This window comes from Micromonospora sp. NBRC 107095 (assembly GCF_030269705.1).
GTDB lineage: Bacteria > Actinomycetota > Actinomycetes > Mycobacteriales > Micromonosporaceae > Micromonospora > Micromonospora parva.
Genome location: NZ_BSTU01000003.1, coordinates 512,221 through 684,221 on the forward strand (window position 1 = coordinate 512,221; position 172,001 = coordinate 684,221).

General features: G+C 71.5%; 160 protein-coding genes, 1 tRNA gene, 1 rRNA gene, 1 pseudogene and 1 riboswitch (1 of these 164 running past the window's edge). Of the genes and pseudogenes, 48 read left to right on the forward strand and 115 right to left on the reverse strand.

All coding sequences use genetic code 11. The features are described 5' to 3' along the window. From QSK15_RS19175 to lxmK, 10 genes are all read right to left on the reverse strand, one after another. Positions 1 to 1,579, reverse strand: partial view of a M16 family metallopeptidase gene (locus tag QSK15_RS19175; RefSeq protein ID WP_285795521.1) — the 5' portion only. Its footprint begins 1,013 nt before the window's first position; 1,579 of the gene's 2,592 nt are visible here — the first part of the coding sequence; the start codon lies at positions 1,577 to 1,579; the stop codon falls past the left edge of the window. A 9-nt stretch (positions 1,580 to 1,588) separates the two neighbouring features. Continuing rightward, the gene (locus QSK15_RS19180; protein WP_285795522.1) at positions 1,589 to 2,485 is read right to left on the reverse strand and encodes an aminoglycoside phosphotransferase/kinase family protein; all 897 of its coding nucleotides are present in this window, start codon (positions 2,483 to 2,485) and stop codon (positions 1,589 to 1,591) included. Next, positions 2,482 to 3,117 carry a flavoprotein gene (locus QSK15_RS19185; protein ID WP_285795523.1) on the reverse strand — a complete coding sequence of 212 codons (636 nt, stop codon included), beginning with the start codon at positions 3,115 to 3,117 and terminating at the stop codon, positions 2,482 to 2,484. Before QSK15_RS19185 ends, QSK15_RS19180 begins: the two co-directional genes overlap by 4 nt. Then, positions 3,114 to 4,079, reverse strand: a complete 966-nt coding sequence (locus QSK15_RS19190) for an LLM class flavin-dependent oxidoreductase (RefSeq protein ID WP_285795524.1) — start codon at positions 4,077 to 4,079, stop codon at positions 3,114 to 3,116. Before QSK15_RS19190 ends, QSK15_RS19185 begins: the two co-directional genes overlap by 4 nt. Then, the gene (locus tag QSK15_RS19195; RefSeq protein WP_285795525.1) at positions 4,076 to 5,845 is read right to left on the reverse strand and encodes an ABC transporter ATP-binding protein; all 1,770 of its coding nucleotides are present in this window, start codon (positions 5,843 to 5,845) and stop codon (positions 4,076 to 4,078) included. The genes QSK15_RS19190 and QSK15_RS19195 overlap by 4 nt, the downstream gene beginning before the upstream one ends. 24 nt (positions 5,846 to 5,869) lie before the next feature. Beyond that, entirely contained in the window at positions 5,870 to 6,886 is a 1,017-nt protein-coding gene (locus QSK15_RS19200) for a methyltransferase (RefSeq protein WP_285795526.1), read from the reverse strand. Positions 6,887 to 6,971: 85 nt separating this feature from the next. Further along, the gene (locus QSK15_RS19205) at positions 6,972 to 7,160 is read right to left on the reverse strand and encodes an LxmA leader domain family RiPP (RefSeq protein WP_030330388.1); all 189 of its coding nucleotides are present in this window, start codon (positions 7,158 to 7,160) and stop codon (positions 6,972 to 6,974) included. Between the two features lie 71 nt (positions 7,161 to 7,231). Further along, on the reverse strand, positions 7,232 to 7,414 hold the full coding sequence (locus QSK15_RS19210) for a hypothetical protein (protein WP_030330389.1): 183 nt from the start codon (positions 7,412 to 7,414) through the stop codon (positions 7,232 to 7,234). 102 nt (positions 7,415 to 7,516) lie between these two features. Beyond that, on the reverse strand, positions 7,517 to 8,380 hold the full coding sequence (locus tag QSK15_RS19215; RefSeq protein ID WP_285795527.1) for a T3SS effector HopA1 family protein: 864 nt from the start codon (positions 8,378 to 8,380) through the stop codon (positions 7,517 to 7,519). A gap of 93 nt (positions 8,381 to 8,473) precedes the next feature. Then, positions 8,474 to 9,556: a class V lanthionine synthetase subunit LxmK gene (gene lxmK / locus QSK15_RS19220; RefSeq protein WP_030330391.1), complete on the reverse strand. Its 1,083-nt coding sequence runs from the start codon at positions 9,554 to 9,556 to the stop codon at positions 8,474 to 8,476. A 539-nt stretch (positions 9,557 to 10,095) separates the two neighbouring features. Between lxmK and QSK15_RS19225 the strand changes: the two genes are divergently transcribed. After that, the gene (locus tag QSK15_RS19225; protein WP_285795528.1) at positions 10,096 to 11,256 is read left to right on the forward strand and encodes a class I SAM-dependent methyltransferase; all 1,161 of its coding nucleotides are present in this window, start codon (positions 10,096 to 10,098) and stop codon (positions 11,254 to 11,256) included. An 18-nt stretch (positions 11,257 to 11,274) separates the two neighbouring features. On the opposite strand, the gene QSK15_RS19230 is transcribed toward QSK15_RS19225, so the two are convergent. Both QSK15_RS19230 and QSK15_RS19235 read right to left on the reverse strand, forming a co-directional pair. Further along, entirely contained in the window at positions 11,275 to 13,392 is a 2,118-nt protein-coding gene (locus QSK15_RS19230; protein ID WP_285795529.1) for an MMPL family transporter, read from the reverse strand. A 154-nt stretch (positions 13,393 to 13,546) separates the two neighbouring features. After that, a tRNA-Asn gene (locus QSK15_RS19235) sits at positions 13,547 to 13,619 on the reverse strand. A gap of 264 nt (positions 13,620 to 13,883) precedes the next feature. Here QSK15_RS19235 and QSK15_RS19240 point away from each other — a divergent pair. Then, positions 13,884 to 14,288 carry a hypothetical protein gene (locus tag QSK15_RS19240; protein ID WP_030330394.1) on the forward strand — a complete coding sequence of 135 codons (405 nt, stop codon included), beginning with the start codon at positions 13,884 to 13,886 and terminating at the stop codon, positions 14,286 to 14,288. Between the two features lie 64 nt (positions 14,289 to 14,352). Here the strand turns inward: QSK15_RS19240 and QSK15_RS19245 are convergent, their stop codons facing one another. The 22 genes from QSK15_RS19245 to QSK15_RS19350 form a co-directional block, all read right to left on the reverse strand. Further along, the gene (locus QSK15_RS19245) at positions 14,353 to 15,360 is read right to left on the reverse strand and encodes a sugar phosphate isomerase/epimerase family protein (protein ID WP_210865393.1); all 1,008 of its coding nucleotides are present in this window, start codon (positions 15,358 to 15,360) and stop codon (positions 14,353 to 14,355) included. Between the two features lie 212 nt (positions 15,361 to 15,572). Further along, complete coding sequence (locus QSK15_RS19250; protein ID WP_285795530.1) at positions 15,573 to 16,076, reverse strand: sensor histidine kinase; 504 nt, start codon at positions 16,074 to 16,076, stop codon at positions 15,573 to 15,575. Positions 16,077 to 16,427: 351 nt separating this feature from the next. Continuing rightward, positions 16,428 to 18,542, reverse strand: a complete 2,115-nt coding sequence (locus QSK15_RS19255; protein ID WP_285795531.1) for a ThuA domain-containing protein — start codon at positions 18,540 to 18,542, stop codon at positions 16,428 to 16,430. Between the two features lie 75 nt (positions 18,543 to 18,617). Continuing rightward, positions 18,618 to 21,476 (reverse strand): PQQ-dependent sugar dehydrogenase, encoded by a 2,859-nt coding sequence (locus tag QSK15_RS19260; protein WP_285795532.1) that lies wholly within the window; start codon positions 21,474 to 21,476, stop codon positions 18,618 to 18,620. A 218-nt stretch (positions 21,477 to 21,694) separates the two neighbouring features. Beyond that, positions 21,695 to 22,762: a polyprenyl synthetase family protein gene (locus QSK15_RS19265; protein ID WP_285795533.1), complete on the reverse strand. Its 1,068-nt coding sequence runs from the start codon at positions 22,760 to 22,762 to the stop codon at positions 21,695 to 21,697. Then, the gene (locus QSK15_RS19270; protein WP_285795534.1) at positions 22,759 to 24,174 is read right to left on the reverse strand and encodes an alkaline phosphatase family protein; all 1,416 of its coding nucleotides are present in this window, start codon (positions 24,172 to 24,174) and stop codon (positions 22,759 to 22,761) included. The genes QSK15_RS19265 and QSK15_RS19270 overlap by 4 nt, the downstream gene beginning before the upstream one ends. After that, positions 24,171 to 25,370, reverse strand: a complete 1,200-nt coding sequence (gene eboE / locus QSK15_RS19275; RefSeq protein WP_285795535.1) for a metabolite traffic protein EboE — start codon at positions 25,368 to 25,370, stop codon at positions 24,171 to 24,173. Before eboE ends, QSK15_RS19270 begins: the two co-directional genes overlap by 4 nt. Next, entirely contained in the window at positions 25,370 to 26,227 is an 858-nt protein-coding gene (locus tag QSK15_RS19280) for a TatD family hydrolase (RefSeq protein WP_285795536.1), read from the reverse strand. The genes eboE and QSK15_RS19280 overlap by 1 nt, the downstream gene beginning before the upstream one ends. A gap of 1 nt (position 26,228) precedes the next feature. Beyond that, positions 26,229 to 26,837, reverse strand: a complete 609-nt coding sequence (locus QSK15_RS19285) for an EboA domain-containing protein (RefSeq protein WP_285795537.1) — start codon at positions 26,835 to 26,837, stop codon at positions 26,229 to 26,231. A gap of 53 nt (positions 26,838 to 26,890) precedes the next feature. Continuing rightward, the gene (locus QSK15_RS19290; protein ID WP_285795538.1) at positions 26,891 to 27,844 is read right to left on the reverse strand and encodes a sugar phosphate isomerase/epimerase family protein; all 954 of its coding nucleotides are present in this window, start codon (positions 27,842 to 27,844) and stop codon (positions 26,891 to 26,893) included. Beyond that, complete coding sequence (locus QSK15_RS19295) at positions 27,841 to 28,818, reverse strand: SCO3242 family prenyltransferase (RefSeq protein ID WP_285795539.1); 978 nt, start codon at positions 28,816 to 28,818, stop codon at positions 27,841 to 27,843. Before QSK15_RS19295 ends, QSK15_RS19290 begins: the two co-directional genes overlap by 4 nt. Next, on the reverse strand, positions 28,802 to 29,965 hold the full coding sequence (locus QSK15_RS19300) for an inositol-3-phosphate synthase (RefSeq protein WP_285795540.1): 1,164 nt from the start codon (positions 29,963 to 29,965) through the stop codon (positions 28,802 to 28,804). The genes QSK15_RS19295 and QSK15_RS19300 overlap by 17 nt, the downstream gene beginning before the upstream one ends. A 639-nt stretch (positions 29,966 to 30,604) precedes the next feature. After that, positions 30,605 to 31,780, reverse strand: a complete 1,176-nt coding sequence (locus QSK15_RS19305) for a Gfo/Idh/MocA family protein (protein ID WP_374224275.1) — start codon at positions 31,778 to 31,780, stop codon at positions 30,605 to 30,607. A 54-nt stretch (positions 31,781 to 31,834) separates the two neighbouring features. Then, positions 31,835 to 32,887: a substrate-binding domain-containing protein gene (locus tag QSK15_RS19310; protein WP_285795541.1), complete on the reverse strand. Its 1,053-nt coding sequence runs from the start codon at positions 32,885 to 32,887 to the stop codon at positions 31,835 to 31,837. A gap of 98 nt (positions 32,888 to 32,985) precedes the next feature. Continuing rightward, the gene (locus QSK15_RS19315; RefSeq protein ID WP_285795542.1) at positions 32,986 to 34,113 is read right to left on the reverse strand and encodes an ABC transporter permease; all 1,128 of its coding nucleotides are present in this window, start codon (positions 34,111 to 34,113) and stop codon (positions 32,986 to 32,988) included. Beyond that, positions 34,110 to 35,618 (reverse strand): sugar ABC transporter ATP-binding protein, encoded by a 1,509-nt coding sequence (locus QSK15_RS19320; protein ID WP_285795661.1) that lies wholly within the window; start codon positions 35,616 to 35,618, stop codon positions 34,110 to 34,112. The genes QSK15_RS19315 and QSK15_RS19320 overlap by 4 nt, the downstream gene beginning before the upstream one ends. A gap of 133 nt (positions 35,619 to 35,751) precedes the next feature. Continuing rightward, positions 35,752 to 36,930 carry an ROK family protein gene (locus QSK15_RS19325; protein WP_285795543.1) on the reverse strand — a complete coding sequence of 393 codons (1,179 nt, stop codon included), beginning with the start codon at positions 36,928 to 36,930 and terminating at the stop codon, positions 35,752 to 35,754. A gap of 263 nt (positions 36,931 to 37,193) precedes the next feature. After that, positions 37,194 to 38,219 (reverse strand): YihY/virulence factor BrkB family protein, encoded by a 1,026-nt coding sequence (locus QSK15_RS19330; protein WP_285795544.1) that lies wholly within the window; start codon positions 38,217 to 38,219, stop codon positions 37,194 to 37,196. A 64-nt stretch (positions 38,220 to 38,283) separates the two neighbouring features. After that, positions 38,284 to 39,093 carry an ABC transporter permease gene (locus QSK15_RS19335; RefSeq protein ID WP_285795545.1) on the reverse strand — a complete coding sequence of 270 codons (810 nt, stop codon included), beginning with the start codon at positions 39,091 to 39,093 and terminating at the stop codon, positions 38,284 to 38,286. Between the two features lie 33 nt (positions 39,094 to 39,126). Beyond that, positions 39,127 to 39,915, reverse strand: coding sequence for an ABC transporter permease (locus QSK15_RS19340; RefSeq protein WP_285795546.1), 789 nt, complete (start codon positions 39,913 to 39,915; stop codon positions 39,127 to 39,129). A gap of 279 nt (positions 39,916 to 40,194) precedes the next feature. Further along, on the reverse strand, positions 40,195 to 40,386 hold the full coding sequence (locus QSK15_RS19345) for a DUF397 domain-containing protein (RefSeq protein ID WP_285795547.1): 192 nt from the start codon (positions 40,384 to 40,386) through the stop codon (positions 40,195 to 40,197). Further along, positions 40,377 to 41,165, reverse strand: coding sequence for a helix-turn-helix domain-containing protein (locus QSK15_RS19350; RefSeq protein ID WP_285795548.1), 789 nt, complete (start codon positions 41,163 to 41,165; stop codon positions 40,377 to 40,379). The genes QSK15_RS19345 and QSK15_RS19350 overlap by 10 nt, the downstream gene beginning before the upstream one ends. Before the next feature lie 267 nt (positions 41,166 to 41,432). Between QSK15_RS19350 and QSK15_RS19355 the strand changes: the two genes are divergently transcribed. Continuing rightward, the gene (locus tag QSK15_RS19355; protein ID WP_285795549.1) at positions 41,433 to 41,669 is read left to right on the forward strand and encodes a flavin reductase; all 237 of its coding nucleotides are present in this window, start codon (positions 41,433 to 41,435) and stop codon (positions 41,667 to 41,669) included. Between the two features lie 270 nt (positions 41,670 to 41,939). On the opposite strand, the gene QSK15_RS19360 is transcribed toward QSK15_RS19355, so the two are convergent. After that, positions 41,940 to 42,872, reverse strand: a complete 933-nt coding sequence (locus tag QSK15_RS19360) for an ABC transporter ATP-binding protein (protein WP_285795550.1) — start codon at positions 42,870 to 42,872, stop codon at positions 41,940 to 41,942. A gap of 196 nt (positions 42,873 to 43,068) precedes the next feature. Here QSK15_RS19360 and QSK15_RS19365 point away from each other — a divergent pair, with 196 nt between their 5' ends. Together QSK15_RS19365 and QSK15_RS19370 are read left to right on the forward strand one after the other, a co-directional pair. Then, the gene (locus tag QSK15_RS19365; RefSeq protein WP_502889628.1) at positions 43,069 to 45,390 is read left to right on the forward strand and encodes a TRAP transporter permease; all 2,322 of its coding nucleotides are present in this window, start codon (positions 43,069 to 43,071) and stop codon (positions 45,388 to 45,390) included. Further along, positions 45,387 to 46,406 carry a TAXI family TRAP transporter solute-binding subunit gene (locus QSK15_RS19370; protein ID WP_285795551.1) on the forward strand — a complete coding sequence of 340 codons (1,020 nt, stop codon included), beginning with the start codon at positions 45,387 to 45,389 and terminating at the stop codon, positions 46,404 to 46,406. The genes QSK15_RS19365 and QSK15_RS19370 overlap by 4 nt, the downstream gene beginning before the upstream one ends. A 9-nt stretch (positions 46,407 to 46,415) precedes the next feature. On the opposite strand, the gene QSK15_RS19375 is transcribed toward QSK15_RS19370, so the two are convergent. Together QSK15_RS19375 and dnaG are read right to left on the reverse strand one after the other, a co-directional pair. After that, on the reverse strand, positions 46,416 to 46,952 hold the full coding sequence (locus QSK15_RS19375) for a hypothetical protein (protein WP_285795552.1): 537 nt from the start codon (positions 46,950 to 46,952) through the stop codon (positions 46,416 to 46,418). After that, a pseudogene (dnaG, locus tag QSK15_RS19380) lies at positions 46,953 to 48,852 on the reverse strand (DNA primase). A gap of 113 nt (positions 48,853 to 48,965) precedes the next feature. On the opposite strand from dnaG, the gene QSK15_RS19385 reads away from it, so the two are divergent. Further along, complete coding sequence (locus QSK15_RS19385) at positions 48,966 to 50,171, forward strand: low temperature requirement protein A (protein ID WP_285795553.1); 1,206 nt, start codon at positions 48,966 to 48,968, stop codon at positions 50,169 to 50,171. An 8-nt stretch (positions 50,172 to 50,179) separates the two neighbouring features. Here the strand turns inward: QSK15_RS19385 and QSK15_RS19390 are convergent, their stop codons facing one another. Genes QSK15_RS19390 through QSK15_RS19400 form a run of 3 tightly spaced genes read right to left on the reverse strand, consistent with a single transcriptional unit; the run spans position 50,180 to position 52,705 of the window. Further along, positions 50,180 to 51,028, reverse strand: a complete 849-nt coding sequence (locus QSK15_RS19390) for a siderophore-interacting protein (protein ID WP_285795554.1) — start codon at positions 51,026 to 51,028, stop codon at positions 50,180 to 50,182. 15 nt (positions 51,029 to 51,043) lie between these two features. Further along, positions 51,044 to 52,309: a deoxyguanosinetriphosphate triphosphohydrolase gene (locus QSK15_RS19395; protein WP_285795555.1), complete on the reverse strand. Its 1,266-nt coding sequence runs from the start codon at positions 52,307 to 52,309 to the stop codon at positions 51,044 to 51,046. Positions 52,310 to 52,351: 42 nt separating this feature from the next. Next, a complete protein-coding gene (locus QSK15_RS19400) occupies positions 52,352 to 52,705 on the reverse strand; it encodes a VOC family protein (RefSeq protein ID WP_030330427.1) in 354 nt (117 codons plus the stop codon). A 253-nt stretch (positions 52,706 to 52,958) separates the two neighbouring features. Between QSK15_RS19400 and QSK15_RS19405 the strand changes: the two genes are divergently transcribed. After that, entirely contained in the window at positions 52,959 to 53,459 is a 501-nt protein-coding gene (locus tag QSK15_RS19405; protein ID WP_285795556.1) for a roadblock/LC7 domain-containing protein, read from the forward strand. 43 nt (positions 53,460 to 53,502) lie between these two features. Here QSK15_RS19405 and ppdK read toward each other — a convergent pair whose 3' ends face one another. Continuing rightward, positions 53,503 to 56,211 (reverse strand): pyruvate, phosphate dikinase, encoded by a 2,709-nt coding sequence (gene ppdK, locus QSK15_RS19410; RefSeq protein WP_285795557.1) that lies wholly within the window; start codon positions 56,209 to 56,211, stop codon positions 53,503 to 53,505. A gap of 224 nt (positions 56,212 to 56,435) precedes the next feature. Between ppdK and QSK15_RS19415 the strand changes: the two genes are divergently transcribed. Further along, the gene (locus tag QSK15_RS19415; protein ID WP_502889632.1) at positions 56,436 to 58,256 is read left to right on the forward strand and encodes a beta-N-acetylhexosaminidase; all 1,821 of its coding nucleotides are present in this window, start codon (positions 56,436 to 56,438) and stop codon (positions 58,254 to 58,256) included. Positions 58,257 to 58,688: 432 nt separating this feature from the next. Then, complete coding sequence (locus tag QSK15_RS19420; RefSeq protein ID WP_285795559.1) at positions 58,689 to 59,351, forward strand: C39 family peptidase; 663 nt, start codon at positions 58,689 to 58,691, stop codon at positions 59,349 to 59,351. 688 nt (positions 59,352 to 60,039) lie between these two features. On the opposite strand, the gene dusB is transcribed toward QSK15_RS19420, so the two are convergent. The 4 genes from dusB to QSK15_RS19440 form a co-directional block, all read right to left on the reverse strand. Next, positions 60,040 to 61,212 (reverse strand): tRNA dihydrouridine synthase DusB, encoded by a 1,173-nt coding sequence (gene dusB / locus QSK15_RS19425; RefSeq protein ID WP_285795560.1) that lies wholly within the window; start codon positions 61,210 to 61,212, stop codon positions 60,040 to 60,042. Positions 61,213 to 61,299: 87 nt separating this feature from the next. Beyond that, on the reverse strand, positions 61,300 to 62,679 hold the full coding sequence (locus QSK15_RS19430; protein WP_030338202.1) for a glycine--tRNA ligase: 1,380 nt from the start codon (positions 62,677 to 62,679) through the stop codon (positions 61,300 to 61,302). A gap of 116 nt (positions 62,680 to 62,795) precedes the next feature. Then, positions 62,796 to 63,275 carry an Rv0361 family membrane protein gene (locus QSK15_RS19435; protein ID WP_285795561.1) on the reverse strand — a complete coding sequence of 160 codons (480 nt, stop codon included), beginning with the start codon at positions 63,273 to 63,275 and terminating at the stop codon, positions 62,796 to 62,798. A 24-nt stretch (positions 63,276 to 63,299) separates the two neighbouring features. Further along, positions 63,300 to 63,641 (reverse strand): antibiotic biosynthesis monooxygenase family protein, encoded by a 342-nt coding sequence (locus QSK15_RS19440; protein ID WP_124778180.1) that lies wholly within the window; start codon positions 63,639 to 63,641, stop codon positions 63,300 to 63,302. Between the two features lie 29 nt (positions 63,642 to 63,670). Between QSK15_RS19440 and QSK15_RS19445 the strand changes: the two genes are divergently transcribed. From QSK15_RS19445 to QSK15_RS19480, 8 genes are all read left to right on the forward strand, one after another. Further along, a complete protein-coding gene (locus QSK15_RS19445) occupies positions 63,671 to 63,928 on the forward strand; it encodes a hypothetical protein (RefSeq protein ID WP_285795562.1) in 258 nt (85 codons plus the stop codon). Positions 63,929 to 63,982: 54 nt separating this feature from the next. Next, positions 63,983 to 64,924, forward strand: a complete 942-nt coding sequence (locus QSK15_RS19450; RefSeq protein ID WP_285795563.1) for a metal ABC transporter substrate-binding protein — start codon at positions 63,983 to 63,985, stop codon at positions 64,922 to 64,924. Next, positions 64,921 to 65,682 (forward strand): metal ABC transporter ATP-binding protein, encoded by a 762-nt coding sequence (locus QSK15_RS19455; RefSeq protein ID WP_285795564.1) that lies wholly within the window; start codon positions 64,921 to 64,923, stop codon positions 65,680 to 65,682. The genes QSK15_RS19450 and QSK15_RS19455 overlap by 4 nt, the downstream gene beginning before the upstream one ends. A gap of 3 nt (positions 65,683 to 65,685) precedes the next feature. Continuing rightward, the gene (locus QSK15_RS19460) at positions 65,686 to 66,552 is read left to right on the forward strand and encodes a metal ABC transporter permease (RefSeq protein ID WP_285795565.1); all 867 of its coding nucleotides are present in this window, start codon (positions 65,686 to 65,688) and stop codon (positions 66,550 to 66,552) included. Between the two features lie 42 nt (positions 66,553 to 66,594). Then, the gene (locus tag QSK15_RS19465; protein ID WP_030338189.1) at positions 66,595 to 66,894 is read left to right on the forward strand and encodes an ArsR/SmtB family transcription factor; all 300 of its coding nucleotides are present in this window, start codon (positions 66,595 to 66,597) and stop codon (positions 66,892 to 66,894) included. Next, a complete protein-coding gene (locus tag QSK15_RS19470) occupies positions 66,891 to 67,289 on the forward strand; it encodes a Fur family transcriptional regulator (protein ID WP_030338188.1) in 399 nt (132 codons plus the stop codon). The genes QSK15_RS19465 and QSK15_RS19470 overlap by 4 nt, the downstream gene beginning before the upstream one ends. Before the next feature lie 109 nt (positions 67,290 to 67,398). Further along, on the forward strand, positions 67,399 to 68,007 hold the full coding sequence (locus QSK15_RS19475; protein ID WP_285795566.1) for a hypothetical protein: 609 nt from the start codon (positions 67,399 to 67,401) through the stop codon (positions 68,005 to 68,007). Between the two features lie 9 nt (positions 68,008 to 68,016). After that, positions 68,017 to 68,184: a hypothetical protein gene (locus tag QSK15_RS19480; RefSeq protein WP_167337361.1), complete on the forward strand. Its 168-nt coding sequence runs from the start codon at positions 68,017 to 68,019 to the stop codon at positions 68,182 to 68,184. Positions 68,185 to 68,293: 109 nt separating this feature from the next. Here QSK15_RS19480 and QSK15_RS19485 read toward each other — a convergent pair whose 3' ends face one another. From QSK15_RS19485 to QSK15_RS19500, 4 genes are all read right to left on the reverse strand, one after another. After that, on the reverse strand, positions 68,294 to 70,291 hold the full coding sequence (locus tag QSK15_RS19485) for an acyl-CoA dehydrogenase family protein (protein WP_285795567.1): 1,998 nt from the start codon (positions 70,289 to 70,291) through the stop codon (positions 68,294 to 68,296). Positions 70,292 to 70,396: 105 nt separating this feature from the next. Continuing rightward, positions 70,397 to 70,900, reverse strand: coding sequence for a DUF6328 family protein (locus QSK15_RS19490; protein WP_279519928.1), 504 nt, complete (start codon positions 70,898 to 70,900; stop codon positions 70,397 to 70,399). Between the two features lie 119 nt (positions 70,901 to 71,019). Next, positions 71,020 to 71,769, reverse strand: coding sequence for a sugar isomerase domain-containing protein (locus QSK15_RS19495; protein ID WP_285795568.1), 750 nt, complete (start codon positions 71,767 to 71,769; stop codon positions 71,020 to 71,022). Positions 71,770 to 71,798: 29 nt separating this feature from the next. Beyond that, positions 71,799 to 72,620, reverse strand: coding sequence for an alpha/beta fold hydrolase (locus tag QSK15_RS19500; RefSeq protein ID WP_285795569.1), 822 nt, complete (start codon positions 72,618 to 72,620; stop codon positions 71,799 to 71,801). Positions 72,621 to 72,726: 106 nt separating this feature from the next. Further along, positions 72,727 to 72,831: riboswitch (TPP riboswitch) on the forward strand. 73 nt (positions 72,832 to 72,904) lie between these two features. On the opposite strand from QSK15_RS19500, the gene QSK15_RS19505 reads away from it, so the two are divergent. The 3 genes from QSK15_RS19505 to QSK15_RS19515 all read left to right on the forward strand — a co-directional run bounded on the left by QSK15_RS19505 (position 72,905) and on the right by QSK15_RS19515 (position 75,886). Beyond that, positions 72,905 to 73,492 carry an ECF transporter S component gene (locus QSK15_RS19505; protein ID WP_285795570.1) on the forward strand — a complete coding sequence of 196 codons (588 nt, stop codon included), beginning with the start codon at positions 72,905 to 72,907 and terminating at the stop codon, positions 73,490 to 73,492. A 166-nt stretch (positions 73,493 to 73,658) separates the two neighbouring features. After that, positions 73,659 to 75,089: an ABC transporter ATP-binding protein gene (locus QSK15_RS19510; protein WP_285795571.1), complete on the forward strand. Its 1,431-nt coding sequence runs from the start codon at positions 73,659 to 73,661 to the stop codon at positions 75,087 to 75,089. Then, the gene (locus tag QSK15_RS19515; RefSeq protein WP_285795572.1) at positions 75,086 to 75,886 is read left to right on the forward strand and encodes an energy-coupling factor transporter transmembrane component T family protein; all 801 of its coding nucleotides are present in this window, start codon (positions 75,086 to 75,088) and stop codon (positions 75,884 to 75,886) included. Before QSK15_RS19510 ends, QSK15_RS19515 begins: the two co-directional genes overlap by 4 nt. A gap of 191 nt (positions 75,887 to 76,077) precedes the next feature. Here QSK15_RS19515 and QSK15_RS19520 read toward each other — a convergent pair whose 3' ends face one another. After that, positions 76,078 to 76,398 carry a hypothetical protein gene (locus tag QSK15_RS19520; RefSeq protein ID WP_285795573.1) on the reverse strand — a complete coding sequence of 107 codons (321 nt, stop codon included), beginning with the start codon at positions 76,396 to 76,398 and terminating at the stop codon, positions 76,078 to 76,080. A 397-nt stretch (positions 76,399 to 76,795) separates the two neighbouring features. Here QSK15_RS19520 and QSK15_RS19525 point away from each other — a divergent pair, with 397 nt between their 5' ends. Further along, positions 76,796 to 77,092 (forward strand): thiamine-binding protein, encoded by a 297-nt coding sequence (locus QSK15_RS19525; RefSeq protein WP_030336432.1) that lies wholly within the window; start codon positions 76,796 to 76,798, stop codon positions 77,090 to 77,092. 189 nt (positions 77,093 to 77,281) lie between these two features. Then, positions 77,282 to 78,724 (forward strand): NADP-dependent phosphogluconate dehydrogenase, encoded by a 1,443-nt coding sequence (gnd, locus tag QSK15_RS19530; RefSeq protein WP_030336434.1) that lies wholly within the window; start codon positions 77,282 to 77,284, stop codon positions 78,722 to 78,724. A gap of 162 nt (positions 78,725 to 78,886) precedes the next feature. Here the strand turns inward: gnd and QSK15_RS19535 are convergent, their stop codons facing one another. From QSK15_RS19535 to recO, 5 genes are all read right to left on the reverse strand, one after another. Further along, positions 78,887 to 79,648, reverse strand: a complete 762-nt coding sequence (locus tag QSK15_RS19535; protein WP_285795574.1) for a pirin family protein — start codon at positions 79,646 to 79,648, stop codon at positions 78,887 to 78,889. Then, on the reverse strand, positions 79,645 to 79,872 hold the full coding sequence (locus QSK15_RS19540; RefSeq protein ID WP_285795575.1) for a thioredoxin reductase: 228 nt from the start codon (positions 79,870 to 79,872) through the stop codon (positions 79,645 to 79,647). Before QSK15_RS19540 ends, QSK15_RS19535 begins: the two co-directional genes overlap by 4 nt. A gap of 155 nt (positions 79,873 to 80,027) precedes the next feature. Next, entirely contained in the window at positions 80,028 to 80,213 is a 186-nt protein-coding gene (locus QSK15_RS19545) for a hypothetical protein (RefSeq protein WP_279519919.1), read from the reverse strand. Between the two features lie 71 nt (positions 80,214 to 80,284). After that, positions 80,285 to 81,097, reverse strand: coding sequence for an isoprenyl transferase (locus QSK15_RS19550; RefSeq protein WP_285795576.1), 813 nt, complete (start codon positions 81,095 to 81,097; stop codon positions 80,285 to 80,287). Between the two features lie 4 nt (positions 81,098 to 81,101). Beyond that, the gene (gene recO, locus QSK15_RS19555) at positions 81,102 to 81,968 is read right to left on the reverse strand and encodes a DNA repair protein RecO (RefSeq protein WP_285795577.1); all 867 of its coding nucleotides are present in this window, start codon (positions 81,966 to 81,968) and stop codon (positions 81,102 to 81,104) included. Between the two features lie 102 nt (positions 81,969 to 82,070). Between recO and QSK15_RS19560 the strand changes: the two genes are divergently transcribed. Beyond that, positions 82,071 to 82,883, forward strand: a complete 813-nt coding sequence (locus QSK15_RS19560; RefSeq protein WP_285795578.1) for a DUF4097 family beta strand repeat-containing protein — start codon at positions 82,071 to 82,073, stop codon at positions 82,881 to 82,883. Here QSK15_RS19560 and QSK15_RS19565 read toward each other — a convergent pair. Together QSK15_RS19565 and QSK15_RS19570 are read right to left on the reverse strand one after the other, a co-directional pair. After that, on the reverse strand, positions 82,870 to 84,000 hold the full coding sequence (locus tag QSK15_RS19565) for an acyltransferase family protein (RefSeq protein WP_285795579.1): 1,131 nt from the start codon (positions 83,998 to 84,000) through the stop codon (positions 82,870 to 82,872). The genes QSK15_RS19560 and QSK15_RS19565 overlap by 14 nt on opposite strands. A gap of 156 nt (positions 84,001 to 84,156) precedes the next feature. Further along, positions 84,157 to 84,807 (reverse strand): hypothetical protein, encoded by a 651-nt coding sequence (locus tag QSK15_RS19570; protein WP_285795580.1) that lies wholly within the window; start codon positions 84,805 to 84,807, stop codon positions 84,157 to 84,159. Positions 84,808 to 85,127: 320 nt separating this feature from the next. Here QSK15_RS19570 and QSK15_RS19575 point away from each other — a divergent pair, with 320 nt between their 5' ends. Together QSK15_RS19575 and QSK15_RS19580 are read left to right on the forward strand one after the other, a co-directional pair. Beyond that, a complete protein-coding gene (locus QSK15_RS19575) occupies positions 85,128 to 87,590 on the forward strand; it encodes a PKD domain-containing protein (protein ID WP_285795581.1) in 2,463 nt (820 codons plus the stop codon). 62 nt (positions 87,591 to 87,652) lie between these two features. After that, positions 87,653 to 88,123: a hypothetical protein gene (locus QSK15_RS19580; RefSeq protein ID WP_285795582.1), complete on the forward strand. Its 471-nt coding sequence runs from the start codon at positions 87,653 to 87,655 to the stop codon at positions 88,121 to 88,123. Positions 88,124 to 88,154: 31 nt separating this feature from the next. On the opposite strand, the gene era is transcribed toward QSK15_RS19580, so the two are convergent. The 7 genes from era to QSK15_RS19615 all read right to left on the reverse strand — a co-directional run bounded on the left by era (position 88,155) and on the right by QSK15_RS19615 (position 94,259). Further along, the gene (gene era, locus QSK15_RS19585) at positions 88,155 to 89,051 is read right to left on the reverse strand and encodes a GTPase Era (protein WP_156057903.1); all 897 of its coding nucleotides are present in this window, start codon (positions 89,049 to 89,051) and stop codon (positions 88,155 to 88,157) included. 5 nt (positions 89,052 to 89,056) lie between these two features. After that, positions 89,057 to 89,443: a cytidine deaminase-like protein gene (locus QSK15_RS19590; protein ID WP_285795583.1), complete on the reverse strand. Its 387-nt coding sequence runs from the start codon at positions 89,441 to 89,443 to the stop codon at positions 89,057 to 89,059. Further along, positions 89,436 to 90,860, reverse strand: coding sequence for a hemolysin family protein (locus QSK15_RS19595; RefSeq protein ID WP_285795663.1), 1,425 nt, complete (start codon positions 90,858 to 90,860; stop codon positions 89,436 to 89,438). Before QSK15_RS19595 ends, QSK15_RS19590 begins: the two co-directional genes overlap by 8 nt. Next, positions 90,836 to 91,309: an rRNA maturation RNase YbeY gene (ybeY, locus tag QSK15_RS19600; RefSeq protein ID WP_030336457.1), complete on the reverse strand. Its 474-nt coding sequence runs from the start codon at positions 91,307 to 91,309 to the stop codon at positions 90,836 to 90,838. Before ybeY ends, QSK15_RS19595 begins: the two co-directional genes overlap by 25 nt. 15 nt (positions 91,310 to 91,324) lie before the next feature. Continuing rightward, entirely contained in the window at positions 91,325 to 92,383 is a 1,059-nt protein-coding gene (locus QSK15_RS19605; RefSeq protein WP_030336459.1) for a PhoH family protein, read from the reverse strand. 131 nt (positions 92,384 to 92,514) lie between these two features. Continuing rightward, positions 92,515 to 93,903, reverse strand: coding sequence for a serine hydrolase domain-containing protein (locus QSK15_RS19610; protein WP_285795584.1), 1,389 nt, complete (start codon positions 93,901 to 93,903; stop codon positions 92,515 to 92,517). Further along, on the reverse strand, positions 93,900 to 94,259 hold the full coding sequence (locus QSK15_RS19615) for a histidine triad nucleotide-binding protein (protein WP_030336463.1): 360 nt from the start codon (positions 94,257 to 94,259) through the stop codon (positions 93,900 to 93,902). Before QSK15_RS19615 ends, QSK15_RS19610 begins: the two co-directional genes overlap by 4 nt. Before the next feature lie 43 nt (positions 94,260 to 94,302). Here QSK15_RS19615 and QSK15_RS19620 point away from each other — a divergent pair, with 43 nt between their 5' ends. Continuing rightward, a complete protein-coding gene (locus tag QSK15_RS19620; RefSeq protein ID WP_285795585.1) occupies positions 94,303 to 95,064 on the forward strand; it encodes an SDR family NAD(P)-dependent oxidoreductase in 762 nt (253 codons plus the stop codon). Positions 95,065 to 95,336: 272 nt separating this feature from the next. On the opposite strand, the gene QSK15_RS19625 is transcribed toward QSK15_RS19620, so the two are convergent. From QSK15_RS19625 to hrcA, 3 genes are all read right to left on the reverse strand, one after another. Beyond that, on the reverse strand, positions 95,337 to 96,071 hold the full coding sequence (locus QSK15_RS19625) for a 16S rRNA (uracil(1498)-N(3))-methyltransferase (protein WP_285795586.1): 735 nt from the start codon (positions 96,069 to 96,071) through the stop codon (positions 95,337 to 95,339). Continuing rightward, positions 96,072 to 97,214: a molecular chaperone DnaJ gene (gene dnaJ / locus QSK15_RS19630; protein ID WP_279519937.1), complete on the reverse strand. Its 1,143-nt coding sequence runs from the start codon at positions 97,212 to 97,214 to the stop codon at positions 96,072 to 96,074. 75 nt (positions 97,215 to 97,289) lie between these two features. Further along, positions 97,290 to 98,312, reverse strand: a complete 1,023-nt coding sequence (gene hrcA, locus QSK15_RS19635; protein ID WP_030336470.1) for a heat-inducible transcriptional repressor HrcA — start codon at positions 98,310 to 98,312, stop codon at positions 97,290 to 97,292. Between the two features lie 225 nt (positions 98,313 to 98,537). Between hrcA and QSK15_RS19640 the strand changes: the two genes are divergently transcribed. After that, positions 98,538 to 99,161 carry a DUF4870 domain-containing protein gene (locus QSK15_RS19640; protein WP_285795587.1) on the forward strand — a complete coding sequence of 208 codons (624 nt, stop codon included), beginning with the start codon at positions 98,538 to 98,540 and terminating at the stop codon, positions 99,159 to 99,161. 48 nt (positions 99,162 to 99,209) lie between these two features. On the opposite strand, the gene hemW is transcribed toward QSK15_RS19640, so the two are convergent. Next, complete coding sequence (gene hemW, locus QSK15_RS19645; protein ID WP_285795664.1) at positions 99,210 to 100,433, reverse strand: radical SAM family heme chaperone HemW; 1,224 nt, start codon at positions 100,431 to 100,433, stop codon at positions 99,210 to 99,212. A 19-nt stretch (positions 100,434 to 100,452) separates the two neighbouring features. On the opposite strand from hemW, the gene QSK15_RS19650 reads away from it, so the two are divergent. Then, the gene (locus tag QSK15_RS19650; protein ID WP_285795588.1) at positions 100,453 to 101,262 is read left to right on the forward strand and encodes an enoyl-CoA hydratase-related protein; all 810 of its coding nucleotides are present in this window, start codon (positions 100,453 to 100,455) and stop codon (positions 101,260 to 101,262) included. Positions 101,263 to 101,309: 47 nt separating this feature from the next. Here the strand turns inward: QSK15_RS19650 and QSK15_RS19655 are convergent, their stop codons facing one another. Continuing rightward, entirely contained in the window at positions 101,310 to 102,074 is a 765-nt protein-coding gene (locus QSK15_RS19655) for an SDR family NAD(P)-dependent oxidoreductase (protein WP_285795589.1), read from the reverse strand. A 320-nt stretch (positions 102,075 to 102,394) separates the two neighbouring features. Between QSK15_RS19655 and QSK15_RS19660 the strand changes: the two genes are divergently transcribed. After that, positions 102,395 to 103,255 carry a hypothetical protein gene (locus tag QSK15_RS19660; protein WP_030336480.1) on the forward strand — a complete coding sequence of 287 codons (861 nt, stop codon included), beginning with the start codon at positions 102,395 to 102,397 and terminating at the stop codon, positions 103,253 to 103,255. Positions 103,256 to 103,477: 222 nt separating this feature from the next. Continuing rightward, positions 103,478 to 104,380, forward strand: a complete 903-nt coding sequence (locus QSK15_RS19665; RefSeq protein ID WP_030336481.1) for a phytanoyl-CoA dioxygenase family protein — start codon at positions 103,478 to 103,480, stop codon at positions 104,378 to 104,380. Positions 104,381 to 104,484: 104 nt separating this feature from the next. On the opposite strand, the gene QSK15_RS19670 is transcribed toward QSK15_RS19665, so the two are convergent. The 12 genes from QSK15_RS19670 to QSK15_RS19725 form a co-directional block, all read right to left on the reverse strand. After that, positions 104,485 to 105,282, reverse strand: coding sequence for an ABC transporter permease (locus tag QSK15_RS19670; protein ID WP_285795590.1), 798 nt, complete (start codon positions 105,280 to 105,282; stop codon positions 104,485 to 104,487). Beyond that, the gene (locus QSK15_RS19675; protein WP_285795591.1) at positions 105,282 to 106,202 is read right to left on the reverse strand and encodes an ABC transporter ATP-binding protein; all 921 of its coding nucleotides are present in this window, start codon (positions 106,200 to 106,202) and stop codon (positions 105,282 to 105,284) included. The genes QSK15_RS19670 and QSK15_RS19675 overlap by 1 nt, the downstream gene beginning before the upstream one ends. Next, positions 106,199 to 106,570: a hypothetical protein gene (locus QSK15_RS19680; protein ID WP_285795592.1), complete on the reverse strand. Its 372-nt coding sequence runs from the start codon at positions 106,568 to 106,570 to the stop codon at positions 106,199 to 106,201. Before QSK15_RS19680 ends, QSK15_RS19675 begins: the two co-directional genes overlap by 4 nt. Continuing rightward, on the reverse strand, positions 106,570 to 107,166 hold the full coding sequence (locus QSK15_RS19685; RefSeq protein ID WP_285795665.1) for a helix-turn-helix domain-containing protein: 597 nt from the start codon (positions 107,164 to 107,166) through the stop codon (positions 106,570 to 106,572). Before QSK15_RS19685 ends, QSK15_RS19680 begins: the two co-directional genes overlap by 1 nt. Before the next feature lie 80 nt (positions 107,167 to 107,246). After that, positions 107,247 to 107,888 carry an MOSC domain-containing protein gene (locus QSK15_RS19690; RefSeq protein WP_285795593.1) on the reverse strand — a complete coding sequence of 214 codons (642 nt, stop codon included), beginning with the start codon at positions 107,886 to 107,888 and terminating at the stop codon, positions 107,247 to 107,249. 71 nt (positions 107,889 to 107,959) lie between these two features. Next, positions 107,960 to 108,790, reverse strand: coding sequence for a carbohydrate ABC transporter permease (locus QSK15_RS19695; RefSeq protein WP_279519897.1), 831 nt, complete (start codon positions 108,788 to 108,790; stop codon positions 107,960 to 107,962). Continuing rightward, positions 108,787 to 109,773, reverse strand: coding sequence for a carbohydrate ABC transporter permease (locus QSK15_RS19700; protein ID WP_285795594.1), 987 nt, complete (start codon positions 109,771 to 109,773; stop codon positions 108,787 to 108,789). The genes QSK15_RS19695 and QSK15_RS19700 overlap by 4 nt, the downstream gene beginning before the upstream one ends. Further along, positions 109,770 to 111,056 carry a sugar ABC transporter substrate-binding protein gene (locus QSK15_RS19705; RefSeq protein ID WP_030336500.1) on the reverse strand — a complete coding sequence of 429 codons (1,287 nt, stop codon included), beginning with the start codon at positions 111,054 to 111,056 and terminating at the stop codon, positions 109,770 to 109,772. The genes QSK15_RS19700 and QSK15_RS19705 overlap by 4 nt, the downstream gene beginning before the upstream one ends. 250 nt (positions 111,057 to 111,306) lie before the next feature. Continuing rightward, positions 111,307 to 111,591, reverse strand: a complete 285-nt coding sequence (locus QSK15_RS19710; protein ID WP_279519895.1) for a GlsB/YeaQ/YmgE family stress response membrane protein — start codon at positions 111,589 to 111,591, stop codon at positions 111,307 to 111,309. A gap of 621 nt (positions 111,592 to 112,212) precedes the next feature. Next, positions 112,213 to 112,497 carry a GlsB/YeaQ/YmgE family stress response membrane protein gene (locus tag QSK15_RS19715; RefSeq protein WP_279520387.1) on the reverse strand — a complete coding sequence of 95 codons (285 nt, stop codon included), beginning with the start codon at positions 112,495 to 112,497 and terminating at the stop codon, positions 112,213 to 112,215. A gap of 474 nt (positions 112,498 to 112,971) precedes the next feature. Then, positions 112,972 to 114,849 (reverse strand): translation elongation factor 4, encoded by a 1,878-nt coding sequence (lepA, locus tag QSK15_RS19720; protein WP_285795595.1) that lies wholly within the window; start codon positions 114,847 to 114,849, stop codon positions 112,972 to 112,974. Between the two features lie 116 nt (positions 114,850 to 114,965). Continuing rightward, a complete protein-coding gene (locus QSK15_RS19725; RefSeq protein ID WP_285795596.1) occupies positions 114,966 to 115,502 on the reverse strand; it encodes a DUF4240 domain-containing protein in 537 nt (178 codons plus the stop codon). A gap of 61 nt (positions 115,503 to 115,563) precedes the next feature. Between QSK15_RS19725 and QSK15_RS19730 the strand changes: the two genes are divergently transcribed. Both QSK15_RS19730 and rpsT read left to right on the forward strand, forming a co-directional pair. Then, positions 115,564 to 116,550 (forward strand): phosphotransferase family protein, encoded by a 987-nt coding sequence (locus QSK15_RS19730; protein WP_285795597.1) that lies wholly within the window; start codon positions 115,564 to 115,566, stop codon positions 116,548 to 116,550. Positions 116,551 to 116,880: 330 nt separating this feature from the next. Further along, a complete protein-coding gene (rpsT, locus tag QSK15_RS19735) occupies positions 116,881 to 117,147 on the forward strand; it encodes a 30S ribosomal protein S20 (protein ID WP_030336508.1) in 267 nt (88 codons plus the stop codon). 266 nt (positions 117,148 to 117,413) lie between these two features. Here the strand turns inward: rpsT and QSK15_RS19740 are convergent, their stop codons facing one another. From QSK15_RS19740 to QSK15_RS19755, 4 genes are all read right to left on the reverse strand, one after another. Continuing rightward, positions 117,414 to 117,803: a hypothetical protein gene (locus QSK15_RS19740; RefSeq protein WP_285795598.1), complete on the reverse strand. Its 390-nt coding sequence runs from the start codon at positions 117,801 to 117,803 to the stop codon at positions 117,414 to 117,416. A 29-nt stretch (positions 117,804 to 117,832) separates the two neighbouring features. Further along, positions 117,833 to 118,813, reverse strand: a complete 981-nt coding sequence (gene holA, locus QSK15_RS19745; protein ID WP_285795599.1) for a DNA polymerase III subunit delta — start codon at positions 118,811 to 118,813, stop codon at positions 117,833 to 117,835. A gap of 135 nt (positions 118,814 to 118,948) precedes the next feature. Beyond that, complete coding sequence (locus QSK15_RS19750; RefSeq protein ID WP_285795600.1) at positions 118,949 to 121,354, reverse strand: ComEC/Rec2 family competence protein; 2,406 nt, start codon at positions 121,352 to 121,354, stop codon at positions 118,949 to 118,951. Next, positions 121,351 to 122,184 carry a ComEA family DNA-binding protein gene (locus tag QSK15_RS19755; protein ID WP_285795601.1) on the reverse strand — a complete coding sequence of 278 codons (834 nt, stop codon included), beginning with the start codon at positions 122,182 to 122,184 and terminating at the stop codon, positions 121,351 to 121,353. The genes QSK15_RS19750 and QSK15_RS19755 overlap by 4 nt, the downstream gene beginning before the upstream one ends. 1,173 nt (positions 122,185 to 123,357) lie before the next feature. Here QSK15_RS19755 and QSK15_RS19760 point away from each other — a divergent pair. Continuing rightward, positions 123,358 to 123,621, forward strand: coding sequence for a hypothetical protein (locus QSK15_RS19760; RefSeq protein ID WP_285795602.1), 264 nt, complete (start codon positions 123,358 to 123,360; stop codon positions 123,619 to 123,621). 63 nt (positions 123,622 to 123,684) lie between these two features. Here QSK15_RS19760 and QSK15_RS19765 read toward each other — a convergent pair whose 3' ends face one another. Further along, complete coding sequence (locus QSK15_RS19765) at positions 123,685 to 124,059, reverse strand: VOC family protein (RefSeq protein ID WP_285795603.1); 375 nt, start codon at positions 124,057 to 124,059, stop codon at positions 123,685 to 123,687. Between the two features lie 227 nt (positions 124,060 to 124,286). Further along, entirely contained in the window at positions 124,287 to 124,490 is a 204-nt protein-coding gene (locus tag QSK15_RS19770) for a hypothetical protein (RefSeq protein ID WP_285795604.1), read from the reverse strand. A gap of 251 nt (positions 124,491 to 124,741) precedes the next feature. Here QSK15_RS19770 and QSK15_RS19775 point away from each other — a divergent pair, with 251 nt between their 5' ends. Next, a complete protein-coding gene (locus QSK15_RS19775) occupies positions 124,742 to 124,963 on the forward strand; it encodes a GntR family transcriptional regulator (protein WP_285795605.1) in 222 nt (73 codons plus the stop codon). Between the two features lie 29 nt (positions 124,964 to 124,992). Here the strand turns inward: QSK15_RS19775 and QSK15_RS19780 are convergent, their stop codons facing one another. The 5 genes from QSK15_RS19780 to nadD form a co-directional block, all read right to left on the reverse strand. Continuing rightward, the gene (locus tag QSK15_RS19780; RefSeq protein ID WP_285795606.1) at positions 124,993 to 125,766 is read right to left on the reverse strand and encodes an SDR family NAD(P)-dependent oxidoreductase; all 774 of its coding nucleotides are present in this window, start codon (positions 125,764 to 125,766) and stop codon (positions 124,993 to 124,995) included. 3 nt (positions 125,767 to 125,769) lie between these two features. Beyond that, positions 125,770 to 126,624, reverse strand: a complete 855-nt coding sequence (locus QSK15_RS19785; RefSeq protein ID WP_285795607.1) for a DegV family protein — start codon at positions 126,622 to 126,624, stop codon at positions 125,770 to 125,772. A gap of 48 nt (positions 126,625 to 126,672) precedes the next feature. Then, the gene (locus QSK15_RS19790; protein WP_285795608.1) at positions 126,673 to 127,302 is read right to left on the reverse strand and encodes a histidine phosphatase family protein; all 630 of its coding nucleotides are present in this window, start codon (positions 127,300 to 127,302) and stop codon (positions 126,673 to 126,675) included. Further along, positions 127,299 to 127,706, reverse strand: a complete 408-nt coding sequence (gene rsfS, locus QSK15_RS19795) for a ribosome silencing factor (RefSeq protein WP_030336526.1) — start codon at positions 127,704 to 127,706, stop codon at positions 127,299 to 127,301. The genes QSK15_RS19790 and rsfS overlap by 4 nt, the downstream gene beginning before the upstream one ends. Before the next feature lie 110 nt (positions 127,707 to 127,816). Beyond that, positions 127,817 to 128,413, reverse strand: coding sequence for a nicotinate-nucleotide adenylyltransferase (gene nadD, locus QSK15_RS19800; RefSeq protein WP_030336528.1), 597 nt, complete (start codon positions 128,411 to 128,413; stop codon positions 127,817 to 127,819). A gap of 154 nt (positions 128,414 to 128,567) precedes the next feature. On the opposite strand from nadD, the gene QSK15_RS19805 reads away from it, so the two are divergent. Both QSK15_RS19805 and QSK15_RS19810 read left to right on the forward strand, forming a co-directional pair. Next, on the forward strand, positions 128,568 to 129,251 hold the full coding sequence (locus QSK15_RS19805) for a PadR family transcriptional regulator (RefSeq protein WP_285795609.1): 684 nt from the start codon (positions 128,568 to 128,570) through the stop codon (positions 129,249 to 129,251). Between the two features lie 184 nt (positions 129,252 to 129,435). Then, positions 129,436 to 130,641 carry an FAD-dependent monooxygenase gene (locus QSK15_RS19810; protein ID WP_285795610.1) on the forward strand — a complete coding sequence of 402 codons (1,206 nt, stop codon included), beginning with the start codon at positions 129,436 to 129,438 and terminating at the stop codon, positions 130,639 to 130,641. Between the two features lie 47 nt (positions 130,642 to 130,688). Here the strand turns inward: QSK15_RS19810 and pepN are convergent, their stop codons facing one another. Beyond that, positions 130,689 to 133,205, reverse strand: a complete 2,517-nt coding sequence (gene pepN / locus QSK15_RS19815) for an aminopeptidase N (RefSeq protein ID WP_285795611.1) — start codon at positions 133,203 to 133,205, stop codon at positions 130,689 to 130,691. Positions 133,206 to 133,274: 69 nt separating this feature from the next. Between pepN and QSK15_RS19820 the strand changes: the two genes are divergently transcribed. Next, complete coding sequence (locus tag QSK15_RS19820) at positions 133,275 to 133,493, forward strand: DUF397 domain-containing protein (protein WP_030336536.1); 219 nt, start codon at positions 133,275 to 133,277, stop codon at positions 133,491 to 133,493. A gap of 120 nt (positions 133,494 to 133,613) precedes the next feature. On the opposite strand, the gene QSK15_RS19825 is transcribed toward QSK15_RS19820, so the two are convergent. After that, the gene (locus tag QSK15_RS19825) at positions 133,614 to 134,015 is read right to left on the reverse strand and encodes a hypothetical protein (RefSeq protein WP_285795612.1); all 402 of its coding nucleotides are present in this window, start codon (positions 134,013 to 134,015) and stop codon (positions 133,614 to 133,616) included. Between the two features lie 145 nt (positions 134,016 to 134,160). On the opposite strand from QSK15_RS19825, the gene QSK15_RS19830 reads away from it, so the two are divergent. After that, the gene (locus QSK15_RS19830) at positions 134,161 to 135,423 is read left to right on the forward strand and encodes a cytochrome P450 (RefSeq protein ID WP_285795613.1); all 1,263 of its coding nucleotides are present in this window, start codon (positions 134,161 to 134,163) and stop codon (positions 135,421 to 135,423) included. A 135-nt stretch (positions 135,424 to 135,558) separates the two neighbouring features. Continuing rightward, positions 135,559 to 136,656 carry a glycosyltransferase family 2 protein gene (locus tag QSK15_RS19835; protein ID WP_285795614.1) on the forward strand — a complete coding sequence of 366 codons (1,098 nt, stop codon included), beginning with the start codon at positions 135,559 to 135,561 and terminating at the stop codon, positions 136,654 to 136,656. Between the two features lie 81 nt (positions 136,657 to 136,737). On the opposite strand, the gene QSK15_RS19840 is transcribed toward QSK15_RS19835, so the two are convergent. The 3 genes from QSK15_RS19840 to QSK15_RS19850 are packed head-to-tail and all read right to left on the reverse strand — an operon-like array spanning position 136,738 to position 138,720. Continuing rightward, positions 136,738 to 137,355: a DUF3618 domain-containing protein gene (locus QSK15_RS19840; RefSeq protein ID WP_285795615.1), complete on the reverse strand. Its 618-nt coding sequence runs from the start codon at positions 137,353 to 137,355 to the stop codon at positions 136,738 to 136,740. Then, positions 137,352 to 137,819: a phage holin family protein gene (locus tag QSK15_RS19845; RefSeq protein ID WP_285795616.1), complete on the reverse strand. Its 468-nt coding sequence runs from the start codon at positions 137,817 to 137,819 to the stop codon at positions 137,352 to 137,354. The genes QSK15_RS19840 and QSK15_RS19845 overlap by 4 nt, the downstream gene beginning before the upstream one ends. A 31-nt stretch (positions 137,820 to 137,850) precedes the next feature. Continuing rightward, a complete protein-coding gene (locus tag QSK15_RS19850) occupies positions 137,851 to 138,720 on the reverse strand; it encodes a hypothetical protein (RefSeq protein ID WP_285795617.1) in 870 nt (289 codons plus the stop codon). A gap of 230 nt (positions 138,721 to 138,950) precedes the next feature. On the opposite strand from QSK15_RS19850, the gene QSK15_RS19855 reads away from it, so the two are divergent. Continuing rightward, positions 138,951 to 139,442: a DUF4383 domain-containing protein gene (locus tag QSK15_RS19855; RefSeq protein ID WP_285795618.1), complete on the forward strand. Its 492-nt coding sequence runs from the start codon at positions 138,951 to 138,953 to the stop codon at positions 139,440 to 139,442. Between the two features lie 64 nt (positions 139,443 to 139,506). Further along, positions 139,507 to 140,166: a DUF6766 family protein gene (locus tag QSK15_RS19860; RefSeq protein ID WP_285795619.1), complete on the forward strand. Its 660-nt coding sequence runs from the start codon at positions 139,507 to 139,509 to the stop codon at positions 140,164 to 140,166. Positions 140,167 to 140,182: 16 nt separating this feature from the next. Here QSK15_RS19860 and QSK15_RS19865 read toward each other — a convergent pair whose 3' ends face one another. The 10 genes from QSK15_RS19865 to QSK15_RS19910 all read right to left on the reverse strand — a co-directional run bounded on the left by QSK15_RS19865 (position 140,183) and on the right by QSK15_RS19910 (position 153,245). After that, the gene (locus tag QSK15_RS19865; protein WP_285795620.1) at positions 140,183 to 140,632 is read right to left on the reverse strand and encodes a GNAT family N-acetyltransferase; all 450 of its coding nucleotides are present in this window, start codon (positions 140,630 to 140,632) and stop codon (positions 140,183 to 140,185) included. Between the two features lie 70 nt (positions 140,633 to 140,702). Then, positions 140,703 to 142,166: a GTPase ObgE gene (obgE, locus tag QSK15_RS19870; RefSeq protein WP_285795621.1), complete on the reverse strand. Its 1,464-nt coding sequence runs from the start codon at positions 142,164 to 142,166 to the stop codon at positions 140,703 to 140,705. A 96-nt stretch (positions 142,167 to 142,262) separates the two neighbouring features. Continuing rightward, positions 142,263 to 142,517, reverse strand: coding sequence for a 50S ribosomal protein L27 (rpmA, locus tag QSK15_RS19875; protein ID WP_007464062.1), 255 nt, complete (start codon positions 142,515 to 142,517; stop codon positions 142,263 to 142,265). Positions 142,518 to 142,528: 11 nt separating this feature from the next. After that, positions 142,529 to 142,843, reverse strand: coding sequence for a 50S ribosomal protein L21 (gene rplU / locus QSK15_RS19880; RefSeq protein WP_007464063.1), 315 nt, complete (start codon positions 142,841 to 142,843; stop codon positions 142,529 to 142,531). Between the two features lie 573 nt (positions 142,844 to 143,416). Continuing rightward, positions 143,417 to 146,533 carry an Rne/Rng family ribonuclease gene (locus QSK15_RS19885; RefSeq protein ID WP_285795622.1) on the reverse strand — a complete coding sequence of 1,039 codons (3,117 nt, stop codon included), beginning with the start codon at positions 146,531 to 146,533 and terminating at the stop codon, positions 143,417 to 143,419. Between the two features lie 131 nt (positions 146,534 to 146,664). Continuing rightward, positions 146,665 to 147,477, reverse strand: a complete 813-nt coding sequence (locus tag QSK15_RS19890; protein WP_285795623.1) for a TIGR03936 family radical SAM-associated protein — start codon at positions 147,475 to 147,477, stop codon at positions 146,665 to 146,667. 157 nt (positions 147,478 to 147,634) lie between these two features. Further along, on the reverse strand, positions 147,635 to 149,050 hold the full coding sequence (mycP, locus tag QSK15_RS19895; protein ID WP_285795624.1) for a type VII secretion-associated serine protease mycosin: 1,416 nt from the start codon (positions 149,048 to 149,050) through the stop codon (positions 147,635 to 147,637). Positions 149,051 to 149,060: 10 nt separating this feature from the next. Next, positions 149,061 to 150,551 carry a WXG100 family type VII secretion target gene (locus QSK15_RS19900; protein ID WP_285795625.1) on the reverse strand — a complete coding sequence of 497 codons (1,491 nt, stop codon included), beginning with the start codon at positions 150,549 to 150,551 and terminating at the stop codon, positions 149,061 to 149,063. Between the two features lie 10 nt (positions 150,552 to 150,561). Further along, entirely contained in the window at positions 150,562 to 151,002 is a 441-nt protein-coding gene (locus tag QSK15_RS19905; RefSeq protein ID WP_285795626.1) for a WXG100 family type VII secretion target, read from the reverse strand. A gap of 248 nt (positions 151,003 to 151,250) precedes the next feature. After that, entirely contained in the window at positions 151,251 to 153,245 is a 1,995-nt protein-coding gene (locus QSK15_RS19910) for a TIGR03960 family B12-binding radical SAM protein (protein WP_285795627.1), read from the reverse strand. A gap of 107 nt (positions 153,246 to 153,352) precedes the next feature. Between QSK15_RS19910 and QSK15_RS19915 the strand changes: the two genes are divergently transcribed. Beyond that, complete coding sequence (locus QSK15_RS19915; RefSeq protein WP_285795628.1) at positions 153,353 to 154,657, forward strand: hypothetical protein; 1,305 nt, start codon at positions 153,353 to 153,355, stop codon at positions 154,655 to 154,657. 8 nt (positions 154,658 to 154,665) lie between these two features. Here the strand turns inward: QSK15_RS19915 and QSK15_RS19920 are convergent, their stop codons facing one another. Then, positions 154,666 to 155,355: a lysophospholipid acyltransferase family protein gene (locus QSK15_RS19920; RefSeq protein WP_285795629.1), complete on the reverse strand. Its 690-nt coding sequence runs from the start codon at positions 155,353 to 155,355 to the stop codon at positions 154,666 to 154,668. Between the two features lie 96 nt (positions 155,356 to 155,451). Beyond that, positions 155,452 to 158,598: an isoleucine--tRNA ligase gene (ileS, locus tag QSK15_RS19925; protein ID WP_285795630.1), complete on the reverse strand. Its 3,147-nt coding sequence runs from the start codon at positions 158,596 to 158,598 to the stop codon at positions 155,452 to 155,454. Positions 158,599 to 158,904: 306 nt separating this feature from the next. On the opposite strand from ileS, the gene QSK15_RS19930 reads away from it, so the two are divergent. Then, positions 158,905 to 159,924, forward strand: a complete 1,020-nt coding sequence (locus tag QSK15_RS19930) for an ArsR family transcriptional regulator (RefSeq protein ID WP_285795631.1) — start codon at positions 158,905 to 158,907, stop codon at positions 159,922 to 159,924. A 295-nt stretch (positions 159,925 to 160,219) separates the two neighbouring features. Then, positions 160,220 to 161,419: an acyltransferase family protein gene (locus QSK15_RS19935; RefSeq protein ID WP_285795632.1), complete on the forward strand. Its 1,200-nt coding sequence runs from the start codon at positions 160,220 to 160,222 to the stop codon at positions 161,417 to 161,419. A gap of 63 nt (positions 161,420 to 161,482) precedes the next feature. On the opposite strand, the gene QSK15_RS19940 is transcribed toward QSK15_RS19935, so the two are convergent. After that, entirely contained in the window at positions 161,483 to 163,033 is a 1,551-nt protein-coding gene (locus QSK15_RS19940; protein ID WP_285795633.1) for an alkaline phosphatase D family protein, read from the reverse strand. A gap of 216 nt (positions 163,034 to 163,249) precedes the next feature. On the opposite strand from QSK15_RS19940, the gene QSK15_RS19945 reads away from it, so the two are divergent. Both QSK15_RS19945 and sigJ read left to right on the forward strand, forming a co-directional pair. Continuing rightward, a complete protein-coding gene (locus QSK15_RS19945; protein ID WP_377618832.1) occupies positions 163,250 to 163,681 on the forward strand; it encodes a carboxymuconolactone decarboxylase family protein in 432 nt (143 codons plus the stop codon). After that, complete coding sequence (gene sigJ / locus QSK15_RS19950) at positions 163,678 to 164,556, forward strand: RNA polymerase sigma factor SigJ (protein ID WP_285795634.1); 879 nt, start codon at positions 163,678 to 163,680, stop codon at positions 164,554 to 164,556. Before QSK15_RS19945 ends, sigJ begins: the two co-directional genes overlap by 4 nt. Positions 164,557 to 164,598: 42 nt before the next feature. On the opposite strand, the gene ndk is transcribed toward sigJ, so the two are convergent. After that, the gene (gene ndk, locus QSK15_RS19955; RefSeq protein WP_210866643.1) at positions 164,599 to 165,024 is read right to left on the reverse strand and encodes a nucleoside-diphosphate kinase; all 426 of its coding nucleotides are present in this window, start codon (positions 165,022 to 165,024) and stop codon (positions 164,599 to 164,601) included. Between the two features lie 142 nt (positions 165,025 to 165,166). On the opposite strand from ndk, the gene QSK15_RS19960 reads away from it, so the two are divergent. Next, on the forward strand, positions 165,167 to 166,624 hold the full coding sequence (locus tag QSK15_RS19960; RefSeq protein ID WP_285795635.1) for a VOC family protein: 1,458 nt from the start codon (positions 165,167 to 165,169) through the stop codon (positions 166,622 to 166,624). A 39-nt stretch (positions 166,625 to 166,663) separates the two neighbouring features. Here the strand turns inward: QSK15_RS19960 and QSK15_RS19965 are convergent, their stop codons facing one another. The 3 genes from QSK15_RS19965 to QSK15_RS19975 are packed head-to-tail and all read right to left on the reverse strand — an operon-like array spanning position 166,664 to position 171,044. Continuing rightward, positions 166,664 to 167,098 carry a DUF4233 domain-containing protein gene (locus QSK15_RS19965; RefSeq protein ID WP_502889629.1) on the reverse strand — a complete coding sequence of 145 codons (435 nt, stop codon included), beginning with the start codon at positions 167,096 to 167,098 and terminating at the stop codon, positions 166,664 to 166,666. Beyond that, complete coding sequence (locus QSK15_RS19970; protein WP_285795636.1) at positions 167,095 to 168,429, reverse strand: bifunctional folylpolyglutamate synthase/dihydrofolate synthase; 1,335 nt, start codon at positions 168,427 to 168,429, stop codon at positions 167,095 to 167,097. The genes QSK15_RS19965 and QSK15_RS19970 overlap by 4 nt, the downstream gene beginning before the upstream one ends. Beyond that, positions 168,426 to 171,044 carry a valine--tRNA ligase gene (locus QSK15_RS19975; RefSeq protein WP_285795637.1) on the reverse strand — a complete coding sequence of 873 codons (2,619 nt, stop codon included), beginning with the start codon at positions 171,042 to 171,044 and terminating at the stop codon, positions 168,426 to 168,428. Before QSK15_RS19975 ends, QSK15_RS19970 begins: the two co-directional genes overlap by 4 nt. A 69-nt stretch (positions 171,045 to 171,113) precedes the next feature. On the opposite strand from QSK15_RS19975, the gene QSK15_RS19980 reads away from it, so the two are divergent. Then, on the forward strand, positions 171,114 to 171,800 hold the full coding sequence (locus tag QSK15_RS19980; protein WP_030336594.1) for a hypothetical protein: 687 nt from the start codon (positions 171,114 to 171,116) through the stop codon (positions 171,798 to 171,800). 84 nt (positions 171,801 to 171,884) lie between these two features. Here the strand turns inward: QSK15_RS19980 and rrf are convergent. Further along, a 5S ribosomal RNA gene (gene rrf, locus QSK15_RS19985) occupies positions 171,885 to 172,001 on the reverse strand.

The following is a 172,001-nucleotide window of genomic DNA, read 5'->3' on the forward strand; positions in this document are numbered from 1 at the left end:
TGTGCGCGCCGAGGACCCGCAGCAGCTCGGCGGCCCGCCGCGGATCACGCCAGCCGTCCGGCCCGAGGGGTAGCCGCAGCCGCAGCTCCACCAGTTCGGCCCGGCGATCGGGGATCGCGATGACCCGCAGACCGTTGCCGAGGCTGATCTCCCGCGCCCCGGCCAGCGTGGGCGGGACGGGTGCGCCCAGCTCGGGCATCTGGCGGGGTCCGCCAGGGCTGGAACCGAGTTCGGCGGCGGTGCGTCGGGCCCGGCCCGGACGCCGGTCCAGCGCGTCGCCCGCTGCGGAGTCCGGCCGCCGGGTGGGCCGGTCCTCCCCGTGCGGGCCGGCGACGAGCAGCGCGCTCGGCGCGGCGGCCAGCGCCGCGGCGGCCCGGGACACCCGCTCAGCCGGGGTGTCCGCGATCAGGCGGGGCAGGTCGTCGACCAGTTCCGCCCGGCCGAACAGCAGCTCGAAGCGGCCCATCGCGCGGCAGCGCTCCTCCAGCCGGGCATGCCGGCGGCGGTGCTGCCCGGCCAGTTCGGCAACCGCCCGTCGCACACCGGCCCCGGCCCGCGCCGGATCGCCGAGGCCTGACCACTCGGCCGCCAGGTCGCCGACGAAGCCGTCCGGCGTCACGTCGTCCGGCAGCACGGCGGTCACCACGAAGGCATCCGGTGCCAGCGCGTCCAGCGGCCCGAAGAAGCCGCAGCCGGCGCTGGCGCGTACGCCGGCCCGCGGCGGCCGCCACCGGGTGGTCATCCAGCCCAGCACCATGCACGCCAGGTAGTCCGGCAACTCCCGCTGGGGATCAGGCAGTCGGTAGCCGAGTGCCAGCGCGGTCCGCACCGCGTCGGGGACCCGCTGACGGACCTGACGGTCGAAATCCGGCGGTGGCTCGGCGATCCACGGCGGCGGGTCCGCCGGCCGGGCGGGCACGCCCGCGAAGTGCCGCTCCACCAACGGCCACACCGCCGCCGCCGGGTGCGGGGTCACGATCGTGAGAACCGCGTTGGCGGGTACGTAGTGCGCGTCGAAGAAGGCGGCGCAGTCGTCCACCGTCAACGTCCGCAGCCTGGCCACGTCGCCGTACCCGTCGTGGGCGTTGGCGAACGACCGGAACATCACCTCGGGCAGGCCCGGCCACGGCAGCTTGCCGTACAGCCGACTGTCCCGCATGCTCTCGATCTCGCGGCCCACCTCGACGAGTTGGCTGGCCAGCTCGGCGTCGGTGAACCGCGGCGCGCGCATCCGGTCCGCCTCCCGGAACAGCGCCTGTTCCAGCGCCGCGGCCGGCACCACCTGGAAGTAGTCGGTGTAGTCGGCGTGCGTGGTGCCGTTGGCCGTACCGCCGAGCGGGTGCAGGTCGTCGTAGAACCGCCCACCCGGCAGGCTCTCGCTGCCCCGGAACATCAGGTGCTCGACGAGGTGGGCGATCCCCTCGCTACCCGGCGACTCGGCCCGGAAGCCGGTGCCGTAGTGGACGCTCACCGCGCACCGGGGGGTCGGCCAGTCGGGCAGGAGCACCACGCGCAGGCCGTTCGGCAGCGTGCGCCGGTGCAGCGGATGAGCGGGCCGTGACCCAGCCGGGACAGTCATGGGTTTTCCTCAGGAGGACAGCAGGTGCCGGGCGAACCCGGTGTATTTGTCGAAGACCTTCGGCTCCCAGCCGACGTAGCTGATGTAGTCGTGCACGTGCAGCAGCACCCGGAACGCGACGGTCTCGCGCCACCGGTCGTCGAGTTCGCGGGCGTAACCGTCGAGCAACGCGTTGATCAACAGTTGCCACGCCGGCCGGTCGCCGCCGAGGTACCACTGCAACTCGACCAGCTCACCGAGGACCCAGCCGAGGTCGTAGTACCAGGGCGCGGCGCACACGTCCTCGCCGATGAGGGCGTCGGCGCACTCCAGCTCCCCCTCCGCCGGAATGAGCGAGCCCAGACCGGGCGCACCGTGGCACAGGACGCGCTCGTCGTCGGCGGCGAGCTGGGCGGTGTGCTCCCGCACCCGGGCCAGGGCCGCGCCGCCGAGCCGGGAGCGCAACAGGGATTCGGCGTACGCGCCGCGCGGGTGCGGCGAGCGCCCGTCGAGCCAGCGGGTGAACCGGATCAGCCCGCGCGGCGCTCCCCCCGCCGCGACACCCGGCGGGAGCGGTTGCGCGTGCAGCTCGCGCAGCGCCTGGCCGAGCCCGTGCAACAGCGACTCCAGCGCCGGCTCGGGACCGTTGCCCAACAGGACGGCGGCCACCGAGGTCGCGCCCCGTACCCGGTAGGTGCGGGCGTCGCCGTCGGGCTCACCCACGACCCAGTGCACCGGTGTCGCGGCCGGTCGGGCGGTGCCGAGCCGGCGCGGTACGGTGCCGGCCGGCACGAACGGCGCGGGCGCCAGCGGCCCGGGGGCGCGCCGCCACCGGTACCCACCGGCGGGTTCGGGGCGTACGGCGGTGACCAGCAGACCGGTGCCGAAGTCCCGGCCGTCCGGCGCGGTCAGTGTGGCGGTGGTCATCGGGTCGCTCCCCCGGTCAGGACCGGCACGTCCACCTCGGCCAGCTCGCGACGACGGGCCTCCAGCCTGCGCAGCGCCTCCGGCAGTGGCGGACTCACCCAGCCGTCGTCGCGGCCGGTGGTGAGGCTGCGTGCGGGAAACGGCGGGATCAGGGCCACGTTGCGCCGCTCGGCCAGCGTCGCCCAGTGCCGCTGGAACGCCGGGCTGTCCAGGCCACCGGGCGGCAGCGCGGGTGACAGGCCGACCGGCGCGGAGGTGCACTGCATCGCCAGCAGCGCCGGGCTGTCGGCGAGCCCGAGGGCGAGCCGGGCGACGAAGTGGAACGTCGCCGGGTAGACCAGCATGGCGTCCGCCCACTCGACGTGCTCGACGTGCCGGGCCCGCTCGCAGTCCTCCCAGGTGTCGACGAGCACCTCGTGGTCGGTTCGCAGGCTCAGCGCCTGTCGGGTCACGAACCGCAGGGCGCTGGGGGTGGCGACCACTGCCACGTCCAACCGGGGGTAGGTCTCCCGGAGCCAGTTCAGCCAGGTCGGCACGTTGCTGGCCGCGGCCGAGCCGGTGACCACCAGCAGCAGCCGGCTCAGCTCCAGCTCCGGTGTCTCCAGGAACTCCAGCGGTGGCCCGGCACTCATCGCGCCACGTTCCCGAGGATGGTCTCCAGCTCGCGCAGCGTGGTCTTGGCCCCGTAGGTCACGCAGACGCCGGCCAGGTTGAACGCCACCTCGTCGGCGCCCGCGGCACTGAACTCCTTGATGCCCTGCGTCAGCTCCTCCTGGTCGCCGTAGAGGAAGGCGCCACCCTCGACGAGGGCCCGACCGCTGGCCCGCGGGTCGTCGGCCATGTCCACGTCGATGCCCGAGCGGCTCAGCATGTCGATGTAGTGCGGCAGGCGCATGTGCCCGGAGTTGCTGTTCAGGGCGAGGTCGACCGGGTCGCGGTCGGGCGTGCGCAGCGCCATCGGCACGATCGCGACCACGCGCGGCATCGGCCGCCCGGCCCGCTCCGCACCCCGGCGCAGCGCGGGCACCACGGTGTCCCGCAGGTACGAGGCCGGCGTCAGCCAGGTGATCGCCACGTCCGCGACCTCACCCGCCAGCTCCGCCATCCGGGGCCGCAGCACGCCCAGCCCGATCTCGATGGCCGGGCGGGGGAACGTGCCCAGCTCCATGCCGCAGGAGAAGAACTCGCCCTGGTGGTTGACCCTGCCGGTCTCCAACAGGGAGCGGACGATCGTCACGTACTCGCGGACCGCGCCGAGCTGGCTGCGGTACGGGGCACCGAGCGTGCCGCGCTGCAACGACGCGCCACCGGGGCCGAAGCCGGCCACCACGCGGTGTCCGGTGGCCACCGCCAGGGTCTGGGCGCGCAGCGCGGCGTCGTACGGGTGCAGGAACGGCATGAGGTTGACCGAGGTGCCCACCGGGACCCGGAAACCGCTTGCCGCGGCGTACGAGAAGCTGACGTGGGTGTCGCCGACGTTGCCCTGCCCCTGCCAGAGGCAGGATGCCTCGCTCCACTGGGTGAGCGCGGCGAACGGCAGCAGTTGCTCGGGGCGGCGCGGCGCGAACGGCATCATGATCGAGTAGTGCGTCATGCCAGGGCTCCTGTTCCGACCAGCATCTGGCCACGGACCAGATCGGTGTAGTTCGAGCAGTTGCGCAGAAGCTCGTCGTGCGGTCCCTGACCGACGACCTCGCCCGCCTGGAGGATGACCACGTGGTCGGCGTGCTGGATCGTGGAGATCCGGTGCGCCACCACCAGCACGGCGCGGGTGGCGGCCAGGTCGTCGACCAGGTCACGGAGCTTCTGCTCGTTGATGCTGTCCAGGTGCGACGACGGTTCGTCGAGGAGCACCAGTGGGGCGTCGGTCAGCATGGCCCGGGCGATGGCGAGCCGCTGACGCTGACCGCCGGAGAGATCCACGTCGCCGGCCAGGACGGTGTCCAGGCCCTGCGGCTTGCGGCGGATCTCGTCGGCCAGGCCGACGCGGTGCAGCACCGCGTACAGCTCCCCGTCGGAGAAGGCCGCGTCGCCCCGGCCCAGGGTGAGGTTGCGGCGCACGGTGTCCTGCACCGAGCTGGCCGCCTGGTCCACGTAGGCCACCTGGGCGCGCAGGTCGGCGAGTGGCCAGTTGCGGGTGTCCCGGCCCTGCACACGGATGCTGCCCGCTGTGACGTCGGCGAAGCGCTGGATCAGCTCCACCGCTGTGGTCTTCCCCGCTCCGGAGAGGCCGACGATGGCGGTCAGCCCTCGGGCCGGCACCTCGAAGGAGACGTCCCGCAGGACCGGCGTGCTGCCGTAGCTGAAGTCGACGTGGTCGAACTGCACCGCCGGAACCGGACCGGCCGGGGCGGCGACCGGCTGCGCGGTCTCGCCGCCGGACTCCTGGGGCTTCTCGAAGAGGCCGGTGAAGCGTTCCCGGGCGACGGTGCCCATCTTCAGTGCCGTGACACCTGCCGCGATCATCATGAACGGGCCGGTGAGCTGGAGCAGGTAGAGCAGGAACGCCACGAAGTCGGCCAGCGACAGGGTGCCGGCGACCAACCGCGCGCCGCCCCCGGTGATCACCGCGACCAGTGCGATCTGCTGGCCCAGGTTGACCACCGGGGTCATCAGGGCCTCCATCCGGGCGGCGTCGATCTCGCGGCGGGCGACGGCCTCGGCGTGGGTGGCCAGGTCCGCGCTCACCGACTCCTCGGCCCGGTACGCCTTGATCACCTTGACGGCGTCGACGGCCGCGACGAACCGCTGGGCCAGCAGGCCGGTGGACTCCTGCACCGCGACGTAGCTGCGCCGCAGCCGTTTGACCACCAGGGTGATCAGGCCGCCGGCGACAGCGAACGCGCCCACCGTCACGGCCAGCAGAAGCCAGTCCAGGAACCCCATGATCACCAACGTGCCGATGGCGGTGAGCCCGGCGATCGGGAGCTGGATCGGGCCGACGTCGATCAGCTTCTTGACCCGCGAGGTGTCAGCGGTGATCCGGGTGACCAGGTTGCCGCTGCCCTCGCGTCGTACCTCGGCGAGCGGCAGACGCAGCGCGTGGCCCATGGTGCGGACCCGCAGCCGGCAGATCATCCGCTGGCCCAGCCGGGAGAGCAGGAAGGTGGCGAGCGTGTTGGCCAGCGCCGCGCCGAGCCCGAAGACGATCAGCCAGACCGTCCACCGGTCGGCGGCGCCGTCGCCCAGCGTGGCGATGAGCCGACCGACCGCCCAGGGCAGCGCCAGGGTGCCGGCGGTGGACGCCAGGGCGAGCAGGCCGATCAGCAGCATCGTGCCCGGGTGCCCGGTGGCCAGGTCGCGCAGGATGCGCAGCGGCCGGTCCGCTTGTTGCCGCGCCTCCGGCGGATGGTGTCGCATGGGATTCTCCGTTCGGCAGCTGTGCTAGTGGGCGGTGAACTCGATCAGGGTCCGGACCGCCGTCGCGGGGCCGCGCCAGGAGACCTGGAGGCCGGCCTCGGCGCCGAGCCGCTCGATGTCCTCGGCCGTCCGCGTGGGCGCCGGCATCATCGACCGCAGCTGAAGTTCCGAGCCGGGGCCGGAGACCGGCATGGCGATGTCGGCGACCAGCACCCGGCCGGTGGCCCCGGCCGCCTCCCGGCAGCGCTTCAGGATCAGGACCGCCTCGTCGTCGGACCAGTCCGCGAGGATGGCGGAGAGCAGGTACACGTCCTTGCCGGGCGGCAGCGGGTCGAAGAAGCTGCCCTGCACCGCCGTCACCCGGTCCGCGACGTCGCTGCGCGCGAAGCGTCGACCGGCCTCCGCCGACACGTTCCGCAGGTCGAGCAGGGTGCCGTGCAGGTGCGGGTGGGCCCGGGCCAGGGCCATGGTCAGGCTGCCGAGGTGACCGCCGACATCCATGAAACTGTCGACGCCGCTCCAGTCGTACTCGGAAATGATCTTTCCGGCGTCCCAGCGGAGCACCTGCTTGTCGAGCTCGTCGGCGGCCTCGCCCTGCTCGCGCCACTCGGCGACGAAGGCCGGGTCGGTGTTCACCGCGTCCCAGTACTCCCGGCCGAACTCGGCGGCGTAACCCGGCCGGCCGGTGCGCACCGTGTGGTCGAGGCGCAGCAGGCTCAGCGTGATGCTGCCGATCATGCCGTCGTTGCGCAGGACCTGACGCACGCTCTGCGGATGGTCGGAGCGCAGCGGGTCGCCCAGCGGGGTCAGTGCGTACTCCCCCTCGGGGCCGCTCTCCAGGATCTTGATCTCGACCAGGTAGCGCAGCAGCGTCCCGGTCACGTCGGGGGCGCTGCCGGCGCGGTGGGCGATCTCGGCAGCGGTGGTGGCGCCGGCCGCGATGTGGTCCGCGATGCCGAGCGTCGCGGCCGCGCGGACGGCGGCCGGGACCAGAAGGTCGGTCATGGTCAACAGTTGCTGGAAGGACGGGATCTCAGTCATCGCGGTGCACCTCGCTAGGGGTCGACAGGGTCCGAGCGGCGGGCCGGCGGGGTTCCGGCCCGCCGCTCCGGACCTGGTACTCGTTTCAGCAGCCGTCGTCGATGGTCTTCGAGACCACCTGGCCGCTCATCCAGCTGACGCCGGCGCTGACGATGGCGCAGCCGGGAGTCGTGGCGGGAGCGTCCGAGACGGCCGAGAGGTCGATGTCCTCGGCGGTGCTGTAGGTCTCGTAGCCCGCCAGCAGCTCCTCGATGTTGTTCGCCTTCTCCTGCATGTACCTCTCCTCTGTGTGCGTGGTGTTACCTGACGTCCGCGCGACCGCGGACGGGATCGGGGAAGAGCTGGTCAGCAGGTCGCCTCGTAGGTGGCGGCGGTGAGGAAGCTGACCGCGGCGCTCGCGCAGTACCAGGTGGTCGCCGGGGCGTCCGCGACGGCGGAGACACCCAGGTCGTCGTCCGCCTCGAGGTAGGTCTCGTAGCTGGACACGAGCTCCATGATGTTGTCGCTCTTGGTGATGTCCGTGTTCACTTCTCTCTCCTTCGGGGAAGCACTGAGCTCCAAACTGGGAACGCCCCTGTTGACCCTCCCAGCAAGCGAGCTCAGGTCTTGGCGATGTGTTGTCGGTCGGTTTCAGACGGTGGTGTTGCGGGCCGGGTTGGTCGGGTCGATGCCGGCCTCCCGGAAGCGCGAGACGATCAGCGAGTCGACCCGCTGGAGGTCGTCGGCGGCCTCCACCAGTGCCGCGGCCAGGACGGTGGCGCGGTGCTGGCCGAAGCTCAGCCCCTGCCGGCCGGACCTGCCGTCGACCGGCTCCCAGGCCGTGCCGACGCCGGGGGCGATCCGCTCGACGAACACCGACGTCTCGGGGCCGGTGCCGCGCAGACCTTGGGCCAGCTCCGCCAGGTCGGCGGCGACGTGCTTCCAGTCGCTGCCCAGGTAGACCACGATCGCGTCGCGTCGGGGATAGAGCTCCCGGGCGGAGAGCACCTTCGCCCGGTACGGCACCTGGCGCTCCTCGAGGAACGTGAGCACCTCGCGCCAGGCCTCGACCGCGTGATCCACGTCGAGGACGTTGAGGTAGACCCGCAGCACGCCCCGGGAGGTGTCCCGTTGCCGGGAACCGTCGACAAGGAAGAAGCCCGGTGACAGCGCGGCCCGCCACGGCGGCACGGCCAACCGCACCGGCTCGCCCGGGGCGTACCCGGTCGTGGTGATCGCTTCGACCGGCGCCCAGATCCGCAGGCCCTCACGTTCGACGAGGATCCGTCCGCGTCCGGCGGCGTCGCGCTGGACGGTGGACCGGACGACCGCCCCGACCTGGATCTGCCGGTGTGGCACGGCCGCGGTGAGGCGTTCCTCGAGTGCGTCCTCCCGCAACCGGGTCGGCACCTTGCCGTCCGGCTGGCCGGAGTGCAGCACGTTGTAGATCGATTCGGCGAGCAACCGGCGAAGCTCGCGGGGGAAGTCGGCGACGACCTCGCGACCACCGATCACGGCCGTGGTCCGGTCCGGGGAGACCCCGGATCTGACGGACCGCGTCCCGGATCGCGGGGGCCAGTTCCCCGGCCAGTGGTTCAGCCTGCAACGTCATCGGGCACCTCCAAAGCCGAGGGTGGTGGCGAACTTCTCGGGGTTGACCAGCGCGGCGCGGCCGACGCCGGCGGCGGCGCGCTGGATGGCGGACAGCCGCGACGAGGACAGGGCGCCAGCGACCAGCCGGTCCAGCAGGTGCCAGCCGGCGAAGGCGGTCGCGCGGACCGCGAGGCCCGCATCGATGTCCGGCCGGACGTCCGTGTACGCCCGCCAGAACTCGTGCACCAGCGGCAGCAGTCGGCGCATCTTCTCGACGCCGCGTTGCAGGACCAGCTCGTGGGTGAACTCGGTGTCGACGAACGCCTCGTCGCCCCGGTTGGTGACCAGGTCGAGCACCGACCGGTAGACCCACTCCCCGGCGAACGCGCCGACGTCACGGGCCGGGTCGGCCAGTCGGAACTCCTCCCAGTCGGTGAGGAACAACCCGTCCTCGGCGACCAGGAACTGGTCCACCCGCAGGTCGCAGTGCGAGGGAACGCGGGGAGCGTCCCGTTCGGCGTCGCGCAGGCGCTGCACCGCGGCGATCAGCTCGGGGTCGTTCTGCAACAACCGCCAGGCCTCGATCTCGCCGGCACTCGACTTGAGGAACACCGAGAGCGGCAGGCCCTGCAGGAACGTGACCGGCGGGAACCCGGGTGGCGACTCGTCGAGGCGCAGACCCTCCGGTGGCGGGGTCGCGTGCAGGTGGCCGATCGCCCGGCCGACCTGCTGCGCGTGGGCCAGGCTGAAGGTCTCGTCGACCATCAGCGCGGCACCGTTCACCGCATCGTTGATTCGTTCGAAAACGACGATCCGGTGGTCGGGGTGACTGCCGATGAATTGCGGCCAGTGCACATTCTCGAAATTGGCTTTCGCGGCGTAAGCCTCGAAGTCGAGCAGCCTGCGCATTCTGTTCTTGGTGTCCTCGACCTGCCCGGTGAGACGCTTGACGAAAACGTCCCGGCCACTTTCGGTGACTCCCGACCAGGCGTCGTTACGGCCGATCGGAGCAGAGACGGTGTCCCGTACGAACGGGCCGACACCCAGCTCCACCAGCACTTCGTCAACCTCGGGGACCGAGTCCAAGTCGATCGGCATCACGTGTTTCGTGACCACCGTCGCCACCTCCAACAATTCTCGGACGGGCACGCCAAGGCGCAGCCAACGTTCAGTTGAATATTCCGGCGAGGGCGCCGGACCCGGTCTTCCGCCTGCCTTCCGACTGTCTTTCTGTCGTACCGGCGAGCGGCGTGGTTGAAGATAATCACGACCGGGTAGGACCCGGCAAGGCGTCGATGTCGGGCCGTATTAAATTCGTTTCTACGGGCCGCGGCATTTTGTCCGATGTACCGGTTGGCCGATCCGAACGCGACGGCCGGGAAGCCGGCGAAACCCCAGGTCAGCGCGGATCGACGGGGGTTCACACCTGGAATTTCCCGGGTTCCAACTTTCGCAACTGGACAACCCACTGGCCCAGCGGCGGCGAGGCCGCCGCAGCGTCCCGCCGGGATGTGCCAAAGTGGCTGGTCAGGGTCTGTCCGGCGGTCCGCGCGACAGTGGCGCTACACCGGTCGCCGGGTCTGGCGGGGCCTTCCACGTACCCCCGAAACAGTGCGGCAGACATTTATGATCTTCCGATGCAGACGACTGTGGACCGGGCGGGAATCGGCAGACTCATCTCCGCGGCCGGAGGCGGCGCCGACGGCATCACCGCGGTGATCGACGACCTCGGGGTGGACGCCGTCGCCGCCACCGTGGTCGGCGAGCTGCTGCACCGGGCAGACGTTCCGGCGGGTCCCGACGTCGCCGTCCAGGTGGGGCTGCGGCACGGCGACGCGACGATCCGGTACGGGCTCCAGGTCGGGTCGGCGGGGGTCGCGCACCTCCCCGACGGGGCGGGTGAGCCCGTCGGGACGCCCGACGCGTCGCTGACCCAGGACCTCACCGAGGTGGTCAGAAGCCTGTTCGGGCCGCGCGGTGCGCAGTCCAGCGCGAGCCGGGTGGTCCGCTGGGGGCACCTGGAGGACCCGTCGGCGTTCGACCGCCCACTGCCCGCCTACGACGTGGTGCGACGAGTCGTGGACGCGCTGGACCGGCCGTACGACGTCGGCCTGGCCGAACTCTGCGTCCGCTACGGCTCCGACAAGTGGGGCCACCACACCTACCCCCGCCGGTACGAGCAGCACTTCGGCCCGCTGCGCGACCAGCCGCTGACCATCCTGGAGATCGGGGTGGGCGGGTTCGGCGACCAGCACCGCGGCGGGGCGTCACTGGAGGTCTGGCGGCGCTACTTTCCCCGGGCGCTCGTCTACGGGCTCGACATCGTCGACAAGTCGCACCTCAGCGGCCAGCGGGTCACCGTGTTGCAGGGCGACCAGTCATCCCCCGCCGACCTGGCCCGGGTGGTGGAGGTGATGGGCAGGCCGGACATCGTCATCGACGACGGCAGCCACGTCAGCGCCCACCTGCTCGCCTCGTTCGCGGCCCTCTTCCCCGTCCTGCGCCACGGCGGCCTGTACGTCATGGAGGACCTGCAGACGTCGTACTGGCCGACCTTCGGCGGTCGGGCCGGAACCTACGACGACCCGGCGACGAGCCTCGGGTTCCTCAAGACGCTCGTCGACGGCCTGCACCACGAGGAGATCGTCGGACGGACTCCCGCCTTCACCGACCCGGACATCGGGGGCGTGCACTTCTACCACAACCTGGCGTTCGTCGAGAAGGAGCGCAACCTGGACGGCGGAGCGCCGTCCTGGATTCCCCGGGGGGTGCGGCAGCGCGCCGGCGTGCCGGACTGACAGCGGCGCGCGACCGTCTCAACCAGCGTCGCGCGCCTCCCGCTCGCCGTTCGCCCGGGACAACCGGCCCGGCCACCAGATCTTCGGCCCGATGTCGTACGCGAGCGCGGGCACCAGCAGCGAGCGGACGACGATGGTGTCGATCAGCACCCCGATCGCGACCGCCGTACCCAGCTCGACGAGCACCACAAGCGGCAGGACGGCGAGGGCGGAGAAGGTCGCGGCGAGCACGATGCCGGCGGAGGTGATCACGCCGCCGGTGACGGCGAGGCCGGAGAGCACCCCGGCGCGGGTGCCGCGCTTCACCGACTCCTCGCGGACCCGGCTCATCAGGAAGATGTTGTAGTCGATGCCGAGCGCGACCAGGAAGACGAACGCGAACAGCGGGAACGACGAGTCCACGCCGGGGAAGTCGAAGACGTGGCGGAACAGCAGCGCGCAGAGGCCCAGGGTCGCCGCGAAGCTGAGCAGCACGGTGGCGATCAGCAGCACCGGGGCGAGCAACGCGCGCAGCAGCAGGGCCAGGATGACCGCGATGACCACCAGCACCACCGGGATGATGACGTTCTGGTCGCGCTTCGCGGCGTCCGAGGTGTCCACGTTGATCGCGGTGAAGCCGCCGACGACCGCGTCCGCGCCGGGCACCTGGTGTACGGCGACCCGCAGCTCGCGGATGGTCCGTTCGGCGCCGTCGCTGTCGGGTGGGTCGGCCAGGGTGGCTTCCAACTGCACCCGCCCGTCGACGACCTTCGGGGCGGCGTTCGCCTCGGGTGGGCCGGTCTGCGGGCCGGTGGTGAGGGGGCGGACGTCGGCGACGCCGGGCACGTCCTTCGCGACCTGGGCGACCTGCCGGGCGGTCTGCTCGGTGGTGAAGATGGTGGCTGGGCTGCCGGTGCCGGCCGGGTAGTGCCGGGCGATCACCTCCTGGCCGTCCACCGAGTCGGTGCGCTGGGTGAAGAGGTCGGACTGGCCGAGGGTGGTGGCGCCGAGCTGGGTGAGGCCGAGCGTCAGCACTGCCAGCACCACGGCGGTGCTCAGCCAGATCGGCCGGGCGTGCCGGGCGACGAAGCCGGCGATGCGGCTCCAGATGCCGTGTTCGGCCCGTGGGTCGGCCTGGTCGGCTTCGGGCCGTCGGGGCCAGAACGCCCACCGCCCGCCGAGCACCAGCAGCGCGGGTAGGAAGGTGAGCATCACCAGCAGGGTGGCGGCGATGCCGATGGCGGCGACCGGGCCGAGCGCCCGGTTGGAGTTGAGGCTGGACAGCAGCAGGCAGAGCAGGCTGACGATGACGGTGCCGCCGGACGCGATGATGGCCGGTGCGGCACCCTTCCACGCGGCCTTCATGGCCGGCCAGGGACGGTCGTGCCGGTGCAGCTCCTCCCGGTAGCGGGCGATCAGCAGCAGCGCGTAGTCGGTGCCGGCGCCGAAGACCAGCACGGTGAGGATGCCCTGGGCCTGCCCGTTGAGCTTGAGCACGTCCGCGTCGGCGAGCAGGTAGACGAAGACCGAGGCGAGGGCGTACGACATGCCGGCGGCGAGCAGCGGGAAGATCCAGAGCACCGGGCTGCGGTAGACGACCAGCAGGATGATCAGCACCACGACCAGGGTGACCAGCAGCAGTGGGCCGTCGATCGCCGAGAAGACCTCGATCAGGTCGGCGAGCAGGCCGGCCGGGCCGGAGACGTCGACGGTGAGACCGTCCCGGTCGCCGCCGGTGATGTCGCGCAGTTGCTCGACGACCGCGCCGATCTCCTCGCCCTCGGCGTCGTCCACCGGTACGACGACCTGGAGTGCCTGGCCGTCCTCGCTCGGGATGGGTGGGGGCAGCGGGGTGACCACGCCGGGGATCTGGGCGAACCGGGCGGCGTCGGCGCTGACCCGTTGCCGGTCCGCGTCGGTGATCCCGGAGGGCCGCTCGTAGACGACCAGCGCCGGGGTGGTCTGCCGGTCGACGAACTCGCCGGCGAGATCCTGGGCGCGGGTCGCCTCGGCGTCGGTGGGCAGGAAGGCGGCGTTGTCGTTGGTGGCGACCTCGCTCAGACGTCCCGCGTACGGGCCGGACACGCCGCCGATCACCAACCAGGCCAGCACGACCGCCACCGCGATCAGCGTGGCCTTGCCGCCTCGTCCGGACATCCGCACTCACCCCAAGGATCGACGCATCAATCGACGCAGCGGGAGCCTCAGTCGACATCGACCATCCTGCCGGGCAGGCAGGTCCAGGGTGGGTGAAACCCGGTCACACACACGAAAACGCCCGTCGGCCGGTGGCCGACGGGCGGGTGAGAAGCTCCCCCGATTGGACTCGAACCAATAACCTGCCGGTTAACAGCCGGCTGCTCTGCCAATTGAGCTACAGGGGATCGTGCACCGTCCGACTTCGGATCTCCCCGACGCCGTGCGACGGGACAAGAGTACAGGACATCCCCCGGTGGCGGTCCAGTGGGTTCCCTGCCCGCCGTCACCGTGACAATCGGGGTAAATCGCCATCCCGGCACAAGCATGCTTGAGCGGAGAGCAGGATGGGTAGTTAGCTGCGGACAGAGGACGCAGGCGCGAACAGGTCGCCTTCCGACGGGGCAACTCGCCGGGAGGATGACGGCGCGTCAGGTACGGAAGGAGCCGCCATGCGCGGAAAGATCATGTTTCTTGGCGGGCTGGCTGCGGGATTCGTCCTGGGCGCCCGTGCCGGCCGGGAGAAGTACGAAGAGCTCGTGGTCCGGGGCCGCAAGGTGCTCGACCACCCGACCGTCCAGGAGGCGGCCGGGGTCGCGCAGGCCCAGGCCAACAAGCTCTACAGCGAGGGCAAGGACAAGCTCGGCCAGACCAAACTGGCCGAGAAGCTGGGCACCGGCAACGGCAGCACCGGCAAGCAGGAGTTGACCGCCGCCGACGACGCGTTCGCCGGCACGCCCGCCACCGTGGGCGCCAAGGCGGGCACCAGCACGGTCGGCACGACCTCCGGGTCGCCGTCGTCCACCAACCCCCGCACCAAGCCGTCCGGCTCGGGCACGAACGCCAGCACGCTCTGACCACACGCACGTACACGGGCCGGTCGCCGCAGGGCGACCGGCCCGTGGTCGGTCCGGGGTGCGGTCAGTCCTTGCTGCTGAACGCCGCGTCGAAGGCGGCGCTCGGTGCGTCGAAGGCGAGCCGGCGGACGAACTGCAACGCCTCCGGGGCGCCGACCAGCCGGTCCATCCCCGCGTCTTCCCACTCGACCGAGATCGGGCCGGTGTAGCCGATCGCGTTCAACGCGCGGAAGCAGTCCTCCCAGGGCACGTCGCCGTGACCGGTGGAGACGAAGTCCCACCCGCGGCGCAGGTCCGCCCAGGGCAGGTGCGAGGCGAGCCGGCCACGCCGGCCGTCCCCGGTACGCACCTTCGCGTCCTTGCAGTCCACGTGGTAGATCCGGTCGGCGAAGTCGAAGATGAAGTTCACCGGGTCCAGCTCCTGCCACACGAAGTGCGACGGGTCCCAGTTCAGACCGAACGCGGGCCGGTTGCCGATCGCCTCCAGCGTCCGCTTCGTCGTCCAGTAGTCGTACGCGATCTCGCTCGGGTGCACCTCGTGGGCGAACCGCACCCCCACCTCGTCGAACACGTCGAGGATGGGGTTCCACCGGTCGGCGAAGTCCTGGTAGCCACGCTCGATCATCGCCGGCGGCACCGGCGGGAACATCGCCAGGGTGTGCCAGATCGACGAACCGGTGAAGCCGACAACGGTCTTCACCCCGAGCTTCGCCGCCGCCCGCGCGGTGTCCTTGATCTCCTCGGCGGCCCGCTGACGAACCCCCTCGGGCTCCCCGTCGCCCCAGATGCGGCCGGGCAGGATGTCCTGGTGCCGCTCGTCGATCGGGTGGTCACAGACCGCCTGGCCGACGAGGTGGTTGGAGATCGTGAAGACCTGGAGGTTGTACTTCGCGAGGGTCTCCTTCTTACGCTCGACGTACGAGTCGTCGGCGAGCGCCTTGTCGACCTCGAAGTGGTCGCCCCAGCAGGCGATCTCCAGACCGTCGTAGCCCCACTCGGAGGCGAGCCGGCAGACCTCCTCGAACGGAAGATCGGCCCACTGGCCGGTGAAGAGCGTGATGGGTCGCGCCATTGTCCTTCTCCCCTGTTGTGATGGGGATTCCCTGTGCGGACCGGGGCGAGGGGTGACCGGACGTACGCGGCGTTCGCGCGGTCACCGGTGGGTGCGGAACACACCTGGGCCCGGCGGGTTGCGCCTCCCACCGGGTCACCGGCCACCAGCACGGTCGCCGCCCCCAGCCTATTTCCGAGGTGCCCGATCGGGGAAGCCCTGGAGTCGACCGTTCATCCGATCATTTCCTCGGGCGCGGGCAGGACCGCCCGTACGGTGAAGCCGCCTCCGGCACGCGGGCCGGCGGAGAAGGTGCCACCGAGCCGCTCGGCGCGCCTGCATACCTCGAGCAGACCTCGCCCGGCGACCTGGCTGCCGCCGCCTGCCTGGGCGGGCCCGGCGCCCTCGTCGCGGATCTCGATGGTGATGCCCGCGGCGTCGTAGCGCAGGCGGACCCCGACCGGAGCGCCCGGCGCGTGCCGGCAGGCGTTGGTCAGCGCTTCCTCGATGATCCGGTACGCCACCACGTCGACCGGGCCGGGCAGCGGCCGAGGTTGCCCGGCCATGCTCCACCGCACCGGTTGGCCGGCGGTGAAGCCCTCCACCAACGCGTCGAGACGGTTCAGGCTGGGCGTCGGCTCGGACGGGTCGTCGGGCTCCTCCGCCCGGCCCAGCGCACCGAGCAGCTGATGGCCTCGCGCCAGCACCGCTCCACGCCACTGCGCGAACAACCCCATGCAGGTCAAGGTACGGCAGCCAGCTGTGAACCGGTCGACGGCGTCCACGGAGTGTGCCGCATCCGAATGCCCCGGCAGCGGTGCGGGGGACCAGCCCCACACCAGGGCTCCGACCTCCCCCGCGACCCCGCGCCCACGGCGGGCCGGCGATGGCGGGCCGGCGGGCGAGGCGGTGATGCCTCTGAGTCATCAGGATGACTCAGAGGCATCACGCTCGTGGGAGACACCGCTCGTCGCGCTTGTGCCGATGTGAGTGGCCCGCGGGGGACGCCAGCCGGACACGTCGGCGCTCAGGCCGGCTGACGCGGAGGGGCCGACGACGTGGATCGCAGCCCCTCCGGGATCAGTCGGTCAGGGGAGCGTCCACTTCTGGTTGGCCGCGTTGAGGCACGTCCAGAGGTGCACGATGGTGCTGTCGGCGGAGTTGTTGCCGGAGACGTCCAGGCACTTGCCCGACGACGGGTTGCGCAGGGTGCCGTCGGACTGCGCCGCCCAGTTCTGCGCGCCGGTGCCGTTGCAGGTCCAGAGCTGGATCTTGGTGCCGTCGGCGGTGCCGCTGCCGTTGACGTCCAGGCACTTGCCGAGCGCCTTGATCGTCGAGTTCGGCGTCACCGTCCAGGTCTGCGCCGCGCTGCTGTTGCAGGTGTAGATCTGGATCTGGGTGCCGTCGGCGGTGGCACCGTTGCGCACGTCCAGGCACTTACCGGCGAGACCCTTGATCGGGCCGACCCCGGTGCTGCCGCCGCTCCCCTTGACCAGTGTGAAGTCGTCCACGTCGAAGAGCCCGGTGCCGTTACCGGTGAAGGTGAGGTACAGGTTCTGGGTACCGGACGGAACGTTGGACAACGCCGTGGTGACGTTGGCGAAGGTCGTCCAACTGCCGGTGTTGGGCACGGCGACCGAGCCCAGCACCGGGCCGGTGGCCGAACCGGTGCGCACCTGGATGGTGCCGCCCGCGCCGCCGGAGACCACCCGGGACGTGAACGAGGTGACCCCGGTCAGGTTGACACCGTTGTAGGCGGCCCAGTCGCCCGGGTCGATGTAGCCGATGGTCTGCCCGCCGTTGGCGCCCGCCTTGGTGAACGCGGAGACGCCGTTGGCCGAGCTGAACGTCTCGGCCTGGATCGTGGTGTTGCCGGTCGGCGGCGGCGTGGTGCCCAACTCCTTGATCCGGATGTTGCGGAACGAGGCGTCGTCACCGGTGCCGTGGTTCTGGATGCCGATGTGGCCGGCCAGCGATCGGACCGGGTTGGTGTTGGTGAAGTCGTTGATCTTCACGCCGTTGAGGAAGATCTGGAGCCGCTCCCCCTCGACCAGCAACTCGTACGTGTTCCACTCCCCCGGCGCGTTCAGCGCCGCGTCACGGGCGGCGATGTCGGCGGACTTGAAGGTGTAGACCGCGCCGGTGGTGCGGTCGGCCGCGTCGGTGGCGTCGATCTGGATCTCGTAACCGTTGTCCACCGCCGACCACGGGTCACTCGACGGCGGGAACCCGATGAAGATGCCGGAGTTGTCGTCACCGGCCAGCTTCCAGTCCAGCTTCAGCGAGTAGTTGGTGAACTGCTTGGCGTTGTACCAGAACAACCCCATGCCGCCGACCGAGGTCAGGGTGGCGTCGGAGTTGGTGAAGCTGCCCGGGCCGGCCTGTGACCAACCGGCCGTCGAGCCGTTGAACAGCGGGGTGTAGCCGGTCTCGGGCCGGCAGTCGGCCTTGCTCCGACCGGAGGCGTACCGGATGCCGCCGAGCAGGTGGTTGCGGAACGCCGGCTCCGCGTACGACGCCTGGGTGTGCCCCGCGCCGGTGTAGAAGGACCGGCCGCCGCTGTAGCTCTTGCACCAGCTCAGCGGGTGGTCGGCGCCCATGCCGCCGCCGGAGTACGACGACTCGTCGAGGGTGGCCAGCACGTGGGCGCTCGACCGGGCGTTGGTGCGGTAGTTGTACCACTCGTCGGTGCGGGTCCAGGTCTGCGGCAGATGCCCGGTCGCCGCGTGGCCCCGGTCCTCCACCTTCATGTTGGCCTGCTGGATCGCCGGGTGCGAGGCGAACCAGGCGCCCACCAGGTTGCCGTAGAACGGCCAGTCGTACTCGGTGTCGGCTGCGGCGTGCACACCCACGTACCCACGGCCGGAGCCGATGTACGACTCGAAGGCGGTCTGCTGGCTGGCGTTGAGCACGTCGCCTGTGGTGTTCAGGAAGACGACCGCCTCGTACTGGTTCAGGTTGCCGGTGGTGAACGCGGCGGCGTCCTCGGTCGCGGTGACCGTGAAGTTGTTCGCCGCGCCGAGGTCGCGGATGGTCTGGATGCCGACCGGGATCGCGTCGTGCCGGAACCCGGCGGTCTTGGAGAAGACCAGCACGTCGTACGGGGCGTCGGCGGCGCTGGCCGGGGTGGCCGGGGTGGTGCAGGCGATGACGGCGAGTGCGGCCATTGCCGCACCGAGGACGGGTCGCAGGCGTCTGCGCATATCGCTCTCCTAATTGCGGTTAGGAGGGGCCCCTCGCACCACACTAGGCGTTGTCGAAGGGCCCCTCCCGCCAGCTCAGGGCAGGGTCCACTTTTGGTTGGCGGCACCGCTGACACAGGTCCACAGGTGGACCACGGTGCTGTCGGCGGAGTTGTTGCCGGAGACATCGAGGCACTTGCCGGACGACGGGTTGCGGAGCGTGCCGTCGGCCTGGGCGGCCCAGTTCTGCGCGGCCGTGCCGTTGCAGGTCCAGAGCTGGATCTTGGTGCCGTCCGCGGTGCCGGCACCCGAGACGTCCAGACACTTGCCCAACGACTTGATCGTCGAGTTCGCGGTGACCGCCCAGGTCTGCGCCGCGCTGCCGTTGCAGGTGTAGATCTGGATCTGCGTGCCGTCGGCGGTGGCGGCGCCCCGCACGTCCAGGCACTTGCCGCCCAGGCCCTTGATCGGGCCGGTCCCGCCGGCCGGCGGCGTGCCGGTGACGAAGGTGAACGCGTCCAGGTCGTAGAGCGCCCCGGTGCCCGACCCGGCGAAGGTCAGGTAGAGGGTGGTCGTGCCGGTCGGCGGGTTGCTGATCGTCCCGGTGACGGTGGTGAAGGTTTCCCAGCCGCCGGTCACCGGGACCGTGGCCGAGCCGAGCACGGTGCCGGTGGCCGAGCCGGCCCGGACCTGGAGGGTGCCACCGGAACCCGCCGAGGAGACCCGGGCGTTGAACGAGGTCACGTTGCCCAGCCGGTACGGCTGGAACGCGATCCAGTCGCCGTTGTTGATGTCACCGACGGTCTTGCCACCCTCTGCCGGGGTCTTGCTGAACACGTTGATCCCCGACGAGGTGGCGTAGAACTCGGCCTGACGGTGCCGGGGCGGCAGCGTGTGCTGGGTGTGCGTGGTCAGCCCACCGGCGTCGGTGTACTCGGCGTCGAAGATCGCGAAGATGTTCGCCGCGTCGTCGTGCTCACCGTCGACCGGGATGGTGATCGATCCCGAGCATCCGGTCTGCGAGGTGATCTGGTGCCCGTGCTGGTCGTGCCCGAGCACGTAGGTCATCTTGACCTTGGTGCAGTCGATGGTGCCGTCCTCCGGGTCGGTCACCGTGATGCTGTACGGCACGGTGTCCCCGAAGCTGAACAGCTGACCGTTGCCCGGGTTGTTAATCGTGACCGTGGGCGCGGTGTTGCCAACGCTGATCTGCACGCTGCTGCTGCCGGTGGCGCCCTGCGGGTCCCGCACCGTCAACGTGGCCGTGTAGGTGCCGTTGGTGTTGTACGTCTTCGACGGGTTCGCCGAGGTGGAGGTGGTCCCGTCACCGAACGCCCACGAGTAGGTGAGCGCGCCGCCCTCGGGGTCGGACGAGCCGGCCGAGGAGAACGCCACGGTGAGCGGGGCCGCCCCGGACGTACGGTTGGCGCTGGCCTTCGCGGTGGGCGCCCGGTTGCCGCCGCCGACGTAGTCGAAGCGGTAGAGCGCCGAGTTGGCGTCACCGTTGAAGTAGCCGGTGCCGTAGTCGAGCACGTAGTACGCGCCGTCCGGGCCGAACGCGGAGTCCATCACCTGCTTGCCGACCCAGGGGAACGTGTCGATGGCGCCCCGGGAGCCGTCGGCGTTGACGTGGATCGGCTTGATCCAGCCGCGGCCGAACTCGGTGGCGAAGAACTGCCCGTCGAACGACTGCGGGAACTTGGTGGTGGAGGTCGACGAGGCGTTGTACCGGTAGACCGGGCCGCCCATCGGCGACTCGGAGCCACCGCCGAACTCGGTCGGGGTGCCGGCGTCTCCGGCGTACCGGATCCACGCCGGCTGGGCCGGCGGCAGGGTCGTCAGGCCGGTGTTGCGGAACGAGTTGTTTGTCGGCCCGCCGGTGCAGTTGTACTTCGCGCCGCTGGTGTTCGTCGCGAAGTCCCACTCGTTGTACGTCTCGGTGCTGGTGTTGGTGCCGGTGCAGTACGGCCAGCCGTAGTTGCCCGGTGCGGCGACCCGGTTGAACTCGACCTGGCCGGACGGCCCACGGGTGGAGCTGGTGGAGCCGGCGTCCGGCCCGTAGTCACCGACGTAGACCACCCCGGTGGCCTTGTCCACGCTGATCCGGAACGGGTTGCGGAACCCCATCGCGTAGATCTCCGGCCGGGTCCTGGCCATGCCGGGGGCGAACATGTTGCCCGACGGGATGGAGTAGGTCCCGTTCGCGTTCACCTTGATCCGCAGGATCTTGCCGCGCAGGTCGTTGGTGTTGCCGGCGCTGCGCTGCGCGTCGTACGCGGGGTTGCGGTTGGTCCGCTCGTCCAGCGGCGAGTAGCCGGCGGACTCGAACGGGTTGGTGTCGTCGCCGGTGGACAGGTAGAGGTTGCCGGCGGCGTCGAAGTCGATGTCCCCACCGACGTGGCAGCAGATGCCCCGGCTGGCCGGTACGTCGAGCACGTCGACCTTGCTGGACTGGTTGAGCGTGAAGTCCGCGTTGAGGGTGAACCGGGAGAGCCGGTTGACGCCGTTCCAGGCCGAGAAGTCGGTGCCGGTGGCCGGCGCGTCACCGCCGGGGGTGGAGAGCGGCGGGGCGTAGTAGAGGTAGATGTACCGGTTGCTGGCGAAGCCCGGGTCGACCCCGACGCCCTGCAACCCCTCCTCGTCGTGGGTGTAGACCGACAGGGTGCCGATCACGCTGGTGGTGCCGTTGGCGTCGGTGCGGCGCAGGGTGCCGTTGCGGGCGGTGTGCAGGACCGAGCGGTCCGGCAGCACCGCCAGTGACATCGGCTCACCCATGTCGGTCACGCCGCGGGCCAGCTCGACCTGCTGGAAGTCGCTGGCGACGATGGTGTGCGCCTGTGCGGGGGCCGACCCGGCGGCGAGTGTGACAGTGCCGGCGGCGACCGCGAGCAGCAGTGCCGATCCGGCGGAGAACCATCGTCGGGACCGTTGTCTGGGAACGTCCTTCTTGGACATCTGTGCTGCCCCTTCCTGACGAGTGACTGCCAGGCCGGGCGCGCGCCGTCGCGCCGGATGCCGTAGCGGTGGTGGGGGGTCGATGGGTTACCGCGCCGCCGGTTCACCTCGACGAAACATTGTCGTGTTGGTCACGACACTAAGTCCCATGTGTCGATGTGTCTATATCTTCCGGTGGCTCAGCATCAACTTTCGTCGATTTGATCGAAAGTCGCCGGTCAGGCGCGTCGGTCGATCGCCTGTCCGGCCAGCTCGACCAGGGCCGCGCGGGCCTCGTCGGCCACCGCCGCGCTCTGTAGAGCGGACAGCGCGGCCGCCGTCCGGACCCGGATCATCTGCTCGATCCGCTCCCGCGCGCCGGTCGCCTCGATGATCTCGCGCAACTCCGCCGCGCCCTCGGCGTCCAACGCCGGGTTGCCGAACAGCTCCCGCAACCGGACGGTCTGCGGCCGGTCGGCCGCGCTGCGGGCCAGCGCCATCATGACCGTCGGCTTGCCCTCACGCAGGTCGTCCAGGACCGACTTACCGGTGACCGCCGGATCACCGAAGACGCCCAGAACGTCGTCCCGGAGCTGGAACGCGTCACCCAGCGGATCACCGAACTCGCCCAGCGCGGCGATCAGCTCCGGTCCCGCGCCGGCCAGGGCCGCGCCGATCTGCAAGGGTCGGGTGACCGTGTACCGGGCGGCCTTCATCCGGATCACGGTGAGCGCGCTGGCCACCGAGCCGTCCCCGACGCCGGAGACCAGGTCCAGGTACTCCCCCGCGATCACCTCGGTACGCATCAGCGCGAACACGCCGTAACCCCGGTGCACCTGCTCGGTGCTCAGCCCGCACTCGTGGAACATCTGATCCGACCATGCGGCGCAGAGGTCCCCGCAGAGCAGCGCGGTGTTGCGGCCGTACGCCTCGGGGTCACCCCGCCACGACGACCGGGCGTGCAGGTCGGCGAAGAGCCGGTGCACCGACGGCTCACCGCGGCGGCGGTCGCTGCCATCCAGGATGTCGTCGTGGATCAGCGCGAACGCGTGGAACAGCTCCAGCGCCGCCGCGGCCACCACGATCGGGGTGCCGTCGGCCGCCCCCGCGCCACGCCAGCCCCAGTAGCAGAAGAGCGGTCGTAACCGCTTGCCACCGGCCAGGACGAACCGTTGCAGGGCGGTGAACACGCCACGCGGTGCGCCGTCGGGCCAGTCCGGGCCCTGTCGCTCGAGGAACCCGGCCAGTTCCGCGTCGAAGCGGGCCCGCAGCCCGCTGGTGTCGGTGGGCGCGACGGTGACCGTCATGTCCGCTCCCCTGAACCGCTCGCGCCGTCGACGCCTAATCCGGCCAGCTCCAGCAGCAGCGCCTTGACCTCGGTGGCCGCGATCTTGTCGCGGGCCGCCGTCGGGTCGGAGCAGAGCAGCACCGGCGCATCGGCCGGTTCGTCCGGCAGCCGCCCGTGCGAACCGCGCACCGCCCGCGCGCCGGCGTCCAGGCCGACCGCGCTCATCAGGTAGCGCATGCCGAGCTTCTTGCGGGCCAGCGCGACCCCGGCCCGGGCCTTCGCGGCACCGGGGTTGGCCGGGTCGAAGAACAGCTCCGCCGGGTCGTAACCCGGCTTCCGGTGGATCTCCACCAGCCGGGCGAAGTCGGGTGCCCGGGCGTCGTCCAACCAGTAGTAGTACGTGAACCAGGCATCCGGCTCGGCCACCAGCACCAACTCACCGGCGCGCGGGTGGTCCAGCCCGTGGGCGGCTTTTCCGTCGGCGTCGAGCACCTCGGCCACCCCGGGCAGGTTGGCGCAGAGCTTCGCCACCGCCGCGACGTCGGCCGGGTCCTTGACGTAGACGTGCGCCACCTGGTGGTCGGCGACAGCGAACGCCTTCGACGTCCACGGGTCGAGGTACTCCATGCCGGCCTGGGTGTGCACCCGGAGCAGCCCTTCGGCGCGCAGCAGCCGGTTGACGTCCACCGGCCGGGACACGTCGGTGATGCCGTACTCCGACAGCACCACCACCGTGGCGTCCCGGGCCCGGGCGGCGTCCAGCAGCGGGCCGAGGACCGCGTCCAGCTCGGCCGCCGCCGCGGCGGCCTCGGCTGACGAGGGACCGAAGCGTTGCAGGTCGTAGTCCAGGTGCGGCACGTAGACGAGCGTCAGGTCGGGTGACACGTCGGCGAGGATCTGCTCGGCCGCCTGGCAGATCCACTTCGACGACGGCAGGCCCGCCGTCGGCCCCCAGTAGGTGAACAGCGGGAAGGTGCCCAGCCGGCCGGTGAGCGCGTCGTGCAGCTCCGGCGGGTCGGTGTAGCAGTCCGGCTCCTTGCGCCCGTCGGCGTAGTAGACCGGCCGGGGCGTGACCGTCCAGTTCACGTCCGCGCCCATGGCGTACCACCAGCAGACGTTGGCCACCGTGTAGCCGGGCTCGGCCCGGCGGGCGGCCTGCCAGAGCTTGTCCCCGCCGACCAGCGCGTTGTGCTGCCGCCACAGCAACACCTCGCCCAGTTCCCGGAAGTACCACCCGTTGCCGACGATCCCGTGCCCGCTGGGCGGCTCGCCGGTGAGGAAGGTGGACTGCACCGAGCAGGTCACGGCGGGCAGCACGGTGCCCAGCTCGGCCCGGAAGCCGCCGTCGGCGACTCCCCGCAGTCGCGGCATGTGCGCCAGTAGTCGGGGCGTCAACCCCACCACGTCGAGGACCACCAGTCGCCGGCTCATCGCGTCACTCCCATGCTCACGGATCGCTGCGTGGTCAGGCCGAGGCCGACCAGTTCGTCGCGGGCGAAGGCCAGTTCCGCGGCGATGCCGGCGGCCAGCTCCGCGTCGGTGCCGGGCCGTCGTGCGGCCGGCAGCACCCCCCAGGTGTACGTCTCGACGTCGAGGTGGTCGCAGCCGGCGGTCGGGCCGTCGAAGAGCGCTCTCAGGGCCGCACGGAGCACCGGCAGGGTCGAGCCGAGCGGTTCCTCGGGTGGGGCGTGCAGGGGCACGTGGTAGTGCACCCGCCACGGGCCGGGCAGCGCCCGGTCCAGCGCCTCGTCCAGGTCGTCGGCCGCGTACGTCGGGTCGGCCGGGTCGGAAAGACCGGCACAACCGGCGCCCCGGGTCTGGTGCAGGAAGCGGGGCTCCACCCAGCGGCGCAGCGCCTCGGCCCCACCCTCCGGGTCGGCGGCCTCGACGGCGGCCGACACCTGCACCTTCACCACCGGAAGGCCGGCGGCCCGCAACCGGTGCAGCGCCTCGGCGGGCTCCTCCCAGGCGCAGGCCAGATGGGCCAGGTCGACACAGACACCCAACCGGTCGGTGTCCATTCCGGACAGCATCGCGGCGGCCTGGGCGGTGCTCTCCACGACACAGCCGGGCTCCGGCTCGAAGGCGATGCGCACCTCACGGCCGGTGTCCCGCTGCACCGCGGCCAGGCCGGCGGCCAGCTGGTCCAGTCGCTGTCGCGCCGCGTCCGCGCGGGCGGTGTCCCACGGTTGCCGCCAGGCCAGCGGCAGGGTGGAGATCGAACCCCGGGCCGCGTCGTCGGGCAGCAGGTCGGCGAGCACCCGGGCCAGGTCCAGGGTGTACGTCAGCCGCTGCTCGGTGGTCCAGTCCGGGTGGTACACGTCCTGCTTCACCACCGGCGCCTGGAAGGCCGCGTACGGGAAGCCGTTGAGGGTGACCACCTCCAGACCGCGCGCGTCCAGTTCGGCGCGGAGCCGGCGGCGCAGCGTTTGGTCGGCGGCCAGTTCGGCGGCGACCGGGGCGGCCAGCCACAGGCCGAGCCCGAGCAGGTCGCTGCCGAGCGCCTGACGCACCGGCACGGCGTAGGTGTCCAGTTGGCTGAGGATGCCGGCGAGGTCCTCGGCGGGGTGCACGTTGGTGCAGTAGCCGAGGTGGACGGTCTCACCGCCGGCATGTCGCAGCCGCATCAGCTACCGCCGCGCAGGATCGAGTTGCCGGTCTGCGGGTCCACGGCGGTGGGGTCCTCCAGGTCGCTGAGGTCGAGCCGCCCCGACTGCCCGTAGAACTCCACCGGGTTGCGCCACAACACCTTGTCGACATCGTCGTCGCTGAACCCTGCCTCGGCCATCGCCTCGCCGGTGGCCCGGGTCAGCAGCGGATCGGAACGCCCCCAGTCGGCCGCCGAGTTGACCAGCATCCGGTCCGTGCCGTACTCGCGCAGCAGCTCGACCATGCGCGACGGGGTCATCTTGGTGTCCGGGTAGATCGAGAAGCCCAGCCAGCAGCCGCTGTCCCTGACGAGCTTGACGGTCACCTCGTTGAGGTGGTCGACCACCACGCGACCCGCGTCGATGCCGGACTCGGCGACCACGGCGAGGGTGCGTTCGCAGCCGCGCGCCTTGTCCCGGTGCGGGGTGTGCACCAGCGCCGGCAGGTCGTACGCCACCGCGAGGGCGAGCTGCGCGGCGAACGCCTCGTCCTCCTCGGGCGTCATCGAGTCGTACCCGATCTCGCCGACCGCGACCACCGCGTCCTTGTCCAGGTAGCGGGGCAGCAGGTCGAGGACCGGACGGCAGCGCGGGTCGTTGGCCTCCTTGGGGTTCAGCGCGATGGTGGCGAAGTGGCGCACCCCGAACTGCCCGGCCCGGAACGGCTCCCAGCCGATCAGCGAGTCGAAGTAGTCGGTGAACGAGGCCGCGCTGGTACGCGGTTGCCCCAGCCAGAACGCCGGCTCCACCACCGCGCGCACTCCGGCGGCGGCCATCCGTTCGTAGTCGTCGGTGGTGCGTGAGGTCATGTGGATGTGGGGGTCGAAGATGCGCATGTCACGCCTCCCGGGGCAGTGCGGCGGTGAGCCGGTGGAGCAGGTCGGTGGCGTCGGCGGGCAGGTCCCGGCCGGCGGCGTGCCGTTCGGCGGCGAGCGCGGCCAGCATCGCGGCCAGTTCGCCGTCGGCCCGGGTGTCCAGGTCGGCCACCGCGGCCAGCGGGACGCCGCTGAACACGCACTTGAGCACCGCCTGTCGCCAGGCGGCCGGGTCGAGGTGCCGGGCGTACGGGCCGAGCGCGGCGGCGACCAGCCGGGTGTCGTTGGTCCGGATCGCGTCGTGCAGCAACGGCACGCCAGCGGCGCCGATCGGCAGCAGCGGCAGGGCCCGCAGCACGGCTCGTCGCTCGGCCGCGTCACCGTGCTGGTAGAGGCGCTCGGCGTACTCCGCGTGCTCGCCGGGCAGGCTGGTCAGCAGCAGCACCCGGGCCGCGTCGTCGGCGGTCCAGCCGGGGGCGTCGGGCAGCGCGGCCCGACCGCAGCGTCGGCCGACGGCGGGGAAGAGCCGGGTGATCGCGGTGGGCTCGGTGGCGACCCGGCGCAACGCCGTGTCCAGCCAGTCGGGATCGGGTACGCCTCCCAGCGCGGCCCGTAGTGAATCCGGTGTCATCCCGTCTCCTCCCTCTTGCTGCTCCAGGCGCCCCACCACCCTTTGCTCTGCACCTACATATGCGCCGGGGCCTCTTCCGTGGGTGTCGCCTCGGCGGGTGCAGAGCAAAGGGGGCTGGCAGGGTGGCGATCGGTGGCCGCGGCGGCACGCAGGAACTCGATCGACCGGGCGGCCACGGCGGGTGCGGCGTGCGAGTCGCGGGGCAGTTCGACGGCGACCAGGCCGCGGTAGCCGGCGTCGCGCAGCGCGGCCAGCACCGGCGGGAAGTCGATCTCGCCGACCCCGAACTCCAGGTGCTCGTGCACGCCCCGGCGCATGTCGTCGATCTGCACGTTGACCAGGTGATCGGCCACCTCGGCGACGCACTGCGGCACCGGCCACGGCTCCAGGCACCGGCAGTGGCCGATGTCGAGGGTGATGCCGAAGCGGACCGGGCTGCCGAGGGCGTCGTACAGCCGACGCCAGTCGGCGATGTCCTGCACCAGCATGCCCGGCTCCGGTTCGAACCCGACTGTGACGCCGGCGGCGTCGGCCGCGTCGACCACCGTGGCGCACCCGGCCACCAGCCGGTCCCAGGCGCACTGCTGCGGCACCGCCTCGGGTCGGACGCCGGCCCAGAACGAGACCGCCTCCGCGCCCAGGTCGGCACCGATCCGCACGGCCCGCCGCAGGAACTCGATGCGCCGGGTCGGGTCGTCGTGCAGCAACGTGGGGGCGTGCTTCTGCCACGGGTCGAGCAGATAGCGGGCCCCGGTCTCGATGACCACCGCCAGGCCCAGCGATTCCAGCCGGCGACCGACGGCGGCGACCCGGCGGGTGAGCCCGGGCGCGAACGGGTCCAGATGGTCGTGGTCCAGGGTGAGCGCCACTCCGTCGTAGCCGAGCTCGGCGATGACGGCGAGCGCGTCGTCGAGCCGGTGGTTGGCGAAACCGTTGGTGCCGTACCCGAGGCGCAGCGTGGTGGCGTCGACGGCCGGCGCGCCCGGTCGGGGCTCGGGGACGCTCATGTCGGGGAGACCTTCCGGGCCAGCCGTCGGCCCAGCGGCGCGGCCGCCGCGACGGCCACCCCGAGCAGACCTGCTCCACCGCGCGCGGTGAGGGCCCCCTGGAGGGCCGGCAGCCCGGTGATCCCGGCGCCGACGGCGGCGCGGACCCGTCCGGCCGACGGGTCCCGGACAACCTGGGCCTGCGCCGCGCCGTACCGGGCGGCGTACCAGCCGGCCAGCACGGCGGGCAGCACCGCGGCGATCCCGGCCGCGCGGCTGCGACCCGCGTTCACCGCGATCTCGCCGGCGGCCTCGGCCCGGTCGGTGACTCCGGCCCGGTCGGCGGCTCCGGCCTGTTCAGCGGTACGGGCGGCGGCGCGGCGGGCCCCCGGCGCGGCGACGGCGGCGCTGGCAGCGACCAGCGCGGTGCCGGCCAAGGTGCGCATCGGCAGGGTGGCGTCGGCGCCGGTGACCTCCCGGCGGGACAGCGCGGTGACCGTCCAGGTGTGCGCGGCGACCGTCGCCGCCGCCGGCAACGCCCGGGTCAGCCGGCCGCCGGACGCGCCGAGCAACACGTCCAGGCCCCGGCAGGCGGCCATCACGGCCGGGCCGGCGGCGGTGTTCTTGGCCAGCAGGTCGTACCCCCAGATGGTGGCGGCCAGCGGCACGGCGAGCGCGGCGGCGCGGCGACCGCCCACGGCGGCGGCCAGGCCCACGCCAGCGGCCGTGAGGCCCGCCGCGAGACCGACCGCGGCGGCCGGGGTGACCCGCCCGCTGGGGATCGGTCGCTCGGGCCGTTCCTCGGCGTCGAGACGCCGGTCGGCCCAGTCGTTGGCGGCCATGCCGGCCCAGTAGAGCAACACCGAGGCGCCGGCCAGAGCCGGGGTACGCGGGCTCAACGCGCCGGCCGCCGCGGCCCCGGCGATCACGTCACCGGGGACCGAGAGCGCCGCCGGAGCGCGGACCAGCTCGGCAAGATCAGCCAACGTTGTCATGGGCACCGTCCGCGCCGTGCAGTTGCCGGGTGAAGGCGGTCAACCGGGCCCACTGTTCGCCGAGCGAGTGGGTGGGTGCGCCCAGCGGGTCCTTGAAGAAGAAGCCCAGGTCGACGAGCGGTCCCACCTGCCCGGCGGCGTGCGCGGCGGCGGTGAGTCGGGCCAGGTCGAGCACCAGCGGCGCGGCCAGCGCCGAGTCGCAGCCGTGCCAGGTGAACTCCATCCGCATGCCGGTGCCGAGGAACCCGCTGAAGGTGATCAGGTCCCAGGCGGTCTTGAAGTCGCCCAGCTCCTCGACGTACTCGATGCGGGTGCCGCCCTGCGGGACGTAGCCCAACGTCTCACCGAGCACCCGCTGCTTGCTCTGCACCTTCGCCGCGTTCGCGGCCGGGTCGGCGAGGGTCGCGCCGTCGCCGCCGCCGAGCAGGTTGACCCCGGACCAGGAGCCCACGGCCAGGTTGCGCATCGCGAACATCGGCGCGAGCACCGACTTGACCAGGGTCTCCCCGGTCTTGCCGTCGTGCCCGGCGTACGGCAGTCGGGCCTGTTCGGCCAGCGCGGCGAGCGCCGGCAGCCGCAGCCCGGTGGACGGGGTGAAGTCGACGTACGGGCAGCCGGCGAGCAGCGCCGCGTAGCCGTAGAGGGAGCTGACCGGCAGCACCTCGTCCGGGCCGTCGAGGGCGGCGCGCAGCGCGGCCGGGTCGGCGTGCCCGGGGTGCGGTCGAGGGGCCGGCTCGGTGGCGGAGACGTTGACCACCACCACCCGGTCCAGCTCGTGCCGCTCCCGGAAGTTGGTGAGATCACGGACCACGGCGGCGGCCCGGTCGGCCTGGGTGTCGCCCACCGGTGCGGGGCGCAGCTCCTGCTCGACCACGCCCAGCTCGTCGCGGAGCGCGGCGACCAGGCGCCAGGGGATGACACCGGCGTCAGCGAGGGCCTCGGCGCGCTTGCACAGCGGGGTGGTGGCCAGGTCGTGCCCGCCGAAGACGAGGTCGGCGAAGGCCGGCAGGGCCGGGCCGCGCAGCTCGGGCAGCTCGGTGACGCAGCCGGTCGGCCCGGCCAGGCCGGCCCGCAGGGCGAGCCCTCCGACGATGCTGGTGGTCGCAACGGACCCGCGCGCTCCTACCAGCCAGACACCTGTTCGCATGGTGCTCCTTCCCCGTTCACGAGGAACCGTCGGTACCGCTAAATATAGGAATATCAGAATATGTTTCGGAAAGATACGCCCCGGTTTTCCGAACAGCCGGGGTGGATGGGCCCCGTCCGCCCGTCCCGCACCGGAACAACACCGGCCTCCGACGTCGGCGTCGGCGGCGACGACGCCGGACCGGTCCCGGCAGGTACGAGCAGACGGGGCTGGTAGGCAGGGTCGGGTCGGCGTCTCGACCCTGCCTCCCCCGCATCCGGCCGGTCGGGGCGTTGGCGTGCCCCGGCCGGGCGCCTCAGGTCGCCGCGCCCACCGGATCACCGACCGGACCACGACCCGCCGGAAACCGGCGGGCGGGTACGGCAGGGCTCGGGGTAGCGGCGGACGGTCTCATCAGGTCCTGTGGATCCTCACCGGTGGTGGCGGTCCTCCGGTGCGACCGGGGAATCCCGGTCCGGTCACACCGGACGACCGTCCTGCTCGTGCGCCACCGGGCCGTACGGCCCGGCTGCACGCTCCCCGACGCCGACCTCTGTCCCGGCCACGGGGCGCAATCCGTGGCTGGTCCCTCGCCGGTCGGCGTCGGAAAGCCCGTCGGGCGACGGCGGCGCGTTCACCGCCGTCGCGGATGGTCAAAGGTCAGACGGCCGCCGCGGTCAGTGTCGGCGCCACCTCGGCCCAGGAGGAGCCGAGCTCCGCCGAGCGCGTCACCGCGTCCAGCACCAGCTGGACCTGCAACGCGTCGGCGAAGGAGGGAGTCGGGTCGACACCGGTGGCGACCGCCTCGATGAAGTCGCGCATCTCGTGCGTGAACGAGTGCTCGTAGCCGATGATGTGGCCCGGGGGCCACCACGCCGACATGTACGGGTGCTCGCCCTCGGTCACCAGGATGCGGCTGAAGCCCTGCTCGGCGGCCGGTCGGGTGGCGTCGTAGAACTCCAGCTCGTTGAGGCGCTCCAGGTCGAAGACCACGCTCCCCAGCGATCCGTTGATCTCGACGCGCAGGCCGTTCTTGCGGCCGGTCGCGAAGCGGCTGGCCTCGTACGTGGCCAACGCGCCACCGTCGAGTCGGGCCACGAAGACCGCGGCGTCGTCGACGGTGACCGGCCCGGTGGGCGCACTGCCGCCGTCCACGGTGGCCGCCAGGCCGCTCGACTCGGCCGGCAACGGCCGCTCCTTGACGAACGTCTCGGTGACCGCGCTGACACCACTGATCCGCTGACCCGTGACGTACTGGGTCAGGTCGATGATGTGCGCACCGATGTCCCCGAGCGCGCCGGAGCCCGCCCTGTCCTTCTGCAACCGCCAGACCAGCGGGAACTGCGGGTCCACGATCCAGTCCTGCAGGTACGTCGCACGGACGTGTCGAATCACCCCGAGCCGTCCGTCGGCGACCAACTGGCGCATCATCGTGACCGCGGGGACCCGGCGGTAGTTGAACCCGCACATCGACCGCACTCCGGCGGCCCGGGCGGTGTCCGCCGCGGCGGTCATCGCCCGTGCCTCCTCCACCGTGTTGGCCAACGGCTTTTCGCACAGCACGTGCTTGCCGGCGGCCAACGCGGCGAGAGCGATCTCGGCGTGACTGTCGCCCGGGGTGCAGATGTCGACGACGTCGATGTCGTCCCGGTTGATCAGGTCACGCCAGTCGGTGGTGTACGCGTCCCAGCCGAGCCGGTCGGCGGCGTCGGCCACCTTCGCTGTGTCTCGGCCGCAGATCAACGCCATCCGGGCCCGCGCCGGCAGGTCGAACACGCGGTTCACGGTGCGCCACGCCTGCGAGTGCGCGGCGCCCATGAACGCGTAGCCGACCATGCCGACCCGCAGTTCTTTGTCGTTCGTGGACAAGGTGGGTCTCCCCCCGGTATGTCAGAACCCGAGCTTGTCGTAGCTGCTCGCGTTCTCCTTGGTGATCGTCTCCGAGGCCAGGGTCACTTCCTTGGGCACCTGCAGCTCCGTCAGGTCGCCCAGGCCCCGGCCCTGCGCGATGAGCCGCGCGAGCGAGATCGCCGAGGAGGCCATCGACGGGTTGTAGGTGACGGTGGCCTTCAGCACGCTGTTGTCGGCCTTGATCGCGTCGATCGCGAGCTTGGAGCCCGCGCCGCCGACCATGAAGAACTCCGACCGGTTGGCCTGCTTGATGGCCGCGAGTACACCGATGCCCTGGTCGTCGTCGTGGTTCCAGATAGCGTCGATCTTCGGCAGCGCCTGGAGCAGCTGGGCCGCCTCGCGCTGGCCGCTGTCCGAGGTGAACTCGGCCGAGCGGCGGTTGCTCACCTTGAACCCGTAGGTCGCCAGGGCCGCGTTGAAGCCAGTGGTGCGCTCGACGGTCAGCGGGATCTCCAGACCGGCGATCTCACCGATGACCGGGTTGGTGACACCCTTGTCCTTGAGCATCTTGCCGATGAAGTGACCGGCGGCGACGCCCATGCCGTAGTTGTCGCCCTTGATGACCAGCCGCGAGGCCAGTGCGTCCGGGAAGACCCGGTCGAGGTTGACGATCGGGATGCCCGCCTGCATCGCCTGGAGGGCAACGGCGTTGACCTCCTTGCCGTCGTGCGGCAGCACGACGATGATGTCCGGCTTCTGGGCGATCAGCGTGCCGAGCGTGGAGCGCTGGGCCTCGGAGCTCGAGCCACCGTCGACCTCCTTGAACTCCACGTCCGAGTACGCCGCGGCCTGCGCCTTGGCGTTGGCGTGGATCGCGCCCATCCAGCCGTGGTCGGCGGCCGGGGCGGAGAAGCCGATGACGACCTTCTTGCCCGGGGCGTTGTTGCCTTCACTGTTCCCGGCGGCCTTGGTCTGGGTGCTGGCGGCCGGAGTCTCGTTGCTGGTGCACGCGGTGAGAAGGGTGGCAGCGCCCACTGCGGCTCCACCGAAGAGCAACCGGCGGCGCGACAGGTCACGACTGTGCTGGGTCATGAATGACCTCCTGGGAGCGGGATTTGACTTTGTGAGGGTGTGCGGGCCCCGGCCACCGTCGAAGATCTCGACGTCGCCAGGACAACGGGTGCGGTGCGTCAGGTTGCGGTGGTGACCCTGTTCCGCGCGAGGAGCCGAGTGACGGACTTGAACTGGAACTGCTGGACCAGGACGGCGGCGACGATGATGCCGCCCTTGACCATGTTCTGCGCCTCGATGGAGAGGCCGTTGATGGCGAAGAGGTTCGTGATCGTGGCGAAGATGATGACGCCGAGCAGCGAGCCGACGATCGTGCCCCGGCCGCCGCTGAGCAACGTCCCACCGATGATCGCCGCGGCGATCGCGTCCAACTCGTACAGGTTGGCCATCGCCGCCTGCGCCGAGGTCGCCTGCGAGGTGAGCATGATGGCGGCGATGCCGCAGCAGAGACCGGAGAGCGCGTAGAGCAGCATGGTGTGCCGCCGGACGTTGATGCCGGCCAACCGGGCCGCCTCCGGGTTGCCGCCGACGGCGATGGTGCGCCGGCCGAAGGTCGTCCGGTTGAGCACCACCCACCCGGCCAGCACGACCGCGCCGAGGATGTAGACCAGGATCGGGATGCCGATCACCTTGCGCGCCGCGATGTCGTTGATGAAGGTGCTGCTCGACACCTGGGTCTGCTTGTTCGAGATCGACGCGGCGAGCCCGCGCGCGGCCACCAGCATCGCCAGCGTCGCGATGAAGGGCACCAGCCGGCCGTACGAGATGAGCACACCGTTGACGAGGCCGACGCAGATGCCGACCACCAGGGCGGTGAAGATCATGCCGCCGGCGCCGTAGCTCTGGGTGGCCACAGTGGTGCACCAGACCCCGGCCAGCGCGACGATCGCACCGACCGACAGGTCGATACCACCACCGATGATCACGAAGGTCATCCCGACCGTGACCACGCCAACGACGGAGGCCAACTGGAGGATGGCCAGCACGTTGTTCCAGACCCAGTTCGGGTCGCCGTACAGGTCGGGCTTGGTGACCGCGCCGACCACGATGAGCGCGGCCAGCACCCCGATCAGACCGAGGTTGCGCTTCGCGCCGTCGCCGCCGTCACCCCGCCACCAGGAGAGCTTCCCCCCGGAGGATGCTGTGTCGCTGGCCACCGCGGTCTCCGCCGGGTCCACCGGCGGCGACTGTGCCGGAAGCTGCGGGCGCTCCGGTGTCGCGGTGGGAGTGGGAGTCGCGTCGCTCATGCCGGTGCGCCTTCCATCAAGGACCCCGCCATCACGAGGTCAAGCACAGTGTTCTCGTCGAGTTCGCCGGCCGCGGCTTCGCGGACGACCCGCCCTTCCCGCATCACCAGCACCCGGTCGGCCAGACCCAGCACCTCGGGCACCTCGCTGGAGACCAGCAGCACCCCGACGCCCTGCGCGGCCAGTGCCCGGATGACCTGGTAGAGCTCAGCCCGGGCGCCCACGTCCACGCCCCGGGTCGGCTCGTCGAGAAGCAGCAGTTTGGTGCCGCCGAGCAGCCACCGCCCCACCACCACCTTCTGCTGGTTGCCGCCGGACAGGGTGCGGACCGGCCGGTCGACGTCGCGGGGCCGCAGCTCCAGGGTCTCGGCGATCCGGTCCGCCTCGGCGCGTTCCTTGGCCGCGTTGGTGAAGCCGAGCCGGGCGTACCGGCCGAAGGTGGCCAGCGTGACGTTGCGGTAGATCGGCTCGCCGAGCAGCAACGCCTGGCTCTTGCGTTCCTCCGGGGCCATCCCCATGCCGGCGCGAACCGCAGCGCCGACGCCGGGACGCAGGACCTTCCCGTCCATCCGCACCGTGCCGGCCTCCGGCAGGCGGGCACCGTAGATCGTCTCCAGCAGCTCGGAACGCCCGGAGCCGACCAGCCCTGCGATGCCCACGATCTCCCCGGCGCGCACGTTCAGCGAGACGTCGGCGAACTCGCCCTCCCGGGTCAACCCCTCCACCTGGAGCAGGTCGGCACCCGCCGGGTCGTCGGCCGGCCGGTCCGGGAAGACGTACTCGATGGTGCGGCCGGTCATCCGGCTCACCAGGTCGCGGGTCGGGGTGTCGCGCGCCGGCAGGTTCGCCGCCGTGGTCCGGCCGTCCTTGAGTACGGTGACCCGGTCGCCGATCTCGCGGATCTCCTCCAAGCGGTGGGAGATGTAGATGACGGCGATGCCCTGCGCGGTCAGCTCACGGATGATCCGGAACAGGTTGCCGACCTCGTCGTGGGCCAGCACCGCGCTCGGCTCGTCCATGATGATCAGTCGGGCCTCGTGCGACAGCGCGCGGGCCATGCTGACGATCTGCTTGCCCGCCGCCGGCAGGGACCTGACCATCCGCCCCGGCGGGATCTCACCGTGCCCGAGCCGGCTGAGGATCTGCCGGGTGTGCCGGGCCATCCGGCCGCGCCGGACGAACCCGAAGCGGCGGTACTCGTGCCCGAGGAAGGCGTTCTCCGCCACCGACAGGTCCTCGACCAGGTCGAGCTCCTGGTAGATCGTGGCGATGCCGGCCTTCATGGCGGCCTGCGGGTTGGCGAACGTGGTCGGCTCACCGCGCCACTCCACCTGCCCGGAATCCGGTTGGTGCACCCCGGCGAGCACCTTGATGAGGGTGGACTTGCCGGCGCCGTTCTGCCCGAGCAGGCAGTGCACCTCGCCGGCACGCACCTCCAGCTGCACGCCGTCGAGCGCGCGTACGCCGGGGAAGGTCTTGACCAGATCGGTGAGGCGCAGGACCACCTCGCCCGCGACGGTGTCGGCGGGAGCCTCGACCAGCGGCACCTCGGCGACGGCCTCGGCCGACGCGGTGGCGGGGTCATCCTCGGGCAGGGCCACAGTCTCCTCCTCGCTCACGACGGAACCTCGAACCTCTTCATGCGGCTTCCCCGAAGGCGACATCGCTCGCGAGCACCGCCGCGCCGGTGACACCGGCCCGGCCGCCCAGCTCGGACAGGACGACGGGAAGGTTGCCGGTGGCCAGCGGCAGTGACCGGCGGTAGACCACACTGCGGATCTCGGCGAGCAGGATGTGACCCAGCTGGGCCAGCCCGCCGCCGATCACGATCATCGACGGGTTGGTGAAGCTGACCAGGCCGGCGAGCACGCCGCCGACCCGCCGCCCGCCGTCGCGGATCAACTGGATGCAGGTCAGGTCGCCCTCGACGGCGCCCTCGGCGACGTCCAGGGCGGTCACCACACCACGCAGCGCCAGCCGCTCGGCGAGCGCCGGCGACGTGCCGCTGCGGGCGGCGGCTGCCGCGTCCTTGGCCAACGCGGCGCCGCTGAACAGCGCCTCCAGGCAGCCGACGTTGCCGCACGAGCACATCGGACCGTGCGAGTCGACCTGGATGTGGCCGATGTCGCCGGCGCAGCCGTCGGTGCCCCGGTAGACCTCGCCGGTGAGGTAGATGCCGCACCCGACGCCGGTGCCGATCTTCACAAAGAGGAAGTCGTCCACCGAGTGGGCGACACCGCCGTGCCGCTCGCCGATCGCCATGATGTTGACGTCGTTGTCGACGACCGCCGGGCAGCCGTGCTCCCGGCTGAGCAGTTCACGCACCGGGAACCGGTCCCAGCCCGGCATGATCGGCGGTGAGACCGGTACGCCGTCACGGAAGCTCACCGGGCCGGGTACGCCGATGCCCACCGCGTCCAGTCGTTCGTACGCGCCGTCGACCCGGGCCTTGTGCAGCAGCTCGTTGACCCGTTGCAGGGTCACCTTCGGGCCGTTGCGGATGTCCGCCGCCTCGGCGTAGTGCGCCACCGGTTCGAGGCGACCGTTGACCACCTCGACGTCCATCGAACTGGCGCCCAGGTCGACGGCGGCGAAACGCAGCTTCGGGTTCAACTCGACGAGCGTCGAACGTCGCCCACCTCGGGACGCGGCGAGCCCCGCCTCGGCGACGTAACCCAGCGCCACCAGGCGATCCAGCTCGGCCAGCATGCGCGGACGCGGCATCTGGAGGCGGTCGCCCAGCTCGGCGCGGGACACGGCCCCCTCGTCGCGGAGCAACCGCAACAGTCGCACGTGCAGGGGGTCGATGGTCCGCACCGGGGAGGCCCCCTCTTCATTGGCAGCGTTCACATCGACGCAATGCCGATGTGTTGTGTCCGACACAGTAAGAGCGTTCAGCGCCGCCTGTCCAGAGCTTCAACCGTTCCGAGACCAACTTTTGTCCGAAAGAACAAAAGCTACTAGTCGATCAAGGAAAGGATCACGGACGGCCCGCGAACCCTCGCCGCCAGTTCCATCGACGCGCATGCAATCGCCCCGCCAGCCGATCCTCGGTGGCGGGGCGATTGGCGCCGGGGTCGTCAGCGGCGGCCGGCGGAGTTGCGCTTCTTGCGGAGCTTGCGATCGTCGCGCAGCTCGACGTACGGCTCGTCGTCCACCGGGTGGCCGGCCGAGATCGCGCGACCACGTTCCAACTCCGCGTCGAACTCCGCCCCCAGCAGGATGGCGATGTTGCTCAGCCACAACCAGACCAGGAAGATGATCACGCCGGCCAGCGTCCCGTACGTCTTGTCGTACGAACCGAAGCGGCTCACGTAGAAGGCGAACAGGCCGGAGATCACCAGCCAGATCACCACGGCCAGCACCCCACCCGGGCTGACCCAGCGGAAGCCGCCGTGCCGCGCGTTGGGCGACGCCCAGTAGAGGATCGCGAACATCAGGCTGACCAGGATCAGCAGCACCGGCCACTTGGCGACGTCCCACACCGCCACCGCCGTCGAGCCGACCCCGATCACGTCACCGACCGATTCGGCGAGGCGGCCGGTGAAGACCACGATCACCGCGCTGGCCAGCAGCAGCACCCCGATCACCGCCGTCACGCCGAGGCGGATCGGCAGCGTCTTCCAGATCGGTCGCCCCTCCGGCACGTCGTAGATGCTGTTGGAGGCGCGCATGAACGCGCCGATGTAACCGGAGGCCGACCAGAACGCAGCCACCAGACCGACGACCGCGGCGATGCTGGCCAGGCCACCGTTGCGGTTCGCGGTGTCGATCGCGCCCTCGATGATCTTCTGGATGTTGTCGTTCGGCACCGCCTGGTCGACGGTGTCCTTGACGCCCTCGGTGGCGCTTTCACCGAGCAGGCCGAGCAGGGAGATCAGCACCAGCACGCCGGGGAAGATGGACAGCACCCCGTAGTACGTCAGTGCCGCCGCCCAGTCGGTCAGGCTGTCGTCCTGGAACTCGGTGATCGTCCGGCGGAACGCCGCCTTCCAGCCACTGCCGGGCAGGTCGGTGGGGCTGTCCGGGCCCGCGTCGGGGCCAACGGGCGTGGTGGCGGGATCACGCTCACGCTCGCGCTGGGCGGAAGACTCGTCCGAGGCCATCGCCCCTCCTCCTGGTCGGCGGTGTCACCTCCGGTCATGCCCCGTCGACGGGCGCGGATAACCCCTACGTGTAGAGCAACCTGGCCATTCGCCGGGAAGCCACCAGCAGGCCGAGCACCACCATCGCCAGCAGGTAGAGCACGTCGAGCAGCCAGAGCCAGCCGCCGCTGCCCAGCGTGACCCCGCGGATCAGGTGCACCGAGCGGTACAGCGGGGTGATCTCGACGAGCCAGTGCAGCACCGTCGGATAGGCCTGCGCCGGCACGAAGGTGCCGGAGAAGAGGAAGAGGGTGAACTGCGCGGAGCCCATCAGATCGAAATCCTGCCAGCTGCGCATCAGGGTGGCGATCGTCATGCCGAGCGCCCCGAACGCGAACCCGACCAGCACTGCGGCCGGGAGGGCGGTCAGCGCGCGGGCGACGCTGGTCAGGTCCAGGGCGACCATCACCCCGAGGAACGCCGCCGAGTAGGCGCTGCCCCGCAGCATCGCCCAACCCAACTCGCCCACGGCGATCTCGAACGGCCGTACCGGGGTGGCGATCATCCCGTCGTACAGCTTCATGTACTTCATCTTGCCGAAGAAGTTGAAGGTGGTCTCCGCGAGCGCCCCGGTCATCGCCGACGAGGCGAGCATCGCCGGGGCCACGAACTCGGCGTACGAGACCAGCCGCCCGTCGGGCAGCGGCAGGTCGCCGACGAGCGCTCCGACGCCCACCCCGATGGAGAGCAGGTAGAGCAGAGGCTCCACGAAGCCGGAGAGCAGCAGCAGCCAGTAGACCGACTTCAGCGCCGCGACGTTGCGCCCGAGCACCGACGCCGACCGCCGGGACGCGGCGGAGACGTCGACCAGCCGGGGCAGGATCAGCGTGACCACGACACCCTCTCTGCTCGCTCTTCGGATTGCTGTTCAGACGACGAGCTTGCGGCGGAACGCGCGCACCGCCAGCAACCAGCCGGCGACCGCCCAGGCGGCCAGGTAGAGCAGGTGCCCGACGATCGACCACTGCGGGGCGACACCGAGCGTGGCCGCCCGACACAGGTCCACGGCGTGCCACAACGGCGTCACGTACGCCAGCCAGCGCAGCGCGTCGGGCAACGACTCGACCGGGAAGAACACCCCGGCGAAGAGCGTCATCGGAATGACCGCGAACCGGAACAGCATCGCCAGCCAACTGTCGCCGGACACCGACGCTGCGTACGCGAAGGTCGGCGCGGCGACGGCCAACCCGAGCAACGCCACCACCGGTAGGGTGGCCACCGCCCACGGCGAGCGCAACGCCCCGAAAACCCCGGTGACCAGCAGGAACGCCGCGATGGTGGTAAGCACCCGGAACAGCACGAAGGCCAGGTGCCCGGCCACGATGTCACCCACCCGCAGCGGCGACGCGCCCTGCGCGAAGTAGGTCTTGACCCACTGGAAGTTGCTGAACACCGGCCAGGTGGAGTCACCGACGGTCACCTGGAGCGCGGTCGAGGCGATCAGCCCGGGGACCAGCCAGTCGAGGTAACGCACCCCGCCGACGCCCTGGTCGATGTAGGCACCGACGCCCACCCCGAAGCCGAGCACGGTCAGCACCGGCAGCAGGAACGAGGAGAACACCCCGGCCCGCCAGGTGCGTCGCAGACCCACCAGGTAGTGCTCGAACACCGCGTACGCCGGCACCCAGGGGAACCGCGCCGATCCCGCCACACTCACCCGATCACCCCGCCCACCGCGTCGTCCACCACGACCTGTCTACCCCTGGGGTACGACAGACCGCCGGTCACCCTACGACGGGCCCGCCGACGTGTCGCCCGGGTTTCGCCGCGTTGACCGGGTCGCCCTGTCGCCCTGGCTCCGCTCGTTGATCGACTCGGTTTCCAGGAAGTCGCGGTGTCAGAGCCGCCCCAATGCCCCGATTTCCTGAAAGCCGAGTGGACCTAGGCCGAGCAGCCGGAGACTGAGCCCCGTGAACGTTCGTGGTCACCGCACCAGCTAACGGCGGACGGGGTCGGACCCGACGAACGCGCGCCACGCATCAGGCGGGAAGAGCAGCACGGGGCCGGTCGGGTCCTTGGAGTCACGCACGGCCACCAACCCGGGCAGATTGCCGGCAACCTCCACACAGTTGCCGCCGCTGCCGTTGCTGCGGGTGCTCTTGCGCCACAGGGCGCCGGTCAGCTCCATGTCTCCGCCACTTCCGCGATCAGGTCGAGGGACTGCTGCTGCGATAGTGCCTCACCCCGGATCGACTCCCACACCTCGACCATCTGCCGGACGTACTCGGCGCGGTCGATGACCTGCCCGTGGCGCTGCCCATCCAGGTAGACGACGTCCTCACCGGTGGCTGTGGTGGCGATCACGAAGGGACCATCGAGCCCAGCGTACGCACCTGCCGACAGTGGCACGACCTGGATTCGGACCCGGGGCAGGGCCGAGCCGAGCTTCACGAGGTGCCGCAACTGCTCACGCATCACCTCCGCCCCGCCGACGTGGCGGCGCAGCGCGTACTCGTCGACGACCAGGCTGAGCAGCGGTGGCCGGTCCCGGGTGAGCATGCCCTGTCGGTCGAGCCGGGCGGTCACCTGCTGCTCGACCTCGTCCGGCGCGAAGAGCCCGGCACCGGCCAGGATGGCGCGGGCGTAACCCTCGGTCTGCACCAGACCCGGCACGTAGAGCGGCTCGAACGAGCGCAGTGCGGTGGTCTCCTGCTCGATGGCGGCCCAGTCGCGGAACCACGGCACCACCGCCTCGCGGCTGATCCGCCGCTGGATGCGTTCGAACCGTCCGTCAGCTGAGAACACGGCGTCACACCGGCGGGCGAAGTCGAGACTCGGCCGCCGCTCGGACGTCTCCACCTTGGCGACCAGCGCCCCGGAGTAGCTCAACGCCTCGGCCAGCGCCGTCTGCGACATGCCACTGGCGGCCCGGGCCAGCCGCAGCTCCTCGGCGAAGTGCTCCAGCATGGACGAACTCTCCACGGACAACCCCCGTACATCCTCGTACCGTGCCGGGCCGGCCGCCGTACGCGCTGGTCGTCGGCGTGCGGAACCTCCCACCGTAGTCGGGTTCTCAGCAGACTGTCACGCAGCGGAACCGCTCACGGGATCGGACGGCGGGCGGAACCAGGCCGGGAGCGCCCCGTGACCCCCCGATCCGGGGCGCTCCCACCCACCCGATGGAGGTTGCCCCGTGCCACTGACCCGGTCGACTCATGACGGTGGCGGGCACTGATGCCCCGGTACCGCCCGCACGTGGCGGCCCGGCCATCCTGGCGCTGCCGGGTCTGCGGCGCGGCGTGGCCCTGCTCGCCGGCCCGTCTGGCGCTGCTCGGCGAATACCGCGAGGACCGGATCAACCTGCTCATCTACCTCGCCACGGTGCACCACGAGGCGGCCGGGGACCTCGCCAGCCAGGTCGACCACGACCGGCTGCGCGACCGGTTCCTCACCTGGGCCAGGGCCCGCTGAACGGTGATCGTTGGCAGCTCAGCAGCGCGACACGCGGCAACGGTTGCTGCTGAGCTGCCAACGATCGGAAGGGGGCGGCCATCTGATCGACTCGGGTTTCAGGAAGTCGGGCTGTCGGGCCCACCGCGTCACCCCGACTTTCAGGAAGCCGAGTGGATCTTCGCGGTCCCCGGCGTTCCTGACCTGGCTGGAGCAGCGTCGAAGGGCCGGGCCGGGCCGGTCCGGGCCGGAGATGTCGCGGCCGCGCCGGCGGCGGCCCTGCGGGGCCGGTCAGTCGACCAGGGTGCGGCCGGTCAGATGCAGGAAGACATCCTCCAGGCCACTGCGCCGGACCAGCACGTTGGCCGGCTGGAGCCCCAACGCGGCGACCTTGGCGACCGCCGTGTCACCATCGGGCACGTAGAGCAGGACCCGGTCGGGCAACACCTCGACCCGCTCCCCCAGCCCGTCGAGCTTGCCGGCGAAGGGCTCCTGCGACTCGGCGGCGAAGCGCAGCTCGACCACCTCGCGGGTCGAGTGCTGCTCGATCAGCGCCCGGGGCGAGCCCTCGGCGACGATCCGCCCGCCGTCCATCACCACCAGCCGGTCACAGAGCTGCTCGGCCTCGTCCATGTAGTGCGTGGTGAGCACCAGCGTGACGCCCTGCTGCTTGAGCCGGAACAGCCGCTCCCACACCAGGTGCCGGGCCTGCGGGTCGAGCCCGGTGGTCGGCTCGTCGAGCAGCACGATCTCCGGGTCGTTGACCAGCGCACGGGCGATGGTCAGTCGACGTTTCATGCCACCGGACAGCGGCTCGACCTTGCTGTCGGCCCGCTCGGTGAGCTGGACGAAGTCGAGCAGCTCGGCGGCCCGCTCCCGAGCCGTCCGGCGGGATATGCCGAAGTAGCGGGCGTAGACGGTCAGATTTTCCCGGACGGTCAGCTCCGGGTCGAGATTGTCCAGTTGCGGGCACACCCCGAGGCGCGCGCGGATCGCCGGCCCGTCGGCCACCGGATCCATGTCGAGGATGCGCAGCTCGCCCCCGCTGGGCGGGGAGATGCAGCCGACCATCCGCATGGTGGACGACTTGCCCGCGCCGTTGGGCCCGAGGAAGCCGAACGCCTCACCCGAGCGGACCTCGACATCGATGCCGTCCACGGCGGTGAAATCGCCGAACCGCTTCACCAGCCCACGAGCCTGAATCAGTGGTCGCCCCGAAGTCACCGCCCGACACTAACCGCCGGGTCCGACAGACCTCCACGCGAATACCGTCCGCACCAGCCGGTAGCACCGGTGCCCGTTCCGTCGGCGGCGAAACGCCGATCGATGCCCCACCTCTCAGCTGATCGACGTGTATCGTCCCCCTGTGCCGCCCATCAGCTCGCCCGATGGTTCGTCGTCACCTGCCCGACCAGCCAACTTGCCCGCCGACCAGACCTCGGCGCGCCCCGGCGGCGGGCCACCCCGACCACGACCGGAAGCCGGGCCGGCGGAACCCGCCGAATCCGACGACGCCCACCCGCCCCACCCCACCATCCCGGCGACAACGCGCAACCAGACCGGGCCCGACCAGGCCAGGCCCGACGAGAGCAAGCCCGACCAGACCGGGCCCGACCAGGCCAGGTCCGACCAGACCGGGCCCGACCAGGCCAGGTCCGACCAGAGCGTGCCCGACCAGACCGGGCCGGGCGTCGCCGAGCAGGCGACCCGGGACCTGGCCGCCCAGTTCGAGGACGAGAAGCCGGGACGGGTGCTCTCCGGGCCGACCGGGCTGCTCCTCACCACCGCGGCGCTGGCGGTCGGCGCGCTCGCCCTGTGGCAGGTGTTCCAGCCCCTGTCGCAGGGCAGCAAGTATTACCTGATCATCTTCCTGGCCGGCGTCCTTCCGCTGGTCTTCCTCGCCTACCCGGCCGACCTGCGGTTGCCGGCCCGCCTGCGCATCCGGCGGCGACCCGCGTCGACGCGGCCCACCGTGACCGACTGGGTGCTCGTCGCCCTGGCCGTCGCGGCCTGCCTCTACCCCGTCGTGCCGATCCGGATCGGCGACGGTGGCGGCGGCTACAACGCATTCCTCGACCGGCAGGGTCTGCTGTCGCCGACGGATCTGGTGCTGGGCACCGTCCTGCTGCTCCTGCTGCTCGAAGCCTGTCGACGGACCACCGGTTGGATCCTGCCTGCCATCTGCCTGGTGTTCCTCGGCTACGGCTACTACGGCGGGTTGCTGCCGCAGTCCTGGCCGGTCGCGCACGCCGGGCTGGACTTCAGTCAACTGGTCGACGCGTTCTACAACTCCGACAGCGGCTTCTACGGCACGCCACTCGACGTGGCCGCCTCGTACATCGTGCTGTTCACCATCTACGGCGCGGTGCTGGACCTGTCCGGGGCCGGGCGGTTCTTCGTCGACCTGTCGGCCGCGGCGTTCCGGCGCTCGCGTACCGCCGCCGGCCGGACCGCTGTGGCCTCCGGCTTCCTGCTCGGCACCGTCTCCGGCTCCGGGGCGGCGACGACGGTGAGCATCGGCGCGGTCACCTGGCCGCTGCTGCGCCGCGCCGGCTACCCGCCCGAGCGGGCCGGCGGCATGTTGGCCGCGGCCGGGGTGGGCGCCATCCTCTCCCCGCCGACCCTGGGCGCGGCGGCGTTCATCATCGCCGAGTACCTGGGCGTCTCGTACCTTCAGGTGCTGGGCTGGGCAACAGTGCCGACGGTGCTCTACTACCTCGGCATCCTGCTCGCCGTGGAGATCGACGCCCGCCGCTCCGGCGTACGCCCGGTGGTGGTCGACGTCGGCTCGCCCTGGCGTCTGCTGGGCCGGTTCGGCTACCACTTCGCCTCGCTGATCGCCATCATCGTGTTCCTCGCGATGGGCATGTCCGCGACGAGGGCGGTCGTGTTCGCCACCGTTCTGGCCGTCGCGCTCTCCTTCCTGGACCGCGCGCACCGGCTCACCCCGGGCAGGCTGGTGACAGCGCTCGTCACCGGCGTACGCGGCGTCCTCGCCGTCACCGCCGTCTGCGCCGCCGCCGGCATCATCACGGCGACGACCACGAAGACCGGACTCGGGCCGCAGGCGGCGGCGCTGCTGATCGGCGGGGCGAAGGCGGCCACGTCGGACCCGACGCTGGTGCTGGTGCTCACCGCGCTGCTCGCCGCCGTCGCGCTCAGCCTGCTGGGTCTGGCCGTGCCGGTCACCGCGTCGTTCGTGATCGGTTGGGTGATCGTCGGCCCGGCGCTGCTCGACCTGGGCGTCACCGCGCCGGCCGCGGCGATGTTCGTCTTCTATTTCGCGGTGCTGTCCGAGGTGTCCCCACCGACCGCGCTCGCCGCGGTGGCCGCCGCCGCGGTCACCGGCGGCCGGCTGGTGCCCACCATGTGGCAGACCCTGCGGTACGCGCTGCCGGCGTACCTGACCCCGATCGCCTTCGTCATCACGCCGGCCGGGCTCGGTCTGCTCGGCATCGGTGGCGTCCAGCGCATCGCCTTCGCCGCCGTGGTCACCGCGCTCAGCGTGGCCGTGCTCGCCGTCGCCGCCGGTGGTTGGCTGCCCGGGGTGGGGCCGGTCGGCGCCCCGGAACGGCTGCTGGGCGTCCTCGCCGGCGTCACACTGCTGTGGCTCGAACCCGTGCCGGTCGCGGTCGGCGCGGCGCTGGCCGCCGTCGCGGCGACGGGTGTGTTCATCCGACGCGGATCCGCCGGTCGGCCATCGTCCGGATCACCAGCCAGTCCTGTGGAGGAACAACTGTGAGACGAATCGACGTACGGCTCGCCGCGAGCCTGAGCGTGCTCGCCCTCGTCGCGGTCGGCGCCGCAGGGTGCGGAGGTCAGCAGGGCGGTGCGGCCACCGACGACGCGGCCAGTGAGGTCACCTGCGAGGTGACCAAGGAGACCCGCGTCGGCATCGCCACCGGCAACGCGACAGGCGTCTACTACGTGGTCGGCAACGCCCTGGCCGGGCAGTTGTCGGGGGCGACCGGCGGCAAGCTCACCGGCACCGCCGCCGAGACCGGCGCGTCGGTGCAGAACGTCGAGCAGCTCGTCGGCGGCCAGTACGACGTGGCGTTCTCGCTGTTCGACACGGCGGTCAACGCGGTCGAGGGCAAGGGCAGCTTCTCCGCGCCGCAGCCGGTGCAGGCGCTGGCCCGCATCTACGACAACTACACCCAGGTGGTGGTCCGCAACGACTCCGGGATCACCTCGGTGGCCGACATGCGGGGCAAGCGGATCTCCACCGGCTCACCGAAGTCCGGCACCGAGGTGATCGCCAACCGGCTGCTGGAGGCCGCCGGCCTCGACCCGGCGAAGGACATCCGGGCCCAGCGACTGGACCTGACTAAGACGGTCGAGGGGATCAAGGACGGCAGCGTCGACGGCTTCTTCTGGTCCGGCGGTCTGCCCACCGGAGGGCTCACCGACCTGTTCACCACGGCCGGAGACTCGGTGAAGTTCGTCGACCTCTCACCGTTGCTGCCGAAGATGGCCGCGTTGAGCCCCGGCTACCAGGAAGGCACGATCGGGCGGGACGCGTACCGCACGGCGACCGACACCCCGACCATCGTCGTACCCAACGTGCTGTTGGTCCGCAAGGACCTGGACGCCAACGTCGCCTGCGCGATCACCCGGACGGTGTTCGACAAGCGCGACGCGCTGGCCCAGGCCAACCCGGCGGCCAAGGGGATCTCGCTGGAAAGGGCCCGCAGGACGCTGCCGGTGCCGTTGCACCGCGGCGCGGAGAAGGCGCTGAACGACCTCGGCGCGAGCTGACCCGGCCGGTCAGTCGTCGGCCGGCGCGGTGGCGGCGCGGGCCACGCCGACCAGCCGGTCGGTCTCGGTGAAAAGGGCCTCGTCGTCCGCCGCAGTGCCGGGGTCCAGTCGGACCGTCCAGGTCAGACCGTCGACCCCGGCCACGCGTCGGGCCGCGACCCGCGCCGCGCCGCCGGGCACCGGCTGGTGCTCGGTGTACGCGACCGAGCGGGTCACCCGGGCCCGCACCTGGTGCGGCAGCTCGCCCGGGTCGAGCAGCAGGTACGTCTCCGCCGGACCGTCGACGACCACCGTGTAGCCGTCGCGCTCGGCGACGGGCTCGGCGGGTGTGACGGTCAACTCCCGGCCGGACCAGACCGCCTTGAGGATGGTGTGCCAGCCGAGCCGCTGCCCCCGACCGGGCAGCCACAACCCGAGGTTGGTGGCGACCACCACCCCGTCGCCCTCGCCGTTGCCGACGGCCGCCCAGGCCAACACCCGTTCGTCGGAGGTCAGCGGCGGCCGGTCGGCCGGCGGCAGCTTCGGCTTGCGGCTGAACAGTCCCATCTAGAGGCCCCCCGCAGCCTGCTCGCGCAGCGCCCGGGCGTGCTGCTCCAGGGAGAGCAGCTCACCGAAGGCGGCGAAGTACTCGTCCTTGTTGTTGACCGGGTTGATCCGTTGGATGCGTGACTTGAGGTCCCGGATCCGGCCGGTCACCGACCCGAACTGCACCCGGGCCATGGTGATCGACACGTAGCGCGGGTCCGGTTCGCCGTCGATCCGCAGCGGTTCGACGGCCAACTCACCGACCAGCGCCGCGGCCGCCAGATCGTCGCAGGCGTCGCGGACCGACTCGATCCAGACCGCGCCGCCGGTCGCCGACCCGGCACCACCGGCCACGGCGATGGCCGTCCGCACCGCGATGTGCACCGGGTGGCGGTATTCGGTGGCCTCCACCGCGTCGAACATCGGCCCGGCCAGGACCGGCTGCTGGAGGGCGAGTTTGAGCGCCTCCCGCTCGACCATCGACTGTGGGCTGTCCACTGCCGGCTCGGGGCGGGCCGAGGTGGGTCGGGCGGCGGGGGCGTCGCGGGGGCCGGGCGACGCGGTGTTGCCGGCGGCGAGCACCGCCCGCTGCACCGGCTCGATCTCCATGCCGAGGTCCATGGCGAGCTTGCGCACGTACTCCGGGCGCTTCTCCCGGTCCTTGAGGCGGGCGACCAGCGGCGCGGCGTGCCGCATCGCCTCGACCCGGCCGTCCACGGTGTCCAGGTCGAAGCGGCCGATCACGTGGCGCAGCGCGAAGTCGACGAGCGGTTCGCGGCGGGCGACCAGGTCCCGCACCGCCAGGTCGCCCTTGGCCAGCCGCAGATCGCACGGGTCCATGTTGTCCGGGCTGACTGCGATGAAGGTACGCCCGACGAAACGCTGATCGTCCTCGAAGGCGCGCAGCGCGGCCTTCTGCCCGGCGGCGTCGCCGTCGAAGGTGAAGATGATCTCGCCGGCCACCTCGTCGCTGTCGAACAGGAGCCGCCGCAGCACCGAGATGTGGTCCGCGGCGAACGCGGTGCCGCAGGTCGCCACCGCCGTGGTCACCCCGGCCAGGTGACAGGCCATCACGTCGGTGTAACCCTCGACGATCACCGCCCGCCCCTGCTTGGCGATCTCCCGTTTGGCCTGGTCGATGCCGTACAGCACGTGCGACTTCTTGTAGATCGGCGTCTCGGGGGTGTTCAGGTACTTCGGGCCGTCGTCGTCGTCGAAGAGCTTGCGCGCCCCGAAGCCGATCACGTCACCGGCGAGGTCGCGGATCGGCCAGAGCAGCCGCCGACGGAACCGGTCGATCAGGCTGCCGGAGCGGGCCTCCCGGGACAGCCCGGCGGTGACCAGCTCCTGGTGGGTGAAGCCCTGCTGGCGCAGGTGCTTGGTGAGCAGGTCCCAGCCGTCGGGCGCGAAGCCACAGCCGTAGCGCTCGGCGGCGGCCCGGTCGAAGCCCCGTCGGGCCAGGAACTCCCGGGCCGGCCGGGCCCCGGCGGTGCCGAGCTGAGCCCGGTAGAACTCGACGGCGGCGGCGTGCGCGGCGACCAGGCGCTGCCGTTGGCCCTGCTGCGGGCGGGGCCGGGGGGTGCCCCTGTCGTCCTCGACGTAGCGCAGTTGGATGCCGGCGCGGCCGGCCAGCCGCTCGACGGACTCCACGAAGCTGAGGTGGTCGGCGTCCATCAGGAACTTGATCGCGTCGCCGCCGGCCCCGCAGCCGAAGCAGTACCAGACGTTGCGGGCCGGAGACACGTTGAACGACGGACTCTTCTCGTCGTGGAACGGGCACAGGCCCTTGAGGTTGCCGCCGCCGGCGGACTTCAGGGTGACCGTCTCGGAGATCACATCCCCGATCGAGGTGCGTTCCCGGACCAGTGCGATGTCCTCGTCCCGGATCCGCCCAGCCATTCGCCACCCCCTCCCCGTACATCCTGCCCTGCCGGACCGACGACACGCCGGCCGGGGGACGCCGGTGTGGCGGCGGCCGCTGCCGGCTGGGCGGTTCCGACCCGCGAGCCGGGTCCGCGCGGGGACCATGACCAGATGCGCCGGGTACGGACCCAAGCTCCCCGCCTGCCGAGATGGCTGGCCGGCCTTGTCGGGCTACCCGACCAGACCCCGGGTGCGGACGAGGCCGGACATCGGCACGCCACCTGGTTGGAACTCTTCCTCGACCTCATCTTCGTGTACGCGCTGGCGGCGGTGGTGGCCCGGCTGGGCGACGAACCCAGCCCGTCGCCGAGGGCGGTGCTGGCCGTGATCGGGCTCTTCGTGGTGATCCAGTGGGCCTGGATGGGGCAGGTCTACTACGACACCCGCTTCGACCCGGACGACGCGCTGCACCGGGTGCTGGTGCTCGTCGCGTTGGTCGGCGCGGGCGCGATGACCCTCGGCGTCGACGAGGTGCCGGAGAGCGTGCTCCTGCCGGTCGGGTACCTGATCGTGCGGGGCGTGCTGCTCCTGCTGTACCTGCGCGCCCGCCCCACCAGCCCGATGGCCCGGATGGTCACGACGGTCTATCTGATCGGCTTCGGGTCGGGCTGGTTGCTCTGGCTGGTGTCGCTGACCGTGCCCAGCGAGCTGCGCCCGGTGCTGTGGATCGTCGCGATGGTGATCGAGCTGGCCACACCGTGGGTCGGGGTGCGCTGGCTCAACCGCTGGCCGGTGGACAACCGGCACCTGCCGGAGCGGATCGGCCAGTTCACCATCATCGTGCTGGGTAGCGCACTGGCCAGCCTGCTCTTCGCCGTGCCGGACCACCCCCCGCCACACATGATCCTCACCGCCGCGTTGGCCTTCCTGATCCCGGCGGCCGTCTGGTGGGTCTACACCACGTTCGTCACCACCCGCCTGCTCCAGCGGCGGCTCCGTGGCGGGCAGGCGTACAGCTACCTGCACATTCCGCTCGGCGGTGCGCTGCTGCTGCTCGGCTGGGCGCTCGGGCAGGTCGTCCGACTGGTCGACGACAACGCCAACCGGCTGCCGCTGGAGCTGCGGCTGCTGCTGGGTGCCGCGATGGTGATCTGGACGCTCTGCGGGCTCGCCCTGTACTGGCTGTGGACCCGACCGAGCGGCGCCCGGTTGGCGATCGCCGCCTACGGGGTGGTCTCGGTCTGCGTGATCACCACGACGGTGCACCAACCGAGACTGATGCTGTCGCTGCTCGCCCTGGCGGTCGTCGGGTACGCCGTACTGCTCAGCCGACGCCTCGCGCGCGCCGGTCAGGAGATGAGCACACCCGAGGGATGACCGGCGCGTCAGGCCGCCGCGGCCGACGCCGGGACCGTTGCCTCCTCGGCCGCCACCTGCTGGTTCCAGGCGGCCTTCGCGGAGCGCCAGCCCTCGTCGTCCATACCGCGCCGCCAGTAGCCGGAGATCGAGAGCCGGTCCAGGGGTACGCCCCGCTCGCCGCGCAGCAGCCGGCGCAACTCCCGGACGAAGGCCGCCTCGCCGTGCACGAACGCGTGCACCTGGCCGGCCGGGAACTCCAACGCCCGCACCGCCGCGACCAGCGCCTCGCCCACCGGGCGTGCGCCGCGATGCAGCCAGGTCAGCTCGACCGCCCCCGGGCTGAGCAGCTTCTGCTCCTCCGCCGGGTCGGAGATCTCCACGAAGACATGGGCCCGAGCGCCCAGCGGCAGGCGTTCCAGGGCGGCGGCGATCGCCGGCAGGGCGCTCTCGTCACCGACCAGCAGATGCCAGTCCGCATCCGGGTGCGGGGCGTACGCGCCGCCGGGCCCGAGGAAGCGCACCGGGTCGCCGGGGCGCAGCGCGGCGGCCCATGGGCCGGCCAACCCCTCGTCGCCGTGGTACACCACGTCCACGGTCAGCTCCCCGGCCAGCGGATCCCAGCGCCGCACCGTGTACGCCCGCAGCCGGGGCCACTGTTCCCGGGGCAGGTCCCGGCGGATCGCGGCGAGGTCGAACGGCTGCGGATACGCCACCCCCGGCTGCGGGAACACCACCTTGATGTAGTGGTCGGTGAACTCGCCCACCGGCAGGCCAGCCAGTTCGTCCCCACCGAGGACGAGCCGGATCAGGTGCGGAGTGGGCCGCTCGGTGCGCAGCACCCGGGCCGAGGTGACGTTCCTGGGGCGTTCCGTCATGTCAGTTAGGTTAGCCTAAGTTAGCTCGTGGCCGGTCGGGGGTGCACCGGTACCGACCAGGCGGGTGTGCCAGGTCACCGCCGCCGGGTCGGTGAGCGACGCCACCTGGTCGATCACCACCCGCAGTCGGGCCGCGTCGTCCGGGGCGGCCCGCCACAGCGGGGCGAAGATCGGGTCGAGCCCTTCCGGGGCGTGCCGGACCAACGCGGCGACCAACTCGGCCAGCATCGTCCGCTGCCGCTCATAGCGGCCCCGGAAACCGCTGCGACGCATCACGTACCGCAGCGCGATGCCCTTGAGCAGCGCGCACTGCGCCCGCACCAGTCGGGGCACCACCAGGTCGGCGCCGTAGCGGCGGTGCGGGCCCGGACCGAAGCGCTCCTCGGTGGCAGCCACCGCCGCGGACACGAACAACCCAGTCACGCCGCTGGTGGTCGCCTTCAACGCCACCTGCGCCCGGTGGCTGCCGTCGTACCCGGCGAGCGGGGCGAGCAACGGACCAGCCAGCAGATCGACAAGGACCTCGGCCAGGTCCGACGCGGACTCCCCGGAATAGGCGGCGGCCACGTCCGCGCAGAGCGCCGCCCGCTCGTCGGCGTCGGTCAACAGCGGACGCAACGTGACGTAACCACCGTGGATGCCGTCCTCCACGTCGTGCACCGAGTACGCCACATCGTCGGCCCAGTCCATCACCTGGGCCTCCAGGCAGCGCCGCTCACCCGGCGCACCGGCCCGGATCCAGTCGAAGACGGCGGCGTCGTCCGCGTACACCCCGAACTTGCGCTCGCCCGGCCGGCGCGGCCAGGGGTACTTGCCGATCGCGTCGAGCGACGCCCGGGTCAGGTTCAGCCCCGCGGACGAGCCGTCCGGGGCGAGCACCTTCGCCTCCAGGCGGGTCAACACCCGCAGGGTCTGCGCGTTGCCCTCGAACCCGCCGCACGGCGTGGCGAGCAGGTCCAACGCCGCCTCGCCGTTGTGCCCGAACGGCGGGTGCCCGAGATCGTGCGCCAACCCCGCCACGTCCACCACGTCCGGGTCGCAGCCCAACCGGGCACCCATCTCCCGCGCGATCTGGGCCACCTCCAGCGAGTGCGTCAGCCGCGTACGCAGGAAGTCGTCGGTGCCGGCGGTGTGCACCTGCGTCTTGGTGGCCAGCCGGCGAAACGCCGCCGAGTGCAGCACCCGGGCCCGGTCGCGCTCGTACGGCGACCGGCGGTGCCCGGTGTCCTTGGGCGGCTCCTCGACCAACCGTGCGTCCGCCGCGTCACTCCTTCCGCGCATCAACCCGCTGCAGTTCGCGACTGCGGGGCTCGCAAAACCGGCTCACTCCTCGCGCTCACGGAGAACGCAGAACTCGTTGCCCTCGGGGTCGGCCAGCACCGTCCACTCGACGTCTCCCTGACCGATGTCGACGTGCCGGGCGCCCATGTCGACCAGCCGCTCGACCTCGGCTTCCTGGTCGGCGGGGCGCAGGTCGAGGTGCAGGCGGTTCTTGCGCTCCTTACCCTCGGCGACCGGCACGAAGACCAGGCCGGGCAGGCGGTCTGCGGACTGGCGGATCTCCACCTCGTCGGGCTTCTCGGTGACCACCTGATAGCCGAGCGCCTCGGCCCACCAGCGGGCCAGCCGGGCGGGATCGCGGGCGTCGACAGTCAGGCTCTCCCAGACACTGGTCATGCAGTCACCTCTTCCCGTTCGACGCGGCGCCCAATCGGCCGTGTGCGAGGGAGCCCAGATTACGCCCGCCACCACCGCGCGAAGCACCCACGACGCATCGACGGATGGCACACAACCACCGATTGGCCCCCAGTTGCCAACCGATCGCCGTGGGTTACGGGCTCGCGGTCGGAAGTGGCTACCGGTAGCGTTCCCAGCGCGCAACGTGACCAGCCCACTGACACGCAGAGCCAACCGATGAGGGGTGACGCTCGTGGACGCAGACACGGTGATGGGTTCGGAGCTACGCGGGCTACGCCAGCGCCGCCCCGACGTCGCCGGTGCGGTGCTCGCCGGCACCGACGGGCTGCTCATCTCCAGCGACCTGCCCCGCACCGACGCCACCCATCTCGCCGCGCTCGCCGCCGCGAGTTTCGGGCTCGGTAACCGGGTGGCCGACACCGTCGGGCACTGTGAGTTCCGGGAGTCGGTGGTGTGCACCACCACCGGCTGCGTGGTGACCTACCCGGCCGGGAGCAGCGCCCTGCTGACGGTCGTCACCGGGTCGACGGTCGGGGACCTGGAGGCGTTGCATGAGGAGGCGCGGGCGGTGGCCCGTCGGGCGGGATCGTTCCTGGACATCCGCGGCGAGGGCATCGGCGCCACCTCCGTGCCGGACGCGCACGCCCCGCTGGCCACGCGTACCCCGATGGCGACCCTGCCGGCGCAGTTGCGCCGCTCGTCCCGACCCACCTGGCGTCGCCCGCCGATCTGAGCGTCGACGGCGGCCCGGACGTCCGGGCCGCCGTCGACGTGCGTCAGCGGCTGTCCGACCCGCCGCTCTCCACGACCGCCCGACCGGCCTCCAGCCGCGCCACCGGCACCCGGAACGGTGAGCAGGACACGTAGTCCAGGCCGACCTCGTGGAAGAAGTGCACCGAGTCGGGGTCACCGCCGTGCTCACCGCAGATGCCGAGCTTCAGCCCTGGCCGGGCGGCCCGGCCCTCCTCGGCGGCGATCCGCACCAGCCGGCCGACGCCGTCGCGGTCGATCGACTCGAACGGCGAGATGCCGAAGATGCCCAGTTCCAGGTACCGCCAGAAGAACGCGCCCTCCACGTCGTCGCGGGAGAAGCCCCAGCCCATCTGGGTCAGGTCGTTGGTGCCGAAGGAGAAGAACTCGGCGGCCTCGGCGATCTGCCCGGCGGTCAGCGCTGCCCGGGGCACCTCGATCATGGTGCCGATCAGCACCTCGACGCCGCTGTCCCCGACCACCTCCGCGATGATCTTCTCGGCTTCGGCCCGGACCGTCTCCAACTCCTGCACGGCTCCGACCAGCGGCACCATGATCTCCGGCTTGGCTACCCGGCCCTCCCGGGCGCAGGTGACGGCCGCCTCGGCGATGGCCCGGACCTGCATCGCGAACAGGCCGGGGATGACCAGGCCGAGCCGGACGCCGCGCAGCCCGAGCATCGGGTTCTCCTCGTGCATCCGCCGGACGGCGGCGAGCAGCGCCTCCTCCTTGGCCACGTCCTCACCGCGTTCCTGGGCGACCGCCACGTTGACGGCGAGCTGCTCCAACGGCGGCAGGAACTCGTGCAGCGGCGGGTCGATGAGCCGGACGGTGACCGGCAGCCCGTCCATCTCCCGGAAGATCTCCACGAAGTCGGCCCGCTGCAACGGCAGCAAAGCCGCCAGGGCCGCCTCCCGCTCATCCGCGCCGCGCGCCAGGATCAACCGCTCGACCAGCTCCCGCCGGTCACCGAGGAACATGTGCTCGGTGCGGCACAGCCCGATGCCCTCGGCGCCGAAGCGCCGGGCCCGTGCGGCGTCCGCGCCGGTGTCGGCGTTCGTGCGGACCGCCAGCCGCCGCTTTCCGTCGGCGTGCGTCATGATCCGGTGTACGGCCCGGACCAGCGCGTTGTCGATGTGCTCAGGGTCGAGGCTGCCCTCGAAGTACTGCACGACCTCGGAGGGCATGACCGGTACCTCACCGAGGTAGACCTTGCCGGTGGTGCCGTCGATGGACACCACGTCGCCCTCGTTGACGGTCTGCCCGGCCACCGTGAACCGCTTCGCCGGCACGTTCACGTCGATCTCGTCGGCACCGGAGACGCAGGTCTTGCCCATCCCCCGGGCCACCACCGCGGCGTGGCTGGTCTTGCCGCCGCGCGAGGTGAGGATGCCCTTGGCCGCGATCATGCCGTTCAGGTCGTCCGGGTTGGTCTCCCGGCGGACCAGGATCACCGACTCACCCTCGGCAGCCAGCTCGACGGCCCGCGCGGAGGTGAAGACGACCTTTCCGGACGCCGCACCCGGCGACGCGCCGATGCCCTTCGCGACCGCCTCGAACTCGTGGTCGAGCTGGAATCGGGGGAACATGAGTTGCGCGAGCTGAGCGCCGTTGACCCGGTGCAACGCCTCGTCCAGGTCGATCAGGCCCTCGTCGACGAGCTGCCCGGCGATGACGAACGCGGCGGCGGCGGTGCGCTTACCGACCCGGGTCTGCAACATCCACAGCTTGCCGCGCTCGATGGTGAACTCGATGTCGCAGAGGTCCTTGTAGTGCTCCTCCAGCCGGGCCATGATGCCGAGCAGCTCGTCGTAGGAGGACTTGTCGAGCCGCTCCAACTCCTGCAACGGCACGGTGTTGCGGATGCCGGCGACCACGTCCTCACCCTGGGCGTTGGCCAGGTAGTCGCCGTAGATGCCCTGCGCGCCGCTGGCCGGGTCACGGGTGAACGCGACCCCGGTGCCGGAGTCCGGCCCGAGGTTGCCGAAGACCATGCTCACCACGTTGACAGCGGTGCCGAGGTCGGCCGGGATCCGCTCCTGGCGGCGGTAGAGCACCGCGCGCTCGGCGTTCCACGACTCGAAGACCGCCCGGATGGCCAGGTCGAGCTGTTCGCGTGGCTGCTGCGGGAACTCCCGCCCGGTGTGTTTCAAGAAGATCTTCTTGTACGCGTCGACCAGCCCGCGCAGGTCGTCGGCGTCCAGGTCCAGGTCGTTGTGGGTGCCCTTGGCGTGTTTGACGTCGTCGAGCGCGTGCTCGAACTCCTCGCCCGGCACCTCGCACACGGTCTTGCCGAACATCTGGATGAGTCGGCGGTAGGAGTCCCAGGCGAACCTGTCGTTCTGTCCGGCCTGGGCGGAGAGCCCCACCACGCTCTGGTCGTTGAGGCCGACGTTGAGGACGGTCTCCATCATGCCGGGCATGGAGAACTTGGCACCGGAGCGGACGGACACCAGCAGGGGGTCCTGCGGGTCGCCGAGGCGTTTGCCCATCGCGCGCTCCAGCGCTTCCAGGTGCGCCTCGATCTGACCGGCGAGCCCGTCCGGCTCCCGGCCCGTCAGCAGGTACGCCTGGCACGCCTCGGTGGTGATGGTGAATCCGGGCGGGACGGGCAGGCCCAGGTTGGTCATCTCGGCGAGGTTCGCCCCCTTGCCGCCGAGCAGGTCCTTGAGGTCCTTGTTGCCTTCGGAGAAGTCGTAGACGTACTTGTGATCGACGGTCTCTTGCGCTGCCACCAGAGCCTCCACAACACACGCGCCGGGATTGACACTTAACGAAGGTTCAGTTTTCTTCTTCCCCGGGACGGACCGCCGGTAATCCCGGGGTCAACGTCGGTCGGTGGGCGAAGGTTAAGCGAACATCGAGTGACCTGGGACCGTTCGGTGACAATTGGCACAGCCATCACGACTATCCGTGTTCGTACCGGTTTTTGGGAACGCTTCCATGCGCACCATCACGCATCCCGGCCGAGCGTCGTACGCTTGACGCCACGCCAGCCGGTGAACCTCGCTTTTGCCATAACCGACGCGAATACACCCCCGGAGCCGCCGCCGTGTCGACCACCCCCTCCCCCGGCCCCACCGCCGTCCCCGCCACCGACGCGACGCCTCTGCCGACGCGGGAACCGGACGCGGCCACGCTGGCCCAGGCCGACGCGGCAACGCTGGCCCAGGCCGCCGAGCGGGCGGCGGGCGACCTGCTCGCCCCGCCGGCTCGACACCGGCTGGCCGACGTCATCCCCGCCCCGCAGCACGTCCAGTCGGACGCGACCGGGGACTGGGTGCTGCCGGCCGAAGCGGTCATCGTGGCCAGCGCCGACCCCGCCGCGCTGGCGGTCGGCGAGCAGCTCGCCCACCTCCTGCGGCCCGCCACCGGCTACCCGCTGCCGGTCACCGACGCCACCACGCCCGAGCCCGCGGGTGGCATCGCGCTGGTGCTGGACGACACCGTCGACCTCGGCGCGGAGGGTTACCGGCTCGACATCACCACCGACGGGGTACGCCTCACCGCCAGCACCGCCGCCGGCCTCTTCTACGGCGTACAGACGCTGCGCCAACTGCTGCCGGCGGCGATCGAGAGCCCCGGTCCGGTCACCGAACGGTGGTCGTTGCCCGGCGGGACGATCACCGACGCACCCCGGTTCCCCTACCGGGGCGCGATGCTCGACGTCGCACGGCACTTCTTCGCCGTCGAGGACGTGCTGCGGGTGGTCGACCACCTGGCCCGCTACAAGCTCAACCATCTCCACCTGCACCTCACCGACGACCAGGGGTGGCGCATCGCCGTCGACTCCTGGCCGAAGCTGACCACCCTCGGCGGGACCACCGAGGTCGGCGGCGGCCCCGGCGGGCACTACACGAAGGCCGACTACGCGCGGATCGTCACCTACGCGGCCGACCGCCACATCACCGTCGTCCCGGAGATCGACCTGCCGGGGCACACCAACGCAGCGCTGGTCGCGTACCCCGAGCTGGCACCCGACAAGACCGCGCCGCCGCCGTACACCGGCACCGAGGTCGGTTTCAGCTACGTCGACCCGGCCGACGAGCGGACGTACGACTTCGTCGCCGACGTGTTGGGCGAGGTGGCCGCGCTCACCCCCGGCCCCTGGTTGCACGTCGGCGGCGACGAGGCGTTCAAGGTCAAGGGCGAGGTCTACACCGGTTTCGTCGAGCGGGTCCAACGCATCGTGGCCGACCTCGGCAAGACCGTCGTCGGCTGGCACCAGCTCGCACCGGCCGCCCACCTCGACGGACGGGTCCTGCAGTGGTGGGGCACGAACGGCGAAGACCCCACCACCGCCGAGGCCGTACGTCGTGGCGCTCGGCTGATCATCTCCCCTGGAAACCACGCCTACCTGGACATGAAGTACGCCCCGGACACTCCGATCGGGCACGACTGGGCCGGACTCATCGACGTGCGAAAGGCGTACGACTGGGATCCCGGCATGCACGTCACCGACGTGCCCTCATCGGCGGTCATCGGCGTGGAGGCCCCGCTCTGGACCGAATCGGTCACCTCGCTGACCGACATCGAACTCCTGCTGCTGCCCCGGCTCCCCGCCATCGCCGAGCTGGGCTGGTCGCCCCGAGCGACCCACGACTGGAACGGCTTCCGCGACCGCCTGGCCGGCCACGGTCCGCGCTGGGAGACCGCCGGCATCACCTTCCACCGCGCGCCCGAGATCCCCTGGCCGAGCGGACCGGCCATCCCCGCACAGCGCGACCCGGCCGTGCCCACGCAGTCCGACACCACCCGAGAGGGCGTTGACCTGACATAGCGACCGCCTCGGTGATCGACTCCAGATCGCCGAGGTGGTGGCATCCTCCGACCCGAACGCCCCCACATCGCCGCCCCGGCGTGGGTCACCTCGCCCCGATGTCCGTTATCAGGCGTAACGTCCCGTGGCCGGGGCCACCCGGGTGGTGGAATCGGGGGCCGGGCAGGGTCGTTATACCTGGCACGCCACCGCGACTGTCGGTCGTCGTTGCGGGGCAGCCGCCGGGAACACCGGCCGGGCCGCCCCGGTTACATCCCCCGCACCGCCGAGCAGCACGGGCCGAGGAGCCCGGCGGAATGATCCGCCGCCCCGGACCGTTGTGGTCTGTCCCGACGCCGGCCCCACGGGCCGCCGGGCAGTGAACTTTCCTCGCACGGCCGTCCCCCCGTGAGTCGTGCGGTATCCCCCGATGAAGCAGAGGAGCACGCCATCATGCGTACCGATCTGATTCGTAAGACCGCCCTGACCGCCGCCGGTCTCGCGTTCACCGGTGGCGCCATCGCCGGACCCGTCACCACCGCCTTCGCCGCCCCGAACACCAGCAAGCCCGCGTCGCAGGCGCAGACCGACCGCAACGGCCACGGCGAGCGTCAGCTGGGCGTGCGCTACGAAGCCCAGCCGAACTTCTACTACTGCGGCCCCGCCGCCGCCCGCAACGCCCTGTCCGTACAGGGCAAGGACATCAGCGTCGACGCCATGGCCAAGGAGATGGGCACCACCGAGGCCGGCACCAACTCCATCAACGACATCACCCCCGTGCTGAACAAGGAGACCGGCAAGAACAACGCCTACCACTCCGTCGAAATCAGCACCCCCAAGGCCGACGACAAGCAGACCGACAAGCTGCGCGCCGACATCGTCCGCACCGTCGACGACGGCCGGGCCGTGGTCGCCAACATCGCCGGCACCACCACCGACACCGACGGAGGTATCCACTCCTTCGAGGGCGGGCACTACATCAGCGTCGTCGGCTACCGCGACAACGGCAACATCGTCAAGATCGCCGACTCCGCCAACCCCGACACCGCCTCCTACGAGGTCACCGTCGAGCACCTCGCCGACTGGATCGCCACCCGCGGCTACGCCACCAGCTAAAGCACCACCCAACACCGAAGGGCCGGACCCCACCACGGGGCCCGGCCCTTCACCTTGCTCGGATCAGGTGTCCGCGCCTCGCGCCTCGCGCCTCGCGCCCCGCGCCCCGCGCCCCGCGCCCCGCGCCCCGCGCCCCGCGCCCCGCGCCCCGCGCCCCGCGCCCAAGATCCTCACAACATCGGGGATGTTGCTGCCTCAGACGCGCGGGAGACACCAACATCCCCGATGTTGCGCGGATCTCGGCGACAAGCACCAACGCGGGCCTATTGGTTGTGTCACGGGTCCTTTGGAGCTGATGTCGTAGACGAATCAGCGTCGTAACGGCATCCGCGGGGCATCGCGGGGGCACCTCGCCCGACAGCAGCGCCGCGATCGCAGCGCCGACCGGTGGCAGCGGCGGACGGTGCAACACCGCAGTGGCAGCAGCGCCCGACACCAGCGGCGCCCGACAGCAGCGGTGGGCAGCGCACTCCAACCCGCTCGCGGGTGCTCCGGGCGCTGTCGGCGCTGCGTTCGGCTCGGTCATGACGAGCCTCGGTCATGACTCGTTTACGACATCAGCTCGATAGCGTGCCGCAGCCCTGTCCGACCCCTGCGGCCGGCGGAGCCAGGTCGGCAACGCGGCAGGGATAGGCCGCCGACGGCGAGCCGTCGCAGACCAGGGGCCGAGCCGTCGCAGACCAGGGACTCAGCCGCCGGAGTCGTCCATCTCGGCGCCCTCGGGGACGGTGTCGTCGTCCCGGCTGGCCAGCCAGCCGTCCGGCAGGGCGACCTTGCCCGGCGAGTTGGTGCGCCCGCGCGGCTGCCCGAGGGCGGTCACCGGGAACGGCTCCGCCGGGTCGAGCTTGCCGAGCAGATCGTCGAGCTGGGCCAGGCTTTCGATCATCGCCAGTGAGCGGCGCAGCTCGCCGCCGACCGGGAAGCCCTTGAGGTACCAGGCGACGTGCTTGCGGAAGTCGGTGCAGCCGTCGCGTTCGCCTCGGGCCGGGTTGCGCGCGCCGGCGGTGAACTGGTCGACCAGCAGTTCGGCGTGCCGCCGCATGGTCACCGCCACCTCGCCGAGGGTGGGCAGCCGCCGCTCCGGTCGACCGTTGAAGGCGGCTTCCAGGTCGGCGAAGAGCCACGGGCGGCCCAGGCAGCCGCGCCCGACGACCACGCCGTCGGCACCGGTGTGGGCCACCATCCGCAGCGCGTCGTCGGCCTCCCAGATGTCGCCGTTGCCGAGCACCGGCACGTCGAGGGCCTGCTTCAGGGTGGCGATCGCGTCCCAGTCGGCGGTGCCGGAGTAGCGCTGCGAGGCCGTTCGCCCGTGCAGGGCCACCGCGGCCACGCCGGCGTCCTGGGCGGCGAGGCCGGCTTCGACGTACGTCAGGTGGTCGTCGTCGATGCCCTTGCGCATCTTGACCGTGACCGGCACGCCGGACGGTGCCGCGGCAGCCACCGCGGCCCGCACCAGCCGCGCGAAGAGCCGGCGCCGCCACGGCAGCGCCGCGCCGCCGCCCCGCCGGGTGACCTTGGGTACGGGGCAGCCGAAGTTGAGGTCGATGTGATCGGCCAGGTTGCGCTCGACGACGATCCGCACGGCGGCGGCGGTGATCTCCGGGTCGGTGCCGTAGAGCTGGAGGCTGCGGGGCTTCTCGTCGTCGCCAAACGCGATCATGCGCAGCGTCTTCGGGTTGCGCTCGACCAGCGCCCGAGTGGTGATCATCTCGCAGACGTAGATGCCGCCGCCCTGCTCACGGCAGAGCTGGCGGAACCCGACGTTGGTGATCCCGGCCATCGGCGCGAGCACGACAGGCGGCCACACCTGGTGCTGGCCGAGAGTCAGCGGGCGCAGCGCCGGCACGGTCGAGGCAGTCACCGCACAAGTGTACGGGGCCCCGACCGGCGCTGATCGCGTCGGCCGAGGCCCCGTGGGCGGAGTCTCAGAGGCCCCGTGGGCGGAGTCTCAGCAGCCCGGGAGACGCTCGATCAGGTAACGCTCGACCTGGTCCAGGGAGACCCGCTCCTGGGCCATGGTGTCCCGGTTGCGCACCGTCACGGCGTTGTCGTCCAGGGTGTCGAAGTCGACGGTGACGCAGAACGGGGTGCCGATCTCGTCCTGCCGGCGGTAGCGACGGCCGATCGCCTGCGAGTCGTCGAACTCCACCACCCAGCGCTTGCGCAGCAGCGTGGCGAGGTCCTTCGCTTTGGGCGACAGCGCCTCGTTGCGGGACAGCGGCAGCACCGCCACCTTGACCGGGGCGAGCCTCGGGTCGAACCGCATCACGGTGCGCTTGTCCACGCCACCCTTGGTGTTCGGCGCCTCATCCTCGTCGTACGCCTCCAGCAGGAAGGCGAGCACCGCCCGGGTCAGACCGGCGGCCGGCTCGATGACGTACGGCATCCACCGCTCGCTCTTGCTCTGGTCGAAGTACGACAGGTCGACGCCCGAGTGCTTGCTGTGCGTGGAGAGGTCGAAGTCGGTGCGGTTGGCGACACCCTCCAGCTCGGCGAACTCGGTGCCGCCGAACTGGAAGCGGTACTCGATGTCCACAGTCCGCTTCGAGTAGTGCGACAGCTTCTCCTTGGGGTGCTCGTACAGGCGCAGGTTGTCCGCCGAGAGGCCCAGGTCGAGGTACCAGTTCCAGCGCTCCTGGAGCCAGTACTCGTGCCACTGCTCGTCGGTGCCCGGCTCGACGAAGAACTCCATCTCCATCTGCTCGAACTCGCGGGTCCGGAAGATGAAGTTGCCCGGGGTGATCTCGTTGCGGAACGACTTGCCGGTCTGCGCGATGCCGAACGGCGGCTTCTTGCGGGCGACCGTCTCGACGTTCTTGTAGTTGACGAAGATGCCCTGCGCGGTCTCCGGGCGCAGGTAGTGCAGCCCTTCGTCGCTCTCCACCGGGCCCAGGTAGGTCTTCATCAGGCCGTTGAACATCTTCGGCTCGGTGAAGGTGCCCTTGTTGCCGCAGTTGGGGCAGTTCAGCTCCGACAGGGAGGTGAGCGGCTTGCCGTGCTTCTCGGCGTACGCCTCCTCCAGGTGGTCCGCGCGGAACCGCTTGTGACAGAACTGGCACTCGGTGAGCGGGTCGACGAACTCGGCGATGTGGCCGGACGCCTCCCACACCTTGCGGGCCAGGATCACGGCGGAGTCCAGGCCGACGACGTCGTCGCGCTGCTGGACCATGGTCTTCCACCACTGCCGGCGGACGTTCTCCTTGAGCTCCACGCCGAGCGGACCGTAGTCCCACGCCGATCGGGTGCCCCCGTAGATCTCGCTGGAGGGGAAGACGAAGCCTCGGCGCTTGGCGAGGCTGACGACGGCGTCGATACGGTCGGCTGGCATGTTTCCTCCTACGCCGGCTGGCGGTCGGCGGGGGCGAGATGTGGATGGAACGGTCGGTTCGGGGACAACGGTACGACGACCGACCCCCCGAGCCCCAGCAGAATACCGGGGGCGGGTCAGCTGACCTCGCAGACCTCCACGCCGCCGGTCTGCCCGTCCTGGCCGAGGCTGACCTGTTGCCGCTCCCGATCGCCGCCGGCCAGGGTCACGTCGACCGGCACGGTCAGGTAGGTGGTGTCCACCTCACCTACCCGGAACGCGGTCACCTGCGGCTCGGCGGCGGCGCGCCGCTCGAACTCCGGCCGGGACTCACGCCGCTGCGCGTCGTCGCAGAGCTGGTCGTACGCCCGCCCGTAGTCCCGCTCGACCAGCGCCTGGTAGTAGTCGCCGGTCACGGTGCGGGCCTGTTCCCGGATCGCCTGGACTCCGCTGACGGCCAGGCCGACGACAGCGGTGCCACCTCCGCCGCAGCAGAGCACCACGGCGAGCGCGCCGACGCCGAGGCCGATCCAGAGCCGGGTCCGGCGGCCCTCGGTGGGGGGCGCGGCGAACGGCGGAGCCACGCCGGGACCGGGTGGCGGGGCGGGTGCGGTCATAGGAGCAGCGTAGTGTCCGGCGGCTCAGCGGTAAGGACCCGCGGCCCGATCACTCTCGGCGACGACCACGGCCCCGCCGGGGGCGGCGGTGGCCAGCGCCTCGTAGGCGGAGGGCTCGTCGACGGACTCGGCGAGCAGCGGCACGGCACTGACCTTCACCTCGAAGGCGCCGAGTGCCCGCCGGTACGTGCCGACCGACTCCCATTCGGTGACCAGTGACCAGTGCCGGGGGTCGTCCAGCGCCCGGACCAGTTGACCGCGCAGGTAGCCGGGCCGGGCGGCGAGCGCGGTGAGGGCGGCGTGCGCCCGTTCGGTGAAGTCGTCGGCGGTATCGACGTCGACCACGAACCGGTTGGTCACCAGCACCGGGGGTTCCTCCTCGTAGAGTCTGTGGGATGCAGCGTACGCAGCGCCCTCTGCTCGCCCGGTTGGCCGGGGCGAACCCGACGTCGGTGTTCCTGCTCACCCTGGTGGTGGTGCTGGTGGCGTTCTTCACGCCCGGGGTGATCGGCGGCCTGCTGACGCTCGCGCTCGCGGGGGTCCTGATCGCCCTGTTGACGACGACCTGGGCGGTTCAGGCGCCGCAGACCCGGCTGATCCGGCTGGTGATGCTCACCCTGCTGGTGACGGTGGGTCTCGCGAAGCTCCTCTGACATGCAATCATGCGTTTTTGACAATCATTATCGTTGCCACGGACAGTTGACGACATGACCAACCGCGCCACGTCCCGTTTCCTGGCCGCCACGACCGCCCTCCTCGCCCTGGGCGCCGGGGCCGGCTGCTCCACCGATGGTGCCGGCGCCGACCCTCAGCGAGTCGACGTGGTGGCCGCGTTCTACCCCCTCCAGTTCCTGGCCGAGCGGATCGGCGGCGACGCGGTCCGGGTGACCAACCTGGCCAAGCCCGGCGCCGAGCCGCACGACCTGGAACTCAACCCGAGTCAGGTCGGTGAGGTCAGCGAGGCCGAGCTGATCGTCTACCTCAAGGGGTTCCAGCCGGCGGTGGACGACGCCGTGGCCCAGAACGGTGGCGACCGGGCGTTCGACGTGACGAGCGTGCAGCCGCTGCTGGACGCGTCCGCCGGCGGCCACGACCACGAGGGCGAGGAGGGGCACACCGAGGAGAGCGGCGGGAAGGACCCGCACGTCTGGCTCGACCCGACCCGGCTGGCCGGCATCGGCGACCAACTCGCCCAGCGACTCGGCAGCGCCGACCCGGACCACTCCGCCGACTACACCGCCCGGGCGGCGGCCCTGCGCACCGACCTGACGACACTGGACGACGAGTTCAAGCACGGACTGGCGACCTGCCAGCGGCGGGAGATCGTGACCAGCCACGCCGCGTTCGGCTACCTCGCCGACCGGTACCAGCTCGACCAGGTCGGCATCACCGGGCTGAGCCCCGACGTCGAGCCCTCGCCGCAGCGCCTCGCGCACGTGATCGAGGAGGCGAAGGAGCACCAGGCCACCACGATCTTCTTCGAGACCCTGGTCAGCCCGAAGGTGGCCGAGACCATCGCCGGTCAGGTCGGCGCGAAGACCGCCGTGCTCGACCCGATCGAAGGGCTCGCCGCCGGCAGCGACGGGGACTACCTTTCGGTGATGCGCACCAACCTGCGGACCCTGCAGACCGCCCTGGGCTGCTCGTGACCTCACCTGTCATCACCGTCGAGCACGGGGTGGTCGGCTACGACGGCCGCCCCGTGCTCCGGGACGTCTCGCTCACCGTGACCGCGGGCGAGGTGGTCGCGATCCTCGGCGCCAACGGCTCCGGCAAGTCCACCCTGATCCGCGCCGTGCTCGGGCTGGTGCCGATCAGCGCCGGCTCGGTCACCCTCTTCGACCGGCCGTTGCGCCGTTTCCGACAGTGGGCGCGCATCGGGTACGTCCCGCAGCGCCTGGGCGCCGGCGGCGGCGTGCCGGCCACCGTCCGCGAGGTGGTGGCCTCCGGCCGGCTGGCGCGTCGAGGGGTGCTGCGTCCGCCGGGTCGGGCCGACCGGGCCGCCGTCGACGCGGCGCTGCGCGCGGTCGGGCTCGCCGACCGGGCTGGCGACCCGGTGTCCACGCTCTCCGGCGGTCAGCAGCAGCGCACCCTGATCGCCCGTGCCCTGGCCGGCGAGCCGGAGCTGCTGGTCCTCGACGAGCCGACCGCCGGGGTGGACGCGGCCAGTCAGGAGGCGTTCGCCGGCGCGCTGCGCGACTTCGTCGCCCGTGGCGGGACGGTGCTGCTCGTCGCCCACGAGCTGGGCCCGCTGCGCCCGGTGATCAGCCGGGCCGTGGTCGTCCACGAGGGTCGCATCGCCCATGACGGCGCGGTGCCGGACCCGGCCGGCCACCACGCGGAGCCCGACCACGACCACGTGCACCCGCACTGCTACGACGAGCCCGCCGGGCTGTGGAGCAACTGACCCATGGAACTCTTCCAGTACCCCTACATGCAGCGCGCCCTGATCGGCGCGCTGGTGATCGGCCTGGCCGCGCCGGCGCTCGGCATCTACCTCGTGCAGCGCCGTCTGGCGTTGATCGGCGACGGGGTGGGGCACGTGGCGCTGACCGGGGTTGGGGCGGGGTTGCTGCTCAACCGCTCACCGGTGCTGGTCGCGGTGATCGCCGCCACCATCGGCGCGGTCGCCATCGAGATCGTCCGCGCCCGCGGGCGTACCTCCGGTGACCTTGCCCTGGCCCTGCTCTTCTACGGCGGCATCGCGGGCGGCGTACTCCTGGTTGGTCTCTCCGACGCGACGAGCGCGAACCTGAACGCGTACCTGTTCGGGTCGCTGACCACCATCTCGCCCGCCGACCTGACCACCATCGCGGTGCTCGGCGCGGCGATCCTGGTCACGATGATCGCGCTGCGGCCGGCGCTCTTCGCGGTGAGTCACGACGAGGAGTACGCCCGGGTCTCCGGCCTCCCGGTCCGCACGCTGAACCTGCTGATCGCGGTCGCCACGGCGGTCACCGTGACCATCGCCATGCGGGCCGTCGGGGTGCTGCTGATCAGCGCGCTGATGGTGGTGCCGGTCGCCACTGCGCAGCAGGTCACCAGGGGTTTCCGCAGCACGATGGCGGCCGCGATGGCGCTCGGGTTGTTCGCCGCCGGCTCGGGTGTCTGGGTGGCGGCCACCGCGGACACCGCGCCGGGCGCGTCGGTGGTGCTGGTGGCGATCGCCTCGTTCCTGATGGTGGCGGTGGCGGGCGGTGTCTGGCGGGTGGTGCGCCGCCGCACGACGCCGACCGCCGTACCGGCACCGGAGCCGCACGAGGTCGTGCTGAGCTGAGCCTGCTCGGTGGACGTCGGTGGTATTGGTTACCGTTGCAGGATGACCAGCGCAACGGGCTACGACGGATTCGACGGGGCCAGCGAGTTGCTCCGGGCCCTGTCCGCGCCCATCCGGCTGGCCATCGTCAGTGAGCTGGCCGGCGGCGAGCGGTGCGTACACGAGCTGGTCGAGAAGCTCGGGGCCGCGCAACCGCTGGTCTCGCAGCACCTGCGCGTGTTGCGCGGAGCGGGCGTGGTGCGCGGCTCCCGCCGAGGTCGGGAGATCGCCTACAGCCTGGTCGACGAACACGTCGCGCACATCGTGGCGGACGCGGTCAGCCACGCCGGGGAGGGATCATGAGCGAGAGCGGCGCCGCGGTGCGCAACACCCGGCAACGCTCGGCGGTGAGCGCGCTGCTGGGCGAGATGGAAGGCTTCCACAGCGCTCAGGACCTGCACGCGATGTTGCGCCAGCGCGGCGAGCGGGTCGGCCTGACCACCGTCTACCGCACCCTGCAGGGGTTGGCCGACGCGGGTGAGATCGACGTGATGCGTCCGCCGGGCGGCGAACACCTCTACCGCCGGTGCAGCGAGGGGCACCACCACCACCTGGTCTGCCGGGTCTGCGGTCGTACCGTCGAGGTGGCCGGCCCGGCCGTGGAGAGCTGGGCCGACCGGGTCGCCGCGCAGCACGGCTACGCCGACGTCAGCCACACCCTGGAGATCTTCGGCACCTGCCCGACCTGCCCGCGCTGACCAGCGGCGCCGCCGCTGGCGCGACGCTCCGGTGCCGTCGGCGGCCGGTCGCGTGCCGGGCTCACATCACTGCTGCACGGAGCGGGACGTTCGTGGCACGCTGACCGGCGTGAAAATCTATGCCGATCGGTTTCCGACCGCCGCCCGTCAGGTGCTCACCGACCTGCTCGTCGTCGTCTGGGTGTACGCGGCGATCCGCGGCGCGCTGTGGCTGCACGACCTGGTGCAGAAGCTCGCCGTACCGGGGCAGAAGCTGGAGGGCGCCGGTAGTGGCCTCGCCGACAACCTGGGCGACGCCGGCAGCAAGGTCGGCCGGGTGCCGCTGGTGGGCGACGAACTCACCGCCCCGTTCCAACGTGCCGCCGACGCCGCCCGATCGCTCGCCGACGCCGGGCGCGACCAGCAGCACCTGGTCGACCAGTTGGCCCTCGCCCTGGCCATCGCGGTGCTGATCTTCCCGCTCGGCATCGTGCTCCTCGGTTGGCTGCCGTTGCGGGTCCGCTGGATGCGCCGGGCCGGGTCGGCGGCGAAGCTGGCCGCCGGGCCGGCCGGCCGGGACCTGCTCGCCCTGCGCGCGCTGGCCACCCGGCCGCTGGGCCAGTTGACCCGGATCGGCCCGGACGTCGCCGAGGCGTGGCGTCGCGGCGACGACGCGACTGTCGACGCCCTGGCCGCCTTGGAGCTGCGCCAACTCGGCCTGCGCGGCCGGGGCCGCTAAGGTCTTCGGGTGTTCTACTTCCTCGTCGTCATCGCCGTCCTGCTGCTCGGCTACGCCGCCGTCCTGGTCTCCTTCGTCCGTCGGGGCAAGAAGATCCCGCCTGCGGCGTACCTCGCCCTGGCCGGGCTCAATGGTCTGATCCTGGCCGGCGTGCTGGCCTGGGCGGTCTCCCGCTGACCGCCGCCGGGTCAACGGCGAGGTGGGGGTATCGGGGCTGCCGGATGCCGACACCTCGACGATCCGGAGTTGATCAAGCCCGCCGGCCCGCGCGTCTGTGACGCGGGGGTCAGGGCTTGGGTGGGATGCGGCGACGGACGTCCTCGGCGGTGGACGGGCCGGGCGACCAGCGGGCCACCCAGGGCAACTCCTCGGACGGGGTGAGCACACCCTCCTCCAGGCCCGCGTAACGGCCGGCGAGGATGCGCTTCGCGGCGGCGGTGTCGACCGAGTCGGTGTTGTCCCAGAGCGCGGCGAACAGGGCGTCGACCCGCACCCGCGCCTGCCGGCAGAACAGGTCGGCCAGCTCGACGTTCTCCGGTCGGCTGTCCCGTTCGGCGGTGGCCCGGACGCAGACCGCTGACATCGCGAACAACTCGGCGCCGATGTCCACTACCCGGCCGAGGAACGCCTGCTTACGCTCCATCTTTCCCTGCCAGCGGGACATCGCGTAGAACGTCGACCGGGCCAGCTTGCGCGAGGAACGCTCCACCTGGCGCAGGTGCGCGGCGAGCGGGGCGAACTCGGCGTACGCCGAGGGGGTCTGCCCCCGGCCCACGGCGAGGGTGGGCAGCCACTTCGCGTAGAAGGCGCCCGCCCGCGCGCCGGCTCGGGCCTTGCGGCCCAGGCCCGCGTCCGGATCGATGATGTCGCCGGCCACCGACAGGTGGGCGTCGACCGCCTCCCGCGCGATCAGCAGGTGCATGATCTCGGTGGAGCCCTCGAAGATCCGGTTGATCCGCAGGTCGCGCAGCATCTGCTCGACGGCGGCCGGGCGTTCGCCACGGGCGGCCAGCGAGTCGGCCGTCTCGTAGCCGCGCCCGCCCCGGATCTGGACCAGCTCGTCGGCGATCTTCCAGGCCATCTCGCTGGCGTACAGCTTGACCAGCGCCGCTTCGATCCGGATGTCGTTGCGGTCGTCGTCGGCGAGCAGGCAGCAGAGGTCGAGCATGGTCTCCATGCCGTACGTGGTGGCGGCGATGAAGGACAGTTTCTGCGCGACCGCTTCGTGCTCGCCCACCGGTCGACCCCACTGGACCCGGTCGGCGGCCCACCCACGGGCCACGTTCAACGCCCACTTGCCGGCCCCCACGCACATCGCCGGCAGTGAGAGCCGGCCGGTGTTCAGGGTGGTCAGGGCGATCTTCAGCCCCTTGCCCTCACCGCCGATGACGTTCTCGGCGGGCACGAACACGTCGTGGAACCGGGTCAGGCTGTTCTCCAGGCCGCGCAGACCGATGAACTCGTTGCGCCGCTCGACGGTGATGCCCGGCGTGTCGCCGTCCACCACGAACGCGGTGATCCCGCCCCGGCGGCCCTCCGTGGCGGGCACCCGGGCCATCACCACCAGCAGGGTCGCCACGATGCCGTTGGTGGCCCAGAGCTTCACCCCGTTGAGCCGGTAACCCGTGCCGTCCTCGGTCGGCTCGGCGACGGTGGCCAGCCGGGCCGGGTCGGAGCCGACGTCGGGCTCGGTGAGCAGGAACGCGGACACCTCACCGGCCGCGAGCCGGGGCAGGAAGCGCTGCTTCTGCTCGGCGGTGCCGAACATCTTCAGTGGCTGTGGCACACCGATCGACTGGTGGGCCGAGAGCAGCGCGCCGATGGCCGGGCTGACCGAGCCGGCCAGCATGAGCGCCCGGCAGTAGTGCAGGTTGCTCAGCCCGAGCCCGCCGTACTTCCGGTCGATCTTCATGCCGAACGCGCCGAGGTCAGCCAGGCCGTGGAACACCGAGTCGGGAATGGAGCCGTCCCGTTCGATGGCGGCGCCGTCCACCTCGGAGGCCAGGAAGGCGCGGAACCGACCGAGGAACTCCTCCGCCCGGGCCACGTCGTCCGGGTCGGATCGGGGCCACGGGTCGATCAGGTCGAGCCGGAACCGGCCGAGGAACAACTCCTTGCCGAAGCTGGGTCGGTCCCAGGTGGACTCTCGGGCGGCTTCGGCGACCTGCCGGGCTTCCTTCTCAGTGACCTGTCCGGCTTCCGCGGGCAGTGGCGCCGCCGCCTGGGCGGTGGCTTCGGAGTCGGGGCCGTCCGGTGCCGGTCGGCCGTTCTGCGTCGTGGTCACGGCTGCCCCCTCGAAGTTCGGTGCGGCTGCGTCGACGGGTGCGACTACCGTCACGCTACCCCCGGTTGTTACCCGGGGGTAGCGCTGCGTGCGGATCGGCGGGGGTCAGCGGCCGTTGATCGTGTCCGGGTCGTCGTCATCGTCGTCGATGTCGTCCTCACCCCAGTTGCGCCGGGCGAACGGCAGGATCATCCAGAAGGTGAGGAACCACAGCCCGGTCAGGGCGCTGAGCAGGAAGGCGATCGGCCGGTCCAACACGAAGTCGGTGATCAGCAGGACGGCGCTGACCATCGCGATCAGCATGAAGGCGAGACCGCCGGTGGCCATCCGGTGGGCGAACCGCACCAGTTCCGGCTTACGCCCCTGCCGGAAGAGCGCCCGGTGGAACGCCACCGGCGAGATGATCATCGCGGTGGCGGCGGCCGCCGCGAGCAACGCCACGATGTACACGTCGCGTTGGAACTCGCTGGTCCTGGTGAACCCGTTACTGAACGGCAGGGTGAGCAGGAAGGCGAAGAGGATCTGAACACCGGTCTGAGCGACCCGCAACTCCTGCAGCAGGTCGGCGAAGTTGCGCTGCCAACGCTGCTTCTCGGTCTCCTTGGACACGCGCTACCTCCGGTGAGACGCTACTGCCGGCGGTCCCGGCCGCCGGCAGCAACGCCAATGCCCCACCCGGCCGAGCGCGAAACAAGTTCACGACATCCGCCGTTCATACTGTGGCAACGTCAGGACCCGCGTCGGATGCGGCCCGCGTACCGGGCTTCCAGCTCGTTGTTGTGCGCGTCGCCGTCGGGGATGTTCGCCGACAGGTAGACCGGGGGCCGCTGCCCCGCCGCCAGCAACCGCGCCACGACCTCCACCGTCACCTGCTGCGCCAGCAACGCCGCGGTGATCGAGGAGACCGCGCCGACCGCGCCACCGCCGGGCAGGGGCAGCGTCGCGTCGCCGTACGGGGCGCCGTTGTCGAGCACCACGTCGGCGAGGTCGCTCAGCTTGCGCCCCGACGGGTGCCGGGACGTCATCCGACCGGAGTGCTGCGCCGAGGTGATCGCCACCAGCCCGTGACCGTGCTCCTTCACCAGCGTGGCGAACTCCACCATCGCGCCGTTGACCCCGGAGTTCGAGGCGAGCACGAAGACGTCGGTGGGGCGCACCGGGGCCAGCTCGTAGAGGCGGTGCGCGATGGCCGGGTCCCGTTCCAGCAGCGGGCCGAGCCGTTCCGCCGGCTCGCCACCGATCAGCACCAGGTCGCGTAGCGCGATCCGGTTGGTCGGCACCAGACCACCCGCCCGCCCGGCGATCTCCATCGCGAGGGCCTCCGAGTGCCCGGTGCCGAACGCGTGCACCACGCCGTCGGCCCGGACCGCCTCGGCGATCAGGTCGGCGGCCCGCCCCACCGCCTCCCGCTGGCTGGCGGCCACCCGGCCGATCGTCTCGGTCACCACGGCCAGGTAGTCCTCGGCACTCACCGTCATACGTCCTCCGTCGTTCGATTGCCTGCCACTTAGCCGGCCCGGGCCAGGATCGCCTCGGCGAGTGGGGCCGGCGCCTCGTCCGGGATCCAGTGACTCACCCCGGACAGCTGCACGAACCGGTAGTCCCCGGTGACGTTCGCCGCGCACGCCTCGGCGGCGGTCCGGCCGATGGCGACGTCCCGGTCACTCCAGACATACGTGGTGGGCACCGTGACCGGGCCGACACCGGCCAGGTCGGCGCGGGACATCGCCCGGTACCAGTTCAGGGCCGCCGTGAGCGCTCCCGGCTCGCGCATCGGGTCGGCGTACCTGTTCACCCGGGACGCGTCGCCCACCCCGCCGAGCAGTTTGCGCAGCGCGGCGGCGTGCCACGCCAGCAGCACCTTCTCCGCCGTGTCCGGCTTGCGGAACAACGCCATGTACGACGAGCGGGCCTTCTGTCCGCTGTCGGTGGTCAGCGCGTGCGCCATCGCCGCCGGATGCGGCACGGACACCGCGGTCAGCGTGTGCACCCGGTCGGGGTGCCGGGCGGCGACCGCCCACGCCACCACCGCGCCCCAGTCGTGGCCGACCAGGTGCACGGCGTCCAGCTCCAGCGCGTCGAGCACCGCCACCACGTCGCCGACGAGTTCGGGGATGCGGTAGTCGGCCACCGCCGTGGGCCGGGCACCGGGCGAGTAGCCGCGCTGGTCCAGCGCGTACGTGCGCAGCCCACCCGGGTGCAGCCGCGGCACCACGTCGTCCCACTCACCGCTGTGCTGAGGGAAGCCGTGCAGCAGCAGGACGGGTACGCCGTCCGGTGGACCGTCGACTGTCACGTCGAACGTGAGGCCTCGCGCATCTACCCGCATGATCGGAAGCGTACCCAGAAGGCGGTGGGCCGGCCGCTCCCGCAGGTCAGCGCATGCCCTGCTGGGCCCACGACCCGGGTCGGTGTTAGCGTCACCGAGACAACTTCATATCCGACAGGGGAGCGCACAGCGCTGAGAGTGTGGGTACGCCCGCAGACCCTCGAACCTGATCTGGGTAATGCCAGCGCAGGGAGTTCGGTCGACCTCCAGCCGCGCCGCAGTCCGGTGCCACCGGACGCGGCGTGCGTCTTCTCCTGGTTCTCTTCGTTGAACTGGGAGCAATCATGGACAACACCACCAACCGTTGGCGCACCATCGACATCGTGGTCGCCTCGGTGATCGCGGTCGCCTTCGGCGTCATCTTCTGGGCCTGGGGCCTGGTCTGGAGCGCCACCGAGGGTGCGTTCGCCTTCTTCCCGCCGGCGCAGACGCTGCTCTACGGCGTCTGGTTGATGCCGGCGGTGATCGGTGGGCTGGTCATCCGCAAGCCCGGTGCCGCGCTCTACTGCGAGACCGTGGCCGCGGTCCTGTCCGCGCTGCTGGGCAGCCAGTGGGCCGGCACGGTGATCCCGCAGGGGATCGTGCAGGGCATCGGCGCCGAGCTGGCCTTCGCCGCCTTCCGCTACCGGTCGTTCCGGCTGCCGACAGCCGTGTTCGCCGGCGCGCTGACCGGTGTCAGCGCCGCGCTGTTCGACTTCTTCGTCTGGAACGTCGACTACGCGCTGGCCGACTACCGCATCCCGTACGCGCTGCTCACCGTCGTCAGCGCCACCGTCATCGCAGGAGCGGGCGGCTGGCTGCTGACCAAGGCCCTGGCCAACACCGGCGTCCTGGACCGCTTCCCGGCAGGCCGGGACCGCGCCCTGATCTAACCCCACCCGCGCCGCACCGATCCTCGTTGATCATGAGGTTGGCGGTGGAATGGATCTCTGAAACCCCCGCCAACCTCATGATCAATCGGCCGGGCCGTGGGGTGGGGCCGGGGGTGGGGTGGGGTGGGGTCTGGGGGTGGGTGGGAGCGGAGGGCTGGGGGGTTCGGTGGGCGCTGTGGTGTTGCGGGGGTTCGGGTGGCGGCACGCCGGGCGGCGGGCCTGGGCGCTGCGCGGGGTCGACCTGCGGATCGAGGTCGGGGAACGGGTGCTGCTGCTCGGGCCCTCGGGGGCCGGCAAGAGCACCCTGCTCAGCGCGCTGGCCGGGCTGCTTCCCGACGACTCCGGCGAGCAGGAGGGCACCGTCGAGATCGACGGGCTCGACCCGCGCAAGGGGCGGGAACGGGTCGGCGTCGTCTTCCAGGACCCGGAGACCCAACTGGTGATGGCCCGCTGCGGCGACGACGTCGCGTTCGGGCTGGAGAACCGGGGGGTACCGGCCGACGAGATCTGGCCCCGGGTCGACGAGGCACTGCACCGGGTCGGCTTCCCGTACCCCCGGGACCGCCGCACCGCGGCGCTCTCCGGCGGCGAGCAGCAACGCCTCGCCCTGGCCGGCGCGCTGGCCCTGCGCCCCGCCCTGCTGCTCCTCGACGAGCCGACCGCCAACCTCGACCCGGCCGGGGCCGACCTGGTCCGGCACGCGGTGGCCGGCGCGCTGGACGCCGACACCACGCTGATCCTGGTCGAGCACCGGGTCGCCGAGGCGTTGCCACTGGTCGACCGGGTGGTCGTCCTGGAACCGGGAGGCGGCGTCCGCGCGGACGGCACCCCCGAGGCGGTCTTCGCCGCCCACGGCGCCGCCCTGGCCGCCGAGGGCGTCTGGGTGCCCGGTCACCCCGTCACGCCCCGGCCGGCCACTGCCGCCCCCGGGGAGCTGTTGCTCACCGCCGACCAGGTCGGCCTGCCACCCCGGCTGGGCCACACCAACCTGTCGGTACGCGCCGGCGAGGCACTCGCCGTACGCGGACCGAACGGTGCCGGCAAGTCCACCCTGGCGTTGCTGCTCGGCGGTCTGCTCCGGCCGGGCAGTGGGCGGGTCACCGCGTCCGCCGAACTGGCCGGCCCGGACCACCGCACTCCCCCGCACCGCTGGCGGGCGCCCGCGCTGGCCCGGCGGATCGGGTCGGTCTTCCAGGATCCGGAACACCAGTTCGTCACCAGCACCGTCTTCGACGAGCTGGCGCTCGGCCCGCGCCGCACCGGTCAACCCGAGGCGGTGGTCAACGAGACCGTGGCCGGGCTGCTGGAACGGCTGCGGCTGGCCCGGCTCGCCGCCGCCAACCCGTACACCCTCTCCGGTGGTGAGGCGCGGCGGCTGAGCGTGGCGACGGCCCTGGCCACCGCGCCCCGCCTGCTGATCTGTGACGAACCCACCTTCGGCCAGGACCGGCGGACCTGGCGGGAGTTGGTCGACCTCTTCGCCGACCTGCGCGACGCCGGCCACGGCGTGGTCACCGTCACCCACGACGCGGACTTCGTCGCCGCGCTCGCCGACCGCACCGTCACCCTGCACCGAGCCCCGGACGACCACCGATGATCAGCATCGAGCCGGTCGCCGCGCCGGACGCGCCGTTGGCCCGCCGCAACCCGGTGGCGAAGGTCGCCGCCGCACTCGCCTTCTCGTTCATCCTGCTGGCCACCCTGGACCCGGTCGCCCCGGCGATCGCCATCGCCCTCGAACTGGCCGTCCTGCCGCTGTTCGGCATCCGCTACCGGGTACTGGCCCGACGGGCCTGGCCGCTGCTGCTCAGCGCCGCCGGCATCCTGGTCACCCTGGTGCTGTTCGCCGCCGACCGGTCCGGTCGGGTCCTGCTGGACGCGGGGCCGGTGCTGGTGAGCACCGGTGTGCTGCTCACCGCGCTCGGCCTGGTGCTGCGGGTGTTCGCGGTGGCACTGCCCGGCGTGATCGTCTTCGCGACCACCGACCCCACCGACCTGGCGGACGCGTTGATCCAGAACGCGAAGGCGCCGGCGCGGTTCGCCATCGGGGCGCTGGCCGCGTTCCGGCTGGTGCCGCTGCTCGGCCAGGAGTGGCAGATGATCAGCATGGCTCGGCGTGCGCGCGGCGTCGACGCGGGACGCGATCCGGTGGCGAAGCTGCGGCTCTTCGCCTCCACCGCGTTCGCGCTGCTGGTAGGGGCGATCCGGCGCGGCACCCGGCTGGCCGTGGCGATGGACGCGCGTGGCTTCGACGCCGGCACACCCCGTACCGTCGCGCGCCGGCAACACTTCACCCGCGCCGACGCCCTCCTGATAGCCGGGGCAGCGGCGCTGGCTGCGGCAGCCCTGACCACGAGCGTGCTGGCCGGCACCTTCCGCCCCCTGATCGGCTGAGCCCCGGCCGCTCCCACCCCGCACCCCTCCCGCACGGCGTCGATTTGCATCGCCGCGCCGGCATGATCCGCACAACATCAGGGATGGTGCTGCTTCGTTGGGCAATGAGGCAGCACCACCCCTGAAGTTGCTGTCTGCCTCACCGCCCGGGGGGGTCGGGGGGCGGGACAGGGTGGGTGGGTGGGGGGGGGTCAGCTGCGGCGGAAGGCGTAGCGGCGGTTTTGGCCAGCTTGTTGGCCACGCCCGCCGATCGCCCGCGTCCCGCCACCCTGCGGCGGTCCGGCCGTCGGTGCCTTCGGTCGCCCGGTCACCTTCGGCAGGTCCGCCGCCACCGGCGCGTCGGCTACCGCCGGCACGTCGACCGGCGGCACCAGCTCACCCGGCACCGCCTCCGGCAGAGCCGTCTGATTCAGCACCGCCGGCAGTGGCGGCTCGACCAGGACTGCCGGATCACCCAACGCTGCGGGAAGCGCCAGCTCGGCCAGGAACGCCGGTTCGACCGCGAGGTCCACCTCGGGGCGGCTTGGTAGGAGCGCGTCATGGCCGGCCGCCGGGTCCGTGCTGGCGGAGGTAGGTGTGGCTGTACGGGACCTCTTCGGTTTGCGCCTGGTAGGCATCCGGGCCTCCTTCGGGCCGATCGACACGGCCGTCCCGCGCTCCGGCGGTCGGTCGGTTCGGCTGGTGACCGTCGCACCACGACGGTCGAACGGGGAAGGGACTGCTCACCGGGGTCGGGACACAGCCAGCGCCGCCGAACGGCGGGTGGGAGATGCGGGACGCCCAGGAGCGCACGGACCGCGGCGCGGGGCGGCGGACCGGCTCGGAGAGTGGGGCGTCAGTTGCGCATGCCCGCACGCTATCCCGTTGGCGGGCACCGGCGCACCCGAATTTCCTGACACGATGGGCACCATGCTGATCGCGTTCTCGATCACCCCGCTCGGCGGTGACGATTCGGTGGGTGACCTGGTCGCTGAGGCGGTTCGGGTGGTCCGTGCGTCCGGCCTGCCCAACCGGACCGATGCCATGTTCACCACCGTCGAGGGCGAGTGGGACGAGGTGATGGCGGTGGTGAAGCGGGCGGTCGACGTCGTGGCCGCGCGGGCACCCCGGGTGAGTGTGGTGCTGAAGGCCGACGTCCGGCCCGGGGTCACCGACGCGCTCACCGGGAAAATCGCCCGTATCGAAGCCCGTCTCGCCGAAGGCTGACGCGCGCGGCGGGCAATGACGGCAGGTTTCCCTGCGCAGGGCTCGCCGGCCATCGTCGGGCGTCGAAACCGCCGGCGGCATCGTCCACGTCACGTGCAGTAACGGGACCTCGATCACTGGTCCGTATCGGCTCACATCACGGTAAGTTTCCAAACGCTGATAGTGGTGTGACGAGAGGTGGCGGCACGAATGGCTGATCAGGCGAGGGCTCAGATCGGGGTGACCGGGCTGGCGGTGATGGGTCGCAATGTGGCCCGCAACCTGGCTCGCAACGGCTTCACGGTGGCAGTACACAACCGCTCGCCGGAGCGCACCCGCAGCCTGGTCGCCGAGCACGGCGACGAGGGCACGTTCGTGCCGGGCGAGACGATGGCCGATTTCGTGGCGTCACTGGAGCGGCCCCGCGCTGTCATCGTGATGGTGAAGGCCGGCGCGCCCACCGACGCGGTGATCGACGAGTTGGTCCCGCTGCTCGACGAGGGCGACATCATCGTCGACTGCGGCAACGCCCACTTCGCGGACACCCGTCGCCGTGAGGAGGCGCTGCGGGCGCAGGGGCTGCATTTCAGCGGCACCGGCGTCTCCGGCGGCGAGGAGGGCGCGCTGCGCGGGCCGAGCATCATGCCGGGTGGTTCCGCCGAGTCGTACGCGAAGCTCGGGCCGATGTTCGAGAAGATCGCCGCCCAGGTGGACGGTGTGCCGTGCTGCATGCACGTCGGGCCGGACGGCGCCGGGCACTTCGTCAAGATGGTGCACAACGGCATCGAGTACGCCGACATGCAGCTCATCGCCGAGGCGTACGACCTGCTCCGGGCCGGCCTGGACGCGACGCCGGCCGAGATCGCGGAGATCTTCCGGGAGTGGAACAACGGCGAGTTGGAGTCGTTCCTCATCGAGATCACCGCCGACGTGCTCGCGCACACGGACGCGGCGACCGGCCGGTCCTTCGTGGACATCGTGCAGGATCGGGCCGAGCAGAAGGGCACCGGTCGGTGGACCGTGCAAAGCGCCCTGGACCTGGGCATCCCGATCACCGGGATCGCCGAGGCGACCTTCGCCCGCTCGCTCTCCGGGCACGTCGACCAGCGTGAGGCGGCCCGACGGGCGTTCCCCGACGCGGGTGAGAAGTGGCAGGTCACGGACCGGGAGACCTTCATCGAGGACGTCCGACGGGCGCTGCTCGCTTCCAAGATCGTCGCGTACGCGCAGGGCTTCGACCACATCCGCGCGGGCAGCCAGGAATACAACTGGGACATCGATCTCGGGGGCACCGCGACGATCTGGCGGGGCGGCTGCATCATCCGGGCCCGCTTCCTCAACCGGATCCGCGAGGCGTACGACCAGCAGCCGGACCTGCCGACGTTGCTGGTGGCCCCGTACTTCGCCGAGGCGGTCAGCGCCGGAGTGCCGAGCTGGCGACGGGTGGTGGGCGACGCGACCCGGGCCGGGGTGCCGACGCCCGCGTTCTCGTCGTCGCTGGCGTACTTCGACGCGTTGCGCGCCGAGCGGCTGCCCGCGGCGCTGATCCAGGGTCTGCGGGACAACTTCGGCGCGCACACCTACCAGCGGGTGGACCGCGACGGCTCGTTCCACACCACCTGGGCCGGCGACCGCACCGAGTCCCCGGCGTAACAAACCCACGGCCCACGGCCCACGGCACGATCGTGCTCGATCCCTGATGTAGTGGCCTCCCCGATGCAGGGAGGCCACTACATCTATGTTCGAGCACGATCATGGGAGACGGCGCAGCATGCGGAGGCGCCGGCACGGCAGACGGCGCATCCGGGACGCCCGTCAGTTGATCGTCGCGTGCATCTCCCAGACGAGGATCTCGGCCGGTTCGTCGGCGGTGACCCGTCGGCCACCGGTCATGGTGAGCCGGGCGGCGTCGCCGGTACCGAGCGGGCCGCCGCCCTCCAGTGTCACGGTGCCGTTGGGCACGTAGAGGTGCACGTAGGGCGCGTCGGGGATGGTGACCTCGTCGCCGGGCGCGAGACGGGCGGCGTGCAGGGTCGCGTACCGGTTGCGGATGCGGATCGCGGACGCGCCGTGGTAGCGGTCCATCCCGGAGGCGACCGGCACCAGACCGCCGCGCAGCAGCTCGTCCTCGATCTCCAGCTGCTCGTAGCCGGGGTCGACGCCCTGTTCGTCGGGGAGCACCCACATCTGCACGAAGTGCACCGGGTCGCTGTGCGGCTCCTGGTTGTTCAGCCGCCAGGCGTCGTTCTTCTCCGAGTGCAGGATGCCCGTGCCGGCGCTCATCCGCTGGGCCAGACCCGGGTAGATCACCCCGGAGTGCCCGGTCGAGTCCTGGTGCACCAGCGAGCCGCGCAGCACCCAGGTCACGATCTCCATGTCCTGGTGCGGGTGGGTCTCGAAGCCGGCCCCCGGCCGGACCACGTCGTCGTTGTTGACCAGCAGCAGGCCGTGGTGGGTGTTGGCGGGGTCGTAGTGCCGGGAGAACGAGAAGGAGTGCTTGGAGTCCAGCCAGGAGATCCGGGTGGCGAAGCGATCGTCGGCCCGGCGGATGTCGACGGCGGGCGCGGGCGCGGTCACCAGGCACGCTGCCCGGCGTCGGGGGTCGACGGCGCCCAGCTCAGGGCAGGTTCACCGATGGCCAGTTCGGCGATCTCACCGCTGCGCAGCTGCGGTGTGTGGCCGAACTCGGCGCAGTGCTGTTCGGCGATCTCGGCACAGATCTCGGCCACCTGCTCGCAGATCGGGTCGCCCAGATCGGCGGCGTTCAACGCCATGATCATCTTGTATCGGAGATCCCGCATGTCCACCCCCACCGCGTCGCCCCACCACCTCCGGACCCTACCCGCCCGCCTGCGGCAGCACCCCGAAACGACAGCACCACCCCCTCGGCGTCCGGAGGGACGCAGCGGCGCCGCCCGCACCGGGTGCGGACGGCGCCGGGGCCAGGTGGTGTTGGTCAGAAGATGCGGCGGCGCTTGGCCTTCTGCGGGCGGATCAGGTCCGCACCCTTGGTCAGCAGCCGGGTCGCCCCGGAGGGACCACGCCGGGCCTCCAGGGTGTGGCTGAGCCGGCGGGCACCGGCAGCGGCCAGCGGCACCGCGATCGCCATCACCGCCCACTGGGCAATGCGCTTCTGGATCATGTGGGTTCACCTCCGTCAGTGGCTCCTGACGTTTCTGGTACCCAGAGTGACGTGCGGGTAAGCGCGTCGGCTCAGATAACCGGGGCGACCGGGTTGGGCAGCGCGCCGCCGAAGCGTCGGTCCCGCTGCGCGTACAACTCGCACGCGTACCAGAGGTGGCGGCGGTCGAAGTCGGGCCAGAGCGTGTCCAGGAAGACCAACTCGGCGTACGCGGTCTGCCAGAGCAGGAAGTTGGAGATCCGTTCCTCCCCGGAGGGACGCAGGAACAGGTCCACCTCCGGGATCTCCGGGTGGTAGAGGTACTTCGCCACGGTCTTCTCGGTGACCTTCGCCGGGTCCAGCCGGCCGGCCGCCACGTCCCGCGCGATCGCCGCGGCGGCGTCACCGATCTCGGCCTGCCCGCCGTAGTTCACGCAGAACTGCAGGGTCAACGTCGAGTTGTCGCGGGACATCTCCTCGGCGGTCTGCAACTCCGAGATGACGCTCTTCCACAGCCGCCCGGACCGGCCCGACCACACCACCCGGACACCGAGGTCGACCAGCTGGTCACGACGGCGACGGATCACGTCCCGGTTGAACCCCATCAGGAACCGGACCTCGTCGGGCGAGCGCCGCCAGTTCTCCGTGGAGAACGCGTACGCCGACAGGTACGGGATGCCCATCTCGATGGCGCCCTCGATGGTGTCGAAGAGGCTGTGCTCCCCCGCCTCGTGCCCCTTGGTGCGGGGCAGCCCGCGGTCCTTGGCCCAGCGGCCGTTGCCGTCCATCACCACCGCCACGTGCCTCGGCACCGCCTCGGCGGGCAGCGCCGGAGGGCGGGCCCCGGACGGGTGTGGCACCGGCGGGGTCGGCTCACGCCGGTCGGCCTTCTTCGATCGGATCACTCGGTCACTCCCTGTTCGCGCCGTCCGCCCCGGCCTCGACGTCGCCACGTGGCCGGAGCACCACGGCCCCGGTGCCTTCCGGCGGCGAGGCCGCGCCGGTCGCCGAGGGACCCCGGTCGACCAGCGGCAGCGAGCGTAGCGCGCGCTCCAGGTGCCACTGCAGGTGAGCCGCGACCAGCCCACTGCACTCCCGACGTACGGCGGCGTCGGTGGCGTCGGCGATCACCCAGTCGCCGGTGGTCAGCGCGGACATCAGATCGATGGTGGCCGGCGCGGGATGAGCCGCCCCGGGCGGCCGACAATCCGGACAGACCGCACCACCGGCCGGTACGGAGAACGCCCGGTGCCGCCCGGGCGTGCCACAGACCGCGCAGGCGACCAGCGCCGGCGCCCAGCCGGCCAGCGACATCCCCCGCAGCAGGTACGCGTCGAGCACCAGGGTGGTGGCGTGCTCGCCCCGGGACAGCGCCTTCAGCGCGCCGACGGTGAGCTGGAACAGCCGCAGCGACGGCTCCCGCTCCACCGGGGTCAACCGCTCGGCGGTCTCGGCGATCGCGCTGGCCGCCGTGTAGCGCGGATAGTCGCCCAGGAACCGTTTGCCGTACAGGTCGATGCCCTCGACCTGGCTGACGGTGTGCAGCGAGCTGCCCTGGTTGCCCTTCGGGTCACCGGCGAGCTGGAGGTCGACGTGGCCGAACGGCTCCAGCCGGGCACCGAACTTGCTGGTGGTGCGGCGGATCCCTCGGGCCACCGCGCGCAGCCGGCCGTGCCGACGGGTGAGCAGGGTGATGATCCGGTCGGACTCGCCGAGCTTCTGCACACGCAGCACCACCGCGTCGTCGCGGTAGAGCTGTCGGCGATACCCGGCCATCGGGCCATTCTCCCTCGGGGTGTGAAATCAGGGTTGGTTCGGGGTGCGAGCGCGGATGAACCCCGATGCGGCCGAGTCGTGCCCGGCCGTAGCGTGCTGCTCATGCAACTGCGCCTGACCTCCACCACCCCCCGCCGGCGTCGCGTCGCCGCTCCCGTCGCGCTGGGACTCACCACCACCCTCATCGTGCTCGCCGGGTGCGACAACCTGTCGTTCCGCCGGCTCGACTACGACAACACCGAGGCGGTCCGGATCACCACGGTCCGAGTCTCCGGCGGCTCGGGTGACGTGGTGGTGCGCGGCACCGGTCCGGCGTCCGAGGTGCGGATCAAGCGGGTGGTGCGCTACCAGGGCGGTGAACCGGACAACACCCGCTACGAGATCAAGGGCACCGAACTGGTGCTGGACACCGACTGCGGGTCGCGGTGCAGCATCTCCTACGAGGTGACGGTGCCAGAGGGCGTGGCGGTGCAGGGCGAGACCAGCTCCGGCAACGTCGAGCTGAGCCGGGTCGGCGCGGTGGAGCTGCAGGTGAGCTCGGGCGACGTGCGGATCTCCGGGGCGTCGGGCGCGGTCGGGGTGGAGGCCCGCTCCGGCAACATCGAGGTGAGCGAGGCAACCGCGGCGGTACGGTTGCGTGCCTCGTCCGGGGACATCACCGCACGCCGGCTGGCCGGCACTGTCGACGCCGAGGCCAACTCCGGCAACGTCGACGTCCAGCTCGACCAGCCCGCCTCGGCCCGGGTGCACGCCTCCAGCGGTGACGTCACGCTGCTGGTGCCCCAGGGCAGCTACCGGGTCCGGTCCAACGCCGACTCCGGCGACGAGAACGTCACCGTCGCCGACAACCCGGGCGCGTCCCTGGTGCTCGACGGTTCGGCCAACAGCGGCAACCTCACGATCAGCCAGCGTTGAGCGTGACGCTGGACTCCTCCCCGGCCACCCGCTGCGCCGGCACCACCGCTCGGCCGCTAGTCGTCCCGGCACCGTCCGACGTGTCGCCGGCCGGCTGGACCGCCTCGTCGGCGGGCTGCGCCGATCCACCGGGGATCAGCTCCGGGCGGCGACGGGCGGCGACGTCCTCGACCCAGCCGACGGCCAGTGTGACCAACCCGACCAGGGCGAAGACCAGCAGCACCCGGATGGCCAGGCCCACCGGGTCCTGGTGGGACCAGCCCACGACGTCGACCAGTGGAGTGAGCGCCACCACGAACGGCATGTGCCAGAGGTAGACGGTGAGCGCGCGCCGGTTGAGCACGGTGACCGCCCGCTCGGCCAGTCGGCTGCGGCTCAGCCAGGAAACCCCGGCCGGTGCCCGACCCAGCACGATCAGGATGAAAGCGGCCGACCAGAGGGCGTTGCCGAGGTGGTTGTCGTTCAGGTCGTACCCGCGCGGCCCGGGATGCCCGACGATCCAGGCGCCGCCGCCCACGGCGAGGGCGAGCGCGAGCGGGTACAGCAGCCAACCGGAAAGTCGGCGCAGCATCCCGGCGTGGTGGGCGAAGCCGAGCAGCCACGCTCCGAAGTAGAGCCCGAACTCGCGCAGCACCGGCGGCGCCGGGTAGATCCCCACCTCGATCATCACCAACAGGAGGTACGGGGCGAGCAGGGTCGGCAGCGGGGCACGCCGGAACAGCCAGAACGCGACCGGTGAGGCGAACACGAACCACAGGTAGTCGCGCAGGTACCAGATGACGCTCAGCGCCAGCGCGCCCCAGTGGTTGGCCGGCGGGTCGGCCACCGGGAACAGCCACAGCAGCACCCGGGGGCTCACCGGCAGCCCGGTGAACAGCATGGCCGGCACGAAGACCACAGCGACCACCCACAGCGACGGCAGCAGCCGACGCAGCCGACGCCCGACCGCCGCCGGCCCGGAGCGGGTCAGCGAGGCGGCCATCAGCGAGCCCGCCAGCGCGAACATCACCGACATGGCGGGGAAGACGAGGGTGAGGGTCGCCCATCCGGTGACGTGGTAGACCACCACTCGCACGATGGCCAGGGAACGGAGGAGATCGAGGTACCTGTTGCGCATCAGCCTGCCAGGGTCGGGGGACGCGGGGCCGTAACTCCCCTACCCTGCGCGGTGCCCGCGCGAAACGGTCACCGCCCCGACCAAACGTGAGTCTTTCCACCCACCTGACCTCCGACCTCCACCGGGTCCGTTTCCGGCCTATCGACGGGCGGCCGATCAGGCGAGGCACCGGCCGTGCGGCAGCGCACCGACCGCCTGCGGCTGCCCCGCGCTCCGACCGCCGCCGTCAAGGTGGCCCACCACGCAGCCAGCGCCTGCCCGTACCGCGTAGACGATGGCGGACCGGGGTGCGGGATCCGCCGGTCCGGCGGGTCGTACGACGATGTCGGTAAAACCAGCGGCGGTGAGCGCCTGCCGGACGCGGTCGGCGGTCTGCTCGGGGCTGCCCGTGGCCGGAAACATCCGCCGGCGGGCCTCCTCCGCCAGGCACTCCTGGCTGACGGGCTCGGCACATTCCAGCGTCACCTGGCCGATTGCCGCGTCGACGGCATCTGCTGTGGTCTCCGCCTCGGCGCGCTGCCCCGAGGTGAGGTTGCTGCGGCGGAGCTTGTCGTCCGTGACCCGCCGACAGTAGGCAAGGACGTCGTCGCCGCCAGCCGGGCCAGCCCCGCTGCAGAGGGTGGCAGAGGGCGTATCGACCGGAGCGGGTGAGTCGTGATCACCCTGCCCCTGTGCCGGCGCGGAGGCGGTGGACCCGCTGCGTGGCGCCGAGGCCTGCGGCCCACAGGCCGTGAGTGCCAGGCCGGAGAGCACGAGCCCTACCAACGCGGCCCGGGCGGGGCCGGTGACCGTAGCCTGCGGGTGCACTGCCGCAGCATAGCCGGGCATCGTCCGTTTTCCGGGGCCGGAAACGATGCCAGGGCTCCACCTGCCCAGGTGGCAGAGCGTGTCGGATAGACGACAGATGATCCGGCCGTCTCCTCGACATCGCCCATCCTCGATCCGAGCGTGCCGGCGGGCCGAGCACGCCAACGGGGGAACGGTATCGACCGCGCGCGTCTGCGCGCGGTAGCTCTTGGCAACTCTCCCAGGCTGCGCGTGGTCCGCCAGGCCGGCCGACGTGGATCGTCCACATCGGCAGACAGGGAGAGCAGATGACGAAAACTCGACGATGGTGGGCAGCCTCCGTGGCGGCAACGGTCGCCTCGGCGGTGATGGTGGTGCCGCCTGCTGCGCAAGCGGCACCGGCGGCACCGGCGGGGACCACCATCACCACGACCGCCAGGCAATTGGGCTCGGGCAAGGTAACGGGCTTCACGGAAACGCCGACCGCTGAGATTCCGGCCACGCCCGCCGACAGTTCGGCGGCGGAACTGCAGGACATCGCCCGCAAAAGAGCATTCGCCTCCAAGCAGAACATCGGTTTCGACGTGGCACAGGCGGCCCGCGAAGCCCAGCGCAACGCCCCTGACTCTGGAGCTGAGGGCAGGGACGAAGGCGACTACGGGATTCTGCGCGAAGTGATGCGACCGCCCGCGGTGCCGGAGAACGACTTCGCGAAGGAGTGCGAGACCAGCGCCGCCGCTGCCAACGACCGGGTCGGCTACATCAAGAACCGCATGCAGTGGTGCGCGACCTATCGCGTCACCGCGGTGGACGTCGCCCCGAACCGCGGGGGATTCATGGCCATGACGTTCGTCGTCGTCGGTTACGGCCGTGACGACGGGGTCCGCGACCTGCACTTCTTCCTCAGGCCCATGAGCGTGGTGTTCTTCGGTAGCTTGACCGCCACGGACAGCCTGTCCTTCGGCATCGACTGCTACCACGACACGCCCGGGTGCAGCGAGAGCGGCGACCAGCGACGACCCCTCGGCGAGTGGCTCGCCCACGCGGCGACCGGCACCTGGACGCCGTTCATGCTCGCCTCGGACGCCAACACGGACCAGCCGGACAAGATGCTCTTCCATCCGTTCGCCATCGAGTACCAGTTCAAGACCCTCCTCCCGGACTATGTCCGGGAAGACGGTACGAACGAGCCGCTGGACTACTTTGTCCGCTGTGACTCGGCCACGTACTTCGGCACTCGGACCGCGGCGTGCATCTTCCACGACGTTCTGCCGCACCTGATCTATCCGGTGCTCAACTCCGACGGTTCTGGTAGTCCCGTCAAGGAGGTCGCCGAGCACATCCGGGACGCCTTCGCCGATCCGAACAGCACAAGGCCGTACCGACTCGACGGCGACAAGCGCATACCGGGCAACTACGACGCCCGCACCACTACCAACTATCTGCAACGCGTGCAGTACGAGGGCTCGGAGTGGCAGGAGAACAGCTCCGAGAAGGACCGTGCGTGCCACGGGACGTGGCCCTACGAGGAGACCGGAATCCCACCCGAGGAAAGGCCGCTGTTCGACGAACAGTGCGACGAATTCCCCTTCGCCAGCACCCTGCAGGGTGCGGGCGCCCGTCGGTTGCGCGGTATGCCGGTGGACTTCTCGGTACGTGCCGTGCTCGCCGAGGACAACGAGGCGGCTGGCAGGCAACTGCCGCCGTTCTACCGGGATGACCGGATCCTCTACGGGGAGAACGACTGGTTCTGGGTGCAGATCGTGCCCCAGTCCGACGCCGGTACCGCCAACGGGCCGATCGTCAGCGTCGCCCCGAAGGCGGAGGGCACCGAGGGGCAGCCCATCCAGTTGCGCGCCACGATGAGAACCGAGGTCGCGGAAACCGACATCACCTGGTCCGTCGTGGGAACGGCAGGCAACGACCCGGGAGCCAGTTGCTCCTTCGACAATCCGCACAGCCTGGAACCGAAGATCACGTGCAACGACGACGGGGTCTACTACGCCACCCTGACCGTCGACGACCGAACGCACCCGCCAGCGTCGGGCACCACCGAAGTGACGGTCCACAACGCACCGCCGAAGGTGAGCATCACCAGCCCCACACCCTGGCAGGTGTTCCGCGTGGGCACCCCCGTCCAGCTCAGCGCACCCTTCACCGACGCCGCCAACGACACCCACACCTGCGACGTGTCGTGGGACGACTCCACCTCCACCCGATCCATCCCCTCCGCCCGTGTCTGCGCCCAGACCCACACCTTCACCAGCGCCGGCATGTACACCATCGAGGTGGCGGTGACGGATGACGACGGAGGCACCGGTACCGCGACGGTGATGATCGTCGTCTACGACCCGGAGGGCGGGTTCCTCACCGAGGGCGGCCACATCACCTCACCCGTCGGAGCGTTCCCGGCCGGTCCGGACCACACCGGCAAACTGATCATGCAGGCATCCGTCAAGTATCTGCCGGGTGCGAGCGGTCCGGTGCCCGGCAACGGCAGGGTCGCGGCCGATCTCGAAGGCGGTGAGATGAGGCTGCAGTCCACCGGTATCGAATGGCTCGTCGTCTCGCCGACCGGAAAGGTTGCGGTCAAGGGTGTCGGGACCGTTGGCGGCCAGGCCGGCTACGGATTCCTCTTCTATGGTGAAGACGACCCGGACGGTCTCCGCCTGGTCGTCTGGCGACTCGGCAGCAGCACAATTCCCAACGATCAGATCGTCTACGACAACAGGCCGAGTGACTACGACCTCGACAGATCCGGCCTGACCGAAATGACCTCCGGCTCAATCCAGATCCACAACTGACGGGAACACCGACGATTGCGGGGCCGGCGGCTCGGCCGGCCCCGCAACCACCGTGAGGGACGATGACTGAACCACTGGCCAGCGTGGAGGCGCTGCTGGCGCCAGCTCACCGCGTCATCATCGTCGCGGGCGCGGCCGCCGACTTTTTGGACCTGCCGGGCCGGGCCAGCGCGCTGTGCTACGCCGGCGACGACGTCCTTTACCTGATGAGCGGTTCGGGTTCCTATCACCGGGCGCGGATCGTGCTCGAGTCGTGGGCCTCCGCCCCGCCGGACGACCGGACCGACGTGGACGCTCAGCAGCAGGTGACACTGGCACTGAGCGACGGCACCGTGCACGTTTCCGGCATGTTGGAGGTCCCGGCCAGCCCGATCCTGACCCTCGGTCCGCCGGGCCGCTACCACGCCCGGGTCGATGTCACCGGGCGTGCCGAACTGCGCCGCGTCGAAGCCCGACCGGACCACCCCATCCCCATCACGGACGTGGAACGGTTCCGGGTCCGCTTCTGGGCCGCACGTCCGGGCGAGGGGTGACCGGATCACCCCGCCGGTGAATGCTGGCGGATCAGAAGCCCAGCTTGCGCAGTTGCCTCGGGTCGCGCTGCCAGTCCTTCGCGACCCGCACGTGCAGGTCGAGGTAGACCCGGCTGCCGAGCAACTCCTCGATCTGCTTGCGGGCGGTGGTGCCGACCTCCTTGAGCCGACTCGCCTTGTGCCCGAGCACGATGGCCTTCTGGCTGGGCCGCTCCACGTACAGGTCGGCGTAGATCTTCATGACCTGCCCCTCGGGGATCATCTCCTCCACCACCACGGCGATGGAGTGCGGCAGCTCGTCACGGACCCCCTCCAGGGCGGCCTCCCGGATCAGCTCCGCGACCAGCACCTGCTCGGGGTCGTCGGTCAGCATGTCGTCCGGGTAGAGCTGCGGCGACGGCGGCAGGTAACTGGTCATCACGTCGACCAGAGTGTCCACCTGGTGCCCGGACACCGCGCTCACCGGCACGATCTCGGCGAACTCCCCCATCTCGCTGACCGCGAGCAGCTGCTCCGCCAGGCGGCGCTTGTCGACCAGGTCGGTCTTGGTGACCACCGCCAGGACTGTCGCCTTCAACCCGGCCAGCTCGCCGGTGATGAACCGGTCACCGCGCCCGACCGGCTCGTCGGCCGGGATGCACAGGCCGATCACGTCGACCTCGGTCCAGGTGGACCGGACCAGGTCGTTCAGACGTTCACCGAGCAGCGTACGGGGGCGGTGCAGGCCCGGGGTGTCGACGAGGACCAGCTGCGACTCCGGGCGGTGCAGCACCGCCCGGATGACGTGCCGGGTGGTCTGCGGCTTGTTCGAGGTGATGGCGATCTTGGTGCCGACGATGGCGTTGGTGAGCGTCGACTTCCCGGCGTTGGGACGACCGACGAAGCAGCCGAACCCGGCCCGGTACGGTCGCGCCTGCGGATCCTGCACCGGGCTCACTCGGTCACCGTGCCGAGCACCGTGCCGTCCGGAGCGGCCACGTGGACCGGCGCGTCGGCCGCGAGGTCCCGCACCGCCGCGTGCCCGGCACCGTCCAGCGTCGACGCCTCGGTCACCACCACCGCTGCCTCCAACCGGCTCGCCCCGGCCGCCACCGCCGAAGCGACAGCCAACTGCAACGCGGTGAGCGTCAGCGACGGCAGCGCGACACTTGCCGCCGCGTACGTCCGGCCGTCCTGGTCGCGGACCGCGGCACCCTCCACGGCACCGACCCGGGCGCGGGCTCCCCGGGCCAGGACGACGAGCTTGCCGTCCTCGGCGCTCAGATCGCCCGACGCGGTGGGGGTGGGCCGGGCGGCAGGCGCGGCGGGTGTGTCAGGCATCGGCGGGTTGCCTCTCGTCGTCTCGGTAGTTGTCCGTGTCGTCCCCGGGGCCGGCGTGCTCGCCGCGCCCCGCGGTGTCCTGCTCATGGCCCGGCTCCACCCGACTGACCAGCACGGTGTCGATCCGGTTGCGCCGGCCGGTGGTGCCCTCGGCGACCAGGCGGAGGCCGGCGACCTCGGCCTCGGCACCCGGGATCGGCACCCGCCCCAGGGACTGGGCGAGCAGGCCGCCAACCGTCTCCACCTCGTCGGTGGGCAGGTCGGTGTCGAACATCTCGCCGAGATTCTCCACCGGCAGGCGGGCGGTCACCCGCACCGAGGAGTCCCCCAGCCGTTCGACGGGCGGGCGCTCGACATCGTACTCGTCGGTGATCTCACCGACGATCTCCTCCAGGATGTCCTCGATGGTGACCAGACCGCCGGTGCCGCCGTACTCGTCGACCACGATGACCAGGTGGTTGCGGGCGGCCTGCATCTCGGACAGCAGGTCGTCGACCGGCTTGGACTCCGGTACGAAGGTCGCCGGGCGCATCAGCTCGGCCACCGGCAACTGCTCGGCTCCCGGGTCACCACCGCGGGAACGCCGGATCAGGTCCTTGAGGTAGAGCACACCCAGCACGTCGTCGACGCTCTCGCCGATCACCGGGATGCGGGAGAAGCCAGAGCGCAGGAACAGCGCCAGCGCCTGCGCGAGCGTCTTGCCCTCCTCGATCCACACCATCTCCGTGCGCGGCACCATCACCTCACGGGCGATGGTGTCGCCGAGCGCGAAGACCGAGTGGATCATCTGGCGCTCGCCGTGCTCGACCACGCCGCGTTGCTCGGCCAGGTCGACCAGTTCCCGCAGCTCCACCTGGGTGGCGAACGGGCCTTCCCGGAAGCCGCGCCCCGGGGTGACCGCGTTGCCGATCAGGATCAGCAACGACGCGAGCGGGTTGAGCGCCCGGCCCAACCAACGGACCAGCGGCGCCACCGCACGACCCACGGCGTAGGCGTGCTGGCGGCCGAGGGTGCGCGGGGCCACGCCCACCACCACGAAGCTGACCACTGTCATCGCGCCGGCGGTCACCAGCGCGGCCCGCCAGCCGGCGCCGAAGCTGTCCACCGCGACGAGCGCCACCAGCGTGGTGGCGGTCAGCTCGGCAAGCAGCCGCAACAGCAGGAGCAGGTTGAGGTGCCGGACCACGTCGCCGGCGACGACCTGGAGGGTACGGGCGCCGCGCACACCGTCGCGGGCCAGCTCGGCGGCCCGGGCGGGTGAGACGGCGGCGAGGGCCGCCTCGGTCATCGCGATCAGGCCGGCCAACACCACCAGGCCGGCCGCGAAGACGATCAGCTGGAAGTCGGGAAGGCCGGCGGCGGCGCCGGCCGCCAGTAACGGAGGAGTTGACATCACTGGGTGCGGGTCGACCGCCAGCTCGCCAGCAGCCGAGCCTGGAGTGCGAACATCTCCCGCTCCTCCTCCGGCTCGGCGTGGTCGTAACCGAGCAGGTGCAGCACCCCGTGCACGGTGAGCAGGTGCAGCTCGTCGGCCGACGCGTGCCCGGCGGTCGCCGCCTGCTTGGCCGCCACCTCGGGGCAGAGCACGATGTCGCCGAGCAGGGCGGGCTCACCGCCAGCCGGTGCGGACTCACCCGGGCCGTGGTCGACGCTGCCCTCGTCCATGGGGAAGGCGAGCACGTCGGTCGGGCCGTCACCACCCATCCAGCGGTGGTTCAGCTCGGTCATGTAGTCGATGTCGACCAGCAGCACTGACAGCTCGGCGAGGGGGTTGACCCCCATCTCGTCGAGGGCGTGCCGGGCGACGGCGAGCACGGCGTCGGTGTCGACGTCGACACCGGACTCGTTGGCGATCTCGATGGACAACTGCTTTCCTCTGCTTTAGCGGCGGCGGCCGGCCCGGCCGCCCTGGGCGGGTCGCCCAGGCACGGCGTGAACGCCCTGCGCCTGCTGATTCTCCCGCTCGGCGTCCCAGCGGGCGTACGCGTCGACGATCTCCCCGACCAGCCGGTGGCGGACCACGTCGGAGCTGGACAGCTGCGAGAAGTGCACGTCGTCGACGTTCTCCAGGATCTCCCGGACCACCCGCAGGCCGCTGCTCGTCCCGCCGGGAAGGTCCACCTGGGTGATGTCACCGGTCACGACGATCTTCGAGTTGAAGCCGAGCCGGGTGAGGAACATCTTCATCTGCTCGGGCGTGGTGTTCTGCGCCTCGTCCAGGATGATGAACGCGTCGTTGAGCGTGCGGCCCCGCATGTAGGCCAGCGGCGCGACCTCGATCGTGCCGGCGGCCATCAGCTTCGGGATCGTCTCCGGGTCGAGCATGTCGTGCAGCGCGTCGTAGAGCGGGCGAAGGTAAGGGTCGATCTTCTCGTTGAGCGTGCCGGGCAGGAAGCCCAGCCGCTCGCCCGCCTCGACCGCCGGCCGGGTGAGGATGATCCGGTTGACCTGTTTGGCCTGCAACGCCTGGACGGCCTTCGCCATCGCCAGGTAGGTCTTGCCGGTGCCGGCCGGGCCGATGCCGAAGACGATGGTGTGGGTGTCGATCGCGTCGACGTACCGCTTCTGCCCGAGCGTCTTCGGGCGGATGGTGCGGCCGCGCCGGGAGAGGATGTTGAGCGTCAGAACCTCGGCGGGCCGCTCGGCGCTGCCCTGCTCGAGCATGCCGACGGTACGCCGGACGGCGTCAGTGGTCAGGGTCTCGCCTTTCTCGATGAGTTCGAGGAGCTCACTGAAGACCCGCTCGGCGAGAGCGTTGTCCGCGGGGTCACCGGTGATGGTGATCTCGTTGCCGCGGACGTGCACGTCACTGGTGACCGAGCGTTCGACGAGTCGGAGGATCTCGTCGCCCGCGCCGAGCAGATTCACCATGATCTTCGGGTCAGGCACGGTGATCCTGGTCTGCACCCGGGGCGGGCCGGGAGGTGGGGTGCCGGTCATAGGTCGGGCCGAAGGGCCCTGCGCCACCTGCTCTCGATCTCGGCGCCGGCCTGCTGGCCTGGCGTGCGGACGTTACACCCATCGTATCGGTTCAACACGGGCCGCATCGCGCCCATTTCCGCTGGCCGCGATCAACCCCCGGCCCGGAAGTCGTACCGGTCGAAGGTCTCCTGGTGGCGGGTGAACCGGTACGTCGCCCAGTGCATCCGGACCACCACGCCGGCCTCGTCCCGGGTCAGTCGCAGCAGCTCACCGGCCTCCCGACCGGAGACCACCCGGAACACGTCCGGCTGGTCCGGCAACGGTGCGAAGATCGCCGGTGGACGGCCCGGCGGGTCGCCCCCGCCCTGTGCCCGCAGCGTGCCGTCGCGCCAGGAGAAGACGTACTCGAAACCCTCGCCCCACCAGCGGCCGAGCATCCCCCGCAGGGCCGCCGGGGCGGGTGCGCCGGGCGTCCACGGCGCGATGTCGGCCGGGTCGTGTGCGACCGCCTCCGCGAGCAGCCGGTGCGGCAGGTCGAACACCTCGGTCGCGGTACCGGACGAGCCGAGCACCGCGGCGCCCATCGCCCCGGCGGTGCCGTCACCACCGCGACGGCCGTACACCCCGGCGAGGAAGCCGGGCATCGCCCCGTCGTGCCCCACGTGCATCACCCGTTCCCCCTGCGGGATCAGGATCAGCCCGAGCCCGAAGCCCGCACCCCAGAGCGTCTCGTCGGTGGTGGTCAACGGCCAGCGCATCTCGTCCAGGGTGGCGGGGGCGAGGACCGCGCCGGCCGGGTCCAGCGCGGCCGGGTCGGCCAGGAACGCCGCCCAGCGGGCCATGTCGGTGGCGGTGCTCCAGAGCTGGGCGGCCGGGCCGACCGCGCCGAAGTCGGTCGGCGGTTCCGGGTGCACCTCGTCGGAGTACGCGTCGACCAGGAACCCGGTGGCCGCCGTCGGCCGTGGGGTCACTGTCGTGTCGGTCAGCCCCAGCGGCGTCAGGATCCGCTCGGTGAGGGCCTGCTCCCAGCTCCCGCCCCGCAGCCGGGCGACGAGCTGGCCGAGGACCGCCATACCCAGGTTCGAGTAGTGGAACCGGCGGCCGGTCGGCAGCACCCGCTCGGCGCGGTCCAGCTCGGCGACCAGTTGGTCGGCGTCCGGTGCGCGAAGGCTGTCCCAGACGTCGCCGAACGGCTCGCGTTGCAGGCCAGCGGTGTGCGACAGCAACCGGCGTACGGTCAGCTCGCCGTGCGCCGGGAGGTCGAGGTGCCGGCCCACCGGGTCGTCCAGGTCCAGCAGCCCGTCGTCGCGGCACTGCAGGACCAGCACCGCGGTGAACGTCTTGGTGACCGAGCCGATCCGGAACTGGGTGCCCGGCTCCAGCGGGTTGTCGGTGCCGGTCATGCCGACGGTGCGGGTCCAGAGCGGTCGGTCGGCCCGGTGCAGCGCCGCCGACACCGCCGGCACCCGTGCGTCGGCCTGCACCCGCCGGACGAGTCGGTCCAGGTGCTCGTGCACGCGGCTGTCCGGCACGCTCACCCGAGGTCCCGGGCCAGCATCGGGCCCAGCGGCGCACCACCGAGCAGGTGCGCGTGCACGTGGAACACCTCCTGCCCGCCGTACGCGCCGGTGTTGAACATCAGCCGGAAACCGTCGCCGAGCAGGCCCTCGTCCTCGGCCACCGCGGCGGACGTCGCCAGCACGTCGGCGGCCAGCGCCGGGTCACCCTGGGCGAGCGTCGCGACGTCGGCGTAGTGCTCCTTCGGAATGACCAGGACGTGCACCGGCGCCTTCGGGTCGATGTCACGGAAGGCGAGCGTGGTGTCGGTCTCCCGGACCACGGTGGCCGGGATCTCCCCGGCGACGATGCGGCAGAACAGGCAGTCGGATCCCATCCGGGCAGTCTAAGGAGAAGAGGGCTACGGCAGGATGTCCGGCATGACGGATCGGGCGGTACTCGTGACCGGAGCTTCGCGTGGCATCGGCCGCGCGGTGGCGGAGGCGTTCGCGGCCAGCGGGGACCGGGTGGCGATCCACCACCGGGACTCCGCCGAGGCGGCCGAGCAGGTCCGCGCCGGCCTGCCCGGCACGGGGCACGTCGTGGTCCGCGCGGACCTCACCGACCCGGACGCGGTCCGGGCGATGGTCGACCGGGCCGCCGAGCTGCTCGGCGGGCTGGACGTGCTGGTCAACAACGCTGGGACGTACGGCGACCGCGACGACCCGCACCCGATCTTCGGTGCCTCGTACGAACAGTGGCAGAACCGCTGGCGGCAGGTGCTGGAGACCAACCTGACCGGAGCCGGCAACGTCATCTGGTGCGCCGCCCAGCACATGCGGGAGCGCGGCGGGCGGATCGTCAACGTCTCGTCCCGGGGCGCGTTCCGCGGTGAGCCGCACCAGCCGGCGTACGGTGCCAGCAAGGCGGGGCTGAACGCGTTGGGTCAGTCCCTCGCGGTGGCGCTCGCGCCGTACGGCATCGCGGTGGCCACCGTCGCACCGGGGTTCGTGGCGACCGACATGGTCACCGAGTATCTGCGCGGTGATGAGGGCGCCGCCATCCGGGCGCAGAGCCCGTTCGACCGGGTGGGCCGGCCGGAGGAGATCGCCGCCGCGGTGCACTGGCTGGCCTCGCCCGAGGCCGAGTGGGCCTCCGGCACGATCGTCGACCTGAACGGGGCTTCGTACCTGCGCAGCTGACCTCGCGACCCAGGCCCGGTGCGGCGTTCACCGACGGACCGGGCGGTGCGCTGCGCCTCCTGCGGGCGGACGGCGGATACCACGGTGAGCGTGATGCCTGTCAGCCATCTTGATGACTGACAGGCATCACGCTCACCGGAGTGGGCGGCCCCGATCCCGCCCGAACCACCGGCCCGCAGGCCGCGCCACCAGCGGCCGAAGCGCACGCGGGCCCAGGCGGGCGGCCGAAGCGAGCGGCTGCCCAGGGTCGCGGTGGGTCGGCGGTGGCCCGGCTACCAGCGGCCGAGCCGGGTGGCGAGCACACTGAGGGCCGCCACCCCGGCCGTCGAGGTGCGCAGCACAGCCGGCCCGAGGCGTACGGGTCGACCGCCGGCGTCCGTGAAGGCGCTCAGCTCGGCCGGGGCGATGCCACCCTCCGGGCCGACCACCAGCACGATCTCACCGGTGGCGGGCAGCTCGGCGGTGGTGAGCCGGTCCTCGGCCTCCTCGTGCAGCACGAACCCGGCGGCGGCACCGGCGATCCGGCGGGCCACCGTGGCGGTGGACTCGTCCGGCGCACCGGCCACCACCGGCAGCCACGGTCGGCGGGCCTGCTTGGCCGCCTCCCGGGCGGTGGCCACCCACTTCTCCCGGGCGCGTACGCCCCGGTCGCCGCGCCACTGGGCCACCGAACGCGACGCCGCCCAGGGGACGATCTCGTCCACCCCGACCTCGGTCATCGCCTGCACGGCCAGCTCGCCCCGGTCGCCCTTGGCGATGCCCTGCACCACGACGATCCGGGGGACCGGCGCGTCCGCGTACCCCCGGGAGGTGACGGTGACCTCCAGGCTGCCCCGGCCGACGGCCGTGACCACGGCGGCGGCCGTGCCACCCCGGCCGTCGGCGAGCAGCAGCTCCTCGCCGACGCGCAGTCGCTGCACGGTCGCGGCGTGGTGCCCCTCCGGGCCGTCCAGGGTCAGCGTGCCGCCGGTGGGCAGCGCCTCGACCAGGAACAGCGGCGCGGACACTCAGGCGTGCCCGTTGAACGCGTCGCGCATCCGGGAGAAGAAGCCACCCTGCTTGGACAGCTCGGCGACCTCCTCGCCACGGGTCTTGGCGAAGTCGCGCAGCATCTTCTCCTGGTCGGCGTCGAGCTTGGTCGGGGTCCGCACGTCGAGGTGGACGTAGAGGTCACCCCGGCCGGTGCCGCGCAGGTGCGGGACGCCTCGGGCCCGCAGCCGCAGCGTGCTGCCCGGCTGGGTACCGGGCTTGACGTCGACCGGCTCCTCGCTGTCCAGCGTCTTGATGGTCAGCCGGGTGCCGAGCGCGGCGGCGGTCATCGGCACGGTGACCCGGCAGTGCAGGTCGTCGCCCTTGCGCGAGTAGACGTCGTGCGGACGTTCGTGGATCTCCACGTAGAGGTCGCCGGCGGTGCCGCCGCCCGGGCCGACCTCGCCCTGCTGGGCCAGCCGGATCCGCATGCCGTCCTCGACCCCGGCCGGGATCTTCACGGTCAGCGAGCGGCGGGTGCGGACCCGGCCGTCACCGGCGCAGGTCGGGCAGGGGTGCGGGATGGTGGTGCCGTAGCCCTGGCACACGGTGCACGGCCGGGCGGAGACCACCTGGCCGAGGAAGGTGCGCTGCACCGACTGCACCTCGCCCCGGCCGCCGCACGCCTCGCAGGTGGCCAGGTGCGTGCCGGCGGCCGTGCCGGCACCGGAGCAGGTGGTGCAGAGCACAGCGGTGTCGACGGTGATCGGCGCCTCGACGCCGAACGCCGTCTCGTGCAGGTCGAGTTCGAGCCGCAGGATCGCGTCGGCTCCCGGGCGGGTACGCGGCCGGGGGCCGCGGGCGCCGCCGCCCGCACCGCCGAAGAACGCGTCCATGATGTCCTGGAAGCCGACGAACGGGCCGGCTCCACCGGGGCCGCCCGGGCCACCGGCGCCGCCGCCCGGGGCGAGCGGGTCGCCACCCAGGTCGACGATCTGCCGCTTCCGGTCGTCCGAGAGGACCTCGTACGCGGCGTTGATGTCCTTGAACTTCTCCTGAGCCTCCGGGTCCGGATTGACGTCCGGGTGGAACTGGCGCGCCAGCTTGCGGTAGGCGCGCTTGATCTCGTCATCGGAGGCTTCCCGGCTCACACCGAGAATGCCGTAGTAGTCCCTGGCCACTGCGTTCCGTGTCCTCATGTTCGTCTCGCGTTGCGCCGGTCGGCGGCCGCAGCCGGCCGCATCGGCCCTGACCAATCAGTTCTGGGCCAGCAACTCGCCCACGTAGCGTGCCACGGCGCGCACCGTGGCGATGTTGCCGGGGTAGTCCATCCGGGTGGGCCCCAGCACCCCGAGGCCGCCCACGATGGTGGTGCCCGGGCCGTACCCGGTGCTGACCACCGAGGCGGCGCGCAGGTTGTCGAACTCGTTCTCGTCGCCGATCAGCACCCGGGTCGTGCTCGGCTCGGTCTCACCGATGAGCTTGAGCAGCACGACCTCCTCCTCCAGCGCCTCGAGGATCGGCCGCAGCGAGCCCTGGAAGTCGAGCAGGCCACCCCGGGTGAGGTTGGCGGTGCCGGCGAGGGCGATCCGTTCCTCGTGCCGTTCGACGAGCGTCTCCAGCAGCACGCTGGCGAGCGTGGTCATGGTCGGGCGCAGCCCGGTCGGTGCTTCCTCGACCAGCGCCTGCACCAGCGGTGGCGTCTCGGACAGCCGGGCGTTGGCGAGCTTCTCGTTGATCAGTCGGCGCAGGTCGGTGACGTCGTCGGCGGGCACCGGCCCGGGCAGCTCCACGAGTCGCTGCTCCACCCGGCCGGTGTCCGCGATCATGACGAGCATCAGCCGGGTGGTGGAGATCGGCACCAGCTCCAGGTGACGCACCGAGGAGCGGGCCAGCGACGGGTACTGCACGACGGCGACCTGCCGGGTGAGCTGGGCGAGCAGCCGCACCGTGCGGTGCACCACGTCGTCGAGGTCGACGGCGCCGACCAGGAAGCGCTCGATGGCCCGCCGCTCGGCCGGGCTGAGCGGCTTGACCCGGGACAGCCGGTCGACGAAGAGGCGGTAGCCGCGGTCGGTGGGCACCCGGCCGGCACTGGTGTGCGGCTGCCGGATGTAACCCTCCTCCTCCAGCACGGCCATGTCGTTGCGGACCGTGGCCGGGGAGACCCCGAGCTGGTGCCGCTCGACCAGCGCCTTGCTACCGACCGGCTCCTGGGTGGAGACGTAGTCTTCGACGATGGCGCGGAGCACTGCGAGTTTCCGGTCGTCGAGACCCATCCTCCGCACCTCCTGTCGCACGTCGGCCGCCGGCGCCCTGGGCCGGCCGAGCCGTCCTGGCACTCGACTGTAGCGAGTGCCAGTCTACGTCGGCAGGCCCGCCGACGCGATGATCAACGGCCACCGGTCGGTGCGGCCCGCGCCACCGCACTGGGCCGATCGGCCCGCACTGCCGGGCGGTGTCGCTCTGGTGCGACGTTGCCACGGGCCCCTACCGTGACATCCATGACTGAACCTCCTCGCCCTCCCGGTTCGGGTGAGCCCGGCAACTACCCGCCGGAGCCGACCTCCCCGGGCCCGTTCCCGTCGGCCGAGCCGCCCACCGCACCACTGTCCGGCGCGCCCGGCCCGGCCGGCTATCCCCCGGCCGGTGGCTATCCGCCGCCCACCGGTGACCAACCGCCGTCAGGTGGCTACCCTCCGGCAGGCGGCTATCCCCCGCCCGGGGGCTACCCGCCCGGCGGCTATCCGGCCGGTGGGGCCTACGGCGGCCCCGGCGGCGGCTACGCCAACAACGAGGACAAGACCTGGGCGTTGGTCGCCCACTTCGGCGGCGCGCTCGGCGCGCTGATCAGCTTCGGTCCGCTGGGCTTCGTCGCCCCGCTCATCGCCTACCTGGCCCGCGGCCAGCAGTCGCCGACCGTCCGGGCGCACGCCCTCGCCGCCCTGAACTTCCAGATCCTCTGGTCGATCATCGCGTTCGTGCTGCTCTTCGTGAGCTGGTGCCTGCTCTTCCTGCCCAGCATCGCCGTCGTGGTGATCCAGATCCTGTTCGGGATCATCGCCGGCGTGAAGGCCAACGAGGGCACCCCGTACCGCTACCCGATGACCGCCAACTTCATCAAGTGAACCGAACCGGCCGCTCCCCCGGCCGGTTCGGCACACCGCCGCCCCCGCTCAGGGCAGCAGGTCGCGGACGACCGCGTCGGCGAGCAGCCGCCCGCGCAGCGTGAGCACCGCCCGGCCGGCGGCGTACCCGTCGGCGGCCAGCAGTCCGCCGGCCAGCGCCCGCTCGGCACCGGCCCGCCCGGCGGCGTCGAGCACCGCCAGCGGGAGACCGCTGGCCAGCCGCAGCCGCAGCATCACGTCCTCCATGTGCGCCTCGTCGACGGTGAGCACCTCCCGGGCCAGCCCGGGAGACGCACCGGCGGCCAACCGCTGGGTGTACGTCGTGGGGTGTTTGACGTTCCACCAGCGCACCCCGCCGACGTGGCTGTGCGCGCCCGGGCCGAGGCCCCACCAGTCCGCACCGGTCCAGTAGAGCAGGTTGTGCCGGCACCGGGCCTCCTCGCTGCGGGCCCAGTTGGAGACCTCGTACCAGGAGAACCCGGCCGCGTCGAGCGCGGCCTCCGCCGCCAGGTAGCGGTCCGCGGCCACGTCGTCACTGGGGTACGCCAGCTCGCCGCGCCGCATCCGGGCGGCGAGCCGGGTGCCGTCCTCGACGATCAGGGCGTACGCGCTCACGTGGTCCACCCCGGCGGCGACGACCTGCTCCAGCGAGGCGGCGAAGTCCTCGGCCCGCTCCCCCGGTGTGCCGTAGATCAGGTCCAGGTTGACGTGGTCGAACCCGGCGTCGCGCGCCTCCAGGGCGGCCGCGGTGGCCCGGCCGGCGCTGTGGGTACGGTCCAGGATCGCCAGCACCCCCGGGGAGGCGGACTGCATGCCCAGCGAGATCCGGGTGTAGCCGGCCGCCCGCAGCAGCTTCAACGATTCCGGGGTGACCGACTCGGGGTTGGCCTCGGTGGTCACCTCGGCGTCGGCGGCCAGCCCCCAGGTGCGGTCGATGCCGTCGAGGATGCGGGCCAGGTCGTCGGCGGGGAGCAGGGTGGGCGTGCCACCGCCGACGAAGACGGTGTCGACCCGGGGCGGTGGGTTGTCGCCCAGCACGCGGGCGGCGAGCGCCAGTTCGGCCAGGACGGTGTCGGCGTACCCCTCGCGGCTGGCACCGCCGCCCAGCTCGGCGGCGGTGTAGGTGTTGAAGTCGCAGTAGCCGCAGCGACTGGCGCAGAACGGGACGTGCACGTACACGCCGAAGCCGCGCGCGCCGACCGCTGCGGTGGCGGTGGCGGGCAACGATCCGTCGACGGGGACGGTCTCACCATCTGGAAGGACGCCGGGCATGGCCACTAGTGTGCCCGGCATGACCTCTCCCGACGTCCTCGTGCGGGTCGCCACGGCCCGTGGGGTGACCACCCTCACCCTGGACAGCCCACACAACCGCAACGCGCTCTCCACGGCTCTGATGACCCAGTTGCTGGCCGGGCTGACGGACGCGGTGGCCGACGAGGCGGTCCGCGTGATCGTGCTCGACCACACCGGCCCGGTCTTCTGCTCCGGGGCGGATCTGAAGGAGACCGCCATGGCGTACGCCAGCGGGACGGTGCCGGCCGGCATGTTGGGTGACGTGCTCGCCGCGGTCTGGGAGTGCCCGAAGCCCGTGCTGGCTCGGGTGGCCGGGCCGGCGCGGGCCGGTGGGCTCGGCCTGATCGCCGCCGCCGACCTGGCCGTCTGCGCCGACGAGGCGACGTTCGCGTTCACCGAGGTCCGCATCGGGGTGATCCCGGCGGTGATCTCGGCGACCGTGCTGCCCCGGCTGCACCCCCGCGCCGCCGCCGAGCTGTACCTGACCGGCGACACCTTCGACGGTCGCCGGGCCGCCGAGATCGGCCTGGTCACGGCGTCGGTCCCGGCGGACGGGCTGGACGACGCGGTGCGCGGCTACTGCGACTCGCTGGTGCGCGGCGCGCCGGGCGCGTTGGCCGGCGCGAAGGATCTGCTGCGCCGGCCGGCCACCGCCGAGCTGCGTGCCGAGCTGGCCCGGCTCTCCGCCGTCTCGACCGGTTACTTCCTGTCCGACGAGGGACGTGAGGGGGTCACCGCGTTCCGCGAGAAGAGGTTGGCTCGGTGGGTGCCCGCTCCGGACGATGCTTCCGCTGACCATGCCGGGTAGGACCGGGGTGCCGCCTTCGGTTGGCGGCACCCCGGTCGTCGGTGGGATCACCAGGCGGTCGCGCCGCCGTCGACCGGGTAGTTCGCCCCGGTGATGTACGACGCCCGGTCCGAGGCGAGGAAGACCACCAGCTCGACGACCTCCTCGGGGCGCGCGAAGCGCTTGAGCAGCGTCTTGGCGGTGATGGCGTCCCGCGCCTCCTGGTTGTCACCGAGGTCGCGTTCGCTGGCCGGGGTGAGGGTGGGCCCGGGGCTGACCGCCACGGCGCGGATCCCGTGCGGCGCGCCTTCGAGCGCGAGCTGCCGGGTCATCCCGATGATGCCGGCGTTCGCGGCGGTGTGACCGACCATCGGCGGGACGTGGCCGCCGATCGTCCCGGCCATGGAGGCGGCGCTGATGATGACGCCGCCACCGCGCCGGACCAGGTGCGGCCAGGCGAACTTCGACACGAAGTACGGAATGTCGAGTTCTCCGGTGATGGTGTAGCGCCAGTCCGCCACGGAGAAGTCGGGCATCGGGCCGAAGCGGAGCGCTGCCGCGTTGTTGTAGACCACGTCCAGCCCGCCGTAGGCGGCGGCAGCGTCGTCGACGAGCGTGCGTACCTGCTCGGGGTCGGTGAGGTCGACCGGCGCGATGCCGGTCATCTCGCCGCCGGCACGGCGGACGAGGTCGACCGTCTCGTCGTTTCCGGCGACCTGGAGGTCGGCCCCGACGACCTTCGCGCCCTCGCGGGCAAAGGCCAGCGCTGCGACGCGGCCCAGACCACCCCCGGTGCCGGTGATCAGCACGACCTTGCCGTCAAGCATTCCCATGACACTCCTCCTCGTTCGGTGACCGACTCGCCCAGGTGGTGGCGGTCAGTCGGATTGACATGTCAACAGGGTTAAGTCCTTGATTGGTCAATCGCTTCCCGCCGTCGCGTACCCAGTGACGCTCCCGACAACCCGGCACCGGGCAGGTGACAGAACCAGCGAGCAGGTGAGATCGCCACCGAAGCGGGAACGTCGCCAACCGGTACGCGACAACGGAGCCGGTCCGAACCGGTCCGAGGCGCCCGAGTCGGGCCCGAACCGCTCGGACGACCCGGAGAGGGCGTGCGGGGACGTACGCTTGGCGGACTGTCGATCTGGGGGTGTGGGTGCGAACTCGGGCAACCGTGGCGGGTGGAGTGGTGCTCATCCTCGTCGCCGTGATCGCGATCTGGCTCGTCGTACGGCAGGTCGGCGACAACCTCACGCTGCCGCTGGTGGCCCGGAAGTGCACGGTGCAGGCCGATGGCCGGGTCGCATTGGACGCCGACCAGATGGCCAACGCGGCGACCATCGCGGCGATCGGCGCGAAGCGTGGGATGCCCGAGCGGGCCGTCGTGGTCGCGCTCGCCACCGCGTACCAGGAGTCCGGGTTGCGCAACCTCGCCGACGGCGACCGCGACTCGGTCGGCCTGTTCCAGCAGCGACCGAGCCAGGGGTGGGGCACCCCGGCGCAGATCCGCGATCCGCGCTACGCGGCCAACCGGTTCTACGCGGCCCTCAAGAAGGTGCGCGGCTGGGAGAAGATGCGGGTCACCGATGCCGCCCAGCGGGTGCAACGCTCGGCGTTCCCCGAGGCGTACCAGAAGTGGGCCGACGACTCCGAGGTGCTCAGCCGGGCACTGCTCGGCGACGCCAGCGGCGCTGTCGCCTGCACCGTGGGGCGCACCCCGGCGATGTACGGCGCGGCGGCGGCGGCGCAGCTGACCCGCAACCTGGTGCTGGACTGGGGGTTGAAGGGCACCGACCCGACCGACCCGACGGGGTTGGCGGTCACCCCGGGCGACCAACGCGACGGCTGGCGGTACGCGCACTGGCTGGTGTCACACGCCCAGGACCACGGGGTGAAACGGGTCCGCTTCGGCGACCTGGAGTGGACCGCGCGCAACGGCTCGTGGGGCCGGGTGGACGGGCAGCAGAGCCCGGCCGGGCAGGTGGTGGCCGAGGTGTTCAACGAGGGTTGACCCGACCCGGATCTCCTAACCGGCAGTGACCGCACAATCCGGCAATATGCATGAAATCCGGCTATTGATCGCCTTGATCTCACTCTGTGCGTTTCTCTCGCTGCGTGGGGTCCCGCTGCGGCCCAATCCCCCAACACACCCTCCCCGATGCCTGGGCCACCGCGTTACGATCGGCGGCCTGTGCCAGAAAAGGTTTCACCTCATGGGGAGGGGTACGACGCGGTGTTCGATTACGGCGACCGGACCGGTTACGAACCGATCAGCGACATTGACCGCAAGGAGTTCCACGAGCAGGGTTTCCTCCTGCTGCGCAACGTCCTGACCGAGGACCACCGGGCGGCGCTGGAGGCGGCGGTCGACCGCGTCTACGCCGAGGAGCAGGCGAAGGGCACCACCAAGAAGGACGGCACCCTGCACCTGCTGGGCTTCCTGGAGCGCGACGAGCTCTTCGGTGAGCTGCTGACCCACCCGATCGCCTTCCCGTACATGTGGGGGCTGGCCGGCTGGAACATCTACACCCACCACAACCACCTGGACGTCACCCCGCCGGCCGCCGAGCCGGAGAAGCCGTACTGGGGTTGGCACCAGGACGGGTACCGGCAGAACTCCGACCCGGAGACGATGGACCCGAACCTGCCCCGGCCGATGTTCTCGCTGAAGGTCGCGTACGTGCTGTCGGACCTCTCCGAGACCGGCCGTGGCGCCACCAAGGTCATCCCGGGCAGCCACCTGTGGAACTCGCTGGACCGTCCCAAGGACCTCAGCGTGCACAACCCGGACCCGGAGGGCACGGTGGAGATCACCGCCAACCCGGGCGACGCCTTCATCTTCGACCGCCGGCAGTGGCACTCCCGCTCGACGAACCTGTCGACCATCACCCGCAAGATGCTCTTCGTCGGCTACACCTACCGGTGGATCCGTCCGCTGGACGAGCTGCACCCCGACGTGAACGGCGAGTGGTACCGCAACCGCACCCCGGTCCAGCGCCAGCTGATCGGTGAGGGCACCCACACCGCCAACTACTGGGGCATCAACTGGGACGGGTACGTCGACGACGAGATCCCGCTGCGCAAGGAGCTCAAGGAGCGCGGTCTGCTCGACCGCAGCATCCCCTGGCTGCGCTGATCACCTGCGTCTGAGAACGGCCCCCGCCACCGTTGGCGGGGGCCGTTCCGTATCCGCTTCCGGGCCACCGGGCACTGGCGTGTCGTCCCGGCGGCACGGGACGGTCAGTTGACGTCCCGGCGCAGGGGCAGCAACACGGCGATCGCAGAGGCGGCCACCGCGTACGCGGTGAGCAGGAGAGCGCCGGCCCCTGGTGGGAGGAGGTGGACGGCGCCGCTGCCGAGTTCCGCGGAGATGGCGTCGGCGACATAGGTGAAATCGGTGAGCGCGGCGGTGGCTCCGCCGGGCAGGATCGGGTACAGCGTGTTGACACCCGGGATCATCATCAGCACCGGCTCCCCCACGTACAGATAGCCGGTCACGACACACAGCGCCGCGATCTGGTGGTGGACGAGGGCGCCCACCCCGGCCCCGAGGAGCAGGTAGACCACCATCGCGACGGCGATACGGCCGAGCAGCGCCAGCACTGTGCTGGCGGGCAGACCGAGTGGGACGCCGCGGGCGGCAGCGACGACGAACAGCGCCACCGCGGCGGTGCCCGCGAGGACGAGCCCGTAGGCGAGACCGACCACCACGTACGTGGCGAGTTTGGCGGTGAGCACCCGCCCGCGGCGCGGCGCGAACAGGAAGGTGACCGCAGCGGTCTGGTGTCGGTGCTCGGAGGTGACCGCGAGGGCCCCGGCTGCGGCCGGCACGAACGCGGTGTAGCCGAGGATGCCGAGGATCGCGCGGAGGCCGGCCTCGGTGTCCAGACCGGGCATCGGCGGGTCGAAGTTCTCCGGCCCCGCCAGCGCCATGGCCCCGAACATGCCGCCGCCCAGCGCAGCCGCGGTGAGCAGTAGGCCGCCCCACATTCGGGTGGCCAGCAGCCTGCGGAACTCTGCTCTGATCAGGAGGTTCATCAGTTGACCGCCTTGTCCCTGGTGAGGTGGAGGAAGAGTTCTTCGAGACTGGTGGTCTCGACGACCAGCTCGTGCACCCGCACGTGATGGGCGGCGGCGAGGTCGGCGATGACCGGCGCGTCCAGCCCCCGTACCCGCAGCCGGTCGGGCCCGACGGCCTCGACGTGCGGTGCCGGGCCGCCGTTGGCCGGGGCGGCCGTCAGGACGGCAGCGAGCGCGTCCACGTCGGGTGAGGTGACCAGCACCGCCGGCGGGCCGGCGAGCCGGGACCAGGGCCCGGCGGCGACGAGTTCGCCACGCCGGATCACCACGACGTCATCCACGAGCTGCTGGATCTCGCCGAGCGCGTGGCTGGAGATCAGGACGGTGCGACCCTCGTCGGCGAACTGACGCAGGAAGCCGCGCAGCCATGACACGCCTTCCGGGTCCAGGCCGTTGCCGGGCTCGTCCAGCAGCAGGACGCGGGGGTCGCCGAGCAACGCTGTGGCGAGGTTGAGCCGCTGTCGCATGCCCGTGGAGAATCCTCGGGTGCGCCGGTGTGCAGCCTCGGCGAGGCCGAGCAGGTCGAGCAGGTCGGTGACGCGGCTGTCCGGGTATCCGCCCATCGCGGCGTAGACGCGCAGGTGGTCACGGGCGGTGTGTCCAGGGTGGAACGCGTTGGCGTCGAACACGGCGCCGACCGTGCGCGACGGCCGGGCCAGTTGGCCGTACGGCCGCCCGCCGATCGTGGCGGTGCCACCGGTCGGCGACACCAGCCCGGTCATCATGCGCATCGTGGTGGTCTTGCCGGCGCCGTTCGGGCCGAGGAACCCGGTGATCACGCCGGGCCGCACGGTGAAGCTCAGATCATTCACGGCGGTGACGTCACCGAAGCGCTTCGTCAGGCGCGACACCTCGATCGCGAGGTGGTCGCCGGTCACGCGCGGGCCGCCATGGCACGCGTGATCGTCTCCACGAGGCCCGGCGCGGCAGGGCTGGAGAGCACCACCTCGTCGAACTCGCCGCCGGCCGCCGCCCGGTCCAGGACGAGGTGCAGCCCTGGTTCCGCCCGGCGGGCCGCCACGAGCTGCCGAGGACCGCCGTACAGGCCCCACACTCCGATCTTCGCGAAGCCGGACACCACGTACCCGCGGCGGGCGCCACGGGCCAGGCGGAGCGGGTTGTCCACCAGGGCGGCCTGCCGCACCGCGGTGAGGGGCGGTGCGAACTGCTCCCGCCCGACCCAGACCCGCTCCCATCCGGTGAACCGAATGTCGATCACATCGTTGGTCACCATGACCGATGCCATCACTCTTCCCCTCTCGTCGTGTCGGATTCGTCAGTCGACGCGGGTGCGCGCCTGTCGGCCGTCGGCAGATCGGTGGGCAGCAGAACGGTCGCCAACAGTCGCGGTATCCGCCCGCCGCCGGGCTGGTTGCCGAGCAACGGGCCCACCAGTGCGTTGAGCCCGGCGGCGAACTCGCCCAGTTCGGCGTCGGTCAGGTGCAGCACGAGTTGCTGGTAGCCCACGCCATCGGCGGTGAAGTCGATCCGCTCCCGGGCGAGATAGCGGGAGAACTCCGACAGCAGGCTCGACATGAACGCCGTGAAGTAACGGGCGTGGTCCTCCGGCGTAGCCGTGGCGAGGGCCGCGGGATCGAGCGTGGCGCCGCGCGCGGGCAACGCGTACACCCGCTCGACGGCACCGCGCACTCTGCGTTCATCGATCACCTCGACCAGCCCGGCCTTCACCAGGATCGCCAGGTGCCGGTACATCGTGGCCTGTGGGACATCGGGCAGCAGCTCGAGCAGGCCCTGTGTGGTCAGGCGCGTGCCCGCGACCGCCCGCAGGATCCGGATCCGCACCGGGTGCAGCGCCAGGTCCGCCCAGCGTTCTCTCGACATCTCCACAACCGAACGTTATCACTATCGATAGTGATAACGGAACGGGGCGTTCCACCGGGTGGGCGGTTAGGCTCTCGATGTCAGCTACGGGTGGCGAGACGCCGGCGGACCTTGTCCCGGATGGACTCCGGCAGGTCGGGTGCCTCCAGCAGGCGGGGCAGCAGCTCCGGCTCCAGGCTGGTGGCCCGGAACACCTCGCCGATGGTCACCCCGTGCGCCGGCCGGTCCACCACCTCGACCGGGTCACCCGGGCCCACCTCCCCCTCGCGCAGCACCCGCAGGTAGGCCCCGGGCGACGCCCGCACGGTGAACCGCTTGATCAGATCGGGTACGCCCCAGAACCCGGCGAACGTGGTGCAGGGGGTGCGCGGCTTGGTCACCTGGAGCACTGCCGATCCGACCTGCCACTGCTCACCGATCACCGCGCCGGTCAGGTCCACCGCGTACGTGGTGAGGTTCTCGCCGAAGCCGCCAGGCCCGATACCGCGCCCCAGTTCGGTGGCCCACCAGGCGGCGTCCTCTTCCGCGTAGGCGTAGACCGCCTGGTCCTCGCCCCCGTGGTGGGCCCGCTCGCCGATGAAGTCGCCAACCACCCCGTCGACGCGGAACAGCACAGGTGCGTCCACCGGCCGCTTGTCGATGCCGCTGCGCCCGCTCGCGTCGCCGGCCCACTCCGCCTCGGTCACCACGCCGAGGTTCACCGCTGCCACCCTGCCCGTCATGACGGTCAGCCTAGCGGGGGCCAGCGGGTCGACCCGCCCTCAAGATCGTCCACCGGTACCGAGGGCGGCCCTCAGCCCTTGACGGCACCGGCCACCAGGCCGGAGACCATCCGTCGCTGCACCAGCAGGAAGAAGATGATGACCGGCAGCGTGAACAGGGTGGAGGCGGCCATCACCGGCCCCCAGTTGGTGTCGTCGCGACCGAAGAAGAAGGTCATCGCCACCGGCAGCGTGTAGCTGCCCTGGTCGTTGATGAACGTCAACGCGAAGATCAGCTCGTTCCACGCGGTGATGAAGGAGAAGATGCTGGTGGCCACCAGGCCGGGCGCGACCAGCGGGAAGAGCACGCGGCGGAAGGTCTGGGCCCGGCTCGCCCCGTCGATCGCCGCCGCCTCCTCCAACTCCTTCGGCACCGCCGCGACGAAGCCGCGCAGCATCCAGACCGCGAACGGCAGCGAGAAACCCAGGTACGTGAGGATCAGGCTGGGCAGGGTGTTGTAGAGCCCGAGCCGCTGGATCATCAGGAACAGCGGGATGACCAACGCCTCCAGCGGGATCATCTGCACCACCAGCAGCATGATCAGGAAGCTGGTCCGGAGCTTGAAGCGGAACCGGGCCACAGCTGTCGCGGCGAGCAACGCCACCAGACCGCTGAGGACCACTGTCGAGACCGCGACGAGTGCGCTGTTGAGGAAGAAGTCGAGGAAGCTGACGCCGGGGATCAGGTTGCCGGTCAGGATCTCCCGGTAGTGCTCAAGCGTCGGGTGGGTCGGCACCGGCTGCGGGGTGGACGAGAAGATCTCCCGGCTCGGCTTCAGCGAGGTGGAGATCATCCAGTAGACCGGGAACGCCGCGAAGAGCGCGACCAGCAGCCCGGCGCCGTTGAGGGCGACCTTCTTCACGACTCGTCCTCCTGCCTGAGCACCATGCGTACGTAGAAGCCGGTGACCACCAGCAGGATCAGCGTGAGGATGACCGCGATGGCCGCGCCGAGCCCGTACTTCGGCGGCGGAGAGAAAGCTTCGGCGTACGAGTAGATGGCGAGCATGAACGTCGGCCGGTCCTGGGTGCCGCCGGCCAGCACGAACTGCTGGGTGAAGACCTTGAAGTCCCAGATCGTGGAGAGCACGATCAGGATTCCGAAGACCGGGCGCAGCAACGGGAAGGTGATCTTCCAGAAGACCCGCCACGGGCTGGCGCCGTCCACCCGGGCCGCCTCGTGCAGCTCACTCGGCACGCTCTTGAGCCCGGCGAGCACGCTCACCGCGATGAACGGGAACGAGTGCCAGACCACCACCAGCGTGAGGATGGCGAAGAAGAGCAATGGCGAGTTGAACCAGCCGTAGCCGGTCCAGTCGCTGCGCCCGAAGAGGCCGTTCGAGAGGCCGTCCGGCAACGCGTTGAACAACCACGTGACCAGGCCGCTCGTGTCGTCGAAGATCCACTTCCAGACGATGGTGCCGGTCAGCGCCGGCGTGGCCCAGGCGAGCATCACGCAGCTCGCCACGAACGTCGCCATCTTGCGACCGAGCCGGTTGAGCAGCAACCCCACCAGGGTGCCGAGCACCATCGTGAGCAGCACGTTGGCCGCGGCGAACAGCACCGTGTTGCGCAGCACGGTCAGGAAGAACGGATCGGAGAGGATGTCGGTGTAGTTACCGAGCCCCACCCACGGCCACTCCCGGTCGCCGCGTAGTTGCCGGACGCTGTTCAACCGGTAGAAGGACATCACCACCACCTGGCCGAGCGGCCAGAGCAGCAGCACCCCGATGATCAGCAGGGCGGGCAGGAGCAGCAGGTAGGGCAGGCGGTCCACCCGGCGACGCCGCCGCGCGGGGGTCTCCCGCGCGGCGGCCGTCTCCGGCACCTCGGTCAGCGTGGTCACTTGGCGTTGAGGATGCTTTCCATCTCAGTGGCCGCGTCGGCGGTGGCCTTCTCGACCGTCTTCTGACCCTTCATGACCGAGCTGTTCATCGCCTGGGTCACCGTCTTCGTCCGGCTGACCTCCACCCACTTCGGGGTGAGCGGCGTGAGCTTGGTGTTCTGCATGGTGGTGGCGAACGCCGCCATCACCTTGTCGTTCGCGTACGCGTCACCGGACACCAGATCCTGGTAGACCGGGAAGAAGCCGAGGCTGCTCGCGAAGCTCTGCGCGTTCTTCTTGTTCAGCAGCACGGTCAGGTAGTCCCAGGCCAGGTCCTGCCGCTCGCTGTCCTTCCAGATCGCCACGTCCGACCCACCGGCGAAACCGGGTGCCGCCTTGCCGTCCGGGCCGGGGATGGGGAACGTGCCCCAGACCTTCTCGATCTCGGGGTTGTCCTTCTTGATGGCGCCCTGCTGCCAGCTGCCGGCGAAGGCCATCGCGGCCTTGCCGGTGGCGAACTGGGTACGCGCGTCGATCTCGTTCCAGCCCGCGGCGGCCGGCGGGGCCACCTTGTGGACGGTCACCAGGTCGGTCCAGAACTTGACCGCCCGCTGCGCCTCCGGCGTGGTGTAGCCGGACTTCCAGGTGCCGCCCTGGTTGCTGGCGATCTCACCGCCGGCCCCCCAGAGGAAGGAGTAGAAGGGCAGCTCGGAGTTGCCCGGCAGGGCGATGCCGTAGGTGCCCTTCTTCTTCGCCTGCACGGCCTTGGCCACGCTGACCAGATCGTCCCAGGTCTTCGGGGGCTGCACGCCGGCCTCGGCGAACCAGTCGGTGCGGTAGTAGATGGCCCGCACACCCGCGTACCAGGGCACGCCGTACTGCTTGCCGTCGAGCTGCGCGTTGCGCACCAGGTCGGGCAGCAGGTCCTTGCCGTCCGCCCAGCCACCCATCCGGCTGCTCACGTCGGCGAGCGCCTCCTGGGCGGCCCACCCCTGAGTCTCGGTGTTGCCCAGCTCGGTGATGTCCGGTCCCTCGCCCCCGGCGAGCGCGGCCTGGAACTTCTTGGGCGCCTCCAGCCAGGGGATGTACTGCACGACCACATCGGTGTCGGGGTGCTTCTGACGGAACTCGGCCTCGACCCCGTCGAGGAAGGAATTCTGCGCGTCCCCGCCCTCGCCCATCATCCAGACCGTGAGCTTGCTGTCGTCGGCCGCGTCGTCGCCGGAGCCCCCACAGCCGGTCAGCACCATCGCGGCCGAGGCCACCATGGCGGTGACCGGGGCCAACCGCTTCCACCTGTTCACGCCACTTCTCCCCTCGTGCCGCCTGAAGCTAACCTTCTCCGCCGCACCCTAGTACGGAGAATTCCTTTACGACAGTGGGTGGCGCTGGCCGAAGCGTGGCGAACGTACCGCAGCGCCCCACCGGCAGGCACTCCGACGTCGGGCCAAAGTTGGGCGCTTCAACACGAAAGAGCGCCCGGCGTGGCCGGGCGCTCTTTCGAGTCGTGCTGTCCCACCGCGTGGTGGGGTGTTACCAGATGATGCCGGGTCGTTATCGGGTGATGCTGCGGCGGCGACCCACGCCGGCCACCAGCGCGACAGCGATCGCGGCCACCACGACCTGCACCAGCAGCTCGCCCCAGTCGACACCGCTGGTCTCGGTCGCGATGCCGATGGCCCGCGCCAGGACGGTGCCCAGCAGCGCCGCACCGATACCGATCAGCAGGTGCAGCCAGATCGGCATGTTCTGCCGGCCCGGAACGACCAGGCGGCCGAGCGCGCCGACGATGAGACCAACAACGATCGCAGTGATGATGCCCCACACGGTGAGCTCCACGGCCACCCTCCTTCAAGAATGTCTGACACACGGTGCGTGTGCTTCCTGTCGTGACCGTTAATTGCCCGACCCACCGAAATTCCAAACCGACTTCACTCACCAAACGATCACGATCCGGCCAACAGGAGCACGTTCCACCGCAGGCCCCCAACCACCCCGCCGACCAGCCCACCGGGCCACGGACCCCAGGGGCCGGGACACCGGGCACCTGGACACCGGGACAACCAGGGCACCGGGACGACCAGGGCACCGGGACAACCAGGGCACCGGGACCACGGACCCCTGGGGCCCCGGGCCATGGGGACCATTCCCGGCCACCGGCCCGGCTCGACCCCAGCCCCGGCTCCAACCCCAGCCCCGGGACCGAGCACCGGCCACGTTCACCAAGAGGTCGCCGATGTCGTCGCATTGGGCGATGTGGTCGTTCGGCGGCCGAAGTTGACCAGAGATCTTGGACAGTTTCCGTTCAGCGCGAACGGAAACTGTCCAAGATCTCCGAAACGGGCTGCGGCGTGGCACGGCGGGGACGCCCACCGGGAGCGGGCGGAACGTCGATGGGCGCCCGACCTGTCGGCCGGGCGCCCATCGACGGTTTCGCTGATAAGGGTTGGTGCCGTGGTGTTACCGGGTCACGCGGCGGCGGCCACCCACACCGGCCACCAGCGCGACAGCGATCGCCGCGATCACGACCTGCACCAGCAGCTCGCCCCAGTCCACACCGCTCGTCTCGGTCGCGATACCGATGGCCCGCGCCAGAACGGTGCCCAGCAGCGCCGCACCGATACCGATCAGCATGTGCAGCCAGATCGGCATGTTCTGCCGGCCCGGGACGACCAGACGGCCGAGCGCGCCGACGATGAGACCAACAACGATCGCAGTGATGATGCCCCACACGGTGAACTCCACGGTCGCCCTCCTTCTAAGAATGTCTGACACACGAGGTGTGTGCTTCCTGTCGTGACGGCTAAATGCCCGGACCCCCGAAAACCCAAACCGACTCACCCCGAAGAAAAGCGTCACCCGTCGATGTTCCAGTGGCGCGTCGATTGGCACGTGAGTGCGTCCACACAGGTAGGAAGCGGTCTCGTCAACCCACCGACAGCACGACAGCGACGGAAAAAATCGCCGCACCGGCGGTCGCACCCGCCCATCACGGCGCCGACGCTCCCAGCACGAAGCACCCCGCACCCCGTATCTCGGGGCGAGCGGAGACGGTGCAGTCGCTAACGTCCGCGGCCTGCGGGGCCACTGCGACCTCCGGGGCGACTGCGACCTCCAGGGCGACCGGCCTGCGAGGCGACCGGCCTCCGGGGCGACCGCGACGCCCTGAAACGCGACGCGCCCGGGTGGGTGGCACCCGGGCGCGTACGGCGTCGTGACCTACTTCTTGCCGGCGGCCTTGCCGTCGCCGGACTCGGAGGAGAGGGCGGCGATGAAGGCCTCCTGCGGCACCTCGACCCGGCCGACCATCTTCATCCGCTTCTTGCCTTCCTTCTGCTTCTCCAGCAGCTTGCGCTTACGGCTGATGTCACCGCCGTAGCACTTGGCGAGCACGTCCTTGCGGATCGCCCGGATGGTCTCCCGGGCGATGACCCGGCTGCCGATGGCCGCCTGGATCGGCACCTCGAACTGCTGGCGCGGGATCAGCGTGCGCAGCTTGGCGGCGATGGTGACCCCGTAGTTGTACGCCTTGTCCTTGTGCACGATGGCGCTGAACGCGTCCACCGGCTCGCCGTGCAGGAGGATGTCCACCTTCACCAGGTCGGACGCCTGCTCGCCGGAGGGCTCGTAGTCCAGCGACGCGTAGCCCTTGGTGCGGCTCTTCAGCTGGTCGAAGAAGTCGTAGATGATCTCCGCGAGAGGCAGCGTGTAGCGCAGCTCCACCCGGTCCGCGGAGAGGTAGTCCATGCCGAGCAGGGTGCCGCGCCGGCCCTGGCACAGCTCCATGACCGCGCCCACGTAGTCGTTCGGCGTCAGCACGGTGGCCCGGACCACCGGCTCGTACACCTCGGCGATCTTACCGGTGGGGTACTCGCTCGGGTTGGTCACGACGATCTCCGCGCCGTCGTCCGTGATCGCCCGGTAGACGACGTTCGGGGCGGTGGAGATCAGGTCGAGGTTGTACTCCCGCTCCAGCCGCTCCCGGATGATCTCCAGGTGGAGCAGGCCGAGGAAGCCGCAGCGGAAGCCGAAGCCGAGCGCGCCAGAGGTCTCCGGCTCGTAGTCCAGCGCGGCGTCGTTGAGCTTGAGCTTGTCCAACGCCTCGCGCAGGTTCGGGTAGTCGGACCCGTCGATCGGGTAGAGGCCGGAGTAGACCATCGGCTTCGGGTCCTTGTAACCGCCCAACGGCTCGGCCGCCGGCCGGCTGTTGATGGTGACAGTGTCACCGACCCGGGACTGCCGGACGTCCTTCACGCCGGTGATCAGGTAGCCGACCTCGCCGACGCCGAGCGCCTCGGCCTTGACCATCTCGGGTGAGATGACGCCGATCTCCAGTAGCTCGTGCACCGCACCGGTGGACATCATCTTGATCCGCTCGCGGGCGCTGATCCGGCCGTCGATGACCCGGACGTAGGTGACGACGCCGCGGTAGACGTCGTACACCGAATCGAAGATCATCGCCCGGGCGGGCGCATCGGCGTCGCCGACCGGTGGGATGAACTGCCGGACGATCTCGTCGAGCAGGTGCGGGACGCCCTCGCCGGTCTTGCCGGAAACCCGGATGCAGTCGGCGGGGTCGCCGCCGATGAGGTGGGCCAGTTCCTCGGCGTACTTCTCCGGCTGCGCGGCCGGCAAGTCGATCTTGTTGAGAACCGGGATGATGCGCAGGTCGTTCTCGAGGGCCAGGTAGAGGTTGGCCAGAGTCTGCGCCTCGATGCCCTGGGCGGCGTCGACCAGCAGCACAGCGCCCTCGCAGGCGGCCAGCGACCGGGACACCTCGTAGGTGAAGTCCACGTGCCCCGGGGTGTCGATCATGTTGAGCACGGCGTGCTCGCCGGCCCGCTCACCCTCGCGGATCGTCCACGGCATGCGGACGGCCTGGCTCTTGATGGTGATGCCGCGCTCGCGCTCGATGTCCATCCGGTCCAGGTACTGCGCGCGCATCTGCCGGGGGTCGACCACGCCGGTGAGCTGCAACATCCGGTCGGCCAGGGTCGACTTCCCGTGGTCGATGTGGGCGATGATGCCGAAGTTCCGGATGCGACCGGGGTCGGTGGCACCAGGGGCGTTCGCGCCGGGATCGAGCTTCGGTGGCACAGCGGTCCGTTCTGGTCGGCTGACGTGAACAGGCCGGCGCGCCGCCGACCCCCTCTATGTTCCCACGCCGCCGGGGTGCCCCCACTGTGCGGGCGATGGATCGGCCCGAGAACCCCTCACTCCATCGGCGGCTCGACGAAGAGCGCGGCCAGCCGGGGCAGCCGCCGGCGCGCCTCGTCCTCGTCGTCGAAGTCCCAGAAGTCGTTGAGGTCGGGCGTGCGCACCGGGTCACGGTTCGCCGGCAGTTCGCTCGCGGTGGCCCTGCGGTACGCGTCCCAGGGCACCGAGAGCATCTGCTCGGCGGAGAACTCCTCGCCGGTGAGCGAGGCCGTCCGCACCTGGGGCAGTTCGGCCAGCGAGTCCGGTTCCGCGACAGCGCGGGCGAAGACGGCACGACCCTGCGTCATCAGCCAGCCCCGGAAGTGTTCGAAGCCGTCGGCCGAGGCGCCACCGTTGATCAGGTACGCCGCGCCCCACAGATCCGCCTTGTGCGAGGCGGCGAGCACCCTCGTCTGGTGCCGTGCGTACCCGATGATGTCCTCCGGGTCGCGCTCGGCGAGCAGCGCGACGGCCCGCGCGGCGACCGGGCCGGGCTCACCACCGCCGCCCGCCCGCGCCTCGTCGATCAGCTGCCAGAAGTCCTCGGTCCTCATGGCTTGGCAGTCTGGCAGTGCCGCCGCGCGTCGTGCACGTACCCCAGGGCAGCATGGTGGGGTGTCCTTTCCCCAGCTGCCGCCGGTGCCGTACCACGCGAGCGCCCAGCGCCCGTCCTGGCCGGCGTTGCCGGCGGCGCTGCGGGCCGCGGTCGCGGACCGGCTCGGCGCGCCGGTGGTCACCGCCCGGGTCGCGGGCGCGGGCTTCACCAGGGGGTTCGCCGCCGTGCTCGACACCGCCGACGGTGCTCGGGCCTTCGTCAAGGCCGCACCCGCCGCCGAGCAACCGCATCTGGTCGACTGGTACGCCCGAGAGGCCGCGATCCTCGACCGGCTGCCGGTGGACCTGCCGGCGCCCCGCCCCCGGTGGACCCTCTCCGCGGCCGGCTGGTTCGTGCTGTGCACCGACGCCGTCGACGGGCACACCCCGAGCCTGCCCTGGGTGCCCGCTGAGCTGGACGCCACCCTCACCGGGTACGCGCAGGTCGCCGCCGCCCTGGCCGACCCGCCGGCCGAGCTGACCGCGCTCGGCCTGCCGCGCCTGGCCGACCTGGCCCGGTCGGACATCCTCTGGTGGGAGGAGATCGCCGCCGGTCGCGAGCCGGCCCCACCACTGCCCGCGCCGCTGCTGGCCCGGCTGCCCGAGCTGGTGGAGTTGGAGTCACTCCTCCCCCGGTACGCCGCCGGGGCGACCGGCCTGATCCACGGCGACCTACGGCTCGACAACGTGTTGATCGGGTCGGACGGCCGAGCCTGGTTCTGCGACTGGACCTGGGTCTGCTCCGGGCCCGCCTGGTTCGACCTGGCCGGTCTGCTGCTCACCGCGTACGCCAGTGGGCTGGACGCGGACCGGCTCTTCGCCGCGCACCCGGCGTGCGCGGGCGCGCCCGCCGACGCGTTGGACGCGACCCTGGCCGCGTTGGCCGGCTACTACCTCACCGGCGCGGCGGCGGCACCGCCCACGGCCTCGCCGCACCGGCGCGCGCACCAGCGGTGGAGCGGCGAGCAGTCGCTCAGCTGGCTGGCCGACCGCCAGGGCTGGCAATGACGGCGGCCTTGCTCGGCGGCCCCGGCGGCCCGGCGGCCCGGCGGCCCGGCGGCCCCGGCGGCCCCGGCGGCCCGGCGGCTCGTGATCGACTCGGGTTCTTTGAAGTCGGGCTGTCAGGCGTGGTCGGATAGCCCGGTTTGCAGGAAGGCGAGTGGATCAAGCGTTGAGCGTCCGGGTGAGCCCCGCGACCCGGGCGGACCGCGTTCGGACCGAGCCGTTTTGGCTCGTCCCGGGCGACCTGGTAACCTGGCTCTTCGCGCAGCGATGACGCATGTTCGTCATCACGCGCAATAAGCTGACCAACCCGAGCTATCAAGACGAGGCTGTCGCGTGGCGAACATCAAGTCCCAGATCAAGCGCAACCGGCAGAACGAAAAGGCCCGGCTGCGCAACAAGTCGGTCAAGTCGTCGCTGAAGACCGCCGTCCGGAAGTTCCACGAGGCTGCCGAGGCCGGTGACGTCGAGAAGGCGACCGCGCTCATGCTGGACGCCTCTCGCAAGCTGGACAAGGCCGTCAGCAAGGGCGTGATCCACTCCAACCAGGCCGCGAACCGCAAGTCCGCGATCGCAAAGCGCGTGGTGGCGCTCTCCGCCTGACGACTTCACCGTCAGACTGATTCGGAAAGCCCCGGGCCCAGGTCCGGGGCTTCCGTGTGTCCAGCGGCCGGCCGGGCGTCTCCGGGCCGGCCAGCGCGGACGGCGCGAAGGTGTCGGCCGAGCTTCTCCGGGCCGGCCGGCGCGGACGGTGCGAAGGTGCCGGTCGGGCAACCCTCCTGCAAGCGCTTCTACGCGTGCCGCCCTCGCGGAGCACCCGGATGATCTCGAAGCCGTGTTCGGTGCGTGACCCCGACCGGGTTCGGCGCTCAGTCTGGCGGGTTGGCCCGCCGGGGCGGTGGCGGCGGGTCGGCGGTGATCACCACCCCGGGAACGCTGTGCGAGATCCACTCCACCCGGGCTCGGCCGACCACCGGTTCCATCTGCCGGCGAAACCGGTCCCGTTCCTGCTCGGGTACGAGCGCGGCGGAGCGGACCACGACCGCGGCCACCATGTCGTTGAGCTTGACCATGACCGCCACCGCGACCGGTAGCACCAGCACCGCCCACCAGCTGACCAACTCGGCGAGGGCGAGCAGGACCGCCAGGGCGATGGCACCCTCGAAGAAGAGGAAGCACAGCACGCCACCGGGGTTGACGAACCGCAGGCCGAGGAGCCGGGCGTAGAGCGGCCGGTACCGCTCCTCGTCAACGGACATGGTGGCCCACACTGGGCGGTTCGCCCCCGTCACCTGGCGCTGCCCTGCCGGGCCGCCGCAACCGAGAAGACCGCACGTTCCAGGGCGTACGCCCGGTCGTCGGAGCCGCCCTTGACGGCCGCGTTGCACTCGGCGGCGACCTGCATGGCCCGGACCAGTCCCTCCGGCGTCCAGCCCCGCCCCTGCCGCTGCGCCCGCTCGATCTTCCAGGCGGGCATGCCGAGGCTGCTGGCGAGCTGGTACGGGCTGCCGCGCCCGGCCGACGCCACCCGGGCGACCGTCCGCACCCCGTCGGCCAGGGCGTCGGCGATGGGCACCGGGTCGACCCCGACGTGCAGGGCCCAGCGCAGTGCCTCGAGCGCGGCCGGCACGTCACCGACCATTGTGGCGTCCGCCACGGTGAAGCCGGTCACCTCGACCCGGCCCCGGTAGTAACGGGACACCGTCTCGGCGCTGATCCGCCCATCGGTGTCGGCAATCAGTTGGGAGCAGGCTGCGGCCAGCTCGCGCAGGTCGTTGCCGACGGCGGCGATGAGCGCCTCAGCGGCGTCGTCGGTGCACTTCCCGCCGGCCCGGCGGATCTCGTCACGAACGAAGGCCACCCGGTCGCGGTGCCCCTTGAGCTTGGCGGCCGGGACCACCGTCGCGCCGGCCGCCCGCAGGCCGTCGGCGAACGCCTTGCCCTTCGCGCCGCCCAGGTGCAGCACCAGCAGTTGGACGTCCGGGTCGGGATTCTTCGCGTACGCCAACAGCGCGGCGACCAGGTCCTTGCGGGCATCCTGGCCGGAGCGCAGGATCAGCAGCCGCCGCCCGCCGAACAGTGAGGGGCTGAGCATCTCGGCGATCTCACCGACGGTGAGCGCACTGGCCTGGTACTCGCGGACGTCCACCTCGGGGTCGACGCCGCGAACCTTCGCGACAGCTTCGGTGACCGCGCGCGTGGCGAGCAGCTCCTCGTCACCGAGGACGAGCAGAATGGAGGCGAGGCTGGCGGGGGTCACGTCGCCCATATTCGCACGGCCTGGGGCGGGATCGTGCCTGCTCATTCGCTGCTTGGTCGGCGCAGCCCGCACACAGTGCAAATCCAGACATCTAACTCGATTCCCTTCTTAGTCCGCAAATCGTTCATTGAATCGGAGTGCGGCTCAGGGCTGCCGGCCCGCGGGCAGACCTCGACGGGCCACCGCCAGACCGTTGCCCGTTCGGACCGCCGCCACATCGCCGTCCATGTCGGTACGCAGCACCCGGACGCCGCCGCTGTTCAGTCGGGCGAGCAGCCCCGGGCTCGGGTGCCCGTAGGTGTTGCCAGTGCCCACCGGCACGAGCGCCACCGCCGGCCGCACCGCGTCGAGGAAGCCCGGGTCCTGGTACGCCGAACCGTGGTGCGCGACCTTCAACACGTCCGCCCTCAACTGGCCGGGCGCCGCCCGGGTCAGCATCGCGTGCTGCTCCTCGGTCTCCGCGTCGCCGGCCAGCAGGATCCGCACCCCGGCCACCGTGGCGCGCAGCACCAGTGAGTTGTTGTTCGGGTCGGATCTGGTCCCCGCCAGCGGGTACGGCGGGCCGAGCACCAGCAGGTCGACCCCGCCCACGGGATGGCGAGCGCCGGCCACGGTGCTCAGCAGCGCGGCCCGCCCGCCGGCGGCCGCCGCCCGGACCAGGTCCCGGCCGCTCTCCGGGTCCGTCGATGACGGCGTCAGCACGGCACCCACCCGCCGCCCCCGGAACACCCCGGCCACCCCGCCCACGTGGTCCACGTGAAAGTGGCTGATCACCAGCAGGGGCACCTCCCGCACGCCGAGCCGACGTAGGCAACCGTCCACCGCACCCGGTTCCGGCCCGGCGTCCACCACCACGGCCCGGCCGCTGTCGACCGGAAGCACCACTGCGTCGCCCTGCCCGACCGCGCAGGCCACCACCACCCAACCGGCGGGCGGCCAGCCGGCGGCTACCAGCCGCACCGGCAGGGCACCCAGCACCGCGGCGACACCGACCACCGCCACCAGCCGACGGACGAGTGGTCGGCGCACCGCAATCAGCAGCGCAACTGTCAGCCCGGTCAGCAGCAGAGCCCCGGGCACACCACCCGGCCACGGCAGGGTGCCGCCCGGCAGCCGAGCCCCCTGCCGGGCGATGAGCACCAACCACCAGGCCGGCCAACTCGCCAGCCAGGCGACGAACCCGGCACCGGCCGGCCAGATCGGCGACACCAGTGCCGCCAGCACGCCCAGTACTGTCGCCGGCGCGATGGCCGGCACCGCCAACAGGTTCGCGGGCACCGCCACCACGCTCACCGTGCCGGAGATCCCGGCGACGACCGGGCCGCAGGCCAGTTGGGCGGCCGCCGGCACGGCCAGCGCCTCGGCCAGCCCCGGTGGTACGCCTCGGCGCCGCAACCCGTCCCGCCAGCGCGGCGCGAGCAGCAGCAGGCCACCGGTGGCCAGCACGGAGAGCGCGAACCCGGGATCCCCGGCCAACTCCGGGTCGACGAGCACCAGCACGGTCACTGCGGCAGCCAACGCGGGCAGCGCCGCCCGAGGACGACCGGCGGCGAGCGCGGCGAGCCCGATCGCCCCCATCGTGGCGGCCCGTACGACGCTCGGTGACGGGCGGACCAGGATGACGAACCCCACCAGCGCCACCCCACAGAGCGCCGCGGCGAGCCACGGACCGGCCCGTGCCCACCGGGCCAGCAGCAACACCGCACCCACCACGATCGCGACGTTGGAGCCGGAGACCGCGTTGAGGTGGGTCATCCCGGTGGCTCGGAAGTCCTCCTCGACGGCGGGTGGCAGCCGGCTGGTGTCGCCCACCACCAGACCGGGCAGCAGCCCACCGGGGTCGTCGGGCAGCGGCGCGCAGGCGCGTTGCAGGCCGGTACGCAGCACCCCGGCGGCACGCTGCGCCCAGGACGGCGCGCCGTGCCGCTCCGGTGGACTGCTGGTGCTCAGCACCGCCGCGGTGAGGTCGCCACCGCGCGGAACGCCGAGCCGGCCGTCGGCGGTGAGGCGCTGCCCGGGCAGCAGGCCCCGCCAGGCCGGGTCGGTCGTCAGCACGAGCAGCCGCACCGACGCGTGGATCCGCCGGCCGTCCGGGCCGGTGAGCCGGACCAGCTGCGTCGGCACCAGCAACATGCCCGGCCGCCCGGCGCTCCGGATCGGGCGTGGATCGTCCCGGACGACCAGGTCGGCGGTGACCGGAGCCCGCTGCTCGGCGAGGGCCCGGATCGGCGGCGCGTCGCGGACGGCGAGCCGGGCGGCGGTGGCCGCACCACCGCAGACCACGCCGAGGCCCACCGCCACCGCCACCCACCCGTAACGCCGCACCACGGCTCGCGGACCGCCGAGGCGGCCGAGCAGGTGCCCAGCACCGACCGCCGTCAGCCCGGCCGCCGCGCCGGCCACCAGCAGCACGGCGCGGCTGCCGAGGTGCAGGCCGGCGAGCGCGGTGAGCCAGGCCGCCACGGCGAGCCCAGCCAGTCGCAGATCCGGCGGCTGGGACGGAACCTGGCCCACCTCCGGTGCGGCAGCGTCGACGGCGGACCCGCTCACACCGTCACCAGATCCTTGAGCTGCTCGTAGCGGGCATCGCCGATCCCGTCGACCTGGCGCAGGTCGCCAACGGACGTGAACCCGCCGTGCTGATCCCGGTGGGCGAGGATCCGTTGGGCGAGCACCGGACCCACCCCGGGCAGTGCGTCGAGCTGCGCCAGGGTCGCGGTGTTGAGATTCAGCGGCCCGGCGGCGGGTGCCGCACCGCCCGCCACCGGCCCGGCCGCGCCGCCCGGCACCGGCGGTGGTGTCACCCCGACCACGATCAGCTCGCCGTCGGTCACCTTCCGGGCGGGGTTGAGCAGCGCCACGTCTACCCCGGGCAGTGCGCCCCCGGCCGCCTGCACCGCGTCGGCGAGACGGGACCCGGCCGGGAGGCGTACCAGACCGGGTTTGCGGACCTTGCCCGCGACCGCCACCACCACCTCGCCGGAGCCGGACGCGCCGGGGCCATCGGACGGTGCGGCCGACGCGGCGTCGTTGAGCAGCGGGGCGACCGGCTCCGACAGTGGCCGGGCCTGCCAGGCCCAACCGGCCGCACCCACCACCACCACCGCGGCCACTACCGCCAACGCCCGCACACCGCGCCGGCCGGGGTCGAATGCCCCCGGGCCGGGCAACCGCGACTCGGGCGGAACCGCGAGGCCGCCCGATGCCGGCTCCACTGCCGGCGCGGCAGGCTGGGAAGCGAGCACGTCCGCGGGCGGCGGGCCGACCAGGGACGACAGGGGTAGGCCCGTGAGCGCCGCCGGCTGGGGCGACGGCGCGACAGCCGCCTCCGTCAGCCGGCGCAGGCGCTGGCGTACCTCTGTCTCCTCGTCGTGCGACACAGCGCGACGCTATGGCGGGGGCCGGGACGGTGGAGGGTGACGACGCCGTCCTGTGGACAACCGACCCCACTGTGGACAACGCCCTGATCATGCCCCGATCTGCTATGCGGGAGCCGAACGTCGGCGCGTGACCTCGGCAAGCCGGTTTGGTCACCAGCATCCGCATCTAGCGGGACTACCTCACCCACAACCGACACCGTCCGTCCTCGATGAACGACGCAGCCCCTTCCCCCAACGGGTGCACCTTGGTCGTACGAAGCGGGCAAGAAGCGACTACAGCGGCGAATCGGGAAGGTGTCCATGTCACGGGGCAAGAGCGGAAACGCTGAACTCTACGCCCGGCAGGATCTCGCCTTCTGGGCGCCGGGTGGTGTAGCGAACCCGGACCGGACGGCATAAATACCCAACACCGTGCCGTGTACCTACAGCAGGCGGTACTCTGCCGAACGGTAGATGTCGTCCACAACGGTGGACGCTCGTCCACTGTTGTGGACGGAGGGAGACCCCCGCCCCTGCTTGTCAGAGGCGATGAGGCGGAGGCCTCCCCGCAAGGTGCGGCCCAGTTGACCAAGGGTCAGCTGGGCGCGCATCCCTTCCCGGCCAACGTCGCCGCGAGCCATAGCGCGTAGCCGATTACCCGCAGCGCGGGCACCACCCACTCGCCGGAACGCTTAGGCTGTTTAGCTTCATCGTGCCGGGCACATGGGACTTGACGTCCCTTCTTGCGCACGGACTTCACCGCCCTTCAGTGACGCCGGAGGCGGATGCCCCTCGGCCGGCCAGAGGGGCACTTGCGCCATCCGAACCACCAACTGACGGTCCGTCTGTGCTGGGAAGTAACCATAAGGCCTCCCCCACCCACGCGTGGCAAGTCCGTTACACAGGGGCGAAGTATTGTTCATGCCCCTCTCGCGACTGACGGACCGCCTGTGCGTCAGAGGGTCTTGACAAGAGGTCCGTCATGGTCGGCTCGGAACTTAGGCGGCCTCTGACCTGAGGGTCCATGTAGGACAACCACCGCAGGCTGATCAACATCACACCTCTGGCCATGGCCTCAGGTAACGACACGTCACACGCCTGGGACTGGCGCTAGAGCACGCGGGAGTCTCGTGAGTGGGACTAAATCAGCGCCCCTACCGCCGTGGCCCGCCTCCGTGGAGAGGATGAGGACTGGTGACCACTCAGGACGCCGCCCGGGCCAGGATCCGCCGCGTGGCCATGCTGGCCGCCGCCCAGGCAGGGAAGTTCCCCGCCCAAATCGCCGGACTGCGGACCCAGATGAAGCGGGACGCCGCCGCCCGACACCGCGCCATGCTGGCCGGCGGCCAGGAGGAGCCGGCCCCGGAGCCGGCGGAGAGCGCCACCACTAACCAGACGTGCCGCCGACCCGGCGAAGGCACGCCGCCGGGCCATGCTCGGACTAAGGAGACTGACTGATGATCAAGGATGAGCGGGCCCGCTACTCCCCGGAGCTGGGCGTCTGGACCGTCGACGGGCCCGCTACAGGTACGGCCGCGTGATGATCTCGATGGCGTGGCCGGCCGGGTCGAAGAAGTAGAAGCCCCGGCCACCGTGCTCGGTGTTGGTCTCCCCCTCCCGCTTCAGCTGCGGGTCGGCCCAGTACGTGATGCCACGCCCCTCGACGAACGCCAGGCACCGCACGAACACCTCGTCGTCGACGAGGAACGCGTGGTGCTGCATCTGGATGTCCACCGGCGGCTCGGCGAACTGGAGCAGCACGCCATCGTCCAACCGCACGTTGGCGAACGGCCCCCACGAGGGGGCCTCCGGCAGGTCGAACAGCTCGCGGTAGAACGCGGCCGAGGCGCTCTTGTCCTTGCTGGCGATGATGGTGTGGTTGAACGTGACTGTCATGCGTACGGTCTTCTTCCCGGTCGATCCCACGACCCGACCGGAGGCCCACGGCGTTCACCCAGCCACCCAGATGACAGAGCCCCGAGGGCGCCGACGCCCCGGATCCCGCACGAGAGACGCGGACGACGCGTCGATCTCGGCGTGGTGGCTGAAGTAGCCAGAACCTCCGGGGGTAGGCCCATCTGGGGCGCGCACGGAGGCTAACACAGCAGCGCGGGCAGGATCATTCACCGCTTCTGGAGCATGACCGAGGCGATTTCCGCCAGGAGCGCCAGCGCCCAGTCGAGTTGTCGGCATTCGCTGCGCCCCCGGCACTCCAGGCACCCGCCCGCCCGCCACGGCTCGTCGAGCGCCCTGGTCCAGTGAGCATCCAATACCCGTTTGGCCATGAACAGCTCGGTCGCCGTGGACACCGGTTCATCGATTGGCATGTTCGGCGCCTCCACGCGATCCGAAGTAGCCCGCCCTGGGGGCCGAAGCCTTGCAATGGAACTCCCTCAGGGCGGGCAGACCGGATACCTCGGGAGTGCTGAAGTCCAGGAGCATCCGGTCACTGTCTCACTGTATCCACTGTCTCAGTGTAGTCAAGTTCTCACTATCTCCACTTTGCTGCGTTGCCGCCTTGTCTCGATCACGCCCGGCCTGGAAACATGATCTCCGCTGAAGTCCGGGAGAGCCGTTCATGCCGACGAGACCACCGCACTACCGCCGCGTGGCGGACGACATCGAGCAGAAGATCCGCTCGGGCGAATACTCGCCTGGCCAGCAACTGCCGTCGGTGTCCGAGATCGGCGAGCTGTACAACGTGGCACGCTCGACTGCCTATCGAGCGGTCAAGGAACTGCACGAGCGGAACCTGATCTACGGTCAGCAGGGCCAGGGCGTCTTCGTCGCCGACGGCTAGGCTCCGACCGGCACGAGGGCTACCAACGGTCAGCGGGCCTCCGGGTCGAGGCCGAGCACGGCCCGTCCCCCGTCCACCGGCAGTGTCACCCCGTTGATGAAGCTCGCCGCGGGCGACAGCAGGTACGCGACCGCCTCGGCCACCTCGTCGGCCCGCCCGATCCGGCCCACCGGGTGCAGCCGGTTCAGCTCGGTGGTGATCCACTCGGCCTGGCCGGGTTCCTGGCTGGCCAGGAATTCGGCGTGCCGCTCGGTGGCGATCGAGCCGAGCGCTACCGCGTTGGCGCGGATGCCGTGCCGCCCGTACTCGACGGCCAGCGCCCGGGTCAGCCCCTCCACGGCGGCCTTCGCCGTCGCGTACGGCAGGGCGCCGGGCACCGGCCGGCGGGCCTGGTGCGACGAGACGTTGACGATCGCGCCGCCGGTGGCGCGGGCCAGGAAGTGGCGGACGGCGACCGCGGCGCCCACCACGGCCGGGCGCAGGTTCACGGTGATCAGGTCCAGTACCGTGTCGGCCGACGCGGAGTGCAGCGCGGCGTCGCGGAACACCGCTGCGTTGTTCACCCAGCCGGTCAGCGGCGCGACCCGGTCCGCCAGCTCGGCGGCGCGCTCGGCCACCTGCTCGTCGGCGGCGTCGCCGAGAACCGCGACGAGCCGATCGGCGGCCGGGTGGCCGGCCAACCAGTCGACAGCGCCGGCGTCGCGTTCCAGGACGACGATGGTGGCACCGGTGGCCACCAACCGTTGCACCACAGCCCGGCCGACACCGCGCCCACCGCCGGTCACGACGTACGACGTGGGCACGGCTCAGCCCTGCGGCCGGCGGTGGACGACCACGCAGGCCAGCCCCGGCCCGGCGTGCGCAGCGATGACGGCACCCGCCTCGGAGACGTAGGTGTCGTGCAGCCGGTCGCCGAACCGTTCGGTCAGCGCGGCACGCAACGCCTCGGCCCGTTGCGGTGCGGCCAGGTGGTGTACCCCGAGGTCCACGTCGTCGTCGCCGGCCGCCTCGACGGCCAGGTCCACGAGGCGGGCCACTCCTCGGCTGGCGGTGCGGACCTTCTCGCGCAGCACGATCGCCCCGTCCGGCATATGCATGATCGGCTTGACGGACAGCGCGGTGCCGACCAGCGCCTCGGCGGCATTGATCCGGCCGCCGCGACGGAGGAACTCCAGCGTGTCGACGTAGAACCAGACGGTGGTGCGGGCCACGGCGGCGAGCGCCGCGTCGCGTACCCCGGCAAGGTCGGCGCCGGCCTGGGCGGCGGTGGCGGCGGCGATGGCGGGGAAGCCCAGCCCCATGCCGGTCGAGCGGCTGTCCACGACCTCCACCCGGCCGTCCAGGTCGGCGGCGGCCAGCCGGGCGGCCTCCACAGTGCCGGACAGCGCGGCGGAGAGGTGCACCGAGACGATCCCGTCGGCGCCGGCGTCGAGCAGTTGGCGGTACGTCCGGGCGAACTGCTCGGGTGCCGGGCGGGAGGTGGTCGCGGTGACCCGGCGGGCACTCAGTGCCACTGTCGCGTCGGACGGTTGGGTCTCCACCCCCTCCAGCCCTTCCGCGCCGTTGAGGACGACGGTCAACGGCACGACGGTCAGCCGGTGCGCCTGCACCAGCTCGGGCGGAAGGTAGGCGGTGGAGTCGATGACAACCGCGACGGGCATGCCCGGCACGCTAGCCGATCGAGGCCGCGAACGCCGAGGCGCGATTGCTCAGACCGCGTCGACAGCGACCGGTGCGGTGATCAGGCCGACGTTGTGCGCCCGCAACTGCCATCCCCGGACGTCGTCGTGACGCAGTTCGGTCCAGTGGCAGTTGGCCAGCGAGCCGACGCCGCGCAGCACCGCGGCGTCCCAGCCGAGCAGGTGCCCGACACCCTGTCGGGACGCGCCACCGTGGGTGGCGAGCACGACGGTGCCGCCCGGCGCCGCGTGGGCGGCGTCGAGCAGCGCGGCGGCGACCCGCTCACCGAGGTCGTGCAGCGGTTCCAGGTCGACGCCGGGATCGGGGTCGCCGGCCCGCCAGCGGGCGTACTCCTCGGGGAAGCGCTCGGCGACCTCGGTGAGGTGCAGGCCCTGCCACTGGCCGAAGTGCCGCTCGCGCAGGCGGGCGTCGGTGCGGACCGGCAGCCCGGTCAGCGCCGCGAGCGCGGCGGCGGTGTCCGCGGCGCGGCTCAGGTCGCTGGACACGATGGCGTCGGGCCGCAGCGCCGCGAGCAGCGGGGCGGCGGCGCGGGCCTGGTCGCGGCCCAGCTCGTTGAGGGGTACGTCGGTCTGCCCCTGGACCCGGTTGGCGGCGTTCCAGTCGGTGTTGCCGTGCCGCCAGACGATCAGTCGGCTCATTCGGCGGCGGCGGACCCGCTGGCGTCGGCCTCGACCAGGTCGCGATCGACGAACGGGATGGTGGGGCAGTCCTTCCAGAGGCGGTCGAGCCCGTAGAACTCGCGCTCCTCGGTGTGCTGGACGTGCACCACGATGTCGACGTAGTCGAGCAGCACCCAGCGGCCACCGCGCTCGCCCTCGCGCCGCACCGGCTTCGCCTTCTCCGGCAGCTCCAGCAGGCTCTCCTCGATGGCGTCGACGATGGCCAGCACCTGACGCTCATTGGGGGCGGCGGCGAGCACGAACGCGTCGGTGATGGCGAGCTGGTCGCCGACGTCGATGATCGTGATGTCCTGCGCCTTCTTGTCGGCGGCGGCCTGGGCGGCCGCGATAGCCAGCTCGTGAGCGCGTTCGGAAACTGTCACCGTTCTCCTTCGATCAGGCGTGCGATCCTCCAAGCGTCTCATACCCGACGGCATCGCGATCGTGCAGTTCTGCCCGGTTAGCTGCACGAACCTGGGCATAACGGATGCGCTCAGCGCTGATAGAGGCTCCGCTTGGCGATGTACTGCACCACACCGTCGGGCACCAGATACCAAACCGGCTCACCTCTGGCGACCCGGGCGCGGCAGTCGGTCGACGAGATGGACATCGCGGGCACCTGGATCAGGCTGACGGTGTCCGCCGGGAGGTGCTTGTCGCTCAGCGGGAAGCCGGGCCGGGTCACACCGATGAAGTGCGCCAGCTCGAAGATCTCGTCCAGATCCTTCCAGGACAGGATGCGTTGCAGGGCGTCCGCTCCGGTGATGAAGAAGAGTTGCACCTTCGGGCCGTACTCAGCCTGGAGGTCACGCAACGTGTCGACCGTGTAGGTGGGCCCGCTGCGGTCGATGTCGACCCGGCTGACCTGGAAGCGGGGGTTGGAGGCGGTGGCGATGACGGTCATCAGGTACCGGTCCTCGGCCGGGCTGACCGGCTCGTCGGCCTTCTGCCACGGCTGGCCGGTGGGGACGAAGACCACCTCGTCCAGGCCGAACCGGTCCGCCACCTCGCTGGCCGCGACGAGGTGCCCGTGGTGGATCGGGTCGAAGGTGCCACCCATGATCCCGATCCGCCGGATATCTTCCTCCACCCAGTGATCGTAGGCCGAGCCTCGTTGCCGACCGTCCCGGCCCGGCACCGTCGGCCGTGCGTTGCCGGACATCGGCGCGACAGGGGATCGCGGCAGGCCCGCTCGACGGCGTATATTCGTCGACGAGTAACCGTCGACGAGCGAGGGGGTCGTCGTGCCGAAGCGGCGCAAGGTCGGCAACCTGCTGGCGCTGGCCGTGCTGTCCGCCCTGGTCCAGCGGCCCATGCACCCGTACGAGATCGCCACCGCACTCCGTGCCTGGGGCAAGGACCAGGACATGGAGTTCAAGTGGGGGTCCTTCTACACGGTGATCGGCAACCTGGACAAACACCACCTGATCGAGGCGGTGGAGAGCCTGCGCGAGGGCCGCCGCCCGGAACGCACCGTCTACCGGATCACCGACGCCGGGCGGGCGGAGCTTGTCGACTGGGCCCGCGAGCTGGTCTCCACCCCGATGGCCGAACACCCCCGCTTCCGGGCCGGGCTGTCGGTGCTCGCCGCGTTGCATCCCGACGAGGCCACCGACCTGCTGCGGCAACGGCTCTCCCTGTTGGAGGACGCGATCCGCCAGGACCGCGAAACGCTCGACGCGCACCTGCGGGAGGTTCCCCGGCTGTTCCTGGTGGAGTCGGAGTACGACCTCGCCATCCGGGACGCGGAGGCCGCCTGGCTGCGGGCCCTGCTCGCCGAACTGACCTCGGGAAGCTACCCCGGCCTGGACACCTGGCGGGCCTTCCACGAGACCGGTGAGATGCCTGCCGAACTGACCGATCTGGCCGAGAGAACCAGCACCGACAGCACCACCACCAGCAGCCGCAGGGCCGACCCCACCGGCTGAAGAACGGCCCCGGCGAGGTGCGCCAACACCTCACCGGGGCCCTGACCCCGAACCGACGCCTGGGAAGGCACCCGGCCCGAAGCGGCAACCACGAGGATAACCGGGCTCCCTCCCAGGTCCGCGCGCCCGCGCACCGACCACACCAGGTCCGCGCGCCGGCACCGACCACACCCAGGGAGAGACCATGACCACGGTACGAACCGCGATCGTCATCGGCGGTGGCATCGCCGGGCCGGTGACAGCGCTCGCGCTGCGCCGCGCCGGCATCACCGCAACCGTCTACGAGGCGTACCCGAGCACGGCCACCGGCCTCGGCGGCACCCTCGCCCTCGCGCCCAACGGGGTGGCGGCGCTGCGGACGGTCCGCGTCCACGACGCGGTGACGGCGATCGCCACACCGATCGGACGCAACGTCCTGGCCGTTGGCCGCCGACGCATCGACCTGCCCACCCTGACCGGGGTGCCGCCGCTGCACGTGGTGCACCGGGCCGAGCTTCACCAGGTGCTGCACGATCAGGCGTCCGCTGAGGGTGTGCCGTTCACGTACGGCAAGCGGCTGGTCGGCGCCGAGCAGACCGGCGACGGCGTGATCGCCCGTTTCGAGGACGGCAGTACCGCCACCGCCGACATCCTCGTCGGCGCGGACGGAATCCGCTCCACGGTCCGGGGTCTGATCGACCCGGCCGCACCCGGCCCCCGGTTCACCGGGCTGCTCGGCTTCGAGGCGGTGGCCCGACACGAGGTCGACGCCGAGCCGGGCACGATGACGTTCGCGTTCGGGCGACGGGGCTACTACCTGTACTGGCCGGAGCCCGGCGGCGGCACCCGATGGGGGGTCAACCTGCCGCAGCAGCGGCCGATGAGCCTGGTCGAGGCCCGGGCGGTGCCGGCGGAGCAGTGGCTGGACACGCTGCGCGCCAGCTACGGCGACGACGACCCGGGCCGGGACCTGATGACGACCAGCAACGCCGCCGACCTCCAGGTGGTCGGGTCGTTGCAGATCATGCCGCCGGTGCCGCACTGGCATCGGGGCCGGATGGTGCTGGTCGGCGACGCGGCGCACGCGCCGTCGAACAGTTCGGGGCAGGGCGCCTCGCTGGCCATCGAGAGCGCCGTGCAACTCGCCCGCTGCCTGCGCGACCTGCCGGACGTCGAGGCGGCGTTCGACGCGTACGTGCGGCTGCGTCGTACCCGGGTGGAGAAGGTGGCGGCCCGCGCGGCCCGGATCAACCACGCGAAGGCTCCCGGGCCGGTCGCGCGGACGCTGATGCCATTGCTGATGCCACTGATGGTGCGCACGGTGCTGGACCCGGAGAAGACCGTCGCCGACGAGCAGCGCTACGTCATCGACTGGGACGCGCCGGTCACTGCCGCACCCGCTCCGCGCTGAGCTGTGGACCAGCGGGGTGGCCGACCGGCCACCCCGCTGGTCAGCGTTCAGGCCGAGGCGGCGGCCACCGCCGTCCAGGCGACCAGCGCGCGGCGCAGGTCGTCGTCGGAGTCGGTCACCACCCGGCGCAGGCCGGGGGTCAGGTCGTCGCGGGCCAGCAACGCCGCGGCCGCCTCCCGGGTCGGCTGCGCCACGGCGTAGCGGGGGAACGCCAGGGCCGCCACCCGGTCGGCCGTCCAGGGGGTACGCCGACGCGCGGCGGCCGGCATCTCCTCGAAGTACCTGTCGACGTACTCGGCGGTCAGCTCGGCCTGTTCGGGTTGCCAGAACCCCTCGGCTGTCGCTTCCAACAGCCGGTTGGACAGGTCGGTATCCCGCACGATGATCTTCCACGCGGCCTGCTTCGCCGCCAGGTCGGGCAATGCGGCCCGGCAACGGGCGGCCCGTTCCACGCCAGCGGAGCTGACGTCGGCGGCCGCCTCGATGGCGATCTCCGCCTCTCCGGCGGCACCCAGCACCACCAGTCGGCGCAGCACCGCCCAGCGCAGCTCCGCGTCGATCTTCAGGCCGGCCGGCACGTCCCGGCCGGCGAGCCAGCCGACGAGCAGGTCGGCGTCGGTGGTGGCGGCGATCCAGCCCCGTGCGGCGGCGAGCTGCAACGACTCACCAGCCGGCGCGCCGTCGAGCAGGCGCCGGCACGCCTCGGCGACCCGGGCCAACGCTGTCGAGCGGGCCAGCGGGTCGAGGTATCGGTCGACGAGTGACCGACTGAGCGTCAGCACGTCCTCCGCGATGATCACTTCGGTCTCGGTGGGCAGCGCGGCGACGACCAGGTCGACCAGGCCGGCGACCGGCCGCTCCCCGTCGGTCGCCGCGTCCAGCGCCTCGCCCCACAGCACTGCCCGGGCCAGCGGGTCGGTCAGGCCGGGCAGCACCAGCGGGACGGCCTCGGCCGACACCGGGTCGAGACGTACCTTGGCGAAGGTGAGGTCACCGTCGTTGAGGAGCAGCAGCCGGGCCGCCGGCTCACCCGTCAGCTGACCCAGCACGGTGCGTCCACCGTCGGCGGCCGGGTCGATGTCCACCTCGTCGCGCTGGACGGTGCCGTCCGCCGCGTAGCGGCCCACGCCGATCCGGTGCGGGCGCAGCACCGGGTGCGACTCGGGTGCGCTCTGCACCACCGCGACCTCGGCGTAGCGGCCGTCGGTGTCGACGGCGACCTCGGCGCGCAACGTGTTGACCTGCGGCTGGCGCAACCACAGCTCGGCCCAACCGGACAGCTCCCGCCCGCTGCTGGCGGAGAGGCTGGTGAGCAGGTCGTCGAGGGTGGCGTTGCCGAAGCGGTGCGCTGCGAAGTGGGCGTTCAGACCGGCCAGGAACGCCTCGTCACCGAGCCACGCGACCAGCTGCCGCAGCACGCTGGCCCCCTTGGCGTACGAGATGCCGTCGAAGTTGAGCAGGCCCTCGTCGGCGTCGGCCACCTCCTGCGGGGCGACCGGGTGGGTGGAGGGACGCTGGTCGGCCGCGTAGCCCCAGGCCTTGCGGCGCATCGCGAAGGTCGTCCAGGACTGGTCGAAGCGGGTCGCCTCGGCGGTGACCCGGGTGCCCAGGTACTCGGCGAAGGACTCGTTCAACCACAGGTCGTCCCACCAGCGCATGGTGACCAGGTCACCGAACCACATGTGGGCCATCTCGTGGGCGATGGTGCCGGCACGCTGCTCGCGCTGCGTGTCGGTGACCGCCGAGCGGAAGATGTAGTCGTCGCGGAAGGTGACGATGCCCGGGTTCTCCATCGCGCCGGCGTTGAACTCGGGCACGAACGCCTGGTCGTACTTGCCGAACGGGTAGCGCTCGGTGAAGAGCTGGTGGAACCGGTCCAGGCACTGCCGGGTGACGGTGAAGATCTCTTCGGCGTCGGCGTCCAGGTGCTCGGCCTGCGACCGGCGGCAGAAGATGCCCAGCGGAACACCGTCGTGCTCGGCCCGCCGGACGTGGTACGGCCCGGCGATCAACGAGAAGAAGTAGGTGGCCAGGGGCGCGCTCGGGGCGAACTCCCAGCGCCCGGGGGCCGGGTTGGCGGCCAGCTCGGCGTTGCCCGCGACGAGCCACTGCGGCGGCGCGGTGACCGAGAGGGTGAACGGGGCCTTGAGGTCGGGTTGGTCGAAGGCGGCGAAGATGCGCTGCGCGTTGTCGAGGAACGACATCGCGTAGAGGTAGGTCTCGCCGTCGGCGGGGTCGACGAAGCGGTGCATCCCCTCGCCCGCGTTGGAGTACGCCATCTCGGCCTCGACGACGAGCGTGTTCTCCGTGGCCAGGTCACCGATCGGCAGCCGGTTGTCGGTGAGCAGGCCGAGGTCGAGGTCACTGTCGTTGAGGCGTACCGCCAGCAGTTTGGCGGGCTTGACCTCGGCGAAGGTCGCGGCGCCGGCGGTGGCCCGGAACCGGATCTCGACCCGGGAGCGGAACACGTCACCGTCACCGGTCAGGTCGAGGTCCACCTGATAGGACTCGACAGTAATCGCCGCGCCACGCGCGGTCGCCTCTACACGGGTCAGGCTCGGCATCCGCTTATCCTGCCCGATGGGGATCGGCACCCGGTCACCAGACGACCCTCGGCACTGGAGGAAAGAACCATGGCGCAGCACCCCAAGGGCGACTTCGACCTCTCTCGGGCGGTCTGGCAGCGGGCCGAGGGGGACACCTCCGACAGCGCCGTTGAGGTCGCGTTCGTCGACGACCTGATCGGCATGCGTAACTCGGCCGAGCCGGACGGGCCGGTGCTGGTCTTCACCCAGGCCGAGTGGGACGCCTTCGTGGCCGGGGCGCAGGACGGCGAGTTCGACCTGGACTGATCGCGCCCGCCGACCCGTCGGTGCTGGATCGCCGTGCCGGTGCCCGTGCTGCGGACACCGGCACGGCCACGCGGGCGGCCGGGCCGGGACCCTCCCGGGTCGACCACCCGGGGCCGCTGGTCAGCCATCGCCGGGGCCGTCGCCGTCGCCCCAGCCCAGGCCGCCGGGGCCGGGGGCGTGGTGGAAGCCCGGGTGGTCGGCCACGTCGACGCAGCGCTCCCCGTCCGGGCCGACCGCGCCGCAGAACAGCCGCTCGGCCCGCTGCCAGGCGTCGGCCGGGGACAGGGCCGCCGCCCCGAGTGCCACCTCCGAGCGGAGCAGGCTCAGCGCCTCGGCGTACGCCACTGCCAGTTCGCGCGCCTCGACCGGGCCGGGCGCGGTGAAGCCCAGGTGCACGGTGAAGAACCGGTGCGGACGGGTGGGCCGCCGTGGTGGCCCGATCAGTGACCGCCCGTCGCGGCCTCCGCCCAGTGCTCCGGCCGCTCGCCGCTGCCGCCAGTGCGGCGATCTGTTGTCGCGCATCCGCCCTCCCGTGGTTGTCCCACCAGCAGCAAACCAGGTTCCGCCGCCCCTGGGAGGGGCCAGCCGCGCAGGGGTTCAGCGGCGTCGACCGGGGTAACCGCGGTGGGCGGCGGCGACCAGCCGCGCCCGCCTGTGAGGAGACCCGATGGCGACCATGCCGGCCGACCGCAGCCCGGACAGCACCCTCGCGCTGCTGCGCGCCGGCTACCGATTCGTCAGCGAGCGCTGCGAGCGGTACGGCAGCGACGTCTTCCGGACCCGGATCCTGCTCGCCCCGACCATCTGCCTGCGGGGCCGGCCGGCGGCGGAGCTGTTCTACGACAACGACCGCTTCCAACGTGACACCGCGATGCCGCTGCGCATGCAGCGGACCCTGACCGGTCGGGGTGGGGTGCAGGGCCTGGACGGGCCGGAGCACGACGACCGCAAGGCCATGTTCATGTCGATCATGACACCGGCCGCGATCCGGCAGCTCGGCCAGCTCTTCGACGACGAGTGGCGGACCCGGATCACCGCCTGGGAGGACGCCGGCCCGGTGTCGCTCTACGACGAGCTGGGCCGGTTGCTGACCCGGGTGGTCTGTGCCTGGGCCGGGGTGCCGCTGCCGACGTCGCAGGTCGAGCGCCGAGCCACCGAGCTGCACGCCATGATCGAAGCCCCAGCGGCGATCGGCCCCCGGCACTGGCGGGGTCGGCTCGCCCGGTACCGCGCCGAACACTGGCTCGCCGACCTCGTCGAACGGACCCGGGTCGGCTCAGCCCCGGCGCCGGCCGGCAGCGCCCTGGCCGTGATCGCCGAACACCGGGACCGAGCCGGCCACCTCCTCCCCCGGCGGATCGCGGCGGTGGAGCTGCTCAACGTGTTACGCCCGGTGGTCGCCGTCGACCAGTACATCGCCTTCGCCGCGCTCGCCCTGCACGACCATCCGGGCTGGCGGGAACGGGTCCGCGACGACGACGAGGCCACCGAGCACTTCGTCCAGGAGGTCCGCCGCTACTACCCGTTCTTCCCGCTGGCGGCGGCCCGGGTCCGGCGGTCCTTCGACTGGCAGGGCCACCACTTTCCGAAGGGCCGGCGGGTGCTGCTCGACCTTTACGGCACCAACCACCACCCGGCGATCTGGCCGCAACCGGAGCTGTTTCGTCCGGAGCGGTTCGCCGGCCGACGGGTGGACCCGTTCGAGCTGATCCCGCAGGGCGGCGGTGATCACTGGGCCGGTCACCGCTGCGCCGGCGAGTGGCTCACCATCGACCTGATGAAACGGGCGGTCACCAACCTGACCACCGCCATGCGCTACGACGTGCCGGTCCAGGACCTGGCCCTGGACCTGCACCGGATGCCGGCGCTGCCGCCGCTGGGCCTGACCGTCACCAACGTCCGCCGCACGCCCGACCTCCGCCCGGCCTGACCCGCCCCACCGATCACGGTACGGGCAGCGCCACCCCGAGGCCCGGCCGTCGAAACGACCCGGCCGTTTGATCCCCGCAATTGCGGGCAGACGCTGCTCAGCACCGGCCGCGGCCCGGTCCGTCACGGAGTTGTCATGTCCCCGTCCAGCCCCACTGGTGACACCCGGCGCGGTGCGCGTCGGCGGGAGGTCGAACACGAGGGCGCCGGCCCGTCGCCGGTCCGTCTGCCGATGACGTACGTGCTGCCCCTGCGCTGGTACGCCGACACCGGTTTGGCCGAGCTGACCGACTACCTGCGCTGGCTGGGTGACCGGGTCGAGGTGCTCGTGGTCGACGGCTCACCTCCGGACCTCTTCGCCCGGCACGCCGAGGCGTGGCGGGGGTGGGTCCGGCATCTCCCACCGGACCCGGGCGAGCGCGGGCTCAACGGCAAGGTGCTCGGCGTACGCACCGGTGTCCGCGCGGCCGGCCACGAACCGGTGGTGATCGCCGACGACGACGTCCGGTACGACGAGACCGCACTGACCGTGGTACACCGACTGCTGAGCCGCGTCGACCTGGTACGACCGCAGAACTACTTCGACCCGCTGCCCTGGCACGCCTGGTGGGACACCGGCCGCACGCTGCTCAACCGGGCGCTCGGGGCGGACTACCCGGGCACCCTGGCCGTGCGGCGCAGCACCTTCCTCGGCATGGGCGGGTACGACCCGGACGTGCTCTTCGAGAACCTGGAGCTGATCCGCACCGTGCGCGCGTACGGTGGCAGCGAGGCCGCCCCGGCCTGGCTGTACGTCCGTCGGCTGCCTCCGGACGCCGCGCACTTCCGCGGTCAACGGATCCGTCAGGCGTACGACGATCTGGCGCAGCCGGCTCGTCTGCTCGCCGCGCTCGCGGTGCTGCCGGCGCTGGCGGCGGGGGTCGCGTCCCGCCGACCCGGGCTGCTGCTCGGCGCGGCGGTCGGGATCGTCGCGCTGGCCGAGACGGGTCGCCGCCGCGCTGGGGGCGGCCGGGTGTTCCCGCCGACGACGGCGCTGGCGGCCCCGCTCTGGCTGCTGGAGCGCGGGGTGTGCGGCTGGCTGGCGGTCGCCCAACGCCTCCTGTTGGGCGGCGTCCGCTACGGCGACAGCCGGGTTCGCCGAGCCGCCAACCCCGCCCGCCCCACCCCGCCCACCCACCCCACCTCGCCGACCCGCGCAATCTTGCACTTTCTGTCGGGACGGACCATGTCATGAACGACAACAACTGGTCCGAAACTGCAAGATCGCCGGGGCAGAGGGCCGGGGGCGGGAGCGGGCGGGGTGGGCGGGGGTGGTTCAGGGGGTGGCGTGGTCCTTGACGGTGTGGGCGGCGGACTTCGTGTCGTCCTTGACCGCGTGCACGGCGTCCTGCGCGGTGGACTTCACCGACTCGGCGGCCTGCTGGGCCGGCTCACGCAGCTCGCTGGCCACCTCGCCCAGCTTCTCCTTCACCACCCCGCTGTGTTCGCCGACCTTCTCCTTGATCTGGGTCGCGGCCTCCTGCTCGCGGCGCGAGGCCGGGATCAGCGAGGAAGCCAGCCAGCCCACCCCGAACGCGATCAGGCCGGCGGCGAGCGGGTTGCCCTGGGACTTCTGCCGGATCACCCGCGGAGCGCTGTGCGCGGCGTCGCTGACGGTCGAGGCCGCCGAGTGCGCGGCGTCGCTGACGCTGGAAGCCGCCGACGAGGCGCGGTCGCCCACCGAGTGGGCGGCGTGGCCGGTGCCGTGGCCGAGGTCCGACGCGGTTCCCATGACCTTTTCCCTCACATTCTGCAGCGCGGAGCGGGCCCGCTGCTTACGGTCGTCGACGATGCGGCTGGGGCTGACCTTGTACGCCAACGCATCCACATCGGAGCTGAGGCTGTTGCGGGTGGCTTCGATCTCCCGGCGGATCTGGTCGGGGTCGGTGCTCATCGGGTTACTCCCTCCGGGTGGGGTTTGAGCGCGTCGGGGATCCGCTGCACGCTGTCGTTGGTCTGCTTGAGCCCGCGTACGTGCTGGGCGTTCTTCTTGGCCGCCGAGTAGAGGACGGCGGCGACCACGGCCCAGATCACGGCCACGATCAACGCGGCCAGACCGGAGTCCATGACGTTGTCCAGGAACTGCCACACGGCGATGGACACGAAGAGAGCCACCATGTAGCCGCCGAAGCCGGCACCGCCGAAGAGGCCCGCGGCCTTGCCGGCCTTTTTGCCCTCCTGGCGGATCTCGGCCTTGGCCAGCTCGACCTCCTGACGCATCAGCGTCGACAGGTCGGTGGTGACCTGACGCATCAGGTCACCAAGCGAGCTGTTCTTCACCTCCGCGTCGGTGTGTGGGGCACCCGCGGTGGGGTGGTAACCGGAGTTCAGGCCGGACCCCTGCGTCGGCATGCTCATGCCGTCGTCTCCCTTCGGATGACTCGGCGGCTCACGGGCGCGGGGTGCCGCTGGACGGAACGCCCGGCAGCGGGTCGGTCTGGGTCACCGGCGGCAGCGGCTGACCGGTGCCGGAGTACTCCGGCTGCTCGCCCCGGCCGGGCTCGGCGTAACCACCGGACGCCGGGTCGGCGTAGCCAGCGGCCGTCTGGTCGGCGTAGCGACCGGGCGTCGGGTCGGCGTAGCCACCGGACGTCGGCGGGGTGTGCGTGCCGGGGGTCGGGTCGAGGTAGCCACCGGCCGGAACGGCGTCCGGCACCGCGCGAGGCGCCGGCGGCGGCGTCGGGATCACCGCGGTCTGCTCCGGGTCGTACGCGCCCGCACCCCGGTAGCCGGCGGAACCGTTGCCGGAGTCGTCACCGGACGCCGAGATGCCACGGGTCAACCGACCCGCCAGCACGCCGAGGACCGCCGCGCCGACCAGGAAGGTGCCCGGGTTACGCCGCGCGTAGTCGCGTACCTCGGTGATCAGGTCACCGGGCTGGCGCTCCTCGAGCCAGCCGGCCACACCATGCACCCGGTCGGCGGCCTGGCGGGCCAGCTCGGTCACCGGACCGGCCTGACCACCTTGCTCGGCCATCGAGCGCATCTCGTCGGCCAGCGAACGCAGTCCGCCGGCCGCCTTGCGCTGCTGCTCACCGGTCTGGCTGGCGAGCTGGCTGCGGGCCTCGCCGTACAGGTTGCGGGCCTGCCGGGCCGCCTCCCGACCGACCTCGGTGCCCTGCTCCCGGGCGGTCTGGGCGACCGCCCCGCCGGCCTGCGCGGCCTCCGAGCCGACCTGGCGCGCCTGGTCGCGGACGCCGCCGCCGTTGGTCGAGGGCTGCCCGTACGTGGAGGATGTCGGTGAAAGATCGTAAGTCATGATTTCCCTTCCGCTCAGCAAGTCGTCGCGGTGTGTGCTGGGGGGATGCGGCGCGATGCTGCCGCCGCTGACCATTGACCTACCCTGCGTTTCGGCTTCCATACCTCTTCGTGCATTTCTCTGCGCGGCCCACCTGACGAACTTCAAAATGGAGGATCGTCGGGCTGCGTCACGTCGCCGCTGCGGACAGTGAGGTTCGCGCGGCCGGCAGATCCACGGAGGGGGCAGCGATGGCACGAGGCGCACGAGGCGGTCGGGCGGTCGGTCCCCGACCCCAGGTCCAGCTGGCCGCGCTGGTCGTGGCCGGGGTCTTCCTGCTGATCGGTGTCCTCGGCTTCATCCCCGGCATCACCACCGACTACGGCGAGCTGAGGTTCGCCGGGCACCACTCGGACGCCCACCTACTCGGGCTGTTCCAGGTGTCGATCCTGCACAACGCGGTGCACCTGCTCTTCGGGCTGGCTGGCCTGGTGCTGGCCCGCAGCATCGCCGGCGCCCGCGTGTTCCTGGCCGCCGGCGGCGCGATCTACCTCGCCCTCTGGCTGTACGGCCTGGCCATCGAGGCGGTCAACCCGGAAGGCGGGGCGAACATCCTGCCGGTCAACGACGCCGACAACTGGCTGCACCTCGCGCTCGGCTTCGGGATGCTGGCGCTCGGGCTGCTGCTGTCGAACCAGGCGGGCACCGGTGGACGCCTGGACAGCCCCGCCGACCGGCGCTGACCTGGTGCTCTTTGTTTCGCCGGCAGGCCCACAGGGGTAATCGACCGGCGAAGGAGGTGCGACCATGCCTCGTTGGCTGCGTGACAACGCCCTGGCCGTCGCCATGCTGGGCGCGTTCCTGGTCTTCCTCGTGTTGCAGAGCGTCTTCGGCTGGCAGACCCACAACGAGGAGCTGACCGAGTTCGGGGCCGCACCGCTGAGCTGGCCGGCGTACCTGACCAGCGGGCACTTCGCCGAGGCGGTCTTCGAGAACTGGGAGTCGGAGTTCCTCCAGATGGGCGGGTACGTGCTGCTCACCGCGTACCTGGTGCAGCGGGGCTCGGCCGAGTCCAAGCCGGTGGACCAGACCGACCGGCCGGAGGACGACGAGCGCCACGCGACCCCGCAGTCACCCTGGCCGGTACGCGTCGGCGGCCTGCCGTTGGTGGTCTACCGGAACAGCCTCTCCATCGCGCTGCTGCTGATCTTCGCCGGTTCCTTCGTCGGTCACCTGCTCGGTGGCACCGCCGCCTACAACCAGGAGCAGGCGCTCCAGAGCGGCGCGCCGCCGATCGGGGTCTGGGAGTTCCTCGGCACCAGCGACTTCTGGTTCCAGTCGATGCAGAACTGGCAGAGCGAGTTCCTCGCTGTCGGCGCGCTGATCCTGCTGAGCATCGTGCTGCGCCAGCACGCCTCGCCGGAGTCGAAGCCGGTGACCGTCGCGCACGCCAGCACCGGCGCCTGAGGGAGCGACGCGCCAGTCAGGCCGCGACCGGCAACCGCTTGGCGAAACAGACGCTGTACGGGTTGCCCACGTACTCGCCGTAGACCGGGATCTGCTGGTAACCACACGAGGTGTACAGCGCGATCGCCGCCGGCAGGTAGGTGCCCGTCTCCAGGCAGACCACCGAGTGCCCCTGCCGGAACGCGCACTCCTCCAACGCGGCGAGCAACTGACGACCGATCCCCCGCCCTCGGTACGCGGGCCGGACGTACATCCGCTTGACCTCGCCGGTCTCGGCGTCGAGCGCTTGGAGCCCACCGCAGGCCACCGCCCGACCGTTCACCACCACCGCCAGGTAGCGGACGTCGTCGTGCGGCATGAAAACCTGCCCGTCCAACCCGCCATCGGCCTCGCGCAGCTCACGCTGCTGCGCGGTGACCATGGCGGCGATCTCCGGATCGGTGGCAGGCCGGGACTCGATCAGCATCACCCCACGCTAGGACGCGTCGATTTCGCGAAGGTTTCCGGAAATCAACCCCATCACGGAGCGCAACGAACTACTCGGCGTCGTCCTCGTCATCGGGGTCGTCGGACGCGTCCGCGCCCACCTCGTCCGCCGACCGCACCCGACGAGCCTTGCGGGCCGCGAGCCGATCCGCGGCGGAGGCCCGGTTCGACTTCTCCTCCAGGCGGACGTCGGTGCCCCGGTTGCCGGGCACGAACTCCACGCCGGCGAAGAGCGTCGGCTGCCAGTCGAACTCGCGCACACCGATCCGGACCAGATCACCGGGCTGCGCGCCGGCCTTGGCCAGCTTGTCCTCCACCCCGAGCCGGGCCAGCCGGTCAGCCAGGTAGCCGACCGCCTCGTCGTTGTCGAAGTTGGTCTGCTTGACCCAGCGTTCCGGGCGGACACCGCGCACGGTGAACGAGCCATCCGCCTCGGCCGTGATGGTGAAACCGTCGTCGTCCACGGCCATCGGGCGGATCACGATCCGGGTCGGCTCGGCGGGCGGCGCGGCCTTGCGCTCCGCCTCGACCAGCTCGGCCATCGCGTAGGTCAGCTCCTTGAGCCCCTCCCGGGTGGCCGCGGAGACCTCGAACACCCGGTAACCGCGCTCCTCCAGGTCGGGGCGCACGATCTCGGCCAGGTCGCGGCCGTCCGGCACGTCGACCTTGTTGACGGCGACCAGGCGGGGGCGGTCCGCCAGGCCGCCGTACTGGCTCAGCTCGGCCTCGATGGCGTCGATGTCGGCCACCGGGTCACGGCCCGGCTCCAACGTCGCCGAGTCGATGACGTGCACCAACACCGCGCAGCGCTCGATGTGCCGCAGGAACTCCAGGCCCAGGCCCTTGCCGGTGGCCGCGCCGGGGATCAGGCCCGGCACGTCCGCGACGGTGAAGGTGTGATTGTCCATCCGGACCACACCGAGGTTGGGCACCAGGGTGGTGAACGGGTAGTCGGCGATCTTCGGCTTCGCGGCGGAGATCACCGAGATCAGCGACGACTTGCCGGCCGACGGGAAGCCCACCAGCCCCACATCGGCGACGCTCTTCAGCTCCAGCACGATGTCCAGTTGGTCGCCGGGTTCCCCCAGCTCGGCGAAGCCGGGCGCCTTGCGCTTGGCGTTGGCCAGCGAGGCGTTGCCGCGCCCGCCGCGCCCGCCGCGGGCGACCTCGAAGGTGGTGCCGGCGCCGACCATGTCGGCCAGCACAGTGCCGTCGGTGGTCTGCACCACGGTGCCGTTGGGCACCTTGAGCACCAGGTTGTGGCCGTTGGCCCCGTCCCGGTTCGAGCCGGCACCGCCCTTGCCGTTGTCGGCCTTGACGTGCGGGTGGAAGTGGAAGTCGAGCAGCGTGGTCACCTGCGGGTCGACCACCAGGGACACGCTGCCGCCGTGCCCGCCGTTGCCGCCGTCCGGCCCGCCGAAGGGCTTGAACTTCTCGCGGTGGATCGAGACACAACCGTGCCCGCCATCGCCGGCCTGCAGGTGCAGAACGACCCGGTCAACGAACGTTGCCACGGCGTCAATCCTTCCAGCGAGGTCCACCCCCGCACTTCGCGAAAAAGGCTAAGCGGGCCGGGACCCGGAGGTCCGCGGCCCGCTTAAGCCCGAGAACTACTGCTGCGGAACGATGCTGACGGTCTTGCGACCGCGCTTGGTGCCGAACAGGACCGCACCGGCGGACAGCGCGAACAGCGTGTCGTCGCCGCCACGGCCGACCAGGTCACCGGGGTGGAACTTGGTGCCACGCTGCCGGATGATGATCTCACCGGCGCTGACGACCTGACCACCGAAGCGCTTCACGCCGAGTCGCTGGGCCGCGGAGTCACGACCGTTACGCGAGCTGGACGCACCCTTTTTGTGAGCCATTGGAGGACGACCTACTTCCCGCTGGAGATGCCGGTCACCTTGACCTGGGTCAACGGCTGGCGGTGACCCTGGCGCTTGTGGTAGCCGGTCTTGTTCTTGAACTTGTGGATCCGGATCTTCGGGCCCTTGGTGTGCGCGGCGATTTCGCCGGACACCGCGACCTCGGCAAGCTTCGCCGCGTCGGTCACCAGGTCGTCACCGTCGACGAGGAGCACCGCGGTGAGCTTCACCGCGTCACCGGGGGCACCGGTGAGCTTCTCGACCTCGATCACGTCGCCCTCGGCGACCTTGTACTGCTTGCCGCCGGTCTTGACGATCGCGTACATCGGAGGCGGACTCCCTGTCGTTGAGGCTGCTGGCGGTCGTCCCCGCAGCGGCTCGCCGGGTAGCAGTGCACGGCGGCGCGGGCACACGGGAACTCGGCACACCAAAGGTGGGCCGCAGGCAAGAGTACGCCATTGCCGGCCCGGACCCCAAACCGGCCCGCCCTGGTCAGCGCGCGCAGAGCCGGTCGAGGCGCTGCTGAAGCCGGCCGAGTTCGCCATCGTCGATCGACCCGACGTCGACCCCGCGGGCGCGAACCTCGGCCCGACTCCGGCAAGCAGGGTCGTGAGCTGCGGATCGTCGGCCCACTCCGACTGCACCCACCGCACGGTCCGTCAGTCGACACAGCGCCGCCCCGGTCCGCCACCGGGCAGCCCTCAGTCGTACGGCCGACCCCGGCGCCCGCCGCCACGAGCGGCGGGCCGCCACGTACCTCCGGCCAGCGGGGGGCGGCGGGCCGCCTGCGCGGCGGTGCGGACCTGGGTGGTGTCGCCAGGTGACCGCAACGGCGAGGTCCCTCCCCCGGCGTTGTGCCGGGAGAGGGACCTCGTCAACGCACGTGGCCGGTCAGGTGTTCAGGGGCGGGTCCGCCGACGGGCGCCGCCCCGACGCGACCGGCGACGGCCGCCACCGCCGTCGGTGCTCTCCTCGTCGCCCTCACCGTCAGCGAGCGCGTCCGGGTCGTCCGCCGCGGCCAGCCGAGCCGACTCACCCTGCTGTGCGTCGGAGATCGCCGGCGCGGCGGGGGTGTCCGACTCGTAGCGGGACAGGTCGTAGCCCATGGTGTCCTGGTAGTCGGCGTCCGGTTCGGGGCTGGAATCGGTGTCGACGACCTCGACCACGGTCCGCTCGGCCGCCGCCGGGGCGTTCTTGCGGGCCCGACGGCGGGACGACGTGACACCCTGCTCGGCCGCCGGAGCGGGAGCCACCGACGCGGCGACCGCCTTGACCTTCTCCCCCGCACCGGCGGGGCGCGGCTTCTCCGGCACCGGCTCGGTGTGGATGATGACGCCCCGGCCCTTGCAGCACTCGCAGGTCTCGCTGAACGCCTCCAGCAGGCCCGCGCCGATCCGCTTGCGGGTCATCTGCACCAGGCCGAGCGAGGTGATCTCGGTGACCTGGTGCTTGGTGCGGTCCCGGCCCAGGCACTCGGTGAGTCGACGCAGCACCAGCTCACGGTTCGACTCCAACACCATGTCGATGAAGTCGATCACCACGATGCCACCGATGTCGCGCAGCCGGAGCTGACGGACGATCTCCTCGGCCGCCTCCAGGTTGTTGCGGGTGACGGTCTCCTCCAGGTTGCCCCCGGAGCCGGTGTACTTGCCGGTGTTGACGTCGACGACGGTCATCGCCTCGGTGCGGTCGATCACCAGCGAGCCACCGGAGGGCAGGAAGACCTTGCGGTCCAGACCCTTGATGATCTGCTCGTCGATCCGGTACTCGGCGAACACGTCGCTCGTGCCGACGTGCCGACGGACCCGGTCGACCAGGTCCGGGGAGACGTGCGACAGGTACGACTCGACCATGTCGTACGACTGCTCGCCCTCGATCACCAGTTCGCGGAAGTCCTCGTTGAACAGGTCCCGGACCACCCGGATGACCAGGTCGGGCTCGCCGTAGAGCAGCACCGGAGCACCACCCTCGGCGGCCTTGGCCTGGATGTCCTCCCACTGCGCCTGGAGCCGCTTGACGTCGCGGGCCAGCTCGTCCTCGGTGGCGCCCTCGGCGGCCGTCCGGACGATCACGCCCGCGCCGTCCGGGACCAGCTTCTTGAGCACGTCGCGCAGCCGCTTGCGCTCGTTGTCCGGCAGCTTGCGGCTGATCCCGGAGGCGTTGCCGTTGGGCACGTAGACCAGGTGCCGGCCCGAGAGCGCGATGTGGCTGGTCAGCCGTGCGCCCTTGTGCCCGATCGGATCCTTGGTGACCTGGACCAGCACCGAGTCGCCGGAGCGCAGCGCCTGCTCGATCGAGCGGGCCCGCCCCTCCAGCCCGGAGGTGTCCCAGTTGACCTCACCGGCGTACAGCACCGCGTTGCGGCCCCGGCCGACGTCGACGAACGCCGCCTCCATGCTCGGCAGCACGTTCTGCACCTTGCCGAGGTACACGTTGCCGGCCATCGTCGCGGAGGAGTTGCGGGTGACGTAGTGCTCAACCAGCACCCCGTCCTCCAGGACGGCGATCTGGGTGCGGTCACCGCGCTGGCGGACCGCCATCACCCGGTCGACGGCCTCCCGGCGCGCCAGGAACTCCGACTCGCTGAGGATCGGCGGGCGGGTACGGCGCTGCTCCCGGCCGTCGCGGCGGCGCTGGCGCTTGGCCTCCAGCCGGGTCGAGCCGGACACACCCTGCACCTCGTCGACGGTGCGGCGCGGCTCGCGGATCTTCACCACGGTGGGCACGCCGTCGTCCGCCGCGCCCTCGGTGTCACCGGCGCCACGACGGCGACGACGGCGGCGACGACGGGTCAGGCCGTCCCCACCCTCGGACTCCTCGTCCTCGTCACCCTCGGTCTCGGCCTCGGCGGTCTCTTCCTCGTCGGCCTGTGCCGCCTCCTCGGACTCCTCGTCCTCGGCGTCGTCGGCCCCGCCCTTGCCCCGGCCGCGACCCCGACGACCACGCCGGCGGCGACGGCGCGCGGCGGCGCTGTCCTCGTCGTCCTCATCCGCCTCGGTGGCCTCGTCGGCCTCCTCGGTCGGCTCCTCTTCGGCCTCGATCGCCTCGATCGGCTCCACCGGCTCGACCTCGCGGCGGCCGCGCCGACGGCGACGGGACGGCTCGGCGGCTTCCTCGACAGCCGGTTCCTCGGCCGGCTCGGCGGGCTCCACCGGTCGGGTCACCGGCACAGCGTCCGGTTGGGGTGCCATGAACAGCACTGTGGGCGCGGAGAGCGCAGCCCGCCGACGACGGGTACGCGGCTGCTCCGGCTCGATCTCGACGGGCTCGTTCGGCTCGTCCGTCACACCGGACACGGCCACGCCCGGTGCGACGTCGCCGGAGCGCTCCTGCGGGCCACTGCTCCAGGCCAGCTCGGCGGCGGACGTGCTCGGGAGGGCCGGGGAGTCGGTCAACTCGGCCTCGGCCTCGCGCAGGTCGGACTCCGCCGGCTCCTCGGCGACGGCCGGCTCCTCGGCGACCGGTTCCTCGACCGCCGGCTCCTCGACGGCGGCGGCCGGCTGCTCGGTGGCGGGCGCCTCCTCGACGGCGGCGGGCGTGGCCTTCTTGCGCCGGGTACGGGTCACCTTGACCGGCGGAACCACCTCGGCCGAGGCAGCCTCCGCGGAGGCGGCGACCAGCGGCTCGTCAGCGGTCGTCTCGACGGCGGCGGCCTTGCGGCGACGCCGGGGGGTCTTCGGAGCGACGTCCTGGTCGCCGGAGACCGGTGCGAAGACCTCCGCCTGCGGTGCCTCGGCACTGCCGGCACCACCGGTGGACGCCTCGACCGGGGCGTCGGTCTGCTCCGGCTGGTTGAGCGGGGCGGCCCGGCGACGGGTCGCCCGGGTGCGCCGCACCGGCGCGGCCGGCTCGGCGGCCTCGGGAGCGCTCTGGGCGCCGGCTGGTTCCACCGAGGCCGAACCGACCTCGGTGGTGGGGGGCGCGACAGCGGCGCCGTCGGCAGTGCTCTGGTCGGCGGTCTCGCCGGCCGGCTGTGAACCGGTCCGTTCGCCGCCCTCGGGCTCGTTCTCGAGCATGGACGTTCTCCAGTTCTGGCTACCCCGGGCGCGGGTGAGCGCTGCCACGCAGGGTCGCCGCAAAAGTGTTTCCGCCGGGCGCGCGTGGTGCGCGACCGCCGAAGTCTGCCTGCCAGAGCACGGACCGTCGGTCAGTGCCCTACGATGGCTGCCCCGTCGCGGTCCGCATCCAACGGATCCACGATCGCACCCTGCGCGGTCAACGTGCCCTGAGCCAGCCGGGTCACCCTCGGCGAAACCGGCGGCTCCAGGTCGGCCACCACGCGGAGGCCGGAAAGGACGTCATCGGGCCGTACGGACGGGGTGACCTGCCGCACGACCAGTTCGAGTATCGCACACGGTACGGCCGGTGCCCCGGAAGGCGTCGGCGTAGGTAGTTGGACATCGATCGATATCACGGCGGCGCGGGCGTCGAAAGTACGTCGCCCCTGCTTGGTCATCCGCTCGACCAGCACCTCCTCGGCCGCGACGAAGGTGTCCACGGCGGCGCGCAGCACCGCCGGGTCGACCTCGGGCAACTCGATGTACCAGTGCGACGCCTCGATCCGCTCCGGCAGGTTGCCGCCCTCGGCGATCACAGCGTCCAGGACGTCCAGCCCCGGCGAGAGCGCGGCGTCCAACGCGGCGCGCAGCGCCTCCGGGTCGACAGCGGCCTGCAGGGCGATCTCCAGGTACTCCGCCTCGCTGGCCACCCCGGTGGGCGCGGCGCTGGCGTAGGAGATTTTCGGGTGCGGGTGGAAACCCTGCGAGAAGGCGACCGGCACGGCGGCCCGGCGTAGCGCGCGCTCGAACGCCCGGGCGAAGTCCCGGTGCGAGGTGAATCGCAGCGGTCCGCGCTTGGCGTACCGGATGCGGACGCGTTGGACGACCGGTGCCTGGCCGCCCTCGGGTTGAGGCTTTCTGGCGATCGTGGGCTCCTCGGGTGTACCTGCGTGTCCGCCCATCCTGGCGCAGAGCTCGTGGCGGTACGCAGCCGGGTCGGCCGAATGGCCCCGACAGACGGGTGCAAACCGGTCAGCAGGGGCGCGACCACCCGGTGCGAATGCCGATGGCCGGCCGGTGACACGGGGGTCACCAGCCGGCCAGCACGATCGGGACCGGTTACCGCTCCGTCGGCGGGGCCGGCGGTGGCCCGCCCGGCGGGCCGTACCCGGACGGCGGGCCGTAACCGGGCGGTGGTGCGTAGCCGGAGGGCTGGCCGTGGCCGGGGGGCGGCGGGTAGCCGGGAGGAGGTGCGTAGCCGGGTGGCGGGGCGTAGTACGCGTCCGGAGAGGGATGTGCGCCAGGGGTCACCCGGTCGAGCACCTCGTCCGGGATCTGGGCTGCTCGGGCCGCCTCCCGCCGGTACCGCCGCCGGTTCCAGATAAGGAACACCGCCAGCCCCAGCAACAACACCAGAACCACGGCGATACCGATCCCCACCACCATGACCTGCTGGTCGGTCGGGCCACCGCGATCACCGTGCTGGGTGACGTCGAACTCCTCGTCCGCACCCCCGGTACGGGCCGGGCCGCCGGTGCCGGCCGGCTCCGGATCGGTCGCGGCCGGGCCGAGCAGCGGGTTGCTGGTGACCGGCGGCACGTTGGCGGTCAGCGCCTTCATCGGGTCGATCACCCCGAAGCCGTACTGCGGATCCCGTCCGGACGGGCCGGCGTCCCGCGCGGTCCGGATGATCCGGTTGATCACGCTCGGAGCGCTGAGGTCGGGGTACTTCGCCCGGATCAGCGCGGCCAGGCCGGAGACGATCGCGCTGGAATCGGAGGTCCCGTCGCCCCAGCCGTAGCCCGCCTCGTTGGTGATGTTGTAGACGCTGTCGCCCGGAGCGGCGACCACCGCCTCCGGCCCCCGGACGGACCCGGACCAGAACTTGCCACCCTTGGTCGTCCCGGTCACCGCGATCACGCCCGGGGTGTTCGCCGGGCTGCTCACTGTGTTTCTGCCGTTCTTGGTGTTGCCGGCGGAGCCGACCACGACGACGTCATGGTCCAGCGCGTACTTGATCGCGCTCGCCTCTTGAGGGCTGGCCATGCCCGGGCCACCGAAGGACATGTTGATCACTTTGGCGCCGCCGTCGACGGCCATCCGGATGCCGAGGGCGACCGCGGCCTCGCTGTTGCTTCCGGTGCCCTTGCGCAGCTTGATGGGCAGGATCTTCGCGCCGGGGGCGATCCCGTCCACGCCGTCGCCACTGGCCTTCGCCGCGATGATGCCGGCGATGTGCGTGCCGTGCCCGTCCTCGTCGGCCCGACCGTCCCCGGCGGCACCGTAGCTGCGGGCACCGGGAAGCACCTGACCCCGCAGGTCCGGATGGCTGGCCTCGACGCCACTGTCGAGCACGGCCACGACCACGCCCCGCCCGGTGGAGACCTTGTGCACCTGGTCGATCCGCAGCTCGTCCAGATACCACTGCTCGGCCCGCCGGGGCGCGGCGACCGCCGGCTGGGCGACCCCCACCACCAGGAAACCCGCCAGCAGACAGGCGACTACCGGCCGGAGGCTTCCGACGTTCACCCTCATCCGTCCATCCTCACCGAAGGACACCCGGGGACGCCCCGTCACCGGGGCCCCACGGATCGTCGTCCTCAGTCAACCACGACGAGTGCTCCGAGCCGCCGCCACCGCCGTGTCCGGCGCCGCCCGCGCCGCCCATCATGCCGCCGCCCATCATTCCGGCGCCGCCGATGCCCGCACCACGGGCGCCGCCCGCCATCCCGGCGCCGCCAGGGCCAGCGGCAGCCGCGGCGCGCAGCGCGTTCGCGGCGCTCGTCATCGGCGGCAGCTTTCCGTTGCCGCCACCCACCATGCCGGGGATGCCGCCCACGCCAATGCCACCGCCGGCACCGATGCCACCACCGGCACCGATCCCGCCGGCCGACCCGACACCGGCGCCACCTCCGAAACCACCGCCGGCGCCACCGAGGCCGGCGCTGCCGACCCCGCCGCCACCGATGCCACCGCCCAGGCTGCTGACGCCGCTCGGGCTGGCGCCGGCCAGACCGCTGCTGTACCCAGAGTCGATGCCTGGGTAGCTGGAACCGGTCGACGGGGAGGTGAGCTGACCGGTGCCGCCGGTGGGTGAGCCCTCGCCGATCCCGCCCGGAGTGGTCGGGGAGAACGGGTCGACGGTGGACGTCGGGCCGCCCGTGTCGCCGATGCCCGGCGGCCTGCTGCCGATGGTGGGGCCACCACCGATATCGGGCTTCCCGCCGAAATCCCCACCACCGATGTCGGGTCGCCCGGTTGGCGGAATCCGGGTGTCACGCCTGATGTCGTTCTCGTCGTCACGCGGAGGATCACCGGTGTCTGACGGCGGGACCACCGTCAGCTTGGGACGCTCGGTGTAGACCGCCTGCGGCAGCGGCGCCATCGCGGTGTTCGCCGCCTGCTGGTTGTCCCGGTACCAGTTGTCCAGGTGGGACTTGGTGTCCCACCAGCCGCCCCGCTTCTGGTCGCCGGCCTGACCGTCGACCTTCATCGTCGCTTCCAGGTCGTCGGCCTTGTCACGGAACGCGCCGTCGGCGTACGAGGCGGGATTGTTCTGGTAGTCCTGACGCAGGGCGGCGAGGAACCCCGACGCACTCTCGCCGTCGCGGGCGTCGTCGAGCTCGGTGCCGTTGGGCAGGCTCCACTCGTTCCATCCGAAGTCGTCCATCAGGGGGATCGGGATCGTGGAGACCGACTTGCGGATGTCACCCTCGATCCGCGTCAGTGCGCCACTGACGTTCGTCGCGTCGGTGATCAGATCCTCGATCTGCTTGCCGATCTTGCCCAGGTGCTCGCGGTACGCGTCGCCACCGCTGCCCTTCCAACCGGCGAGCATCCCGGGCAGGCCGCCGACATTGGGGCGCTCCTGACCCGTCGCTACCGGGCCGACGAACGACCGGCCGACGAGCGCGTCGCGCAACTGTTGCAGGCCGCTGGAGAGATTGCTCCAGCCCGCCCCGACCGAACCGACCGTTTCCGGGTCCGCGGAGAGCGTCACCTCGCGGACGCACCGCTCCCAGGTTCCTCCAGCCATGACGTCCCCCTCAGGCCGTGTACGGGTAGGTGGGTACGCCGCCGGCAGAGGGCGGCGGCGCCGCCGACTCCAGCAGCCGCTCGATCTCCTTGCCGTTGGCGGCGTTACGCGCCTCGGCGTCGCGGAACGCCTTGGCGATCTCCTCGGTGCCTTCCTTGAGCGCGGCGAGCTTCTGGGAGAGCGTCGTGAGGTGCGCTTCCATGTTCGCCGTGGACGTCTCCAGTGCCCGCCACTGCATGACGGCGTCCTCGTACGCGCCGAACGGGGTGCCGTTCGGGACGGTCTGGGCGTTGTTGCTGTCGCCCTTCATCCGCGTCTTGATGCGTTCCATCTCGTACTTGATCGTGTCGTCGACGTACTGCCTGAGCCGCTCCACGTACGTGGCGGCGGCGTCCAGGTCCTCGACGCTGACCTGCAGATCGCCGGTGTTCGGCGGCGGGATGCTACCCATGCGCTTCCTCCCCCGTTCCCGACCCACGGGGTCGGTCCATGTCAGACGCAGCGTATCGAGTGTGACCTAGGCGGGGCAGCCCCAGCCACCACCACGTGGTACAGATGACGGCCGATCTGGGTGGGTCCGGTGCGGGCGACAACGCGACGAGGCCCTGACAACGCCAACGGGCCCGCGAGACGCGGGCCCGTTGGGAAACATGTCGGATGTGGAGAGTGGTCGGGCGCCGCCAGCCGGCGGCAGCCCGGTCAGCTGTGCGAGTGACCCGACGGCACCTTCATGCCGTTGCCGCCCAGCGGGGTGAGCGGCAGCAGCTTCTTACCGGTGGGGCCGATCTGGATCTCGGTGTCCATCGACGGGCAGACGCCGCAGTCGAAGCAGGGCGTCCACCGGCAGTCGTCCTGCTCGAACCCGCTCACCGAGTCCTGCCAGTCCTGCCAGAGCCAGTCCTTGTCCAGGCCCGAGTCCAGGTGGTCCCAGGGCAGGACCTCCAGCTCGTCGCGCTGACGGGTGGTGAACCAGTCGAGGTCCACCCCGAACGCGGGCAACGTCTCGGCCGCCGCGTCCACCCACCGCTGGTACGAGAAGTGCTCGCTCCACCCGTCGAACCGGCCGCCGTTCTCCCAGACCTTGCGGATGACCGAGCCGACCCGGCGGTCACCCCTGGAGAGCAGCCCTTCGATGAGCGACGGCTCGCCGTCGTGGTAGCGGTAGCCGATGGCCCGGCCCAGCGAGCGGTCCGCGTTGATGGCCTGCTTGAGGATCTTGAGCCGGTGGTCGATGACCTCCGGACGGTCCATCGACGCCCACTGGAACGGGGTGTGCGGCTTCGGCACGAACCCGCCGATCGAGACCGTGCAGCGGATGTCCTTCGAGCCGGTCGCGGCGCGGCCGGCCCTGATCACCTCGTGGGCCATCTCCGCGATCTCGAGGACGTCCTCGTCGGTCTCGGTGGGCAGGCCGCACATGAAGTAGAGCTTCACCTGCCGCCAGCCGTTGGTGTACGCGGTGACGACCGTCCGGATCAGGTCTTCCTTCGACACCATCTTGTTGATGACCTTGCGGATCCGCTCCGACCCGCCCTCCGGGGCGAAGGTCAGGCCGGTACGCCGACCGTTGCGGGACAGCTCCTGCGCGAGGTCGATGTTGAAGGCGTCCACCCGGGTCGACGGCAGCGACAGCGAGACGTTCGTGCCCTCGTACTGCTGGGCGAGGCCGGAGCACATGTCGCCGATCTCGGAGTGGTCCGCCGAGGAGAGCGACAGCAGGCCGACCTCGGAGAAGCCGGAGAACTCCAGACCCTCGCGGACCATCTGCCCGACCGTGGTGATCGACCGCTCCCGCACCGGCCGGGTGATCATCCCGGCCTGGCAGAACCGGCAACCCCGGGTGCAGCCGCGGAAGATCTCCACCGCGTACCGCTCGTGCACCGTCTCGGCCAGCGGCACGAGCGGCTTCTTCGGGTACGGCCAGGCGTCCAGGTCCATCGTCGTGCGCTTGTGCACCCGGAACGGCACGTCCGCCCGGTTCGGCACGACCCGCTGGATCCGGCCGTCGGGCAGGTAGTCGACGTCGTAGAAGCGGGGCACGTACACGCTCTCGGTACGGGCCAGCCGCAGCAGCAGCTCGTCGCGGCCACCCGGGGAGCCCTCGGCCTTCCACTCCCGGACGATCGCGGTGATCTCCAGGACCGCCTCCTCACCGTCGCCGAGCACCGCGGCGTCGATGAAGTCGGCGATCGGCTCCGGGTTGAACGCGGCGTGCCCACCGGCCACGATCACCGGGTCGGCGTCGGTGCGGTCGGCGGACAGCATCGGGATGCCGGCCAGGTCGATCGCGGTGAGCATGTTGGTGTAGCCCAGCTCGGTGGAGAAGGAGATGCCGAACACGTCGAACCCGCGCACCGACCGGTGCGCATCGACGGTGAACTGCGGCACGCCGTGCGTGCGCATCAGCGTCTCCAGGTCCGGCCAGACCGCGTACGTCCGCTCGGCGAGGGTGTCGGGCAGCTCGTTGAGCACCTCGTAGAGGATCTGCACGCCCTGGTTGGGCAGGCCCACCTCGTACGCGTCGGGGTACATCAGCGCCCAGCGCACGGTCGCGGCATCCCAGTCCTTGACCACCGCACCCAACTCGCCGCCGACGTACTGGATGGGCTTGGAGACCTGGGGCAGCAGCGGCTCGAGCTGGGACCACACGGAATTGGTCGCGGCCGCGCGCGGCGTCGTGGACGGGGCACTCATGATGCCCAAGGGTACGCGTTCGCCCGGCACCGATCGCGCGCACGCCCGATCGGCGGTGGTGGCGGCGCGGTACTAACCTCGGATCGGCGCGAGAGGAGATTGCCGCGATGCCGGAGCCCCAGCCGGGAGCACGGCCGGCCGACGGAAGCACCCCGGGCACCGAGCCGGAGCGGGACCCGGCGGTCGCCGACGAGCCGACCTCCCCACCCGTACCCCCGACCCAGCCGGAACCCCGGGACCAGCCGGAACCCTCGGACCAGCCCGGACCCCCGACCCAGCCGGACCCGTCGGATCAGCCGGATCAGCCGGATCAGCCGGATCAGCCGAAACCCCCAGGCGAGCCGGAGCCCGCGGCCACCGCGGAGGTCCCCGCGCCCAGGTGGAGCGGTTCGGCGCCGGTGCCGCCGCCGCTGCCCCGCCGGGCCGCCTGGGGCGAGTCGGCCGAGCCGACCCCTGTCCCGCCGGTCCCCGTCGGGCCACCGGAGGACCAGACGCCGGTCGACCCATGGGCGGGCGTGGACACCGGCGGCTGGGACCTGCCCTCCGCCGAACTGCCCCCGCTGCCGCCGACGATGACGCCCCCGCCCCCACTGCCGCCGCCGACGACGCCGTTCCCGAGGCCGTCGGACACCCGGCAATGGTCCGGGCCGCCCGCTCCCCCGGCCGGCTCCCACCCGGTGCCGCCGCCGACCGCTCCGGGTCCACCGCGGGCTGTCGGCCCCATGGTGCCGGCCCGCCCGATGTCGCCACCCGCGCCGCCGAAGGTGCCGAAGCAGCGCCGGGGCCGCCGGCCCACCGCGCCACCGCCAGCGCCGCCCGGGTGGCAGGCCCCCAAGGGTTACGTGCCGGTCCCGGTCCGCCGGCGACGCCGCTGGCCGTGGCTGCTGCTGCTCACGCTGGCCTGCTGCTGCGGCTGCCCCGCCTACTACGGGTTCCCGATCTCGGCCCAGTACCCGGCGCGGGCGGCACTGCCCGTGCAGGTGGACGACCTCAGCCTGCGGCAGGACAACCGCAGCACGGAGACCGCCCGCAAGCTGGAGAACGAGGTACGCAAGGAGCACTGGCTGGCCGAGGACACGTTCGCCGGGGTGTACTCCACGACGAGCGGCAAGCGGGTGACCGTCTTCGGTGGCACCGGCTTCCGGCTGAGTCCGGAGTCGGACGCGGAAGCTGAAATCAGCCGGCTCACCCAGCGATACGCGCTGAGCGCCCCGGAGAGCGTCGACACCGGTGTGCGGGGCAGGCACGAACGATGCGCGGTGGGTAGCGCCGACGGCAGTGACGTGGTGGTCTGCACGTCGGTCGACCACGGCAGCATCGCCACCGGCGTGTTCACCCGACTCTCGGTGGCCGACAGCGCCACCCTGCTGGCCAGCCTGCGCGCCCAGATCGTCCAGCCTGAGCGGGGCTGAGCGCGCCGTCAGGCGTCGCGGGTCGGGTCCGGGTGAGCCCGCGGCGGGGCGTAGCGCGGCACGTACTCCTGGCCGGTGAGCTTCTGGATCTCACTCATCAGCTCGTCGGTCATCTGCCGTAGCGAGGTGCGGTCGTCCGGGCGGCCGGTGAAGTCCAGCGGCTTGCCGAACCGGACCGTGATCTTGGCAGCGCCCGGGCGGGGCACCCGGGCGCCGATCGGCTGCGCCTTGTCCGTGCCGATCATGCCGACCGGGATGATCGGCACGCCGGCCGAGATCGCCAGACGGGCCGCGCCGGTACGCCCCCGGTAGAGCTTGCCGTCCGGCGAACGGGTGCCCTCCGGGTAGACCACCACCAGGTCGCCGCCCTTGAGGGCCGGGATCGCCGCGTCGAACGCGGACAGCGCGGCGCGCCCACCGGCCCGCTCGACCGGAATCGCGCCCAGCCCGGTGAGGACGAACTTGGAGATCGCACCCTTCACGCCGGTGCCCTTGAAATACTCCGACTTCGCCCAGAACGCCAGGTGCCGGGGCACGACAGTGCCGAGGAACAGCTCGTCGGCCACCGAGAGATGGTTGCCGGCGAAGATCGCGCCTCCGGTCTCCGGCACGTGTTCCAGACCCTCCACGGTCGGGCGGAACGCCACCCGCAGCGTGGGCGCCACGGTCAGCTTGCCGATGGTGTAGAGCAGGGGCACTGGTCCTCCGGCAGATGAGGTGCGAGCGGGCGGTGTCACCGTAGCGGACGCCTCCGCACTCCGCCGACGGAGGTGCGGAGGCGTCCGTACCGACGCTCAGGAACGACGGACGGTCACCGTGACCCGCTCGCCCTCGCCGACCTCGCCGGCGAAGCCGTCCAGGCCCTCGGCGAAGTCCACCGAGTCGGCAAGGACCTCGCCGGACACGAAGTCGATGTACCCCGCCACCGCCGCGCGTACCTCGTCGGACGCCGACACCGACACCACGATCCGGTCCGAGACGTCCAGGTCGGCGTCCCGGCGGGCCTGCTGCACCACCCGCACCACGTCGCGGGCCAGCCCCTCGGCGGCCAGCTCCGGGGTGACCTCGGTGTCGAGGACGACCACGCCCTCGCCGCCGGGCAGCGGCGCGGAGTGCTCGGCGTCGGCGGCCACGAGACGGAGCTCGTACTCGCCCTCGGCCAGGGTCACGCCGGCGGCCACCGGGGCGCCGTCGACCAGCTCCCAGTCGCCCGCCTTGACCGCCTTGATCACCTGCTGGACCTGCTTGCCGACCCGCGGGCCGAGCGCCCGGGGCACCACCGTCAACACCTGCTCGCAGTACGCGGACAGCTCCGCGCTGAACTCCACCGCCTTCACGTTGACCTCGTCGGCGACCAGATCGGCGAACGGGCGCAGCTGCTCCGCCGCCGGCGAGGCGACTGTCAGCGTCGACAGCGGCAGGCGTACCCGCAGCCCCTTGGCCTTGCGCAGCGACAGCGCCGCCGAGGCGACCGCCCGCACGTTGTCCATCGCGGCGACGAGGTCGTGGTCGGCCGGGAACTCCTCCGCCGAGGGCCAGTCGGTCAGGTGCACCGACCGCTCACCGGTGAGCCCACGCCAGATCTCCTCCGCGGTGAGCGGCGCGAGCGGCGCCACCACCCGGCAGAGCGTCTCCAGCACCGTCGACAGGGTGTCGAACGCGTTGGTGTCGCCGGACCAGAACCGGTCCCGGGACCGGCGCACGTACCAGTTGGTCAGCGCGTCCAGGTAGGACCGGACGGTCGCGCACGCGCCGGAGATGTCGTACGCGTCCATCTGCGCGCCGACCGTCGACACCAGCTCGTTCGTCTTGGCCAGCACGTACCTGTCGAGCAGGTGCGTCGAGTCCGTGCGACGGCGGGCGGTGTGCCCGTCGGCGTTGGCGTAGAGCGAGAAGAAGTACCAGACGTTCCACAGCGGCAGCAGCACCTGGCGTACCGCGTCGCGGATCAGCGTCTCGGTGACCGCCATGTCCCCGCCGCGCAGCACCGGCGACGACATCAGCATCCAGCGCATCGCGTCCGAGCCGTACGAGTCGAAGACGTGGTAGACGTCCGGGTAGTTGCGCAGGCTCTTGGACATCTTGCGCCCGTCCGAGCCGAGCAGGATGCCGTGGCTCAGGCAGTTGCGGAACGCCGGCCTGTCGAACAGCGCGGTGGCCAGCACGTGCATCGTGTAGAACCAGCCGCGGGTCTGCCCGATGTACTCGACGATGAAGTCACCCGGGTAGTGGTGCTCGAACCAGTCCGCGTTCTCGAACGGGTAGTGCACCTGGGCGAACGGCATCGAACCGGACTCGAACCAGCAGTCCAGCACCTCCGGCACCCGGCGCATCATCGACTGACCGCTCGGGTCGTCCGGGTTGGGGCGGACCAGGTCGTCCACTTCGGGCCGGTGCAGGTCGGTCAGGCGTACGCCGAAGTCCCGCTCGATGTCGGCGAGGGAGCCGTAGACGTCCAGACGCGGGTAGTTCGGGTCGTCGGACTTCCACACCGGGATCGGCGAGCCCCAGAACCGGTTACGGCTGATCGACCAGTCCCGGGCGTTGGCCAGCCACTTGCCGAACGAGCCGTCCTTGATGTGCGCCGGCGTCCAGTTGATTTCCTGGTTCAGCTCGACCATCCGGTCCCGGAACTTCGTCACGGCGACGAACCACGACGAGACCGCCTTGTAGACCAGCGGGGTGTCACAGCGCCAGCAGTGCGGGTACGAGTGGGTGTAGGTGTCCTGCTTGAGCACCACCCCCCGGTCCTTCAGCTCCCGGATCACCGGCTTGTTGACGTCGAAGACCTGCTCACCCTGGTACGGCGGGACCAGCGCGGTGAACCGGGTGTGGTCGTCCACGGTGACGATGGTGGGGATGCCGGCGGCGTTGCAGACGTTCTGGTCGTCCTCACCGAAAGCCGGGGCCAGGTGCACGATCCCGGTGCCGTCCTCGGTGGTGACGAACTCCGCGCCGAGCACCTGGTAGGCGTTCTCCCCGGCCTGCTCGACGAGGAAGTCGAACAGCGGCGTGTAGCGGCGTCCGACCAGGTCCCGGCCGTACACGGTGCCGACCTGCTCGTACCCGTCCAGCTCCTTGGCGTACGCGGCCAGCCGCGCCGCCCCGACCACGAAGCGCTCGCCGTCGCGTTCCAGCACGGCGTACTCGATGTCGGGCCCGACGGCGAGCGCCAGGTTCGACGGCAGGGTCCACGGCGTGGTGGTCCAGACGCCCAGCTTGACCGGCCCGCGCACCAGCTCCGGGGCGGACTCGTCGGCGGTCAGCTCGAACCACACCGACAGGGTGGGGTCGTGCCGGTCCCGGTAGACGTCGTCCATCCGGGTCTCGGTGTTCGACAGCGGGGTCTCACACCGCCAGCAGTACGCCAGTACCCGGAAACCCTCGTAGATCAGACCCTTGTCGTGCAGGGTCTTGAAGGCCCACATGACGCTTTCCATGTAGTCCAGGTCGAGGGTCTTGTAGTCGTTGGTGAAGTCGACCCAGCGGGCCTGCCGGTTGATGTACCGCTCCCAGTCCTGGGTGAACTCCAGCACCGAGGTCCGGCAGGCCTCGTTGAACCGGGCCACGCCCAGGTCGATGATCTCCGCCTTGCTGGTGATGCCGAGCTGCTTCTCGGCCACCACCTCGGCGGGCAGGCCGTGGCAGTCCCACCCGAAGCGCCGCTCGACGTGCCGGCCGCGCATGGTCTGGTAGCGCGGCACCACGTCCTTGACGTAGCCGGTGAAGAGGTGACCGTAGTGCGGCAGGCCGTTGGCGAAGGGCGGGCCGTCGTAGAACACGTACTCGTTCTTACCGTCGGTCCCGGCGGGACGGGCCTCGACCGACGCCTCGAAGGTCTTGTCGGCCGTCCAGTGCTCCAGCACCCGGCGCTCGACCGCGGGCAGGTCCGGGCTCGCCGGCACACCGGCGGCGGTCGGGTCGTGCAACGGATAGGCCATCGGGGGTCGCTCTCCTCGCAGCTCACTCAACGTGGGTCTGCGAGGACGAACCGTCCGGGTACGCCGACGACGGCGCTCCCGGGTGGCCCGCGGTACCACCCCGCTTGGCGGTCAGGATCGACCGCCCGCTCATTGCCGGCTGTGACGGGCCGCACCCGTCCGGTTCTACTGGGCCGGTCACCCGGCTGTTCTTCCGGAGGCTCACCGGTGATGGCCGGGTCATCGCCTTACGGTGCTCAACGATACAAGACCCGCTGCCCACCCCACCGCCGAGTGACCCGCGCTCCGGCACCCTAGGCTGACCGGGTGATCCGGATCGAGTTGGATGAGCCGACCCTGTCCCGCACCCGGATCGCCACCAGCCCGCTCTGGGAGGTGCTGACCAGCCTGTTACTGCTGCACCGCCACCCGGGAGAAGCCCCCTGGCCGTACACCGCCTGGGCGCGGCACGCACGGCGGGTGCTCGACGAGGTGCCGGCGACCGCGCCGGCCCGGCTGCTGACCGCCGGCCTACCCGCACCGGACTTCCTCAGCCCGATCCCCACGTCGGCAGCGCCGACCCTGGCCGACCAGCTCGCCGAGCTGCGCGCGACACCGGCTGAGGTGATCGCTGAGCAGATCCCCCACTACTACCACCCGGACGACCTGCCGGAGTGGCTCCGCCCGTTCGTCACGGACCGGCGGGCCGCCCTGGACCGGCTCGCCGACGGCATCGAGGCGTACTGGGACGCGGCCATCGCACCGTGGTGGCCGGCGATGCAGGCGGCGCTGGACGAGGAGGTGCTGCACCGGGCCCGGGCGCTCGCCGCGTACGGTCCGGACGCGCTGCTGGCCGACCTGCACGAGCGGGTGCGCTGGGAGAAGCCGGTGCTGACGCTGGTGAAGCCGTCGGAGCAGGAGTTCACGGCGGTGGACCAGCGGCTGCTGCTGATTCCCCTGGTCTTCGCGCAGGGAGCACTCATCTGCGCGACCGACCACCCGGAGATCATCGCCGTCTCCTACCAGGCGCGCGGGGCGGTGGTGCTCGCAGAGGGTGGGCCGACCTCGACGGCCCGGACGACACCGGCCACGGACCGGCTGGCGATGCTGATCGGCCGAGGTCGTGCCCAGGTGCTGCGGGCGCTGACCCGGCCGGCCACCACCGCTGGCCTCGCGGCCGCTCTGGGGCTCGCCCCGAGCACCGTGTCGGAGCAGCTCTCCGCGCTGCTGGCCGCCGGCGTGGTGCACCGCCGCCGGGTGGGCCGGCGGGTGTTGTACGGCCTGGAACCGGCCGGCCTGGCACTGGTACAGCTCGTCGGCGACGAGCCGGCGGACGCCTCGGCCTGAGCATTCGGCTCGATCCGAATCCGTTTCCCACCCGTCCCTGTCGCTCCTAGCCTGCGGATCACAGCGTCGTAAGGTCCAGGCGGTCCGCGGCGTCGACCTGACGGTCGGCAACGGGGAGCTGTTCGGCCTGCCCGGGCCGAACGGCGCTGGCAGAACCCCGGCACCCGACCCTCGTCGATCATGGGTTGTCGCCCCGCTCGACGGCTTGGGGCCACGGGGAGGGTGACGTTCCGGAGCGGGGCGGCGTCAGAGAGCCGCCTTGACGCGTTGTGTGCCGCTCCCCAGAATTCAGCGGGTGGCCACGATAAGTTACGCCGAATACCGAGCGATGCGCCGGTTTCCCGCCCTCGACGGGCTCCGTGCGATCGCCGCGGTGATCGTCGTCGCCTTCCACTTCGGGGGGCCGCGATGGACCTGGCTGTCCGGCTGGGTCGGCGTCCAACTGTTCTTCGTGCTCTCCGGCTTTCTGATCACCACGCTGATGCTGCGCGAGGAGGAGTCGCGGGGGCGGGTGTCGCTGCGGTCCTTCTACGTCCGGCGCATCTTCCGGATCCTGCCGGTCTACCTGGTGGTGCTCGCCGCGACGTACGCCCTCGCGCACCTCAACGGCGCCAGCGCTCGGCTGCGCGAGTCGATGCCGTTCTACCTGCTCATGGTCAACGAGTTCGCCCCGAACCAGGCGTTCCCGCACTCCTGGACGATCGCCATCGAGTGGAAGTTCTACCTGGTCTGGCCGCTGCTGGCCTTCGTGTTCGTCCGCACCGCGTTTCTGCGCCGGATGGCGGTGACGCTGCTGGCCATCGCCGCTCTCGTCGCGCTGATCCCGTTCGAGAAGGACTGGCCCTACTGGCCGATCCACTACGTGTCGATCCTGGTGGGTTGCCTGCTGGCGGTCGTCATGCACCACCCCCGGGGGTACGCGCTGTTCCGGCCGTTGACCCATCCGGTGGCGTCCCTCGCCGTACTCGTCGGGTTCGTCGCCGTGCACCTGTCGCTGCCGTACTGGCCGCCCGCCGAGGACGGTCACTCAGAGCTGATGATCGGCGTTTACGCGGTGGCGGTGGCGGTGCTGCTCCCGGCCATGCTGGCCTCGGGTCTGCCGACGAAGCTGCTCTCCTGGCGACCGCTGGTGTTCGTGGGCGAACGCTCCTACTCCCTGTACCTGGTGCAGTACCTCGCCATGACGACGGTGATCGCGTTGGTCCCGTCGTACGCCGGGCACAGCACCCGGCTCTTCGTCGCCACCACGGTGGTCGGCCTGCTCGCCGCCGATCTGCTCTACCGCTGGGTGGAGCAGCCGATGATCGGGGCGGGACGCCGGTTCTCCGGCCGGGGGAAGGTGGTCCCCGCCACACCGGCCGCCACGTCGACCGGCACACCGACGGGCACGTCCACCGCCACTCTGAGCGGCGCGCCGACGTCGGCCGCACCCGCCGAGCTCTCCGAGCGGACGGTGCCCGCCACGCCGGTCCTCATCCCCGGCGACCGTCGCTGATCATGAGGTGGCGGGCGGTGGACGGCCGATCCGCCCGCCAACCTCATGATCAACGAGCTGTGGTCAGGGGGCCGGGAGGGTGGTACTCCACAGCGAGGCGCCGTCGCGGTCGCGCAGGTGGACCGTCAGGGCCTCGGACTCACCGTCGATGGTGACCTCACCGAAGTGCTGGAAGCCCTCCGCCGGTGACGTGTTGGCCACCGGCGGCGCGTGCACGAAGGCCGCCCGGGGCCCGAACGTGCCGTCCAGCGCGTTCGGGCCGAACGCGCCGGCGTGCGCCGGGCCGGAGACGAACTCCCAGAACGGGGTGAAGTCGCCGACCGCCGCGCGGGACGGGTCGTAGTGGTGCGCGGCGGAGTAGTGCACATCGGCGGTGAGGAAGACCATGCCGGTCACCCCGGCCCGGTGGGTGGCCCGCAGCACCTCGGCGAACTCCAGCTCCCGACCCGCCGGCGCGCCCGGGTCGCCCTGCGCGACACCCTCCTGCGCGCCCGGACCGTCCGGCACCACCACTCCGATCGGCAGGTCGTTGGCGATCACCTTCCAGGTCGCCGTGGATCGCTTCAGCTCCCGGATCAGCCACTCCCGCTGCTGCCGGCCGAGCAGACCACGCGTCGGGTCGGCGTACGTGTTGCCGTCGTTCGGGTCCTTGTGGGTGCGCATGTCGAGTACGAACACGTCCAGCGACGGCCCGTACGACAGCCGCCGGTACATCGGCCCGTCGACCGGCACCGGTAGCCACTCGTTGAACGCCTGGCGGGCCCGCGCGGCGAGCACGTCCACCCGCCGCTCGGTGTAGCGCGGGTCGTCCAGGATCTCACCCGGGTACCAGTTGTTCAGGACCTCGTGGTCGTCCCACTGGTTGATCTGCGGCACCGCCGCGGCGAACTCCCGCAGGTGCTCGTCGAGCAGGTTGTAGGCGAACTGCCCGCGGTACTCGGCCAGCGTCTCGGCGACCTTGCTCTTCTCCGGGGTGACCAGGTTGCGCCAGACCCGCCCGTCGGGCAGCGTCACCGACTCGACCAGCGGGCCGTCGGCGTACACCGTGTCGCCGCTGCACAGGAAGAAGTCCGGTCGGGCCTGCCGCATCGCCCGGAAGATCGACATGCCGCCGAAGTCGGGGGCGATGCCCCAGCCCTGCCCGACCACGTCGCCGGTCCAGACGAACTTCACGTCGCGTCGCCGGTGCCGTCCCGGCGCGGTGGTCAGCGTCCCGGTCAGCGGCTCGCTGACCACCCCGTGCCGGTCCAGGCTCTCCACCCGCACCCGGTAGTGCAGCCGCTCGGCGTCCGGCAGGCCCCGCAGCCGGACCTTCCCCGTGAAGTCGCCGTTCGGGGTGAGCACCGGGCCGCGCAGCTGGCGCGCCCCCCGGAAGTCCGGTCGTCGGCTCACCTCGACCAGCATCCGGCCCGGCCGGTCGGCCCGCGTCCAGACCAGCGCCGAGTCCGCGGTCACATCGCCGCTCTGCACCCCGTGGGTGAGCACCGGGCGCGCCGCCGGGCGCCAGGCTGGGGCGGCGTTCGCGCCGGCACCGCCCAGCAGCGCGCCGCCGGCGGCTCCGGCGCCGACCATCAGGCCGGTGCGCAGCAGGGTACGTCGGTCAAGCTCGGTCATGCTTCCTCCCGATCATGGGTTGACCCCGTGGGTCTATCGGGTGGAGGTGACAGCGAGCGGCGGCCCGGGTGACGCGGACGCGAACGCCGGTCGTCGGTCGGCCTGCCGCCCCGATCGCCGGCGGCATGAGCGGGGTCACAGTCCCGGTTGTCACGACCCGCCCGGCGCAACCGTCGTATGGGTGTCGGAACCGATCAGGAGGTAGTCGTGCAACGGATGAACCCGACCGAGGTCGTGCCGCAGGCGTACAAGGCCGTCCTGGGCTTGGAGAAGTACGTCCAGACGAACGTCGACCACACGGTGCTGGAGCTGGTGAAGCTCCGGGCGTCGATGATCAACGGGTGCGCGTACTGCGTGGACATGCACAGCCGGGACGCGCTCGCCGGCGGCGAGTCGAGCCGGCGGCTGTTCGCCGTCGCCACCTGGCGGGAGTCGCCGTTCTTCGACGAGCGGGAACGGACCGCGTTGGCCCTCACCGACGCGGTCACCCGGCTCGGCGAGCACGGGGTGCCGGACGAGGTGTGGGATGACGCCGCGAAGGTCTGGTCGGAGAAGGAACTGGCCGACCTGGTCATCGCGATTGCCACAATCAACGTGTGGAATCGGATCGGGGTGACCATGCGGCTGGAGCCTCCGGCCCAGGCGTGACCACCGAGGCGGCAGCAGAGGCGGCCGGTGCGCTCAAGGCGCACCGGCCGATGCTGCTTGGGCTCGCGTACCGGCTGCTCGGCAGCCTGCACGACGCGGAGGACGTGCTTCAGGAGGCGTACCTGCGCTGGCTGGGTGTGGACCGGGCACGGGTCGACGAGCCGCGCCGGTACCTGTCCCGGGTGGTCACCCGGTTGGCCCTGGACCGCCTACGCGCCCGGCAGGCGACCCGCGAGACGTACGTGGGGACGTGGCTGCCCGAGCCGGTGCCGACCGCGCCCTCGCCGTTCGGACCGTTGGACCGGGTGGAGCTGCGCGACTCGCTCTCCACCGCGTTGCTGCACGTCCTGGAGCGGCTCACCCCGCCGGAGCGGGCGGTGTACGTCCTGCACACGGCCTTCGACCTGCCGTACGCGGAGATCGCCGAGATCCTGGACCGGTCCGCCGCCGACTGCCGGCAGTTGTACCACCGGGCGACCGCCCGGGTACGCCAGGAACAGCGCCGGTTCACCGCCAGCCGCCCGGAGCGGGAGCGGCTGCTGAACGCGTTCCTCGCCGCCGCCCGCGACGGCGACCTGGCCACCCTCACCGATCTGGTGGCCGCCGACGCCACCGCCTGGAACGACGGCGGCGGGCGGGCGCGGGCCGCCCTCAACCCGGTCACCGGCGCGGACCGGATCGCCCGGTTCTACGCCGGGGTCTACGGCCCACGTCATCAGGTGACCATGGAGCCGATCGAGCTCAACGCGGAACCCGCGGTGCTGGTCACCCGCGCGGACGGCAGTCGGTACACGCTGACCATCGCCGCGGCCGACGGACGGATCACCGGGATCTACGTGATCGGCAACCCGGCGAAGGTGCCGGCGACCGGCTGAATTCGGGCGTCGGTGGTGTCGGGCCCCGGGCCGGTGGGGCGTTCAGCCCAGCTCGGGGAACCAGAGCGCGATCTCGCGCTTGGCGCTGTCCGTCGAGTCGGAGGCGTGCACGAGGTTCTCCCGGTTGGACAGCGACAGGTCACCCCGGATGGTGCCGGCGGCGGCCTTGCGCCCGTCGGTGGCCCCGACCAGCCCACGGACCACATCGATGACCTGGTCGCCGGAGAGCACCAGGGCGACCAGCGGGCCGCTGGTCATGAAGTCCTTCAGCGGCGGGTAGAACGCCTTGTCGACGTGCTCGGCGTAGTGCTCGTCGGCGAGCGCGGCGTCCATCGTCCGGTGCACCATCGCGTCGATCCGCAGCCCTTTGCGCTCGAAGCGGGAGAGAACCTCGCCGACCAGGCCGCGGCGAACCGCGTCGGGCTTGATCAGAACGAGGCTGCGCTCTTCCGGGCTGTTGCTGGACACGCTGGGTTCCTCCTGTACGCGCTTCACGCTCGGGGTCGGTACGGTCAGCCTAGCGACCCGGCCCCGGCGTCGGCGCGGCGGCCGGTCTTTCCCCCGGTGGCCGATCCGGCCTAGCCTGGTCCTGACCCCCGGGAGGTCCACTGTGGCGAATGGCGGGAACCGACCCATCGCGCCGGTACGCAAGCTGATCGGCGCGGTGCTGGGCACCGTTGCCACGTTCGTCGTCCTCTTCGGCCTGGGCATGACCAGTTGGGCCATCGTGGCTCTCGGGGTCGCCCTGTTGGTGCTGGCGATCGCACTGGCGACCGTACGCGGCGGCGGACGCACCTGGGTGGTCGGCGTCGGGCACGTGCACAGCGCCTCGGAACCACCCACCCAGTACGCGTTCGGCCGCTGCGAGCTCCAACTGGTGATCGACGCCCCGGGTCTGCCGCCACGGTCCAAGAAGATCATCGAGCCGAGGGTGCCGGTCTCCAAGTGGCCGTCGCTGGGCCAGACCCTGCCGATCCGGGTCGCGTTGGACGACCAGCGGCACGTCAAGGTCCTCTGGGACGAGGTCCCGACCCACGCCGAGACCGCCGCCGCCGTCGCCGACCTCCCGCCGGAGTTCGCCGACGCCGAGGCGATGGACGAGGTGCTGATCCAGCAGGACGCGCCGCCGTGGGCCGACCGCGCACCGGACGACGACTTCCGCGAGGACTTCCGTGACCCGGTCGGCGACCCGTTCCGGGACCCGCTCGGTGACCCTGTGCGCGCCGATCCGCTGCGCACCGACCCCCGGCGTGACGATCTCCGGCGTGACGACGCGGGTGTCGTGGCCGAGGAGCGCGAGCCCGTGGTGATGCACCAGAGCCCGGGCGGCCCGGTGGTGTTGGAGGGCGTGGTCGTCGAACCGCAGACCGGCGGGCTGCCGCGGCGGGCCACCCCAGCCCCCCGCCCACCCGCCGAGGAGCGCTTCGACGAGCCCATCGCGGACCGGTTCGACGCCAGGGAGGACGGCACTGTCATCCCGCCCTCCGACGACACCGTCGACCCGCCCGCGCAGCGCTTCGAGCCGCCGCCCGCGCAGCGGTCCGGCCCCGGTGCGGCCGACCCGTTGGACCCGCTCGACCTTCCGCTGGACGATCCCTCCCCGGCCGGTGCCGCGCCCGAGACGGTGACCGACGAGGAGTTCGACCGGGCGATCTTCGGGTTCGCCGCCGACTCGGCAGCGGATCCGGCCGCACCGATCAGCGGGGTGGGCCTCACCCTGCTCGTCACCGACCTGTCCCGGTCGCTCGGCTTCTACCGTGACGTGCTCGGCTTCAGCGAGGTCGACCAGGGCGCCCACAACGCCGTCCTCGCCTCCGGGGCGACCCGGATCGTCCTGCGCGAGGTGACCGGGGCGGCGCCCATCAGCCGCCGCCTCGTGCACGTCAACCTTGAGGTCAACGACATCGAGGCCGCGTACGAACGGTTGCGCGAGTCGGGCGTCCGCTTCACGTACGCGCCCCGGGTGGTCAACCGGGGCACCAAGCTGGAGGGCTGGGCGGCAGCCTTCCGTGACCCGGACGGCCACGGTGTCGCCCTCACCCAGTGGCGCGAACGCGCCGACGCCTGACCCGGCCCGCTCCCGCCTCCGGGCGTCGCCGACGGGTCGTCAGCCGAGGATGACGCGGCGAACGTGCAGCGCGTACGCCCAGACCAGGGCGAAGATGATGCCCAGCCCGAGCAGCGACCAGTGCAGCAGACCGCCCAGCAACAGCAGGCCCTGCAGCACGGTGCCGGCGTTCCAGGCCCACGGGCGGCGCATCATGCCGGCGAGCACCACGGCGGCCACCGCCAACGCCACCACCGCACCGATCGCGGCGCCGCCGAGGTCACCGCCGACCACCCGGATGGGCTGGATCGCCAGCAGGAGCACCAGCGCCTCCAGGCTGAGCGTGCCCGCACCGAGACCACGTACCGCCCGCTCCGGGTTGCGCAACCCGGAGCGCCGCGGCTGCCCGGCCATGGGCTCCTCCCCCACCGGCGGCTCGACCGGCGCGCCGGTCGGCTCCCCGGCGGTGTGCGGCTCCCGCTCCGGGCTGGTCATCGCTTCAGCAGCCGGCGCGCGTCGGCGACCGTCACCACGGAACCCGTGACCAGCACCCCGACCCCGCTCAGCTCACCCGGGACGTCCTCCTCGGCCAACGCCACCGCCAACTCGATGGCGTCCGGCATCTCCTCGGCCGAGTCCACCCGCTCCTCGCCGAAGATCTCGGCGGCCAGCGCGGCGAGCTCCTCCGTCGGCATCGCCCGTGGCGAGCTGTTACGGGTGACCACCACGTGGTCGACCACCGGCTCCAGCAGCTCCAGCAGCGCCTCCGCGTCCTTGTCGGCGAGGACGCCGAGCACGGCGACCAGCTTGCTGAACGCGAACTCCTCCTGGAGCGCGGTGACGGTGGCCTTCATGCCGTGCGGGTTGTGCGCACCGTCCAGCAAAACGGTCGGGGCGTTACGGACCCGCTCCAGCCGGCCCGGGGAGCTGGTCGAGGCGAAACCCTCCCGGACCGCCTCGATGTCGAGCTGACGTCGAGCGCCCGCCCCCAGGAACGCCTCCACCGCGGCGAGCGCCACCGCCGCGTTCTGCGCCTGGTGGGCGCCGTGCAGCGGGATGAACACGTCGTCGTACACGCCGCCCAGGCCCTGGAGGGTGAGCACCTGACCGCCGACCGCGACTGCCCGACCGAGCACGCCGAACTCGCCGCCCTCCCGCGCGATGGTGGCCCCGACCTCGGCGCAGCGTTCGAGGAGCGGGCCCGCCGCCTCCTCATCCTGCGCTGCCGCGATCACGGTGGCGCCCGGGTGGATGATGCCGGCCTTGGCCAACGCGATGTCCTGGAGCGTGTCGCCGAGCCACTCGGTGTGGTCCAACCCGATCGGAGTGATCACACAGACCCCGGCCTGGAGAACGTTCGTGGCGTCCTCGGCCCCGCCGAGACCGACCTCGACCACCGCGATGTCGACCGGCGCGTCGGCGAACGTGGCGAACGCCAGCGCGGTCGTCATGTCGAAGTACGTCAGCGGTTCGTCCGACCGCGCGTCGACCAGCTCGGCCAGCGGTTTGATCTCCTGGTACACCGCCGCGAACCGTTCCTCGCTGACCGGTTCCCCGTCCAGGGCGATCCGCTCCCGGACGGTCTCCAGGTGCGGGCTGGTGTAGCGGCCGGTGTGCAGCCCGAACGCCCGCAACAGCGAGTCGATCATCCGGGCGGTGGACGTCTTGCCGTTGGTGCCGGTCAGGTGGATCGAGGGGTACGCCCGCTGTGGGCTGCCGAGCAGGTCGAGCAGCGACTCGATCCGGTCCAGCTCGAAGACCATGCGGGTGAAACCGCGGGCGTTCAGCTCGGCTTCGACGGCGGCGAAATCGGTACGGTCGGTCACGAGGGCAGTGTCTCCAGAGCAGCGTCGATCCGGACCAGGTCGGCCTCGGCGGTGGCGAGCCGGTCGCGGATCTTCGCGACCACCGGCTCGGGGGCCTTCCCGATGAAGGCCGGGTTGCCGAGCTTCGCCCGGGCCTGCGCGGCCTCCTTCTCGGCCGCCGCGCGGTCCTTGGTCAGCCGGGCCCGCTCGGCGGCCACGTCGATCGAACCCCGGGTGTCCAACGCGACACCGACCGCGCCGGGCATGGCCAGCGTGGCGCTGGCCTGGAAGTCGTCACCGGCCGGGTCCAGCCGGACCAGCGAACGGATCAGCGGCTCGTGGGCCGCGATACCCGCACCGGACAGCCCGTCCAGCCGGGCGGCCACCCGCTGCGTGGGACGCAGCCCCTGGTCGGAACGGAACCGGCGGATCTCGGTGACCACCCGCTGCACGCCGAGCAGCTCGGCCTCGGCGGCGTCGTCGACCAGCGACCTGTCGGCCACCGGCCAGGCGGCGGCCTGCACCGTCTCGCCGCCGGTCAGCGCGAGCCACAACTCCTCGGTGACGAACGGAATCACCGGGTGCAGCAGCCGCAGCAGCTGGTCGAGCACGTGCCCGAGCACCCGACGGCTGGCCTCGGCCCGCTCGCCACCCTCGGCGAGCACCGGCTTGCTCAGCTCGACGTACCAGTCGCAGACGTCGTCCCACGCGAAGTGGTACAGCAGGTCGCACACCTTGGCGAACTCGTACGCCTCGAACTGCTCGTCGACCTCGGCGGTGACGTGCGCCAACCGGGACAGGATCCACCGGTCGACGGTGGAGAGCTGCTCGGTGGGGGGCAGGTCACCCGTGGTGTGTGCGCCGTTCATCAGCGCGAACCGGGTGGCGTTCCAGAGCTTGTTGCAGAAGTTGCGCGAACCCTGGCACCACTCCTCGCTGACCGGGACGTCCTGGCCGGGGTTCGCGCCCCGGGCCAGGGTGAACCGGGTGGCGTCGGCGCCGTACCGGTCGATCCAGTCCAGCGGGTCGACCACGTTGCCGAACGACTTCGACATCTTCTTGCCGAACTGGTCGCGCACCATGCCGTGCAGCGCGACCACGTCGAAGGGCGGCCGGCCGTCCATCGCGTAGAGGCCGAACATCATCATCCGGGCGACCCAGAAGAACAGGATGTCGTACCCGGTGACCAGCACGCTGGTCGGGTAGAACTTCGCCAGGTCCGGGGTCTGCTCGGGCCAGCCCAGCGTGGAGAACGGCCACAGGCCGCTGGAGAACCAGGTGTCCAGGACGTCCTCGTCCTGGTGCCAGCCCGCACCGGTCGGCGGCGCCTCGTCCGGGCCGACGCAGACGATCTCGCCGGCCGGGCCGTACCAGACCGGGATGCGGTGCCCCCACCACAGCTGGCGGGATATGCACCAGTCGTGCATGTTGTCGACCCAGGCGAAGTAACGCTTGGCCAACTCGGCCGGCTCGATGCGGACCCGGCCGTCGCGCACCGCGTCACCGGCGGCCTGGGCCAGCGGAGCGGTGTTGACGAACCACTGCAGCGACAGCCGCGGCTCGACGGTGGTCTTGCAGCGCGAGCAGTGCCCGACGGCGTGCACGTACGGGCGCTTCTCGGCGACGATCCGGCCCTGCTCCCGCAGCGCTGCCACGATCGCGGGGCGCGCCTCGAACCGGTCCAGCCCCTCGAACGGGCCGGGCACGGTGATCACACCCCGCTCGTCCATCACGGTCAGCGCGGGCAGGTCGTGCCGCTGGCCGATCTCGAAGTCGTTCGGGTCGTGGGCCGGGGTCACCTTGACCATGCCGGTGCCGAAGGACGGGTCGACGTGCGCGTCCGCGACGATCGGGATCCGGCGGCCGGTCAGCGGCAGCTCGACCTCGGTGCCGATCAGGTGCTGGTAGCGCTCGTCGTCGGGGTGCACCGCCACGGCGGTGTCGCCGAGCATCGTCTCGGCCCGGGTGGTGGCCACCACGACCTCGTCGCTGTAGCGGATCGAGATCAGCTCGCCGTCGTCGTCGGTGTGCTCGACCTCGATGTCGGAGAGCGCCGTGAGGCACCGCGGACACCAGTTGATGATCCGGTTGGCCCGGTAGATGAGGCCGTCGTCGAACAGCTTCTTGAAGATGGTCTGGACGGCGCGGCTCAACCCCTCGTCCATGGTGAAGCGCTCGCGGTCCCAGTCGACGGAGTCGCCGAGGCGGCGCATCTGACCGAGGATGGCCCCACCGGACTCGGCCTTCCACTGCCAGACCCGCTCGACGAACTTCTCCCGACCGAGGTCGTGTCGGGACAGCCCCTCGGCGGCGAGCTGACGCTCGACCAGGTTCTGGGTGGCGATGCCGGCGTGGTCCATGCCGGGCAGCCACAGCGCCTCGAAGCCCTGCATCCGCTTGCGACGGGTCAACGCGTCCATCAGCGTGTGCTCGAACGCGTGACCCATGTGCAGCGAGCCGGTGACGTTCGGCGGCGGGATGACGATGGTGAAGGGGGGCTTGTCGCTGTCGGCGGAGGCCCGGAAGTGCCCGCCGGCTACCCACTGCTCGTACCGTCGCTGCTCTACCTCACCGGGCTGATACTGGCCGGCAAGGGTCGGGGCGTCGGGGCGTCGGGCATCCAGTCTCTCGGTCACCGGACAAGTCTACGGAGCGCTTCCGCAGACCTGACGTGCGCCACCTGCCGTTCGCGTACGGTGTCGGCTATGTCCGACGCACATCTCACCCAGCGGTCGCTCGACGGCGGCCGTGAGCCGGTCGAGCTGACCGAAGAGCCGATCCAGCTGAGCACCCGCGACTCCGGAGGCGACCCCGACGAGCGATCCGGTGGCTGGTCCCGCCGCCGCAAGATCGCTTGGGGGGCCGCACTGGTGGTCGGTCTCGCCGGTGCCGGGGTGCTCGGTGTCGCTGGGTGGCGGGTGGCGCAGCAGAAGGACACCCAACTGACGTCACCCGATCAGGTGGTGGGTCTGACCCGCGACGACAGCGAGCGGGCGAAGAGCACCGCCGACTATCTGCGCAGCGGCCTGGCGGCGAACATCGAGCTGGACCGCAGTTTCGGCACCGTCTACCGCGACCCGGCCGACGAGAAGCGCTCGGTGCTCATCTTCGGCGGCACCACACTGCTCTGGCAGCCGGAACGGGACCTGGACAGCCTCTTCCGCCTGATGTCGGACGAGACCGGTGCGGTGAACGGTCTGCGCGAGCTGCCCGCGGGCGACCTCGGCGGCGTGCTGAAGTGTGGCAGCACCAGCGGCGAGGGAGGGGACTTCGCGGTCTGCGGTTGGGCCGACCACGGCAGCGTGGTCATGGCGATGTTCCCGGGCCGGTCGGTCAACGACGCCGGCGACCTGCTGCGCGATCTCCGCGACGGCATGCAGACCCGGAACTGACCCGCACCCGTCGGCGCCCAGCTCACCGGAAACGAGTAAACGCAGTTAAGGCCACCCCATTGGGGTGGCCTTAACTGGAAGTTTGTCCGGCGGCGTCCTACTCTCCCACACCCTCACGAGTGCAGTACCATCGGCGCTGGAGGGCTTAGCTTCCGGGTTCGGAATGTAACCGGGCGTTTCCCCTCCGCCATGACCGCCGTA

Excerpts from the sequence above, each read along its gene's own strand:
- QSK15_RS19355 (WP_285795549.1), top strand. The coding sequence starts at position 41,433 with ATGCCCCGGTACCGCCCGCACGTGGCGGCCCGGCCATCCTGGCGCTGC.
- QSK15_RS19670 (WP_285795590.1), bottom strand. The coding sequence starts at position 105,282 with ATGAACCTCCTGATCAGAGCAGAGTTCCGCAGGCTGCTGGCCACCCGA.
- QSK15_RS19615 (WP_030336463.1), bottom strand. The coding sequence starts at position 94,259 with ATGGGATCCGACTGCCTGTTCTGCCGCATCGTCGCCGGGGAGATCCCG.
- rplU (WP_007464063.1), bottom strand. The coding sequence starts at position 142,843 with ATGTACGCGATCGTCAAGACCGGCGGCAAGCAGTACAAGGTCGCCGAG.
- QSK15_RS19250 (WP_285795530.1), bottom strand. The coding sequence starts at position 16,076 with ATGGGGTTGTTCGCGCAGTGGCGTGGAGCGGTGCTGGCGCGAGGCCAT.
- QSK15_RS19855 (WP_285795618.1), top strand. The coding sequence starts at position 138,951 with ATGGCACGAGGCGCACGAGGCGGTCGGGCGGTCGGTCCCCGACCCCAG.
- QSK15_RS19445 (WP_285795562.1), top strand. The coding sequence starts at position 63,671 with ATGCAGCGTACGCAGCGCCCTCTGCTCGCCCGGTTGGCCGGGGCGAAC.
- QSK15_RS19205 (WP_030330388.1), bottom strand. The coding sequence starts at position 7,160 with ATGCAGGAGAAGGCGAACAACATCGAGGAGCTGCTGGCGGGCTACGAG.
- ileS (WP_285795630.1), bottom strand. The coding sequence starts at position 158,598 with ATGGCCTATCCGTTGCACGACCCGACCGCCGCCGGTGTGCCGGCGAGC.
- QSK15_RS19200 (WP_285795526.1), bottom strand. The coding sequence starts at position 6,886 with ATGACTGAGATCCCGTCCTTCCAGCAACTGTTGACCATGACCGACCTT.
- QSK15_RS19295 (WP_285795539.1), bottom strand. The coding sequence starts at position 28,818 with ATGACAACGTTGGCTGATCTTGCCGAGCTGGTCCGCGCTCCGGCGGCG.
- QSK15_RS19470 (WP_030338188.1), top strand. The coding sequence starts at position 66,891 with ATGAGCGAGAGCGGCGCCGCGGTGCGCAACACCCGGCAACGCTCGGCG.
- eboE (WP_285795535.1), bottom strand. The coding sequence starts at position 25,370 with ATGCGGCTGCGACATGCCGGCGGTGAGACCGTCCACCTCGGCTACTGC.
- QSK15_RS19890 (WP_285795623.1), bottom strand. The coding sequence starts at position 147,477 with ATGGGCGGACACGCAGGTACACCCGAGGAGCCCACGATCGCCAGAAAG.
- QSK15_RS19905 (WP_285795626.1), bottom strand. The coding sequence starts at position 151,002 with ATGGGTAGCATCCCGCCGCCGAACACCGGCGATCTGCAGGTCAGCGTC.
- QSK15_RS19810 (WP_285795610.1), top strand. The coding sequence starts at position 129,436 with ATGACCACGGTACGAACCGCGATCGTCATCGGCGGTGGCATCGCCGGG.
- QSK15_RS19270 (WP_285795534.1), bottom strand. The coding sequence starts at position 24,174 with ATGAGCCGGCGACTGGTGGTCCTCGACGTGGTGGGGTTGACGCCCCGA.
- QSK15_RS19290 (WP_285795538.1), bottom strand. The coding sequence starts at position 27,844 with ATGAGCGTCCCCGAGCCCCGACCGGGCGCGCCGGCCGTCGACGCCACC.
- QSK15_RS19385 (WP_285795553.1), top strand. The coding sequence starts at position 48,966 with ATGCGCCGGGTACGGACCCAAGCTCCCCGCCTGCCGAGATGGCTGGCC.
- QSK15_RS19740 (WP_285795598.1), bottom strand. The coding sequence starts at position 117,803 with ATGTCCGTTGACGAGGAGCGGTACCGGCCGCTCTACGCCCGGCTCCTC.
- QSK15_RS19230 (WP_285795529.1), bottom strand. The coding sequence starts at position 13,392 with ATGTCCGGACGAGGCGGCAAGGCCACGCTGATCGCGGTGGCGGTCGTG.
- QSK15_RS19390 (WP_285795554.1), bottom strand. The coding sequence starts at position 51,028 with ATGACGGAACGCCCCAGGAACGTCACCTCGGCCCGGGTGCTGCGCACC.
- QSK15_RS19330 (WP_285795544.1), bottom strand. The coding sequence starts at position 38,219 with ATGGCCTCGGACGAGTCTTCCGCCCAGCGCGAGCGTGAGCGTGATCCC.
- QSK15_RS19860 (WP_285795619.1), top strand. The coding sequence starts at position 139,507 with ATGCCTCGTTGGCTGCGTGACAACGCCCTGGCCGTCGCCATGCTGGGC.
- hrcA (WP_030336470.1), bottom strand. The coding sequence starts at position 98,312 with ATGGGTCTCGACGACCGGAAACTCGCAGTGCTCCGCGCCATCGTCGAA.
- QSK15_RS19255 (WP_285795531.1), bottom strand. The coding sequence starts at position 18,542 with ATGCGCAGACGCCTGCGACCCGTCCTCGGTGCGGCAATGGCCGCACTC.
- QSK15_RS19435 (WP_285795561.1), bottom strand. The coding sequence starts at position 63,275 with ATGACCGCACCCGCCCCGCCACCCGGTCCCGGCGTGGCTCCGCCGTTC.
- QSK15_RS19505 (WP_285795570.1), top strand. The coding sequence starts at position 72,905 with ATGGACAACACCACCAACCGTTGGCGCACCATCGACATCGTGGTCGCC.
- QSK15_RS19300 (WP_285795540.1), bottom strand. The coding sequence starts at position 29,965 with ATGCGAACAGGTGTCTGGCTGGTAGGAGCGCGCGGGTCCGTTGCGACC.
- hemW (WP_285795664.1), bottom strand. The coding sequence starts at position 100,433 with ATGCCCGGCGTCCTTCCAGATGGTGAGACCGTCCCCGTCGACGGATCG.
- QSK15_RS19240 (WP_030330394.1), top strand. The coding sequence starts at position 13,884 with ATGCGCGGAAAGATCATGTTTCTTGGCGGGCTGGCTGCGGGATTCGTC.
- QSK15_RS19460 (WP_285795565.1), top strand. The coding sequence starts at position 65,686 with ATGGAACTCTTCCAGTACCCCTACATGCAGCGCGCCCTGATCGGCGCG.
- QSK15_RS19775 (WP_285795605.1), top strand. The coding sequence starts at position 124,742 with ATGCCGACGAGACCACCGCACTACCGCCGCGTGGCGGACGACATCGAG.
- QSK15_RS19565 (WP_285795579.1), bottom strand. The coding sequence starts at position 84,000 with ATGCGCAACAGGTACCTCGATCTCCTCCGTTCCCTGGCCATCGTGCGA.
- QSK15_RS19915 (WP_285795628.1), top strand. The coding sequence starts at position 153,353 with ATGCCGGAGCCCCAGCCGGGAGCACGGCCGGCCGACGGAAGCACCCCG.
- QSK15_RS19345 (WP_285795547.1), bottom strand. The coding sequence starts at position 40,386 with ATGGAGCTGACCGGCGCCCTGTGGCGCAAGAGCACCCGCAGCAACGGC.
- QSK15_RS19185 (WP_285795523.1), bottom strand. The coding sequence starts at position 3,117 with ATGAGTGCCGGGCCACCGCTGGAGTTCCTGGAGACACCGGAGCTGGAG.
- QSK15_RS19400 (WP_030330427.1), bottom strand. The coding sequence starts at position 52,705 with ATGACCAGTGTCTGGGAGAGCCTGACTGTCGACGCCCGCGATCCCGCC.
- QSK15_RS19195 (WP_285795525.1), bottom strand. The coding sequence starts at position 5,845 with ATGCGACACCATCCGCCGGAGGCGCGGCAACAAGCGGACCGGCCGCTG.
- QSK15_RS19350 (WP_285795548.1), bottom strand. The coding sequence starts at position 41,165 with ATGCTGGAGCACTTCGCCGAGGAGCTGCGGCTGGCCCGGGCCGCCAGT.
- QSK15_RS19965 (WP_502889629.1), bottom strand. The coding sequence starts at position 167,098 with ATGACCAGCCCGGAGCGGGAGCCGCACACCGCCGGGGAGCCGACCGGC.
- QSK15_RS19650 (WP_285795588.1), top strand. The coding sequence starts at position 100,453 with ATGACCTCTCCCGACGTCCTCGTGCGGGTCGCCACGGCCCGTGGGGTG.
- QSK15_RS19430 (WP_030338202.1), bottom strand. The coding sequence starts at position 62,679 with ATGCCAGCCGACCGTATCGACGCCGTCGTCAGCCTCGCCAAGCGCCGA.
- QSK15_RS19540 (WP_285795575.1), bottom strand. The coding sequence starts at position 79,872 with ATGCGGGATCTCCGATACAAGATGATCATGGCGTTGAACGCCGCCGAT.
- QSK15_RS19375 (WP_285795552.1), bottom strand. The coding sequence starts at position 46,952 with ATGGGACTGTTCAGCCGCAAGCCGAAGCTGCCGCCGGCCGACCGGCCG.
- QSK15_RS19605 (WP_030336459.1), bottom strand. The coding sequence starts at position 92,383 with ATGACCGGCACCCCACCTCCCGGCCCGCCCCGGGTGCAGACCAGGATC.
- QSK15_RS19285 (WP_285795537.1), bottom strand. The coding sequence starts at position 26,837 with ATGACACCGGATTCACTACGGGCCGCGCTGGGAGGCGTACCCGATCCC.
- QSK15_RS19885 (WP_285795622.1), bottom strand. The coding sequence starts at position 146,533 with ATGCTCGAGAACGAGCCCGAGGGCGGCGAACGGACCGGTTCACAGCCG.
- QSK15_RS19785 (WP_285795607.1), bottom strand. The coding sequence starts at position 126,624 with ATGCCCGTCGCGGTTGTCATCGACTCCACCGCCTACCTTCCGCCCGAG.
- QSK15_RS19590 (WP_285795583.1), bottom strand. The coding sequence starts at position 89,443 with ATGCCTGACACACCCGCCGCGCCTGCCGCCCGGCCCACCCCCACCGCG.
- gnd (WP_030336434.1), top strand. The coding sequence starts at position 77,282 with ATGGCTGATCAGGCGAGGGCTCAGATCGGGGTGACCGGGCTGGCGGTG.
- QSK15_RS19260 (WP_285795532.1), bottom strand. The coding sequence starts at position 21,476 with ATGTCCAAGAAGGACGTTCCCAGACAACGGTCCCGACGATGGTTCTCC.
- recO (WP_285795577.1), bottom strand. The coding sequence starts at position 81,968 with ATGGCCGGGTATCGCCGACAGCTCTACCGCGACGACGCGGTGGTGCTG.
- QSK15_RS19560 (WP_285795578.1), top strand. The coding sequence starts at position 82,071 with ATGCAACTGCGCCTGACCTCCACCACCCCCCGCCGGCGTCGCGTCGCC.
- QSK15_RS19525 (WP_030336432.1), top strand. The coding sequence starts at position 76,796 with ATGCTGATCGCGTTCTCGATCACCCCGCTCGGCGGTGACGATTCGGTG.
- QSK15_RS19305 (WP_374224275.1), bottom strand. The coding sequence starts at position 31,780 with ATGGTCGGCTACGCGTTCATGGGCGCCGCGCACTCGCAGGCGTGGCGC.
- pepN (WP_285795611.1), bottom strand. The coding sequence starts at position 133,205 with ATGCCGAGCCTGACCCGTGTAGAGGCGACCGCGCGTGGCGCGGCGATT.
- lxmK (WP_030330391.1), bottom strand. The coding sequence starts at position 9,556 with ATGCCGATCGACTTGGACTCGGTCCCCGAGGTTGACGAAGTGCTGGTG.
- QSK15_RS19180 (WP_285795522.1), bottom strand. The coding sequence starts at position 2,485 with ATGACCACCGCCACACTGACCGCGCCGGACGGCCGGGACTTCGGCACC.
- QSK15_RS19790 (WP_285795608.1), bottom strand. The coding sequence starts at position 127,302 with ATGAGCCGACTGATCGTCTGGCGGCACGGCAACACCGACTGGAACGCC.
- QSK15_RS19495 (WP_285795568.1), bottom strand. The coding sequence starts at position 71,769 with ATGACGGTGAGTGCCGAGGACTACCTGGCCGTGGTGACCGAGACGATC.
- QSK15_RS19280 (WP_285795536.1), bottom strand. The coding sequence starts at position 26,227 with ATGCGCATCTTCGACCCCCACATCCACATGACCTCACGCACCACCGAC.
- holA (WP_285795599.1), bottom strand. The coding sequence starts at position 118,813 with ATGGGCGACGTGACCCCCGCCAGCCTCGCCTCCATTCTGCTCGTCCTC.
- QSK15_RS19830 (WP_285795613.1), top strand. The coding sequence starts at position 134,161 with ATGGCGACCATGCCGGCCGACCGCAGCCCGGACAGCACCCTCGCGCTG.
- rpmA (WP_007464062.1), bottom strand. The coding sequence starts at position 142,517 with ATGGCTCACAAAAAGGGTGCGTCCAGCTCGCGTAACGGTCGTGACTCC.
- QSK15_RS19850 (WP_285795617.1), bottom strand. The coding sequence starts at position 138,720 with ATGACTTACGATCTTTCACCGACATCCTCCACGTACGGGCAGCCCTCG.
- QSK15_RS19940 (WP_285795633.1), bottom strand. The coding sequence starts at position 163,033 with ATGACCGAGCTTGACCGACGTACCCTGCTGCGCACCGGCCTGATGGTC.
- QSK15_RS19225 (WP_285795528.1), top strand. The coding sequence starts at position 10,096 with ATGCAGACGACTGTGGACCGGGCGGGAATCGGCAGACTCATCTCCGCG.
- QSK15_RS19980 (WP_030336594.1), top strand. The coding sequence starts at position 171,114 with ATGTCCGACGCACATCTCACCCAGCGGTCGCTCGACGGCGGCCGTGAG.
- QSK15_RS19680 (WP_285795592.1), bottom strand. The coding sequence starts at position 106,570 with ATGGCATCGGTCATGGTGACCAACGATGTGATCGACATTCGGTTCACC.
- QSK15_RS19620 (WP_285795585.1), top strand. The coding sequence starts at position 94,303 with ATGACGGATCGGGCGGTACTCGTGACCGGAGCTTCGCGTGGCATCGGC.
- QSK15_RS19845 (WP_285795616.1), bottom strand. The coding sequence starts at position 137,819 with ATGAGCATGCCGACGCAGGGGTCCGGCCTGAACTCCGGTTACCACCCC.
- QSK15_RS19190 (WP_285795524.1), bottom strand. The coding sequence starts at position 4,079 with ATGACGCACTACTCGATCATGATGCCGTTCGCGCCGCGCCGCCCCGAG.
- QSK15_RS19420 (WP_285795559.1), top strand. The coding sequence starts at position 58,689 with ATGCGTACCGATCTGATTCGTAAGACCGCCCTGACCGCCGCCGGTCTC.
- QSK15_RS19515 (WP_285795572.1), top strand. The coding sequence starts at position 75,086 with ATGATCAGCATCGAGCCGGTCGCCGCGCCGGACGCGCCGTTGGCCCGC.
- QSK15_RS19685 (WP_285795665.1), bottom strand. The coding sequence starts at position 107,166 with ATGTCGAGAGAACGCTGGGCGGACCTGGCGCTGCACCCGGTGCGGATC.
- QSK15_RS19725 (WP_285795596.1), bottom strand. The coding sequence starts at position 115,502 with ATGAGGACCGAGGACTTCTGGCAGCTGATCGACGAGGCGCGGGCGGGC.
- QSK15_RS19500 (WP_285795569.1), bottom strand. The coding sequence starts at position 72,620 with ATGCGGGTAGATGCGCGAGGCCTCACGTTCGACGTGACAGTCGACGGT.
- QSK15_RS19655 (WP_285795589.1), bottom strand. The coding sequence starts at position 102,074 with ATGGGAATGCTTGACGGCAAGGTCGTGCTGATCACCGGCACCGGGGGT.
- mycP (WP_285795624.1), bottom strand. The coding sequence starts at position 149,050 with ATGAGGGTGAACGTCGGAAGCCTCCGGCCGGTAGTCGCCTGTCTGCTG.
- QSK15_RS19835 (WP_285795614.1), top strand. The coding sequence starts at position 135,559 with ATGTCCCCGTCCAGCCCCACTGGTGACACCCGGCGCGGTGCGCGTCGG.
- QSK15_RS19395 (WP_285795555.1), bottom strand. The coding sequence starts at position 52,309 with ATGCGCGGAAGGAGTGACGCGGCGGACGCACGGTTGGTCGAGGAGCCG.
- QSK15_RS19545 (WP_279519919.1), bottom strand. The coding sequence starts at position 80,213 with ATGATCCAGAAGCGCATTGCCCAGTGGGCGGTGATGGCGATCGCGGTG.
- QSK15_RS19310 (WP_285795541.1), bottom strand. The coding sequence starts at position 32,887 with ATGACCCAGCACAGTCGTGACCTGTCGCGCCGCCGGTTGCTCTTCGGT.
- QSK15_RS19640 (WP_285795587.1), top strand. The coding sequence starts at position 98,538 with ATGACTGAACCTCCTCGCCCTCCCGGTTCGGGTGAGCCCGGCAACTAC.
- QSK15_RS19765 (WP_285795603.1), bottom strand. The coding sequence starts at position 124,059 with ATGACAGTCACGTTCAACCACACCATCATCGCCAGCAAGGACAAGAGC.
- QSK15_RS19900 (WP_285795625.1), bottom strand. The coding sequence starts at position 150,551 with ATGGCTGGAGGAACCTGGGAGCGGTGCGTCCGCGAGGTGACGCTCTCC.
- QSK15_RS19450 (WP_285795563.1), top strand. The coding sequence starts at position 63,983 with ATGACCAACCGCGCCACGTCCCGTTTCCTGGCCGCCACGACCGCCCTC.
- QSK15_RS19770 (WP_285795604.1), bottom strand. The coding sequence starts at position 124,490 with ATGCCAATCGATGAACCGGTGTCCACGGCGACCGAGCTGTTCATGGCC.
- QSK15_RS19315 (WP_285795542.1), bottom strand. The coding sequence starts at position 34,113 with ATGAGCGACGCGACTCCCACTCCCACCGCGACACCGGAGCGCCCGCAG.
- QSK15_RS19265 (WP_285795533.1), bottom strand. The coding sequence starts at position 22,762 with ATGACGGTCACCGTCGCGCCCACCGACACCAGCGGGCTGCGGGCCCGC.
- QSK15_RS19580 (WP_285795582.1), top strand. The coding sequence starts at position 87,653 with ATGACTGAACCACTGGCCAGCGTGGAGGCGCTGCTGGCGCCAGCTCAC.
- QSK15_RS19820 (WP_030336536.1), top strand. The coding sequence starts at position 133,275 with ATGGCGCAGCACCCCAAGGGCGACTTCGACCTCTCTCGGGCGGTCTGG.
- QSK15_RS19465 (WP_030338189.1), top strand. The coding sequence starts at position 66,595 with ATGACCAGCGCAACGGGCTACGACGGATTCGACGGGGCCAGCGAGTTG.
- QSK15_RS19825 (WP_285795612.1), bottom strand. The coding sequence starts at position 134,015 with ATGCGCGACAACAGATCGCCGCACTGGCGGCAGCGGCGAGCGGCCGGA.
- QSK15_RS19840 (WP_285795615.1), bottom strand. The coding sequence starts at position 137,355 with ATGAGCACCGACCCCGACCAGATCCGCCGGGAGATCGAAGCCACCCGC.
- QSK15_RS19245 (WP_210865393.1), bottom strand. The coding sequence starts at position 15,360 with ATGGCGCGACCCATCACGCTCTTCACCGGCCAGTGGGCCGATCTTCCG.
- QSK15_RS19945 (WP_377618832.1), top strand. The coding sequence starts at position 163,250 with ATGAACCCGACCGAGGTCGTGCCGCAGGCGTACAAGGCCGTCCTGGGC.
- QSK15_RS19865 (WP_285795620.1), bottom strand. The coding sequence starts at position 140,632 with ATGCTGATCGAGTCCCGGCCTGCCACCGATCCGGAGATCGCCGCCATG.
- QSK15_RS19910 (WP_285795627.1), bottom strand. The coding sequence starts at position 153,245 with ATGAGTGCCCCGTCCACGACGCCGCGCGCGGCCGCGACCAATTCCGTG.
- QSK15_RS19690 (WP_285795593.1), bottom strand. The coding sequence starts at position 107,888 with ATGACGGGCAGGGTGGCAGCGGTGAACCTCGGCGTGGTGACCGAGGCG.